The following is a 167,120-nucleotide window of genomic DNA, read 5'->3' on the forward strand; positions in this document are numbered from 1 at the left end:
GAGCGGCAGGAGGAGGCCATCGAGTCGGGCAAGACGTACGAACTCGAGATCGTCGGCACCGGCCGCAAGGGCGACGGGGTCGCAGAACGCGGCGAGTACACCGTCTTCGTCCCCGGCGCACAGGAGGGCGAGACGGTCAAAGCCTACATCAAGAACGTCTCCGGAAACCTCGCGTTCGCCCGCCGCGAGAACTGAGCCAGCGGGCACAGCGTTTCTCAGTCAGTCGTCGGCGGGAGCCGGTTCGCCGCCCGCAGAGAGCCTGACTTCGGGCTCGTCGACGCCGAGTTCGTCGAGGGCGGACTGTGCGGCGCGCTTGCCGGAGACCAGCATCGCGCCGAACGTCGGTCCCATCCGCGGGAGCCCGTGAGCGGTCGCGACCGCCATCCCCGAGGCGATCAGCCCGTCGTGGACGACGCCCGTGTTCTCGACGACGGCGTCCTCGCTCTCGCCGACCCACATCGAGTCGTGACCGGGCGAGTCGTGGCCGGGCGCGCCGTACTGACCGTCGTCGGTCTGGTCCATCCCGGTGTTGTGTTCTTTCGCGTGCTCGATCCCCGGAGCCGAGAGCACGCCCCGCTCGTCGAGCTTGCTGATCGCGACCGCGTCGTGGCCGGTCGCGTCGATCACGAGGTCGGACTCGACCGCGATCGGGTCGACGCAGGTGATCTCGCGCGGGAGCGCGTGCACCGGCGTCCAGTTCATCACGATCCCGCCGACCTCGTGGTCCTCGCGGATCACGAGGTCGGTGAACTCCGTCATGTTCTGGACGCGCGCACCGGCGTCACACGCCGCCTTGATGAGTCCCGAACAGGCCTCCGGTCCGGCGGCGGTGTAGAGGCCGTCGACGTCCTCGACCGGCTCGTAGTCGACGTCGAGGTCGGCGAGGATCTCCTGAGCCGGATCACGGACTGTCACCGTGTTCATCAGGAAGCCGCCGAGCCAGAACCCGCCGCCGAGGTAGTTGTTCTTCTCGACAATCATCACCTTCACGCCGCGCTCTGCGAGCTCCTTGGCGGCCATCAGCCCGGAGGGGCCACCGCCGAGGATAATGACTTCCGAATCCGTGAAATCGAGGAACCCGTCGGTCCACTCGGTGCCGATAGCTTGCGTTACGTCCGTCTCGCTCACGTCTGCGAAGCCGTCGTATCCGTGCATACAACCAAGTGATATTACTAAGTAGTATTAGTCGTTACGGTCGCCGATGCGCCGCAGACGGCCGTCGCTTCGGCGTCGAGGTCGGCGTCCCCAACTCGTAGCCTTTTTACCCGCGCTGGCGGTATTCGCACTCACTATGGCTGAGGACAAGGCACGAAGCACCGGGAGTGCGGGCCGATTCGGCGCTCGCTACGGCCGCGTTTCCCGCAAGCGGGTTCAGGACATCGAAGAGGAGATGCGCAACGCGACCGTCGACGGCGACGACGTCAAACGCGTCGGGACGGGCATCTGGGTCAACGAGGAGACGGGCGAGACGTTCACCGGCGGAGCTTACCGCCCCGAGACGCCGGGTGGCCGCACCGTCCGCCGCTCCATCCGCGCTGCGCTCGCCGACGAGGAGTAGGTAGATGAGCTACAAGTGCTCCCGCTGTAAGCGCGACGTCACCCTCGACGAGTACGGCGGCGTGCGCTGTCCGTACTGCGGCCACCGCGTTCTCCTGAAGGAGCGCGGCGGCGACGTGAAGGAAGTCAACGTCGAGTAGGTCGGACGACGCGTCGACCGTGGCGACCTCTCCGATGGCCCGCAGACACGAAACGATTCTCTCGTTCACCTATCCCTCCGAGCGACGCGCCCGGCTCGTCGGCGACGCGCTCGCGCCCGAGGTCGACGAGATCGACGACGATCGCTCGGGCGCGACGGTCGAACGCGACGGTGAGGCGGTCCGCGTCCGCGTCGTCGCCGACGACCTCGTCGCGCTCCGCGCCGGGATCAACAGCTGGTCGCGTCTCGTCGCGGTCGCAGAGCAGGTCAGCGCCCCCGCCGGTCGGTGACGGGTCGTCCGGTCCGGTGGGACGGCGGATCGTCTGGTCCGACGAGACGGCGAATGCCGGTTTTCGTTTGAGCTGCTAATACACGGTATTCAGGCGCGTAAACGCCTGCATATCGGTTTTCTCTCGTCGTCGGAGAAGTCGGGGGTTTTTCCGTCCGGGTCGCCACGTTCCGCCCATGCAAGGGAACATGCCGCCCGAGGCACAGGAGAAGATCGAGGAGCTGCAGGAACTCCAAGAGACCGCCCAACAGGTCGCAGAACAGAAAGAGCAGGCGAAGTCCGCGCTCAACGAGTCGAAGACCGCGCTCGACGCCCTCGAAGACGTCGACGAGGACGCCGGAATGTACCGCGAGATCGGCGAGGTTCTCGTCGAGACCGACTACGAGTCCGCCCGCGCGGACCTCGAGAACAAGGTCGACTCGCTCGAAGTGCGCGCCGAGCAGCTCGAAAAACAGGAGGAACGCGTCGAAGAGCAGTTCGACGACCTGCAGGGCGAGCTGCAGCAGATGCTCCAGGGCGGCGCCGGCGGCGGTCCGATGGGTCCGGGCGGTCCGGGCGCGGGCGGCGCGTAAGCCGCGATGAGCGACGAATCGAGCGGTGAGCGTTCGTCCGACGGCCCGAGCGACGCCGCGGTGGTGGACGCCGCGGCCGAGGCGGCCGAGGGAGTCGTGTTCAAACACTACGACCAGTCGACGGTGACCGACCTCGACGTCACCGTCACGTTCGAGGACGGCGTCCTCGACGTCGACGTGTACCTCAACGTGCCCGACGACGCCGAGCCCGACCCCGACGCGGTCGCTCGCGAGGCGGCCGAGACGGCCGGTGAGGCAGTCGACGAACTCTTCGCGGAGTGACGCACCACCGGAACCGATCGGCCGTCACGGCCGGCGGTCCCGGGTGACTGCGCCCGAACTCAGACGATCGGGAGTGACTACCGTGCGGTGGCACCGGTACTTATTACTCGTCCCACCGTGACATGGTACCACATGTCATCGAGTTACGGCGGCACCTCGGCGTTCGACCGACTGCGCGCGCGGCTCGACGGGCGACCGCACGCCTGTGAGGAGTGCGGCTTCGTGAACGACGGCGAATGGGAGGCGGCGACCTCCGGCGCGACCGTCGAGTACCGCAGGGAGTGTCCGAGCTGCGGGACCGAGCAGACTCGACGCTACCGGCTGTGACGCCCGCGGGCCCCGACCGGTCGACACGGGCCGCCCGCTCGGCGCGGACCGCGTGAATGTACGACGCGATCTGCTGTCCGACCGACGGCAGCCGCGGGAGCGACGCGGCCGTCGAGCACGCCTGCGAACTCGCCGCACTCGCCGACGCTCGGGTCCACGCGCTGTTCGTCGTCGACGAGTCGATCGCGGGGGCGGCCGAGTGGGATATGGTCGTCGAACGCGAGGAGGCCCGCGGCGAGCGCGCGCTCGCTGCGGTGACCGACGCCGGCGAGCGCCGCGGCGTCCCCGTGGAGCGACACCTCCGGCGGGGACGGCCGCACGAGGAGATACTCGACGCCGCCGGGGACTACGGCGTCGACCTGATCGTGATGGGGACGGAGGGGCGGACCGGAATCGGTCGGTTCCTCTCCGCCGGCTCGGTCGCCGAGCGGGTCGTTCGTCACAGCGAGGTGCCGGTGTTGACGGTGCGGAGGAGAGACGCGGACCGTGACGTCGCCTGACTACGCCGACTCGCAGATGGCAACGAAGTTCTCGAAGACCTCGTCGCCGCGCTCGGTGTGGGCGACCTCGGGGTGCCACTGGACACCGTACAGGTCCTCGTCCGTGTCCGCCATCGCCTCGATACCGCAGACGTCGGAGGTGGCGGTCCGGACGAACCCCTCGGGCAGTTCCTTCACCTCGTCGGCGTGAGACGCCCAGACGCGGGTCTCGGGCGCGAGCGATCCCACGAGCGGATCCTCCTCGTCCACGATCTCCACGTCGACGTCGGCGTAGCCGCCGTAGTCGCCGCCGCCGACCGCGCCGCCGCGCTCGCGCGCGATCAGCTGCATCCCGAGACAGATGCCGAAGACGGGGACGTCGCCGTCGAGGTAGTCTGGCGCGTTGCCGACGCGGTCCATGTCGGGACCGCCGGAGAGGACGATCCCGTCCGCGTCCACCTCCTCGGCCGGTTCGTCAGCCGAGACGATCTCGGTGTCGACGCCGAGGTCGCGGAGCGCGCGCCGTTCGAGGTGCGTGAACTGGCCGTGGAGGTCGATGACGACGATTCGGGTCATGCCCTCGATTGCGGACTCGCGCACAAAAACGGCTCGGAACGGGACACAGTATCGTGGGTTTTTCCGGCCGAGAAACGCCGAGTAGATCCAGAGTTGTGGATCAGTCCGTCCCGAACCGCCGTCGCTCGCCGTTCTCAGACCGAGCGAATCGCCGGCATCGGTTTATCCACACAAACCTAACGATAAATCATGATGATAAGAGCACTGCTCGCGGTCTTCGGTGTCGTCGAGTTCCTGTTCCCGAGGCGTCTCGCCGACGCGGCGATGTCGCTAGCGACGACTGACGACTCCGAGTACGAGCTTCGTTCGTGGGTGTATACCGTCGCGCGCGTCGAGGGACTGTGTATCGCCGCTCTCGCGCTGTGGAGCGGGCGGCGTGTGTCGAGTGGCGACGACGAGTAGCCACGGACGAGAGACTCGTCGTACCCGTCCGCCGGCGGCGTAACGCGGGTGATCCGAGCTGCCGGAGAATGATTATACCACCTCTTTTGTCCTTATATACCTATCAGGATTAATATTATTTGCGGCCGGCGCGAGGCTCCTGATATGCCTCACAACCAAGACGTCGCAGCCGTCGACAGTACAGACGCCGAGTCCACGTACGAGTGCCTCCAGTGTGGACGGCTCGTCTCGTCGGAGACCCACCCCGGAACGTGTGAGTGCGGCGGCGAGTTCCAGAACCGGGAGAAATCGCTCGAGTGAGGGCCGGTCTGTCCGTCGTCTGTTCTGCCGCCCGGGCGATCAGCCGTCGAGCGGACCCGATTTCGTGAACTCTCTGAGGAGAACGGTCGCGTACGAGCCGCTCGGGAGCGCGAACGCGAACCGCGGGTCGCCGCCGTCGACGGTCACGTCGAGATCGGAGCGGAGGAGGATCGCCCGCCGGGTCCCGGCCGAGTCGAACTCGTCGGGCAGCGCGAAGTCGCTCGGTGCGATCCCGGCGTCGTCGAGCACTTCACGCTCGATGTCGCCGGGTTCTCCGCCGCCGAGTTCGGTGTCGGTGCCGACGAGCGGCGCGGTGACGAACGCCCGACCGCGCTCGCAGTGGCGGGTGACGACCGAGACGCGGTCGGCGTCGACGCGCTGGAGCCGGTCCGCGTCGGGGGCGTACAGCTCGTCGGGCGCGTCGACGTCGGCGAAACAGACCACGTCGCCGGCGACGGGGCGGTCGAAGGGGATCCCGCGTCGGAGACGCTCGCTCACGATCCGGTTGAACAGGGCCGACTGTGCGGCGTTGACGAACAGCCGCTGGAGGTTCGACGGGACGGCCTCCAGCGCGTGCCACCAGTCGTCGTGGTCGCGCGGCGCGTCGGGGGAGACGCCGCGGTCCGCGAGCCGGTGAATCATGGAGCGCTCGAACCGAAGCTTTCGCGGGATGTCGTCGAGACAGGCCGCCCAGTCGCCGTCGCCGGTGCCGTCGACGGCGAGGTCGGTCGCGCCCGTCGCTTCGCCGCTCGCCTCCCCCGCCGCGTCGCTCGCGTCGTCCGCTCCGCCGCTCACGCCGAACGCGGCGTCGACCCGCCCCCGGGCGGCCCGCGTGTCGTCCGGCTCAGCGGGAGCCGGATTGCCCGCGTACAGCCGGACCGCCTCCCGCGGGTCGTTCCGGACGATAGCGAGGCCGACGCGGTGGGTGACCGGCCGGCGGCTCCCGAACCGCTGCTGGCCGAAGTAGTTGGGGACGCCGACGGTCGCGCCGTCGACGACCGCCGCGTCAGCTTCGATCCCGTCGGCCCCGGTCCCGTCGGCTCCGTCCCCCCCGCCCGCGAACGCGGCGAGATCTCGAGTCACGTCGGCGATTCGGTCGGGAGCGTCCGCGGCCGCGTCTGCGACCCGGATATCGAAGGCGTTGCCGGCGAGGTCGCCGAAGGTGAGCCCGCGCCCGGCGCGTCCGAGAGGCTCGATTTCGGCCCCGCGGATCTCGGGGAGGTCGTCGGGGTCGACGCCCCGGAGGGTGAAAAGCTGGGTCGTGACCGCGCGCTTGTCCTTGGTCCCCGCCCACGAGACGCGCTCACGGCTGATTCCGAGCGCGTCGGAGATCCGCCGCGCGAAGTCGTTCGTGTCCCAGTCGCGCAGCGTGACGCGGACGACGAGTTCGGGGTAGCTCCCCGGGTCGACGTCCGTGGGCTCCGGCTCGAACGCCTCCAGTTCGCGCACGCGGAAGTCGTCCGGCGTCTCGCGGAGCCGTCCCCCGATTCCGTCCGCGTCGCTGACGTAGTAGTCCATGCCGACCGCGCGCTCGATCGGGTGGCCCTCTCGGAGCGGGATCGGCGAATCGGTACCGTCGCTGCCGGCGCTGTCGTCCGTCATCGGTCAGTACAGCGAGAGGTCGCCGGTCACGCGGTCGACCAGTTCGTCGCGGGCGGGGCCGACCGCGAGCGCGGTGACGGTGCCCGGTTCGAGTTGGGTGTGGCCGGCGTCGCGGACGACCGCGTACGGGAGCCCCTCCGTCTCCGCCTTGTCGGCCAGCGCGAACAGCTGGCTCTCGGAGTCGCCCTTGAGCACGACCTTCTTTTGCCCCTCACCCTGCCACTTCTTGCGGGCGCGTCGACCGGCGTCCTGGTACGCCGACAGCGACGCGTGCGCGACTTGGGCGGCGAGTTTCCCCGTACCCATGCCGATGTCGGTCCGAGCGACGATGGCCTGTTTCATATTCCAGACACCGCCGCCGCGGATTTAGCGCTTGTCTCTCGGCGGCCGCGCGTTCGTCCCGACGGCGTCCCGAGTCACCGATGTCGTCGATCAGTCGTCCGCATCCCGCCGTCGATCAGTCGTCCGCGCCCGACGCACCGCGGGTCGCGGCCCCGAGTCCCGACGCCATGCCCGCGACGGTTCGCTCGTTCTCGACCACCCAGCGGAGCAGGAGGAACGCGAAGAGGTACTTCGCGACGATGTCCATGCCGCTGTAAGCCCACGAGGTGACGGCGACGTCGATCAGCGCGAACCCCTCCGCGCCGAGCGCCCAGACGACCGGGTAGCCGAGCCAGAGGACGACCGTGAGGATCTTCAGCGTGTCGAATATCTCGGCCGTCCCGGCGATCTCGGCGTCTTCGGCCCACTCGACGAGGAGGACGTATAAGACGACGACGAAGAACGCACAGCTGATCGCGTACCACACCCACCGGAGGAGATACGAGGAGGTGGTCAGCGCGGCCGCCAGCCCGGTGACGCACATCCCGATGTCCGCCGCGATGGCAGTGAACAGTTTCGTGGGGTTCGAGCCCGCGAGAAGCCCCAGAGCGAGCAGTATCATCGGCGTCGACAGCGCCCACGTGAGATACCGACCCCACATCGTCAGCACCGCCTCGCCGGCGAGCGCGTGGCCGGCCGGCATCTCGAGGAAGCTTATCGTGAGCCCGGAGGCGAGCCCGACGTAACTGGAGATGGACACCAGCGGGACCATGAGCGTCGCCACGAAGATCAGTTGGGCGCGCGGGTCCTCGACCGTCCGTCCCATGAAGACGAAAAGGAGGATCGACAGCCCCGCGAGCGCGATGTTCACCCAGAACGACGCGTTCAACAGCTGATCGCTTTGCACCGCCTGATACGCCTCGGTCTGGGTCGTCCCGAGCGGGACGCCGCCCTGTACCAGCAGGTCGAACGCGGCAGTCTCGATCATGTAGCGTCCGGAAGTTGGGTGCGACGCTGTGTAACAGTAGAGCCCAACTAGTTGGGTACGCGAGTAATACGGGGTGGCGAACCGCCAACCCAGTTCCCGCTGAACGGGGGCGACCGCGATATTGAAACGACCGGAGCCCTCACGTTGGGTATGCACCGCAGACGGTTCCTCCGGCGGGCCGGCGCGCTCGGGGCCGCGGGGGCCTCGGTCGGCCTCGCCGGCTGTGCCGGCGTCGGCGGCGACCCGGGGTACGACGTGGGAATGATGGCGTCTGCCTTCCGGCCGGCGGAGATGACCGTCTCCGTCGGCGACACCGTCGTCTGGGAGAACACGAGCGCGCGCACCCACACAGTCACCGCGAGTCGGCTCCCCGACGAGGCGGCGTACTTCGCGTCCGGCGGCTACGACGACTACGAGACCGCGCTGGCGGAGTGGGAGAGCGATTTCGGCGGCGGATTAGAGACCGGCGACCGCTTCTCGCACACGTTCACCGTTCCGGGCACGCACCACTACGTCTGTATCCCGCACCTCACCGGCGGGATGGTCGGGACGGTGACCGTGGAGGAGTAACCCGTCGCCCCGCGGCGATCCCCGTGCCGACCGACCCGACCCGCCGCAGTCGCTTACCGAACCGACCCGCCCGTCGAAACCCATTACCGCACGCGACCCCAATCGAGACCGACTGAGTTCACATGGCCATCTCGACGCTCCTCGGAGTCGACGTCCTCCTGTTTCTCGCCATCGGCGTCCTCGGCGGAGCCCACTGCATCGGGATGTGCGGCCCGCTCGTCACCGTCTACGCCGGACGGATGCGCGAGGGGGCGGGCGAGCGGACGGACGGCGGCGCGACCGGCGGACGGACGCGCGGCGGTTCCGACACCGCGACCGACCGCCGCGGCAGCCACCTCACCACCTACGAGGTCCGCCAGCACGCCCTGTTCAACCTCGGACGGGCGGCGAGTTACACCCTCATCGGCGCGGCGTTCGGCGCGCTCGGCGGAGCGGTGCTCGTCACGACCGCGACGCTCACGGGCGCGGCGGCGACGGTCCGCGGCGTCGTCGGCCTCGGCGTCGGCGCGGCCGTCATCGTCGTCGGCGTCCGGTACGCGCTCGGCGGGGCGACGGGCGGCGTTCACCTTCCGGGGCTCGACCGCGTCACCGGCTGGCTCACGGGGTACGTCGACCGGCTGGCGAACGGTCCCGGGATCGTCGGTCTCGGCGGGCTCCACGGCCTGCTCCCGTGTCCGATCCTCTACCCGGCGTACCTCTACGCGTTCGCGAGCGGGTCGGCGACGAGCGGCGCGGTCGCGCTCGCCGCGCTCGGCGTGGGGACGATGCCCGCGGTGTTCCTCTACGGGACGCTGATCGAGAGCGTCGACGCGGTCCACCGCAGGCGGGTCCACCGGCTGCTCGGGCTGGCGTTCGTCGCGCTCGGCTACGTGCTGTTCGCGCACGGGCTGATGGCGGTGGGCGTCCACATTCCGCACCCACGCCTGCCGTTCTGGAACCCGCTCGACGTCGCCGGCGCGTCCGGTCACGGAGGGATGTGACGTGAGCGCGAGCCCGCCGAGCGAGACGGGAGACGCCGCCGACGGCTGTACCCTCTGTGACCTCCCGACCGAGGGCGTCGACGTCACAGACGACGAGGGGAACCGCTTCTGTTGTGCGGGCTGTCGGGACGTGTACGCGGCCCTCGGCGACGCCGACGTCGACGCCGACGACGTGCGCGAACGGCGGTCGGCGACCGCCTCCGAGTCCGGCGGTCCCGCGCGCGACGGCTCCGACGCCGAAAGCGACGCGTCGGCGGTTCCGGCCGACCACGAGGCGGCGTTCCTCGAAGTGGACGGGATGCACTGTGCGACCTGTGAGGCGTTCATCGAGACGGTCGCGACGGACACCGAGGGCGTGAGCGCCGCGAGCGCGAGCTACGTCACGGACACGGTTCGGATCGACCACGACCCCGACGCCGTCTCTACAGACGACCTCTCAGAGGCCGTGAGCGGGCTCGGATACAGCGCGTACGCCCGAGACGACGCCTTCGAGCGCCGCAGGGCCGACAACATGGCGACGGCGCGTCTGGCTGCCGGCGTGCTCGTCGGCATGGCGGTCATGCTCCAGTACATCGTCATCATCTACCCGACGTACTTCGCGTTCCCCTTCTACAACGAGCGGACGCTGGAGTACCTCAATCAGGCGATGTCCTCGACCTCCGGTACCTACTTTTTCATCGTCATCGCGGTGTTGACGACGGTCGTGCTGTTCGTGACGGGCAAGCCGATCCTCAGGGGGGCGTACGTCAGCGCCAAGACGCGGTCGCCGAACATGGATCTCCTCGTCGCGCTCGCGGCCGTCAGCGCGTACGTCTACAGCACGCTCGCCGTGATCTTCGTCGAGTCTCCCTCCGTCTACTACGACGTGACCGTCGCGATCATCGTGATCGTCACGGTCGGGAACCGCTACGAGGACGCGATCAAGTCGCGCGCGACGGAACTGCTCTCCGATCTCACCGCCGTGCAGGTCGACTCGGCGCGCCGGGTCGCGCGGGCGGGAGCCGACGGCGAAGACGGAGGGACCGAGGAGGTCGCCATCGACGCCCTCGCCCCCGACGACCGAGTGCTCGTGCGCGCCGGCGAGCGGGTTCCGGTCGACGGCGAGGTCGTCGACGGCGACGCCGCGGTCGACGAGTCGGTGGTCACCGGGGAGTCGATGCCCGTCCGGAAGACGCCCGGTGACGCGGTGGTCGGCGGGTCGGTCGTCGCCGACGGCTCCGTGACGGTCGCGGTCGGCCCGGACGCGAGTTCCAGCCTCGACCGCGTCTCGGAGCTGGTCTGGGACCTCCAGAGCGGGAACCACGGGGTCCAGAAGCTCGCGGACCGGCTCGCGACCATCTTCGTCCCCGCGGTACTCACGATCGCCGTCGTCGCCGCCGCGGTCAACCTCGCGCTCGGCAACGGCGTGACGCGGGCGATGCTCGTCGGGCTCACGGTGCTCATCGTCTCGTGCCCGTGCGCGCTCGGGCTCGCGACGCCGCTCGCTGTGGCCGCGGGGATCCGCGACGCCTTGGAGCGGAACATCGTGATCTTCGACGACACCGTCTTCGAGCGGGTCCGCGACGCCGACACCGTCGTCTTCGACAAGACGGGGACGCTGACGACGGGCGAGATGCGCGTGGTCGCACGCGAGATCGACGACGGTCTGCTCCGGCTCGCGGCCGCGCTCGAAGAGCGGTCTTCACACCCGGTCGGACAGGCGATCGCGGCGGCTCGGTCGGGCGGCGGCTCCGGAGACGTCGCCGAAACGGCGGGGTCCGGCGACGGCGACGCGACCCCCGCGGTCGCGGACGGCGGGGCGGCGGCGGACGACCGGGCGGAGAGCGACAAGTCGCCTGTCGGCGGCTCGCCGTCGCCCGCAGTCACCGACTTCGAGAGCCACGCCCGCGGCGTCTCCGGAACCGTCGACGGGACGCCGGTCGTCGTCGGCCACCCCGACCTCTTCGACGAGCGCGGGTGGACGGTGCCCGACCGGATTCGGGAGGCGGTCGCCGACGCCCGCGACGTTGGACGCGTCCCGGTCGCGGTCGGTCGCGACGGCGCGGCCGAGGGCGTGATCGTCGTCGGCGACGAGCTTCGCGAGGGGTGGGAGGAGACGGTGACCGCGCTCGACGGCCGCGGCGTCGACGTGGTCGTCCTCACGGGCGACGACGAGCGCGCGGCCACGGTGTTCAGCGAACACGACGCGGTCTCCTCGGTGTTCGCGGGCGTTCCGCCCGAGGGGAAAGCCGAGACCGTCGAGCGGCTGAAGGCCAACGGCCTCACCGTGATGGTCGGAGACGGGACCAACGACGCGCCCGCGCTGGCCGCGGCCGACCTCGGCATCGCGCTCGGGGGCGGCACGGCGATGGCGGCCGACGCCGCCGACGTCGCGATCGTCGACGACGATCTCGGCTCCGTGGCGACCGTCTTCGAACTCGCGCGCGCGGCCGGTCGGCGGGTGAAGGGGAACATCGGCTGGGCGTTCCTGTACAACGCGGTCGCCATCCCGCTCGCGGCGCTCGGGCTGCTCAACCCCCTCTTCGCCGCGGTCGCGATGGGGCTGTCGAGCCTGCTCGTCGTGACGAACTCCTCGCGGGCGCTGCTGTCCGACGAGGCCTGACGGCGCGCGGAGGCCGTCGCGGCGCGGGCGACGGCGGCTCGCCGACCACGCGTGCGCCCGCCGGACTCGCGGCCGAGTCCCGGTCGCACCCGCCCGTACCGCAAGCGATTTTCGGCTCACGCGAGTACACGTGCCCGATGACAGACCAACAGCAACAGCCCGCGGCACCGCTCCGGAACGGGATGCCGGTACTCGGCATCGGTACGTGGCAGAACGAGGACCCCGCGCAGTGTACCGACTCGGTGGCGACCGCACTGGAGATGGGATACCGCCACGTCGACACCGCGCAGGCGTACGGCAACGAGGCGGCCGTCGGCGAGGGGATCGCGACCGCAGACGTCGACCGCGAGGACGTCTTCCTCGCCACGAAGGTCTGGATCGACCAGCTCGCGCCAGAGGACGTCGCCGCCTCGACGCGCGAGAGCCTCCAGAAGCTCGCGGTCGACACGGTCGACCTCCTGTACGTCCACTGGCCGGCCGGCGCGTACGACCCCGAGGAGACGCTGTCCGCGTTCGCCGAGCTTCGCGACGACGGCCTGATCGACCGGATCGGCGTCTCGAACTTCGAGCCCGAACACCTCGACACCGCGGCCGACGTGCTCGGCGAGGCCCCGTTCGCGAACCAGGTCGAGATGCACCCGCTCCTCCAGCAGGAGGAACTCCGCGAGTACGCGGACGACGGCGACGTCGAACTCGTCGCGTACTCGCCGCTGGCCCGCGGCGCGGTCTTCGAGAATCCGACGCTCACGGAGATCGCCGAGGACCACGGCGTCAGCGCGGCACAGGTCAGCCTCGCGTGGCTCCGCGAGAAGGGCGTGACCGCGATCCCCAAGGCGACGAGCGAGGCCCACATCCGCGACAACTTCGCGAGCCTCGACGTCGACCTCACTGACGAGGACGTCGCCGCGATCGACGCGATCGAAGAGCGTGACCGTCGCGTCGACCCCGACTTCGGTCCCGACTGGGAGTAAACCCGATCCACGCGAGCGACGGCGGACTGTCGCTCGCCGGGCACCGAGCAACACGCCGCCGCGCCTACACGTGCTCGCCGAGGAACTCCACTATCGCGCGGTACGCCTCGACCCGGTTCTCCAGCTTCGAGAAGCCGTGGCCCTCGTCGTCGAAGACCAGCTTTCGGACGGGGACGCCCTGCTCACCGGCCCGCTCTGCTATCTGTTCGGCCTCGTCGACGGGCACTCGCGGGTCGTTCGCGCCGTGGAGAACGAAGAGCGGCGACTGGATTCGGTCGATCCTGTTGACCGGCGAGATCGACTCCAAGAACTCGCGGTCGTCCGCGAGCGAGCCGTACTCGGCCTCGCGAAGCTCGCGCCGCCAGTCGCCGGTGTTTTCGAGGAACGTCACGAAGTTCGCGATGCCGACGACGTCGACGCCGGCGGCCCACAGGTCCGGGTACTCGGTGAGCGCCGCGAGCACCATGAACCCGCCGTAGGAGCCGCCCATCGCGACGACGCGGTCGGGGTCGATCTCGGGGTGGTCGTGGAGCCACTCGACGCCGGCGCGGAGGTCTTTCACCGAGTCCATCCGCTTTCTCACGTCGTCTAGGGCCGCATACGCCTTCCCGTAGCCGGACGATCCGCGGACGTTGGGTTCGAAGACGGCGTACCCGCTGTTCAGCAGGTACTGCGTGACCGACGAAAACGAGGGGCGACGCTGGGACTCCGGCCCGCCGTGGACGTCGACGACGACGGGGTAGCCGGCCTCCGGCGGCTCCGTCTCCGGCACCGAGAGGTACGCCGGTATCTCCCGCTCATCGAAGGTGGGATACCGGACCAGTTCGCGCTCGACGAACGTCTCCGGCGGGATACCCGCCGTCGCGGCCGCGGTCCACCGCTCCGTCTCCCCCGTCGTCGTCTCGACCACGTGAACGTTCGCGTTGTGCGTGCTCCCGGTCGCGGTGACCGCGAACCGGTCGCCGTCCGGGCCGAAGCTCACGCCGCCGGCGACGCCGTCCGGGAGGTCCGGCGCGGGCAGTTCGTCGATCCGATCGGACGCGACCAGCTCGCCGACGGTAAGCTCCGTGTAGCCGTCGACGTTGCGCGAGTAGACTAGCCGTCGGGATTCCTCGTGAAGCGCGACGCCGTCGACGTTCCACTCGCCGCCGGAGACGACGACGGTGAACTCGCCGGTCGCGAGGTCGAGCCGTTCCAAGCGGAGCGTGTCGCTGTCGCGGTCAGTGACCAGATAGATCGCGTCGCCGTCCGGTCCCCACTGGGGGCTGCCGTAGCGGACGTCGCCGTCGTGCGGCGTGTGGTGTGTCAGTTCACCGCTCTCGACGTCGAGGGTATACAGGTCGTGGTCGAAGGAGGCGTGCGCCTCGTGGACGACGAGGCGGTCGTCGCTCGGCGACCACCCGGCGACCGAGAGCCACCCGTCGCCCTCGTACACCAGCTCTGGATCGGGCGGGCCGCTCGGGGTGTCGGAGCGGTCGCCCTCGACGTCGCCGCTCGGTTCGACCGCGCGCTCTTGGACGTACACGTCGAAGACGGCCTCGTCTCGGCGGTTCGAGGCGAACGCGAACCGGTCGCCCTCGCCGTCCCAGCCGCCCCAGCGGTGTTTCGCCGCCGGACGACGGGTGAGATCGACTATCTCGCCGGACTCGTAGTTGAGGCGGTACAGTTGGGTGCGCTCGTTCCCGCCCTCGTCCATACCGAAGACGGCTTCGGGACGCTCGGGCGAGGAGTCGACGAACGAGACGGTCTCCTCGAAGAAGGTGCGCTGTGTTGGCCACGAAAGCGGCGCGTCGAGCGACCACACCTGACCGGTGCCGGTCGTGTTCAAGACGACGGAGAGCCGACCGTCGGGACCGATGTCGGCTCCGCCGGCGCTGCGGACGTTGAGGTATCGCTCGATGTCGTATCGATGCATGGGAGTCGGTTCCGCACGCGGTGTGAAACCGTTTCGGGTGGTGGCGTTGCGCGGCGAGCGTCCCGGCCCCGTTCACACTGCCACCCGAGCGGACGATTCGATGCCCGTGTCTTTTTACCTGCCGCCGTCGTCCACCCGGCGTATGCGCGTCGCGTTCGTCTCGCTTTTCGCCCCCGGGCACGGCGACACGCCGGCCCGGAGTCGAACGCGTCGAGTGGCTCGCGGCCTCGCCGATCGCGGCCACGAGGTGACGTGGCTCTGTGCCCGCTGGTGGGGCGGCGACCACGACGTCTTCGAGGAGGAGGGAATCACGTACCGGTCGGTCACCGCCGATCCCGCCCCGTCGACGTTCGCGGCCCGACTCCCGGTCGCGCTCCGCCGCGTCGCACCCGACGTGGTCCACGCGGTCAACAGCCCACCGACGCCCGGGGTCGGCGCGACGGTCGCGGGAACGCTCTCTCGGACTCCCGTCGTCGTGGACTGGTGGCACGACCACCCGGCGGACGCCGCGCGGCGGTACCGCCTGCTCGCGCGGGGCGCCGACCTCGTGACGACGCCCTCGCGAACGGTCAAGACGCGGGTGCGAGAGCACGGTGCCGACGGCGACGACGTGCGAGTCGTCCCCGAGAGCATCGACTTCGACCTCGTGACCGACGCCGCGGTCGACGATCGGTTCGACGCGGTGTACTCGCGGCGGCTCGACCGCCACGCCAACGTCGAGACGTTCCTGCTCGGGCTCGCCGAGCTTCGCGGCCGCGACTGGACCGCCGCGGTCGTAGGCGACGGGCCCGAGCGCGGCCGGATCGAGTCGATGGCGAGCGACCTCCGGATCGACGATCGAGTGTCGTTCCTCGGCGACCTGCCGCTCCGCGAGCGCGTTTCGCTTTTCAAGGGGACGCACGTCGCCGTCGCGACGGCGACGTGGGAGACGTTCGCCACGGAGCTTCTGTGGGCGCTCGCGTGCGGCTGCGTCGCGCTCGTCGAGTATCAGGCTGACTCCAGCGCGCACGAACTCGTCGAGGGACGCCAGCGGGGACGGCTGGTGACGACGCCGGCGGAGCTCGCAGACGAGTTCGTGGCCGTCGCCGACCTCGATCGAAAGACGGTCGAACGCGACTTCGCCGAGTACGACCACGACGCCGTCTTGGACCGATACGTCGAGGCGTATCGGTCGCTCGCGAGCGCGTGACGACGCGGGACGGACGGGGCCGTCGGCTGGTCGACGACAGAAACGGAGAAGACTGGTGCGTTCCGACGCGGCGAATCGGACGTGTCCGCCCGATGTGGGAGCGTTACGCGTCTTCGGCGGTGATCGTGCCGCCGTACTTCATGAAGACGAACGCGAGTCCGAGCGTGCTCACCATCGCGATGAACGTCGCGATCCCGAGCGCGCGAGCGCCCTGCGGAACGAACACGGCGTTGCTGCCTCCGCCTCCGCCGGTCTCGACGGTGGCGACGTCCCCGCCGACGGCGAGGCCGGCGTGCATGCCGACGGCCGTGTGCGGAACGCAGTGGTAGTGGGTGATCCCGGCGTCCTCTTCGGTCACCTCGTACTCGTAGGTGTAGCCCTCCTCGCCGACCGGGTCGCCGCTGTCGAGGCTCGCCGGACCGCCGCCCTCGACGGTCTGGACGTTGTGTGCGCCCCCGCTGCCCGTCCACTCCCACGTGATCGTCGTGCCCGTGTCGACCCACACGAGCGTCGGATCGAACGCGAGCCCCTGGTCGCCGGCCCCGACGGAGATGGTCACCGAGTCCTGTCCGCGGGCGTCCTGGTAGGATCCGACGTTCCCGCTCGATGCCCCGCTCGGCCAGTCGGGTTCGACTTCCTGTGCCGCCGCAGTTCCCGAGGTCGCCGTCGCCGCGCCAGCGGCCGCGGCCGCGCCGCCGGCGGTCCGGATGAACGTGCGCCGCGAGACGTCGTCCGTGCTCATACACCCCGGTTTGTGACGGGTTGTAGTGAATATGTTGATCCGGCCGCGAGAGTGATCCACACTGTCGGACCGTTCGCCCGGGACACCGCGGGCCGCTCGGTAGGCTTCCGCTCGGTGCGTGTCACTCCTCGCGGTACGGCTCACACACCAGCTCGACGCCCTCCTCGAAGCCGATCTCGGGCTCCCAACCCGTGGCCTCGTGGAACGTCGAGTAGTCGGCCATGGTGTCGTGGACGTAGCCGTCGAAGGGACACTCGATATACACCGGATCGACGTCGGTGCCGAGCGCGTCGTTGATCAACTCGACCATCTCGTTGAACGTGTACGCCTCCTCGGTGCCGACGTTGTAGACGCCGGTCAGCTCGTGGTCCGCGGCGAGTTCGCAGGCGCGCGCGACGTCCGAGACGTGGGTGAAATCCCGGGTCTGGCTGCCGTCGCCGAACAGCTCGGGAGCCTCGCCGCTCGCGATCGCGTCCGCGAACTGCGCGACCGTGTTCGCGTACTCGCCTTTGTGCTCCTCGTTGCCGCCGAAGCCCTGATACACGGAGAAGAATCGGAGGCCGGCCATGTTCATCTCGTGGTGGTTCGCGTAGTACTCGGCGTAGCGTTCCCGCGAGAGCTTGGAGGCCTCGTAGGCCGTGTGCGACTCCACGTCCATCTCGACGGGAGACGGCTCGGTCCGGCTCCCGTAGATGGAGGAGGTAGACGCGTAGACGACCGTGTCACAGCCCGCCTCGCGGGCGCGCTCGACCGTGTTGATGAACCCCTCGACGTTGACGCGACAGCCGCGCTGGGGGTCCGACTCGTGCATGTTCCGCGAGGAGAGCGCGGCGAGGTGGAAGACGACGTCGACGTCGACGGGGTAGTCGTCGTCGAGCACCGAGGCCTCGACGAACTCCACCGCGGGGTCGAGGTTCTCCGGCGTTCCGAGGTAGATGTCGTCGACCGCGATCACGTCGTTGTCCGCGGCGAGGCGGTTCGCGAGGTTCGAGCCGATGAATCCCGCACCGCCCGTCACGAGGACGCGCTTGTCCTGCATGGTCCGGTGTCGTCGCGGCGGGAGGATTATCGTGTCGGTTTCGACGGCGACCGCTCCCCTCGCTACGGCGAGGGCGGGGCGTCCACGTCGACGCGGTCGTGGATGGTCCCGTCGCGCTGACGCAGGTGTCCCGGCGTCCGGTCGTTCGACACGGCGAGCGCCTCGCCGACGATGCTGTGTGCGATCTGATACGGGGAGCCGCCGCCGAGGTCGAGCCCGACGGGCGTGTACAGCGACGCGAGCTCCGCCTCCGAGAACGTCGTCCCCTCGTCGTCGAACGCCTCCAGCATCTCGTCGAACCGCTCGCGCGGCCCCATCAGCCCGACGTACGGCGCGTCCGACCGCAACAGCGTCTCCACGGCGAGCCGGTCGTCGACGAAGTTGTGGGTCATCACGACGGCGTGCGTCCGGTCGTCGACGTCGAGCGCGTCGTCGAGCGTCCCCGGAGAGGTCGTCACGGTACGGTGCGCCTCGGGGAACCGCGATTCGAGGTCGACCGCGCCGCGGAACCCGACGACGGTGACCCGGAAGTCGGTTCGTTCGGCCAACTCCACGACGGGCCCGACGTCGTGGCCCGTCCCGAAGACGACCAGGTCGTCGGGGGCGGCGATCCCGTCGACGAACACGGTGAGCGTCCGGCCGTCCGGGCCCTCGACGGTCACGACGTCCGCGGAGCCGCGCTCTGCGAGGTCCGCGGCCGGTCCCGAGAGCGCCTCGGCCGGCCACGCGTCCGCGGACGACCCGTCGGAGAGTCGCAGCCCCCTCTCGTCGGGATAGTAGTACGCGCGGTCGCCGAGCCGTTCCGGGACGTCTGAGTTCTCGCTGTCGTCGTCGCCGTCGTCTCCCACGCGTCCGTTTCCGTCGTCTCCCACGCGTCCGTTTCCGTCGTCCCCGATCCGTTCGTCTCCGTCGGCGGAGAGGACGGTGAGCACCGCTACGTCGCGACCGGCGTCGAACGCTTCGACCGCCGGGCGATACGTCTCGTCGAGCGGTTCGAGCAGGATGTCGATGACGCCGTTACAGCCCACGCCGAGCCCCCAGACGTCGTCGGCGTCGTCGCCCATCAGGTCGTAGGTCACCCGGTCCGGTCGGCCGGTCTCCCTGACCGACTCCGCGGCGGCGAGCAGGTCGTCCTCGATACAGCCCGCGGTGATCGAGCCGACCCCTCCCTCGTCGTCGAGGAGCATCTTCGCCCCCGGACGGCGGTAGGCGCTCCCCTCGACGTCGACTATCGTCGCGAGGACGCCGGTGCCGTCGGAATCGAGGTGGTCGTGAACGCGCTGTACGACTTCGGTCTCCGGAACGCTCCAGTTGCTCTCTGTCATGTCAGGTTCCCGGTTGCAGATCCATGGTTTCGGGCGCGCCGCGCGCCGCGTACACCTTGCGAACGCCTCGGTCGTGGAGGTCGGTCCCGCAGTATCCGTCCGCGACCGCCGACCGCACCCGTTCGGGGTCGGCTATCGCCGCGCCGGCGACGACGTCGACGCCCCGGTCGAAGAGCGGTTCCGGCACCGCGGAGGCCGTCGCGCCGACCACGACGACCGTCGCCGACGCGGGGGCGGCGTCGAGATATCGCTCGATTCCCCCGTACACCAGCGTCGATCCGGTGACGAACGCCACGTCGGCTCCCTCCATCGCGGCCGCGGTCTCCTGCGGCGTGAACGACTCCACCGCGACGCCCGGCGGCGTCGAGACGGTCTCGACCGCGACGGGCTCGCGCTCGATCACGCCGACATCGACGCCGTCGAACTTCCGAAACGCCGGCCGGAACAGCCCGACCGTGACGATCCGCGACACGGACGCGTCGAGCAGCGCCATCGGGTCGCCCGTGTGCCAGTCGAGGAACGGGACCGAGAGCGCGTTCAGCGCGGCGACGGCGAGCGCGCGCTCGCCGAGCGGGGCGTCGCGATCGCCGCGGTCCTCGATCGGTGCCACGAGTCCGTCGAGGGCGTCGGGCGGCGTCGGCGACGACCCCGTCGGGCGGTGTGCGAGGCCCGCAGACGCCCGATGCTGGCACTCGGCGTCGTCGCCGGCGTCGGCGACGAGCTCCACGAGCACCGCCGAGGTGCCCACCGTGGCGCGGTCCAGTCGAACGCCGTCGAACGCGCCGCGGGCGCGAAGCGCGTCGAGGGTCGCTCGCAGAACCGGTCCCGGCCAGTCGGATCCGGAACCGCTGTCAGGCCCGCGATCCGGCTCGGCGTCGGTCATACGACCCCCTCCCCGCCGTCGATCCGGCGCGAGTCGTGTTCGTAGCCGACCGCGCCCGCGAGGCCGCGGCGCTCGATCTGCCCGGCGGCTTCGGCGAGGTCCGCGGCCGACGCGAACCCGAATAGGGCGTCGACGTACGGTGCGGCGTCGCTCATCCCGCGCGACTCGGGCGCGAAGGACGCCGAGACCGCGAGCGGGTTGAGCCAGAGGACGCCCTCGGCGCGGTCGGCGAGCCACGTCATGCCGTCGACGAGCAGGTCCGGGTCGCCCACGTCGAGTCCGTCGCTCACGACCACGACGACGGTCCGGCGGTCGACCGCGTGCGGGGCCGTCCGGCGCAGCCGGTCGACCGCGTGACCGATCCGGGTCCCGCCGCCCCACTCGACCTCCGCGGCCCGGAGGGCGTCCGCCGGCGACCGCGTCGAATCGGCGAACGCGTCGGTCGCCTCCACGAGGTCCGTGTCGAAGAGGAACACCCGCGCGCCCTGCGCGCTCGCCGTGACCTGCACGCCGAGTTCCAACAGCGCGCTCCGGTCGACCGTGTCGAGCACCGAACCGCTGACGTCGACGAGCAGACAGCAGCGGAACTCCGACGGCACGGGGGCGTCGCGCGGGAGGTCTATCGGCGCGCCGCCCGTCTGGAGGCTCGCCCGGAGCGCACCTCGGGCGTCGACGGCCGGGCCGGTCGACGAGCGTCGCCGACGGCGGCCCGGCAGCGACGACAGCGCGTCCACGAACCGCCGGACGCTCGCCGCCTCGTCCGAGGACGCGGTCGGAACGTCGGCCGCGACGAGTTCGCTCTCGCCGACCGCGCTGTACCGGCGGCCGTCCGTCTCTTCGCCGCGGTCGCCCGCCGGCCGGTCGCCGGCGGCGTGGCGACGGTCGGTCGGAATGTGAACGGTCGGGTCGCCGTCGCCGTCGGCGTCCGTCTCCGGCGGCTCGGCGTCGTCGAGCACTCCCGGCTCGTCGGCCGCCGAGCCGCTGTCGTCGCGCCCGCCTTCTCTACGTTCGGTCTCGTCGTCCCCGTCGTCGTCCCCCGGCGACGGCCCGCCGTGGGCGGTGGCGATCCGGTCGAGCCCGCTCCGGAGCCGGTGCCAGAACGTCGGGAACGCGTCCTCGAACGCGTCGGCGTCGGCGGCCTCGGTGAGGAGGCTCGCGCGCAGCGCGGCCGCCACGCGCCGCTCGTCGGCGAGTCCGACCGCCGCGAGCGCGCGCGCCGCGTCGAGCGTCCCGGTCGCCGGGACGCTGACCCCGTCGTTCCGGAGGACGGCGACGAGCCGGACCACCTCCGTCAGGAGGTGCGTCTTGGCGGCCGGGAAGTCGGGCGTCTCCGTCCCGGATCCCCCGTAGACACCGACGTCGGCGTCGGCGGGCTCGACCCCCGTCTCGTCGTCGCGATCGGCCATGCTCACTCGACCCGCTCTGCCGCCTCGCGCGCGGCCTCGTGGAGGCGTTCGAGCAGTTCCCCGTCGACGCGAGCGACGTCTTCCGCTTCCTTCAGCAGACAGCCGATCGTCCGCTCTATCTCCTCGGGCGAGAGCGGTTCGTCCCCGTCCTCGTGCCGCAGGGCCGCGACCGCCCGCGCCCAGTCCAGCGTCTCCGCGACGCCCGGCCGCTTGAGGAACGACTCCTCCCGGAGGTTCGCGACCACGGAACACACCTCGGCCGCGACGGCCGCGTCGAGTTCGGGCACCTTCCGGCGGACGATCTCGTACTCCGTCTCGAACGACGGCGGCTCGACGTGGAGGTACAGACAGCGCCGCTTCAGCGCGTCGCTCAGGCCGCGCGTCCGGTTCGACGTGAGTATCACGACCGGCGGCGTCGACGCGCTCACCGTGCCGAGCTCGGGGATCGACACCTGAAAGTCCGAGAGCAGCTCCAACAGGAACGCCTCGAACTCCTCGTCCGCGCGGTCGATCTCGTCGATCAGAAGCACCGGCGGCGTCTCTCCGTCGGTCCGGAGCGCGCGCAACAGCGGGCGTTCCAGCAGGTACTCCTCGTCGAAGACCGAGCCGGATCCGAGGCCGGGGCCAGAGGGGTCGCTCGCCGCCGAAGGCGTCCCGGCGTCGTTCGTCTCCGCCCGCGCCGCACCCGCGTCGCCGTTCGCCGAGACCGCAGCGTCGTCGCCGCCAGCCACGCTCCCCTCGTCGGCCTGCACGGCGAGCAGCTGTTTCGTGTAGTTCCACTCGTAGAGCGCGTTCTCCGCGGTGAGCCCCTCGTAACACTGGAGGCGGATCAGCTCCGTGTCGAACCCCTCGGCGAGCGTCTTGCCGAGTTCGGTCTTGCCGCTCCCCGGCGGCCCCTCGACCAAGAGCGGCCGACCGAGCCGGAGCGCGAGTTCGACCGTCGTGACGGTGCGATCGTCGGCGACGTAGTCGGTTCGTTCGAACCGCTCGCGGATCTCCGCCTCGGTGACCGACGCGAAGGGGGTCGCCACCTCCCCGTTCACGCTTCGACCTCCTCGTCGAGATACGACGCCGGGTCGTTGGCGAACGAGTCGGCACAGCCGTGACAACAGAAGTGGTACGTCCGGCCGTCGTGCTCCACCGACGCGTCCGCCGTCGCCGGGTCCACGGTCATGCCGCAGACCGGATCGATCGCGGTCTCGTCGTCCGCAGACGCGTCGGAGCCGTCTCCGGCTGTCCCCGAGTCGTCCCCGGCTGCGTCCGTGGCAGCCTCGGCGTCGCCGCCGGCCGCCGCGGCCTCGCCCGGATCCGACGGGGTCGCCTTCGACCGCTCGTCGACGACCTCTGCGAGCAGGCTCGCCGCGATCGCCGCGGGCGTGTACGCGGCCACGTCGACGCCCGCGGGGTTCGTCACCGCGCTCACGACGTCCCCCACGTCGCGGTCGAGCAGCCCGGCCGCGCGCTCCGTCTCCTCGGCCGCGCGCTCGTCGCTCGCGACCAGCCCGATGTAGGGCGCGTCGGCGAGGACTCCCGCCGCCACGCCCCGGGCGTCGTACTCGCCCATGGAGGCGACGACGACGAGCGGGGAGTCGCCGACGGCGTCGGCGATCGCCTCGTGGTCGACCGTCTCCACCACCCGGGTCCCCGCGGGGACGTCCCGGTCAGCGTCGCCGTCCGCGACGACGAGCGTCACGTCGACCGTCAGCTCGGCCGCGAGCCTGGCGAGCGCGCGCGCGACCGGCGAGTCGCCGACGATCGCGAGCTCCGTCGTCGGCGTCACGGGCTCGACGAACAGTTCGAGGACGCCCTCGCTGTGACACGTCATGGGAAAGGCGTCGAGCCCGGGCCGGTCCACGGTCTCCGGGTCCGGAGCGATCCCCACGAGCCGCGGCGTCCCCTCCTCTATCGCGGCGACGCCCTGCGTCGCCACCACCGACTGCGCGCAGGCGGCACCGCCGACCCAGCCGTGGATCTCGCCGTCCGCGGTCACGACCGCGCGGTCGCCGACGTTGGCCGACACCGGCGGCTCGCGGCGGACGATCGTCGCCCGCGCGAACGCCTCGCCGCGGTCGGCGAGTTCCGCCTCCAGCGCGGAGACGTCGCCGTCGTCGATCGTCGGTGCCTCTCTCGATCCGTCCGTGACGGGCCGTCCGACTCCGTCGCGCGGGGGCCCGTCGGCCTCGTCGTGTACGGCCTCGTCCGTCTCGTCGTGTTCGGTCTCGTCGTGTGTCATCTGTGTGGAAGCGGTGCCGCCACCCGGCTCGGGGCGTCCGAGGCGGCGGTCGGCGCGGAGGTGGCTGCGTGCGGGGTCAGTCGTCTGCCGGCTCTGCGTCGTCGCCGAGGTCGAACTCGACGTTGTGGGCCGGCTGGTGGGAGAGTCCGACGTCGTCGAGCGTCTCCCAGACGACGTCCGGCGTCATCGGCATCTCCACGTGGGAGACGCCGGCGTGGCTCATCGCGTCGACGACGGCGTTGACGATCGCCGGCGGCGACCCGACCGTGGGCGACTCGCCGACGCCCTTCGCGCCGATCGGGTGGTGCGGCGACGGCGTGACGGTGTGGCCCGTCTCGAAGTTCGGGATCTCGTTGGCCGTGGGAAGCAGGTAGTTCATGAAGTCACCGCCGGTGACGTTGCCGTTGTCGTCGTAGGTGACCTTCTCCAACATCGCGGTGCCGATCCCCTGCGCGAGTCCGCCGTGGATCTGCCCCTCGATGATCATCGGGTTGATGCGGTTGCCGCAGTCGTCGACCGCGACGAACTTCTCGAACTCCACCTCGCCGGTCTCGCGGTCCACCTCGACTATCACGATGTACGACCCGAACGGGTACGTCATCTCCGGCGGGTCGTAGTAGTTCACGGCCTCCAGCCCGGGTTCCTCGTCGCCGGGGTGGTTCATGTAGGCTCCCGCCGCGATCTCCGTGATGGTGATCGAGCGGTCCGGCGCACCGGCGACGTGGAACTCGCCGGACTCCCGGTCCCACTCGATGTCCTCTTCTGCGGCTTCGAGCTCGTTCGCCGCGATCGATTTGGCCTTGTCGCGCACCTTGCGCGCGGCGACGGCCGCGGCCGCGCCCGCGACGGGCGTCGACCGCGAGCCGTAGGTTCCGAGCCCGTACGGCTCGGTGTCGGTGTCGCCGTGCTCGACGGAGATGTTGTCGACGTCCATCCCCAGCTCCTCCGCGACGATCTGCGCGAAGGTGGTCTCGTGGCCCTGCCCCTGCGTCTGGACGCCGACGCGCAGGACCGCGTTGCCGGTCGGGTTCACGCGCAGGTCCGCGGAGTCGAACATCTCGATCCCGGCGATGTCGCACTGCTTGCCGGGGCCGGCCCCGACGACCTCCGTGAACGAGGAGATGCCGATGCCGATGAGCTTGTCAGCGTCCTCGGCGATCCGACGCTGCTGCTCCTCGCGGTAGTGTTCGTAGTCGGCCATCTCTAAGGCCTTGTCGAGCGCCTTCTCGTAGTCGCCGGAGTCGTAGTTCCACCCGGTCGCAGACTCGTACGGGAACGCGTCCGAGGGAATGAAGTTCTTCCGTCGGATCTCCGCCGGGTCCATCTCCAGCTCGTCGGCGAGCACCTTCACCATGCGCTCGATGAGGTACACCGCCTCCGTGACGCGGAACGAGCACCGGTAGGCGACCCCGCCGGGCGCGGTGTTGGTGAACGCGGCCGTAAGCGACCCGTAGGCCGCCTCGATGTCGTACGACCCGGTGAAGATGTTGAAGAAACCGGCCGGGAACTTCGAGGGTTGCGCCGCCGCGTTGTACGCGCCGTGGTTGGCGAGCACGTCGACTTTGACGCCCTCTATCATCCCGTCTTCGGTGGCGGCGAGTTCGCCGGTCATGTCGTAGTCGCGGGCGAACCCGGTCGTCTGGATGTTCTCGGAGCGCTCTTCGATCCATTTCACGGGCTGTTCGAGGACGTACGACGCCGCCGCGGCGACGACGTATCCCGGATAGATCGGCACCTTGTTGCCGAACCCGCCGCCCACGTCGGGACTCACGATCCGGACCTTGTGCTCCGGGATGCCAGACACCTGCGAGAACAGGGTGCGGTGGGCGTGGGGAGCCTGCGAGGTCATGTGGACCGTCATCTTGTCCATCCCGGGGTCCCAGTCGGCGACCGCGCCGCACGTCTCGATCGGGGCGGGGTGGAGCCGCTGGTACAGCATGTCCTCCTCGACGGTGACGTCGGCCTCGTCGAACACCGCCTCGGTGGCCTCCTTGTCGCCGGTGTCCCAGTCGAAGATGTGGTTGTCCTCCTGGTCGTCGAGCTCGTCGCGCACGAGCGGGGCGTCCTCTTCGAGAGCCTCCGCGGCGTCGACGACCGGGTCGAGCACGTCGTACTCGACTTCGACCTTCTGTGCGCCGTCCTTCGCCGTGTAGCGGTCCGTGGCGATGACGGCCGCGACCTCTTGGGACTGGAACTTCACCTTCTCGTTGACGAGCACGTCCTGCGTGTCGTCCATCAGCGTCGGCATCGTCGCGAGGTCGTGCTCCAGTAAGTCGTCGGCCGTCAACACCGCGACGACGTCGTCCATCGCCTCCGCGCGGGAGCCGTCGATGTTCTCGATTCTGGCGTGCGCGTGCGGGCTCCGGACGATCTCGCAGTGGAGCATGCCCGGCTTCTTGATGTCGTCGACGTAGTTACCGCGACCGGTGATGAAGCGTTTGTCCTCCTTGCGCGTCACCTCTTCGCCCATGCCGCCGCGGCCGTGGCCGCAGTGTTTCTCCGGGTCGGGACCGCCGTCCTCGTCGTGTTGATACTCCGTCTCGGCGTCGGGTGTGTCTGGTTCGCTGCTCATACTGAATCACCTCGGTCGTCCGCGTCGACGGCGGTGTCGGTCGAGTCGACGGCGGCGTCGCCGTTCCCACCCTCCGCGTCGTCGAGGAGCGCCTCGCGGTCGAACGGGTCGGCCTCGCTCGGTCCGCCACAGCAGTCCTCGCGCCCGCAGAACGTGTCTGCGTCGCCGCCGACCGCGGGCGGCTCGTGACCGCCCTCGGGCGACGCCGACGCGCCGCCGTCGGCGGTGACCGCGCCGCCGTCGGCCGCCGCTCTGTCGGCCAGTTCGTCGGCCGCGTACTCGATCGACCGGACGATGTTCTGGTAGCCGGTACAGCGACAGAGGTTGCCGCTTATCGCGTCGCGGATCGTCTCCTCGTCGGGGTCGGGGTCCTCGTCGAGCAGCGCCTTGCCCGACATGAGCATCCCCGGCGTGCAGTAGCCGCACTGCAGACCGTGCTCCTCGCGGAACCCCTCTTGAAGCGGGTGGATCCCGTCGGCCTCCGGTAAGTCCTCCATCCCCTCGACGGTGAGGATCTCAGCGCCGTCCGCCTGCGCGGCGAACATGAGACACGACTTGATCGGCTCGCCGTCTTTCAACACGGTACACGCGCCGCAGTTGCCCGTGTCACAGCCGATGTGCGTGCCGGTGAGGTCCAAGTCCTCGCGGATCGCGTGGACGAGCAGCCGCCGCGGCTCGACTTCGACCGTGTGTTCGGTACCGTTGACCGTCAGCGTGATTTCGCGTTCGTCTGTCACTGTGTGACCCTCCGTTTGACCGTCACCGTGCCGGCGCGCTCGGCGGCGTCGCCCAGCGCGCGCTGGGTGAGCACGTCGACCATCCGCGCCTTGTAGTCCGCGCCGCCGTGCTCGTCGGACTCGGGGTTGGACTGCTCCGCGGCCAGCTCGCCCGCCGCGGCGAACAGGTCGGGGCTCGGCCGCTCCCCTTCGAGGTGCTCTTCCGCGTCCGTCGCGCGGGCGTTCGTGATGTCGACCGCGGTCATCCCGATCCCGGCCGACTCGATGGTGCCGTCGTCGTTGAACGTGAGCCGGACGCCGACGCCGGCCATCGCGTAGTCGCCCGTCTTGCGCTTCAGCTTGTGATACGCGCTCCCCTCGTTCGGTGACGGAGTCGGAACGCGGACCTCGGTTATCAGTTCGTCCTCGCCGAGCGTCGTGTCGTACGGTAAGAGGAAGAACTCCTCGGCCGGAATCGCTCGCTCGCCGTCCGGACCGCGGGCTACCACCTCGCCCTCGTGCGCGAGCAGTACCGACCCCCAGTCGCCCTTCGGGTCGGCCTGCGCGACGGAGCCGACGACCGTCCCGCGGTTGCGGATCTGCGGGTCGGCGACGAGCGGCGCGGCGTCGGCGAAGCTCCCGTACTTCTCGTCTATCACGTCGGACTCGGCGACGTCCGCGTGACGCGCGAGCGCGCCGACGCGGAGGTGGCCGTCCTCCTCGCGGAGGTAGTCGAGCGAGTCGATGCCGTTGATGTCGACGACCACGTCGGGGTTCGCGAGCCGGAAGCGCAGCATCGGCACGAGGCTCTGTCCCCCGGCGAGGATCGTCGGGTCGTCGAGGCTCTCCAGTAAGCTGACCGCCTCGTCGACCGTCGTCGGTTCGTGATGCTCAAACGGGGCTGACTTCATCAGAACATCCCTCGGATTCGGTCCGTGACCCCCGAGTCGGTCTCCTCGACGTCGGTCATCTGCGACTCGATGGAGGTGAAGAAGTTGTTGACGATCTTGTTCGCCACCGGGTTGATCACCCGCCCGCCGAGCTGGGCGATCCGCCCGGAGATGTCGGCCTCCGTCCACCACTCGATGCGAGAACCGTCGCCGTCTTCCTGCGGGTGAATCCGCATGCCGGACTCCATGCTGAAGCTGCTCCCGCTCGCGGAGCCGGAACCGGTGGCCGTCATCTCGAAGTCCTCCTCGTCGCGGTCGTCGATGGTGACCGTCGTCTCGAACTTCGGCTTCACGCTGCCGACGCCGACCTGCATCAGCGCCGCGTACTTCTGACCCGTCCGGAACGCCCGCGACGCGACGTCGTCGGCCTCCGCCTCCGGCAGCGTCGGAACGTCCTCCTCGGGCTCGAAGGAGTCCCACTCGAAGGAGTCGTCCATCGGCGTGATGTACTGACATCCCTTCAGCGAGTCGCGCACCGCGACCGGATCCGAGAGCACGACCCACGCCTTCTCCGGCGGAACGCCGTCGAGCTCGAACTCGCCGTCGAACTCCATCAGCGACCCCCCACGTCAACCGTCGTTCGTCGGTCTGTCACCGTCATCTTTTATATCCCCCTCCTATGAGCATACTATTACCACGGTCTATGATATGTAGTACCACCCTAATAAACGTTATCGACCATGATAGATCGGCCGTTCACGGACGGAGCGGCCGTGACGACCCCGTGTGTAGCCGATGAGCGGGAATTCATCCGAGGACGGCGGCGGTGGGGGCGGAGGCGGCGACCACGGCCACGGCGACATCACGCCGGTACGGACGGCCGCGGAGCGCGTCCGCGACCTCCGCGACGAGTGGCTCGATCGGTGGGGCACTGAGACGGTCTCGATAGACCGGATCGCCGGCCGGACGCTCGCCGAGCCGATCGACGCGCCGGCGGCGGTGCCCGAGCGGAGCCACGCGACGATGGACGGCTACGCGTTCGACGCGAGCGAGGGATACCCGTACGAGCTGGTTGCGGAGGAGGTGTTCCCGGAGTCCGAGCCGCCGTCGCTGTCGTCCGGCGAGGCGGTCCGGATCTTCACCGGCGCGCCGCTCCCGACCGGAGCCAACGCCGTCCTCAAACAGGAGGAGGCGAGCGTCGAGGACGGCCGACTCGACGGCACGCCGACCGAGCCCGGCACGTACGTCTACGAGCGCGGCAGCAACGTGGCGGACGGCGAGCGGCTGTTCGCGGCGGGCGAGCGGCTCGGCGCGAAAGACGCGATCTTGCTCGGCGACCTCGGGATCGACGAGGTTCCCGTGACGGAGCGTCCCTCCGTGGGGCTTCTGGCGACCGGCACGGAGATCCACGAGGGGCGGCACACGGACCTCGACTCGCCGATGCTCGCGGGGCTCGTCGACGGGTGGGGCGGCGAGGCGACCTACGAGGGCACCGTCCCGGACGAGTACGACCGCGTCAGAGACCGGATCGCGGGGCTCGCCGACGAGCACGACGTGGTGATGACCACCGGCGGCACGAGCGTCGGCGACAAAGACTACGTAGTGCGCGCGCTCCGCGAGCTTGGAACCGTGCTGTTCCACCGCGTCGCGCTGCGGCCCGGCAAGCCGATCGCGGTCGCGACGCTCGACGAGCGGGACGCCGTCGTCTTCGCCATCCCCGGCAAGCCCGTCGGCGCGCACGCGGTGACCTCGCTCGTCGCGCGGCCCTTCTTCACCGGGAGCACCGCGCTCCCGACCGTCGACGCGGCGATGACGAGCGACGTCGGGATCGCGGTTCCGGGGTTCACGTACGCCGTGCCGGTGACGCTCGCGGACGGCGAGGCGCTGCCGCTCGGCCACGTCGACTCGCCGCTGTCCGTGTACGAGGAGGCGTTCGACCCGAGCGTGCTCTCCTCCAGCACGCGGGCGACGCGCGCCGACGGGTTCGTGCTCACCGAGTCGGCGCTGTCGGCCGGCGAGGCGGTCGACGTCGTCCCCTACCCGGTCGTCGAGCGATGACGGACGACGGGCTTCCGGTCGTCTCGTCGCCGTTCGACGCGGACGGATCCGGTCAGGCGGACGCGACCGACGCGCCACGCGTCGCCGGCGTGCTGCTCGCCGCGGGGACGAGCAGCCGGTTCGGCGACGACAACAAGCTCCTCGCGACCGTCGGCGGCGAGCCGGTCGTGCGGCGCGCGGCGCGGGCGCTGGTCGACGCGAGAGTCGATCCGGTCGTGGTCGTCGTCGGCCACGAGGCCGACCGCGTTCGCGACGCCGTGGCGGACCTCCCGGTCAGGGTCGCGGTCAACGAGGCGTACGAGGCGGGACAGTCGACGTCCGTCCGGACGGGGATCGGCGCGCTCGGCGATTCAGACGCGCTCGGCGACGTCGACGCCGCGGTGATCGCGCTCGGCGACATGCCGTTCGTCGACTCGGAGACCGTCGAGACGCTCGTCGCGGCGTACGCCGCCGGCGCGGGCGACGCCCTCGCGGCCGCCTACGACGGCGACCGGGGGAACCCGGTGCTGTTCGACCGGCGGTTCTTCGACCGGCTCACCGCCGTCGACGGCGACGTCGGAGGGCGCGAGATCCTGTTGGAGAGCGACGCGAGCGCGCTCGTCTCCGTCGACGACCCGGGCGTTCGCCGGGACGTCGATCGGCCGGGCGACCTGCCCGAGGAGGAGTGAGTCGCGAAAGGGGGACGCCCGTCCCGACCGCGTCGGGCCGGTCGACGCCGGCCCGCGCGCGACTCACTCACTCGTCCGAAGCCTTTCGCACCACGATGTTCCCGTCTTCGACGTGCCACTCGACGCGGTCGCCGGCACCGACGTCGAGGAAGTTCCGCACCGGCTTCGGGACCGTCGTCAGGTTCTTTTCGGAGACCTTGGTATCCGTTAGGTTACCCATCGACTCGCGGTTCGCACGTAGTAGGGACATAGTTTTCGCTACGGACACGCGTAGCGGCGAGACGGCCGCGGAGCGACTCCTCCCCGCTCAGACGGCTGAATTCCAGCGATGAGCGCCGCCGTCGGAGGCGTTTCCGAAGTCCAGATCGAACCGGTCCGATTCGAGCAACACCCGCCCCGGGACGTACGCGCCGTCGTCGACCGCGGTGAGCAGGTCGCGCTCGCACATCGTCTCCAGTACGTCCTCGACGGTGCGCTCGCGCCCCTCGATCAGGTTCGCCTCCTCGATGACGCCCGCGACCGTCACGCGCCCTTCGAGCATCGCCAAGCGGATCGCCGACACCCACGCGGGCTCTCGTCGCATCTCCCGACACATGACACTTCGAGGCACACCCTCGTCGAATATATACCTTCCCAAGCCACCCCCCGCCGGGATCGCTCACCGCGTTCCGGTCAGTCGTCGGCCGTCTCGCGCGCGAACCGGTCGAGCGCGAACTCGAGCATGTCCGGACTCACGGGGCGGTACTCCTCGCGCTCGTGTTCGGGGAGGTACGATCGGACGCTGTTCCACGACTCGCGGGCGTACCGCGCGTCGAGGAGGACGCGGACGCCGCGCTCGTCCGGGCCGCGTATCACCCGCCCCACGGCCTGCCGCGCCTTGCGGACCGCCGGGACGGTGAGCGCGGTCTCGAACCCCGATTCGAACCGGCGGTCGTAGGCGGTGATCACCGCCCGCGTCCGCGGCCGCGCCGTGTTGATGATCGGGACGCCGCAGACGACGGCCGCGGAGAGCCGGTCACCGCGGTAGTCGACGCCCTCGGTGAGCGTTCCCCGAAGGCTCGTCACGAGCACCTTGCCGTCGCCCGCGAAGAAATCGTCCTTCAGCGACTCCGTCGCCCGGTCGCCGGACGACTCGTCGAGGAGGACCGGCTTGTCGAGTCGGTCGTCGAGCGCGTCGGCCATCCACGTCGCCTCCGCGTAGCTCGGGGTCCCGACCAGCACGTTCCCGTCGCGGCGCGCGACCGCAGCCGTCGCGTCGAGGTGCGCGAGCCGCGTGTCGTTCGCCTCGCCCGGCGGGCCGCGGTTCTCGTGGGTGAACTTCGGCGCGTCGACCGCGAAGCTCGCGCGGTTCTCCGGGGGAAAGGAGAGCCCGTACGTCCGCTCGACGACCGGTCTGCCCCGCGCTTCGAGGTGGTCGAGTCCGGTCACCTCGCGGAACACGTCCATCGGCTCCAACGTCGCGCTCATCAGGACGCCGCCGCCGAACTCGGCGAGCCGGTCGCCGATCGGCTCGCTCGGCAGGCAGTTGTACAGCGCGAGGCTCGCGTTGTACGCGCGCCGCCACGAGTCGGGCGGCGCGGTCTCGTCCCACGTCCGCTCCAAGTCGACGGCGCGGAAGAAGTCCTCGTGGCCCTCGCGGTACCACGCGTTGAGCGTGCGGCCGACGCCCGGCGCGGCGCGCTGTTTGTCCTCGTCTTCGAGCGAGTCGAGGACGCGCTTGACGACCGCGCCAACCTGCTTCGCGCGCGCCCAGACGCGGTCGCCGTACCCCTCTCGTTTCGCCCACGCCGTGATCGCGTCTTCGCCCGGCTCTTCCGGGTCGCGAAGCGGGATCTCGTCGTCGTCGAGCTCGCGCATCGACGCGCGCCAGTCCGGGTGCTCGGCGTCGAGCCGCTCGGTCACTCGTCGGTCGAGTTCGCCGCGGAGGTCGGCGTAGAACTCCCGGACGGCCTCGATCTCCTCGACCGTCACGTCCGCGTCCTCGATCTCGCCGCGGACCAAGGCGGCGTCCTCGGACTCCGCACCCGCGGTCTCGAACGACAGCGGCTGGACGACGCGCGTGAGTTCGTTCTCGGCGTCGCGCAGGCTCGCGTCCGCGACCGCGTCGCTCACGAGGTCGCGCACGCGCGGTTCGAGCATGTGCGCCTCGTCGCAGACGACGAACGTCGCGTCGTCGAGCAGCGCACCGGTGAACGTCCCGGTCGTCACGGGATCGAACGCGTGGTAGTAGTTGCCGATGACGACCTCGACCTCCGGGACGAGCGCGCCCATGACCGAGTGGGGACACGAGCCGTGGCTCGCGGCGAGCCGAACGAGTTCGTCGGCGTCGACGTGACCGAGATCGGTCACGTCGAACGGCACCGCCTCGGCGGGGTCGCCGTCCTCGGGGAGGTCGTCGAGGAATCCGGCGTAGAAGGGGCAGAACTCGGTCCCTTCGAACTCCTCCGTGTCGGGACGGTACGGAGTCGGCTCGCCGTCGACGCTGAGATAGTCGGCGTCGGGGGCGGCGGAACCGGGAGCGTCGCCGGTCGCGGGGCCGGCGGCGGTGCCGGACGACCCCGAGTCCAGCAGTCCGACCTGCTGGCTCCGCGCCTCGCTGACGAGGTTCGAGGTCGTCGTCGCGCCGCCGTCGCCGACGAGGTTGCGGGTGCGTTCCCGGAGCCCCTCGCAGCGCTCGTAGACGGTCTCGCGGTCGATGCCGGCGCGGTTCTGCCGGGCGTACGGGCAGACGTCCGCCTTCCCGACGAGCGTGAGCCCCGAGACGGGGTCGTACCCCTCCGGGAGGTTCTCGTTCACCGCCTCGAGGTCGGTCTCGAACTGCCGGAGCTGCTGTTTGACGCTCGTGAGTACGAACACGCGCTCGAACTCGGAGTCGGGGTCGCGCACGCGGTCGAGGCCGGCCGTGAGCGCGAGCATCGTCTTGCCGGTCCCGCACGCGCCCTCCAGGGCGAGGAACCCGCCCTCCGCGGCGGCGTCGATGGCGGCGTCGATGCCGTCGGCCTGCTCTGGGTAGGGCTCGGGGTGGCCGAAGAGGTCGGCCCACGGCGGCGAGTCGGTCACGGAGACGGGTTACGCGCCATCGGATTTAAACGCTTCATCGGCGGTGGCGGTCCGGGCGTCGCGGGTGCGGGCAGTGGCGGTCCGGATGTCGCTCACGGACGCGTCCGACCCGCCGGTCACCCGCCGAGACGGCCTCACCCGACGATGTCGTGAAGGTCGGAGAGCTCCTCGATCTCCCAGGTCGGCCAGACGTTCAGGTCCCAGTTTCGGCGGTGCGGGCGACGGATGAACGCCGAGTCGATCCCGGCGTTCTCGGCGGCCCGCACGTCGGACTCGTTGTCGCCGACGAACAGCGCGTTGTCGGCGTCGAGGTCGCCGAGCGCCTGCTCGATGTAGTGAGGGTTCGGCTTCCGGAGCTGGAGCGAGTGGATCGTCGGCTCGCGGCCGTAGGCGGCACCGAACCGGTCGAACCCCTCGAAGTGGTCGACGAGGAAGTCGACGGTCGCCTGCTGGTTCGAGGAGACGATCCCCATCTCCACGTCGAGGTCCTCCAGTTCGTCGAGGTCGTCGTACGGGGTCTTTCGCCCCGCGCGCGCCTCGTGCTGTTGGGCTTTCGAGACCACGTCGTCGCGAGTCCGCCAGAACGACCCCGGATCGAGGTCGTACGTCTGACAGACGGTCCCCACGCTGCCGGGGGTCGCGCCGATCGTCATCTGCTCTACATCGTCCGAATCGGGCTCCTCGACGCCGCACTCGACGAACGCGTCCCGGGTCGCATCCCGGAGCACGTCGAATCGCGTGCGGCCCACGAGGACACCGTCGTTGTCGAACACGACGGTATCGTACGTCATACCCCACGTCGACGGCCGAGAGGGATAAGCGTTTCAGTCGGATTATCGGCGACGAGACGCGAGACCGGCCGGGTTTACACCGCGTCCCGACGTGAGACGAGGCATGCGCGTGAGCGTCATCGGCGGGAGCTCGATCGGGGCGGAGACCGCGGCGGTCGCCGAGGAGCTCGGCGAGCGGCTGGCCGAGCGCGGCCACGTCGTCGTCTGCGGCGGGCTCGGCGGCGTCATGGAGGCCGTCTGTCGCGGCGCTCGCGGGGCCGGCGGCGAGACAATCGGAATCCTCCCGACCGACCGACGCGCGGACGCGAACGACCACGTCACCACGCCGATCGCGACTGGGATGGGTCACGCGCGCAACGCGCTTGTCGTCCTGAACGGCGACGCGGCGATCGCGATCGACGGGGGTCCGGGGACCCTCTCGGAGATCGGACTCGCGCTCGCGCACGGACGGCCGGTCGCGGGGCTCGACACGCACGACGTCGCGGGGGTGGCGGCGGTCGAGTCGCCGGGGGCGGCGGTCGAGTACGTGGAGGAATCGAAGCGGTCCTGACCCGCCGCCGAGCGCCGTCGCTACGCTCGGTGTCGGCTCTCCCCGTCATCGACGCTGCTCTCAGCAGTCACGCACCGTCGACGCTGCTCTCGGCTGTCACGCGTCGTCGACGCCCGTTATCTCGAATCTGGCACCGCCCCGCGTTCCCTCGCTCACGGCGACCTGCCACCCGTGGGCGGCGGCGATGTCGCGAACGATGTTGAGACCGAATCCCGTGCCGTCGTCGTCGGTCGTGTACCCGACCTCGAACACGCGCTCTCGGTCCTCGCGGGGGATCCCCGAGCCGTCGTCCTCGACGAAAAAGCCCGACGGCAGGACCGCCTCGGCCCGCGTCGTCGTGTACATCGGCGCGATCTCGCCGACGGTGACGGTCACGTCGTCGCCGCCGTGCTCGACCGCGTTGCGGAACAGGTTCTCGAAGAGCCGTTTCAGTCGACTCGGGTCCGCCAGCACCGTCCGGTCGCCCGCGACGGTGAGCGTCGCGCCGCCGGTCTCGACGTTCGCCCAGCACTCGTCGGCGAGATCCGACAGCGCGACCGGTTCGCGTTCCCGCGGCGTCTCGCCCTGTTTCGCGAGCGTCAGCAGGTCGGCTATCAGTTCGAGCGTGCGGTCGACCGCGGTCGACGCGTCGGCGAGGTGGTCGGAGTCGCAGTCGCAGTCGCGTTCCGCCAGGTCGAGGCGGCCCTGTGCGACGGTGAGGGGATTTCGCAGGTCGTGGGAGACGCCGCGGACGAACTCGTCGAGCCGCTGTCGCTGCCGCTCGGCGTCGGCGGCGGCGCGAGCGGCCGCGACGACGTTCGATATCCGGTGAGCGAGGACGGCGATCGCGTCCGAGTCGCCGCACGCTCGCACGACATCGGTGGCTCCCGCGTCGAGCGACTCGGCGGCGGCGTCCGCGTCGGGCGACTCGTCGAGACAGCACACGATCGGGAGGTCCGGGCGTCGGTCTCGAACCGTCTCGACCACCGGCGTTCCGGTCGCGTCGACGGGCGTCCCGACCACGAGCAGGCAGTCGATCGCCGAGTCCCGGGGTAGGTCCACGGCCGCGTCGACCGACGCGATCGGTTCGACGACGAAACTGTCGTCTGCGCGCTCCAGTGAGACCGCGATCTCCGACGTGCGGGCCGGCGGTCCCCCGACGAGGGCGATGGCGATCGACGTGCTGGACGGTGACATCGAGGCGCTCGTGTAGCGATCGCTCGGCCCGATCTGATAAGTATTGGCGTGCCACACCGGTATTGGCGTGCCACACCGCTCGGGCCACGCCGAACGTCGAGAACCGACCGGAGACCGCTCGTCAGCGCCACCCGGAATCGTCGTTCGCGTCGCCGCCGGTCGGTCCGGCGTCCGCGTCGTCGCTTTCGGTCACGTCGGCGTTCGCGTCCTCGGCGTCTCGCTCGGCGGCGGCGATGTTCTGGAACCGGTCGTCAGACTCGTCTCGACCGTCGGGCTCGTTCCGTCCGTAGGGTTCGGCGGCGCGGGGACGGCTCTCGCCGCCGGCTCCCGGCGATCCGCCGACGCCGGAGGCGACCCGGTCGCCGTCGTCGCGCCCGTCGAGGACGCGAGCGACGAGGTAGCCGAACCCCATCGCGTTGAGCGCGCCGGTGGCGAGCCCGCCGAGGACCGGGACGACCCCCAGGAGGGCCCACGCGAGCGCGCCGACGACGAGCGCCGTGCCCAATCCGTCGCTGACGTCGGCCACGTCGCCGATCCACCGCCCGAGCGCGACGACGCCGACGGTAGTGGTCGCGACGCCGACGACCGCGAGCGCGAGCAGTCCGGGGATGACGACGAGGAGCCCGACGATCGTGATGGCGAGAAGGAGCGCCGTGACTGCGACAGCGATGTACGCGCCGAACCCGTAGACGAACGCCATGACCGGCTCGCCGCGCACGTACCCGGCTCCCTCGTCGGTGAAGTCGGGAGCGACGGCGATCACGATCGCGCCGAGGATACCGACGACGGCGAGTTCGATCACGAAGGAGAGCCCGGTACTGATGGCGAATCCGAGCGGCTCGGTCGGGTTCGTCGGCCCCGGACCGATCCCGTCTATTGCGGTCGAAAGCAGTGTGGAGGGCATCGTCCACAGTGTGACAGAGGTAACTCAAGAGTCTTGTCACAGCGGACGGACGAACGCGGTCGTTTCGGGGGGGCGACGGCCACCACGCGTCGAAGGCGTCGAAGGCGTCGCAGGCGTCGGAGGGGACGACCACCGGCGCAGGCGTCGGCGTCGAGGGCGACGACCGGCGTCGCTGACGGCGACAGCGACTACCAGGTGTCGTGGAACGTGTCGAACTCGATCGAGTCGAGCGGCTTCTCGCCGATCGCGGCCTCGTACTCGCCGGGCGTCAACATGGGCTTGTGGAAGCGCGGACCGTCGTCGGTCGTGATCCGCGGGCAGCCGGTGTTGACGAACGCGTCCATGTCGAAGTTGCGCAGGCGGTCCGGCGTCACCTCGTCCATGGTGATCAGGTAGGCGTTGTCGTTGTTCTCGACGATCTCCTGGGCGGTCTCCCACCGGCCCTGTCCGATCTTCGTACAGAAGATGACGCCCCACTTCTCCGCGTCCATCGCCTTGTGGACCGAGGCGTAGCGCTGCTTGAGGAACTGGTCGTGTTCGGCGACCTTCACGACGTTGTTGACCGGGTCGGCGATGATCACGCGTTTGTCGGGGTGCTCCATCGCGAGCCCGACCGGGTGGAACTTCCCGCCGCCGACGTACAACACCTGTTCCGCGTCGATGTCGGCGGAAGCGTAGTTACACCCCAAGACCTGCCCCTCCTTCGTGAGCCGGTCGTCGCCGCGGCGGGTGTGGACCTCGTAGCCGCGCTCTTCGAGCCAGTCCGTCATCTCCTCGAAGCGGTTCATGTGCTGGGCCGTCGTGACGAGCCCCACGTCGGCGTCCTCCTCCGGCGGCGACAGCTCCTCGTCGAGGGCGTCCTCCATGATCGGGAACGGGTCGACGTTCGAGAAGAGGGGGACGTAAACGATGCTGTCGGACTCCTTCATCGGCGTGTGTCCGAAGTGGACGAACACGTCGGTCCGACGCATCAGGTACGTGTCGAGGTCACAGGCACCGTAACAGGGCTGGCCCGACAGCATGAACGTCACGTCGTCTGGCGCGACCTCGCGGAGGTCGTCTGCCACCTTCGGGCCGCGGCGCTTGAGTCCCTCGGGGAACTGGAGGCCGACCTTCGAGGCGTCTCGCTCCTCTATCGCCTCCAAGATCCGGTCGAGTTCGTAGTCCCACTCGCGGTCGTGTTTCAGGGCCATCCCCGTCTTCGTGAGGTCGCCCTCCGTGGAGCCGCTCATGTCGAGCGGATTGTGCGGCAGGACGGTTAAACCGCCCGTTCGACGCCGTCGGCGGCGGTCGATGATGACAGAACGGGATCGGCGACTCCGCGACCGACGACGAGCCGATCCGCGCCGGTTCCGCGACTGACGACGAGCCGCCGGGAGAGGAGAGCCGCTGCCGGGGGCGACAGACCGAAACCCCGAGGCCGCGAATGGGAGCGTATGTCCGACACCTCGGAGACCGATCTCCCGCTCGAACACGTCCACGTCGCGCCCGACGCAGACCCCGCGAACGCCCCGGCCGTCTTCGTCCTGCACGGCCGCGGGGCCGACGAGGAGGACCTGCTACCGGTGGCACGACACCTCCCCGACGAGCTTCACGTCGTGAGCCTGCGGGCACCGGACCCGCTTCAGGGGGGGTACACGTGGTACGAACTCGACCTGTCCGCTGGCGGCCTCGAATCGAGCCAGCCGGACGCAGAGGACTTCCGGCGCAGCCTCGACCTCGTCGTCGAGACGATCGAGGCCGCGGTCGACGCCTACGACGTCGACGCCGACCGGGTCGGGCTGCTCGGGTTCAGTCAGGGCGCGATCACGAGCCTCTCGCTCCTCCTCGAAGAGCCCGACCGGTACGCGTGGGCCGTCGCGCTCCACGGCTACCTCGCCGACTCGCACGCCGACCTCGACCCGGCCGGGATCGAGGGCAAACCGGTGTTCGTCGGTGCGGGAGCCGGCGACCGCGTCATCCCCGAGTCGCGCTCGGCGGCCGCGGCCGACCGGTTCGAAGCGCTCGGTGCGGACGTGACCCGCGGCAGCTACCCCGGCGGCCACGGAATCGGCCAGCAGGAGCTGTCCGACGTGGTCGCGTTCGTGGAGTCGCGCGCCGGAGGCGCGTGAGCGGTCCGACACCATCGTCGCCTCGGAGACGAAAGCGATCGTTTGCGTCTCGCTGACACATTTATGTGAGGCCGGTGAACGACGTGTGTGCACGAACGAACACCCTCCAGACGACGCGTGCTCGCCGGCGGCGTCGCGGCGGCGATCGGCGGGGTCGCGGGCTGTCTCGGCGGATCGCTGCGCGGTGACGGCGCGGACGACGGCGGCGACGACCGCGTCCTCCGACTGACGCTCGATTCGGTGGGAGAGCGCCTTCGCGACCGCTTCGTCGACGATCCGAGCGAGGCCGACCCGACGTGGGACACCTCGGCGTTCGCGGCCGTGCGAGCCGGAGAGACCTACACAACCCAGTACCGGCGGCCGTTCTTCTCGACGACCGACGACCCGCGGTTCGCGGTCCACGCGGGGACGTACTACCGACTGGGCTCCGTCGTCGTCGACGAGGCGGAGACGGTTCGGCCGATCCTCCGGCTGTTCGACACCGACGCCGACGGCAACACGGCCGAGTCGGGAGCCGCCGAGGGTTCCACACCGGGAGCGGAGAGCGGTTCGACGACCGGCTCCGACGCCGCGGTCGAGGCGGCGTCGCTCCCGTCGGGCGACCGTCGCGCCGTCGAGATCGCGCACTTCGCCGCGCGGGCCCGCGGCACCGAGGGCGGCGTCCCGATCGGACTGGTCGAGCGCGGCGGCTACGTCTACCGCCGCGCGGACGCGGTCGACGCGAGCGCGCTCCTGCCCGACGACGGGCCGGACCGGGTCCGGTTCCGAGACACGGTCTACCGGGTCGAAGTCTCTCGCGAGCGGTTCCACGAACCGGTGTACCGCGCCACGGGGACGGTGGTCGCGGAGTCGCCCGAGCGGATGGAGGCGATCCTCAGGGCGCGCGAGGTCGGTGCGCGGATCGCCGAGGGCGACCTCTCCGCCGACGCGCGACGGGTGATCGAGACGGCGAGCCACGGCGGATACGAGGAGTCACACCCGTACTCGGCGGCGTACCGGGCCGTGTTGCGCGCGCTCCACGAGCGGCCGTACCTCGACGGGGACATCGAGTCGGACGCGATGGGCACCGAGGCAGGATCGGGGATGCTCCGGTACGCGGGGCGGTACTACGACTACCGACTCAGGTTCGGTCGGGCGACCGATCCGAGTTAAAATCGAGTTCGACCGCCGCCGGCGTCCTCGCGGCCCAGCGCCTTCTTTAAGAAGTTCATCCACCGCTTGCGGTCGGCCGTCTCCTGCCGCCTCGCCTCCGTCTCCGGGTCGGCCGCGTCGAGCCCCTCGAGCGCCTCGAGCGCGCGGTCGATCCCGATTATCGAGGCCGCGAGCGCCTCGCCCTCCGCGTAGCTCACCTCGTTGTCTTCGATCGGCTCCAGCCGTTCGAGCCGCTCGCGCCGGAGATTCCGCTTCGCCTGCTCGACTCGCTCGCGCTCTCCCGGAGGGACCGAGTCGCGGCGCTTGATCTCGAAGACGAACGATCGGAGGTCGATCGGCTCGCCCTGGACCTCGATCTCCTCGGGGATGTCCGCGCCCACCGTCGCGGCCTCGCGGTTGACGCGTTCGAGGAGCCCCTTTCGCTCGTACTCCTTCACGCCAGACGCGTAGGGGTGGCGGGTACTTTCGTCCTTCGTCTCACCCGCTCGAATCGACCCGCCTGCTGGCACCGTCGTTCGGATCGTCTCATCGCCCGTCACCTCGCCCGTCGTCCGTCATCTCGTCTCATCGCCCGTCACCTCGCCCGTCGTCCGTCATCTCGTCTCATCGCCCGTCACCCCGTGCGGGCTGTCTCTAGCGGGGAGGTACAGCCGAACGAGGTTTCCCCGCGGTTCTCGGCGCTCGAATGCCAGCTCGCCGCCGATCGACTCGATGCACCACTTCATCACGAACAGACTGACGCCGGTTCCGTGGCGCGTGCTCGTCAGGTCGGCGAACTCGTCGAGTGCGTCGATTTCCGTCTGCGGAATGGGCGGATTCCGGTCGGCGACGCGTATCTCCACCCGCCCGGTGTTGGGCGAGGGGCCCACGGTCACCTCGACGACCGGGTCGGAGCCGTCACCGTGTCGGATGGCGTTCTCGATCGCGTGGCGGAGCGCGTGATCGAAGGCGGCGTCCACGTGCACCCACATCGACCGGCGCTCTTCCACCCGGACGGTCGCGTTCGGATACGTCGAGTCGAGTGCGGCGACGACGTCCCTGACGGCCTCGGTCGCCGCCCGGTGTGACCGGTCCGTCTTCGACTGCACCGCGGCCTGCTGGATCTCCTTGACCGACGTCGCGACCGTGCCGAGGTCCATCGCGGTCGAGCGAACGGACGCAGCGGCGTCGCGAACGTGCCTACGCGTCTCCTCGTCTGCGATCCGGCGGTCTTCGTCCGCGATTCGACAGCCGTCGGTCGCAGCCGCCAGACGTATCTGCTCTGCGTAGCCGACGATCTTGTTCGTCTCGTTTCGGAGGTTGTGACGGAGGACGCGCCAGAACAGCGTCTCCCGACGGCTCGCGGTGTAGTAGTCGGTGATGTCTCGGATCTCGGCGAGTGCGCGCGCGTCGCCGTCGGAGCCTCGCTGCGTGAGCGACACGCTGGTCCAGACCAGTTCGCCGTCTGCCCGTTTGACCCGCCACGTGAACCGCTGCGGTTCGCCTTCGACGGCGGTGCGGAGCCGTTCGGCGAAATCCTCCGCCGAAAAGCCGTACGTGTTAGCGGTGTATCGCTCGACTGGCATGCCGCGCAGGTCGCAGACCGTGTAGCCGAGAAGCGCCTCCAGCCGGTCGTTCGCGTCTCGGATGGTCGCGTCGTCGACATTGTACAGCGCGATTCCAACGCGGAGCCGATCGAACGCCGCGGGCAACGTGGCTGCCGTTTGTGAAACCATGCGGCTATCGGATGTCGCGACGGAACGAGATATGGCTCTTGCTAAGAGCGATATATATCACTCCGGACAGCTCCATTCGAGAAAAGACGGATCGCAAGCCTCGCGAGCGCGACGGCGGAAACACAGAGCGCGGAGAGAACACAGCGTCGAGACTCCACCGCGTCGAGGCCTCACAGCGGCGAGGCCACAGAGCGTCGACGTTAACCCGCCCGCGGCACAACCGAGAGGCATGGAGTCGCTCGAAGCCGAACTCGCGAGGGCGCGCGACCTCGACCCCGCCGAGCTCGCCGATTCGATCGAGGCGATCGGCTTCGAGTGCACGCGCTGTGGCGGCTGCTGTACGGGATACGCTCCCGACGAACCGGGCGGCGCACCGGCGGGCGAAGGGGTCGGCGAGCGCGCGGCCGACGCGGAGAGCGATGCGAGCGCGACCGACGACGCGGACGCCGGACCGACCGGCGAAGCGACCCGCGAACCCCACACGGCGACCGTCTTCCCGGACGAGGTTCGCAGGGTCGCGGACGCCGCCGAGGCGGAGTTCGGCGAGGCGTACGACTGGCGCGACGTCGCGCGGCCGATGCCGTTCGGGCTCTCCGAGGACGGCGACGGCGAACCGAGCGGCGAGACGTTCGAGTGGGCGCTCGCGACGGACGACTGCGGCGACTGCACCTTCTACGAGGAGGTCGACGGACGGGGCGCGTGTGCCGTTCACGACGCGCGCCCGCTGATATGTCAGACCTACCCGTTCAGCGTCGGAAGCGAAGGGGAGTCACGACGCGACGACGGCGGCGGCCTCGGAGCCACCGAACCGATGGGCGGCGTCGTCGAGCGGGAGGGGCTGGTGCGAGCACACGAGTGCGAGGGTCTGGGGCGCGATATCTCGCGAGAGGACGCGGAGGAACTGGCGGCGGCGCTCAAAGAGCGGGCCGTTCGGGAACTCGAGGAAGCGATCGGCGTCCGCGACGGCTACGAGCCCACCGACGTCGACGGGGTCGTGGTCCATGATTCGGAGGGGCAGAAACGCCCCGACGGTAGCCGAGTAGATGAAACGAACACGTGAGCACCGCCCGCCTCACTGCTCGCTTCGACCTGTGCGGAGCGCTTGGATCGATCATTCGTCCGGTATCTGTCGGAGAGATCATTATATGTTCTAAAGAATAATAGGCACCAAGTCATGTGTCTCGGTAGCATAGACATAGATATGCGACCAGAGTGTGACACTGGCGGTGAAAAGTTGTACGAGTGTTTCGAATGCGGGTCGCGGTGCGAGACCGGCGGAGCCTGTCCGGCCTGTGGTGGCGAACTGTGTCACTTGGGTCGGTCACGGGACCTGTGACCCGCGAGAAGCAGTAGCCCGGGTGAACCGCTTCGGGGTCAGTCACCGTCGCCGGCGGCCTCGCCGTCGGGGTCTGCCCCGTCATCGCCTGCCGCCTCCTCGCCGTCGGCGGCCTCGCCGTCGTCGGTCGCCTCGTAGTCGGGTAGCGACAGGACGTTCTCGCGGCCGAGTCGGAAGCCGTCGAGCTCGTCGTCGTCGCGGAGGCCGGTCACGACTTGGCTGGTCTTGGCCGCCGTCCAGTCGAGCTCCTCGGCGACCAGCTTCTGTTTCATTCGACCGCCGTTCGACTCGATGAGGCGGAGCACCTGTTCTTCGTTGCTCAGCAGCTCCTCGTCGACGGGCGACGCGTCGGCGTCTGCCGCGTCGTCGACGTCAGCCGAACCGCCCGAGTCGGCCGGCTCGGCGGTCTGGGCTGTCGACTGTGACCCGGACGTATCGTCCGACTCGGGAGCCGTGACCGCCGAGTCCCCGGTGTCCGCGTCCGGGGAGCCGCCGCGTCCGAAGGCGACGTACCCGCTGCGGTGGGCTACGACCGCCGCCGCGCCGAGGACGGCGAGGAGGACGCCCCCGAGCAAGGGGAGACTCACGCCGCCCGCGACTCCGGCCGGTTGGAGCGAGACGCGCGGTTCGCCCTCGGTGAAGTCCGTCGGCCCCCGCCAGACGACGGAGTCGTCGCGGGTCTCGGTCGGCGCGGGCGTCGTCTCGGCGACTCGGTATCCCTCCGGCCACGAGACGATGAGCGAGGTGTCGTCGTCGAGGAACAGCTCGTCGACGGCGTCGCCGACGACGATGCGGTCGCCGTCGACCGCGGCGAAGTTCCGCCACTCGAAGCGGTAGGTGAGAACGCCGTACGACTGCGGGAGTTCGCGCCGGTCGGCGCTCACGGTGACGTTCGTCACCGCCATGTCGCGGCCTGTCGTGTTCTCGGCGGCGGCGGCGGTCGCGGTCATCCGCTCGCGGAACCGGCCGGTGTACGTCGTCGTGTTCGATTCGACGTCGGTTCGGAGGTCCGCGAACGCCTGCTCTTCCTCCTCGGAGGACAGTCGCACGCGGTACTGGATCTCCCACGTCGCGTTGCCGTCAGCGTCGACTGCGGTCTCGATAAGGACGTCGTCCGGATCGATCTCCGTCTGCTCGAATCCGACGGGAGAGACGCCGGACCCGCCGGTGGCGTCGCCGGGCGCTCCCGCGGTACCCCCGGTCGCCGCGACGCCGAGGGCGACGAACACCGCGGCGACGACGAGAAGCAGGGCCGTTCGCTGCACAGAGTCGAGGTCACGCGGGGCGGATAAATCGTTTCTCATCTGGGTGGCTCGGACCGTCGGTCGTGAGCGGGTCGGATCACCGGACGAACGGAACGAAACGGGACGGTAGCGTGACTACGACGGTCAGATCGCAGCGACGCCGCTCCACGCACTCCGGAGGAACGCTCCGGCCGCGTCGAGGGAGTCGAGCAACGGTCTGTCACGTCCCGGGTTGCTCTCAGCGCCCGAACCGCGACCGGCCGAGCCGTCTCCGCCTGACCCTCCGTCAGCCGAGTCGTCGCTAGCCGAACCGTCACCGCCTGACTCTCCGTCAGCCGAGCCGCCGCTAGCCGAGCCGTCGCTAGCCGAACCATCACCGTCCGAGCCGCCCCGGTCCGGCGGACCGGCCTCCGATCCGCCGTTTCCCGGGTTCGCGCCTCCGGACGCTCCGTTTCCCGGTGTGTCGTCGCTCGCTGAGCCACCGTCTCGTGCGGATCCGTTCCCGGGTGGACCGTCCGCGCCGCGTGCGCCCGCCGTGCGGTCCGGCTGCGACGCGTTCTCCGGACCGAGACCCTGCACGCCGGTGTCGTTACCGCGACCGGGCGCGGCGTCGGTGCCGTTGCCCGCGTCGGTCGGTCGGCCGGCCCCGGGCCGGTCTGTCGCTCCGGGCGGACCCTGATCGGAATCGGTTCCGTTCGCGGCGTCGTCCGGGGGGCCGCGGCGAGCGGGCGGCCCGCGACGATCCGCGGCGAGCGGGCGGCCCGTCTCGTTGCCGGCGATGCCGCGGGCCATCGCGGCGACCTCCGGACCGCTCAGGTCGCTCGCCTGCCGGCGAACCGCGTTCAACCGCTTCTCGTCGAGTCCGCGCTGCGCTCTGGCCGGTTCCGGAAGGCGCTCGGCGACGTCCGCGCTCCGGTTGACCTCTCGCCGCGCGCTCTCGGCTCTCGCGCCGATCTCGGCCATCCGCGCGGCGAACGCCCCCTGGCTCAACTCGCCGGCGTCACGGCGCTCGCGGAGTTCGCGCTGACGGCGCTCGATCGAACCGAGTTGGTCTTCGGTCCGGTTCAGTCGCTCGGCGACGACCGCGGCCCGCTCCGCGTCGGTGTCGGCGCGATCGAGCGCGATCTCGAACGACCGAGACGACACCTCTCCCGCGATCTCGGCCTGCTGGACGCCGACCACGCCGGAGAAGCGCTCACCGGGAGCGATGTCTGTTCCCCCGCCCTCGGCGCTCGTGTCGGTCTCGTCCCCGTCGTTCACGCCGGTTTCGCTCGTTCCGTTCGCGTCGGTCTCGCTCGTTCCGTTCGCGTCCGTCCCGTTCGTCGCCGGATCGTCCTGGGCGACGGCCGTGCCGACCGGGCCGGCCGCGGCCACGCCGACCAGTCCGACGACCGCGACGGCAACGACGACGAGTGCGATCCCTCGGTTCATCACGACGATGATACGTGACGTATCCGTATATAAATGCGACTCCGTTAAGCCGGATTAACCCCGATTAACCCGCCGACTGCGCGGCGATGGGTGATTCTTCGACATCGGCCGCGCAGCGACGGAGATCGGCGTGAGATGCGACGCCGTCTGCGGTCTCCTCAGTACGACTTCGCGAAGTACGCCGTCCGCTCGGCGTCGTCGCCGCAGATCGCGCAGGTCTCGTCGCCGTCGCCGTCGACGAGCGGGTCCTCGTCCTCGAAGGGGACCATCACGATCTCGGCGGCCATCGGCTCTTTGATCGGCTCCTCGCACTCCTCGTCGCCGCACCACGGGGTCTTCACGTACCCGCCGTGCTGGCCGAGCGTACCCAGGATCTCCGCGCGGTCGTCCGCCTCGCGCACCGCGCCGTCGAGCGTCTCCTCGGCGGCCGCGTACAGCTTCGCGTAGATCGTCTCGAAGTGGTCGCGGACGGTCTCGACGATGTCGGTCCGGTCCTCGACCACGCTCTCGCCGTCGGGTCGGTGGACGAGCGTGAGCTCGTCGTCGTCGACCTCGTGGGGGCCGATCTCGATCCGGAGCGGAACGCCGTTCAGCTCGTGTTCGTTGAACTTGAATCCGGGATTGCGCTCGTCACGGTCGTCGAGTTCGACGCGGACGCCGGCGTCGTCGAGGTCTTCAGCCACGCCCTCGGCGTACTCCAACACGTCGTCTTTGGTGTCCTCCTGCCAGATCGGGACGACGACGACCTGTTCGGGCGCGACCGTCGGCGGGACGACGAGCCCCTGCTCGTCGGAGTGGGTCATGATCAGCGCGCCGAGCGCTCGCCACGAGAGCCCCCACGAGGTGGTGTGGGCGGTTCGCTTCTCTTCGGTCTCGTCCGAGTACGTGATGTCGAACGCCTCCGCGAACGACTGTCCGAGGTGGTGGGAGGTCGCGCCCTGCACCGACTTCCCGTCGGGCATCAGCGCCTCGACGGTCGTGGTCGTGTCCGCGCCGGGGAACTTGTCGTGATCCGGTTTCTGGCCCTTCAGGACCGGGATCGCGAGCAGGTCCTCGTAGACGGACTCGTACTGGTCGAGCCGGGTCATCGTCTCCGCCCACGCGTCCTCGCGCGTGGCGTGGGCGGTGTGGCCCTCCTGCCAGAGGAACTCCTTCGTGCGGAAGAACGGCTTCGTCTCCGTCGCCTCCCAGCGCACGACCGAGCACCACTGGTTCACGCGCAGCGGGAGGTCGCGGTGGCTCCGAACCCACTGGGAGATGTACGGCGTGATGATCGACTCGGAGGTGGGACGGACGGCGAGCCGCTCTTCGAGTTCGTTCGTTCCCGCCTCGGTCACCCACGCGACCTCGGGGTCGAACCCCTCGACGATGTCCTTCTCGCGTTCGAGGTAGGACTCGGGGATGAACATCGGGAAGTAGGCGTTCCGGACGCCCGTGTCCTTGAACTTCGCGTCGAGGAAGCCCTGCAGTCGCTCCCAGAGGGCGTACGCGCGCGGGCGAGTGACGATGAACCCGCTCATCCCCTCGGGGCCGTAGTCGGCGAGCCCCGCCTTCTGTACGACCTCGGCGTACCACTCGCCGGTGTTGTGTGACTTGGACTCGGTGATTCCGAGTTCCTGGTCGTCGTCGCTCATTACGCACAGAGGGGTCGGTCGCGGGCTTAAAACGTCCGAAGCCGACCCGTCGACGCGACCGCAGCGAGATGCGGCAGACTCGCCAGGGACGAGACTGCGGCGGCCTCCTTCCAGACCGCCGGAAACGGAGAAACGTTAACCCCGCTCGGCGACCTACCTCCCGGCATGGACCTGTCGGCGCTGCGTGGGTACACGCCGGGGACGATCACCGGAGCGCGCCGCGAGGCGGCCGTGCTAGCCCCGGTGATCGCGCGCGACGAGCCCCACCTGCTTTTCACCAAGCGCGCCGACCACCTCGGCGAGCACCCCGGGCAGATGAGCTTCCCGGGGGGCGGTCGCGAGCCGTTCGACCGCACCCTGACCGACACCGCGCTGCGCGAGGCGAACGAGGAGGTCGGGATGCGCCCGGAGGAGGTCGACGTGCTGGGACGGATCGACGACACGCGCACGTCGAGCGAGTACCGGATCCGGCCGTTCGTCGGCGTCGCGCCCGACCGCGAGTACGTCCCCGACGAGTCGGAGGTCGCGGAGGTGGTCGTCCTCCCCGTGAGCGGACTGACGGACCCCGCGAACTACGAGTCGGAGCGGCGCGACCACCCCACGTACGGCCGCCACCGCATCCACTTCTTCCACGTCGACGGCTACACGGTCTGGGGCGCGACCGGTCGGATGGTCGTCCAGCTGTTAGAGCGGACCACGGACTGGCGCGCGCCGGAGGAGGTCGACCGCGTGGTCGAACCGGACGCCGAACTCCCGGTCTGAGAGCGGACGGGCGTCGCCGTCGCGGTGAGCGCTTCCGCCGCGGTGAGTTCTGCTGTCGCGTGAGCGCTGCCGTCGCGTGAGCGTTTTCGTTCGCAGACCGCCTACGCGTCGCAGGCCGCCGAGCCCCTCCTACGCTCCCTTTTCGCGGAGCGTCCCGCCGCCCAGCCCCTCCCACGCGACGCGGTAGCCGAGTCGCGAGAGCGCGGCGCTCGCGTCGTCGATGTCGCGGTCGTCGAGGACCGCCTCCGCGGCCGACAGCGACATTCCCGCGTCGATCTCGTCTGCCAACTCTTCGAGTACCGCGGGGCGAACCAGCGTCCGCCCGACGAGTTCGTGGTCGGGAAAGGACTTCTCGGCGATGGCCTCGACGCCGACGCCCCGGTCGGCAGCCAGATCGGCCAGTCGGATCGCGTCGGCGTCGGGCGAGAGCGCGTCTGGGAGGTCGGCGGCGGCGGCGGCGACGAACTCGGCCTCGTACTCGCGGAGCACGTCGACCACGTCTTTCACGCGGACGGTCCCGGAGTAGCTGACGACGCGGTGGTCGCTCGCGGCGATCGCCTCGCCCACGCCGAGGCTCTCGTCGACGGCGACGAGCAGGTCCACGTCCTCGACGTCCGCGAGCTGGCCGAGCTTCTTCTCGACGTATTCGGGCGTCCAAAAGCCCATCACCTCGAAGAACAGTCGGAAGTCGGCGTGGTCGTAGTCGAACGCGAAGTCGGGGATCATGACGCTCGCGCCGGTTTCTAACGGCTCCGGCTCGCGCACGAGCGTCCAGTCGAGGTCGAGCGCGCGGAACCGGCCGGCGAAGTCGGCCTCGACACCGCTGTCGAAGTCGGGCTCCGCGACCGGCTCGACGCCGGGCACGGTCACGTCGCCCGCGCCGAGCCGCAGCGTGCGCTCGCGCCCGCGGTCGTCGATCGTCGCCGAAAGCGACCACTCCGCGGACTCGGCGACGGTCCGGAGCAGCCGCGCGAACGCGGTGCCGTACCGCCGCGTGCGCGAGAACAGCGCGTCCGGGCCGGTGACGACCAGTTCGCGGCCCTCTGGCGTGGTCTCCAGTTCGTACATCAGCCGGAGCCGCTTGACCGCCGAGACGAGCCGCTTCGGGTCGTTCGACCGCACGCGGACCTCGGTGGCGTCGAAGAGCGCGGTCTGTGCGAGCGAGAGGTCGTACTGCTCCAAGAGCGAATCGGGGTCCCAGCGCACGTCGGCGTCGACGAGCACCTCGTTGACGTCGCGGTCGGCGTACAGCGACGCCTCCACGTCGGCGGGATCGATCCCGAGCGCGTCGGCGGCGCGGTCGATCGCCGTCTCGCGTTCCGCCTCGCTCGCGACGCCGACCGCCTCGGCGGCCTCGAACGTCGCCCGCCGGACGCGGCGCGGCGGGACCGGCGCGCGCGTCTCGAAGGCGCAGGCGCGCTCGACGAGCGCCGCGAGCCCGCGGACGAGCTTGAAGTCGCCGCCCGCCTCCGCGGCCTCCGCTTCGAGGTCCGCGAGCGCGTCGTCGAGGTCTCCGCGGCGCTCGCCGACGTGCGCCTCGAACGTCCCGAGCACCCGCGCGGCGAGCGGGCGGTGCTCGCGGGTCGTGAACTGCGGGCGGTACCCGCCGCCGGCCCGCGAGACGCGCAGGAGGTCCTTCCGGAGCACGCCGGATGATATGCGGCGGGCGGCCTAAAACGAGCGGATCGCCTTCTCACGTGGTGCGGGTCGATCACTTCGGCGTGATCTCGAACTCGACGTCTTCGCCGCGCGCGAACCGCCACATCGCACCGAGGATCGGGACCACCCAGATGGTCGCGTACAGGACCTGCGTGAAGGGGTTCGCGAGGACGTAAAACCGGACCGCGTCCCGGCGCGACTCGAAGGAGACGGCGTCCCGGGTCGCCGCGTACGTCCGGAGCGAGTAGTAGAGCCAGCTCACGAAGTTGAGCGCGACGACGACCGTGAGGGCGGTCGAGAAGGCGAACGGCCGCCCGCCCAACGTTCGCCAGAGGACGTAGATCCCGGCCGGAACGCCGATCAGGTTCGTGAGCGACAGCATCTGGTTGGCGACGGTGAACGCCCAGAATCGCACTCGGTCGCGGCCGGAAAGCCGCTCGTTGAGGAGGTGCTTGTACGGCCCCATCACCCAGCGACGCTTCTGTCGACGCCAGTCGGCGAAGTTCGTCGGACACAGGTCCTGCACGTAGCGGTCGACGACGCCGAGTTCGTAGCCGTTCAGATACGACTCGACGCCGAGCGTCATGTCCTCCGTGATCTCGTCTGCGTCCCAGCCGCCGATCGCGTACAGCTTCCCGACTTCGAAAAAGTACCCCTTCCCGAGCAGCTGGTAGGGCCCCTCGCTCGTGCTCGCGTATATCACGTGTGACCACGCCGCGATTCCCATCGCCTCCAGCGTCGGGAGCCAGCCGTCGGCGTGGTTTCTGACGGTCTGTTTGGCCTGGACCACGTCGTACTCCTCCAGCCCGCGAACCGCGAGCGAGAACGTGTCCGGGGGTAACAGGGTGTCGGAGTCGTAGACGGTGACGACTTCGTCGGCCGATAGCGACAGCGTCGAGAACGCGTACGTGAGCGCCGCGGCCTTGGTCTTCGGACTCTGTCCGCCGTCTAACAGCCGGCCGTCGGCCTGCAGGTAATAGCGGAGCCCCTCGCGGTCGACGCCCCACGCGGCGACGTCCCACCCCTGACCGTCTGCCCAAGCTTCCAGATCGCGAACGTAGTCGGTCACGATCGGGTCATCTTCCTCGTAGACGACGTGAACGTGGATCAGCTCGTCGGGATACTCCTGTTCGAATATCTCCTCGATCGTCTCTTCGAGTATCTCTCGCCGCTCGCCACGGACAGCCATAAGGACGTTAATCGGCCGCAGCTCGGACGGCGGTTCGTCCGGGACGGCGTTGACCGGACGCACGTAGAGCAGTCCCGTCACTGCGAGATTGACGACGAGGTACAGCACCTGCGTGAAGACGAAGACGGCAAACGCCACCGGGACGACGGGTCCGAGCGACAGTAAGACCGACGCCACAATCGAAGCCGAAGAAACGGATAGAGCAGACACGTGGTAACTACGCCACCGAAGTATTTGACACTATCTCACCACCCCGATATATGACACGACGACGCACTGTGAGATCGACGCGTCATTTCCTGCGAGCGTTTCTCGCGGAGCACACGGGTGCGACACGCTTAACTCCGAAACCCGTCGATCGGGCGTAATGAGTACCGACGCGGCGAGTGAGAGAGACGAGGACGCGGGCGAAGCCGGAGGTCCCGAGTCGGGCGAACCCGGCGAGGCCGAGACGGGAGAGGACGCCGAGCCCGAGGCGTTCGTCCGCGCCTGCGAGCACCTCGTCGACCGCATCCTCGCCGGCGAGATCGACCGCGACGATCTCGAGTCTGCCAAGCTCGACGCCTGCTCTGAGTTCTCCTCGCCGAAGGTGCCGAAGAACACCGAGATCCTCGACCACGCGCCCCCCGAGGCCCGCGACGATGTGATCGAGGTCGTCCAGCGCAAGCCGGTGCGGACCGCCTCCGGCGTCTCGCCCGTGGCGATCATGACCTCGCCGAAGCTGTGTCCCCACGGGAAGTGCCTCTACTGTCCCGGCGGGCCGGCCTCGGAGTTCTCCTCGGCGCAGTCGTACACCGGTCACGAGCCCGCCGCGGCCCGCGGCGAGCAGAACGACTACGACCCGTACGGGCAGGTCACGCTCCGGCTCGAACAGCTCCGGAAGATCGGCCATCCCGTCGACAAGGTCGAACTCATCCTGATGGGCGGGACGATGACCGCGCGCTCACACGACTACCAGGAGTGGTTCGTGAAGCGCGCCCTGCAGGCGATGAACGACTACGACCTGGAGAAGGAGCCGGAGCCCGCGGAGGGCGAGTCGTTCGCGCCCGACCCCGAGGAGACGGAGTTCGAATATCTGGAGGACGTGATCGCGGAGAACGAGACGAACGCGATCCGCAACATCGGCACCACGTTCGAGACGAAGCCCGACTGGTGTGATCCGGAACAGATCGACCGCATGCTCGATCTGGGCGGCACGAAGGTGGAGGTGGGCGTCCAGACGACCTACGAGCGGATCAACCGCGAGATGCACCGCGGCCACGGCAACGAGGCCTCCCGCAACGCGAACCGGCGGCTGCGCGACGCCGCGTTCAAGGTCGGCTTCCACATGATGCCGGGCCAGCCGGGGATGACGAGAGAGATGTGCGTCGAGGACTTCCGGCAGCTGTTCGAGAACCCGGCGTGGCGGCCCGACTACCTGAAGATATATCCCACGCTCGTCGTCGAGGGGACCCGCGTGTACGACCGCTGGCGGCGCGACGACTTCGAGCCGCTCTCGAACGAGGAGGCCGCGGACGTCGTCGCCGAGGTCATGGACCTCATACCCAAGTACACCCGGCTCCAGCGCGTCCAGCGCGACATCCCCGCCGACTTCATCGAGGGCGGCGTCTGGAAGTCGAACCTCCGGCAGCTCGCGAGCCAGCGCGCAGAAGAGAAGGGGATCGTCCAGCGGGACATCCGCGCCCGCGAGGTCGGCCACAACGACGCCGACCCCGACCCCGACGCCGTCGAACTCGACGTGATGACCTACGAGGCCGGCGGCGGCACGGAGCACTTCATCTCCTTCGAGGACCCCGTCCGCGACCTGCTCGTCGGCTTCTGTCGGCTGCGGTTCCCCTCCTTCGCGCCCGATCAGCCCGGCGCGCCCGGCACGGAGAGCGACGCGATCCGGCCCGAACTGGAGGACGCCGCGCTGATCCGCGAGTTGCACGTGTACGGGAGCGAGGTCGCCATCGGCGGCGACGGGGACTGGCAGCACAAGGGGTACGGCAAGCGCCTCCTGGAGCGCGCCGAGGAACTCGCGCGCGACGCGGGGTACCGGAAGCTCGCGATCATCTCCGGGATCGGCGCGCGCAAGTACTACCGGAACAAGCTCGGCTACCACCAGGACGGCCCGTACGTCTCGAAGCGGCTGTGACCGCCGGCCTTCCGTCGACGCCCGACGACCAGCCGAGCCGCGGTCCAGCGTGTCCGATGTGACCAGTATTATCTCTCTGTAGCCTCCCGACCGTGCATGGACGACGGCTGGATTCCCGACGAAGACTGGCGGACGATCGTCGCGACCGTCCCGATCGTCTCGGTCGACCTCGTCATTCGGCGCGACGGGGGCGTACTGCTCGGTCGGCGGACGAACGACCCCGCGAAGGGCCACTGGTTCGTGCCGGGCGGCCGCGTGCGGAAGGGCGAGACGCGCCGCGAGGCGGTTCACCGCGTCGCGAGCGAGGAACTCGGGATCGACGTCGAGATCGTCGAGTCGCTCGGGGCGTTCGAACATCAGTACGAGACCGCGGACGTCGACGGCGTGGACTCGAAACACTACCTCGCGAACGGGTACGTCGTCGACATCGCAGGGGGAGTTGGAACCGACGGCGTCGACGCCGATGAGCAACTGACGGCGGACGACCAACACGACGCGTTCCGCGTGTTCCGGTCGCCGCCGGAGCCGTGTCACGAGTATGTCCGCGACTACGTCGAGGCCGCCGCGACCGTGGACGCGTGGTCGGTGTAGCCGTCGTCGAGACGGACCCGGGCCTCGGAACGTGACAGCGCGACAGTGGACAGGGTCGCGACGGCGGAACGGCGCGACGGTGGAACGGCGGCGCGACGCGTGGCCACCGAGACAGACGAAACGTACTCACCCCCGTTCTCCGTATCCACGCAGGGTGACGCGCGAAGGGAGTGCCTGCAGAGAGACAGACGAAACGCACTGTCTGGATCGCGCTATCTTCGTGGAGTGAGAGAGTACGTTTCGTCTGTCTCGGAGGTCGATAGCCGTGGTGTGGCGTCTCGGAGGGGATATCAGGACGTGGGGTCTGATTCGGCCTCTCGTCGAATGTTGAGGACGATCTGCGGGTCGAGGTCGAGTTCGTACTCGTAGTACCTCCCGCCGCCCTCGCCGTGGTTTCGGTCCCGGCGTTGCAGGAATCCGAGCATGTGCAGATCGGAGAGGTGGTTCTGAATGCTCTTGAGCGTCGTGAGGGGGTCCACGGCGTGCGAGTCGGCGACCGACTCGTACCGGTCTTTGATCGTTCGCGACCGGGCGGGCGAGTCGTCCTGTTGTTCGATGTACGCCACGGTTTCGAGCAGGAGCTGTGCGTGCTGCGTCTGGTCGCGAATGCGGTTCCGCAGCCGACCTCGCTGGACGAGTTCCTGCGCTTTGACGATGTGCGAGTCGTCGACCCTGTCGTCGTCACACCGGGTGGCGACCTCGCCGCCGACGCGGAGGAGGTCGATCGCCTGCCGGGCGTTGCCGCGGTCTTTGGCCGCGATCGCCGCCGCTCTCGCGATGGCCGAGTCGTCACACGCGTCCTCGACGAACGCCCGATCGGCGCGGTCGGCGAGGATGGTCCGAAGCTCGCTCGCGTCGTACGGGCTGAAGGAGATCTCCGTCTCCATGAGCGTGTCCTTCACCTTCGGCGACAGCGACTGCCTGAAGGTGTAGTTGTTGCTGATCCCGATGACTCCGACCTTCGACTCGGTGATGTGGCCGATCGACCGCGCCCGAGGAAGCTCGTACAGGAGCGTGTCGACATCGTCCAGATGATCGATCTCGTCGAAGACGACGAGGTGCGTGCCGCCGATTCGGTCGAGTTGCGCGTAGAGTTCTTCGAACGCGTCGGCCGTTCCGAGTCCCCGTTTCGGGAAGTCACTCGCGTGATCGGGGAGGAGTTCGTTGACGAGCGTCCGGACGACCGTGTAGAGCGACTTCCCGTTGCAGTTCAGCTCGTGAACGTGGAGGTCGTCGGCGTCAGACCGCTTCGTGACTTCCTCTTGAAGCGCCTCCATCATGTACGTCGTGACGGCCGTCTTGCCGAGCCCGGCTTTCCCGTACAGCATGACGTTCTGCGGAGTGCGGCCGAAGAGGACGTCTTGGAGCGCGTGTCGGTACTGATCGATCTCCTCGTCGCGTTCGAGGATCTGATCCGGCTGGTGGTCCTCCGAGAGCACCCCCTTCGAGACGAAGATCGATCGCTCGACGTCGCTGAATGGCCCGGCCATGCGTACGTTCGAGGTTACTACACTAATTTATAAAACCTGCTTTTGTCTGTCTCGTCTGACTTACAGTATCCGACGTGCCGCCGGGCTAGTCATTTTTCAATTCTCTTGACGATCTCGCCTTTCAGAGGCCATTTCAAACCGACCAGCGGCAGAGAGACAGACGAAACGTACTCTCACACTACGTGGTTTCCAGACGATACGGGCGTCCTTCCGTGGGCGTCAACCGAACGCGGCAACCGAGGGGCGACCGACTGCAGTCACCGACTACTCGTAGACGAAAGACAGACGAAACGTACTGTCTCCGTCTCGGTGTGTGCCAGTGATGGACGCGGCTGGTCCCGCCGGTCCCGCTCGACGCGTCCGTGAACAGACAGACGAAACGCACTGTCTCCGTGCCGCGCTGGGACACCAGGGACACAGTCGCTGAGGGGACGCTTTCGGATACTCAGAACCCGCCGACGGCCATGACGAACAGCGCGGCGGCGATGACCGCGAACAGACCGCCCACGCCGGTCTTGATAGTGGAGGTGTCGAGCGCCGTCGAGACGTACGGCGCGATCTGCCCGCCGAGCGTGGTCGCCGGGACGGTCCAGACGACCATGTTCCACGGCGTCGACGCCAGATTCATCGTGTGGCCGCCGACCAGTCCGCCGCCGAACACGTGCACGAGGGACGCGAGCACGGCCGTCGTCGCGACGACGATGTGGTTCGTCCCGATCGCCACGCGGACGGGGACCTTCGTGCGGAGCATCGAGATGATCCCGAGTTCGCCGATCCCGAAGCCGGCGAGTCCCTGGAACACGCCGCCGATGCTGTAGTTGGCGAACCGTTCGAGGTAGCCGCCGCGCGAGTAGACGTAGTCGTCGCCGTCGCGGTCGACCCGCGTGACTGTTCCGGTGTCGTCGGTGTCGACGCCCGCGGGGCCGAGCTTGTTCGCGTCATCGGGAAGATCGCGGGGCGTGCCGCCGTCGGTGGCGGTCGCGTCCGCAGCGCCGCTCCCGCCCCCACCGCCGCCCGGTTCGCCGTGGGCGAGGTCGATCTTGAACAGCAGGTACGAGGCCGCGAGCAGCGCGACCGCCAGCAGCGCGTGGAAGACCGCCTCGGGAACGACGAAGGAGAGCAGCGCACCTCCGATGACAAAGGGGACCCCGCCGAGCACGAGCGACAGCGAGAGCCGCCGGTCGACGAGGCCGTACTGGATGAACGCGAGCGCGGAACTCGACAGGCCGAACGACTCGCTGATGAGCCCGATCTTCACCAGCGTCTCCGGCTCAAGCGGGTACGCGACGAGCGGGAAGACGAAGATGAGAAACGGGACGAACAGCGCGGACCCGCTGATCCCGACCGTGTTCACGATCGTTGCACCGGTGACGAACGCGACGAACAGCCACCAGTACTCGGTCCAGTAGCCGACGCCCGCGTCCGCCGGGATCGGCGCGAAGGCGTACACACCGACGACGAACGCCACGGGAGCGAGGAACACGAGCAGATGCTGATACTGGAGGAACGTCCGCTGAACCGTGCTCGATAGAGACGTACTCATGAGCGCGTGCGGCCTCGTTATCGAGCGTGGATAAATGCGTGTTCATCCCCGCTAATTCGGATAGACGATCATCGACGTTTTCGACGGCAGACAGACGATCCGACCCCAACCGTCTTTCCGCCCGGCGGTGAAGCCGCGGTATGTTCGGAGACATGAGAAACTCGACGCAGTCGGGTTGCTATGTGGCTATAGACCTGGTTCAGACGCGGATCGACTCGATATAGGAGCGTCCCTATCCGTCAACAACTGCCTCGTCGGTATCGTCCGGCTCTGTACCATCGTCAGTGTCCGTTTTGTCGGCCAGTTCGTCCAGTCGCTTTTCGGCCCGATCGCGATCTTCCGGGTAGCCCACGTCGATCCGCCAGCCGTCTAGCTTGATCGCGTCGATGGTGCGGCCCGATTGGATGAGGAGATCGATCGCGTCGGGGAGTTCGTACTCGCCGCGGTCGGAGGGCTGCACGAGGTGACACGCGTGGAAGATCGCGGGCGTAAAGGTGTAGAAGCCGGTCATTACGAGGCTGCTCGGCGGGTCGTCGGGTTTCTCGACGACTTCGACGACCTCGCCGTACTCGTTGGTGTCCAAGACGCCGTAGCGGGAGGCCTCCTCGTAGGGCACCTCCTCGACGAGGAACGCGGCGTCGGCGCGGTCCTCCTGCTGGCGGTTGGTCACGTCGGGAAGGTTACCGCGGAACACGTTGTCGCCGAGCATGAGCATGAAGTCGCCGTCGACGTGCGGCTCCGCCTGAAGGATGGCGTGGGCCAAGCCGAGCTGCTCGCGCTGGTGGGTGTAGGTGATGGGGACGTCGCGGTAGGCGTCGCCGTAGCGGTCGATGATCTGTTCAGCCTTGTAGCCGACGACGACGACCAGCTCGGTCGCGCCCGCGTCGATCAGGTTGTCGAAGACGTCCTCGACCAGCGGCGTGCCGTTGACCTCGACGAGGACTTTGGGCTTGTCGTCGGTGAGCGGACGGAGGCGCGTGCCCTTGCCCGCGGCGAGTACGACTGCTTGCATGGCTTGTGGATGTCGAGGTGGCGGGAAATACTTTGTGAGCGCGTCTTCGGGCACCTCGCTCCGCCAAACAGCAATCTTATCAAGCGAGCACGGGAAGCATCGCGCACTCGAATGACGGACGCCAGCGAGAACATCACGTGGAGAGAGAAACTGACGGCGTTACGTCGAGTCGCGCAGTTCCGCCCGAAGATCACGGCCGTGATCGTGGTTCTCGGCGGCGCCACCGCGTTTTTGGAGGGCGTCGGACTCAGCTTCATCTGGCCCATTCTGGAGGTCGCACAGGCCGAGGAACCGATCACGCAGGCCGGCGGCTTGCTCGGTGTCTTCCTGGAAGTATACCAGTTCATCGGGATTCCGTTTCAGTTGGAGTATCTGATTATTGGCGTCGGGCTGGCGATGACGGCGCGGTTCACGTTCTCATTTCTTGTGACGTGGCTGCGATCGATTCTCCAGAAAACCTACGAGGAGTTGCTTCGGACGGAGGCGTTCGACTCGGCGCTCGACGCGAAGGTGAGCTACTTCGACCAAGAGGGCTCGGACGACATCTTGAACGCGATCATCACAGAGACACGGTACTCCGGTCGCGTGATCCGCTTCGCGGTCCAGTCGATAGAGACGACGTTTCTCGCCTTGGTCTACCTCTCGGTGATGTTCTACATCGCGCCGCGGATGGCGCTCGGCGCGCTGGCGCTGCTCGGGGGAATCACGTACCTGCTGCGTGAAGTGATCGAGCCCGCGTACACGGTTGGATCTCGCGTCGCGACATCGAACGAGCGTGTGCAAGAGGCGGTACAGGCCGGGACACAGGGCATTCGCGACGTGAAGCTGTTCGGTCTCTCTGGCGAGGTGTTCGACGTGTTCGACGAGTGGATCGGGAAGTACCGCGAGTCGTCGATCGATCTCGATCGGAACAAGGCGGCCATCCAGAACTTCTACGACCTCGCGGCGGCGTTGACACTGTTCGCGCTTATCTACGTCGGCTTCACGTACAGCGGGCTGGCGCTCGGCGCGCTCGGCATCTTCTTCCTCGCGATGTTCCGGCTCGCCCCGCTGGTGAGCCGCCTGAACAGCAACTTCTACAACATGGAGGGCAACCTCTCGCACCTCATTCGGACGCAGGCGTTCGTGGAGGAACTCGACGGTCGCCGAGAGTCTGACGGCGATGCCGACCCCGACCGCGTGTCAGAGATCGAGTTCGACGACGTTCGGTTCTCCTACACCGACGACGAGCAGGTGTTAGACGGGATCTCCTTCTCCGTCGAGCGCGGCGAGTTCGTCGCGTTCGTCGGACAGTCGGGTGCCGGGAAGTCGACGATCGTTTCGCTTCTGGCGCGGTTTTACGACCCGGACGAGGGCGATATCACCGCAGACGGGCGGTCAATCGACGAGTTCGATTCACGGGCCTGGCGTGACCGCATCGCGGTGGTGCGCCAGCAGCCGTTCATTTTCAACGACACGCTGGAGGGGAACGTGACGGTCGGAAATCGGGATGCGTCGCGTGAGGAGGTTGAGGACGTCTGTGCGATCGCGAAGGTCGACGAGTTCGTCGACGACCTGCCGAAAGGGTACGACTCGGAGTTAGGCGACGACGGTGTACGGCTGTCCGGTGGACAGCGACAGCGCGTGGCGCTTGCGCGGGCGTTGTTGACCGACGCCGACTTCTTGGTGTTGGACGAGGCGACAAGCGATCTTGACTCCAGTCTGGAAAAAGAGGTACAGGCGTCGATCGAGGCGATGGACCGTGAGTACGGGATGATCGCGATCGCGCACCGGCTATCGACGGTACAGAACGCAGATCAGATTCACACGGTCGAACAGGGTCAGATTGTTGAGTCGGGAACGCACGAAGAACTCCTCTCTGATGAGGGAGAATACGCGGATCTCTACTCGATTCAATCGAGTGCATAGCCCGATTCGAGAGCCTCTTTTATATTAGAGATCTCAGTATAAATCGTCTCGATAGTTGGTTATTCGTCAGAGAGGTAGTATTCGATCGTTTTCGTGAGTCCGTCCTCGAAAGTGTATTCGGGTTCCCATCCGAGTGCTTCGATTTTTGCAGTATCAAGCGCGTATCGCTGGTCGTGACCGGCGCGATCATCGACGAACTCAATTAGATCGTTGTCTGCTCCAACAGCCTCCAAGATCGCTTCGGTGATCTCGAGGTTCGTCTTCTCGGCATGACTTCCGATGTTGTATATCTCGCCAACTGCGCCCTCTCGAAGTACTAGATCGAGTGCGCGACAGTTGTCTTCGACATAGATCCACTCACGGACGTTTGATCCGTCTCCATAGACGGGGAGCGTTTCGCCCGCGGCAGCGTTCTGGATGAACTTCGGAATGAGCTTTTCCGAATGTTGTCGCGGACCGAAGTTGTTGCTCGTGCGTGTGATGAGCACCGGAAGGTCGTGAGTCGTGTGATAGCTCTGAGCGAGCAGATCTGCGCTCGCTTTAGTCGCAGCGTATGGGTTCCGTGGGGTGAGATTGTCGTCTTCAGAGAACGTTCCGTCGAGAATCTGTCCGTACACCTCGTCGGTCGAGATCTGCACGAATCGATCGACGCCTGCTTCGTTGGCTGCGTCGAGAAGCGTCTGCGTTCCCTGCACGTTCGTCGTAACGAACGGTTTCGCTCCCTCGATCGAGCGATCCACGTGTGACTCCGCAGCGAAATTGACCACTACATCGGCATCAGACACGAGATCGTCGACGAGTTCGCGATCACGGATGTCCCCCTCCACGAACTCGTGTCTCGGATCATCGAGTGTGTCGCCAAGATTGTCCTTAGATCCCGCGTACGTCAGGGCGTCGAGGGTGACAACTTGATCATCGTGCGTGTCGAGTAAGTGGCGAACGAAGTTCGATCCGATAAATCCGGCACCGCCAGTGACGAGAATTCGCATGTCGCGGCTTTCTTCGCGGGACTTAATTAGATTACTGTCGGAGCATTCGATCATGCGTCTCCTCGTCGTCGGGGCCAACGGCCTCCTCGGAAGTAACGTCGTACACGCCGGGAGGCGTCGTGGGTGGTCACTCTGTGGAACGTATCACTCTACTCGCCCAGATTTTGAGATACCGCTGAGCGCTCTCGACCTTCGCTCACCAGAGCGGTTTTCCGATATTCTCGCGGAGTACGAACCGGACGCAGTCATCAACTGTGCTGCAATGACTGACGTCGATGGGTGTGACTCTAATCCGGAACTTGCACACGCACTCAATTCTGAGGGGCCACAAAGACTAGCTCTCGACTGTCGCAATCGGGATATCGAATTTGTCCATGTTTCGACCGATTACGTCTTCGACGGGACGAAGCGAGACCCCTATTGTGAGTCCGATCGTCCGAACCCACAGCAAGTGTACGGCGAGTCGAAGTTGGCCGGTGAAGAATCGGTGATGGCTACAATGTCGTCGGCACTGGTGGTCCGGCTCGCGTTCGTCTGGGGGGTTCACCGAAGTGAGGAGACAATCACCGGATTTCCGGCGTGGATTCGCGATAAACTCCAGGAGGACGTTCCTGTCCCGGTGTTCTCCGACCAGTGGGTTACACCAACGCGTGCCGGCCACGCCGCCGAAGCGATACTGGATCTGTTGGCGGCAGATCACACGGGGATCACACACGTCGCGTCGTCCTCGTGTATCACTCCCTACGAGTTCGGCCGACGGATCGCGGAGCGTCTCGGCGCAAGCGAGAGCTCGCTTGTGAGTGCGTCGACCGAGTCAGTCGAGCGTGCAGCGGCCCGGCCAGCGTACAGTTGTCTCGATGTTCAGAAAGTGGAGTCGTTGCTCGGCCGTCCACAACCGACAATCGAAGACGATCTCAACACCGTCGATTTCGGTTCTTCCGCAGATCAGATCTGATAGCGCTCCCGATTGTCGAGGAAGTGATCGCGAGCGTCCTCTGGAAGGTCGTCGAATCGAAGCACTGCCTGACAGCCGAGTCCGGGACACTTCATCACGCGGTTGGACTCCAGTTCGTTCGCCGCGACGACCGTACCGCAGTCGGGGCAGGTATGGGTGATAATGCGCATCGTTAGAGTTTGAGCTGTGAGTTCTCGCCGACGACGAGCCGTCGACCTTCTGGGAGTAATCCGTCCGTGCTCTCGACGTTCGCGCTTCGTCCGATCAGGCTGTCAACGATTCGCCCAGATGCAGTGATCTCTGAGTCGCCGATGACGACGCTGTTTTCGATGTGGATATTCGAGAGAGTGACGTTCGCGCCGATCGATGAATACGGCCCGACATAGGTTCCACTTTTGACCGTAGTGTTTTCAGCGATAGAGACGGGACCACGGACGACCGCGCCGTCTTCGATAGTTGCGGACTCAGCAAGGCCAACCCGACCGTCGGTCGTCGCGTCCTCTGCGACGGTGCCATCGGTGGTGAGATTCGTCTCTTCGAGGACGAGCCGATTCGCTTCGAGGATATCTTCTGGTTTTCCGGTGTCTTTCCACCAGCCGGTGACGACATGCGAGTCGATCTCGTATCCATCTTCGAGAAGTGACTGGATCGCATCGGTGATCTCGAGTTCACCACGCCACGAGGGTTCGAGGTTATCGATGGCGTCGAACACGGCTGGCGAGAAGACGTACATCCCGATGAGCGCGAGGTTAGTGGGCGGATCGTCGGGCTTCTCGATGAGCTCAGTGACGTTTCCGTTCTCGTCGACGTCGGCGATTCCGAATGCTTGGGGATCATCGACACGCTGGAGCGCGATCCCGGCGCCGTAGTCGCCAGCCTCGAAGCTCTCGACGAGGTCGGTAATTCCCGATTTAAGGATGTTGTCACCGAGGTACATCACGAAGTCGTCGTCGCCGACGAAGTCTCGGGCGCATCCGGCCGCGTGTGCGAGTCCCAGGGGGTTCCCCTGAACGATGTAGGTGATATCGACGCCGTACTTCGAACCGTCGCCGAGGAGGTCTTGAATTTCGTCGCGGCCCTTGTGGCCCAGGATGACGCCGATTTCGGTGATTCCGGCGGCCTTGAAGTCCTCGACGGCGTACTCTAGGACGGGTTTGTTCGCCACGGGAACGAGCTGTTTCGGGCCAGTGTGCGTGATCGGGCGGAGCCGAGAGCCGGTTCCGCCCGAGAGGAGAACGCCCTTCATTTACTCGTGTGGGGGTGCTTCCCAGTCGAGCGGGATGCGGTCGGTGTCGTATGGAATGCGCTCTTCGTCCGGATCATCGTAGTCGTACAACTTCGTGGGGAAATTTATGAGCATCGCCCGCTCGTCGCCGATCGCCTTAAAACCGTGCCAACAGTCACCCGGGATGCGAATCACCTTCTGGTCGTGCTCGCCGATGACGAACGTATTTATTTCTCCCTTTGTCGGTGAATCGTCTCGTTCGTCGTAAACTCCGACCTTGATCCGTCCAGTCGGACAGACGAAGTGATCGTTCTGCCCCTTGAGGTGTCGGTGCCACGCCCGGATCGTTCCGGGGTACGTCATCGAATAGTACGCCATCGCCGGCTTTTCGTCGTATGTATCCCAATCCTCGCGAAACACCTCTGTTAGGTGGCCGCGTTCGTCTGCGTTTACGTTTAGCTCTCGTAACTTGACGCCGCTTATTTGTGTATCAGCAGTAGACACTACTGACCACTTGAATGGCCATATTAAAAAAAATGTGTGAGCCACCTTGGAGAGAATAGATATGAAAATTCCAGACTAGAATCAACTCAGAGCATCATACACAATTTGAGCCATATCCCGCACCGCTGACAAGGATCCCTCCGAGTACATATCATAGTAGCTATTAGACATGTTTTCAAACACAAGACGAAATTTATTTGCAGATTCCCCATCCGAATTATATATCCTCGCTCTGTTAGATTCATATATTATTTTGTTTTGGAGAATACTATCAACAAGATCCTCATTACAAGTATAAGAGAATTCAGTACATCCAGTTAGATACTTGTATAGCCTTGTCCACCGATCTCTTTTTTCGATATATTGATCATGGGTAGTGGAAAAACTATCGTGAACACGATCAAAAAAGTATTATTTTTTGAACCAACCACCTGATTTTGATGCTGACGATATAATAATAATGGCTCATTTAAACCATATATTCCAGTTGATATCGCAGTGATAACTGCGATCCAATAGTCATAGTTCCAATTTTGTGGGATGGGAAGAAACTTGTCTTTTAATGACGTGTCAAACAAGATTGTTGCACCTTGCACATAATTTCGTCGGACGAGCTGGCGTACTTTTTCGATTTGATCTTGATTATTTTCAGAGTACACAGGATTAAGTGAATCCCATAGTGTAGTACGCCTCTCAAGTCTTTCAGATGTTACAATTGAGTTATGATAAATCAACGGTTCAGGTTGCTCCTTTATTGCTCCAACTTGTTTCTCAAGTTTTGTTGGAGCCCAAACATCATCTTGATCACATATAGCGATCACATCTCCGGAACAGTGTCTAATACAACGCTCGAAATTCTTGTTTGGTCCTATATTGTAGCTATTCTGGTGTATATTGAATAGATTTGGGAACTCATCTTCATATTTATACAAAATATCAATAGTATTATCGTTTGATTGATCGTCAAACACAATTACCTCATCTGGAGTACATGTTTGTGACAAAATACTATCTATTTGTTGGCTCAGATACGGAGAGCCATTATAAGTGCAAAGTGCAACAGATACGTTCATTGGCATTTTTCATTCATACACTCAGACATTTACTGTAGCCGCTCTTGAAGATATTCCCGTAGTATTTTAATATTGTTTTTTGCTGCTATTTTTGTCTGTTGTATATCTTTTTCAATAATGATTTTGTGCAGCGGTATGACCAGTATCCTAAACAGTAGATCCGCTATAATCATAGCTTCGATAATGTATGATTGCCTCTGGTGATGTTTTCGGAAGTACTCAACAAGATCAGCTTTCATTGTATACTGGCTCCATACTGATTGTCGCTTAGTAAATGAGCTGCTTTTTTTGTGAATAACTTCTGCAGAAGGACAGATATCAATTCGGTATCCGGAATCATAGATTCTTTTGCAGACATCGACATCGTTGAAATAAAACTCGAATTTTGGATCAATAATATAATCAGATCCGAGCAATTCATTACGCACAAGCAAGCAAGCAGCAGGTGGTTGATCAAGCGTAGTAGCCTCACCTACGTCAATTTCTTTTCCGTAATAATACTTTCTCATTCTATTCGAAAGGAGGCGACTATCCAGTTGTTCACCAATAATTGTTTGAGTGAAAAACACCATCGGTAAGTTCCAAAATCGATAGTAATACATTTGCGCAGACAAGTCCGGGTTTAGCAATTTTGCAGTCACTCCGCCGACACTGTTGTTTTGATCAAGATGTCGACACAGTTTCTGGAGGGATTGAGGAAGTATAACTACATCTGGACCCAAAAACAGGACGTATTCACCCTCAATTCTCTCCTGTATTTCGTTTATAACGGCCGCTCCAATATTATTACTCGAACGATAGAAATTAAACTCATCCACTTCTCTGAATTCACTCACAATGGATCCAAAATCGATAGATTGTGAATTATTGTCAATTATATGGACTTCGTACGATCGGTCGAGGGAGTTCTGCTCGATCGAGGACAGACATCTCGTAAGTTGTATATCTGACTCCCAGTTAACAATTATAATACTGAGTTCCATATTAAGTGTTAGATGGTCCACTGACATACATGTGCTTATTAGTAACGATACTGACCTTGTCTTACATGTATCCAAGATGTCGCAGGGTTTCTTTTGTTGAAGCTGAATTTTCTTGTTCTGATTCCCTTGTCATATTAGATGTGGTAATTTTCTCTAAAAATGAGTCGTATCGACCAGATATCACTTTATCATCTATAGATACAATATCTTTGAAGTTTGAACAATTAGCATAGGTATATCGGTTTTTATATCGTATCATCTTATGTATATTTTTGTTATCATCTTCGAGGTACAATGCGTCTGTCTGTATCTTGTCGGCTCCAACTGCATAGTTTGAAAAATCATCAATATACTTTGATGCCCTATCTTTAGCTTTCGGCCCGATGCCACGTGATGAAGCTAAAAACCACCCATTAGGTTGCTTAAAGCTCCTTTGCTTGTCATTGACGACACCTCGTACTACCTTTGGAAAATTCACGGGTGATGAAAGTGAACTCACACATTTTTCATCTGTTTGATTGGGATACTTAACAACAAGCGGAACATGTAACAGTTCTTCATTGAGCCCAGCTGCTTCGCCATGCGAACTGATTTGAATTGGCTTATATTCACTCTGTTCTCCGAACCCTTCGCCATGATCAGATGTAATTACCACCAACGTATTCTCTATATCCTCTTGAATATTCGTAAGAATATGTCTCACATCATTATCTGTTTGAAGGATTGAATCATCATATAAATTGATATGATTTTGCTTTTTTGACCACGATCCCTCATTGGAAGCAAACTGCCAGATCTCGTCGTCTACACTTTCATATTCTGCTATCTGATCATCACTCGACCAGTTTCGATATTGCTCCTGTGCAACAAAGGGCAGATGGCTACCCATTAAATTGATGCAGGCAGCCCACAGTCGAGATGTATTATCGACCCATTTTATAAACGAATTCGATATTTTTCGATCTGGGTGCGAATTAGTTGTCTCTCCGAATATCGAATTATCAATCTTTAATTTAACACCATTAAATATAGACTTGGTAACGCTATTTTCAGTATATGATTGGGATATAAAATTGTATATGTCTTTGACACCACCGTCAATAATCTCAAATCGATCATCTCGGGGATCATTTGCATTAGGGAAAAGTAGGTCCACTTGGTTACCTACTGTCTTGTCGAAGTCTCTAGATAGTCCTATATTGAGCTCCGTCAGAAACGGATTCGTAGAGAACACGCCAGTATCATATCCTTCAGATTTTAATTCGCTCCAAATCGTAGCACCTGGTTCGAATGATTTATTTGAAGAAGTCAATTGATGCTGTCGAACAAGCTCTCCGGTGAAAATTGACGCATGTGAAGTGATACTCCTTTCACTTGGTGCTCTAGCTTGTAGATATGTCGTAGCATTTTCTGCAAAGTCCATATGAATGGAGTTGTCTGCCGCTGGTATCCATGCAGACTGGTATTTTGTGCCCGTACACTATCTAATATTATTAGTAGAATGTTATTCTTCATGGTGTGTTGGTCTCTGTTTGTGTATAGATCAAATATAACCCAAATCCTTTAGTCTCTTCTTTGTCTCATCTTCGGGGTCTGCGGGTCTGTGTCCTTTGTTGGCCTTTTTTAGGTCCGTCAAACGGTCTTGAACGGCCTCAATCAGTATTGATGGGGCGGCTTCTATGGACTCCTCTGAACTTGCTTTCCAAAATACTTGTTCGCCATTTGACCTTTCCATGTATTTCATATTGTCGTAATATCCAACTACAGTGTGAATCTTTGCTTGTAAGTCGTTGACCCGATCCGGAATATTATTTCGGTTCAAGTAGTCTTCGTTCCCTGTAGCTGGACACTCTGAGATACAAATATCACTCCTTTCGATTACACTTGTGACTTCCTCGTTTTTTTCCACCGCGGCATTACGACAAAGGTTAAATATTGAACGTAGTTCAGCTGTCCCATCTGGAATGTCATTTATGTCTGGATGAAGGATTAATAACGGTACCTTCAGAACGTTATCGCTCACGGTCTCAACGTGTCCCATCCGCCGCTCACCATTATATTCTGGTTCCCCTAGCGCCTGTCCGTGATCAGCAGTGATAACAACTAATGTATCTCGATCATTCTGAACTTCTTTTACTGTTTTATATAATCTCGAAGCATATATGCTAGCATTTTTTACCTCAGATTTGTATAAATCTTTTATATTTTGCAGATGAGTTTCATTGATTTCATGAGTAGTAGAATAGTATTTTTCCAAAAACTCTGGCGGACGGACAAATGAATTATTCAAATGTTCTATATAATCTTGTTTGTGGATTCTGTTACTAACTCTCCACTGCCTTTGAGCGGAGGGTTGATATGGTGAATGGGTACTCATAAGGTTGATAAATGTGAAAAATGGGGAATTACTGCTATATTGTCGCAGGAATTTAGTAGCTCTCTGAAATGTATTGTGTGTACGTTGGTCACCGTTAATCAGTCCAAGCTTGAGACAACTATCAACAGCAACATTTTTTATACTAGCAATTGGATGATCATTTAATAATGCCTGCTTAACAACGTCTGAGTAGTGCCAAAGACCATTATGCACAGAATCATACTCGGCAGGTTTGAACCCGGATTCCTCATACCGAGTTGGTTCCTCAAAAATATCAAATGGTTGATCAAAGCTGCACCGTTCAGAAGCATACGGATTTGCTGAAAAACCAGATGTGGTGTATCCTTCTGAGTTTAGCTCATCAACCAAAGGAGCAGACAGGTTTTGCCCGTCGTAAAATATTTCGTGTTCACTTGGCAATTTACCTGAGAATATAGAGGCGTGAGATGGAAGAGACCACCTAGCCGGTGCAACCGCATGTTCATAGAATACACCCCCTTGCGAGATCTCCATGAGTTCGTTAGCGTACTGTTTTATATAGTCTGTTCTAGCAGAATCTAATACAATTAATAGTATATTTGGTTTTGTCACGTTCAGTTATACTTAACCGATTGGGTTATACTTTTTCAATTTTCAGATCGTCGTTTAGAGATTGATTTTCAGAACTGGCTAGTTCTATTCAAATTCTGCTATTTTCATATGTTTTTTGTCTGAGGTGGCAGATCGTTCAACAGTGATAAAATAAGATAATTTATATAAAATAAATTTATGGATGGGATGGTTGGATAAATATAATCAGATGATAATGACTACAGTAATTCTAGCAATCATTACACCGAGAATGATTGAGATAACCCGGCAATATCTCTTTCTCCCAGCGGAAAACGGTGTACCACAATATTGAGGATGACTACAAGGATGACAGATGCAACAATTACTGTCGATTAGGTTTAATACCTGGATTCCATTCTTACGATACGGTTTGTTATCAGAAACTAAAAAGTTAGTGTTTGTACTGATCACATCGAAATAAAACCGGTCTCTTTTTGAGAATCTCAACTGAGACAAGTTACTGTAGACCTGTAGTACAACACTAGATTTGTATTCTGCAGCTTAATAGCCACATTATTATAAAGACAGGTCGATAGTAGAAACAATGGAATTACAATCAGAAGAGATAGCGATAGAGTATGAAGTAGAGCACCAAGGGGACCCGACCTTGGTAACTGGTGTTGCAAGCCTAGAGCACGCAACAAAAAACGATCTGACATATGCAACCAGTTATGATGATCCAAAGACAATCAAAAAGACGGATGCTGGTATTCTTATTGTACCACCCAGTCTAACCCACAAACGCAAGCGTTGTGCCACTCTTATCGCGAATAACCCACGCTTGTTGTATTGTAAAGTCACCGAAGAGTTTGTGGACTCAAAAGAGATACATAGATCTGCTACAATCGAAGACGGCGCAATCATCGGAGACAACTGTTCAATCGGTGCGAACGTATACATAGCAGATTATGTTACAATCGGAGATAATTGTGTGATTCAACCCGGAGCAATCATTGGAGGCGATGGGTTATATTTTATGCGTGATCATAAAGGGAAACTTCGAAAACACCATCAAGTGGGTGAAATCCATATCGGTGATAACGTAGAAATTGGATCAAATACTTGCATTGACCGAGCTATGTTTGATGAGACAATTATCGAGAGTGGATCGAAACTCGATAATTTTGTTCACGTTGCACACGATGTTCATATTGGCCAAGACTGTTATATTCCGGTGGGTTGTGTCTTTGGAGGACACGTTGTACTAGAAAACAAAGTACGGATGCAACCTGCTGCTGCTATCGCATCATACAGTACAATCCATGAGGGGGCAGAAGTGGGTATGAATTCAACCGTACTCGGCGATGTTGAAGAATATAAATTGGTTGTCGGATCCCCAGCAGAGGTAGTGGGAGAGTCATCTGTTCATAAATAAAATAAAAGACGCTCTTGTGACGTAGATTGTTGGTGAGTCAGAGAACTGCTTTGATAATCTATTTCAGCACCTCTCGACCGGGTTCACGGAGGATTCGTCGCCGAAGTTGGAGCGGTCTGAGATACGCTGTCAGTTTGTCTTTTGGGACGCCTCGATGCAGCGAGAGCCACCGTCGCGCCAGCTACGCGTGGCTCTCGCACGTGTTCATGTGTGCGTCTCTATCAACGTACTCGCCGTCACTGTGAATAACTGCTTCTCGGTGAGGGCTCTCGTCATCGTCGAGTGAATCGTCGGCCCGAAATCCGTCAGTATAGACGGTTTGCGACTCCTTCTCGTGGTTGCCGAGAAGGAGTCGCACCGTCGCTTCGTCGGCGGATTTTGCCGGGATAACGTATCGCTGACCGCTGCCGCGATCAACCAGCGTGAACACCGGCGGTTTGTCCTCATCGTACGTTCCCCGGCCGCGTTTCGAGAGCCCACGCGAGCGCGACTCTTGGTCGCGTTCACGGTCTTTCTTCCCGGCAGAGACGCAGAACTCGTCGATCTCGACCGGGCCAACGAGGGAGATGGCTGGCGTGTCGAGGATTCTGGCGAACTGCTCGACGCGCCGCCGGAGCGACCGATACGAAACGTCGATTTCAGCGTCTGACTGGCGGATGCTCGTGTTGAACCGGAGGAACGAGTAGAACGCAAACAACAGTTTGTCGAGGCCGATCTTCGCGTGCGCGAAGATCGATGCCGGTCTTGTCGTTGAACGTGCGGTCGCAATCCTTACAAAGATACCGTTGATACTCTCGATAGTGCCGTGTTTGATCACTGACTCAGACCGGCAGTGCGGGCAACAGAGGCCCTCTCGCCAGCGAACCTGCTGGAGCAGGTTCGCGGCGCTCGCCTCCGAACTCAGCAGTTCAAATGGGAACATCGTGTTCGGGTGACGGGTTCGAGTCACCCTTGCCCGCTACGCTTCCACAGCGACAGTTCTACCTGACCAACAGTCTACTTCCGAAGAGCGAATAAAAGAAAGCACCTGTAAATACAGATCACGGTTAAACGAAACCGTTATTGGGAATTTGAATAATGTATAAAATTTCGGTATCCCCGAACATAATCATCTTCATCGTACTTCCGCGAAGCAAGTACGAGACACACTGATCCAGACGAAAAATTCTCTAATTCCCGCCACACCCCAGGAGGCATATAAATCCCGTAGTAAGACCGATTCAGATTCACGCGCTCCCGCTGCTCTGCATCATCAAGAATCAAATCAAAACTTCCATTCGCAGCGATGATTACCTGCTCTAACTCTCGATGCGCATGACCCCCACGCGACTCACCGCCGGGCACGTCATACAGGTAATAAACCCGCTCGATATCGAATGGAACGTGTTCGTTCTGCTCGATATACGTGAGATTCCCTCGTTCGTCGGCCACTTTCGGGAAGTCGATTCGTCGACCGATCTGCAGGTCGTCCTCTTCACGCATCGTCGAACCCCGCGACGACATCGGCGACCCGCGCGATCTCCTCCTCGCGACACCACGGATGCATCGGCAACGAGACGATCCGATCTGCCACTCGCTCCGTCACCGAGAGATCGCCTCGTTTCCCGACACCCTCGTACGCCGGCTGTTCGTGGACCGGCGTCGGATAGTGGACGAGTGTCTGCACACCGTGGTTATCCAGATATGACCGAAACTCCTCGCGATCGTCAGTCTCCACCACGTACAGATGATAGACGTGCGTTCGGTCGTCCTCGACTGTCGGCGTGGACACGCCGTCGAGCAGGTCGTCATACGACGCTGCGACTTCTCGACGTCGCTCGTTGAGCTCATCGAGACGGGTGAGCTTGTACCGTAACATCGCGGCCTGAATCTCGTCGAGACGGCTGTTCACACCGACGAATTCGTATCGGTACTTTTCGGAAGCCCCGTACTCACGGGCCATCGACACACGCTCGGCGAGGTCGTCGTCGTCAGTGACGACAATTCCGGCGTCGCCGTACGCGCCGAGATTCTTCGTCGGATAGAGGCTGAAGCACGCGATGTCTCCAAGACTTCCTACTGGGTCGCCGCGATACGTAGAGCCATGTGCCTGCGAGGCATCCTCAACGACTGCGGCATCGTGTTCCTCGGCGATTTCGAGGATCGGGTCTACGTCTGCCGGCTGTCCGTAGAGGTGTACCGGGACGATTGCCGCCGTCTCGTTGTTCACATGTTCGGCGACTGCCTCCGGATCGATAGTGTAGGTTTCAGGATCAACATCAACGAACACAGGGATTCCACCGTTTCGGACGACCGCGTCTGCGGTCGAGATGAATGTATGCGAGGGAATAATAACTTCATGACCCTCAACGCCAATAGCCTGCATAGCGAGGTAGAGTGCGTCTGAACCAGAATTCACGCCAATACTATAATTTGTACCAATATATGTTGAGAACTCGCCTTCAAATGCAGCAGTTTCCTCATCAAGGATGAAACGACCGCTAGCGAGTGCTGTCTGTACCTTTTTGACGAGTTTATTGCCGTACTCGGAATACTCTCGTTGAAGGTCAAGAAAGGGAACTCTAATACTGGACATGATTCTATGCATTATACTCTCGTCAAAATAGTTTATGTTCAAAATACTTGAAGATAATTTCAACCATGTGTACTTGTGTATAGCGGACACTGTTTGAAAAACAGATAGTTGGCGTTTTAGTTCGGTCGTGTTTAGTTAAGGATAAACAGTGAGGCGGAGTGATTTCTTGCTGGTCTATGCAGAAATCTCCCGCTTCAACGGATGTACAGACTGAATTGATTTGGATTTTGTGGAGCGCCAGCGGACACCCGAGCGTGCGATGAAGATTGGTATTCAACTCCAGTTAGTGGGGCTTCGCTGTCGAATACCGTCTCTCTTCTCGAGGAACTGGATGTCGAGCGATCTCGCAAGGCAATCCAATTGGATACATAAGGCCGATCTACAGCCCGCAGAAGGCCGAAGCCCGAATCACGTTGCGATTGACGAAACCGTGATTCGAATCAATGATCAGCAATTCTGGCTGTACGCTGCGGCTGATCCTGAGACGAACGATCTGCTACACCTCCGATTATTTTCGACGACAACGACTGCATTAACCGAGATGTTTCTCCGAGAACTCCGCGAAAAACATGAAGTTGAATCTGCCGTATTTCTCGTTGATGGCGCTCAACACCTCCAAACTGCGCTTGCTAGAGCTGGACTTCGATTTCAGACAGAACGCCATGGAAATCGGAATGCCATCGAACGGATCTTTCGAGAACTCAAACGCCGAACGTCTTCCTTCTCAAACTGTTTCAGCCATGTTGAGCCTCAAACCGTCGAAAAGTGGCCCCAAGCATTTGCTGCCTGGCTCAATGCTCCAAAAAACACGACCATCTCAACACCGCCATATCGCTCTAGCAGAGGTTTCAAATAGTATCTAAACCAAATCAAGCACTTGTATGTGTGATTCCCCACAATTTAGTATTATCTCCGTCTATAATGATGAGGAAATACTCTCTGAATTTTTACTAAAAGGACTAAGAAACCAAACCTGCCAAAATTTTGAAAAAATACTAGTGAATAATTCAGATGGAATCTACTCATCTGCAGCATCAGCACTAAATGCAGGAGCAGATGATGCTTCTGGAAAGTATTATGTATTCATACACCAAGACGTGTTATTACCTCCACATTATCTTGAAGAAGCGATGAATTATCTGAACGATATTGGTGAATTTGGCATTGCAGGCGCTGTCGGCGTGAAGGGAGATGATTCAGTACCTCCTCGTCCAGTTGATGTCAATATTATTCAAACTGGTCTCAATAAAACTAGTAGAGAATCCAATGTCAAAAACATTTCCGACCCAGCAGAGGTCGAAGCAGTAGACGAGTTGTTACTTATAATCCCTGCAAAAGTATTTTCTAAAGAAAATTTCTCACAGGATATCTGTAATGGTTGGCATCTATATGGAATCGAGTTTTGCCTAAGGATGAAGTCAGTTGAAAAGCAAATAATTACTCTCCCAATCGAGCTTTGGCACCGTGATGGAGAATTGAAGCGAAATTGGAAACATGATCTCACATTACTTCGAATAATAAATGAGTACGATAATGTAGATAGGATCTATGTACCCCGCCATTCATGGCCAGCGACTAGAACACATGTGATATATCGTTTACTCAGAAACATACCCATTATTAATATTGTTGTCAGAGTCATACACTCAATAAAGAAGAATGGATTATATGACACACTCAGGTTGATCTCAAAAAGGCTGAGACGAATATAACGGTCAGATTGTATTATACACAGATACATTAATAGTAAGAAAATATATTAAATTGCTGAAAGATATAATCGAAAAATCACACTTAGAGCCTAGCTCTAGTGATAAATAGATGGTATATCTTCCCATTATTTATTTCATTCAGTCGCTAGTCGTCAGAATCGCTGAGTCGTATATTCCCCATTCAGTCGACCAGTAAAGACTGATCAAGAGATGGACATATATCGGGGTTTAGAATATTTCTACCGACAATTTCATTATAAAATTGCCAACTTAACCAGTTTTCAGTTCAAACCACTGCAGTCCTTCACAGTGTCACGTTCTACCGTTGTTACCCTGTTGTACCGTCTTAATTGCTCTGAGTAATCTTTGACCGGTATGATCTGCCCAAAATCCAAACTTTTCAACAGTGTCAATACAATCCTTTCTCATATCCTCGATTTCTAATGGCTTCTCGGCGATGTGTGAAAGAACGTGTTCCCAGCCTGTTTTGTTAACGTGATATCCATTCGTCCCGTCATCGATTAAGTATTGTAATAATCCGACTGGTGACACTGCTACTGGAATGCCAAGAGCGAGGCATTCCACGACAGAGGTAAATCCACCTTTCGACTGTGCCCACTTATCGTCACGAAGAGGGCGTAATCCGACATCAACTGCAGATAAGTCCTCCACAGCGGACTCAAGTGACCACGTTATATACTCTACATCTTTTCCTTCTCTATTTTTAAACGGGCGCACCGGTATTGAGTCTGCAGTAATAATTCGAAGCTGTAAATTTCCATGCTCATCTAAAACTTTTGATATTTCCGATTCTATATTCGACAGATAGTGAATATTTTCACGATTTCCAATCCAACCAAGAAGTACATTATTATCAGATCTGTCTGAATATTTTTGATGTTTTTTATATTTACTTTTAGGTATACCAGTATGAATACACTGAACCTGATCTGAATACTTCTCGGCGTATTTGTACAAACTCTTACTTCCAGCTATCGTTAAATCACATCTCCTCAAGAGTTCGTTCAATTCCAATGTTGTTTTTTCAGGAATAGAAGTGCCTGGCGGAGACTCATAGAGTGCGTCATCAAAGTCGTAAATCATTTTTTTTGAGATGGTATCAAGTATCCGGGTAAACCAAATCGGGAGTGTTTGCTTTTGAATATACACTATATCATATCTCGGAGCATCAAATAAGATATTAATTGCAAACTTAATTTTTTGGTAAAGTGTGGGATTCTGGCTATCTAGTGTCGATGCAGGAATAACTTTTGTGTAAATCCCATTTTTGTGTAGAGTTGGTAGATGCTGATAAACTCGCAGCCGAGAACTTGCTTTCTCTTTGTTACCAATTGTAATGAAAAGAACCTTCATGAGTTTCTGTGTTTTTTTTTTTGAATTAGTCTTTGAAAGTTAGCACAATATATTAGACTTTTCTACTCGAATTCACTGTCTCGGTAATTATCATAAAGGACTGCATCAGTTTCTCGATCGAGTAATGTGAGAAGTGTTAGCAATAAAAAGACATGGTTTCGTGGGTATTCGTATATCCTATTTAAAAACACCTCTTCTATACTATCAAAATCGATCACCGTAGAGGACCCTGCAATCTGATCATTAATGCATTCAATTAGCGTCTGAGATGTTGTTGCATTAGTGCGCGTACCAATGATTTTCTTAGCGTATGGTAAGACGTACGCGAGGATCTTGGGATGGCGTTTGAGATTGTCATGAAGAGCATATCGAAGAGTGTGTGATCGGCTTGCTGGAGGCACACCGACGTTTGCGTTCACTATTTTGGTTAATTCAGGCGCAAGCTCATTGAGAAATACAGTGAATAGCTTAAATCGATGTTTTTGTGAATCTGGACATTTCATCGCGTATGATAGTACTTCGGGAGCGTAGTAGGGAGAGGTTGTCCACATATAATTTCTATTCGTATCTGTTGCTTCAAACAGCCAAGCAAAACCTCGTTCAAACATCTCGTAGTGAATGAATTGCTTGTTCAAAGACGCTTCTGGATATGACTCAAGTCGGTCGTTGATTGATGATCGAATCTCATCTTCTGTTACATTCGTTATTTTTTCAACTTTATATTGATCGAAGTTAGACTCAGACTCAAGAATATAATCTATAAGATCATCAGTCGATTTTATCTGGATAGCTGGCGAAATATCTGGTAATATTTTATCGCCACCATCACCGGTATATCCCCATACTGTCTTAGAATTTTTCTCTACTATCTGTCCAAGAAACGATTGGATATGTGCGATGTTGAAAGGATCTGTGCCGGCAGTCATATCCAGATGAGTTAGTAGATCTCGGCCCGTCGGGGCAGGTGTCGATATACGCGTCCATTCTGCACTGACTGCGTCAGCTAGTTCTTCTGCGACTTCAATATCTGCGGAAGAATCATGTTTGTAGTCCCGTGTGACAGTCGTATATTCGGTATCTGTCCTGTCTAACGCACCGAGCACTCCTCGTGAATCCATACCACCACTTAACAACAGTATGTTCCTACCGGGACACGCATCAGCTCTACGGCGAGTCGCTTCCGCAAATCGGTCGGCAAGCTCAGAGGCATTTTTTCTGATTGATCGAGATTTGTGAGATTCTGTTGAAAAATCAAATTGGTGGTGACGTCTGAGATTAAGCTCACCTGACTGAGTATTAACTTGAACTATTGTGCTATCAGGTACACGTCTGATATCAGCAAAGAGTGTTCTATCAGTAAGGGCATACCCTAGACGGAGATACTGTGCCATTGCTAACTGATCGAATTTTACATCTGGTAAAAAGCGTGACAAAACAGACTTATTTCGGCCAATTAACGCGTAGTTGCTTTTATTAGTTACGTAAAATAACGGCAATTGACCGAGGAGGTCTGGTATTATTGTCAATTGATCTGCTTGATGATCATGCAGATAAAAAATGAACTCCCCGTCGAGAGAACTGAGCCATTTCGTGATAGATTCAAAGCTGAGATTCGTGACTAGATGCTGTTCTATCTCTTCGGCCAGCGTCTGACGGGTACGGTTGTAGATCTTACCTTCTAGTATTACGGTCACTGGATTATCTTGGAACTCATAAGTTGTTATCGGGTAGCTTGGGTATGTGGCTGATACAAAGTAAAATGAATCATTGACAGATATGTCGATATCATATCTATCATCGTATAGTGAGGGCTCATGTGCTTCTATAATCGTTGTAGTGTCTGGCATATTTGATCCAGCAACTACTGTCACTCCGGGCATATTTGTGATACCTTATGAGGTGGTATATAATTAGTTGTGATGTCTACTGGTCACCAGTGACTAGAATCATGGGAGAACTGTTCGATAAATATCGATAATCTGATCTCCAATGTGATCCCAACTCACTTCTACAACTTTTTCTCGCCCGTTAGAGCGTTCTTGTGAGCGAAGCACTGAGTGCAACTGCTTGGCTAACTCTGTTTTAGTGGAACCTACACCAGAAGGAGTTACCCCTTCCAGTCGGCTGCGAACATCCCCAACATCAGTTGAAACCACAGGAACGTTACACGCCATAGCCTCTTTGACGGTGTTCGGAGAACCCTCGTGACTAGAAGTCAATAGCAATGCATCAGATGCATTCATATAATTCGGCATCTCAGAATGATCGACACCAGAAATTGTTTGGAGGTGTATAGTGCGATCAAACTCCTCTTGTACCTGTTCAACAACTTTCTCAGCCAATGAATAATTCTTTCTCTTATAATCTGGAGAATAAGGAAACAACACGTGTAAGTCGTTAAGATCCCATTGAACGTGCTGTCGCGCAGCCGTTTGATCTAAAGGCTGAAATAAATCCATATCAATTCCACTAGGGATTATGTATGCATCTTCTCTCCCTAGTAACTCTCTCATTTCGGTTGAACGAACCGTTATCGCGTCTGGCCTTCGAGAAAACAACCGTGTCACAAGGCCGTCTAGACCAATTACATCTGATCCCCACAGTGTGGCTACGACTGGATGCTGGAATTGCATAGCCGCAAACGGTATCGTCAACCCATAATTGGCATGCAGAATATCATAGTCACCACCGCGTACTGCTTTCTGTACTTTTGGAAGATATTGTAAATATTCTCTGATACCCCGCTGAGAGGCCATATCACCATCAATCTGATCTGCGCCAGGAACTACACAGATATCGCATCTGACTCCCTTTGATTCTAGTGTTGAGATCTGCTGACGAAAGAAAACCTCTTCCGCAGTCACAAGGTGTAGAACGCGAAGGTTAGTCACAACAGGTTCTTATCGTCGATAAGCAGTAGTTGCCAATATATGTGTTGAATATAAAGATGAGAATGATTAGGAATCTTGGTGGTTAGATTACCCCAGAATGTCTTGAGTAATCGATCACAGATCTGTCTTATTTGATTCTAGTGTACTAAATGTGGGTGAATATTTGATTATTTTTGGTTAATCACACATGTTAAGAATTTCGAACGAGTGGGTCGTACCAGTTTTGATTTTCTTGGTACCACTGTGTGAATAGTTTTGCACCTTGTTTAATTGAGATATCTGGATTATAATCAAGCATTCGTTGAGCCTTCGAAATGTCTGCATGTGTGTGTCTTGCATCGCCTTCGCGCGATTCTACATGTTCAATCGATAGGGTAGGATCGACTTCGTCTCGAATCACCTCCGCCAATTCTTGGATTGTAATCCTTCCTCCGCTTCCGATATTTATGACTTCACCATCAGCGTCATCAATTTCAAATAATTGTTCATTGGCGTCAGCCACATCCTCAACGTAGGTGAAATCACGCGTTTGTTTTCCGTCACCGTATATGAGCGGTGGATCTCCGTTAATACAACGTGATACAAAATTCGTGAATGCCATATTCGGCCGCATACGAGGACCATAGACTGTGAAATACCGGAGCGATACAGTCGGAAGACCATACACTTCGTTGTATACACGAACATAATGTTCAGATGAACACTTAGAGGCGCCATATGGACTTACCGGAGTCGTCGGATGTTCCTCATCGTACGGGAGATAATTGGGTTTCCCGTATACTGATGAAGAACTTGCGTTAACAACTCTTTTAACATCGGTGTCTCTCGCAGCATCCAGTATGTTTAGTGTTCCATCAACATTGATCTGATGAGTTTTTCGTGGGTTGTCAACACTTACTCGAACACCGGCTTGGGCAGCATGATGGAAGATATAATCTGCATCTTCAACGAGAGTAGTAACCTGTTCAGAATCAGTAACACTCCCTTCTACAAACTCGTATGTCCCTCCACTTTTTTTCGCAGTTTGGCGAGCAACATCGATATTTCGCTGTTTTATACCGAGATCATAGAAGGGTTCGAGTGAATCGAGAACTGTCACATCCCGACCACGATCTACAAATTGCTTGGAAAGATGTCCGCCAATGAAGCCTGCCCCTCCCGTAATAAGTACACTCATTGAGAATAATGCGATTACTAATAGTTAAAAATCATTCGTGTCGACACATGCTTACTACTGGTTTTTAAGTATGTCATATCTCGTCTGTTTCTCGAAGTATATCTTGTCGTAGCAGGCCATATCCATACCCGAAACCAACTGATATAGTAAAAACAAGAATTGCTGCAATTTGCTTTAGTTCTTCTATTGATTGATTAACAATAGCATTCTGTGCTCTATCTGGGATATATTCCGCGAATATTCGATATAAATACTCGCTCTCGTTCTCCTGCGCACCTGGATACAGCATCTCCATCACTCGTTTTGAGAAACCTTGCCAGAATGACCGAAACACGAGCCACCTGAATTCGCCCCGGTAGTCGAACAGGGTGTGGTGGACAACAGCATCTTCGGCATAAACAACGCTTCGTCCGTACTTATCGTGAATCCGAATACCGACCGGTGCCTCGTGTGCTTGGATATGCCTATCTCCCTTTCGACCCGTGTTCACGTCGTATCCCCCGACATCAAGGAATACATCTCGTTTGTACGAGACATTTGATCCGTACCCATTTCGGATCTCCTCGCCGTCCTCTGCGAACCCCAACTCGGTGCATCCGACGAGCCAATAGAACTCCTCGGGAAAAAAATCGGGCTTCTTGCTGACCCAATTCGGTGCAACGTATCCCGCGACGGCAACCGCGTTCGTTTGCTTGTATGTCTGCACATGGTTTTCGATCCAATCTTCTTCGGCCACTCCATCGTCGTCGATGAACGCGACGATCTCCCCCGATGCCAGTTCGGCACCTTTCGTCCGACTGTAGGAGATTCCACGATTCTCCTCGTTGTTGTGCACGACTACGTTCTCGTGGTGACCAAAGTCGTCAACGGCATGTTGGTACACTTCGAGGTTCCCATCAATGACCAACACGATCTCGATTGGCTTGTATGTCTGTGACAACGCGCTTGTCACGGCCTCCGTGAACACCTCGTAGCGATCCATCGTATAGGTACAGACAATCACGGAGACCTGCATAGATCTCAGTTGTGTGAATCACCGAATAAGCATTGTGTTTCATTTCATCCGTCACAGAAGACACTCAACGCACAACCGATAGCGTTTAGATACCTCCCGGTGTTTAATTTCCGTCAACGTAGCACCAATCGATCTCCTGTACCGATTGTCTGTACTTTTGGCGTCTTAGGCTCACTTGGCTTATTTGCCACCTATATAACAAGCCTTAAGCACGTTTTCCAAGTCCTGTTCGGTAATGAGCCAGCAACAAGACTCGTCCGAGGATTCGAGTGTGTCCCCACTCGATCTCCTCGAACGCTGGTATCACGTTCCAGCACTTCTCGGCGTACTCGCCGCTATGCTGTGGACGCGACTCCAGTCGTACGGTAACTTCGTCGTGGACGGACAGGTGTACTTCCGTGGGAACGACCCATGGTATCACCTTCGCGAGACGAACTACCTTCTCGAAAATTGGCCGAACACGATGACATTCGATCCGTGGACTGGCTTCCCCATCGGAAACTACGTCGGCCAGTTCGGTACTCTCTGGGACCATATCATGGCTATCAGTATCTGGATCGCCGGTCCGATCATGGGCGGTCCCGAGGAGGTCATGCTCGTCATGTCTCCCATCGTCGGATCGCTCGTCTCGATTCCCACGTACCTCATTGCGAGACGCTTCGTCTCTCGGCCAGCCGCTATCGTCGGTGCCGGCGTGCTTGCGCTCCTCCCAGGGACGTTCTTCAGCTACTCTCTAGTCGGCTTTCCCGACCACAGCGCAGCGGAGGTGTTCTTCCAGAGCCTTGCCGTCCTCGCGTTCCTCGTCGCCTTCGCGGTTGCAGAGCACGAGGCTCTCGTTTGGGAACTGGTCGTCGATCAAGACTGGGACACTCTGAAGCGGCCACTCGTGTACGCCGCGGCCGCCGGTGTCGCACTCGGACTCTACATCTGGACGTGGCCGCCAGCCGTCCTCATGGTTGGGTTCACGGGTGTCTTCCTCGCCGTCAAGATCACGAGTGACACTGCCCACGGAACGAGCCCGGAACCGATCGCGTTCGCCGGCGCAGTCGCGATGGCGCTTACCGGTCTAATGCAGTTGATTCCGCTCGACACGTTCTCGTTCTCGCCCAGCCAGACATCGCTCCTCCAAGTCGTCCTCCCGCTCGGCGTCGCTGTCGGCGCAGTGTTCCTCGCGTGGCTCGCTCGCCAGTGGGAGTCGCGCGACCTCGATACCACGACTTACCCGCCTGCGGTCGGCGGGCTCATCCTCGCGTCCGCGGGAGTCATTTGGCTCGCGCTTCCGTCGCTCTGGGGAACACTCACGAACAATCTCCTCAACTTCGTCGGCTTCAGCGCCCGCGCCACCTTCCGCACGATCGGCGAGGCCCAACCGCCCCTCCAGAACGCCTCCTTCGCGAACTTCGTTCTCTCCCAATACGGCCTCGCCTTCTTCCTCGCGCTCGCGGCGATCCTCTATATTGTCGCGCGCCCCCTCTACCGCTCTGACGACACCAACCACACGCTCTACATCCCGGCCGCGCTCGCGGTCGTCGGCTCCGTCTACGCGGTCCCCCAACTCTACGACACCATCGGCGGCGTCGTCGGCGTGAGCTGGCAGGTGGTCGGCCTCGCGCTCGCCGCCGCCCTGCTCGTCGGCGCGACGTTCCTCGTCGAGTACGACGCCGAAGAGCTGTACTTCGTCGTGTGGGCGGCGTTCATCGGGAGCGCGGCGTTCACCCAGACCCGGTTCAACTACTACCTCGCCGTCATCGTCGCGGTCGGCGCGGCGTATTTCCTGCAGGTCACGCTGGACGCGATCGACCTCACCTCGCTCGCGGCGCTCCGCGACATCGAGGGGTGGCAGGTGATGACCGCGCTCGCGGTGATCGCGATCCTGATCGTGCCGCTCGTCGGCGTCGCCACGCCGGTCTGGACCGCGGGCAACTCCACCGGCCCCGGAAGCGTCACACAGTGGGACGGCAGCCTCCAGTGGATGAACGACGAGACGCCCACGCCGGGCGAACTCGAGGGCGCAGACAACGCGATGGAGTACTACGGCACCTACGAGCGCCCCGCTGACGGCGACTTCGAGTATCCCGACGGGGCGTACGGCGTGCAGTCGTGGTGGGACTACGGCCACTGGATCACCACGCGCGCAGAGCGCATCCCGAACGCGAACCCGTTCCAGCAGAACGCGGACGAGGCGGCGAACTACCTGCTCGCACCGAGCGAGGAGGAGGCCCGCGAGGTGCTCGCAAGTCAGAGCACCGAAGGTGAACACACCCGCTACGTGATGGTCGACCGGCAGATGGCGTCGCCGAACTCCAAGTTCAACGCCCCCGTCACCTTCTACTCGGGCAACGAGACGACGGAGGACTTCAACCGCGTCCTCTACCAGCAGACCGAGCAGGGCGGGTTCCGGACGCTGATGCAGGTGAACACCCAGCGCTACCACGAGAGCCAGATGATCCGCCTGTACGAACACCACGGCAGCGCGGTCGAGCCGCGGCCGGTCGTCGTCGACTGGAACCAGCAGGCCGCACGGGCGGCGAGCGGCGAGCGGATCGACATCTCCGTCGCGCCGAGCAACACGAGCGCGGTCGTCCGCCAGTTCGACACGATGGAGGAGGCCCGCGCGTTCGTCGAAGAGGACGGCAGCGCGCAGGTCGGCGGCGTCGGCGGCGTCCCCTCCGAGCGCATCGAGGCGCTCGAACACACGCGGCTCGTCCACGCCAGCCAGTCGCAGGGGCAGTCGCCCTCGGCGCTGCAGGTGAGCGTCCTCCAGCAGCTCGGCATCAACGTCCAGAGCGCGCTCGGCGAGAACGCGCTGCGGGCGTTCCAGGACGACTGGGTGAAGACGTTCGAACGCGTCCCCGGCGCGACGATCGAGGGCTCGGGCGCGGAGCCCGGTCAGGAAGTCACGGCGACCGTCGAGATGCAGAAGGCCTCGGGGCGGACGTTCACGTACACGCAGTACGCGACCGCCGACGACAGCGGGAACTTCGAGCTGACGGTGCCGTACTCGACGACGGGCTACGACGAGTTCGGCCCCGAGAACGGCTACACGAACACGAGCGTTCGCGCGACCGGCCCGTACCAGCTCTCGACCGGCCTCTCGATCGATAACGGCACCGCGAGCGCGCTCACGGGCACGGTGAACGTGACCGAAGGGCAGGTCGTCGGGGCAGATGACACAGCCGCCACGGTCGAACTCGAAGAGACGACGCTCGGCGGTGGGAGCGAGGACGGTAGTGACGGCGGCGACGCCGGAGACGGATCGAGTGACGGAACCACCGGCAACGACACGAACACGACGAACGCGGTGACCGCGAGCGATGCGCTCGCCGTCGGCGCATCCGCACGTTCCGCGTCTGCGAGCGCGTAACACCGCTCTCCGCCGCACCCCGCGTCCACCCGTTTTATCACTCGGCCGACTGTACTGCATGAGTATCTCGTCGTACGAATCTGTCCCGCACGAGCCGCATTCCGCACCCCACACGACCGTGGTAGCACATGAGTGACCGCCGCGACTGGATCACGCTGTACCTGAAGGGGATCGCGATGGGCAGCGCCGACGCCGTCCCCGGCGTTTCTGGAGGTACTATCGCGCTGATCGTCGGGATCTACGAGCGGCTGATCGCGGCGGTCACCGCGGTCGACCCGGACCGCATCCGACGCGTGCTCGCGGGCGTCCGTCCGGCGAACCTCCCCGACGCGCGCGCCGCATTTCGGGAGGTCGACGGCGCGTTCCTGCTGGTGCTCGGTGCCGGCATCGCCACCGCGGTCGTGGTCGTGTTGAGCGGCGTCGACTACCTGCTCGCGACGCGCCCGGTCGCCACCTACGGGTTCTTCTTCGGCCTGATCGCCGCGTCTGCAGCCGTCTTGCTCGGCGACGTCGCGCTCGACACGCCGCGCCGGAAGGCGGCCGCGCTGGCCGGCTTTGCGCTCGCGTTCCTCGCCTCCGGGGCGGCCGCGACGTCGCTCGGGAACCCCCTCCCGATCGTGTTCGTCGCCGGCGCGGTCGCGGTCAGCGCGATGGTGCTCCCGGGGATCTCCGGGTCGCTCCTGTTGGTCGTGCTCGGCCAGTACGAGTACATGTCCGGGACAGTGGGCCGGGCGATCGACGGGCTCGCCGCGCTCGCGCTCGGCAACGGGACCGACGCGCTCGTCGAGACGCTGCCACCGGTCGCGACGTTCCTCGCCGGGGGCGTCGTCGGCCTCTTCACGATCGCGCACGCCGTGCGCTACGCCCTCGAACGCGCCCGCGCCGCGACGCTCGCCTTCCTCGTCAGCCTCGTGGTCGGCGCGCTGCGCGCCCCCGTCGTCGAGGTGTCGGTCCGGCTGGCCGAGAGCGGCGAGTCCTGGCGGGCCGCCGCGCCGCGGTTCGCGCTCGCTGCGCTCGTAGGCGCGACGCTGGTGCTCGTCTTGGACCGGTACTCGGCGGCGATCGAGTACTGAGCGTCGGGGTCCACTCCGGTTGCCGGGGAGAACGACCCGCGTGCTGCTGGTGTCCAAACGCTATTTTCCCACCCTGTCCAATTGCGGCCGTGACGACCACCAACCGCGAGTGGATTCTCGCCGAGCGACCGGACGGCGAACCCGACCTGGACTGTTTCGAACTGCGCGAGACGGACGTGCCCGCTCCCGACCCCGGAGAACTCCTCGTTCGGACTCGGTACCTCTCCGTCGACCCATACATGCGCGGCCGGATGCGCGACGCCGAGTCGTACGCGGAACCGTGGGGTGTGGGCGACGCACTCCGAGGCGGCGTCGTCGCCGAAGTGGTCGAGAGCGAGAGCGACGCCTACGACGCGGGCGACCTCGTGACGGGCGAGGGGGCGTGGAGCGACTACGCCACGCTCGACGCCGCCGACGTCGCGCCGGTCGACCCGAGCGTCGCCGACCCCGAGGCGTACCTCGGCGTGCTCGGAATGCCCGGCCGGACGGCGTACTTCGGCCTGTTGGAGGTCGGCGAGCCCAAGCCCGGCGACACCGTCGTCGTGTCGGGCGCGGCGGGCGCGGTCGGCTCCGTCGTCGGCCAGATCGCCAAACGAAACGGCTGCCGCGTGATCGGCTTCGCGGGCACGGACGAGAAGACCGACTGGCTCACCGATGATCTCGGCTTCGACGCGGCGATCAACTACACAACGACGGGCGACTACCGCGACGCGCTCGATTCGGCCGCGCCCGAGGGCGTCGACGTCTACTTCGACAACGTCGGCGGCCCGATCACCGACGCCGTCTTCACGCGACTGAACCTCGATGCGCGCGTCGCCGTCTGCGGGCAGATCTCCCACTACAACGACGAGGAAGTGCCGACGGGACCGCGGAAGCTCCCGCAGATCATCGCGCCGCGCGCGAAAGTCCAAGGGCTCCTCGTGAGCGACTTCGCGACCCGGTTCGAAGAGGCGAGCGAGCGGCTCGGCGAATGGGTCGCAACCGGGGAGTTGGAACATCGAGAGACGGTCGTCGACGGCCTAGAGAACGCGCCCGACGCCTTCCTCGGGCTCTTCGCGGGCGACAACATCGGCAAGCAGGTGGTGCGGGTGACCAACGACGCCGCCGGTGAGTGACGCCGCTGTACCCGACCGCTCCGGTGGGTTGAAATCTGCGCCCGGCGAACGGCCGGTCGATGCAGACGCGCAGGAGCCTGCTGGCCGCGGGCGGTACCGGAGCCGCGGGACTTGTCGGTCTCGCCGGATGTTCGGCTACCCCCTCGGGATCGAGCGGGACCGGTGCCGGCGAGGCGGGCGAAAACGGAGACGACACCGCCGGCGGCGACGCCGATGACGACACCCACATCGGGTTCGTCGGCGACCTGATGCTCGGCCGGAGCGTCACCGACCGCTGGGTCACCGACGAAAATATCGACACGACGAGCGTGTGGGGGTCGACGCTCTCGCGGCTGGAGGCGCTCGACGGGCTCGTCGCGAATCTGGAGGGGTGCATTTCCGACCGCGGCGAGCGCTGGCCCGAGAAGACGTACTACTTCCGCGCGCCGCCCGCGTTCGCGGTACCCGCCTTGGAGGCCGCCGGCGCGTCGTTCGTCTCGCTCGCGAACAACCACATTCTCGACTATCGTGAGCAGGGACTTCGGGACACGAAAACGCACCTCGCGGACGCGGACATCGCCCACGCGGGCGCTGGGACGGACAGAGAGACGGCGCTCGAACCGGCGGTGTTCGAGGCGGGAGACGTGCGGGTCGCGGCGTTCGGGCTCACCGATCAGTCCGCGGCGTTCGCGGCGACGGACGAGGATCCGGGAACCGCGTACGCGACGCTCGACCCCGGACGTCCGGGGACGCGCGCGCTCGTCGACGACGTGCTCGACGGCGTCGAGTCCCTAGAGCCGGATCTGATCGTCGCCTCGCTGCACTGGGGGCCGAACTGGGAGACCGAACCGCGGGCCGTCCACGAGCGGTTCGGTCGGTTCCTCGTCGACCGCGGCGTCGACGTCGTCCACGGGCACAGCGCGCACGTGCTGCAGGGCGTCGAGGTGTACGACGGGTCGCCGATCATCTACGACGCCGGCGACTTCGTCGACGACTACGTCGACTACATCGATCGTCAGGGCGTCCACAACAAACGCAGCGCGCTGTTCGAGCTGACCGTGCGCGACGGCGACCTCCACGAGATCGAGGTCGTCCCGATCCGTATCGTCGACGAGGCGGCGACGCTCGCCGAGGGCGAGGTCGCGACGTGGGTCCGCGACACCGTCGCCGAGCGCTCGCGGCCTTACGGGACACCCGTCGAACGCGAGGACGGTCGGCTGACGATCCCGCTCGGAGGAGATTGACATCTTCCGGTGTCTGAAGGCGCCGGAATCGCGATCACAGATGAAAGATCATACAGAACAAAGATTACACCGGCACGGACGCAACAGCAAATCGAATGGCTGACTCATTCTGGTATCCCTCCGTCGACGATGTCTGCACCATCCATGATGACATCGTGTCGGAGTATTCTGACACACATACCGGAATCCAGAACTCCGGCGATATCGAGTTCGCTCTGCACTACATCGAAGCGGGTCGCTTTGGGACAGCACCAGAGACGGTTCACGAGAAGGTGTACCATCTGCTTCGACTGCTGGTTGCGAATCACCCGTTCGTGGACGCAAACAAGCGTACTGCGCTCAACACGGCGGTCGTGTTCTACTTCCTCAACGGATACCGCTTCGAATACGACGACGAAATCAGGTCGATTCTCAAGCAATTCGGTACTGACGAAGCCGCCGTCGATGAAGCTGCAGTCATCGAATACCTTCGCTCACATACCAAGGCGATCGACCTCCCCGGCGCAATCGAGGAATGGCGTGAGGATCTCATCAGGTTCGGGGTGGACGAACTGACCGGTGACTCGTCGGACCCGAACGATTAACGGCGCTCGGGACGACAGGTGAGATATGGCGACCGAGGACAGAGTGGAATCCAGCTCCCCGCTCGACGAAGTGATGGAAGATATCCGACGGGAACTAGTCCGCCGAGTCGCGGCGGGCGATCGAGACGCGAACCGAGACATCTACGACGCGCTCGAAAACGAGTGAGGTCAACGGCTTCAGCTTTCTAGCTGTCGGGCGTTGAATAGTCTGTTTCCTCGATAACAAGTGCTGGCTATACTCTCTGTATTCAGAGCCCGTACTGCTCGCGGACGACACTGTCGAGTCCGCGGTCTTCGAGCAGGTCGAGCGGCGCGAGCATGTCGAGCTGGACGACGCCCGGCAGCCGACCGATCTGGACGCCGCCGGTGAAGGTGCACCGCGCGCGGATCTCGCCCTCGCTCATGTCCAGCAGCTGTCCGGCGCGGTCGAAGGCGTTCTGCGTCGCGTCGTTGACGGTCCCCCCCGACCCGACCACCTGAATCGGGGCCATCTCCGACTCCACGTCGACGCCGTGTTCCGCCCCGAGGTCGTTCCCGGCCTCGATCTCGTCGTCGCTGTACGGCTTGCTGATGAAGGGCAGGTCCTCCTCGTTCGGCAACAGGACGGGGCCGTCGAGTTCGAGCCCCTCGATCACCTCGACGTCGAACGTGACGGTCCCGCTCACGTCGGTGGTGTGCAAAGAGAGTTCGCCGTCGCCCTGGTTCGCGTGGAGGTCGCCGACGTATACCCCGCCGCCGTCGACGTCGACCGGACAGATCAGCGTCGCGCCAGCGCGCACCTCGGGGATGTCCATGTGGCCGTCGGTCCGCTTGTTGAGGTCTTCTGCGGTCTCGACGCCGTAGTCGTGGTCCGCGCCGATCAGGCTCTGTCCGAAGTCGCCCGCGTTGTGCGAGTCGGGCATCGTCACCGACGGCGTCGTGCCGATGTTGCCGATGAACGGCCGGAGGCGGCCGAGCGTGCCGGGCATCCCGTCGGGCTCGTACAGCAGGATCGGGTGTTGGCGGGCGTTCTCGGGAATGTCCATCACCCGCTCGGCGTCGAGCGCCAGCTCGTGGGCGCCCTCCTTGTCGAGGGTGATCCCGACGGCGTTCTCGTGGTCGAACGCGACGGTGTAGCCGTACTCGAAACCGAACGAGGAGGCGTTCGCGCCGCACTCGGCACAGCGGATCGCGTCCTCGCCGGTGCCCTCGACGACCGAGTCGGGCCACGTCGTCCCGCACTCCGGACAGCGGTGGTCGACGAACGGGTCGTCCTCGAACGCGCCTTCTCGTTCCGCCATCGACCCCGTGCTCGTCGCCATGCTCGTCACCTCGACGTCGCGGATGTGGATGGCGACGGCGTCGCCGACCGACGCGCCCTCGACGCGGATCGGACGCGTCACCTCGTGGCCGCCGCGGAACGACGGCGTGACCATCGGCCCCCAACATCCCGGCGGGGTGTACGTCGTGACTGTGCCCCCGTCCGCGACCGTCCCGGCCCACTCCTGATCGGGCCCGACCAGCCCGAGCGTGTACTGGTCGACGTACAGCTCCTCTTGAACGCCTTGCTGTGACATACCACGTTGTCGTACGTGGCTCACCCGAATAACGCTAGTGTTCGCGGAACCGGCCGCAGCGGAGTTACAGGTGCTCGCCGAGCAGCGGCTCGACGCGCTCGCGAGTCTCCTCGGGAATCGCCTCGGTCGGCGTGTTGACGGTCCCGTCGAGGGCGGTGTGCGCTTCACACACCAAGTCCGCTGGGAGCGTCCGGATCGCCTCCTCGACGGCGGCTTTGATCGCCGCCTGATTCTGCTCGGCATTTTCGAGGACCTCCGCGAGCGTCACCTCGCTGTCCTCCTTCCAGACGTCGTAGTCGGTGACGCCCGCGATCGTCGCGTACGCGATCTCCGCCTCGCGCGCGAGCTTCGCCTCCGGGATCGCGGTCATCCCCACGAGGTCCCAGCCCTGCGACTTGTAGAACGTCGACTCCGCGCGCGTCGAGTACTGCGGCCCCTCGATACAGACGTAGGTGCCGCCCTTCACGACGGGCGTGGCGTCGCCGTCGTCAGCGTCGCTGTCGCCGCCGACCGCCGACTCCGCGGCCGCGGTGAGGTGGTCGACCAGTTCGGGGCTGTACGGGTCCGCGAAGGGCTGGTGGACGACGACGCCGTCGCCGTAGAAGGAGAGGTCGCGGTGTTTGGTCCGGTCGTAGATCTGGTCGGGGACGACGAGCGTGCCGGGCTCGAGCTCGTCTTTCAGGCTGCCCACCGCGTTCGACGCGAAGATGTGGGTGACGCCCGCCTGTTTTAAGGCGTACATGTTCGCGCGGTACGGCAGGTCCGTGGGCGAGACGCCGTGGTCGGAGCCGTGCCGCGGGAGGAAGGCGACCTCGCGGCCGGTGTCGCCGAACTCGCCGATCGTGATCGCGTCGCTGGGCTCGCCGTAGGGCGTGTCGTACTCGACCTCGCGCACGTCGGAGAGCGGGAGCGCCTCGTAGATGCCGCTGCCGCCGATGAAGCCGATTGTGCTCATGACGGGAGTGTGGCCGCTCGGTACTTATGCGGCGTGAATCGCTCAGAGCAACCACTGGACCGCCACGAGCGCGAGCGCGCTCACGACGAGCAGGTGGAGTAAGACGGCCCCGACCGCCGCACCGCCGACCTCGCGCATCTCCCGGAGCCGGATCGAGAGGCCGAGGCCGACGAACGCCAGCGTGAACAGCGCGTCCGAGACGCGGCCGATGGAGTCGAGCGCGGCGGGCGAGAGCACGCCGCTGTTCGCGACCGCCGCGACGAGGAGGAACCCGAGGAGGAACTTCGGGAACTCCGACCACAGTCGACGCACGCCCGGATCGGTCGCCGACCGGGCCGTGTACGCGAGCGAGTACGCGATCGCGACGCCGCCGAGAAGCGAGTTGCGCGCGAGCTTCGTCACCGTCGCCCACTGGCCCGCCTCCGGGGAGTGCGCGAAGCCCGCGGCCGCGACGGGGCCGGTCGAGAACATGCTCACGCCGGCCCAGACGCCGAACTGGCGGCTCGTCAGGCCGAGCCACTCGCCGGCGAGCGGGAACGCGACGAGCGTGGCGGCGTCGAAGAGCAGGACGGTCGCGGCCGCGAAGGTGATAGCCGACCCGCGCGCGTCGAGGACGCGACCGATCGCGACGACGGCGGAGACGCCGCAGATGCTCGCGCCGGCGGCCAGAAGCGACGGCGTCGCGCCGTCGAGCCGGAACAGCAGCCGGGCGATCGCCTCCGCGAGCAGGAGCCCGCCCGCGACCGCGAGGACGACGAGACCGAGGACGGTCGGTCCGGCCGCGACGAACTCCTCGACCACCACCGCCGCGCCGAGGAGGACGATCCCGGTCTCTAAGAAGAGCTTGTCGACGCTGACGCCCGGCTCTACGGCGGGGGGCGTGCCGACCGTGTTGCCGACGAGCGCGCCGACGCCGACGGCGACGACGAGCGGCTGTAAGCCGTCGACCGCGCCGGCGACGACGTTCGCGAGCAGCGCGCCGGCGACGAGCAGCGCGAACCCGGGAAGGTAGGGTCGAACCACGTCGACGGCGATCGCGGCGCGCCGCATCACAGCGAGCCGACCGCGAACTGGATCGCGAGGTGAACGGCGACGATACCTAATCCGAGGACGAGCGCCTGCCAGCCCCGGTCGAGTGCAGTCCAACGGTCGACGAGCGGTGACGCGGGTCGGTCGGCGGCGGACGGTCCGGCGTCCGAGGTCATTGTGTGTCCGTCATCACGGCACTACTTACCGATATCGCTCGCGGCACGACTCCGCGGCGAGCGAAGCGAACGAACGAAGAGAACGGGCGTACGGACTCAGTCGTCGGCTTCGGCGGCGATGGGGTCGTCGTCAGCGGACGATCCGTCTGCACCAGACGCGGCAGAATTTTCACCTTCCTCGTCGAGCCGGGGGAAGTTCTCGATCGTCTCGTCGCGGAAGGCGGCCTCGTCGAACGCGTACTCGCCGTCGAAGAAGTCGAGCACGGTCTGGACGTCGGTCATCGCGCTCTTCAGCGCCGTCGACGCGCCCGGGGAGGGCGTGATGTTGAACAGGATGCCGTCGCCTTCGATCTTCGCTTCGCCCATGTCGAGCGTCTTGTTCTCGGTGTCGACGATCTGCGGGCGCACGCCGCCGTACCCCTTCGCGCGCTGGATGTCGTCGACCTCGACGGTCGGCACGACCTTCTGGACGTGCGGGAGGAACGCGCGCTTGCCGAGCGCGGGGACGTCGTACGCGAGGTTCCGTACGACGAACGGGAAGAGGATGGGGTCGGCGAGGATGTTGGCGTAGCTCAGGACCGAGGAGACGTTGAGTCCGAACACGTCGGCGAAGTCGCTCACGGTCGAGATCTCGCCGCGTTCGAGCGCGGGCACGACCTTCGCGGTCGGGCCGAACCGCGTGACGCCGTCGTCGTGGACGTCGGCGTCGCCGTGGACCGCGGCGAAGGGGAGCTTCTTCATCTGGAGGGTGTACACCTTCCCGTTCAACAGGTCGCCGGCGAGGAAGAAGCTGCCCGCGACGGGCAGAAGCGACAGGTCCTCGCCGTAGCCCATCTCCTTCGCGAACTGGAGGCTGTGGGAGCCGGCGGTGACGACGACGGCGTCGGCCGCGAAGTCGCCGTCGTCGGTCTCGACGGTGAACCCGTCACCGCCCTCGTCGACGTTCCTTACCTCGGTCCCGAGGTGGACGGAGACGCCGTCTTCCTCGCGGGCGTCCTCGACGAACGACCGCGCGACCGCGCCGTAGTCGACGACGTACCCGTCGGGCGTCTGGAGCGCCTTGAGTTCGGTTCCGGGGTCGCGCCCCTCGACGACCTTCGGCTCCAGCTCTTCGATCTCCTCGCGGCCGATCTCGCGCAGCTTCGGGAAGAGGTCGCCGAACCCCTCCTCGCGGTACCGCTGTTCCAGCTTCTCGACCTCCTCGTCGCCGACGCCGAGCACCATCTTGCTCCGCTTGCTGTGCATCTCGCGGTCCGGATCCGTGCCTTCGAGGTAGCCCGCGAGCAGCTCCGCGCCCTCCTTGACCTCCTCGGCCTTCTGAAGGGTGTAGTTCGTCTCGATGTCGCCGAAGTGCAGCGTCTGGGAGTTGTTCGTCCGGTGGGAGTTGACCGCCGCGATCTCCCGCTCTTTCTCGATCAGCGTCACGTCGTCGACGTCGGTGAACTTCGCCACCGTGTACAGAAGCGACGCCCCGCTGATCCCCCCGCCGACGATGATAAGGTCAGTGTTCTCGGACATGCGTGGTGAAAGCTCTCACGTCCCGTGACGACCTCCCCCGTTAACCATTTTACCATATACGCGCGGAATATGGCCGTAGAAGGCCTACAAACGTCGTTTAGAGTATACGACGATCGTCGAACCCCGCCGCGGCTGTGGCGGCTCACTCGTCCCGAGCGATCCGGTACCGCTCTCGGAGCCGTTCGAACAGGTCGCGGCCGGTGTCGGTCCGAATCCGCGGCTCGGTCGTCGCGAAGAACTCGTCGAGGTCGTCATACTCGTGAAACGCGTCCGGGTCGCCGGCGGCGGGGTCGTACCGATCGCCGCGCTCGTAGACCACGGCCTGTAGACAGACGTCGAGCAGATCGCACTCCTTGACGAGGACCGCCTCGGGCGACTCGCGGACCTCGTACTCTTCCCACGCGTCGCGAACGCGATCGGGGAGCGGTCCGGCGAGGGCGACCATCGCCTCGCGTTCCGCCGCCTCCTTGGCGTCCGAGTCCGGCGGCTCGGCCGTCGAGTCCGCGCGTGTCGCCACGTCGCCCGTCTCCGCCTCGGCGACGTCGTGGACGACCGCGAGCCGGAGCGCGCGGTCGAGGTCGACGCCCGGGAGGTCGGCGCGGAAGCGGTCGCCGAGCGCCACCACGAGGTAGGCGACGCCCCACGTGTGGGCGGCGACAGACTCGGGCGCGTCGACGCCGCGGAGCTGCCACCCCGTGCGCCGCTCGTCTTTGAGCGCGTAGGCGTCACAGAGAGCGTCGAGCGCGTCTTCGTCACCGTCTGCGGCGGAGTCGTCCGAGTCCATCGTCGAGTGCGGGCTACTCGGCGAGGGTCCAGCTGTCCTCGCCGACGGGCGCAGCCACGTCTCGCCGGACCATCTCCTCGATCACCTCGCCGAGCCGGTCGGGCTGGGCGACCTCCATCTCGATGCGGCCGATACCGTGATACTCCTCGAGGTAGTGACGGATGGCCTCCCGGTCGAAGACGGTCTCGTCGGCGCGCTCCATCGCCCCCTCGGTGAGGTCGATCATGTCCTCGACGAAGTTCCACGGGTAGACGACCCACGTCCACTGTTCGAGCCGTTCGCCGACGAAGTCCGGCTGGAACTCGGAGGTGCCGAGAAGCTGGAGCGTGGCGGTGCGCACGTCGCCCGCGTCCCGGTCTTCGACGTACTCTTCGGCCCGACGGATCGACCCGCCCGTGTCCGCGATGTCGTCGATGATCAGGACGTTCTTCCCCTCGACCGAGCCCTCCGGCATGGGGTAGCGGATCTGCGGCTCGTCGGTCTTCTCCGCGGCTCCGACGTAGTGTTCCATCTTGAGGCTCGTCAGGTCGTCGAGCCCGAGGAAGTCGCAGATACATCGGCCCGCGAACCAGCCGCCGCGCGCCAGCGCGACGACGACGTCCGGCTCGAAGTCGGCGCGCTTCACCGCGTTCGAGACGTTGCGGCAGAGCCCGTAGATGTACTCCCAGTTGGTGAGGGTGCAGTCGAAGTCGTCCGGGAGGTCGCTCATACGCCCGTTCGTCCCACCCGCGCGCTGATAAGGGTTTAGCAACGTCCCCAGAGCGGTCCCGACACGATTTAGGTGGCCCGCTCACAACGGGTCGGTAATGAGTACGCAGGCCGCGACGGCGGAGCGAACCGTCGTGATCGGGCTGGAGGTCCACGTCCAGCTCGAGACCGACACGAAGATCTTCTGCGGCTGCTCGACGGAGCCCGGAGACGACGAGGAGCCGAACACGCGCACCTGTCCGACCTGTCTCGGGCTGCCGGGCGCGCTGCCGGTCCTCAACGAGGGGGCGGTCGAGGCCGCGGTGAAGATCGGGAAGGCGATCGACGCCGAGATCCCGGAGACGACGACGTTCCACCGGAAGAACTACTACTACCCCGATCTGCCGAAGAACTTCCAGCTCACCCAGTACGACGCGCCGATCTGTCAGGCCGGCGAGCTGGAGGTCCGCGCCGACGACGAGACGCGCACCATCGGGATCACCCGCGCGCACCTGGAGGAGGACCCCGGCAGCATCCAGCACGCCGGCGGCTCCATCGAGAACGCCACGCACACGCTCGTCAACTACAACCGCGCGGGCACCCCGCTCATGGAGATCGTCACCGAGCCGGACTTCCGGTCGCCGGCCGAGACGCGAGCCTTCCTCGCCAAGCTGGAGGAAGTGCTGGAGTATCTCGGCGTCTTCGACCCCACCCGTGACGGGAGCCTGCGCGTCGACGCCAACGTCTCGCTCGTATCGGAGGAGGACGTCGCCGACGACGGGACCATCACCGACGAGGCGCTCGCCGCCGCCAACCGCGCCGAGGTGAAGAACATCTCCAGTCACAAGGGCGCAGAGCAGGCGCTCGCGTACGAGGTCACCAGACAGGAGAACGTCCTCCGGCGCGGCCGCGAGATCGAACAGGAGACCCGACACTGGGACGAGGCGCGCGGCGTCACCGTCTCGATGCGCTCGAAGGAGGCCGAGAAGGACTACCGCTACTTCCGCGAGGCGGACCTGCCCGCGCTGGAGGTGGCGGACTGGAAGGACCGGATCGCGATCCCGGAGCTTCCCGACGCCCGCCGCGAGCGCTTCCGCGAGGAGTACGGGCTCGACCGCGAGGCCGCCTCGAAGCTCACTTCCACGAAGGCGGTCGCGGACTTCTTCGAGGACATCGCGGGCGAGTTCGACCCCGACCTCGCCGCGACGTGGGTCGCGGACAACCTCCTCGGCGAGCTCAACTACCGAGAGATGCAGATTACGGACGTCGAGGGTCGGCTCGGCGAGTTCACGCGCCTGATCGAACTGGTCGCGGCGGAGGAGCTGACGGTGAAGAACGCCGAGGAGGTCGTCCTCCGCGAGATGCTCGACGAGGGCGACGACCCCGAGACCGTCATCGAGCGCGAGGGGCTCGGCAAGGCCGAAAGCGACGAAGTCGAGAGCGCGGTCGAAGCCGCCATCGAGGAGAACCCCGACGCGGTCGCCGACTACCGCGACGGCGACGAGGGCGCGATCAACTTCCTCGTCGGGCAGGTGATGCAGGCGACCGGCGGCAGCGCCGACCCCGGCGACGTGAACGGGCTGCTCCGCGAGGAGCTGGACGGGTAATCGCCGTGCCCAGCAGCGTCGAGGCGCGCCGCCGATGAACGTACGCGTGCGGGTCGTCGGCGGGGAGACGGAGCGGATCGACCTCCCCGACGACGCCACCTACGACGACCTGATCCGCGCCGCGGGCTACCATCCCCAAGAGGCGTCCGCGCTCGTCGACGGCTCGCCCGTCCCCGGCGACCGCGTCGTCGACGCCGACGAAGTCAAGCTCCTGCGGCTGATCAAGGGCGGCTCGACCGACCGACCGGCGCAGTCGCACGCCGCGACCGGCGACGACGCGTGAGCGGAGAGCGCGATCCGGGCGGTCCGCCGCGAGACCCTCCCGACGGGTTCGCTGTGGAACCCGCCACTCCTGACGACCGGCTCGACGTCCTTCGCGTGCTCGACGCCGCGATGTTAGAGACGGACGCCGCGGCCCTCGACGACGCAGTCGACCGCGGCGACGCGCTGGTGGCGAGCTTCGATCGGACGGACGCGGTCGTCGGCGCGCTGGTCGCGGTGCGACGGGGGCCGGAACAGCTCCACGTCGACGCCGTCGCGATCCGTCGGTCGCGTCGCGGTCGCGGGATCGGTTCCGCGCTCGTCGCGACCGCGGTTCGGCGGGCCGAGCGAGACCCGGAAGTCGGGGTCGTCACCGCCGAGTTCGACGCCGAACTGGAGGAGTTCTATCGCGACCTCGGGTTCGAGGTCGTCACGGAGAGAGACGGCGAGTCGGGCGGTCGGCTCCGGGGCAGTCGTCGAGTCGACGAGGGGCCCTCCCGCTGATCGGTCCCCGCCCCGTCGCCGCTCACGCGCGAACGACGAGCACGGAGAGGTCGGAGAAGGCGGTGTCGTCGGGGCCGTCGCCCCCGGCCCCGTCGGCGAGCGTTCCGAGGTCGGTCCGAGTGATCCGCTCGTCGGGGTGTGTCAGCCGCTCGCAGACGATTGCTTCGCGGGTCCGGTCGGCTCCGGCGTCGACGAGGTCGGCCGCAACGTCCTCGGGCATCCAGTCGTACGGCCGCGGGATCACGATCAGGTGGCGGTCGCCGACGGCCTCCCGGAGGCGCGCGAGCGCTGACGAGAGGTCGCCTCTGACGTGGAGCGTCTCGAAGACCGAGTCTTCGAGCGGCGTGCGGGCGCGGCTCGCGGCCATCTGCACCGAGGAGATGCCGGGGACGACGCGGACCGGCGCGTCGACCGCGGCCTCGACCTTCCCGAGGAACTGGTAGCCTGAGTGGTTCGGGTCGCCCATGAGCACGGCGACGCCGCGCGCGCCGTCGGCGACGCGGGCGGCGAACCGGCCGAGCGCCGCGGGCTCGTCGCGGTACCCGCAGGTGATGAGCTCCGCGTCGGTCTCGTCGGCGACGAACTCGACCACGGTCTCGAAGCCGACGACCACGTCCGCCTCGCGGAGCAGCCGCCCCGCGCGCCGGGTCAGGAACTCGGTGTTGCCGGGACCGATCCCGACGGCGTGGACCGGCGGTTCACCGTCGGACTCCGCGTCGCGTCGCGACGGCTCGGGCGCTGCGCTCGCCGCCTCGGCCGGGGAGTCGGGGAGGTCGGGGACGGGGTCGTCGGAGCCGTCGGAGTCGTCGCCGGTCACAGGTCGATCTCCCCCTCCCGGGCGTCGCTCGCGACGTGGACTAGCTCGTTCGTCAGCCCGGCGGCGAGGCCGCTGCCGCCGCGCCGGCCCACGTTGGTCACGGCGGGCACGCCGTGTGCGGCGCAGACCTCGCGGAGCCGCTCGCGCGAGTCCGCGGCCTTCACGAAGCCGACGGGCGTGGCGACGACGACCGCCGGCCGCGTGCCGTCCTCGATGCAGTCGGCGAGCGCGAGCGCCGCGGTCGGCGCGTTCCCGACGACGGCGATCGCGCCGTCGTAGACGCCCTCGCTGTCGAGTTCGAGCACGGCCGCCGCGGTCCGGGTCATCCCGGTCTCGGCGGCCAGCTCCGCGCCGTTGCCGATCGCCTTGCGCACCGCACAGTCGTGGCCGCGGCCGGTGATCCCGGCTTTCACCATCGTGATGTCGGTCACGATCGGCCGCTCGTCGAGCACCGCTCTCGCGCCCGCGCGGACCGGTTCGCTCTCGTCCGCGCCGATGAAGCGAACGAGGTGCTGGAACTCCGGATCTCCGGTCGCGTGGACCGACTTCGCGCGCAGGCGGTCCGCGAGCGTCTCCTGCGGAACCAGCTCGTGGACGCGGTCCATGCTGGTCTCGGCGATGTCCATCGCCGCCTCGGTCGTCGCTCCGAGGTCGGCGTACGCCTCGCGGTCGCCGGAGCCGCCGTCATCGGCCGTTTCGGGCGTCGTTGCCGTCGCGTCGGGTGTCTCTGGTGTGTCGCTCATGATGAGATGATGGTGGTCGGAATGAGGTGATGGTGGTCAGATCAGTCGTCGTCGCCGGCGCGGCCCGCGAGCGCGTCCGCGTCGCCCCGCGATTCGCGCTCCTCGATCGCCCCCTCGGCGCGGAGGTTCAGGTCGCGCAGGCGCTCTTCCGTCTCCGCGTCGGCGTCCCACAGCCCGCGGTCTATCGCCTCTCCAAGCGTGTCGGTGATCGAGTCGAGCGCCCACGGGTTCACGTCCGAGAGCCACTCGCGGCGGTCCTCGTCGAAGGCGTACGCGTCCGCGACGGCCTCCCAGAGCGCGTCGCTCACGACGCCGGTGGTGGCGTCCCAGCCGAGCACCACGTCGACCGTCGAGGAGAGGTCGCCCGCGCCCTTGTAGCCGTGCTCCTCCATCGAGTCGAGCCAGCGCGGGTTCAGCACGCGCGAGCGCAGCGCCTTGCGGACCTTCTCCTCGTTGGTGTAGACGCGCACGTCGTCGGGGTCCGCGGAGTCGCCGACGTAGGAGGCGGGCTCTTCGCCCGCGTGCTCCGTGACCGCGGTGATGAACCCGCCGTGGAACGCGTACCAGTCCGAGGAGTCGAACTCGTCCTGCTCGTCCGTGTCCTCGATCTTCACGGTCGCCTCGACGCCGGAGAGCCGGCGCTCGAAGGCGTCGTGCGTCTCGGTCACGCGGCCGCGCTTGCCGAGCGCGTAGCCGCCCCACTGAGTGTACACGTCGGCGAGGTCGGAGCGGTCCTCCCACTCGCCCTCGTCGACCGCCTTGTTCGTCCCCGCGCCGTAGCCGCCGGGCGTCGTGGTGAACACCCGGTGCGTCGCGGCCGACTCGGGGTCGTCGACGCCCGCGGCCGCGAGCTCCTCCGTCTCCTCCTCGACGTGTTTCTTCACGTAGTTCATCGCGTGGGACTCGTCGAGGTCGACCACGGCGTCGACCGCGTCGTGGATCACGCCCGCGGCCGCGGGGAAGGCGTCGCGGAAGAGCCCGGAGACGCGCGTCGTCACGTCGATCCGCGGCCGGTCAAGCACCTCCAGCGGGATCGGTTCCACGTCCTCGACGCGGCCGGCGTCGGACCACACCGGCTCGACGCCCATCAGCGCGAGAACCTGCGCGATCGTCTCGCCGCGCGTCCGGACCGTCGGCGTCCCCCACGCGACGACGCCGATCTCCTCGGGGTACGCTCCTTCGTCATCCAGATGTCGATCCAACACGCCCTCCGCGACCTCCCGGCCCACGTCCCACGCGGCGCGCGCGGGCACCTTCCGCGGGTCGAGCGTGTAGAAGTTCCGGCCGGAGGGGAGGAGATCGACGCCGCCGCGGGTCGGCGCGCCGCTCCCGCCCGGCGGGACGTACTCGCCGGCGAGTGCGTCGGCGACGTTGCCGACCTCGGCGCGAGCGCCGCCGACGCGCGGGGCGGCCTCCTCGCAAATGTACGCGAGCGCCTCGCGGAGGTCGTCGTGCGCGCCGGACCGCGCCCGGGCGTCGCCGATCGTGTCGACGTCGACGACGAGCAGATTCATGTTCACCTCGTCGTCCGGTCCCGCCTCCCGCTCGGACTCCGGCACGTCGAAGCCGCGCTCGGCGAGCGTCGCGACGAGGTCGCAGCTCACCTCGTGGACGCGGTCGGCCGCCTCCGCGTAGGTCATACCAAGCTCATCGTCGTACGCGCCGGGGCGCTCGCGCATCTGATCGTAGTCGACTCCCAGCACGCCGGCGACCGATTCGCGGAGGCTCGGCGCGCCGGGGTTCTCTAACCGGGTGAGCGCGACGAGATACTCCACGAGCCGGTCGTCCGCGGGCGGCTCGCCGAGGGTGTGCAGCCCCATCCGGATCTGAGTGGTCTTCACGTCGGTCAGGTACGCGTGGATCCGCTCGATCAGGTCGTCGATGGCGAGGTCTGCGCCCGCCACCTCGCCCTCCGCGAGCGTCGATCCGGCCTCGTCGGGGCCGCGCACGTCCGCCTTCTGCTCTATCTCGCCGTCGATCCCCAGCTCGACCGCGAGGTCCAGTTCGTCGACCGTCTCCCGGATCCGGCGTTCGAGCCGCTCGCCGTCGTCGGGGCGCGCGTCGGTCGTCCCGGCCTCGCGGTACTGGTTCGCCAGCTCCTCCAGCTCCGCGAGGTCGTCGTAGGTGCCGGCGTTCGCCATCGGCGGCGTGAGGTGGTCGACGACGGCGGCGTACGACCGGCGCTTCGCCTGCGTCCCCTCGCCGGGGTTGTTGATCACGTAGGGGTAGACGTTCGGGAGATCAGAGATTAGCTGGTCGGGCGCGGACGACGCGTCCAGTCCGACGGTCTTGCCCGGGAGCCACTCCAGCGAGCCGTGGGTGCCCATGTGGACGACCGCGTCGGCGTCGAACGACTCGCGGAGCCAGCGGTAGAAGGCGACGTAGTCGTGGGGGGGTTGCAGGTCGGAGTCGTGGTACACCTTCGAGGGGTCCATCCCGAACCCGCGCGGGGGCTGGACCGTGACGAGCACGTTCCCGAACTCGACGCCCGGGATCGCGAACGGGCGGTCGGGCGGGTCGCCCCACTCGTCGAGGACCGCCTCGCGGAAGCCGTCGTCGAGGCCGTCGAACCACTCTCGGTAGATTGCGGGCGAGACGGTGTCGACGCTCAGCTCGCGAACGTCCTCGGGCGCGACCCAGCGGTCGTCGAGGGTGAGCTGCGAGGTGAGCGCGTCGATGAGCGCCGCGCCGTCAGTCGGGGGGCCCGCCTCGGCGTCGCCGGCGCCCGCCGCTCCCGTTTCGCCCGCTCCGAGGTCGTACCCCCGCTCGTCGAGCTCTCCGAGCAGGTTCGCGGTGCTCGCGGGCGTGTCGAGGCCGAACGCCGTGCCGATGCCGTCGTCGCTCGGCGGGTAGTTGTGGAGGACGACCGCCACGCGCGCCTCGTCGGTCGGGCAGTGTCGGAGCCGCGCCCAGTTGGCCGCGAGCGACGCGACGTGGTCGACCCGGTCGTCGATCGGGTAGTGCTGTTTCGGGGCCGAGCCGATCCCCGCCGCGTCGTCCGCGCGCTCCTTTCCGGAGATGGGGTGGGTGATCACGTTGCCGTCGAACTCCGGGAGCGCCACCGACAGCGCCAGTTCGAACCCCATCACGCCGGTGTCGCTGGCCGCGTAGCGCGACCGCGACCGCATCGTCGTCACCGTCTGGAGCACGGGGACGCCGAGCCGGTCCAAGAACACGTCCTGCGCGCTCGCGCCCTCGTCGTCGGCGTCGCGGCCGCGCTCGTCCATCGAGAGCGCGAACATGAACGACGAGCACATCGCGTCGACCACGGGGTCGCCGTCGGCGTCGAGAAGCCACTCGTCGGTGACGCGCTCGGCGTCCCAGCCGTCCTCGTCGCCGGCGGGTTCACAGAAGATCGGGAGCGCGTCGACCCCGCGTTCTTCGAGTGCGCGCACCTGCGCGTCGACGTACCGCGTGTTCTCGTGCGTCCAGTGGGACTCGTAGAACCACACGCCGACGGTCGGCGTATCGGGGTCGAACGTCGCGACCAGCTCCTCGTACCCCGCGCCCGGGTGGTCGGGGTGGTAGACGCCCTCGGACGGGAGCGCGACCGGCTCGTCGTACGCGTACCCCTCGGGCGGGGCGTCGCTTGGAGCGCCGTAGGTGTCGGCCAGATATCGCAGGAGGTTCGCGAGGTTCGCGGTCCCGCCGCGCTCCAGGTACGCGCGGACGCTCGATGCGACCGCGTCGTCGGCCGTCGTGTCCTCGGCGGCGAAGGCGTCGCCGGTCGCCTTCACGACGACGGGAATCCCCGCCTCGCGGAGCCGGGCCGTCGCCCGCTCGTAGCCCGGCATGCTGTCGGTGCCGCCGTGGAGCCACAGCACGACCGCCGCGGCGTCCGCCTCGACCACCGCCGAGAGGAACGCGTCCACGTCGGCCGGGTCGTCGAGGTCGCCCTTCGAGCGCGCGAGCAGGTCGGCGTCCGTCTCGCCCGCGGCGGCGGCCACGGACCCGAGTTCGTTCTCCGTCGCCGTGTAGAGTCCGAGTGTCGTCATAAGGTTTGTAAATCCTCGTTGCTGTAAGTCAACTGTGCTTGATGAAGGCAGCGACAAAAACCCACCGACGCGAACCGCGGAGTTCGGCGACGTGGTCGGTCAGACCGAACTGAAGCGGGCGCTCTCGGCCGTCGGCGCGAACGACGACCTCTCGGGCGTGCTGGTCCGCGGCGAGAAGGGGACCGGCAAGTCGACGCTCGCACGCGCGCTCGCGTCGTACCTGCCCGAGCGGCGCGTGGTCGCCGACTGTCGGTACGGCTGTCCGCCCGGCGACGCGAGCCGGCAGTGTCCCTCGTGTCGCCGGCGGGCGAGCCTCCCGGTCGCGACCCGGCCGGCGCCGTTCGTCACGCTGCCGCTCGGCGCGACCCGCGAGGCGGTCGTCGGATCGCTGTCGGTCGCGGACGCGCTCGACGGCGAGGCGTCGTTCGACCCGGGGCTGTTGGCGCGGGCGAACCGCGGCGTCCTCTACGTGGACGAGGTGAACCTCCTCGACGACCACCTCGTCGACGTGGTGCTCGACGCGGCCGCCTCCGGCGTGAACACCGTGGAGCGCGACGGCGTCTCGCTGACCCACCCCGCCGAGTTCACGCTTATCGGGACGATGAACCCGGAGGAGGGCGCGCTCAGGCCGCAGCTCCGCGACCGGTTCGACCTCGCCGTCGACGTGACCGGGCTCGACGCGACCGAAGATCGGATGGCGGTGGTCGACCGGGCGCTCGGCCGAGACGCCGGAGCGGCCGCCCGGAGCGGCGGCGACGCGACCCGAGAGAGCGGCGAGGACGACGCGGCGGGCGACAAGGGAGACGAGACCGGCGCGACGGCCGACGATCCGGCGTTCGGGGATCCCGCCGCAGCGATCGGCGACGCCCGCGGTCGGCTCGGCTCGGTGACGCTCCCAGACTCGTTCCTCCGCGACCTCGTCGAACTGTGTCGCGACGCCGGCGTCGACGGCCACCGGGCGGACATCGCGGCCGCGCGCTGCGCCCGCACCCTCGCCGCGCTGGACGGTCGCCGTCGCGTGATCGAGGGCGACGTGCGCGAGGCCGCGTCGCTGGCGCTGCCGCACCGCCTGCGTACCGACCCGTTCGAGGAGACCGCCGACGCCGACGAGCTGATCGACGACCACCTCGGGGACGACGGCGACGAACCGGACGCGGGCGAGGGAGACGCCGGCGAGGACGCCGACGGAACGACGGACGGCGAGGCCGGTGAGGGCGGCGAAGCAGCGGACGGCGAGGGGAAAGGCGGCCCGGGCGACCGCGACGGCAGGAGTGAGGGTGGCAGGGGCGACGCGGACGGCGGCGACGAAGAAGCGCCGGCCGAGACTGCGGGCGACGAAGGCGAGGACAGCGACGGCGACGCGGACGGCGGGGCACCCGACGGACCGAACCGCGACCCGGACGGCGGACGCGACCCCGAACCGCCCGAAACGACGGCCGACGAGAGCGGCAGCGGGGCTGACTCCGCGGGCGACGACCCGGATACGGATTCCAGAGACGACCCGGACGAGTCCGCGGACGACTCCGCGGAGGCGACGCCGCTGGTACCGGGGTCTGACCGGGTCGGCGTCGGCGACGCGGTCGCGCCCGACATCGAGACGCCCGACGCCGGAACGACGGCCGGAGGGGACGGCGACGGGCGGTCGAGCGCGGCTCCCTCGACGCGAGGGACCGGTCCGCGGGTCCGAACCGAGCGTGCGCGCTCCGGCGACCGGGTCGACGCCGGCGCGTCGGTCCGCGCGGCGGCCGAGCGCGGCGGCCGGAGCGTCGAGGAGCGGGACCTCCGGCGGTCCGTCCGCGCCGGCGACGCCGAGACGCTCGTCTGTTTCGCCGTCGACGCCTCCGCCTCGATGCGCGGCCCGATGCGGGCGGCCAAGGGCGCGGCGATCGACCTGCTCCGCGACTCCTACGAACACCGCGACGCCGTCGCGCTGGTGGCGTTCGCCGGCGACGACGCCGGCCTCTTGCTCCCGCCGACGGACGACGTGGGGCGGGCGGCGCGCCACCTGAAGGAGCTTCCGACGGGCGACCGGACCCCGCTCGCGGCCGGCGTCGACGCCGCGGCCGACGCGATCGCGCGCGCCGACGCCGACGCGTCGCTCGCGGTCGTCGTCACCGACGGCGGCGCGAACGCCTCGGAGCGGCCGACCGCGGCCGTCCGGGAGGCCGGCGGGCGACTCCGCGAGGCCGGCGACCGAACGCTCGTCGTCGACGCGGGCGACGCCGGTGGCGTCGTCCCGACGCTCCTCGATTCGACGGGGGGCGAGCGCGTCCCGCTGTCGTCGCTGTCGGCGGAGCGGGTCGAGCGGGAACTCGGTGGAACGGCCGGAAAATAGCACGGAGCTAGGTGCCGGGAGCGGCCCGGTGGCTTCGAGGAGTCACCGCCGCCAGCGGTGGACCTGATACGCGCCGCGTTCGTCGCCGTCGCCGTCGTGGTACGCGACCGGCTCCTCGACCGCCGCGACCGCCTCGTCGGTCAGCGCGACCGCGGTCGCGACGCCGTCGGTGTCCGCGGCCGACACCGCACCGGTTCCGAGGTCGAACAGGCGTACCCCGTGAACCGACGGGTCGCGGTCCCGGAAGTGCTGTGCCGCCGGCACCGCCAGCGCGTCGTCGGTCCCCGCGACGTGGTGCGCGAAGCCGCCCACGTCGGCGCGCCAGCGCTCCGTGCCCGCGAGGTCGACGCCGACGGCGGTGTGTTCGGCGGGGTGGCGTGCGGCCGTCTCGCGGCCCTCCTCGGGGAAGGTGTTGCCGACGACGAACGCGACGCCAGCGGGGCCGGCGTGGACGTGGTTGGGGTAGGCGTACACCCGGTCCGTCGGCGCGTCGGCGTCCGCGTCGCCGCCGTCGCGCGCCCGATCGACGGGCGTGCCGAGGTCGACCGACGCCCGGACCGTCCCGTCGCGGTCGAGCAGATAGCCGCGGTAGTCGGCGTGACTCGCGACCGCGTAGCCGCCCGGGGTGAGCGCCACGTCGCCGACGGGCCGGGCCGCGTCCGGATCGCCGCGCTCGCCGCCGGCGTCGGGCGCGCGGCGCGGGTCCCACCGCAGGCGGACCTCGCCCGTCTCGGGGTCGAGCGCGACCAGCCCGTCGTCGTGGGCGTCGGGTTCGGGACAGCGGTTGTACGCGACCGCGACCCGGTCGCCGTCGGCCGCCACCGCGATCGGAGAGGCGGCGGCCGCGTACCGCCACGCGACGGTCCCGTCCGGGTCGATCGCGTAGACGACGCTCTCGAAGCGGCGGGCGGTCGCGTCGCCCTCGGTCTCTCGACGCTCGTACCGTCGCGCGGCGGCGTACCCCCGGTCGCCGTGCGTCTCGATCGCGGCGACGAACGGGTACCAGAAGCGCGTCTCCTTCGCGGGCGGCCCCACGTCGTCCGCCGTCGACAGCCGCCAGCGCTCGTCGCCGTCTGCGTCGACGAGGCGGACGAACCCGTGCTCCCCCCGAGTGCCGACGAGAACTCCGTCGTCGAACGGCGTCAGCGCGACGACCGGCTCGTCGCCGGAGAGCCGCCAGCGCTCGGGGGCGAACTCGCCGGCGGTGTCGTCCTCGGCGGGGTGGCGGAGCGCGTCGCTCTCGCCGCGACCGGCGTCGTCGTCACGCTCGAACGCCCGGAGGTCCCCGTCGGCGGTGCCGACGACGACCGCCTCGTCGGTCAGCGCGACCGCGGAGCGGCGTCCCCGCTGACGCGAGCCGCCGGGATCGATCTCGCCCAGCGAAGCGACGGCGTGGGCGGAAAGCGCGGGGTCGATCCGCGGGGGATCGGTCGTCGAGGGATCGGTCGTCGAGGCGTCGGTCCGCGAGTCGGCGGTCGTTCCGGGGTCGTCACCGTCGCCCTCGCCCTCACTCCTCGACGGGGAAGGCATCGTGGAGGTCGTGGTGGGTCTCGCCGAGCCCGTCGAGCAGGTCGTCGCCGTGGGTCGCGAGGCGGGCGAGGCTCCGCTCCGCGTCGCGGACGGCGACGAGCCGGCCGCGGACGTAGTCGGCCTCGGGGTCATCAGCGTCGAGCGTCGCGACCTCCTCCTCCAAGTCGACGAGCGCGGCGTCGAGGTGGCGACGGAGCGTGTCGAGCGTCTCGGCGGTCGCGAGCCCCTCGATGGGGCCCGCGAGCTCGCCGTCCAGTTCCTTCTCGGCGTGCTCGCGCGCGGCGCGGTCGTCGGTGCCGAGGACGTTCATTAAGCCGAGTCGTAGCGCTTCGAGTTCGTGGCAGCTCATGTTACTGTAGGGTGTCGTGGACGAGATCGGAGACGATGCGCTCGCGGTCGAGGTGCGAGGAGACGATGCGGTCCGCGTCGGACTCGTCGACGCCGCCGTACCAGACGCCGTCGGGATAGACGGCCACCATCGGGCCGTCGCCGCACTGGTCGAGACAGGAGGTCCGCGTGACGCGCGCGTCGCAGGCGTCGGAGTCGCGGACGGCCTGCCGGAGCCGCTCCAACACCGCGGGAGACCCGGCGGCCGCGCAGGTCTGGTTCGTGCAGACGGCGACGTGGTTCGCGGGCGCGTCGTGGGCGTGCGGGTCGTCGTCGACGTCCTCGCGGTCGGCGTGGGCCGCGCTGTGGGTCATCGCGCGCAGCATGGCGCGAGCGCCCCCCTCGTCGGCCTCGTACCCGTCGAGTTCGACCTTGTACTTGCAGGTGTCACAGGACATCTCGACGCTCCCGGTCCGGGCCTCCTGCCAGCGGTCCGCGAGCACGTCGAGCAGCCGCGGGTCCGTCCCGAGGGGCTCGCCCGGGGCCGCGTCGACGTAGGGGTACTCGGCGTCGAACGACTCCGCGCCCTCCTTGATCCGGCCCGTGAGCACGCCGTCGCCGAGCATGTACGGCACCACGACGACCGCGTCCGGCCGCCCGCGAGCGACGCGGTGGAGCGTCTCGTCGAGCGTCGGGTCGGTGACGCCGATGAACGTGGCGCGCGCGTCGGCGAACTCGCGGCCCTCGTACAGCAGCCGCGCGAGCTTGTGCACGTCGGCGTTGGCGTCGGGGTCGGAGGAGCCGCGGGCGCACAGCACGACCACCACCTCGTCGTCGGCGCGGTCGACGCCCAGCTCGCGCTCGACGGCCGCAGCGCGGTCGTCGAGCAGGTCGAGCAGCGCGGAGTGGACGCCGAGGTGCGAGCCGTTGCGGATCTCTAGGTCGGGGTGGTCGGCCCGCGCCCGTTTCACCGCGAGGGGCACGTCGTTCTTGACGTGGCTCGCCGCGAAAAGCGAGAGGTGGACGACCGAGACGCGCGAGACGCTCCCCGCGAGCCCCGCGATCGCCTCGTCGATGGCGGGCGAGGCGAGTTCGAGAAACGCGGCGTCGACCGGGATCCCGAGCCGCGACTCGAGGTCGGCCGCGAGCGTCCGCACCTGCTCGTTCGACTTCTCGCGGCGCGAGCCGTGCCCGACGAGCAGCACCGCCTCGTCCGAGAGCGCGGCCGGCGTCGGGGCGGTCTCGCTGCTCACGCGCGCTCCCCCTCGCCGACGCGCTCGACGCTCTTTTCGGTCTTGGTCCGCCGCTGCGGCGCGAACAGTCCGGACTCCCCGCTCCCCTCGTAGAGCCACTCGCCGAGGGCCGGGCCGACGTCGTCGTCGACGCCGAACCAGTACCCGCCCGACGACGACTCGTTCAGATCGCCGTAGGGGGCGTCGACCGGCGCGGCGTCGAGGTGCGCCCTGACGGTCGCGAGCAGCGCCTCGTCGTCGTGGACGACGGAGATGCCGACGGCGTTCGCGTCCGACTTGTAACACACCGTCCCGCAGCCCTCGATCAGCCCGCGGAGGAGCTGGCGGCGGTGGTCGGCGAGCGCCGAGAAGCGGTAGCCGCCGTCGGGGATGTCCGAGGCGTCGTCGGCGTCACCGCCGGAGTCGACCCCGCCGGTCGGGAGTCCGAACGCCGCGGCCGCCCGCCGGGCAGCGGGCGTCTCGACGGCGACGACGTACTCGTCGCTCGTGCGGGTCACGTCGGTGTCGTGGGCGTACTCGCGTTCGGTCACCTCGCGCTCGCGGTCCACGTCTCGCGCGCCGAACAGCGCCGCGACCCGCTCCGCCGCCGGCGCGCCGCCGACCCGAACGCGCACCTCGTCTCCGTCGATCGCGCCGTCGGCGGCCACGCGGCCCCACAGGTACGCGGCCTCGGGCGTCGAAGCGAGGAGATCGTCCGGAGCCGTCGGCAGCGGGGCGTCGGTCCAGTCCGCGCGCCCGCTCATTCGCCGTCCCCCTCCGCGACCGTGATCGCGTCGAGCGGGCACGCCGCGGCCGCCTGCTCGGCGTCCGCGATCCGGTCGTCGGCGAACGTCGCCCTCACGCTCGCTGCCGTCCGCTCGACCGACTCGGCGTCGTCGGCGTCGATCCCCGCGAGCCCCTCGTCGTCCTCCACGAACCGGGGGTCGCGGACGAGGCACGCGAACACGCCGTCGCAGGCGTCGCGGTCGACCGTCACCGTGTAGCGTTCGCTCATCTCAGTAGTCGTACTTGCTCTCGTAGCCGCGTGGGGTGACCATCCGGCCGTCCCACACGTAGGTGTCCTCGTTGCCGACGACGACGGTCGTCGTCATGTCCACGAGGTCGGTCTCGCCGTACGCCTCCAGCTCGCCGAGCGTCGTGATCTCCGTGGCCTCGTCGTCGCGGCCGGCCCCGTGGACGATGCCGACGGGCGTGTCGTCGTCGCGGTGCTCCCGCAGGATCTCGCAGGCCGTCTCCCAGTTCTCGCGGCGCTTGCGGCTCCACGGGTTGTAGATGGTGATCGTGAACCCCTCGCCGGCGACGGCGTGGAGCCGGGACTCGATCTCCTCCATGGGCGTGAGGTGGTCGGACAGCGACACCGACACGGAGTCGTTCACGAGCGGCGCGCCCAGCCGGGCCCCGCAGGACTGCGCGGCGGGGACGCCGGGGACGACCTCGAAGTCGACCATCGAGGCGGTCGCGCCCTTCGATTCGAGGATCTCCAGTGCGAGCCCCGAGAGCGCGTAGACGTTGGGGTCGCCGGAGCCGACGATCGCCACGTCGTTGCCGGCGAGCGCGCGGTCGATCGCCTCCTCGGTGCGCGAGACCTCGCCGCACATCGGCGTGTCGTACAGCTCGTCTGCCCCCTCCGTGATCTCGTCCGGGATGAGGTCGATGTAAGTGGTGTAGCCGACGATGTGCTCGGCGTCCGACAGCGCCGCCTTCGCCCGCGCGGTCATCCCCTCTGCGTGGCCGGGACCGAGCCCGACCGCGACGAGCCGCCCGGGGTCGGCGTCGAACTCGTCGACGGTCGCCGCCACTTTCTCTTTCGTGTCGCTCGACGCGCCGCCGCCGCAGGCGCTCGCCCCGCTCGCGTCGGCGTCGTCGCCCGCGGGAGTCGACGACGCCCCGCACGCCGATTCCGACGAGCCGGCGGAAGAGCCGGCCTCCGCGGCCGCCCCGCCGTCGGTCTGTGCGCCGCACGCGCTCGTCTCGGTGTCGTCCGTGCTGTCCTCCTCGTCCGTCGAACCGCCGCAGGTGGTGTCGCTCATTGTGTTGATATGGTCGCTAGAAGTCCTCCACGTCACGCCCGCCGCGCGGGGTGACGAGGTAGTCGCGGTAGTCGTTCTCCCAGACCTCGGTCTCGTGGGTGCCGACGAGGATGGAGGTGCCCATCCCGCCGACCTCCTCGTCGTGCTCGGTCGCCTCGCCGAGCGTCGTCAGGGTGTACGTCTCGCCGTCGACGTTGCGGCCGGCGTCGCCGCGGCCGGCGTCGTTGACGATGGCGACGGGCACGTCGTCGTGGCGCGCCTCGCGGATCGCCTCGATCGCGCGCTCGTAGTCGCGCCAGCAGTTGTACAAGACGATCACGAAGTCGGCGGTCGCCGCGGCGTGGAGCTTCTCCTCTATCTCCGCCCAGCCGCGCCACTTGTCCGACAGCGAGACCGTACAGAAGTCGTTCGACAGCGGCGCGCCGAGCGTCGCCGCGAGGCTCAGCCCCGCGGTGACGCCGGGGACGATCTCGATCGGCACGTCCGTCGCCGCCTCCGCCTCGGCCATCGTGAACAGCAGGTCAGACTTGCCGTACACGTTCGGGTCGCCGCCGGAGACGTGCGCCACGTCCTGCCCGTCGCGGACGCGCTCGAACGCCTCGCGGGCCAGCTCGACCTGCTTGCCCATCGACGAGCGGACCAGCTCCTGGTCGGCCTCCGCCTGCTCGTCTTCCGGCGGGAGCGTCCCGTCGTCGCGCAGAAACGCCTGATACAGGTTCGAGGCGATCACGCAGTCGGCCGTCTCGATGACGCGCCGGGCGCGCTCGGTCATCTCGCCCGGCAGCCCCGGGCCGATGCCGACGACGTACAGCGTGCCGTACCCCTCCGGCGCGTCGTCAGCGGGGTCGCCGCCGGCGGCCGAACGCGAGTCGGGGAGCACACCACCCGTCCCGTCGTCGCTCATCGCCCCACCGCCACGGTGACGCTGTCCTCGTAACCGATCTTCTCGACGACGAGCTCGTGGTCGCGGCCGCCGGCGATCGCCGACGCCTCCGAGATCCCCGGCCAGCCGATCAGCTCCTTCGAGCGGGACGGGGTCGGGCCCTCGTGGGCTTCGAGAGTCTCCTTCTCGAAGCTCACGACGCCGAGGCCGCGCTCTTCGGCGGCCGCGAGCAGCCCCGGCTCCTCCTCCTTGCGGGTGCCGGTGGCGACGAACTCCACGTCGCTCCAGTCGGCGTCGGCCGCGTCGAGCGCGAGCGACCACGCCGCCTCGAACTGCTCGGCGGTCGCGCCCGACACCGATCCCGTCCCGAGGACGACTCCCTCGTCGGCGTCGCTGTTCCGTTTGAGGACCGTCACGTCGTCGCCGACGAGCACCGCGCGCGGCCCGTCGAGGCGCGCGACCGGGCCGAGGTCGTCGTCGAGGACGGCGAGGTTCGTCGCGACCGTCGAGTCGCCGTTGACGACGTGGGCGTCGAGCGCCTTCGCGCGCTCTTCGACGCCCTGCTTGCCCGCCGCCTCGCTCGCGGTCGTCATCGCCGGCACCGCGCCGAGCGACGCGAGGTCGTCCGCGACCTGGTTCGCGCCGTGGTGGCCGCCCGTGAGCGGGATGGCCCACGTCAGCTCCTCGTCGACGACGACGACCGCGGGGTCCTCCCACTTGTCGTCGAGGAGCGGCGCGGTCTTGCGCATCGCGATGCCGCTCGCCATCAGCCCGCAGAACACGTCGTACTCGCCCCAGTGCTCGGCGAACACGTCGCCGTGGTACTCCAAGAGGTCGATCCGCTCGTAGCGGTCGGCGAGCCCGGCCTTGATCTCCTCGGCCGTGTCGCGCTTGCGCTCGAAGGTGACGATCCCGAGCGTCTCCGCCACCTCGCCGTCGGAGTCCGCGGTCGAACAGTGCCCGCCGCCGGAGTCGTCGTTCGCGTCGCTCGATGCCGTCGCCGTGTCGTCGTCGGTGCTCATTGTGCGGATTCCTCCGTGATCGCGTCGGCGTCGTCGTCCGCGTCTGTTTCGCTCACTTCTGCGTCTCGCTCCTGCTCGTCCTCGCCTCCGCCGTTCGCCCAGTCGCCGTAGAGGTAGGAGCGCTCGTAGCCGCCGCCGGTGACGGCCTCGCCGATGACCACGAGCGCCGAGGCGCGGTAGCCCGCCTCCTCGACCGCGTCGGCTATGTCGGCCACCGTCCCCGAGATCACGTCCTCGTCGGGCCACGAGGCGTGGTAGACGACGGCGACGGGCGTGTCGGGGTCGACGCCGTCGTCGAGCAGGCGGTCCATCGTCTCGCGGACCGCGTGGGTGCCGAGGTAGATGCAGGTCGTCACGTCGCCCATCCGGACGAACTCCGAGATGTGATCTTCTTCGGGGTCAAGCGTCTTCCCCTGCGGCCGGGTGAAGGCGACGTGGTTCGCCACCTCGTTGAGCGTCAGTTGGGTGTCGAGCGTCGCGCTCGCGGCGAACGCCGAGGTGACGCCCGAGACGAAGTACGTGGAGATGCCCTCGGATTCGAGCGCGTCCATCTGCTCTAGGGCGGCCCCGTAGATCGACGGGTCGCCGGAGTGCAGTCGGACGACCGTCCGCCCCGCCTCGTGGGCGTCCCGCATCAGCGGGATCAGCTCTTCGAGGTCCTTCCCGACGGAGTTCACCTGTTCGGCGTGGTCACAGAAGGCGTCCAATAGCTCGCTGTTCACGAGCGACCCCGCGTGGACGACGAGGTCCGCGTCGGCCAGGAGCGCCCGCCCGCGCACCGTCAGCAGTCCGGGGTCGCCGGGGCCGGCACCGACGAAGGGGATCCCCTCGCGGTCGTCCAACACCTCGGTCGCGGGGTCGGGGAGCGCGTCGCTCACGCGTCGCCCACCTCCGCGAACGCCGCGGTCGCCGGCTCCTCTCCGGCGTCGGGGCGGCGGGCGTACGCGAGCGTGTAGTAGTCGCGGTCCGCGATCGCCTCGGGGTCGTCGGTGACGACCGTCTCGCCCTGCTCCATGTACAGCCGGCGGCCGTACGTCACCTCGTAGCCGGCCGCGACGAGCCCCTCGTGGGTCGCCGGCGCGTCGGTCACCTTGAACAGCACCATTCGATCGGGTCCCGTCGGCGATTTCCCGGCGTCCGCCTCGCGGAGCGCCAGCCCCGCGCCGGCCTCGACCTCGACGCCGAGGGCGGTCGTGAACGCGGTCGTCGCCGAGACGCCCGGAACCGTCTCGACGCCCACGTCCGAGTGGAAGGCGTCGAGCGTGCGCCGGAGGTGGCCGAACGTCGAGTAGACGTTCGGGTCGCCGAGGGTGACGAACGCCGCGTCGCCGTCGCGGGCGACGGGCGCGACCGCGTCGGCGGCCTCGCACCACGCGCGCCGGAGCTCGTCGGGGTCGCGCGTCATCGGGAAGTCGAGGTCGCCGAGCCGCGACTCGGGGACGTGCTCGACGGCGACCGACCGAGAGAGCCGTCCCGGCGTGTAGACGGTGTCGGCGGACTCCAGGACGCGCTTCCCGCGGAGCGTGATCAGGTCGGCCGCGCCGGGACCGAGGCCGACCCCGTACAGCGTCACGCGTCACCTCCCGCGCCCGGCGCGTCGGGCGCCGATTCGGGCTCGTCGCCCGTGCCGCTCTCGACGCCGCCCGCGATCAGGTACACCGGGTTGTCCGAGTCGAAGCTCGTCGCGCCCGCGAGCTCGTACCCGCGGCTCGCCTGAAACTGGACGACCTCGCCGAGGATCCCCCGGTCGCGGAACGCCTCGACCGCGCGCCCGGCGACCTCCAGCCGCGAGACGTTCATCACGACCCGGGAGACGCCCGTCTCGACCGCGTGGTCGAGCACCGCCTCGAAGTTGCGCGACCCCCCGAGAAACAGCGCGTCCGCGTCGTCCGGGAGCCCGTCCGGTGCCTCGGCCTCGACGAGGTCGACGTCCGCGTCGACGGGCGCGTTCGCCGCGAGGTTCTTCTCCGTCACCGCCAGCCGATCGGGCTTGCGTTCAAGCGCGGTGACGCGGCCCGCGCGTCGGGCCGCTTCGATCGTCACCGCGCCGGTGCACGAGCCGACCTCGACGAAGTGGTCCTCGGGCGTGAGACCCAGCTTCGATACGGTCACGGCTCTGATTTCGGGCTTCGTCGGGCCCGCTTTCGCGTCGTGGGGAAGGCGTGTCGACGGCGTTCGAGGCATCGGTTCCACGAGAGGAAGCCCGCGTAATAACAATTTGGGTTGTTCTAAGAAAAGTTATATTGAATTACGGCGCACAGACCGGTCGGTACGCGTCCGCGGGGACGGCGGAACTCGGGCCGTGTCGCGCCGACGATCCGCGTCGGAGACGGGAGCCGGTCAGTCGGCGTCGGCCGAGGACGCAGACGGTCCGCGGCCGAGGTCCGTCGCGTCGGGGCCGAACACGTCCGCCATGAGCTCGTAGACGTCCGCGGGCGTCACCTCGGTGAACCACCGCCCGCGCGGGTGGACCGCGACCGCGGCCCCGTCGGCGCTACACAGTCCGAGACAGCCGGTCTCGGCGACGTACACGCGCGACCAGAACACGTCGCGGTCGCGGAGCCACGACCGAACCGCGTCGGCGACCGCGTCGGCGTCGCCCTCCGCACAGGCGGCGTACTCCGAGTCGCGGGCGTTCGTACAGACCAGCACGTGGTCGGTGAAGCCGGCGTCGCGAACCGCCGCGCTCTCCTCGTTCACGGGCTCCCCGCGGTCGCGTCGTCCGCGAATCCGGGGTCGGTCAGTCCCGCGTCCGCGCCGCCGGGGTCGTGGAACCGCGCGTGCGCCCCGGCAAGCACCAGCCACGTGAGCGCCTGCCCGAACACGACGAGCCCGGCCAGTCCGTTCGCGAGCGCCGTCGACATCCCGGCCGGCGTCGCGACTGTCGGCACGCCGGCGAGGGCGACCGCGCCGGCGACGAGAAGCGCCCACGGGAGGACCCCGACGGCGACGGCCGCCGCCCGGCCGCGGGCGTCGCGGAGCCGGTCGTAGGCGAACATGCCGGCGACGGACGCGACCGCGCCCGCCGCGACGGCCCCGCAGTAGAGCAGGGTCGCCGCGTTCGGGTCGAGCGCCCGCGTCACGCCGGGCGGCGCGGGCGGGAAGACGAGCCACGGCGCGACGGAGGCCGTGAGAAAGCCCGCACCGCCGAAGACGTAGCTCCGGACCGCGCCGGAGCCGGGGACGATCGGTTCGAGCAGGTAGAAGGCGATGCCGAACCCCGCGACGCCGAGGAACACGCCCCAGAGCACGCCGGAGAGCACGCTCACCCCGTTCGACACGACCGCCGGGAGCCCGCCGCCGTGGTCGTGGCCGCCTGCGTCGGCGCTGCCGTGATCGTGGCCGTCCGCGGTCGCGCCCGCGTCGTGTTCGACCTGTGCGCGCTCCTCCGCGAACGCCACGAGCGGGTTCGCAACGAGCGCCACGAGGAGCCCGAACGCGACGCCGGCGACGACGCCGGCCTTGACGCCGTTCACCACGTAGGCGGCGATCATCTCAGTGACAGACGACGCCCGCCGCGTGCCGGAAGTTGTGCATCGCCTCGTGGGCCGTCGGCTCCTGAAGCATCACGAGCGTGAAGCCGAGCGCCGCCACCGCGAGGAGGGCGGAGAGCACCTGCGTGGGGGTGAGGGTCGTTCGCGCGAGCGCCAGCCGATCGTGAACCGTGTTCGCCGTCATTGACAATCTGATTTGTACGAGAGAAAGCCCACTTGTAAATCTTTCCGAGTCACGCGGGGTCGGCGAGTCGCTCGCCGATCGCCCGTTCGACGTATCTTTCCGGTTCCGCGACGTGTGCTCCCGTATGAACGCGAATTCGCCGGCGATCCGGACTCGGACCGCGGCACGGAGCGGGGTGCGGTGCCGATGAGCGGCAAAGACGACTACTACAACCGATCCAAACAGCAGGGGTACCGGAGCCGGGCCTCCTACAAGCTGAAACAGCTCGACGAGGAAACGGACCTCTTCGAGCGCGGCGACACCGTCGTCGACCTCGGGGCCGCGCCGGGCGGCTGGCTGCAGGTCGCGGCCGAGGAGGTCGGGGAGTCGGGTACCGTCGTCGGCGTCGACCTCCAGCGCATCGACGGGTTCGACGAGCACGACGTGGAGACGATCCGCGGCGACATGACCGAAGAGCGCACCCGCCACTACCTGCGCGAGGCGGTCGGGGAGGGCGGCGCGGACGTCGTGGTCTCCGACATGGCACCGAACATGACCGGCGAGTACGGGCTCGACCACGCCCGATCGGTCCACCTCGCGCGACAGGCGTTCGACGTGGCGGAGGAGCTGCTCGCGCCGGGCGGCGACTTCGTGGTCAAGGTGTTCCAGGGCGACGACCTCGACGCGTTCCGCGAGGAGGTGCGCGCGGAGTTCCAGTACCTCAGGACCGTCTCGCCGCCCGCCTCGCGTGACTCCTCCTCTGAGGTGTACCTCGTCGCCAAGGGGCTGAACACGGCCCCCGTCGCGGCCGGCGACAGGCTGGAAGTGACCGTCGAGGAACTCGGCGAGGAGGGCGACGGGATCGCCTACGTCGAGGGGTACTCGCTCTTCGTCCCCGACGCCGCCGTCGGCGAGACGCTGACCGTCGAGGTCGTCGACGCCAAACCGCGGTTCGGGTTCACGGAGCGCGCGGGCGGGACGGCAGCGGGGGAAAGCGACGCGGACGACGAGACGAAAGGCCACGCGGCCGACGAGACGCAAAGCGGAGCGTAGCGACCATGAGACGCGACGTCGACATCTTCGGATCGCTGTCGGTCGTCGGTCTGTTGAGCCTCTGTTGTCTCGGCGTCGGCGGCATCGCCGGCGCGGCGGCGATCGCGGGCGGCGGCGCGTCGACGACCGCGATCGCGACCGGGGCGAGCACCGTCCGCGGCGCGGCGATCACGGGAGTCGTCACGTTCGGGACCGTCTTCGTCCTCGGACTCGTCGCTCGGTGGTGGCTGCGTCACACCGCGGACGCCGACGCGGAGTGACGGTCAGGGCTCGCCGTCGCGGCGGACCCACTCGCGGAGCGTGAACCGGTCGTAGTCGGTCTCTGCGACCACCGCCCACTCGTCGTCGTCCCACGCGGGGTACGCCGTGTCCCCCTCGTACGCGCCGTCGACGTGGCTCAGGAACATCCGGTCGAGGTGGGGCTGGAACAGGTCGTAGATCGCGCCGCCGCCGAGCACGTAGACGAACTCCGCGGGGTCGGCTCCGCCGGGATCCAGTGACGGCTCCGGCGGCGCGTCGGGGTCGGCTGCGACCGGGTCGGCCTCGGCCGCGACCGGGTCGGCTTCGATAGACGATCCGCGACCCCGACCCACGGCGATGTCGCGAGCCAGTTCGACCGCTTCCTCGACGCCGCTCGCGACGACCGCGGTCGGGACGTCGACCGAGTCGACGCTGCGGCTCACGACGATCTGGCGGCTGCCGGGGAGGTCGTCGCGCATCGAATCGAACGTGCGGCGGCCGAGGATGACGGGAGCGTCGGCGACGCGCTCGCGGTACTGCCGCACGTCCGCCTCGATGTGCGGCCACGGGACCTCGCCCTCGCGACCGATCACCCGGTTCTCTGCAAGCGCCGCGACACTGGCGAGTTGCACGAGGGCGCGTACGGGACCGACGGTGAAAAGTCCGCGCGTGGCCCGGCGGTCTGCGACGATCGGCGGCGGGGCAGTCGGCGACGGCTATCCCCCTCAGCCGTCGAGACCGAGCAGGTCGAACGGATACCCGTTGTCGTTGTCGTCGGCCTGCGCGTAGACGACGCGGGCGGCCGCCACGTCCTGGATCGCGAGGCCGGTCGAGTCGAAGACGGTGACGCCCGTGAGGCCGTCGTCCGCAGAAGTCTCGTCCCCGTCGTCGCCCCGGCGTTCGCCGTCGGCCCCGACCCGCCCGGCGAGCCGCCCCACGACGATCGCGCCGAGTTCGCCGTAGATGTCGTCGTCGGTGAGGGTGCCGGCGGCGTAGGGGACGTTGATCTCGCCGGAGTGGGTGCACTGCTCGCGGTCGTCGATGACGATCGCGGCGTCGGCGAGCAGCTCGTCGGCGAGTTCGTGTTTGCCGGCGGCGTCCGCGCCCATCGCGTTGACGTGGGTGTGTGCGCCCACGTCGTCGGGATCGACGATCGGATCTTCGACGGGGGTCACCGTCGACAGCACGTCGCAGTGGCCGGCCTCCGCGACCGAGCCGCCCCGCACGTCGAACCGGTCGCCGAAGGCGTCGACGAAGGCCGCGACGCGCTCCTCGTCGAGGTCGCTCACGACGACCTCCTCGATGTCCCGCACCTCCGCTATCGCCTCCAGTTGGGTGTACGACTGGACGCCCGCGCCGACGATCCCGAGCGAGGTCGCGTCGGGGACCGCGAGGTGGTCGGTGGCGACCGCCGCGGCCGCGCCCGTGCGCTTCATCGTGAGCGTCGTGCCGTCGAGGATCGCGAGCGGGAACCCCGTCTCGGGGTCCGAGTAGATCATCGTCCCCATCACGGTCGGGAGGTCGCGGTCGGCGGGGTTGCTCGGGTGCGCGTTCACCCACTTGACCCCCGCGGCGTCCCACCCGCCGCCGTCGGCCGTCGACTCCGCGGTGTCCGCCTCGCGCACGTCGAGGTACGCGGGCATCGAGCGGAAGTCGCCGTCGTACTCCGGCAGATCGACGTACGACTTCGCCGGCATGATCGCGTCGCCGCGCTCGTAGGCTGCGAACGCGCCGCGGACCGCCTCGATCACCCGGTCCGTCCGGGCGTTCTCGTCGACGTCGTCGGCGTTGAGAAGCAGCGTCTGCATGTCGCAAGCTTTGCCGGTCCGGTATTTATACTCTTGCGAATCGGCGGGAGGGAGCGAGGAGGGCATCCGCGCCCGCGGTCGGTCGGGAACACGGTTATACCGGCTCACGCTCCACGGTACCACATGGACCTCTCGCTCGACGCGACGCAGCTCGACCGCTACTCCAGACACATCATCATGGACGAGGTCGGCCCGGAGGGACAGAAGCGGCTCCTCGACGGGCGCGCGCTCGTGCTGGGTGCGGGCGGGCTCGGCGCGCCGGTCATCCAGTACCTCGCGGCCGCGGGGGTCGGCACGCTCGGGATCGTCGACGACGACGTCGTCGAGCGCTCGAACCTCCAGCGACAGGTGATTCACGGCGAAAGCGACATCGGCGAGCCCAAAGTCGAGTCGGCCGCCAGATACGTCGACCGGCTCAACCCCGACGTCGACGTGGAAGCGCGCGAGACGCGGCTCGACGAGACGAACGCCCGCGAGCTGATCGGGGAGTACGACGTCGTCGTCGACTGCGCGGACAACTTCCGCACGCGGTACGTCGTCAACGACGCCGCCCGGATCGAGGGGGTGCCCGTGGCTCACGGCGCGATCTACAAGTTCGAGGGACAGGCGACGACGCTCGTCCCGGACGGCCCCTGCTACCGGTGTCTGTTCCCGGAGCCGCCGGAGCCGGGGACGGTTCCCGACTGCGCGGCGACCGGCGTGCTCGGCGTCTTACCCGGAACTCTCGGCTGTGTCCAGGCGACGGAGGCGGTCAAGCTCCTCCTCGCCGCCGGCGAGCCGCTGGCCGGCCGGCTCCTGTTTTACGACGCGATGGAGATGTCCTTCGAGACGGTGTCGTATCAGCGGAACCCCGACTGTCCGGTGTGCGGCGAGGACGGCATCGAGACCATAGAGGGGATCGACTACGCCGGCGGCTGTCGGATCGAGGCCGACTGAGGCGACCGCCGCGTGCCGGGTGCTCGGCCGCGGCGACCGGACAGAGGTCACATCGACCGCTCGGTCATCGTCGGCCCGGCGGTCGCGTCCGACCCCTCGCCGGCGAAGCCGGAGCGGACGCACCAGCGGCAGTAGCTGAACGTCGGTCGGTTCTCCGCGCCGCAGTGCCGACACGCCACGGTCTCACCGTCGACGTCGAGCGGCGGCGGCTCGCCTTCCGCACCCTCCGCGGGAGGAACTCCGGCGCGAGACGCCGACCCGGTCGCCGCTCCGCCGTCGTCGGCCGACTCCGGCGGCGTGCCGCCGAGGACCGCGTCCGACCCGGGTTCGCGCCGGAGCAGGAACCACGCGGACGCGAGGGTGAGCGCGACCGTCCCGGCGAACACCGCGGCGATAGGCAGGAGGAACTCCCCTGTCATGTGACGTATGTTAGCAGGCCAGAAGTAAATGTGCGTCGGTGAGCCATACCACAGCGATCCGCGCCGATGAGCCTAGGGGCGTAGGCGGCGGTAGTCCCGGGTACTCTTTGTGGCTCCCGCCGAACCGGCGGACGCATGAAAGAGATCGTTCACACCGACGACGCTCCCGAGGCGGTCGGCGCGTACAGTCAAGCGACGACGACCGGCGAACTGGCGTTCACGGCCGGGCAGATCCCGCTCACGCCGGACGGCGAACTGCTCGACGACGCACCGATCGCCACGCAGACCGAACAGGCGCTCGACAACCTCCTCGCCGTGTTGGCGGAGGCGGGCGCGTCGCCCGAGGACGTGCTCAAGACGACCGTCTTCCTCGCCGACATCGACGACTTCGACGCGATGAACGAGACGTACGCGACGTACTTCGAGGCGTCGCCCCCGGCCCGGTCGGCGGTACAGGCGGGCGCGCTCCCCAAGGGCGTCGGCGTCGAGATCGAAGCGGTCGCCCTCGTCGAGTAGATGAAGAGCCGCGACGGAGCGGAGACCGGCGGGGCCGCGACCGTCAGCGCTCGCGCGAAATCGGCCGCGCTGTGGGGGCTCGTCGGCGGGTTCTCCTTCCTCGCGCTCGCGCAAGGGTATCGGCTCGTGGCCGGGGGCGACCTCCCCGTCTCGGTCGCCGGACTGGCCGCCATCGCGGCGGGGATCGCCGTCGCGTCCGGCGGGATCGCGTACGCGACCGAACACCGACTCCACGCGAAAAGAAGGACTTAACAGTCCCACCGAATTACCTCGACACGGGCCAGGATGGCCGAGTGGTAAGGCGCACGCCTGGAAAGCGTGTTCCCATCCGGGATCGGGGGTTCAAATCCCTCTCCTGGCGTTCTGTCGACGCCGACTACGAGCGAGGAGCGACAGCGACGGCGTTCTGCCCTTCTAAGCGAAAGACGGACCCCACGGACAGATCGGGTTCCCGACACAAGACTCATATGTGTGGGTAGTGTTGACACGGGTGACGATGCCAGACACGAAAGCAGGCCGCGAGCGGAAGGGGAAGAACAAGCGCCGGCAGTTGGAGAGCCGGCTCAACCGACGTGAACTCGACGCCGACGACGAACCGCCGGAGCCGGTCGTCGACGCGGCCGACGCCGAGTACCTCGCGGCCGACGACGAACGAGCCCGGTGAGCTCGCGGCCGAACACGTTCCTTTTCGATTCACTTTCTGTGACGACCGCCGCGCGGTGAGCGTCACGCTTCGCGTCCGCGTGCGAGCGCCGGGGAAGCCCGGCCCAGAAGAGTCCGTCACGAGGAGCGATATATAAACCGTGGAGTGTACGGGGTCTGTGTGGCTCTCGGTGTCGTGCTAACTATTCTCATATAGAGTGCGAGAAACCGACCGAGTCCGGCGGTTTTGCCTGCAACGAACGTCGGGAGTTCGGAGTCTGCGGAACACCGATCAACGACACATTTATATAGAATCACAAACAATCAGACGCTGTATGAGCCAGCGAATGCAGCAGGGTCAGCCGATGATCATCATGGGCGACGACGCCCAGCGCGTCAAGGACAAGGACGCACAGGAGTACAACATCTCCGCGGCGCGCGGCGTCGCCGAGTCCGTACGCTCGACGCTCGGGCCGAAAGGGATGGACAAGATGCTCGTCGACTCGATGGGCGACGTCACCATCACGAACGACGGCGTCACCATCCTGCAGACGATGGACATCGACAACCCGACCGCCGAGATGATCGTCGAGGTCGCCGAAACGCAGGAGGACGAGGCCGGCGACGGCACGACGAGCGCGGTCGCCATCGCGGGCGAGCTTCTCAAGAACGCCGAGGACCTCCTCGAACAGGACATCCACCCGACGGCGGTCATCAAGGGCTTCAACCTCGCGAGCGAGTACGCCCGCGAGCAGGTCGACGAGATCGCCACGCCGGTCGACGCCGACGACACGGCGACGCTCAAGAACGTCGCCGAGACGTCGATGACGGGCAAGGGCGCGGAGCTCGACAAGGAAGTGCTCGCCGACCTCGTCGTCCGCGCGATCCAGGGCGTCACCGTCGAGGCCGACGACGGCTCGCACGTCGTCGACCTCGCCAACCTCAACATCGAGACGCGGACCGGCCGCGCCGCCGGTGAGTCCCGCCTGCTCACCGGAGCGGTCGTCGACAAGGACCCGGTCCACGAGGACATGCCGACCGACTTCGAGGACGCGAACGTCCTCCTCCTCAACGACCCGATCGAGGTCGAGGAGGCCGACGTGGACACGTCCGTCAACGTCGACTCGCCGGACCAGCTCCAGAAGTTCCTCGATCAGGAGGAGGAACAGCTCCGCGAGAAGGTCGACCGGATCGTCGAGAGCGGCGCGGACGTCGTCTTCTGTCAGAAGGGGATCGACGACCTCGCCCAGCACTACCTCGCGAAGGAGGGAATCCTGGCGGTCCGCCGGACGAAGAAGTCCGACCTGTCCTTCCTGAAGAACGTGCTCGACGCGCCCATCGTCACGGACCTCGACTCGCTGTCCGCCGATGACCTCGCCGTCGGCTCGGTCGAACGCGACACCGAAGAAGAGCTGTTCTACGTCGAGGGCGAGGACGCCCACGGCGTCACGCTGCTTCTGTACGGCACCACGGAGCACGTCGTCGACGAGCTCGAACGCGGCATCAACGACGCGATCGACGTGGTCGCGACGACCGTCTCCGACGGGCGCACGCTCCCCGGCGGCGGTGCCATCGAGGTCGAACTCGCCGGACGGCTGCGCGACTACGCCGACTCCGTCGAGGGCCGCGAGCAGCTCGCCGTCGAGGCGTTCGCCGACTCGCTCGAACTGATCCCCCGCGTGCTCGCCGAGAACGCCGGGCTCGACGCGATCGACCTGCTGGTCGACCTACGCGCGGCCCACGAGGGCGGCGACGCGCACGCCGGCTTGAACGTCTTCTCCGGCGAGGTCGAGGACACGGCCGAGGCCGGCGTCGTCGAGACGGCCCACGCCAAAGAGCAGGCGATCGCCTCCGCCGCCGAGGCCGCGAACCTCGTCTTGAAAATCGACGACATCATCTCGGCGGGCGACCTCTCGACCGCCGGCGACGACGACGAGGGCGGCGCGCCCGCCGGCGGCATGGGCGGCATGGGCGGCATGGGCGGCGCTATGTAAGCGAGGTTCCGTCAAGAACCTCGCTTTCGACGGCGAATCGCGATCCGAACACGCACGCTCCATCCCCCTTTTCAACGCGCGCTAAGCGTTCGACAGCCGCCGCGCTCGTCGACGGGAGACGGTCACAGCAGGTCGAGGAGCGCCGCGCGGCGGCGGTCGAGGTCGAATGCGGCGTCCGCGGCGTCGAGCCGGCCGAGGAACGCGAAGACGTCCGCACCCCCGCGCTCGGCGTGTTCGATCAGCGTCTCGACCGACTCGCGTTCGAGCGCGAGCGACTCCAGATGGCCGCAGACGAGCGCGAGCGCGACGCCGGCCTCGCCGCTCGGGAAGGCCGAATCGACCGGGGCGAAGTCGGCCGACTCGGCCGCGGCCACGTCGCGGGCGGAGACGTCGGCCTCGGCGGCCGGCGTCGTCCGCAGACAACGCGTGCAGATCGCCGTCTCCGCCGCCGGCGCGTGCTCGCGGAGGTCGGGTGGAACCGCGAACGCGACGACCGCGGCGTCACAGTGTGGGCAGGTCACGGTCGGCGGTAGGGCGGGGACGTTCATAAGCGGCCCGCGGACCCACGGGCGACGCCGACGTGGCCGGGGCGAATCCGCATCTTCTAGACGCTCCGGTCGCATTCGTGGCCTATGTTCGAGAAGACCACGTGGATCAAGCTCCCGCGGAACGTGCTCGTGGGCCACGGCGTCCTCGACGACCTCGGGAAGGCGGTCGGCGACCTGTATCTCACGGGCCGCCCGCTGATAGTGACGAGCCCCACGCCGAACGACATCGCCGGCGATCGGGTGCGCGCCCAGTTCGACGACCCCGCGACGGCCGTGGTCAGGGACGCCTCCTTCGACGCGGTGGAGGACCTCACCGCGACGGCGGAGGCGGTCGACCCCGGCTACCTGATCGCCTTGGGAGGCGGCAAGCCCATCGACATCGCGAAGATGGCCGCCGACCACCTCGACGTGGGGTTCGTCTCCGTTCCCACCGTCGCGTCTCACGACGGGATCGTCTCCGGGCGCTCCTCCATACCCGAGGGCGACACGCGCCACTCGGTCGCCGCCGACCCGCCGCTCGCCGTCGTCGCGGACACGACGCTTCTCGCAGAGGCCCCGTGGCGGCTCACCACCGCGGGCTGTGCGGACATCATCTCGAACTACACCGCGGTGAAGGACTGGCGGCTCGCGCGCCGCCTGCGAAACGTCGAGTACAGCGAGTACGCGGGGGCGCTCTCCGAGATGACCGCGGAGCTGCTCGTCGAGAACGCCGACATGATCCGGCCGGGGCTAGAGGAGTCCTCGTGGGTGGTCGTGAAGGCGCTCGTCTCCTCCGGCGTCGCGATGTCGATCGCGGGGTCGTCGCGGCCCGCCTCCGGCGCGGAACACCTCATCTCACACCAGCTCGACCGGATAGCTCCCGACAAGGCGCTCCACGGTCACCAGGTCGGCGTCGCCTCGATACTCACCGAGTACCTCCACAGCGGCGAGGACGGCCAGTGGGCGGCGATCCGCGACGCGCTCGGCGAACTCGACGCGCCGACGACGGCCGCCGAACTCGGGGTCGAGGACGCGGAGCTGATCGCCGCGTTGACCAGCGCACACGAGATCCGCGATCGCTACACGATCCTCCAAGGCGGGATCAACGAGGAGGCGGCGATCGAGGTCGCGTCCGCAACGGGCGTCATCGACGGGTGAGACTCGCCGCGGACGGGACCCGCGAGAGGCGTTTTCGACCGGCGGCGACGGGTCGACACCGACCGGCCTCGAAAGCGAGTTAACCGTCCCGCGCCAATCGCGTGTATGTCCACCGCGACCCTCCGCGATCGGGCCAAAGACCGGGCGGGCGCGATCACCCTGCTTCTCACCGTCGTCGGCTACGGCGCGGTCGGTGGAGCGTTTCTCGTTCCGGAGTTTCAGGCGCTGTTCCCGACGCTGACCAAGGGAACTGTCGATCTCCTCGCGCACGCCATCGCCGCGGTCAACACGGTCACCATCGTCACCCTCTCGCTCGGCTGGTACTGGATTCGCAACGACGAGGTGAAGAAACACGCCGCGGCGATGACGACGTCGTTCGTGCTCATTCTGCTGTTCCTCGGGATGTACCTCCCGAAAGTCGCCGGCGGCGGAACGAAGTACTTCGTCGGTCCCGATCCGGCGTACTACGCGTACCTGATCATGCTCGCGGTTCACATCCTGCTCTCTATCGTCTCCGTACCCGTCGTCCTCTACGCGCTCGTGCTCGGACTCACGCACACCGAGCGCGAGCTTCGCAACCAGACGCCGCACCGACGCGTCGGCCGGATCGCCGCGAGCGCGTGGCTGCTCTCTCTCGTCCTCGGCGTCGTCACGTACCTCCTGTTGAACCACGTGTACGACTCGACGTTCGAGGCGGCCTCGGCCGCCTCAGTGCTCCTCCCGGCTCTCCCGGGGCTGTAGCCGGGTGCGGCGCACGCCGACCGCCCCGACCACCGCACGCCACCGAAACCCTTGAGCGCTCGCCGACGCATCCACACGCATGACCGACTGGATCGGCGACACGTTCACCAGCGACGTCGGCTGGAGCCACCTCGAATCCCTCGTCGACGTCGGGAACCGAATGGCCGGCTCTGACGGCGAGCGAGAGGCGCTCGAACGCACGCGCGACGCGCTCGCCGACGTCGGCGCGCGCGACGCTCGCATCGAGCCGTTCGACGTGCAGGGCTGGACGCGCGGCGACAGCGCGATCCGACGCGTCGCGGGCGGTGACGCCCCCGACGGCGACGAGGCCGCTACCGTCGCGAGCGGCGCGAACCAGTGTGTCGCGCTCCCGCGGAGCCCAAGCGCCGAGGCGTCCGGCGAGTTCGTCGACCTCGGACACGGGACACCGGAGGACTTCGAGACCGCGGGCGACCTCGACGGGGCGGTGGTGATGGTCTCCTCGGACACGCCCGACTCGCTCGACCGGTTCGTCCACCGGCGCGAGAAGTACTACCACGCCGTCGAGGCCGGCGCGGCCGCGTTCGTCTTCGCGAACCACGTCGAGGGGACGCTCCCGCCGACCGGAAGCGTCGGGACCGCCGACGAGCCGATCGGCGCGATCCCCGCGGTCGGGGTGAGCAAGGAGACGGGCGCTCGTCTCGCGCGCCGACGCGAGGGCGACGACCTCGCCGTCGCCGTCGACTGTGCGGCCGCCGAGGCGGAGAGCGGCACCGTCGTCGCCGAGGTCGGCCCCGCGACCGACGAGTACCTGATCGTCTCCGCGCACGTCGACGCCCACGACATCGCCGAGGGCGCGATGGACAACGGCGCTGGGACGGCGACTGTCGTGGAGGTCGCCCGCGCGCTGGCCGCCCGAGAGGACGACCTCGACACCCGGGTCCGCTTCTGTGCGTTCGGCGCGGAGGAGGTCGGGCTGGTCGGGTCCTCGCGGTTCGCTGCCGACGTCGACGCCGACCGAGTCAAAGCCGTCGTCAACGTCGACAGCAACGTGTTCGGCCGTACGCTGCGGTTCGATCACCACGGGTTCGACGCGCTCGAAGCGGCCGCAGAGCGCGTGGGTGACCGCTTCGATCACCCGGTCTCGCTCGGCGCGGAACTCGTTCCGCACAGCGACCACTGGCCGTTCGTCGCGCGCGGGATCCCCGGATACATGGTGTCCGGCGAGACCGCGGACCGCGGCCGCGGCTGGGGACACACCGGCGCGGACACGCTCGACAAACTCGAATCGCGGAACCTCCGCGAACAGGCGATCGTGGTGACCGAACTCGTGACCGAACTCGCCGACGGAGCCGTGACCACGGAGCGACGCGATCCGGAGGCGATCGCGGCGGCGCTGGAATCGGAGGGGAAAGCGACCGGGATGAAGGTCACTGGCGACTGGCCGTTCTGACCCGCCGACCGCGAACCGGGAGGTTTTCACGCGCCCCGGTCACACCCCCGAGCATGGACGCGTCGGAACGCCGCGTCACGGTCGTCGGCCCCGACGACCGGACGGCGGAGATTCGGAGGGCGATCGACGACGTCGCCGGCCGCGTCGGGGACGCTTCCCCGACCACGACAGCTACCGAGGCGCCGAGCGACGCGGCGGACGCCGCCGTCGTCGTCACCGTCGGCCGCGCGGCGCTCCGGGACACCGTCGCCGCCGCGCCGACCGGGACGGTGATTCCGGTCGGCCGCGATCGGTTCGCGCTCGACGTCGGCCGCCTGAAGGACGTTCTCAGCCGTGGGTTCGCCGCCGCCCCCGCCACGGCCGATCCGGCGGCTCCCGACTCGAACGACGCGGTCGACGCTGCGCTCGCGCCGGTCGACGGCGTCCGTCGCGCGACACACCCCGTCCTCGCGGTGGACGGCACGTCTGCGTCGCCGCGAGCCGTGTTCGACGTCGCGTTCGTCACCGATTCGCCCGCGCGGATCTCCGAGTTCGCGATCGAGTTCGCGTACGGAACGCCCGCGACGTTCCGCGCGGACGGCGTCGTGGTCGCGACGCCGTTGGGAAGCGCCGGATACGCGAACGCCGCCGGCGCACCGGTCGTGGAACCCGGCGGCGGACTCGCGGTGACGCCGATCGCACCGTTCAGGACGCAGACTGACTCGTGGATCGCCGCGTCGGAGCTGACCGTGACGGTGAAACGCGAGGAGGAGCCGGTCGCGTTGGTCGTCGACGGCGCGAAACGCGAGCTCGTCGAGCCGAACCGACCGACCGCGATCGAGGCGGTCGATCGGGTCGACCTCGTGGTGGCGATACCGGGCTCCGAGCGCGACGATCGGAAACACTCTAATAACTCGTAACCGGATGTGTCGGTATGGACCCACTGCAGTTCCTCGTTCCCCTCGGCTGGCTGTCCGCCGTCGGACCGGTGCTGCCGTACGCGATCTTCACCATGGCCGTTGCGAACCTCGTGACGCGCCACCTCGCGCACAGGCGACACGTCGACCAGGGAACGGACGGCGACAGCGTCGAGCCGTACACGCCGCACGTGTTCACGAACGTCGGGCTCCTCCTGTTGGGCGTCCTGTTCGCCATCGACTCGCCGATCAGCGGCGTCATCATCTCCGTGATCGTCATCACGATGTTGATCGCCGACCTGTTCGAACTGGAGGCACGCAACGTCGAAGCCCGTAACGACATGACGATCGAGGCGCCCAAAAGCGCGATCGCCGCCTCGGTCCTGCTCATGGTGTTCGCCTCCTACTACGCGCTGTTCTTCCTCGTCGAGGGGATCTGGAACCAGTTCATCGTCGCGTAGGCGGTTTCAGTCCTCTCCGACGCGCGTCGTTCTCCGGCGGCCGACCGCCGCGGCTGTCGGCTGCCCGACTGCAGTGACACGAACCGCCGTCCCGCCGTCCCGTTTTCGCGGACACGCTCCGCGCTTTTTCTCACACCACCGGCTGGCCGCGGGCTCCGACAGACGGGACACCTCCCCGAGCGCGTGCACCAAACCGTCCTCCGCGTTCGCGGCGTCCGGTCTCCCGTCAAGACGGTGATCGCCACCACCTTGCTCCGACGTCGCCCGGAGACGGCGACCGGTGTCTACGCGTGGTTGCCGCCGAACGACCGGAGATAGTCGCGACTGCGCTGTGCACGTCGCGCTCGGTAGCCGCAGTTTACGCTCGACGTCTTCGGGGTGTCACATAAACGACATCACGCGACGAGACACGGACACGCTCACGACTGAGAGCGCGCGCAGCCACTGGCGTCTGCGAAAATCAAAAAACAGCCGTCCGCTCGGGACGCGGGAACGAAACTCAGTTCGCGGCTTCGGCGTCGCCGTCGTCGTTCAGGGACTTTCGAAGCTCGCGGCTCGCGGGGATGAGCACCCAGAACACGATCGGACCCACGAACATGAGCCAGAAGGCGACGTCTCCCGCGAGGAGGCCGATCTGCCCGTAGGCGGTGTTGACGCCCTCTGCCGGGTTGACAAGTTGGACGATCTCGTAGTACGACGGTGTCCGGTACCAGCCGCCGAAGGTGAACCAGGCGAGCGCCCCGATCGCGAACAGGGCGAACCCTTTGATGAACTCGTCTGCCATTACCTCATGATTCGTCGGAGCCGTCTTGAGACTTTCCCATCCCGCGTCCGCGGAAGCGCGTCCCCAAGACGTACACCGCCGTTCCGGCGACGATGAACCCGATTCCGGCGAGCGCGAGCGCCGCGACGAGCACGTCGTCCGGTGGACGAACGCCGACGCTGTCGAGCACGTAGATGATCACGTTCCGGACGACGCTTAACTGCAGCGTCGCCGCGTCGATGAGCGTGAATCCGACGATGTACGCGAGCGCCGCCGCAAGGGTCGAGAACACCGTGACGGCCTTATAAAGCCGAAATGGAACGACGACCTCGCGGCCGGCGGGTCCCTCTCGGGGGCCGGTCGGTTCGTTCCGCGGGTCGTCTCGGTCGTCCGCAGCGACGGGATCGCCCGTCTCGTCGAACGCCTGCGGATCGTCATCGGCGGCCGATGGAGATGAGGACATGAAACGGTGGTGAGGCCGGCGGGAAGTGGGGTGTCGCTACTTCGGCGGCCGCAGCATGTAGTATCGCCGATTCAGGTCGTACATGTACCCTTCACGCATCGTCTTCAACACCGCGTAGGTGATGATGCCGCCGAGCGCCGGCAGCAGGAACGTGAGCGTGAAAAGCAGGTCGAGCCCGATGGGGAAGAAGTTCTGGATCGCGAGGGCGGCGAGCGTGAACGAGAGGACGACGCCCGTGACGCCGACGGCGCTCCAGAACGGCTGCTCGACGGGCCGCCGCGCGCTCCCCTTGTTGAGGAAGGGAACGAGGGTGATGGCCGCGAAGATGATACCGTGCGCGATGATCCCGAGGAACTCGTTACCGAGGAGAATGTTCCCGCCGAGCACTTCGAGGCCGGGGTTTATCGGGTTGAGCTTCAGCAGGCCGAACGACCAGTAGAGGTACCAGTCGGGAAGGATGACCGAGGGCGTCGAGCCGGGGTTCGCCGGCGACCCGAAGTGGACCGGCAACACGGCCGCGACGAGCACGATGATCCCGATGAAGAAGCTCGTGATAGCGAGGTTCCGGAGCGTCTCGTGTGGCCACGCCGGGAAGCCGAGCACGTCGCGCTCGACGTACGTCGACTCGGCGCGGAGGTCCTCGTCCTCGCGGCGCGAGCGCTCGAAGTACTGGTAGGTGAGCTGTGCGAGCCCCTGCGAGCGCTCCTTGCGCTCGGACCAGGTCGGCGTCTCGTCGTCCGGCGGAACCGTCGCCGGCGGACCGCCGTCGGTGCGCGCTTCGCCGTCGGTGCCTCCGTCAGTCATGGGAGTGTGATCGTCGGTCATTGGATTAGTGCGGCTCCGCGATGCCCTGCACCCAGACGATGCCGACGTGGAGCGCGATGAGACCGGTCACCACGAACGGCAACACGAAGACGTGCAGGATGTACATTCTCACGAGCGTCGCTTGGCCGAGCGTGAACCCACCGAAGACGAGCTGTGCGGCCCACTCGCCAATGATAGGCGTCGCGAGAGCCATCTCGACGCCGATCTGTGCCGCCCAGAAGGACAGCTGCTTCCACGGGAGGACGTACCCGGAGAACCCGAAGAACAGCGTCAGCGCGATGAGGACGACGCCGAGCACCCAGTTGACCTCACGCGGCTCCTTGTACGACCCGGTGAAGTACACGCGGAGCATGTGCAGGAATACCGCCGCCGTCATGAACTGGGCGGCCCACTTGTGGATCGACCGGAGCATGAAGCCGAACTGGACGTCGGTCATGATCAGTACGAGCGAGTCGTACGCGGCGGTCGGGTCGCCCTGCGCGGCTGCGCCCGCGGTTGACGGGGAGTAGTAGAATCCCAACAGCGCGCCGGTGATCGCCGCGACGAGGTACGCGATGATCGACAGCGATCCCAGCGAGTAGAGCGGGTACCAGTACCAGAACTTGTTGTCCAGATCGTACTGTTCGGTGTGGCTCTTCGGCATCTGGAGGTTCGCGCGGTAGTACATCGTCTCCAGCAGCTCGAGGTAGTCGACGATGCGAAGCCGCTTGTCAAGCCAGATGAGCGTGGTCAGGAATACGGTCTCGACGGCCGTCAGATCCTGCTTTTTGAGCCACGCGTTGTGGTCCATCTCGTCTTGTTTTTTGAGACTCATTGGGGGATCACTTCTTGTAGTAGGGGTACACGGCGCGTTTGAGCGTCTCGACCGCGCTTCCGGTGTCCATCGTCACGCCGTCTTTTTCCTCTTCGCGGACGTACAGATCCTCCCACTTGCGGCGGCGCTTCTTCACGATCATCACGTCGGGGAGGAACTCCTTGCGGTACAACATGAGGACGAACGCGAGGTCGAGGAAGATCATCGCCAGCAGCGCGCCGACGAACATGTTGCCGAACTCCGTCGAAGCCCACGCGGACATGAGCCCGTAGACGAAAAGCGAGACCAACACGACCTCGATGATCGTCAGTAAGACGATCGCGATCGCGGCGGCGGTGCTCTCTCTGGCGGGCTCGTATCGGTGGATGTCGCCGTACGAAGATTCACCGGAACTCATCTCGCACCTCCGTGTCCGGTGTGTGCGGACTCACCGTACTTCAGCTGGTAGAACGTGAAGACGAACGTGAGCCCGACGCCGAGGATCGCTGCGAGGCCGACCCAGTGCGGGTGGAGCACGACGCCGACGTGCGCGATGTCTTCGGGCCATCCGTTCGACCCGCCTCCGCCGGTCTCGACGGTCGGGACGTCCTCACCGACGGCGATACCGGCGTGCATGCCGACGGCCGTGTGCGGAACGCAGTGGTAGTGGGTGATCCCGGCGTCCTCTTCGGTCACCTCGTACTCGTAGGTGTAGCCCTCCTCGCCGACCGGGTCGCCGCTGTCGAGGCTCGCCGGACCGCCGCCCTCGACGGTCTGGACGTTGTGTGCGCCCCCGCTGCCCGTCCACTCCCACGTGATCGTCGTGCCCGTGTCGACCCACAGTTGGGTGGGGTCGAACGCGAGGCCGCTGTCGCCAGCGCCGACTTGGACGGTCACTTCGCTCTGGCCGCGGGCGTCGAGGTACGACCCGAGGTTTCCACTCGTGACCCCGCTCGGCCACTCCGGTTGCACTTCCTGTGCGGCGGCCGATCCGGTCGCCCCGGCCCCGGCCGCGACCGCGGCGGTCGCACCGCCGGCCGTCCGCACGAATTCCCGCCTTTTCATACAGGTTCACTCAGGACGGGGTGCGCTTAAACCCACCGACTGAACCCGTAGACGCGGAGGGGTTTACAAGCCCTGTAACACTCGATATCGCCGGTTCACTCCTCCAGTTCGTCCTCGATCACGCCCCCCTCGTCGACCGGCACGAAGTCGGGGCGTTCCTTCGCCTCGCGGAGCGCCCGCAGACGGTTGCGATACTCCTCGGATCGGAAGCGGTCGGAGAGCCGCGCGTTCGCCACGATCACGAACAGGAACGCGCCGACGACGAGGAACAAGATTCCCATCGCCGGGGCGACGATCGTGGAGAGGTCGGTCGCGACGGTGGCGACGAGCAGCGCCGCGCCGGCGAGGACCTGCACGGTTGCGATCACCTGTATCAACAGGTTCCCGAACTCGCCTGTCCCCTCCGGAACGCTGTCGGGGTGCGGAAGCGACCAGTCGCCCGGCGGCTCCGGTACCTCGTACGACTCCATCGCGGCGAGCGCGACGATCGGCTCGACGTCTCTGAGGACCGTCCCCTGCCCTATCACCTCGCCGGTCGGACGGATGATCGCGTACCCCTCGTCGGAGTAGACGAGGAGGCGCTCGCCGTCGTCGGCGCGAACGCGTTCTAAGACCCCGAACACGTCTCGTCGAGCGATTCGGGACTTCAGCTCGTCTGCGGCCCGGTCGAGGAGCCGGTCACCCGTGATCCACGTGTCGGGATCGAAGGCGGCGTCCCACTCCTCGGCGCTCATCCGCGCCATGTCCGACGGCCCGAAGTCGTCGAAGTCGTACTCGGACTCGACCCGATCGCGGAGCTCGTCGAGCTCGTCTGACTCGTCGGCGTCACCGGCGGACTCGTCGGGGACCCGGTCGCGCTCCGATCGAGCGTCGCCCTCCGGCCGGGGGCCTCGGTCCGGCTGCGCCTCCGGATCCGACCGAGACGCGGCGTCCGATCCCGTCGAGGTGTCCTCCATCGTCCCGGGGTACGGGCTCCGGACGCTAACTGTTTTCGTCCGCGGCCGAGCGGCCGGGCGTCGACCGCAGTCGGACGCGCTCGCGCGACCGGCGGCCGTCGGGAAGCTCGCCGGCCGATCGAGGAGTTTTACGCGCCGGAGTCCGTACCGACCCACGATGGTAGACTCGTCGGTCGTCGCGGCGGGCGCGGGGCTGTCCGTGACGGCCAGTCTCCCGTTTCTCCTCTACGGGGCGTGGATCATGATCGACGCCGAGACCGTGACGTGGAACGTGCTCACACACCACCTGCGGTACATCGGCGTCGGGCTCGCGTTGACCACGGTTCCGGTCGTCGGATGGATGATCCCCCGGCTCTTCCAGCGGCTGACCGGGCTCGCCGTGATCCACGCGTTCTTCGGGCTCCAGGCGTACGCGCTGCTCGCGTTCGCGCTCACCGGGATCGTCCGCATCCTGCAGGCGAAGCGGAACGCCGACGCCTACGAGAACCCCGACGTGGACATCGACGAGATCCACGAGGACATGGGCCACTGGCGGTCTCGGCTCCGCGTCGGCGTCGCCGGGTTCATGCTGCTCTGGCTCTGCGCGTGGGTCACCGGCCTCTACCGGTTCTACGCGATCCACGTCGCCCCGACGATGTGACCGATTCGCGTCGGCCCGGGGGCGGGTGAGCCGAGCGCGGCGACCGACAGCTTCAATCCCGGTTTGCCCCTATACCGTCCATCGTGGCAGTCACCTTCGATCTGTTCGGGACGCTCGTCGAGGTCGCGTACCCGTCCGACCCGGCAGAGGTCGTCGCGCGCGAGCTGGAGTCGCGCGGCGTGGACGTGCCCGACGACTGGCACGTCGCGTACGGCGAGCGACACGTGGACGCACCGGCCGGTGCCGAGGTCCCCCTCCCGGCGCACGTCGCACACGCACTCGAATCTCGGGGCGTCGACGCCGGCGGGAACGTCGTCCGACACGCCGTGGTCGCGGCGTTCGACCCGGACGTGACCCGGCGCGACGGGGCCCGGTCCGCCGTTCGCGACGTGAGCGAACAGGGACCGGTCGGCCTGCTCTCGAACTGCGCCGTCCCCGAACTGGTTCCGAAGACGCTGATCCGCGCCGGGCTCCGCGGCGAGTTCGACGCGGTCACGACGAGCGTCGGCTGCGGCTGGCGGAAGCCCCACCCGAAGGCGTTCGAGGCCGCGGCCGACGCGCTCGGAGTCGCCCCCGAGACCCTGGTCCACGTCGGCGACGACCCCGAGACCGACGGCGGCGTCGCCGACGTCGGCGGCCGGTTCGTCGACGTGACGGAGACGCCGCTGTCGGCGGTCGCGGGCGAACTCGAAGCACAGCAGTGACCCCCTGAGCGCGACTCAGCGCTCGTCGCCGCGGGCGATCCGTTCCGCCCACGCCTCGTCGATCCGTCTCTCCGCGAGGAGCTTTTCGAGGTGCGCGACGACGGTCGACCGGGCGAGGTCTTCGACGCCCGACAGGTCCTTGTCGTAGGCGGCGTCGAGGACGGCGTCGACGTCGCGTGCGCCTCCCTCGATCGCGGCGAGAACCGACCGTTCTCGGTCCACCCGGTGATCGATCAGTCGCTGACAGGTAGCCCCCGGGTCGTCGATCGGCGGCCCGTGACCCGTCCACAGTCGGTCGTAGCCGCCGTCGCGGACGCGTTCGAGGCTCGCGAGGTAGTGGGCGATCTCGCCGTCGGGAGCGCCGACCACGACGCTCCCCTCCGCGACGGCGAGGTCGCCGCAGATCAGCTCGCGGCGATCGTCCGTGGCACCCCCGTCGCCGGTTCCGGCACCGCTTCTGCTGGCGACCGCGAACGCGAGGTGATCTGCGGCGTGACCGGGCGTCTCGATCGCGCGGACGGCGGTGTCGTCGATCCGGTCGCCGTCGCGGACGGTCTCGTCCGGCTCTATCCCCGTCGCGTCCGCGAAGCGCTCCGCGTGGTCGGCGTGGGCCACGACGGTCGCGTCCGTCAGTTCGGCGTACGCCGCGACCGCCCCGACGTGGTCCGGATGCGTGTGGGTGACGGCGATCGCGTCGACCGCGTGCGTCGTCTCCGCGTCGCGACCCTCGACACCGGTACCGCCTGCGTCGCCGCGTCCGTCCGCGCCACCGCCACCGACGGCGTCGCCGACGCCGACACCCGCGTCCAGCGCGTCCGTGCGGGCCGCGGGGTCGACGAGGACGCCGTCGACGAGGTACGCGTTCGTCGTCCCGCCGGGCGCGCGGGTGTCGACCGGCACCTCGACGCGGGTTATCGAGGGCTCCGACGGCGTCGGCCCCTCGTTCCCCGTCATCGTCAGTCGCCGCGGCCGACCGAAGAGGAGTCTCGCCGGTCGAGAAGCGACCGCGCGGCCGGACCCGGACCGGACCCCGTCCGCTCGCGGCCGGGGATCGGGACGTCGACGTCGTCGACGACGGCGAACCGCGAGAGGTCTGCGACGCCGGCGTCGACCTCGTCGATCGAGGCGTACGGGCGGCCGACGACGACGTCGCCCGCGGTGTTCCGGTTGATCCCGGGGATCGCGGTCAGCTCGTCCATCGACGCGGCGTTGACGTCGAGCGGGTAGGGGACGCCCGTGACGGACCGGTAGCCGTGGTCCGTGATCGCCACGTCGATCGCGGTCCCCAGCTCGCGCTCACCGGGGACGGCGACGAGCAGCGCGTAGGTGCCGAGCTGGCGGCCGAACGTCTTCCCGTCCTGATGGTACTCCAAGTGGACGTCCGGCAGGACGGTTCCGGGCGGGACGACCCGGTCGAGCATCGGGTTGTCTATCGTCTCGCGCACCTCCCGTTTGTACGACTGGAACTGGTCTTTGTGTTCCTGTGCGATCTCGGCTCCCGTCTCGGCCATCTCGGTGCCCGCGAACGCCATCACCTGCCGGACGTTGATCCGGCGCAGCATGAGCCCCTCGTCGTAGACGCGCTGGAGGAACCGCTTGTTGTGCTCGTACGTCTCGGGTCGCTCGCCCGCGAGCCCGTGGACGAGGTTGATCCCGGGCAGGAGCTTCGGCAGCCGCGGCGAGGCGTCCGGCCCCGTGGAGGGACCGACGAGGCGGTCAGGGTCGCCCGGCGTCGACTCGGGCGCGTCCCCCGGCCGCCAGCCGCCCTCCTCGTTGACGACGCGGACCGCCTCAAGACACTCGTCGGCGGTGACGAGCAGGTTGTTCTGCTCCTGGACGACCGGGTCCGCGGACTCCAGCCCGAACGCCGCCGTGTCGCCGGGGGTGTTGTGTTCGGCGATGACCCGGATCGCCTCGCGGGAGGCCTCGGGATACTCCGTGATCGTCACCGGGTTCATGTTGTCGAGGTGGAGCGTCCGGAGGTCGGGCGCGACCTCGCGGATGCCGCCGTACAGCTCCCGCAGGGCGTCCGGGTTCGGCGCCTCGCCGTCCCCGCCGAACGCGAGGATGTCGGCCTGTCGCCCGAGCCGGAAGTGCCTGACGCCCCTCTCGGAGAGCGCGTCGACCTCGCTCACGACGGAGCGGGCGTCGCGGAACGCCGGGTTCCCGTACAGCGGCTCCGTGCAGAACGAACACCGATAGGCGCAGCCGCGCGAGGTCTCCATCTCGCAGATGAGGTAGTCGGGGTGGTTGGGGTGCTGCTCGACGACGAACGCCCCCTTGCGGGCCCAGCGGTCGACCTCCTCGTTTCCTCGCATCCGGTTGCCGTACCCTTCCAACCCCTCGCGGACGAGGTCGTACGCGGCCGCCTCCACGTCGCCCATCGCGACGAAGTCGTAGTCGAGGTCGTCGCGCTCGGTCTCGGTCGCGCCGGCGTTCTCCTCGCCGACGCCGAACCGGACGGGCCCGCCGAGCAGGGTGACGCCCTCCGCGGTCCAGCCGAGCTCCCGCACCTCGTCGGGCTCGGCCGGGGTGCCGCCGACGTACTTGCCGGGCACCGTCATCCCGCCGACGTAGACGAAGAGATCCGCGTTCGCGACGTCGGCGTGTTTGCTCCGGTCGTCACGGAGCTCGTCGATCGTGTGGTAGGTGATCTGCGAGGCGGGCACGCCGGCGTCGACGAGCGCGCCGGCCGTGTACCGCGGGTACGTCGAGATGTACGGCGGCACGCCGAAGTGCGCCGGCTCGTCGACGTACCCGTCGACGATGGTGACGGACAGGTCGGCCGGGTCGGGCGGGAGGGAGCCGCGACCGGCCGCGGGCGAATCGGTCATGTTACCCACCGTAGTCGGCCGAGACGGGAAAAGCGTGCGGAACGCGCGGAGATCCGGCACGATTCGTGAGCGTGTCGTCCTCCCCGAGGCCCGCAGTGCGTGTCGGACCCCTAACTATTAGCACACCCATCGAGAATGGGCGAGTATGTCCGACGCCGTCGCGGATGAGATTGGCGTCCTCGCAGCGGGAGGCGACCCATCAGTCGTCGGCCGCGCCCTGCGTGACCTCGGAGACCGGGACTGCGACGTGCGCGTCGAAACCGTGACGACGACGTCGGCCGGACTCGAACGAGCCCGCTCGGCGTCGATCGACTGTATCGTCTCCGACCACCGCCCGCCCGAGTGGGACGGGATCGAGTTCCTCGAACGCGTGCGCGAGGCCGTCCCGGACGTGCCGGTCGTCCTCTATACGGCCGACGGGTCCGAGCGGGTCGCCAGCGAGGCGGTCTCCGCCGGCGTCGCGGAGTACGTCCCGCGAGCGCGCGCCGCCGGGACTGGCGACGGCGCGGGAGACCACGCCGAGGCGGGTCACGCCGCCGACGCGCTCGCGGAGGCGGTCCGGTCGGCGGCCGAACGGACCGAGGATCCCGACGGCGAGCCCGATACCGCGGAGCGCCACGCCGACCACGCCCGGAGGCTGGAGACGCTGATCAGCAACCTCCCGGGGTTCGTCTACCGCTGCCGGAACGAGCCGGAGTGGCCGATGGAGATCGTGAAGGGCGACAGTCGGTCCGTCACCGGCTACACCACGGCGGAGCTCGCGAGCGACGAGGTCGTCTGGGGAGAGGACGTCCTCCATCCCGACGACGCCGAGGAGATGTGGGAGGAGGTACAGGCGGCGATGGATTCCGGAAGCGAGTTCGAGGTCACCTACCGCATCCGCACGAAGGACGGCTCGGTCAGGTGGATGTGGGAGCGGGGGCAGCTCGTCACGCCGGAGGACGACGACGAGCCGGTGCTCGAAGGGTTCATCTTCGACATCACCGAGCGGAAGCGGTACGAAGAGGAGCTAGAGCGGCGAAACAGGGAGCTCGAACGGTTCACGAGCATCGTCTCACACGACCTCCGGAACCCCCTGAACGTGGCGTCGGGCCGGGTGGAACTGGCCCGCGAGGAGGTCGAAAGCGAGCACCTCGACCGGGCCGCCGCCGCCCACGAGCACATGGCGTCGCTCATCGACGACCTCCTGACGCTCGCACAGAGCGGCGAGCGGATAACCGAGACGGAGCCGGTGTCGCTGCCGACGGTCGTCAGCCGAGCGTGGCGGAACGTCGCCACCGGGGGCGCGACGGTGACGGTCGAGACCGATCGGGTCGTCGACGCGGATCCCGGCCGGCTCGTCCAGCTCGTCGAGAACCTCGCGCGGAACGCGGTCGAACACGGCGGGGACGACGTGACGGTGACCGTCGGTGAGATCGGCGAGAGCGGCGACGGCGCGGCGGGCTCCGACGGCGACGCGCGAGCCGGGTTTTACGTCGAAGACGACGGGCCGGGGATCCCGGAGGACGTCCGCGACGACGTGTTCGAGATGGGGTTCTCGACGGAGGAAGACGGCACGGGGTTCGGGATCCCGATCGTGGCGCAGATCGCCGAGGCGCACGGCTGGGAGGCCGACGTCGCGAGCGGGACCGACGGCGGCGCGCGGATAACCGTCACGGGCGTCGAGTGGGTCTGACGCGAACGCGACGGTTCCGCCGCCACGCCGTTTAAGCCGCCGCCGGTCCAACGGTAGCGTATATGCCATCGACCATGGAGGTCAGGTGCGAGGCCGACGACTGCGAACTCGACATGTTCGAGAACCACTACACCTACGACGTCCCCGACGACCACTCGATCGCGGACCTCTCGTGCCCGTACTGCGGCGGGAGCGACCTCGCGGAAATCGAGGTGTGAGCCCGTGAGCGGACTCGTCGAGGCCGGGCGGTCGGCGTTCCGAGAGGCACTCGAACGCGTCGGGCGAGGGTGGAGCAAGATGCAGGAGCGTCGCCCGCTCTCGTACGACCTCCTCGAGAGCGACGACGCCTACCTCGTCGTCTTCGACGCCCCGGGCGTCCGCGGCGAAGACCTGAACGTCACGTTCCTCGATCACACGGTCGAGGTCACGCTCGACCGGTTTCGCGACTTCTACGACGGCTACGATCTGATCTTCCCCGGGCGAGGCGTCTCGCTGTCGGGGACCGTCGATCTGCCGGCAGACGCCAACGTGACGCCGCAGGGTGCGAACGCGACGCTCGCACGGAACGGGACGCTCCACGTCGAGATTCCCAAGTCCGACGCGGCGAGCGACGTGGCGGTCGTCGAAGAGAGCGTGGACGACGCGGCGGACGGCGACTAGCCGACCGAACGCCGCCTCTCCGATTCTCCTCGTTCCGCGGCCCATTCGGTGGTCACGCCCCGTTCCGCGGCCGTATTCGCTCCCACGGCACGCCCCGTTCCGCGGCCGTATCCGCTCTCGCGGTCACGCCTCATCTCGCCGTTCCACGGTCATGCCCTCGGCGATCTCGAAGGTCTCGTCGCCGTCGAACCGACCGGGATCGAAGGCGTCGATCCACGGGTCGTCCGATCCGCGGTCGCCAGAAAGCGACGCAAGCACTCCGTCGGCGACGTGCTCGCCGATCGCCGGAGCGCGCATGAGCCCGTGGCCCTGCCAGCCGGCGGCGACGAAGACGCCGTCGAGGTCGGCGACCGGACCGACGAGCGGGTCGCCGTCCGGCGTCGCCGTACAGAGCCCGGCCCACGCGCGACCCACCGGCAACCCGTCCCCGACGGGCGGGTCGGCGAGCCGGTCGCGGAGTGTCGCTGACGTCGAGTCGACGAACCAGTCGTCGGCCGTGCGGTCGTAGGCGTCCGGGTCCGCCGCGACCGGCTCGGTCCCGTCGCCGGCGAGGAGCCCCGTCGGATGCGGGCGGAGGTAGACGCCCGCGGTCGCGTCGTAGACCGTCGGCCCGTCGTAAGCAAGTGAACTCACGAGCGCCTGCACCCGGTAAGGTATCACCGGCACGTCGACGCCGGCGTCCGCGAGGACGGGAGCGGTGTGTGCGCCGACCGCGACGACGACCGCGTCGAACTCGCGGTCGCGGCGGCCCGACGCGTCTCTCGATCCGTTCGGAGCCCGCGTCCGGACCGCCGGGCCGTCGTCGCCGCGGGACAGCGACACCGGGGCGTCCGTCACGACCGCGACGCCCTCGCGGCGGGCGCGGGCGGCCACGGCGGCGACGTAGCTCCCGGGGTCACAGAGGCCTGCGTTCGCGGCCACCGCTGCGACGGCGAGGTCGTCCGCGGCGATCGGGAAGCGGTCGGCGAGCGTCTCGGGGTCGACGAGCGTCACCGCGCGTCCGTGAGCGCGCATCCGATCGACCATCGCCGGCACGGCGTCGGCGTCCGCGTCGCCCTCGCGGACCGCGATGACGTACGGACACGGAGTGAACTCGAAGCCGGGCAGCGACCGACCGAACGCCCGGAACCGCTCCATGGACCGGGCGGCGATCGCGGCGTCGACGTCCTCGGCGTAGGCGTCGTACAACACGCCGGCCGCGCGTCCGGAGCTCTCGGCTCCGAGGTCGCCGCGGTCGTAGAGCGTCACGGTCGCGCCGCGGGCGGCGAGGTCTGCCGCGGCGGTGACGCCGACCGCGCCGCCGCCGACGACGGCCACCGTCGGAGCCGGGTCGTCGTGGTCGATCATGTGTCGGTGGTGTCCGATCGTGACGGGGACGACGCCTGAGCGGCCGCGTTACCGCTCGCGGAAGCCGTCGATGCCGAGGTCGTGGAGGTCCGCGGAGACGTCGGCGACGCCGCCCCGTAGCTCCTCGTGATACTCCACCAGCCGCGCTTCGATCTCGTCGTGCTCGCGCGCGAGCACCTGCGCGGCCGAGAGCCCCGCGTTGAACGACTTGCCGGCGTCGACGGCGACGATGGGCGCGCCGGTGGGCATCCCGATGACGGAGTCGACCGACTTCTCCTGGACGGGAACGCCGATCACGGGGATCGGATACGCGATGGAGGCGGTCATGTTCGGGAGGTCGGCGGACTTCCCGCCCGCGCCGGCGATGACCACGTCGAGGCCGCGGGCGGCCGCGGTCTCGCCGTAGGCGTACATGAGTTCGGGAGTGCGGTGCGCGGAGACGACGTAGCTCTCGTAGGTGAATCTCGCGTCCGGCGCGTCGTGAAAGTCGGTCTGTTCGGCGAACCCGAGCTCGTCGAGCGCGTCGTACGCGCCCTCCATCGTCGGGAGGTCGGAGTCGGATCCCATGATGATCCCGACGTCCGGAGTGGTTTCCGGGTCGGCGTCCGCGTCCGCCTCCGCGTCGAGCCGGTCGATGAGGTCCTGCACCGTGGTCATGGCGCGTCGTTCGGCGGGGGCGGGTAAGGAAGTGCCGGATGCGGCGACCGCCCGCCTACGAGTCGCGGAACGTCAGCCCGTCGCGGAGTGCTCGCGCCTCGGAGAGCACCGCGTCGGGGTCGGCCTCGGGACCCTCGCCGGTCACCGTCAGGTGGCCCATCTTCCGGAGCGGGCGCACGTCGTCTTTGCCGTACCAGTGGAAGTCGGCGTCGGGCGCGGCGAGCACGTCGTCGACGCCGCGAAGGGTCGCCGGCCGCGTCTCGTGAACGTCGCCGGAATCTGGCTGTGATTCCGGCTGGCTCACGAGAGGTCTGCTCTCGTGAACGTCGCCGAGGACGTTCGCGGTGACGGCGGGCGCGACGAGGTCGGTCGGACCGAGCGGCCAGCCGAGGACGGCGCGGACGTGGTTCTCGAACTGGGAGGTGCGCGCGCCCTCGATCGTCCAGTGGCCGGAGTTGTGCGGGCGCGGCGCGATCTCGTTGACCAACACCTCGCCCTCCCGGGTCTCGAACAGCTCGATCCCGTAGACGCCCCGCCCGTCGAGGAACGACAGGACGTCGTCCGCGACCGACTCCGCCTCGGCGATCACCGGGTCGGCGCTGCGGGCGGGCACGACGCTCTCGCGGAGGATCTCCTCGCGGTGGACCGTCTCGGTGACCGGGTACGTCCGCGTCTCGCCGTCGGGCCCTTTCAGCCCCATCACGGCGATCTCGCGTTCGAAGTCGAGGAGCTCCTCCGCCATCGCGTCGCCGCCGACCTCCTCCAGCGCGTCAGCCGCCTCGTCCGGCGATTCGACCGGGACGTTCCCCCGTCCGTCGTACCCGCCTTCGCGGGCCTTCAGCATCACGCCGCCGAACTCCTCTGCGACGCGTTCGAGCCCCTCCGCCGTCGCGACCGCGACGAACTCGGGGACGGGGATCCCGGCGTCCGCCAGCGCCTCCTTTTGAACCAGCTTGTCCTGGATGGTCCGAAGCGTGTCGGGGTCGGGCTGGACGGGCACGTCGTGTTCGGCGCTCGCTTCGGCCAGCACGTCGGGGTCGGCCAGTTCGATCTCGAAGGTGAGCGCGTCGACGCGGCTCGCGAGCTCGTGGACCGCGTCCGCGTCGTCGAAGTCGGCGACGATCTGGTCGCTGACGACGGGGCTCGCCGGGCAGTCGGGCGTCGGGTCCAGCACGACGACATCGACGCCGAGGCGCGCGACCGCCTCGCCCATCATCCGGCCCAGCTGTCCGCCGCCGACGACGCCGAGCGTCGGTCCCGGCAGAGTGATCGACATACACGCTCGCGTACCGAACGTCACTGCATAAATATTCCCACATCGGGTGACGAACTGTGCACAGATGTGGATATATCGGCGAACCTCGGGGTCACCGCCGGCCGCTCCCGCGACTCCGGAACGGGTATCAGTCCGGGCGGGTCTCGGTGACGTATGGTCACCGGGAAGGGACTCTACGACCGCGGCGACGAGTGGGTCAGGGGGCTCTCCCGCGGACGCTACGCCGCCCTGCTCGGCGCGTCCGCGGCCCTCGGCGTCCTCGGCGTCGGCGCGCTGTTGAACGGCGAGGTCCTGCTCGCCCGCGCCCTGACGATGGGGCTAGTCATGTTCGGATTAGAGTACACGTTCGGGGCGTTCCGGCCGTCGGACGACGGGTGAGAGATCGGGAGAAGAGGACGGACGCTACAGATCGACGGAGGAGAGGTCGCTCTCGACGTCGGCGACGAACTCGTTGTACGCGTCGACGAACCCGCGGAACGGCTCGGCGTACTCGCGAACGTCGAGCGCTGACGGAGCCTCGTACTGCGAGATCAGGTACAGGCCGCCGGAGCCGCCGACGCGGAGGTACGACACCGCCCCTTCGTCCCACTTCAGCTCCCACCTGTCGCCGTCGACGCGGGCGGTGAATGTCCCGTAGTCGTCTCCCTCGTACCGGTGTATCTCGCCGGCCATCACCGAACAGGCGTCGCGGATCGCATCGAGCACGCGGTCGCGCTCGGCGACGAGGCCGTCCGTGGAGTCGGGGTCGGGGAACTCCGCGGACACGTCGTCGAGCACGCCCGACAGGGACGCGACGTGGTCGTTCCACGCGGCGACCGCGTTCGGGTAGTCCGCGAGGGCGGTCGCGAGGGCTCCGGGGTCCGGCGGCTGTTTCGTCGAGACCACGTACACGTCGGACCCGGAGGTCGGCGAGAACAGGAGGAACTCGAGCTCGCCGGCCTCGTGTTTGACCGTCCACTCGCCGCCGGACGTCGACAGCGTCTGTCGCCCGTAGTCGCCGCCCTGTAGCCGCGCGAGCTGATAGGCGATCTGACCGGCGTGGTCGCGGACGGCGGCGACGAGTTCGTCGCGCCGGTCAGCGACCGCGTCCGTGTCGCGGACGTCGAGGTCGAAGCCGAGGTCGGCGTGGCTGGTCACGGCAGTTCTGCGTGCCGCATCGGGTTAATCGAGTCGGATCGGCGGTGACCGGCGGGGCGATCGCTTCCTTCATCACGCGATGGACTCGCGGATTTCACGCACGCGCCGGGGTTCGTCGATCCCCGACCGAACCACCACCGCGAACACCTCCTCGCCGTCCGGCTCGGGCGCGTCGCCGCTCAGTATCGCGCCCGAGCCGGTCTCCTCGGCGAGCCACCGTCGACCGTCGGCGATCGCCTCGCGGTTGAGCCACGGGGGCGGCCCGCCCACCACGAGCAGCGTTCGGTCGGCCCGCCCCTCGCGGACCTCGACCGTGTTCTTCCCGCGGACCGCCTTCCGGATCGTCGTCTCGATCGCCGACACCGCCGCGCTCGCGTCCACCTTCGCGGGCTCCGCGGAGCCGAACAGCCCGAGACCGAACCGGGACTCCGTCTCGGCGGGCTCGACCGCCTGCGTCGCGTACCCGACCGCGGCGATCTCGCCGTCGCCGCCGACCGCCCGGGCCACGTCGCTCGCGTCGAGCACCTGCTGTGGCGTCGACTCGGCGTCGTCGGACTCGCCCGCGCCGAAAAGCGCCGCGACGCGCTCGGCGACGACGCCGTTCAGCCGCCCCCGGGCCTCCGTCAGGTCCTCACCGGGGCGGAGCCACTCGTCGTTGTCGAACGGAAACACCGCCGAACACCGTTCGGAGAGTGCTTCGAGCGTCCGGGCTGCGTTCTTCTCGGCCAGCGGCCGCTCGGGCGGTCGCTCCTCGGGTGCCGCCGCTCCGGCCGCCGCCGGATCGACCGCGGTCGGTTCCGACTCCGCCGGCGTCGGGAGGACCCCGAGCACGTACACCGGCGTGTCGTAGAGCCGCGACAGCTCCGCTGCGAGCGCCGGGCAGACGCCTGCACCCGCGCCGCCGCCGAGCCCCACGACGAGAAGGAACGCCTCCGCGACCGACGGGCGCTGGTCGTCCATCTCCCGACCGAGTTCGCTGGCGTGCGCGTCGCCGAGCCGCCGGGCCGCGTGGAGGTCGCCGCCGAGCCCGTCGCCGCCAGCTGCGTCGCCGAAGCAGTAGCGTCGCGACTCGTCGATCTCCCGGAGGGCGTCGAGCGCGGCCGCGTCGGTGTCGAACGCGCTGACGCCGTGGAGGAACCGATCTCCGCCGTGGTCGGCCACGAGCCGGTCGACGATCCGGCCCCCGGCACCGCCGAGGCCGATGACGTGTACACGCATACGTCACACCGCTCGTCCAGCGGCGGTATAGCTCTTTTCACGGGACGGGAGGGCGGTGGAGAGCGAACAGCGTGCGTCCGGTCGCGCCGTGCCGTCGCCTCAGAACTCGTTCAGGCGGCGCTGTCCGGCCGACACGGCCCGTCTCGGTTCGTCGTCCTCGTCCGGGTCGCCGCCGAGCAGGCGGATCAGCGCCGTGTCGGCGAACGTGAGCGCCAACACGAGGATGATCGGCGCGAGGAAGAGTCCGTGGAACCCGAACACGACCGGACCGAAGATGTACGCGAGCATGAGAAGCCCCACGTGCGTCGTCTTCCCGCTGAAGTACGGACGGAGGACGATGTCGGGGATCGTATCGACCACGACCGCGGCCACGGCGAGGAATCCCGCGACGTACACGAGAAGCGAGAGCTCCTCGGACAAGATCGGCTCCATCGCGGTTAGCCCCGCGAGCGGGATGTACACGACTTTCATCCCGATCACCGGAATCAGGCTCGCGACTCCCGTGAGCGCGCCGGCGAGCGCCGGGTAGGGGACCTCGACCGCCGCCGGGACGAGCACGTTATATCCGGTGTAGGTAACGACCGCGATTATCGAGATCGCGATGACGTTGAGCAGGTTGCCGTACAACACCGCCTCCAGCTCCTCGTCCGCCGCTTCGAGGTACTCGCGGACGACCGCGTCGTCGTCGAACGTGAGCAGCCACTCGTGGAACTTCGAGCCGTCGAGGAGCAGGTAGTACGTGACGACGATCGTGATGAGGAGGTTGAGTGCGAGCCCCGACAGCGTGCTCGCGAGCAGCGGTGCTTGCTCGGAGACGAACTCGATGAGGGGGTCGAACTGTCCCGACCGGTACGCCGCGACGAGCCCCTCGACCGTCGGGTCCGACAGCGCGGCGAGGTCGGCGATCCACGAGTTCTCCGGGCCGACCGTCTCAGCGACCGGATACCGCTCGATGAACCGGCGGGCCTCGAGCAGAACTAAGAGCACCGTGTATCCGAGAAGTCCGATCAACGGGACGCCGATGAGCGACAGCGACGCGACCGCCCGAGCGCGGGCCGGTAGCCTGAAGCGAGCGAGGTTCCGGTACAGCCGGCGGGTCGAGTAGTACAGGAACACCGCGACGGTGAGCGGCGCGACGAACCGGTAGCCGATGAATCCGACGAGGAGGGCGATGACGAGACCGAAGAGCGCGATGACGAACCGCTTTTCGTCCATGGCCGCTCGTCTCCGTGAGTCGACATAAACTATGGGGCTCGCTGGCGACGCGGACGCGGTGAGGCCGCGGCGGTCAGTCCGTCGACTCGTCGCCGTCCTCCGCGCCGCGAGTCTTCTCGCCGCCGGGCGCGCCGTCGCTCGTCACACCGTCGTCGTTCGCGCCGTCCTCCGCGCCGTCGTCGCTCGCGCCGTCGGTTCCGCCGTCCCCAACCGCTCCGCGCGTCCCCTCGTCGTCGCCCGGGGTTGCCGGAGCGACCGACGACTCCGTCGGCCGATCCGCCAACGCCCGCTCGTAGCGGGTCACCTGCTCGCGGTGCAAAGACAGGATCATGTCCGCGAGCACGCCGAACACCAGCAGCTGGATCCCGAGTATGGCCGCGCCGACCGCGCCGATGGCGACGATCTGGTGGGCCTCCCCGTGGACGAACCAACGGTAGAGGACGTACGCGGTCAGCGCCGCACCGGTCCCCGTCGAGACGGCACCGAGGCTCCCGAAGTAAAAGAGGGGGTTGTTCGTCTTCGCCTTCCGGTACAGCTCGATGATGATCACGCCGCCGTCGCGGATCGGGTGGAGGTTCGTCGCGGAGCCGCCGGGGCGCTCGCGGTAGGTGATCGGGACGACGGTCACTCGGACCCGGTTTTTGACGCACTCGACCGCCATCTCGGTCTCGATCCCGAACCCGTCGGCGGTGAGGTGGAGCCGCAGGAACGACTCGCGCGTGAACGCGCGGTAGCCGGAGAGGATGTCGCGGTACCGCTCGCCGTGGATGGCGCGGAACGCGGCGTTGATCAGCCGGTTTCCGACCCGGTTCAGCCGCGTCATCGCCCCCGGTCGCATGTCCGCGAACCGGTTTCCGATGACGTGCTCGGCCTCGCCGGCGAGGAGCGGGTCGAGCATCGCGTCGACGTCGGCCGCGTCGTACGTCGCGTCCGCGTCGGCCATCACGACGTACGGTGCCTCGATGTGGTCGCGGACCGCCTCGCGGACGGCCTGTCCCTTGCCGCGTCCGGACTGTTCGACGACCCGCGCGCCGGCCTCCGTCGCGGCCCTGCGCGTCCCGTCCGTCGACCCGCCGTCGATCACGAGGATCTCGCCGATCCCGGCCTCGCGGAAGTCCTCGACGACGCGCGCGACCGTCTCGACCTCGTCCATCGTGGGCAACAAGAGGCAGACGTCGTCGAAGTCGCTCATTAGCGGGTGGATATCGGGGCAGTCGCTAAACTCTGTCCCTCCGTGACGGCCGACGAGGGTGCCGAACGGAGAACGCGGCGGGACGGGCCCCAAGCGGCTACGCCCGTCGAACACGACCCGGTTCCGGGCGCGGTCGCTTCTGCGGCCACCCATACGCTCATGTACCCGACGATAGATCGTCAATATATGTCACGCCCATCTGACGAACACGTCGACGAGTTGCTCAGCGCGGCTCGAACGGCCATCGGCGACGAGCTTCGGAGCCTGACGTACTTCACCGAAGGCGAGGTCGACCAGCTGTACCTCCGCAGCGACCTGAGTCAGACGGCAGACCTCGTCGGGTTCGCGGAGAACGAGCGGCAGGGGTTCCACTCCCAGTCGATGTACGCGAACACCCAGCTCGGAGACTACCTGTTCACCGTGCGGGTGTTCGAGAACGGGTACCTCACGCGGGTGATCGCCGGCGACCACGGGGTGTGGGTGACGACCGACTCGATGGAGATAGACCGCTTCGAGGAGCTCGCGAGCGCGCTGGCGTCGGTCCTGCGATCGTTCGACCCGGCCTGACGGCGGCGACGGGCTCACCCGAGGTGGCTTTCGAACTCGGGGACCAGCTCGTCGGCGTCGACCGGCTTCGTCACGTAGCCGTCGGCTCCGGCCTTGACCGCCTCCATCATCTTCTCCCGTTGGTCGACGCTCGTGCACATCACGATCACGGCGTCGGGCCAGCGGTCCTTGATCGCCGCCGTCGCCTCGATGCCGGTCATCTCCGGCATGACGACGTCCATCGACACCGCGTCGGGCTCGTACGCCTCGAACAGTTCCACCGCCTCCGCTCCGTGTTCCGCCTCACCGACGACCTCGAACGGCCCCTCCAACGCGTCCCGAACGACGGTCCGCTGGAAGGCCGAATCGTCAACGACGAGCACCCGATCGGTCATGTCACCTGATGGGTGCGTGAGTAGCATAAAGCGCGCGGATCGGCGTACGGAGCGATCGTTCCGACGCCGGTCGGCCGCTCCGACACCAACTGATCATGTGCGTGTCCTACCGAGGCTGTGGGATCGATCGGCCAATAAATATCCGGTCGAAGCCGAACAATTCCTTGTATATTCGAGAAAGCGTATAATGAACATAGGAACAACGTTAAGGCGTATCCCGCGGTACGAAAGGGCATGGAAACGCGGAAGGTCCAACGGCTGGGTCCGTCGACGCTGGCGATGACCCTCCCCGCCGAGTGGGCGAAGGAACACGGCGTCAACAAGGGCGACGAGGTGTCGTTACGGATGGGTGGCAAAGGGACGCTCACGGTGCTTCCGGAGTCGGTGAGCACCGAGGAGTCGGAGGCCGTCATCAACGCCGACGGGCTCGACGCCCAATCGTTGGAGCGAGCCATCGTCGCACAGTACGTGCTCGGTCGACGCGTGATCCACGTCCGGAGCGAGGGGACGCTCGACAGCGAGCACATCAACGCGGTGTACAAAGCCGAGACGCAGCTGATGGGACTGGGCGTCATAGAGGAGACGCCGGAAGACATCTCCATCCGGTGTTCCGTCGACCCCGAGGACTTCACCCTCGACAACCTGCTCGAACGGCTGGAGAACACGGGCTCGACCATGCGCGGCGAGGCCGTCAAGGCGCTCGCGCACGGCAACCCCGACCTCGCACAGCGCGCGCTCAACCGCGAGCGGCAGGCGAACAAGATCTTCGTCCTCCTGCTGCGACTGATCTTCACGGCGTACCAGAACCCGAACCTCGCCCGCGCGGTCGGGTTAGAGGAGGGATTCCCGCTCATCGGCTACCGCTCCGTCGCGAAGAACCTCGAACTCACCGCAGACAACGCCGAGGACATCGCCGATATCGTGATGGAGGCGGACGGGCACACGCTCGACGTCGACAGCGCGACGATGCGACAGATACGGGAGTTCACGGACCAGGTGGACGAGCTGACGGCGGTCGCGGTCCGCGCCGTCGTCGAGCGGGACTACGACCTCACCGTCGAGTGTCGCGAGCTGTTCGCTCGGTTGGAGGACCGCGAACAGGAGATCCTCGGCGAACTGCCGGCCGACCTCGACAACGACACGCTCCTCATGACCCGCGAGGTGCTCGTCAGTCTCCAGCACACCGCCGAGTACGCGATGCGGAACGCCGAGATCGCCGCGAACCTCGCGCTCAACGAGGCGTCCGACCACGTCGAGATCATCTGATGCGCCGCGTTCGCATGAACTAAGTAGTCGCCCGCGAAGCGACATCGTATGAGCGAAGCATCCATCGAGTCTGACAAGGGGATCGGCGTGGCGCTCGCGCTCGGGGCCGTCGCGCTCGTCGGGAGCGTCGCGATGTTCGGCGCGCCGTCACAGATCGGTCGCGCGTGGGGGTTCGCCGCGGCGTTCGTGTTCGCGCTCTGTGCGGTCCTCGCCGTGCAAATATACCAGTAGCGACCGCCGACGAGAAACGATTAAATCCGTCACGCCCCTACCTCCGCCGATGAGCGAGTACACCGAGGAAGAACAGCGGATCCTCGCGTACCTCACCGACAGCGTCACGCGCGGCGAGCGGTACGTCCGCTCGAAGACGATCGCGGACGCGATCGGACTCACCGCGAAGCAGGTCGGGTCGCGGCTCCCCCGACTCGCCGAGAAGTCGGACGACGTCGACATCGAGAAGTGGGGCCGCGCTCGGTCGACGACGTGGCGCGTGACGCCGCAAGGGTGAGCGGACGCGTCGGTGGACGGGCGGCCAGACTCGCGTCTTTTTAACCCTCGTGGCACCAAGAGCAGGTATGACAGTCCGAGTCTCTCGGACGTTCGAGTTCGACGCGCCCGCCGAAGACGTGTGGGCGTTCATCTCGGACGCCGAGAAGCGCGCCGGCGCGATAAGCGTGGTCGACACGTTCGAGGTACACGACGACGGACGAGCGACGTGGCAGGTCGCCCTCCCGATCCCGGTGATCCGGTCGACGATCGCGGTGGAGACCGAAGAGGTCGCGCGCGACCCGCCGAACCGAGTGAAGTTCGTCGGGAAGTCGCGCGCCTTCCGCGTCACCGGCGAACACGAGATCACGGAGACCGACGGCGGGTGCCGGCTGGCCAACGAGTTCGTCGTCGACGGGCGGCTCCCCGGCGTCGAGTCGTTCTTCGAGCGCAACTTCGACGCGGAGCTCGACAACTTGGAAGACGCGCTCCGCGCGTCGCTCGGATCGCCCGTATGAGGGTCGCGTGCGTGCAACTCGGCGTCGACGGGGGGGCAGTCACCGACAACGTCGAGCGCGCGCTCGACCGCGTTCGGGCGGCCGCGGCGGCGGGCGCGGACGTCGTCGTCCTCCCGGAGCTGTTCGACGTCGGGTACTTCGCGTTCGACGCGTACGCGCGTGCGTCGGAGAGCATCGCCGGCGATCGGCTCTCGCGGTTCGCGGCGGCGGCGGCCGACGAGGACGTCCACGTGCTCGCGGGGACGATAGTCGAAGACCTCTCGGCGTCCGCGGCCGACGGCGTCGACGTCCCGGCGAGCGACGGCCTCGCGAACACCGCCGTCCTGTTCGACCGCACCGGCGACCGACGGCTCGTCTACCGAAAACGCCACCTGTTCGGATACGGATCGGAGGAGACGGACCGTATGGTCCCCGGAGAGTCGACGCCGACGGCCGAGATCGACGGCGTGCGCGTCGGGGTGACCACCTGTTATGACCTCCGCTTCCCGGAGCAGTTCCGGGGGCTGGTCGACGCGGGGATCGACTGCGCGCTCGTCCCGAGCGCGTGGCCGTATCCCAGGGTGGAACACTGGCGAACGCTCGGCCGAGCGCGCGCCATCGAGAACCTGACGTACGTCGCGACGGTGAACGGGAGCGGATCCTTCGGCGAGGACGCGCTCTGCGGGCGGACGACCGTCTACGACCCGTGGGGGACGACGCTTTCGTCCGCGGGCGACGAGCCGACCACGGTGACCGCGGACGTCGACCCGGACCGCGTCGCTTCCGTTCGCGAGGAGTTCCCGGCACTGCGCGACCGACGATAGCGGCGGACCGCCCGCGTGCTCGGCGACGGATGCGGGCAGCGATCGCTCGATCCGGCGGCCGTCGACCGCCTCATTTATACCGGAGAACGCCGTAGACGGATATGCCGAAGTCCGACGCTTTTCTCGTTGGAGTTCGGTGACAAATCCACGCGCCCGTCCCGACCGCTCGGGCGGCGACGCCGCTGACAGCCCGGGGGTCCGCTGTTCGGCCGCCGCCCGCCCGCCTCCCGCCGCCGTCTCGCGCCTTTCGCCACGTCCGCCGCTCGCCTTCCTTTACGTTCGTCACTCGTCGTCCGCGGTTTGCTCGTACCGCACGTTCGCCGTCCGCTGAGCCGCGCTCCCCGTCCGTGCTGCGCCGCTAGTATCAATACAGATAATAAGGACGGTACATTCTTATATCGGAGCGAGCAGGTGTGAAACGCCGCGGACGAAGCCGGCCGGCCCCATCCCAACGTCGGGCGGGCCGGTCGGACACTCGCTTCCACCGTCCGTCGTCCGCCGGCTTACGGCGTCGGGTCGATCCGCTCCCACACCGTACCCGACCCGTTTCACGGCACCCGATCACAACCCCTGTCATCGACGTTCGCGGTGCCGATCCCCCCACTTTCGACGGTCGTATTCCGAGCAACGGCAAGGGACGCGGTTCGAACGCGTCCCGGCCTGACGGCGGTCTCGAGTGCTCCGGGACGGGCGGGCAGACGGAGAAACGCAAGGGCAAAACCTCCGCGCCGCGAACCGACGCTCGAATGTTCCCCCGCGAGTACCGCGGCGTCGCCTTCGTCGTCGGGCTGTTTCTCGTCGTGCAGGTCGGAGCGCTCGCACTCGTTCCCGAATTCGTCGAGAGCGGCTATCAGGCAGTCGAAAACCCGGACGATCCGACGAACAGCCTCGTGTACATCCTCGCCATCCTCGCCATGACGGGAGTGATGCTCGCGGCCTTCCGGTACGACTTCGACCGAGCGATCCGGCTTCTGATCGTCGGCGTCTCGGCGTGGCTCTCGTGGTACGTCTTCTCCGCCGTCCTCCCGCCTCTGGGAGCCGCCGTACCCGCCCTCGGGGTCGGAGTCGCGCTGCTCGTCTATCCCGAGTGGTACGTGATAGACGCCGCGGGGGCGTTGATGGGCGCGGGCGCGGCGGGGTTGTTCGGCATCTCCTTCGGCCTGCTGCCCGCGCTGGTCTTACTCTCGCTTCTCGCGGTCTACGACGCCGTCTCGGTGTACGGCACGGAGCACATGCTGTCGCTCGCGGAGGGCGTCATGGACCTGAACATCCCCGTCGTGCTCGTGATTCCGCTGTCGCTGTCGTACTCGCTTCTCGACGACGAGGCCGACGAGGCCGCGGCGTCCGACCAGACACCGACCTCCGCAGACGCCGACGACGCAGGCGACCCGGACGCAGACGCCGATCAGGACTCTGACGGCACCGACGTCGGCGATCCCACGCCGGTCGAGGACCGCGACGCGTTCTTCATCGGCCTCGGTGACGCCGTGATTCCGACGGTGTTGGTCGCGAGCGCGGCGACGTTCTCGCCGGCCGCGAGCCTCGGAGTGCCGTTCCTGGGGCTGAACCTCCCCGCGCTGCTCGCGATGGTCGGTCAGCTCGCGGGGCTGCTCGTCCTGATGAGCTGGGTGATCAAGGGCCGCCCTCACGCCGGGCTGCCGCTTTTGAACGGCGGGGCGATCGGGGGGTACCTGATCGGCTCCGTCATCGCGGGCGTGTCGCTGATCGAGGCCGTCGGCCTCGCCGGAGCCCTCTGAGCGACGCCGCGCCGAAGGAGCGGCCGACGATGGGACCCTCACCAGCCCGGCGCTGCCGCAGCCGGCTCGACACCGGTCCGGCGACGACGAAACGCCGAACACACGGTTCGAGCAGCCGCGGCTCCGGTGGACCGCCACGCGGTCAGTAACAGCGAACGACCACCGAGAGAACACGTTCCAAAAATACGAGTACTAACGTATCTTTTCAGAAATATATTATATAGGCTGTGTCGGGGTGTCGTCCGAGTATCCGTTAAAGCACGTCAAAACCAGATAATGTATAAATATACCACAGGTACATACGAAATATAGATTTATTTGTTAGTAATTAAGAGAAAATAAGTTCCATATACACTGGACAGGTGAATGAAGAATATGTATAAGTGGTATGTTATGCAGTGAAATTTTATATGTTGTCGGGATGGATGGTCGAGATGACCGGGACGGACGCGTTGAGGATGATCGACTGCGCTGTGCTACCGAACAGCACTTTCCCGGTCTGGGACCGCCGTTTCGGGCTCACGACGATGTACCTCGCGTCCTGTTCGTCGGCGTATCGTACGATCTCTTCTGCGGGCCCTCCGACGAGCCCGACTGTCTCGTACGGAACGTCGACGTCGGTGACCGCCTCTGCGGCCATCTCGCCGGCCGCGTCGCGGATCTCGCTCATGTCTTTCGGTTCTTCTGCCTGCGCGCTGGTGATCCCTAGATCGAGAAACTCCGACCGCGTCAGGGCGTGGACCACGTGAACGGTGTCGTCGAATGCCGCCGCGATCTCGGCTGCCTCCGCGACGACGCGCGATGCTCTCTCGGACCGATCGACGGCTGCAACGATCGTCATACGTCCACCTTCCGCGTCGTGTGTAATATAGCTTTGGCGGCGGCGGTGCTGTTCCGATGTGACCGTCCCCGTCGTGTGTTCCAACAATAGTGGAATACTGGCCGCGTCTCGGCTATATCATTACAGTAGTACGACTGTAATTCTTTGCGCAGTCCGACAAATATACCTCTCTATTTCCACCAATAGTGAAAACAAGCACGTGGTTCGGGGTTCAGATGCGTGTGCGCCGCCGCCGTGTCTGTCCCTCTGTCGTCTTCGAACTCGGCCGCCACGCGGGACCTGTTCCGAGGGTGCGACGCGCTCTGTCACGCCGAACCGGTCGCTAGCGGGGGAACCAGACGCGATAACGGGACAGTGGAAGACAACGACGGCGACGGAGGAGAAGGGATGTCGGCGGAAGACGGCCCGACGGTCGCGCCACGACGGCACTGCACACGGACGCGTCGGCGGCGAGGCGTTACTCGCGGACCGCCCGAACCGCGGGCAGGAGAACCGTCCCGACACTCAACAGGAGGATGACGAGCGCGATGGGGCTCGTGAGGAAGATGTCCGGAGAGCCGTTCGACAGTTCGAGCGATCGACGCAGGTTCTCCTCGGCGATGGGCGCGAGGATCAACCCGAGAACCATCGGTGCGAGCGGGTACCCGCGGAGTCGCATCGCGTACCCGAGCACGCCGGACCCGAGCATGATCCACGCGTCGAAGAGGTTCCCCCGGAGGGCGATAGCGCCGATCACACAGAGCAACAGGATGATCGGCCAGAGGAACTGCTTGGGGATGTTGATGAGGCGCGCCCAGTAGCCGGCACCGAGCAGCCCGAAGACGAGGATGAACACGTAGATGAGCAGGAATCCGACGAAAATCGTGTACAGCAGTTCCGGCTCGTCCTGATACAGCCCGGGCCCGGGATTGACGTCGTGGACCAGCAGGGCACCGATGAGAATTGCGGAGACGGAGTCACCGGGGATACCGAGGGTCAGCGTCGGGATCAGGGCTCCGCCGGTGCTCGCGTTGTTTCCCGACTCGGCGGCGGCGACGCCGCGAACGTTGCCCTCGCCGAACGCCGGCACCGCGTCCGAGATCCATCGCGTCGCCTCGTTGTACGTGATGAACGCGGCGATGTCGCCGCCCGCACCGGGAATCGACCCGATGAGCGAGCCGAGCACGCCGCCTCCGGCGCTGACCGGAAGGATCGCCTTCAGGTCGGAAAGAGACGGGAGCGGACCAGAGACGTCCTGATCGACCCGCTCTCTGTCGGATTCGATCCCCTGTGCGTACTTTCGGAACCCCTCGGCGATGCCGAACAGTCCGATCATCACGGCGATGAACTCGACGCCCGTGAGCAGTGCGGGGAGGTCGAAGGTGAACCGGTGGTACCCGGTGATGGGGTCGATCCCGACCGTCGCGACCAGCATTCCGAGCAGTCCCGATACCATCCCCTTCGTGACCGAGTCACCGCTCACGCTGGCGATGATCGTCAGGCCGAACACGGCGAGCGCGAAGAACTCGGGGGACCGGAAGTTCTGTGCGGCGTCGGCGATGATCGGCGAGAAGAACATCAGCGCCAAGACGCTGATGAACCCCCCGACGAAGGAAGCGACCGTGGCGACGCGGATCGCCCGCCCCGCGTCTCCCTGCTGTGACAGCGGATACCCGTCGAAGATCGTCGCGGCCGCCGACGGGGTGCCGGGCGTCCGAATGAGGATCGCCGGGATCGACCCCGCGTAGACCGCACCGCCGTAGATCCCGAGGAGTAGCATCATCCCGTTGGCGGGATCGAGCGTGAACGTGAACGACAGGAGCACCGCGATCGTCATCGTCGCGGTCATCCCCGGGATCGACCCCATCAGGATCCCGAGCAGGATACCGAGAACCATCAGCCCGACGGAGATCGGTTCCATCGCGTTGAGCGCGCCCTGAACGACGTACTGGACCGTCATCAGATCCCCACCACCAGCGGTACCTGCGGTAGCAGTCGCGACACCGGAACGATCGCCTCAGGGAGCCGAACGAGGAATATCCGGCCGAAGATGTAGAACAGCAGCGTCGGTACTCCGATCGAGAGCGCGAGGAGGAGCGGCCGGGACCGGATCTCGGAGTAGTACAACAGGGCACCGAGGAAGAGCATCGATCCGATCCAGAATCCCAGGACGGGCATCGCGACGATGTACGCGACGAGGAGACCGAACACGACTGCGGGCGGTCCCACGTCGACGTCGCTCACTTCGAGTTCCGACCCGGAGCCGTTCAACATGTCCACGGCGGCGAAGACGATGATCCCGGCCGACGTGACGATCGGGAAGAGACTCGGTCCGAACAGGCCGTCGTCGGGGAACGTGCTCGCCGCGGCGATGACCGCGAGCGAGACGAGGATAAACCCGACCGACAGCGGGTTCGATACGAGCGTCCCCACAGAGACCCGACCGATTGCGTCTGCGATCCGTTGTCTTACCATGTGTACTTCTCACTCGGTATACAGGGAAGATGGTTGTATAAAGCTACTGGAACCTTCTACACGCGGCGAGACGGCCGAGAGGTCCCGAACGCGCGAATTTCGAACGCTCCCCCTCGCGGCCGCACGGTAGGGAGGCGAACCGTCGGGCGGAAGACGGTCGAAACGTTCCCGGACTACGCCGACCTGAGAAGATCCGGCAGATTTAATCGCCGACCCGGAGACGAACGAACCGACTATGAGCGCCAGTAACGTAGTCGACGGTATCGACCAGATCCAGTTCGAACACGTCCGCGTGTTCGTGCTCGAAGACGTGCCGGAGCCGGGATCGATCACGCTCGTCGACACCGCCTTCGACGAGAACGGCGCAGAGCTCGTCGACGTGCTGGAGTCGCGATACGGCGACGTCGATCGCGTGATTCTCACCCACGGAGACCACGGCCATCACGGCGGGCTCTCCCACGTCGTGGAGGCGTTCTCTCCCGAGATCGCGATGCCGGCCGACGAGACGAAGCTATACGACCACCTAGAGGAGGCGGGCCTCGACATCGAACCCGACGTCGCCTACGAGGACGGCGACGTACTCGACGGTGACATCAGGGTAATTCAGGTCCCGGGACACACGGAAGCCACGTCGGCGCTGCTCCTCGAAGACCGCGACATTCTGATTTCCGGTGACGTCCTCGACGGGTCGGACCGGGGAGGGCTTCCTGCCGGATACCTGCTCCCGCCGCCCGCGCTCTTCAACGACAGCCACAGGGACGCGGAGCTGAACCTCTACGCGCTGCTCGGCCACGAGTTCGACACGCTGTTAGTGTTCCACGGGTCACACGTCTTCGAGAACCCCAAAGAGAAGCTCGACGACTACCTCGTCGAGCGCGAGTGGAACGAGTGGGACCCGCGAACGGACTGACTCGGCTCCGGTGGCCACGCCGCCGAACGCTACTCGCGAAGCACCGACACGTCGAACACCGGCTTGCACGTCTCGCCGGCGAGGAACGTCTCGAACGCCTCCTCCGCGTCGGTGAGGCTGAACCGGTCGTCGAGGAAGGTCTCGTGGTCGATGTCGTCAGTCGCGGTCAGTCGGAAGGCCCGGTCGAAGTCGCGGTACAGCGCGCTGTAGGAACACTGTACGTCGACTTCCGCTCGGACGAGCGGAGTGGTCGGAACCGACGTCTCGCCCGCCTGCCCGACCAAGACGATCTGCCCACCTTTCCGGACCGCGTTCGCCGCCATCGGCAGGCCGGAGGGGTGGCCGGTCGTGTCGAAGACCACGTCGTACCCGATTCCGTCCGTGGCCGCCGCCCAGTACGCCTCCTCGTCGATCGCCTCGACGTTCACCGTCTCGTATCCGAGCTCCTCCGCCAGCGGCAGCCGGTACCCCGTGTCTCGGCCGACTCCGGCGACGGTCACCGTCGCTCCCTGCGCGTCCGCGACCTGTGCCGTGAGGAGTCCGATCGGCCCCGGTCCGGCGACGAGGACCCGGTCACCGGCACCGACGCGAGAGTTCTCGATGACCGCACGCGTACAGACCGCGGTCGGCTCCGCGAGCGCGGCGTGCCGGGGGTCGACACCGTCCGGGACGACTTGCAGCGAGTCGACCGGAGCCGTGATGTATCCGGCGTACGCGCCGTCTCGGTCGATGCCGGTCAGTTCGATGTCCTGACAGAGGTTCTCCGCGCCGGTCTGACACTGGAAACACTCGCCGCACCCGCGGATCGGTCGTTCGACGACGCGCTGGCCCGGGGCGAGCCGCGTGACCGCCTCGCCGACCTCAACGATCGTCCCCGCGTACTCGTGGCCGATTATCGTCGGCACCGACATGCGTTCGAACGCCGATTTGAACCGGTATATTCCCGCGTCGCTCCCGCAAAGCCCCGCGTACTCGACTTCGATGAGCGCCTCATTCGCCGCCGGTTCCGGGCGATCGACGTCGACGAGCTCCATACCTCCAGCGTCGCGGCTCGTTTTTGCGAGTCCTCGCATACCGGTTGCTGGGTTGGTGTGTGTTATAACGTTTCGGTCTCGCGCGCTCTGCGGACGTCGATCACCCGTGTCGCTCGCGACGGGCCCGCGTCGATCCAAATACTTATTATACATGGTCGAAAATGGGAGATTCGCATGCCAAGAGATACCAGCGGCCGAACCGCATCGAGCAGGCGAACCTTCCTGAAGGGTGCCGGGATCACCGGACTCGCGGCGACGGCGGGCTGTCTCGATCAGCTCAGCGGCGGCCAGTCGTGGCCGTCTCGACCCGTGGAGATCGTCTCGCCGTGGGCTGCCGGGGGCGGAGCAGACCGGACGAGCCGGGCGGTCGCAGACGCGGCGGAGAACTACACCGAGGTCTCCTGGAACGTCAGCAACCAGACGGGCGGGTCTGGGTCTGTCGGGATGAACGCCGCCGCCAACGCCGACGCCGACGGCCACACGATCGGCTGTACGGCCCCGGAGATCGCCCTGTTCGAGCACCTCGACATCGCGGACCTCAGTCCGGACGACATCACGCCGATCATGCAGTACACCGAGTTCCCGGCGACGCTGCTCGTCAACGAGGAGTCGGAGTTCGGCTCCGTCGACGACTGGATCGCCTACGGGCAGGACAACACGATCCAGATGGCGAACTCCGGGTTCGGCTCCTCCTGGCACATGGCCGCGGCGGGGATCGCGAGCGAGGCGGACGTGCAGGTCGAGCACATCTCCTACGAGGGTGCCGCGCCCGCGATGAACGCCGTCGCGAACGGCGAGGTCGACGCCACCGCGGTCGGAGCCGCGGAAGCGGCACCGCAGGTACAGGACGGCCAGCTCGAGGCGCTCGGGGTCGCCTTCAGCGAGCCGGTCGACGCCCTCCCGGACATCCCGACGCTGGCCGACCAAGGACTCGACATCGAGATCGGCTCGTGGCTGGCTCACTTCGCGCCGACCGGCATCTCCGACGAGGTCCAACAGAACCTCCTCGACACGTACCAGTCGGTGTACGAGGACGAGGGCTTCGTCGAGTTCATGGAGAACAACGGGTTCATTCGGACGCGGCGGACCGGCGACGAACTCAGTACGTTCCTCGACGAGCAGTACGAGTTCTACGGGAACCTGGTCGAGGAACTCGGCATCGACGAGCAGTAGCGACGCCGCGAGCAGGGCCCCTCGTGACGAACTGCTGTTTTTCACCCGTCTCGGAAGCGACGCCGGCGACGCGCCACCGATGAATTTATCAGTCGAGTCGACCTCGCCGAGAACGTGCACACCATCGAACACGACATAGAGCGACCAGACCGGAGTATCGTCGACGCGTTCGAAGAGGTTCCGAGCACGATCGTCTCCGACGTGACGGGGAACGTCGGCCTCACTATGGACGCCGGCATGAAGCCCGCCGGCGACGGCGTCGAGATGGCGGGGTCGGCCGTGACGGTCAAGGCGGCTCCGGGAGACAACCTGATCATCCACAAGGCGATCACGATGGCCGAACCGGGCGACGTGCTCGTTATCGACTGTGACGGCTACACCGACGTCGGCCACGTCGGAGAGCTGATGTGCGGGACGTGTAAGGCGAACGGGCTCGCCGGGCTCGTCATCGACGGCGGCTACCGCGACAGCCGCGAGCTCGCCGAGATGGACTTCCCCGTCTACGGCCGCGGCGTGAATCCGCAAGGACCGCTCAAGCAGGACCCGGGATCGGTGAACGTCACCGTCTCGGTGGGCGGTGTGAGCGTCGATCCCGGCGACATCCTCGTCGGTGACGACGACGGAATCGCCGTCATTCCGGGAGACGGAGCGGAGCAGGTGCTCGACCTCGCGCGCGAGAAGATGGACGCCGAAGACGCCACCCGGGAAGCGATCCAGTCGGGAGAGTACCTCCTCGATCTCAAGGGATACGACAAACTGCTCGACGATCTCGAGGTCGTCGGTCCGGAGGACTCGATCCAGTAGCGACGCGACTGAACCGCAGCGATCCGACCTCGCTCTTCTACGGGTGTCGACGGAACAGTGCGGACGACCGACCGGAGGCGCACTCCGACTTGCCGCGACACTCAGCGCACGCGCGCTGGTGGTTGGCGTCGCCTGCTTCAGATCGCTTCAGTTCTCGCTTCCGTCGACCGACCTCCAGCTTCCCGATTACGCCGGCGGCCCGTCCCACTCGCCGCCGTCGTCGCGCGGTTCGTAGCCAAGCACAGCCTGAGCGTGTTCGATGTCGAACCAGCGAGCGGCGTTGCCGCTCACGGCGTAGAACGCGTCGTAGGTGACCTCGTCGTCTTCGAGACAGCATTCGAGCAGGTGCGCGAAGTCGCGCTGTGAAGTCCACGAGGCCTTCAGTCGGTTTACCATCTCTTCGTACTCGTCGCTGCCGCGCTCCCACGACCCGGTCTGTGACTGGTCCCACACCTCGTCGTCGTCGACGCGGTGCTCGTCCCCGCGGTCCACGCCGCGTTCCGCGTCACCGTAGGGGTGGTCGTACTCGGCGGTGCGGACGCTCGAAATACGCAGGGAGTACACCTGTTCGGGCGCGCCCTCGCGTCGAGCGTGGACGCGGCAGATGTGCTCGCCGAACATCTTCGACGCGCCGTAGTAGCCGTCGGGCTTCGGGAGCGTCTCGTGGGTGAGCCGCAGCGGATCGTGCTCGCTCGGGTAGTCTTCCTCGTAGAGATCGGGAGCGTGATCCTCCTCGTAGAGCCCCATCACGCGCTGTGATGACGCGTAAATGAGCGTCTCGACGCCCGCGTCCTCCATCGCCTTGAGCACGTTGTACGTCCCGAGGATGTTCGGGTCGATGATGTCCTCGAACTCGGCACCGGCGTCGGACTGCGCGGCGAGGTGAATGACCGCGTCCTGACCGTCGAACGCCGGGCGCATCGCCTCGTAGTCGGCGATGTCCGCGACGTGCGTTTCGTAGTCCGGGTGGTCGCTTCGGTTGAGATACGTGAACTCGTATCGGTCGTCGTCCGCGAGGTGGTTGAGGATCGCCTCCCCGGCTTCGCCGTACGGACCCGTCACAAGGACTTGTTGGGCGTCCATCGCTGGTTCCCGCTCGTTCGTCGGATTACATAATTCTTTGCATCAGACGACCGCCGCTCGCTCGATCGCTCGTTCTCCGACGCGACCGCGAGCGCCGCGATAGAGTTCATCATCGTTGGAATAAACGACGTTAAAATTCATTACAATTACGGGTGTACGTGTGTAATACTACTCCCGAATCGACCGAGCGATACGCGGTTCGCGCGGTGAGTTCGACACGAGCGGGAGCGATATCCAACATCGTGGAAACAGGTGGTGCGTTCACAGACCGGTGCACTTTTTCGATCGCTCGAAATCCATCGAACATGGATCGGACGCGGGCGTGGACGGTAGCGGTGTTCTCGTTCATTTTCGCCGACGCGGTGGCGGTACAGGCGCGCGGACCCGTTCTCACGAGCCTCGGAGCGGAGTTCGGCGTCTCGGCCGCCACGCTCGGACTCGTCGCCCCGGCGGGGACGGTCGGATTTCTCGGCGCGGTCGTGGTCACCGGGACGCTCGCCGGCCGGATCCGGAAGCGGCCGACGCTGCTCGCCGGGGCGGCGTGCACCGTGGGCGCGCTCGTCTCGATGAGCGTCGCCCCGACGTACGCCGTCTTTCTCGTCGCGCTGTTCGGACAGGGGACGGCGGCGGGGGCGTTCCGCGGACTCGACCGCGTCGTGTTGAGTCACCTCCACGCCGACCGCCGCGCGCGTATGTACACGGTCTACACGCTCGTGTGGGCCGTCGGGGCCGTCCTCACCCCGCAGCTCGTCAGCGTCGTCCTCGCCGTCGCGGAGTGGCGGGCGCTGTTCCTCGTCGTCGCGGTCGCGTTCCTCCCCGCGACGCTGCTCGCGGTGCGGTACGACCTCCCCTCGATAGACGCGGAGCGGTCGGTCTCGCGAGCCGACCTGATCGCGCTGTTTCGCCGGCCGGCCGTCCTCGGCAGCTGTCTCGGGATGGTCCTCACCGGGGCACTGGAGGGCGTGCTCTTCACGTGGCTCGTCTACTACGCGGAGACGTTCTACCCGACGGTGACCGCGAACGCACTGCTCTCCGTCTACCTCCTCGCGTACATCCCGGCGCGACTCGGGTGTGCGACGGCGATCGAACGGGCACCACACCTCTTGCTCCTGCTGGCGGCGCTCGTGCCCGCGATCCCGGCGCTCGCGGTCGCGTTCTCGGGCGTGACCGGGGCGGTGCTCTTCGCGACGGTGTTCGTCGCCGGCGCGGCGATCTCGACCGGCTTCCCGGTCCTCTCCGCGTACGCCGTCGAGTCCGCGCCCGAGTACAGCGGCCCCCTCAACGCCGTGACGAACGGGTCGACGTACGTGGGCCTCGCCGTCGCGCCGGCGGTCGTCGGCGTGCTCGCGAACCGATACGGGATCGGCCCCGCGATCCAGTGGACGGTGGTCGCCCTCGCCGTCGCGTTCGTCCTCGCCGTCGGGTCGCTGTGGCGGTGGACGGGCACGGCGGGCGTCCCTCAAGGCGAGTAACATCAGAAATATATACTACCTCAAAATATGATATTACTAAACCTCACTGGTGATCTCACGCGGGGACGGACTCCTCGACCCTCGCAGTCGGGACGCCGCTCGTTCGGTGCCGATACGAGAACGCAACGATCGAGTGCCGGAGTCCGTCTCACAGTCCGCCGCGGACGACGCAGTATATATACCGTGACGAGCGACGGCCGACGCTCCCTCATCACAGTCGCTTGCGGTGCGGTGGCGTGCGCCTGCGAGCGGCCGTCTGTAGCGGCCGCGAACCAGCACGCGCGAGGGAGTCGCGAACGGTGCGAGCGGCGCGAGCACCTCGACTGCGAGCGGTGAAACCGCGAGCAGTGAGCGACGAGGCTGGGGAGGCGTGAGGTGCTGGACGGTGCAGCGTTTTGGGCGCGTTCACTGCACCGACACCGCACAGACACCGCACAGACACCGCACAGACACCGAACTACAAGCACGCTCACCGGTTCTCGGACGACTCACCGCGCCAGCAACGAGAGATGAACACTCGCCAGCGACGCCGTCCGATCGCGTATCCCTGACCGGCTCCGCACAACGGAACACCTTCTCTCTCGTTCGACCGCACAGTACCGTCCAGCGACCGACGGTTCCGGGAGCGAGTGTCGCTGGCAATCGGGAGTTCAACGCGGCTATCGTCGAGACATATATGTTTAAGAATTCAAATACTTAACTGATGATCTCAAATAAATTGTATTTTCTCGTCGGTCGCCGCTCCGCTCACTGTCGGAGTTTAAGCTCGATGATGTTCTTTTTGTTCAGCAGTTCGGGGCCGATCTCGGTTTCGATCCGGTCTGCGTCCATGCGGCTGAGCGGGCCGCTGACACTTATCGCGCCGATCGCGTCGTCGATTTCGGAGACGACCGACGTGCCGACCGCACAGACGCCCTCGAAATGCTCCCCGCGGTTGATCGAGTAGCCTCGGTCGCGGATCTCGTCGAGCTCCTCGCGGAGGCGGTCCGCGTCGGTGATAGTCGAGTCTGTGACGGACACGAGGTCCCGGTTCGCCAGTATGCGATCGGCGTCCTCGGGGGGCATCTCGGCGAGGATGGCCTTCCCCGTCGCCGTCGAGTGGATACGGAAGTGGTCGCCGAGCGGGGCCTGGTCGTCGACGGAGTTCGGGCTCTGTGATTTGTACAACTGGACCGAGTGTCCGTTCTCCTCGACCGCGACGTTCGCGTGTTCGCCCGTCTTCTCTCGTAAATCGGCGAGTTCCGGTTTCGCCGCCTGGTACAGCGCCGTCTCGTCGCGGAGCCGACCGCCCACTCGCAGAAACCCGAGACTACACCGGTACTCGCCGGACTGCTTGACGACGAACCCCGTCTCGACGAGCGTGGAGAGATGCACGTGCGCCGTGCTCACCGGCATGTCGAGGCTCTCCGCGGTCTCCGAGAGCGTCGCCCCGCCGGTCTCGTCGAGGAAGTCGACGATGTCGAACGCGTGGCGCACACTCTTGATCTGCCGCGGCCCCGATCCGGTCGCTCCCGACTCGCTCGACTTCGGCATACCCCGATCGTTTCGGGTCGCCGTACTAATAGCTGCGCCTCTGTTTCAATCATACTGAAACGATCGGGGTGACACGCGCGGCGGATATCCGACCCGACAGTGAACGTTTTTACTCCTCGGATGATAGCGTGTCGCATGAACTTCGATACGTTCGCGCTCGCGGCCACCACGAACGATCTGACGCGCGAGCCGGCCGCACGCGGGCTCGCCGACGTCATCGAGTTTCGGATGGACAAGGCCGACGACCCGCTCGAACAGCTCGACGACTACGACGGAGAGTTGCCGCTCATCGCGACGAACCGAACGCGCTGGTTCGGCGGCCAAGCGGTCGATACGGGCCGGCTCGACCGGCTTTCTGCGGCGTCGCGTTCGGACCACGTCGAGGTCGTCGACGTCGAACTGGAGACGGCGCGCGGGATGGAGTGGGTGCTCGACGAGTTCCGCGACAACGCGGTCGACTGTATCGTCTCGCATCACACGTTCGAGGACACCCCCGAGCGGGAGGTGCTCGACGCGATATTCCGCCAGTGCGGGGAGTACGGCGACATCGCCAAGGTGGCGACGTTCCCCCGGAAACACACCGACGTGCTCCGCCTGCTTCGCTCGATCAACGTCGCGACGAAGAAGGGCATCGACGTGGCCGGTATCTCGATGAGCGAGATCGGGAGCCACTCGCGTGCCGTCGCACCCATATACGGATCCAAGCTCGGGTACGCGCCGCTCGCCGACGACGAGAGCGAGTACGCGCCGGGCCAGATACCCCTCGAACGGCTCCGCGCGCTGATCGACGACCTCACAGAAGACAGCGAGATTCAGCGTACGGTCGCGCCCGCCGAAGAGCAGCCGGAGCGGCGACAGCCCGCGGAGCACTGATCCGTCGCCGACCGCGGGGGTGGCCGTCGGCGAGCGGGCGTGCCGTCCCGGGCGAGCCGTTTCGGGATTCTTATAGTCGTACCGCGCGACCTGCCGCCAATGCGTACACGTAGCCTGATCGGGGGCGGTCTGTCATGAACGAAGACGAGGACGCGGTCAACGCCTACATGATCCGGCTCGAACTCGTCGACGAGCCGGGAGAGCTTCTCCGGGCGTTACAGCCGATAAGCGAGAACGGCGGGAATCTGCTGTCCATTTTTCACGAGCGCGGGAACATCACGCCGCGCGGACACATCCCCGTCGAGGTCGACATCGAGGCGACCGCCTCACAGTACGAGGCGATAGTCGAGGTGCTTCAAGAGGAGGGAATAAACGTGATTCAGGCGGGCGCAGAGCGCTACAGCGAGTCGGTCGTCTGCATCCTGTCCGGACACATCGTCGACACCGACCTGTCCGACACGCTCTCGCGGATCCAAGAGATGTCGAACGCCACCGTGACCGACCTCTCGCTTTCGGCCCCCGAGGGAACGAGAAACACCTCGAGCGCCAAGCTCCGGCTCGCCGTCGAAGAGGGAGAAGTCAATGAGACGGTCGAGAGCGTCCGCGCCATCGCCGACGAGAAGGATCTACACCTCATCGAGTCGCTGACGGGGGGTGAGGCGTGAGACTCGCGATCGTCGGCGCGGGCGTCGTCGGCCGATCCGTCGCCGATCTCGCTCCCGACCGAGGTCACGAGGTCGTCGCGATGGGCGACTCGACGAGCGCGGTCGTCGCCGACGGCCCGGGCGAGTCGGTCGACGTCGACGCCGCGCTCTCGCGCAAGGCCGAGCGGGGAATCGTCGGCGACGGAGACCCGGCGGACGTGCTCGCGGCGGAGTACGACGCGTTGGTGGAGGCGACGCCGACGACGCTCGGCGACGCCGAACCCGGGTTCTCGCACGTCACCGCGGCGCTGGAGCGGGACCGCCACGTCGTGCTCGCGAACAAGGGGCCGGTCGCGGAGCGGTTCGGCGACCTCCGAGCGGCCGAAGCCGACAGCGCGGGCGAGGTGCGCTTCGAGGCCACCGTCGGCGGCG

The 167,120-nt window shown here is 66.2% G+C and carries 170 protein-coding genes, 1 tRNA gene and 2 pseudogenes (1 of these 173 running past the window's edge); 72 read left to right on the forward strand and 101 right to left on the reverse strand.

Annotated features, from left to right (window positions below; genetic code table 11):
- On the forward strand, positions 1 to 195 hold the end of the coding sequence (locus NO930_RS11360; protein ID WP_137783471.1) for a translation initiation factor IF-2 subunit beta. The gene continues 417 nt to the left of window position 1, outside the view; 195 of the gene's 612 nt are visible here — the last part of the coding sequence; its start codon lies beyond the left edge, outside the window; its stop codon occupies positions 193 to 195.
- Between the two features lie 24 nt (positions 196 to 219).
- Here the strand turns inward: NO930_RS11360 and NO930_RS11365 are convergent, their stop codons facing one another.
- Entirely contained in the window at positions 220 to 1,155 is a 936-nt protein-coding gene (locus tag NO930_RS11365; RefSeq protein WP_137783470.1) for a thiazole biosynthesis protein, read from the reverse strand.
- Positions 1,156 to 1,291: 136 nt separating this feature from the next.
- Here NO930_RS11365 and NO930_RS11370 point away from each other — a divergent pair, with 136 nt between their 5' ends.
- The 7 genes from NO930_RS11370 to NO930_RS11400 all read left to right on the forward strand — a co-directional run bounded on the left by NO930_RS11370 (position 1,292) and on the right by NO930_RS11400 (position 3,666).
- A complete protein-coding gene (locus tag NO930_RS11370) occupies positions 1,292 to 1,558 on the forward strand; it encodes a 50S ribosomal protein L37ae (RefSeq protein WP_006114269.1) in 267 nt (88 codons plus the stop codon).
- Positions 1,559 to 1,562: 4 nt separating this feature from the next.
- Positions 1,563 to 1,697, forward strand: coding sequence for a DNA-directed RNA polymerase subunit P (locus NO930_RS11375; protein WP_004049526.1), 135 nt, complete (start codon positions 1,563 to 1,565; stop codon positions 1,695 to 1,697).
- Between the two features lie 34 nt (positions 1,698 to 1,731).
- Positions 1,732 to 1,986, forward strand: coding sequence for a KEOPS complex subunit Pcc1 (locus tag NO930_RS11380; RefSeq protein WP_256403550.1), 255 nt, complete (start codon positions 1,732 to 1,734; stop codon positions 1,984 to 1,986).
- Between the two features lie 187 nt (positions 1,987 to 2,173).
- On the forward strand, positions 2,174 to 2,557 hold the full coding sequence (locus NO930_RS11385) for a prefoldin subunit beta (protein ID WP_049982814.1): 384 nt from the start codon (positions 2,174 to 2,176) through the stop codon (positions 2,555 to 2,557).
- Between the two features lie 6 nt (positions 2,558 to 2,563).
- Complete coding sequence (locus NO930_RS11390) at positions 2,564 to 2,839, forward strand: DUF3194 domain-containing protein (RefSeq protein WP_137783469.1); 276 nt, start codon at positions 2,564 to 2,566, stop codon at positions 2,837 to 2,839.
- A gap of 132 nt (positions 2,840 to 2,971) precedes the next feature.
- Positions 2,972 to 3,166, forward strand: coding sequence for an HVO_0649 family zinc finger protein (locus tag NO930_RS11395; RefSeq protein WP_256403551.1), 195 nt, complete (start codon positions 2,972 to 2,974; stop codon positions 3,164 to 3,166).
- Positions 3,167 to 3,222: 56 nt separating this feature from the next.
- A complete protein-coding gene (locus NO930_RS11400) occupies positions 3,223 to 3,666 on the forward strand; it encodes a universal stress protein (RefSeq protein ID WP_256403552.1) in 444 nt (147 codons plus the stop codon).
- Here NO930_RS11400 and NO930_RS11405 read toward each other — a convergent pair whose 3' ends face one another.
- Positions 3,667 to 4,221, reverse strand: coding sequence for a GMP synthase subunit A (locus NO930_RS11405; RefSeq protein WP_256403553.1), 555 nt, complete (start codon positions 4,219 to 4,221; stop codon positions 3,667 to 3,669). It abuts the gene before it with no gap.
- A 189-nt stretch (positions 4,222 to 4,410) separates the two neighbouring features.
- Between NO930_RS11405 and NO930_RS11410 the strand changes: the two genes are divergently transcribed.
- Together NO930_RS11410 and NO930_RS11415 are read left to right on the forward strand one after the other, a co-directional pair.
- The gene (locus tag NO930_RS11410) at positions 4,411 to 4,623 is read left to right on the forward strand and encodes a hypothetical protein (RefSeq protein WP_137784422.1); all 213 of its coding nucleotides are present in this window, start codon (positions 4,411 to 4,413) and stop codon (positions 4,621 to 4,623) included.
- Positions 4,624 to 4,767: 144 nt separating this feature from the next.
- Complete coding sequence (locus tag NO930_RS11415; protein WP_137784421.1) at positions 4,768 to 4,923, forward strand: rubrerythrin-like domain-containing protein; 156 nt, start codon at positions 4,768 to 4,770, stop codon at positions 4,921 to 4,923.
- Positions 4,924 to 4,962: 39 nt separating this feature from the next.
- Here NO930_RS11415 and truD read toward each other — a convergent pair whose 3' ends face one another.
- The 3 genes from truD to NO930_RS11430 all read right to left on the reverse strand — a co-directional run bounded on the left by truD (position 4,963) and on the right by NO930_RS11430 (position 7,834).
- Positions 4,963 to 6,525: a tRNA pseudouridine(13) synthase TruD gene (gene truD, locus NO930_RS11420; protein WP_256403554.1), complete on the reverse strand. Its 1,563-nt coding sequence runs from the start codon at positions 6,523 to 6,525 to the stop codon at positions 4,963 to 4,965.
- A gap of 3 nt (positions 6,526 to 6,528) precedes the next feature.
- The gene (gene pth2, locus NO930_RS11425; RefSeq protein ID WP_256403555.1) at positions 6,529 to 6,867 is read right to left on the reverse strand and encodes a peptidyl-tRNA hydrolase Pth2; all 339 of its coding nucleotides are present in this window, start codon (positions 6,865 to 6,867) and stop codon (positions 6,529 to 6,531) included.
- A gap of 115 nt (positions 6,868 to 6,982) precedes the next feature.
- Positions 6,983 to 7,834 (reverse strand): bacteriorhodopsin, encoded by an 852-nt coding sequence (locus NO930_RS11430; RefSeq protein WP_256403556.1) that lies wholly within the window; start codon positions 7,832 to 7,834, stop codon positions 6,983 to 6,985.
- 150 nt (positions 7,835 to 7,984) lie between these two features.
- Here NO930_RS11430 and NO930_RS11435 point away from each other — a divergent pair, with 150 nt between their 5' ends.
- From NO930_RS11435 to NO930_RS11450, 4 genes are all read left to right on the forward strand, one after another.
- On the forward strand, positions 7,985 to 8,404 hold the full coding sequence (locus NO930_RS11435; protein WP_256403557.1) for a cupredoxin domain-containing protein: 420 nt from the start codon (positions 7,985 to 7,987) through the stop codon (positions 8,402 to 8,404).
- A 122-nt stretch (positions 8,405 to 8,526) separates the two neighbouring features.
- Positions 8,527 to 9,384 carry a sulfite exporter TauE/SafE family protein gene (locus NO930_RS11440; RefSeq protein ID WP_256403558.1) on the forward strand — a complete coding sequence of 286 codons (858 nt, stop codon included), beginning with the start codon at positions 8,527 to 8,529 and terminating at the stop codon, positions 9,382 to 9,384.
- A gap of 1 nt (position 9,385) precedes the next feature.
- A complete protein-coding gene (locus NO930_RS11445) occupies positions 9,386 to 11,986 on the forward strand; it encodes a heavy metal translocating P-type ATPase (RefSeq protein WP_256403559.1) in 2,601 nt (866 codons plus the stop codon).
- A gap of 182 nt (positions 11,987 to 12,168) precedes the next feature.
- Positions 12,169 to 12,957 carry an aldo/keto reductase gene (locus NO930_RS11450; protein WP_256403673.1) on the forward strand — a complete coding sequence of 263 codons (789 nt, stop codon included), beginning with the start codon at positions 12,169 to 12,171 and terminating at the stop codon, positions 12,955 to 12,957.
- A gap of 64 nt (positions 12,958 to 13,021) precedes the next feature.
- On the opposite strand, the gene NO930_RS11455 is transcribed toward NO930_RS11450, so the two are convergent.
- Positions 13,022 to 14,872: a S9 family peptidase gene (locus NO930_RS11455; RefSeq protein WP_137783700.1), complete on the reverse strand. Its 1,851-nt coding sequence runs from the start codon at positions 14,870 to 14,872 to the stop codon at positions 13,022 to 13,024.
- Positions 14,873 to 15,014: 142 nt separating this feature from the next.
- On the opposite strand from NO930_RS11455, the gene NO930_RS11460 reads away from it, so the two are divergent.
- Entirely contained in the window at positions 15,015 to 16,061 is a 1,047-nt protein-coding gene (locus tag NO930_RS11460) for a glycosyltransferase family 4 protein (RefSeq protein ID WP_256403560.1), read from the forward strand.
- A 103-nt stretch (positions 16,062 to 16,164) separates the two neighbouring features.
- Here the strand turns inward: NO930_RS11460 and NO930_RS11465 are convergent, their stop codons facing one another.
- The 11 genes from NO930_RS11465 to NO930_RS11515 all read right to left on the reverse strand — a co-directional run bounded on the left by NO930_RS11465 (position 16,165) and on the right by NO930_RS11515 (position 28,481).
- Positions 16,165 to 16,803 (reverse strand): halocyanin domain-containing protein, encoded by a 639-nt coding sequence (locus NO930_RS11465; RefSeq protein ID WP_256403561.1) that lies wholly within the window; start codon positions 16,801 to 16,803, stop codon positions 16,165 to 16,167.
- A 121-nt stretch (positions 16,804 to 16,924) separates the two neighbouring features.
- Positions 16,925 to 17,842: an NAD-dependent epimerase/dehydratase family protein gene (locus tag NO930_RS11470; RefSeq protein WP_256403562.1), complete on the reverse strand. Its 918-nt coding sequence runs from the start codon at positions 17,840 to 17,842 to the stop codon at positions 16,925 to 16,927.
- 62 nt (positions 17,843 to 17,904) lie between these two features.
- The gene (locus NO930_RS11475; RefSeq protein ID WP_256403563.1) at positions 17,905 to 19,167 is read right to left on the reverse strand and encodes an XdhC family protein; all 1,263 of its coding nucleotides are present in this window, start codon (positions 19,165 to 19,167) and stop codon (positions 17,905 to 17,907) included.
- A 1-nt stretch (position 19,168) separates the two neighbouring features.
- Positions 19,169 to 20,050, reverse strand: a complete 882-nt coding sequence (locus NO930_RS11480) for a Rossmann-like domain-containing protein (protein WP_256403564.1) — start codon at positions 20,048 to 20,050, stop codon at positions 19,169 to 19,171.
- Complete coding sequence (locus tag NO930_RS11485; protein WP_256403565.1) at positions 20,047 to 21,456, reverse strand: VWA domain-containing protein; 1,410 nt, start codon at positions 21,454 to 21,456, stop codon at positions 20,047 to 20,049. The genes NO930_RS11480 and NO930_RS11485 overlap by 4 nt, the downstream gene beginning before the upstream one ends.
- Before the next feature lie 2 nt (positions 21,457 to 21,458).
- Positions 21,459 to 22,499, reverse strand: a complete 1,041-nt coding sequence (locus NO930_RS11490) for an AAA family ATPase (RefSeq protein WP_256403566.1) — start codon at positions 22,497 to 22,499, stop codon at positions 21,459 to 21,461.
- Positions 22,496 to 23,689, reverse strand: coding sequence for an XdhC family protein (locus NO930_RS11495; protein WP_256403567.1), 1,194 nt, complete (start codon positions 23,687 to 23,689; stop codon positions 22,496 to 22,498). Before NO930_RS11495 ends, NO930_RS11490 begins: the two co-directional genes overlap by 4 nt.
- Before the next feature lie 76 nt (positions 23,690 to 23,765).
- Positions 23,766 to 26,261, reverse strand: coding sequence for an aerobic carbon-monoxide dehydrogenase large subunit (locus NO930_RS11500; RefSeq protein WP_256403568.1), 2,496 nt, complete (start codon positions 26,259 to 26,261; stop codon positions 23,766 to 23,768).
- Complete coding sequence (locus NO930_RS14050) at positions 26,258 to 26,998, reverse strand: (2Fe-2S)-binding protein (protein WP_321169343.1); 741 nt, start codon at positions 26,996 to 26,998, stop codon at positions 26,258 to 26,260. The genes NO930_RS11500 and NO930_RS14050 overlap by 4 nt, the downstream gene beginning before the upstream one ends.
- Complete coding sequence (locus NO930_RS11510) at positions 26,995 to 27,888, reverse strand: FAD binding domain-containing protein (RefSeq protein WP_256403569.1); 894 nt, start codon at positions 27,886 to 27,888, stop codon at positions 26,995 to 26,997. The genes NO930_RS14050 and NO930_RS11510 overlap by 4 nt, the downstream gene beginning before the upstream one ends.
- A complete protein-coding gene (locus NO930_RS11515) occupies positions 27,888 to 28,481 on the reverse strand; it encodes an SRPBCC family protein (RefSeq protein WP_256403570.1) in 594 nt (197 codons plus the stop codon). The genes NO930_RS11510 and NO930_RS11515 overlap by 1 nt, the downstream gene beginning before the upstream one ends.
- 181 nt (positions 28,482 to 28,662) lie before the next feature.
- On the opposite strand from NO930_RS11515, the gene NO930_RS11520 reads away from it, so the two are divergent.
- A complete protein-coding gene (locus NO930_RS11520; RefSeq protein ID WP_256403571.1) occupies positions 28,663 to 29,925 on the forward strand; it encodes a molybdopterin molybdotransferase MoeA in 1,263 nt (420 codons plus the stop codon).
- Positions 29,922 to 30,593, forward strand: coding sequence for a nucleotidyltransferase family protein (locus NO930_RS11525; protein WP_256403572.1), 672 nt, complete (start codon positions 29,922 to 29,924; stop codon positions 30,591 to 30,593). The genes NO930_RS11520 and NO930_RS11525 overlap by 4 nt, the downstream gene beginning before the upstream one ends.
- A 67-nt stretch (positions 30,594 to 30,660) precedes the next feature.
- On the opposite strand, the gene NO930_RS11530 is transcribed toward NO930_RS11525, so the two are convergent.
- The 4 genes from NO930_RS11530 to NO930_RS11545 all read right to left on the reverse strand — a co-directional run bounded on the left by NO930_RS11530 (position 30,661) and on the right by NO930_RS11545 (position 34,444).
- Positions 30,661 to 30,813, reverse strand: coding sequence for an AbrB/MazE/SpoVT family DNA-binding domain-containing protein (locus NO930_RS11530; protein ID WP_256403573.1), 153 nt, complete (start codon positions 30,811 to 30,813; stop codon positions 30,661 to 30,663).
- 87 nt (positions 30,814 to 30,900) lie between these two features.
- Entirely contained in the window at positions 30,901 to 31,188 is a 288-nt protein-coding gene (locus NO930_RS11535; protein ID WP_137784293.1) for a hypothetical protein, read from the reverse strand.
- Positions 31,189 to 31,265: 77 nt separating this feature from the next.
- Positions 31,266 to 33,653 (reverse strand): ATP-dependent DNA helicase, encoded by a 2,388-nt coding sequence (locus NO930_RS11540; RefSeq protein WP_256403574.1) that lies wholly within the window; start codon positions 33,651 to 33,653, stop codon positions 31,266 to 31,268.
- A 134-nt stretch (positions 33,654 to 33,787) separates the two neighbouring features.
- Positions 33,788 to 34,444 (reverse strand): HAD family hydrolase, encoded by a 657-nt coding sequence (locus tag NO930_RS11545; RefSeq protein WP_256403575.1) that lies wholly within the window; start codon positions 34,442 to 34,444, stop codon positions 33,788 to 33,790.
- A 103-nt stretch (positions 34,445 to 34,547) separates the two neighbouring features.
- Here NO930_RS11545 and NO930_RS11550 point away from each other — a divergent pair, with 103 nt between their 5' ends.
- Positions 34,548 to 34,994: a TIGR00725 family protein gene (locus NO930_RS11550; protein ID WP_256403576.1), complete on the forward strand. Its 447-nt coding sequence runs from the start codon at positions 34,548 to 34,550 to the stop codon at positions 34,992 to 34,994.
- 96 nt (positions 34,995 to 35,090) lie between these two features.
- On the opposite strand, the gene NO930_RS11555 is transcribed toward NO930_RS11550, so the two are convergent.
- The 3 genes from NO930_RS11555 to dph2 form a co-directional block, all read right to left on the reverse strand.
- A complete protein-coding gene (locus NO930_RS11555; RefSeq protein ID WP_137783285.1) occupies positions 35,091 to 36,170 on the reverse strand; it encodes a sensor histidine kinase in 1,080 nt (359 codons plus the stop codon).
- A gap of 121 nt (positions 36,171 to 36,291) precedes the next feature.
- Positions 36,292 to 37,074: a DUF8173 domain-containing protein gene (locus tag NO930_RS11560; protein WP_256403577.1), complete on the reverse strand. Its 783-nt coding sequence runs from the start codon at positions 37,072 to 37,074 to the stop codon at positions 36,292 to 36,294.
- Between the two features lie 188 nt (positions 37,075 to 37,262).
- Positions 37,263 to 38,306: a diphthamide biosynthesis enzyme Dph2 gene (gene dph2 / locus NO930_RS11565; protein WP_256403578.1), complete on the reverse strand. Its 1,044-nt coding sequence runs from the start codon at positions 38,304 to 38,306 to the stop codon at positions 37,263 to 37,265.
- Positions 38,307 to 38,510: 204 nt separating this feature from the next.
- Here dph2 and NO930_RS11570 point away from each other — a divergent pair, with 204 nt between their 5' ends.
- Together NO930_RS11570 and NO930_RS11575 are read left to right on the forward strand one after the other, a co-directional pair.
- A complete protein-coding gene (locus NO930_RS11570) occupies positions 38,511 to 39,185 on the forward strand; it encodes an alpha/beta hydrolase (protein ID WP_256403579.1) in 675 nt (224 codons plus the stop codon).
- An 87-nt stretch (positions 39,186 to 39,272) separates the two neighbouring features.
- Positions 39,273 to 40,337, forward strand: coding sequence for a hypothetical protein (locus NO930_RS11575; protein WP_256403580.1), 1,065 nt, complete (start codon positions 39,273 to 39,275; stop codon positions 40,335 to 40,337).
- On the opposite strand, the gene NO930_RS11580 is transcribed toward NO930_RS11575, so the two are convergent.
- Positions 40,334 to 40,774, reverse strand: coding sequence for a DUF5788 family protein (locus NO930_RS11580; RefSeq protein ID WP_092566740.1), 441 nt, complete (start codon positions 40,772 to 40,774; stop codon positions 40,334 to 40,336). The genes NO930_RS11575 and NO930_RS11580 overlap by 4 nt on opposite strands.
- Before the next feature lie 156 nt (positions 40,775 to 40,930).
- Positions 40,931 to 42,052, reverse strand: a complete 1,122-nt coding sequence (locus NO930_RS11585; RefSeq protein WP_256403581.1) for a PAS domain-containing sensor histidine kinase — start codon at positions 42,050 to 42,052, stop codon at positions 40,931 to 40,933.
- 229 nt (positions 42,053 to 42,281) lie between these two features.
- Here NO930_RS11585 and NO930_RS11590 point away from each other — a divergent pair, with 229 nt between their 5' ends.
- Positions 42,282 to 43,112: a YkgJ family cysteine cluster protein gene (locus tag NO930_RS11590; RefSeq protein ID WP_256403582.1), complete on the forward strand. Its 831-nt coding sequence runs from the start codon at positions 42,282 to 42,284 to the stop codon at positions 43,110 to 43,112.
- A gap of 314 nt (positions 43,113 to 43,426) precedes the next feature.
- Here NO930_RS11590 and NO930_RS11595 read toward each other — a convergent pair whose 3' ends face one another.
- The 3 genes from NO930_RS11595 to proS form a co-directional block, all read right to left on the reverse strand.
- Positions 43,427 to 44,653, reverse strand: coding sequence for a DUF4897 domain-containing protein (locus tag NO930_RS11595; protein WP_256403583.1), 1,227 nt, complete (start codon positions 44,651 to 44,653; stop codon positions 43,427 to 43,429).
- A 123-nt stretch (positions 44,654 to 44,776) separates the two neighbouring features.
- Entirely contained in the window at positions 44,777 to 46,063 is a 1,287-nt protein-coding gene (locus NO930_RS11600; protein WP_256403584.1) for a DUF7096 domain-containing protein, read from the reverse strand.
- 158 nt (positions 46,064 to 46,221) lie between these two features.
- Positions 46,222 to 47,697, reverse strand: coding sequence for a proline--tRNA ligase (proS, locus tag NO930_RS11605; RefSeq protein WP_256403585.1), 1,476 nt, complete (start codon positions 47,695 to 47,697; stop codon positions 46,222 to 46,224).
- Between the two features lie 165 nt (positions 47,698 to 47,862).
- Between proS and NO930_RS11610 the strand changes: the two genes are divergently transcribed.
- Complete coding sequence (locus tag NO930_RS11610; RefSeq protein WP_256403586.1) at positions 47,863 to 48,459, forward strand: NUDIX hydrolase; 597 nt, start codon at positions 47,863 to 47,865, stop codon at positions 48,457 to 48,459.
- Between the two features lie 129 nt (positions 48,460 to 48,588).
- Here NO930_RS11610 and NO930_RS11615 read toward each other — a convergent pair whose 3' ends face one another.
- Positions 48,589 to 50,106 carry a DUF790 family protein gene (locus NO930_RS11615; protein ID WP_256403587.1) on the reverse strand — a complete coding sequence of 506 codons (1,518 nt, stop codon included), beginning with the start codon at positions 50,104 to 50,106 and terminating at the stop codon, positions 48,589 to 48,591.
- A 64-nt stretch (positions 50,107 to 50,170) separates the two neighbouring features.
- Positions 50,171 to 51,445 carry a glycosyltransferase family 2 protein gene (locus NO930_RS11620; RefSeq protein WP_256403588.1) on the reverse strand — a complete coding sequence of 425 codons (1,275 nt, stop codon included), beginning with the start codon at positions 51,443 to 51,445 and terminating at the stop codon, positions 50,171 to 50,173.
- A gap of 229 nt (positions 51,446 to 51,674) precedes the next feature.
- Between NO930_RS11620 and NO930_RS11625 the strand changes: the two genes are divergently transcribed.
- Together NO930_RS11625 and NO930_RS11630 are read left to right on the forward strand one after the other, a co-directional pair.
- Entirely contained in the window at positions 51,675 to 53,444 is a 1,770-nt protein-coding gene (locus NO930_RS11625) for a tRNA uridine(34) 5-carboxymethylaminomethyl modification radical SAM/GNAT enzyme Elp3 (protein ID WP_256403589.1), read from the forward strand.
- A 96-nt stretch (positions 53,445 to 53,540) separates the two neighbouring features.
- The gene (locus tag NO930_RS11630; RefSeq protein ID WP_137783598.1) at positions 53,541 to 54,035 is read left to right on the forward strand and encodes a GDP-mannose mannosyl hydrolase; all 495 of its coding nucleotides are present in this window, start codon (positions 53,541 to 53,543) and stop codon (positions 54,033 to 54,035) included.
- A gap of 290 nt (positions 54,036 to 54,325) precedes the next feature.
- On the opposite strand, the gene NO930_RS11635 is transcribed toward NO930_RS11630, so the two are convergent.
- From NO930_RS11635 to aglF, 3 genes are all read right to left on the reverse strand, one after another.
- Complete coding sequence (locus NO930_RS11635) at positions 54,326 to 55,525, reverse strand: orc1/cdc6 family replication initiation protein (RefSeq protein WP_256403590.1); 1,200 nt, start codon at positions 55,523 to 55,525, stop codon at positions 54,326 to 54,328.
- Positions 55,526 to 55,970: 445 nt separating this feature from the next.
- Positions 55,971 to 57,068 (reverse strand): sulfite exporter TauE/SafE family protein, encoded by a 1,098-nt coding sequence (locus NO930_RS11640; RefSeq protein ID WP_256403591.1) that lies wholly within the window; start codon positions 57,066 to 57,068, stop codon positions 55,971 to 55,973.
- A 232-nt stretch (positions 57,069 to 57,300) separates the two neighbouring features.
- Positions 57,301 to 58,080, reverse strand: a complete 780-nt coding sequence (aglF, locus tag NO930_RS11645) for a UTP--glucose-1-phosphate uridylyltransferase AglF (RefSeq protein WP_256403592.1) — start codon at positions 58,078 to 58,080, stop codon at positions 57,301 to 57,303.
- A gap of 111 nt (positions 58,081 to 58,191) precedes the next feature.
- Between aglF and NO930_RS11650 the strand changes: the two genes are divergently transcribed.
- Positions 58,192 to 59,988, forward strand: a complete 1,797-nt coding sequence (locus tag NO930_RS11650; RefSeq protein WP_256403593.1) for an ABC transporter ATP-binding protein — start codon at positions 58,192 to 58,194, stop codon at positions 59,986 to 59,988.
- Between the two features lie 59 nt (positions 59,989 to 60,047).
- Here the strand turns inward: NO930_RS11650 and rfbB are convergent, their stop codons facing one another.
- Positions 60,048 to 60,977 carry a dTDP-glucose 4,6-dehydratase gene (gene rfbB, locus NO930_RS11655; protein ID WP_256403594.1) on the reverse strand — a complete coding sequence of 310 codons (930 nt, stop codon included), beginning with the start codon at positions 60,975 to 60,977 and terminating at the stop codon, positions 60,048 to 60,050.
- A 52-nt stretch (positions 60,978 to 61,029) separates the two neighbouring features.
- On the opposite strand from rfbB, the gene rfbD reads away from it, so the two are divergent.
- Positions 61,030 to 61,932, forward strand: coding sequence for a dTDP-4-dehydrorhamnose reductase (gene rfbD, locus NO930_RS11660; protein ID WP_256403595.1), 903 nt, complete (start codon positions 61,030 to 61,032; stop codon positions 61,930 to 61,932).
- Here the strand turns inward: rfbD and NO930_RS11665 are convergent.
- From NO930_RS11665 to NO930_RS11695, 7 genes are all read right to left on the reverse strand, one after another.
- Positions 61,923 to 62,102, reverse strand: a complete 180-nt coding sequence (locus tag NO930_RS11665) for a hypothetical protein (protein ID WP_256403596.1) — start codon at positions 62,100 to 62,102, stop codon at positions 61,923 to 61,925. The genes rfbD and NO930_RS11665 overlap by 10 nt on opposite strands.
- A gap of 2 nt (positions 62,103 to 62,104) precedes the next feature.
- A complete protein-coding gene (locus NO930_RS11670; RefSeq protein ID WP_256403597.1) occupies positions 62,105 to 63,178 on the reverse strand; it encodes a glucose-1-phosphate thymidylyltransferase in 1,074 nt (357 codons plus the stop codon).
- Positions 63,179 to 63,661 (reverse strand): dTDP-4-dehydrorhamnose 3,5-epimerase family protein, encoded by a 483-nt coding sequence (locus tag NO930_RS11675; protein ID WP_256403598.1) that lies wholly within the window; start codon positions 63,659 to 63,661, stop codon positions 63,179 to 63,181.
- 317 nt (positions 63,662 to 63,978) lie between these two features.
- Entirely contained in the window at positions 63,979 to 64,740 is a 762-nt protein-coding gene (locus NO930_RS11680) for a glycosyltransferase (protein ID WP_256403599.1), read from the reverse strand.
- 23 nt (positions 64,741 to 64,763) lie between these two features.
- The gene (locus NO930_RS11685) at positions 64,764 to 65,717 is read right to left on the reverse strand and encodes a glycosyltransferase (protein ID WP_256403600.1); all 954 of its coding nucleotides are present in this window, start codon (positions 65,715 to 65,717) and stop codon (positions 64,764 to 64,766) included.
- Between the two features lie 61 nt (positions 65,718 to 65,778).
- Positions 65,779 to 67,140 (reverse strand): sulfatase-like hydrolase/transferase, encoded by a 1,362-nt coding sequence (locus NO930_RS11690; RefSeq protein WP_256403601.1) that lies wholly within the window; start codon positions 67,138 to 67,140, stop codon positions 65,779 to 65,781.
- A 120-nt stretch (positions 67,141 to 67,260) separates the two neighbouring features.
- Positions 67,261 to 68,685: a sulfatase-like hydrolase/transferase gene (locus NO930_RS11695; RefSeq protein WP_256403602.1), complete on the reverse strand. Its 1,425-nt coding sequence runs from the start codon at positions 68,683 to 68,685 to the stop codon at positions 67,261 to 67,263.
- Between the two features lie 565 nt (positions 68,686 to 69,250).
- Between NO930_RS11695 and NO930_RS11700 the strand changes: the two genes are divergently transcribed.
- Positions 69,251 to 70,081, forward strand: coding sequence for an LpxD N-terminal domain-containing protein (locus NO930_RS11700; RefSeq protein WP_256403603.1), 831 nt, complete (start codon positions 69,251 to 69,253; stop codon positions 70,079 to 70,081).
- A 58-nt stretch (positions 70,082 to 70,139) separates the two neighbouring features.
- Here the strand turns inward: NO930_RS11700 and NO930_RS11705 are convergent.
- The 3 genes and pseudogenes from NO930_RS11705 to NO930_RS11715 form a co-directional block, all read right to left on the reverse strand.
- Positions 70,140 to 71,003 (reverse strand): annotated as a pseudogene (locus NO930_RS11705) (IS1595 family transposase).
- A 137-nt stretch (positions 71,004 to 71,140) separates the two neighbouring features.
- Positions 71,141 to 71,563 carry a sugar 3,4-ketoisomerase gene (locus NO930_RS11710; RefSeq protein WP_256403604.1) on the reverse strand — a complete coding sequence of 141 codons (423 nt, stop codon included), beginning with the start codon at positions 71,561 to 71,563 and terminating at the stop codon, positions 71,141 to 71,143.
- Positions 71,556 to 72,656, reverse strand: a complete 1,101-nt coding sequence (locus tag NO930_RS11715) for a DegT/DnrJ/EryC1/StrS family aminotransferase (RefSeq protein WP_256403605.1) — start codon at positions 72,654 to 72,656, stop codon at positions 71,556 to 71,558. The genes NO930_RS11710 and NO930_RS11715 overlap by 8 nt, the downstream gene beginning before the upstream one ends.
- Positions 72,657 to 72,915: 259 nt before the next feature.
- Between NO930_RS11715 and NO930_RS11720 the strand changes: the two genes are divergently transcribed.
- Entirely contained in the window at positions 72,916 to 73,512 is a 597-nt protein-coding gene (locus NO930_RS11720; protein ID WP_425601450.1) for an IS6 family transposase, read from the forward strand.
- A gap of 25 nt (positions 73,513 to 73,537) precedes the next feature.
- Positions 73,538 to 74,368, forward strand: coding sequence for a glycosyltransferase family 2 protein (locus tag NO930_RS11725; RefSeq protein ID WP_256403606.1), 831 nt, complete (start codon positions 73,538 to 73,540; stop codon positions 74,366 to 74,368).
- A gap of 312 nt (positions 74,369 to 74,680) precedes the next feature.
- Here NO930_RS11725 and NO930_RS11730 read toward each other — a convergent pair whose 3' ends face one another.
- From NO930_RS11730 to aglG, 5 genes are all read right to left on the reverse strand, one after another.
- Positions 74,681 to 75,742: a glycosyltransferase family protein gene (locus NO930_RS11730; protein ID WP_256403607.1), complete on the reverse strand. Its 1,062-nt coding sequence runs from the start codon at positions 75,740 to 75,742 to the stop codon at positions 74,681 to 74,683.
- Between the two features lie 62 nt (positions 75,743 to 75,804).
- Positions 75,805 to 77,622 (reverse strand): asparagine synthase-related protein, encoded by a 1,818-nt coding sequence (locus NO930_RS11735; protein WP_256403608.1) that lies wholly within the window; start codon positions 77,620 to 77,622, stop codon positions 75,805 to 75,807.
- A 66-nt stretch (positions 77,623 to 77,688) separates the two neighbouring features.
- The gene (locus NO930_RS14095) at positions 77,689 to 78,633 is read right to left on the reverse strand and encodes a glycosyltransferase (RefSeq protein ID WP_425601448.1); all 945 of its coding nucleotides are present in this window, start codon (positions 78,631 to 78,633) and stop codon (positions 77,689 to 77,691) included.
- A gap of 190 nt (positions 78,634 to 78,823) precedes the next feature.
- Positions 78,824 to 79,810, reverse strand: a complete 987-nt coding sequence (locus NO930_RS11745; RefSeq protein WP_256403610.1) for an SDR family oxidoreductase — start codon at positions 79,808 to 79,810, stop codon at positions 78,824 to 78,826.
- A 73-nt stretch (positions 79,811 to 79,883) separates the two neighbouring features.
- Positions 79,884 to 80,825, reverse strand: coding sequence for a glucosyl-dolichyl phosphate glucuronosyltransferase (gene aglG / locus NO930_RS11750; protein WP_256403611.1), 942 nt, complete (start codon positions 80,823 to 80,825; stop codon positions 79,884 to 79,886).
- Between the two features lie 235 nt (positions 80,826 to 81,060).
- Here aglG and NO930_RS11755 point away from each other — a divergent pair, with 235 nt between their 5' ends.
- The 6 genes from NO930_RS11755 (at position 81,061) to NO930_RS11780 (ending at position 88,350) form a co-directional block, all read left to right on the forward strand.
- Positions 81,061 to 84,189 carry an oligosaccharyl transferase, archaeosortase A system-associated gene (locus NO930_RS11755; RefSeq protein ID WP_256403612.1) on the forward strand — a complete coding sequence of 1,043 codons (3,129 nt, stop codon included), beginning with the start codon at positions 81,061 to 81,063 and terminating at the stop codon, positions 84,187 to 84,189.
- A gap of 128 nt (positions 84,190 to 84,317) precedes the next feature.
- Complete coding sequence (locus tag NO930_RS11760) at positions 84,318 to 85,262, forward strand: DUF368 domain-containing protein (protein WP_256403613.1); 945 nt, start codon at positions 84,318 to 84,320, stop codon at positions 85,260 to 85,262.
- A gap of 89 nt (positions 85,263 to 85,351) precedes the next feature.
- Positions 85,352 to 86,377 carry an NADP-dependent oxidoreductase gene (locus NO930_RS11765; RefSeq protein WP_256403614.1) on the forward strand — a complete coding sequence of 342 codons (1,026 nt, stop codon included), beginning with the start codon at positions 85,352 to 85,354 and terminating at the stop codon, positions 86,375 to 86,377.
- Between the two features lie 59 nt (positions 86,378 to 86,436).
- Complete coding sequence (locus NO930_RS11770; RefSeq protein ID WP_256403615.1) at positions 86,437 to 87,600, forward strand: CapA family protein; 1,164 nt, start codon at positions 86,437 to 86,439, stop codon at positions 87,598 to 87,600.
- A 95-nt stretch (positions 87,601 to 87,695) separates the two neighbouring features.
- Positions 87,696 to 88,184 (forward strand): type II toxin-antitoxin system death-on-curing family toxin, encoded by a 489-nt coding sequence (locus NO930_RS11775; protein WP_256403616.1) that lies wholly within the window; start codon positions 87,696 to 87,698, stop codon positions 88,182 to 88,184.
- 25 nt (positions 88,185 to 88,209) lie between these two features.
- The gene (locus tag NO930_RS11780; RefSeq protein WP_256403617.1) at positions 88,210 to 88,350 is read left to right on the forward strand and encodes a hypothetical protein; all 141 of its coding nucleotides are present in this window, start codon (positions 88,210 to 88,212) and stop codon (positions 88,348 to 88,350) included.
- An 82-nt stretch (positions 88,351 to 88,432) separates the two neighbouring features.
- Here the strand turns inward: NO930_RS11780 and NO930_RS11785 are convergent, their stop codons facing one another.
- The 7 genes from NO930_RS11785 to NO930_RS11815 all read right to left on the reverse strand — a co-directional run bounded on the left by NO930_RS11785 (position 88,433) and on the right by NO930_RS11815 (position 94,911).
- Positions 88,433 to 89,740 carry an acetamidase/formamidase family protein gene (locus NO930_RS11785; RefSeq protein WP_256403618.1) on the reverse strand — a complete coding sequence of 436 codons (1,308 nt, stop codon included), beginning with the start codon at positions 89,738 to 89,740 and terminating at the stop codon, positions 88,433 to 88,435.
- Positions 89,741 to 89,804: 64 nt separating this feature from the next.
- A complete protein-coding gene (gene mtnP, locus NO930_RS11790) occupies positions 89,805 to 90,695 on the reverse strand; it encodes an S-methyl-5'-thioadenosine phosphorylase (RefSeq protein WP_256403619.1) in 891 nt (296 codons plus the stop codon).
- Positions 90,696 to 90,737: 42 nt separating this feature from the next.
- Positions 90,738 to 91,745 carry a YeiH family protein gene (locus NO930_RS11795; RefSeq protein WP_256403620.1) on the reverse strand — a complete coding sequence of 336 codons (1,008 nt, stop codon included), beginning with the start codon at positions 91,743 to 91,745 and terminating at the stop codon, positions 90,738 to 90,740.
- Entirely contained in the window at positions 91,745 to 91,900 is a 156-nt protein-coding gene (locus NO930_RS11800; protein ID WP_196219598.1) for a hypothetical protein, read from the reverse strand. Before NO930_RS11800 ends, NO930_RS11795 begins: the two co-directional genes overlap by 1 nt.
- A gap of 96 nt (positions 91,901 to 91,996) precedes the next feature.
- Complete coding sequence (locus NO930_RS11805) at positions 91,997 to 93,418, reverse strand: FAD-dependent oxidoreductase (protein ID WP_256403621.1); 1,422 nt, start codon at positions 93,416 to 93,418, stop codon at positions 91,997 to 91,999.
- 142 nt (positions 93,419 to 93,560) lie between these two features.
- On the reverse strand, positions 93,561 to 94,202 hold the full coding sequence (locus tag NO930_RS11810; protein ID WP_256403622.1) for an HD domain-containing protein: 642 nt from the start codon (positions 94,200 to 94,202) through the stop codon (positions 93,561 to 93,563).
- Positions 94,203 to 94,215: 13 nt separating this feature from the next.
- Positions 94,216 to 94,911, reverse strand: coding sequence for a phosphoribosyltransferase (locus tag NO930_RS11815; RefSeq protein ID WP_256403623.1), 696 nt, complete (start codon positions 94,909 to 94,911; stop codon positions 94,216 to 94,218).
- A gap of 97 nt (positions 94,912 to 95,008) precedes the next feature.
- Here NO930_RS11815 and gatB point away from each other — a divergent pair, with 97 nt between their 5' ends.
- From gatB to NO930_RS11830, 3 genes are read left to right on the forward strand one after another with little or no spacing between them, the layout of a single operon-like run.
- On the forward strand, positions 95,009 to 96,496 hold the full coding sequence (gene gatB, locus NO930_RS11820) for an Asp-tRNA(Asn)/Glu-tRNA(Gln) amidotransferase subunit GatB (RefSeq protein WP_256403624.1): 1,488 nt from the start codon (positions 95,009 to 95,011) through the stop codon (positions 96,494 to 96,496).
- Positions 96,497 to 96,530: 34 nt separating this feature from the next.
- Complete coding sequence (gene samp2 / locus NO930_RS11825) at positions 96,531 to 96,779, forward strand: ubiquitin-like small modifier protein SAMP2 (protein ID WP_137783944.1); 249 nt, start codon at positions 96,531 to 96,533, stop codon at positions 96,777 to 96,779.
- Complete coding sequence (locus tag NO930_RS11830; protein WP_425601449.1) at positions 96,776 to 97,261, forward strand: GNAT family N-acetyltransferase; 486 nt, start codon at positions 96,776 to 96,778, stop codon at positions 97,259 to 97,261. The genes samp2 and NO930_RS11830 overlap by 4 nt, the downstream gene beginning before the upstream one ends.
- Positions 97,262 to 97,283: 22 nt before the next feature.
- Here NO930_RS11830 and NO930_RS11835 read toward each other — a convergent pair whose 3' ends face one another.
- From NO930_RS11835 to cobN, 3 genes are all read right to left on the reverse strand, one after another.
- Positions 97,284 to 98,078 carry a cobalt-precorrin-7 (C(5))-methyltransferase gene (locus NO930_RS11835; RefSeq protein ID WP_256403625.1) on the reverse strand — a complete coding sequence of 265 codons (795 nt, stop codon included), beginning with the start codon at positions 98,076 to 98,078 and terminating at the stop codon, positions 97,284 to 97,286.
- Positions 98,075 to 98,704, reverse strand: a complete 630-nt coding sequence (locus NO930_RS11840; RefSeq protein ID WP_256403675.1) for a precorrin-8X methylmutase — start codon at positions 98,702 to 98,704, stop codon at positions 98,075 to 98,077. Before NO930_RS11840 ends, NO930_RS11835 begins: the two co-directional genes overlap by 4 nt.
- 158 nt (positions 98,705 to 98,862) lie before the next feature.
- Positions 98,863 to 102,816: a cobaltochelatase subunit CobN gene (gene cobN / locus NO930_RS11845; RefSeq protein ID WP_256403626.1), complete on the reverse strand. Its 3,954-nt coding sequence runs from the start codon at positions 102,814 to 102,816 to the stop codon at positions 98,863 to 98,865.
- Positions 102,817 to 102,850: 34 nt separating this feature from the next.
- Between cobN and NO930_RS11850 the strand changes: the two genes are divergently transcribed.
- Positions 102,851 to 105,151, forward strand: coding sequence for an ATP-binding protein (locus tag NO930_RS11850; protein ID WP_256403627.1), 2,301 nt, complete (start codon positions 102,851 to 102,853; stop codon positions 105,149 to 105,151).
- Positions 105,152 to 105,193: 42 nt separating this feature from the next.
- Here NO930_RS11850 and NO930_RS11855 read toward each other — a convergent pair whose 3' ends face one another.
- The 14 genes from NO930_RS11855 to NO930_RS11920 form a co-directional block, all read right to left on the reverse strand.
- Positions 105,194 to 106,681, reverse strand: a complete 1,488-nt coding sequence (locus NO930_RS11855) for an outer membrane protein assembly factor BamB family protein (RefSeq protein WP_256403628.1) — start codon at positions 106,679 to 106,681, stop codon at positions 105,194 to 105,196.
- Positions 106,659 to 107,030, reverse strand: a complete 372-nt coding sequence (locus NO930_RS11860) for a DUF3209 family protein (protein ID WP_256403629.1) — start codon at positions 107,028 to 107,030, stop codon at positions 106,659 to 106,661. Before NO930_RS11860 ends, NO930_RS11855 begins: the two co-directional genes overlap by 23 nt.
- Position 107,031: 1 nt before the next feature.
- Positions 107,032 to 108,261, reverse strand: coding sequence for a CbiX/SirB N-terminal domain-containing protein (locus NO930_RS11865; protein ID WP_256403630.1), 1,230 nt, complete (start codon positions 108,259 to 108,261; stop codon positions 107,032 to 107,034).
- The gene (locus NO930_RS11870; protein ID WP_256403631.1) at positions 108,258 to 109,004 is read right to left on the reverse strand and encodes a cobalamin biosynthesis protein; all 747 of its coding nucleotides are present in this window, start codon (positions 109,002 to 109,004) and stop codon (positions 108,258 to 108,260) included. Before NO930_RS11870 ends, NO930_RS11865 begins: the two co-directional genes overlap by 4 nt.
- Positions 109,001 to 109,255 carry a ferredoxin gene (locus tag NO930_RS11875; protein WP_256403632.1) on the reverse strand — a complete coding sequence of 85 codons (255 nt, stop codon included), beginning with the start codon at positions 109,253 to 109,255 and terminating at the stop codon, positions 109,001 to 109,003. The genes NO930_RS11870 and NO930_RS11875 overlap by 4 nt, the downstream gene beginning before the upstream one ends.
- A gap of 1 nt (position 109,256) precedes the next feature.
- Positions 109,257 to 110,291 carry a precorrin-3B C(17)-methyltransferase gene (cobJ, locus tag NO930_RS11880; RefSeq protein WP_256403633.1) on the reverse strand — a complete coding sequence of 345 codons (1,035 nt, stop codon included), beginning with the start codon at positions 110,289 to 110,291 and terminating at the stop codon, positions 109,257 to 109,259.
- A gap of 16 nt (positions 110,292 to 110,307) precedes the next feature.
- The gene (locus NO930_RS11885) at positions 110,308 to 111,195 is read right to left on the reverse strand and encodes a precorrin-3B C(17)-methyltransferase (protein WP_256403634.1); all 888 of its coding nucleotides are present in this window, start codon (positions 111,193 to 111,195) and stop codon (positions 110,308 to 110,310) included.
- The gene (cbiG, locus tag NO930_RS11890; RefSeq protein ID WP_256403635.1) at positions 111,192 to 112,196 is read right to left on the reverse strand and encodes a cobalt-precorrin 5A hydrolase; all 1,005 of its coding nucleotides are present in this window, start codon (positions 112,194 to 112,196) and stop codon (positions 111,192 to 111,194) included. The genes NO930_RS11885 and cbiG overlap by 4 nt, the downstream gene beginning before the upstream one ends.
- Complete coding sequence (locus tag NO930_RS11895) at positions 112,193 to 113,074, reverse strand: cobalt-precorrin-4/precorrin-4 C(11)-methyltransferase (protein ID WP_256403636.1); 882 nt, start codon at positions 113,072 to 113,074, stop codon at positions 112,193 to 112,195. The genes cbiG and NO930_RS11895 overlap by 4 nt, the downstream gene beginning before the upstream one ends.
- Complete coding sequence (locus NO930_RS11900; RefSeq protein WP_256403637.1) at positions 113,071 to 113,769, reverse strand: cobalt-factor II C(20)-methyltransferase; 699 nt, start codon at positions 113,767 to 113,769, stop codon at positions 113,071 to 113,073. The genes NO930_RS11895 and NO930_RS11900 overlap by 4 nt, the downstream gene beginning before the upstream one ends.
- Complete coding sequence (gene cbiT, locus NO930_RS11905) at positions 113,766 to 114,380, reverse strand: precorrin-6Y C5,15-methyltransferase (decarboxylating) subunit CbiT (protein WP_256403638.1); 615 nt, start codon at positions 114,378 to 114,380, stop codon at positions 113,766 to 113,768. The genes NO930_RS11900 and cbiT overlap by 4 nt, the downstream gene beginning before the upstream one ends.
- A gap of 156 nt (positions 114,381 to 114,536) precedes the next feature.
- Positions 114,537 to 114,896, reverse strand: a complete 360-nt coding sequence (locus tag NO930_RS11910) for a (2Fe-2S) ferredoxin domain-containing protein (protein WP_256403639.1) — start codon at positions 114,894 to 114,896, stop codon at positions 114,537 to 114,539.
- A complete protein-coding gene (locus NO930_RS11915) occupies positions 114,893 to 115,690 on the reverse strand; it encodes a CbtA family protein (protein ID WP_256403640.1) in 798 nt (265 codons plus the stop codon). Before NO930_RS11915 ends, NO930_RS11910 begins: the two co-directional genes overlap by 4 nt.
- Before the next feature lies 1 nt (position 115,691).
- A complete protein-coding gene (locus NO930_RS11920) occupies positions 115,692 to 115,874 on the reverse strand; it encodes a CbtB domain-containing protein (RefSeq protein ID WP_256403641.1) in 183 nt (60 codons plus the stop codon).
- A 186-nt stretch (positions 115,875 to 116,060) separates the two neighbouring features.
- Here NO930_RS11920 and NO930_RS11925 point away from each other — a divergent pair, with 186 nt between their 5' ends.
- Positions 116,061 to 116,906, forward strand: a complete 846-nt coding sequence (locus NO930_RS11925; protein WP_256403642.1) for an RlmE family RNA methyltransferase — start codon at positions 116,061 to 116,063, stop codon at positions 116,904 to 116,906.
- A gap of 5 nt (positions 116,907 to 116,911) precedes the next feature.
- On the forward strand, positions 116,912 to 117,166 hold the full coding sequence (locus NO930_RS11930) for a hypothetical protein (protein WP_137784432.1): 255 nt from the start codon (positions 116,912 to 116,914) through the stop codon (positions 117,164 to 117,166).
- A 3-nt stretch (positions 117,167 to 117,169) separates the two neighbouring features.
- Here the strand turns inward: NO930_RS11930 and NO930_RS11935 are convergent, their stop codons facing one another.
- On the reverse strand, positions 117,170 to 117,778 hold the full coding sequence (locus NO930_RS11935; protein ID WP_256403643.1) for a dihydrofolate reductase: 609 nt from the start codon (positions 117,776 to 117,778) through the stop codon (positions 117,170 to 117,172).
- Between the two features lie 93 nt (positions 117,779 to 117,871).
- Positions 117,872 to 118,954: an ornithine cyclodeaminase family protein gene (locus NO930_RS11940; RefSeq protein WP_256403644.1), complete on the reverse strand. Its 1,083-nt coding sequence runs from the start codon at positions 118,952 to 118,954 to the stop codon at positions 117,872 to 117,874.
- A 123-nt stretch (positions 118,955 to 119,077) separates the two neighbouring features.
- On the opposite strand from NO930_RS11940, the gene ubaA reads away from it, so the two are divergent.
- The gene (gene ubaA, locus NO930_RS11945) at positions 119,078 to 119,890 is read left to right on the forward strand and encodes an SAMP-activating enzyme E1 (RefSeq protein WP_256403645.1); all 813 of its coding nucleotides are present in this window, start codon (positions 119,078 to 119,080) and stop codon (positions 119,888 to 119,890) included.
- A 47-nt stretch (positions 119,891 to 119,937) separates the two neighbouring features.
- Here the strand turns inward: ubaA and NO930_RS11950 are convergent, their stop codons facing one another.
- Positions 119,938 to 120,309 (reverse strand): DUF7577 domain-containing protein, encoded by a 372-nt coding sequence (locus NO930_RS11950; RefSeq protein WP_256403646.1) that lies wholly within the window; start codon positions 120,307 to 120,309, stop codon positions 119,938 to 119,940.
- Between the two features lie 135 nt (positions 120,310 to 120,444).
- On the opposite strand from NO930_RS11950, the gene NO930_RS11955 reads away from it, so the two are divergent.
- The 5 genes from NO930_RS11955 to thsB all read left to right on the forward strand — a co-directional run bounded on the left by NO930_RS11955 (position 120,445) and on the right by thsB (position 123,461).
- A complete protein-coding gene (locus NO930_RS11955; protein WP_137783986.1) occupies positions 120,445 to 120,825 on the forward strand; it encodes a Rid family detoxifying hydrolase in 381 nt (126 codons plus the stop codon).
- Positions 120,826 to 121,077 carry a DUF7981 family protein gene (locus tag NO930_RS11960; RefSeq protein ID WP_137783987.1) on the forward strand — a complete coding sequence of 84 codons (252 nt, stop codon included), beginning with the start codon at positions 120,826 to 120,828 and terminating at the stop codon, positions 121,075 to 121,077.
- Between the two features lie 27 nt (positions 121,078 to 121,104).
- Positions 121,105 to 121,186 (forward strand) — tRNA-Ser (locus NO930_RS11965).
- Positions 121,187 to 121,321: 135 nt separating this feature from the next.
- Positions 121,322 to 121,489: a hypothetical protein gene (locus NO930_RS11970; RefSeq protein ID WP_199242254.1), complete on the forward strand. Its 168-nt coding sequence runs from the start codon at positions 121,322 to 121,324 to the stop codon at positions 121,487 to 121,489.
- 325 nt (positions 121,490 to 121,814) lie between these two features.
- Positions 121,815 to 123,461, forward strand: a complete 1,647-nt coding sequence (thsB, locus tag NO930_RS11975; RefSeq protein ID WP_256403676.1) for a thermosome subunit beta — start codon at positions 121,815 to 121,817, stop codon at positions 123,459 to 123,461.
- Positions 123,462 to 123,583: 122 nt separating this feature from the next.
- On the opposite strand, the gene NO930_RS11980 is transcribed toward thsB, so the two are convergent.
- A complete protein-coding gene (locus tag NO930_RS11980) occupies positions 123,584 to 123,982 on the reverse strand; it encodes a DUF6276 family protein (RefSeq protein ID WP_256403647.1) in 399 nt (132 codons plus the stop codon).
- 111 nt (positions 123,983 to 124,093) lie between these two features.
- Here NO930_RS11980 and NO930_RS11985 point away from each other — a divergent pair, with 111 nt between their 5' ends.
- From NO930_RS11985 to NO930_RS12005, 5 genes are all read left to right on the forward strand, one after another.
- Entirely contained in the window at positions 124,094 to 125,146 is a 1,053-nt protein-coding gene (locus NO930_RS11985; RefSeq protein ID WP_137784082.1) for an NAD(P)-dependent glycerol-1-phosphate dehydrogenase, read from the forward strand.
- 105 nt (positions 125,147 to 125,251) lie between these two features.
- Complete coding sequence (locus NO930_RS11990; protein WP_137784083.1) at positions 125,252 to 125,887, forward strand: DUF420 domain-containing protein; 636 nt, start codon at positions 125,252 to 125,254, stop codon at positions 125,885 to 125,887.
- Between the two features lie 79 nt (positions 125,888 to 125,966).
- Entirely contained in the window at positions 125,967 to 127,319 is a 1,353-nt protein-coding gene (locus tag NO930_RS11995; RefSeq protein ID WP_256403648.1) for a M28 family peptidase, read from the forward strand.
- Between the two features lie 53 nt (positions 127,320 to 127,372).
- Positions 127,373 to 128,218, forward strand: a complete 846-nt coding sequence (locus NO930_RS12000) for an NAD(+)/NADH kinase (protein WP_256403649.1) — start codon at positions 127,373 to 127,375, stop codon at positions 128,216 to 128,218.
- Positions 128,219 to 128,232: 14 nt separating this feature from the next.
- Positions 128,233 to 128,676 (forward strand): DUF7313 family protein, encoded by a 444-nt coding sequence (locus tag NO930_RS12005; protein ID WP_256403650.1) that lies wholly within the window; start codon positions 128,233 to 128,235, stop codon positions 128,674 to 128,676.
- Between the two features lie 499 nt (positions 128,677 to 129,175).
- Here NO930_RS12005 and NO930_RS12010 read toward each other — a convergent pair whose 3' ends face one another.
- The 7 genes from NO930_RS12010 to NO930_RS12040 all read right to left on the reverse strand — a co-directional run bounded on the left by NO930_RS12010 (position 129,176) and on the right by NO930_RS12040 (position 133,541).
- Complete coding sequence (locus NO930_RS12010; protein ID WP_137783353.1) at positions 129,176 to 129,460, reverse strand: DUF7314 family protein; 285 nt, start codon at positions 129,458 to 129,460, stop codon at positions 129,176 to 129,178.
- Between the two features lie 4 nt (positions 129,461 to 129,464).
- Positions 129,465 to 129,902, reverse strand: coding sequence for a DUF7315 family membrane protein (locus tag NO930_RS12015; protein WP_256403651.1), 438 nt, complete (start codon positions 129,900 to 129,902; stop codon positions 129,465 to 129,467).
- 36 nt (positions 129,903 to 129,938) lie between these two features.
- Positions 129,939 to 130,727: a cytochrome b family protein gene (locus NO930_RS12020; protein WP_137783351.1), complete on the reverse strand. Its 789-nt coding sequence runs from the start codon at positions 130,725 to 130,727 to the stop codon at positions 129,939 to 129,941.
- 4 nt (positions 130,728 to 130,731) lie between these two features.
- On the reverse strand, positions 130,732 to 131,541 hold the full coding sequence (locus NO930_RS12025; protein ID WP_137783350.1) for a cytochrome b: 810 nt from the start codon (positions 131,539 to 131,541) through the stop codon (positions 130,732 to 130,734).
- A gap of 7 nt (positions 131,542 to 131,548) precedes the next feature.
- Positions 131,549 to 131,938: a DUF7318 family protein gene (locus tag NO930_RS12030; protein ID WP_137783349.1), complete on the reverse strand. Its 390-nt coding sequence runs from the start codon at positions 131,936 to 131,938 to the stop codon at positions 131,549 to 131,551.
- Complete coding sequence (locus NO930_RS12035) at positions 131,935 to 132,585, reverse strand: halocyanin domain-containing protein (RefSeq protein WP_256403652.1); 651 nt, start codon at positions 132,583 to 132,585, stop codon at positions 131,935 to 131,937. Before NO930_RS12035 ends, NO930_RS12030 begins: the two co-directional genes overlap by 4 nt.
- A 95-nt stretch (positions 132,586 to 132,680) precedes the next feature.
- The gene (locus tag NO930_RS12040) at positions 132,681 to 133,541 is read right to left on the reverse strand and encodes a DUF7319 domain-containing protein (protein WP_256403653.1); all 861 of its coding nucleotides are present in this window, start codon (positions 133,539 to 133,541) and stop codon (positions 132,681 to 132,683) included.
- Between the two features lie 157 nt (positions 133,542 to 133,698).
- Between NO930_RS12040 and NO930_RS12045 the strand changes: the two genes are divergently transcribed.
- Together NO930_RS12045 and NO930_RS12050 are read left to right on the forward strand one after the other, a co-directional pair.
- Positions 133,699 to 134,181 carry a DUF7321 family protein gene (locus tag NO930_RS12045; protein WP_137784193.1) on the forward strand — a complete coding sequence of 161 codons (483 nt, stop codon included), beginning with the start codon at positions 133,699 to 133,701 and terminating at the stop codon, positions 134,179 to 134,181.
- Between the two features lie 83 nt (positions 134,182 to 134,264).
- On the forward strand, positions 134,265 to 134,885 hold the full coding sequence (locus tag NO930_RS12050) for an HAD family hydrolase (RefSeq protein ID WP_256403654.1): 621 nt from the start codon (positions 134,265 to 134,267) through the stop codon (positions 134,883 to 134,885).
- 15 nt (positions 134,886 to 134,900) lie between these two features.
- On the opposite strand, the gene NO930_RS12055 is transcribed toward NO930_RS12050, so the two are convergent.
- A complete protein-coding gene (locus NO930_RS12055) occupies positions 134,901 to 135,839 on the reverse strand; it encodes an MBL fold metallo-hydrolase (RefSeq protein ID WP_256403655.1) in 939 nt (312 codons plus the stop codon).
- 2 nt (positions 135,840 to 135,841) lie between these two features.
- Positions 135,842 to 137,719, reverse strand: a complete 1,878-nt coding sequence (locus tag NO930_RS12060; RefSeq protein WP_256403656.1) for a radical SAM protein — start codon at positions 137,717 to 137,719, stop codon at positions 135,842 to 135,844.
- 145 nt (positions 137,720 to 137,864) lie between these two features.
- Between NO930_RS12060 and NO930_RS12065 the strand changes: the two genes are divergently transcribed.
- The 3 genes from NO930_RS12065 (at position 137,865) to NO930_RS12075 (ending at position 140,054) form a co-directional block, all read left to right on the forward strand.
- Positions 137,865 to 139,394: a sensor histidine kinase gene (locus NO930_RS12065; protein WP_256403657.1), complete on the forward strand. Its 1,530-nt coding sequence runs from the start codon at positions 137,865 to 137,867 to the stop codon at positions 139,392 to 139,394.
- 62 nt (positions 139,395 to 139,456) lie between these two features.
- Positions 139,457 to 139,612 (forward strand): DUF7559 family protein, encoded by a 156-nt coding sequence (locus tag NO930_RS12070; RefSeq protein WP_199242287.1) that lies wholly within the window; start codon positions 139,457 to 139,459, stop codon positions 139,610 to 139,612.
- 4 nt (positions 139,613 to 139,616) lie between these two features.
- A complete protein-coding gene (locus NO930_RS12075) occupies positions 139,617 to 140,054 on the forward strand; it encodes an Hsp20/alpha crystallin family protein (RefSeq protein WP_256403658.1) in 438 nt (145 codons plus the stop codon).
- A 123-nt stretch (positions 140,055 to 140,177) separates the two neighbouring features.
- On the opposite strand, the gene NO930_RS12080 is transcribed toward NO930_RS12075, so the two are convergent.
- The 3 genes from NO930_RS12080 to NO930_RS12090 are packed head-to-tail and all read right to left on the reverse strand — an operon-like array spanning position 140,178 to position 143,334.
- Positions 140,178 to 141,401 carry an NAD(P)/FAD-dependent oxidoreductase gene (locus NO930_RS12080; RefSeq protein ID WP_256403659.1) on the reverse strand — a complete coding sequence of 408 codons (1,224 nt, stop codon included), beginning with the start codon at positions 141,399 to 141,401 and terminating at the stop codon, positions 140,178 to 140,180.
- A 48-nt stretch (positions 141,402 to 141,449) separates the two neighbouring features.
- Positions 141,450 to 142,058 carry a 5-(carboxyamino)imidazole ribonucleotide mutase gene (gene purE / locus NO930_RS12085; protein ID WP_137784687.1) on the reverse strand — a complete coding sequence of 203 codons (609 nt, stop codon included), beginning with the start codon at positions 142,056 to 142,058 and terminating at the stop codon, positions 141,450 to 141,452.
- Positions 142,059 to 142,113: 55 nt separating this feature from the next.
- A complete protein-coding gene (locus NO930_RS12090; protein WP_256403660.1) occupies positions 142,114 to 143,334 on the reverse strand; it encodes a 5-(carboxyamino)imidazole ribonucleotide synthase in 1,221 nt (406 codons plus the stop codon).
- A 153-nt stretch (positions 143,335 to 143,487) separates the two neighbouring features.
- Here NO930_RS12090 and NO930_RS12095 point away from each other — a divergent pair, with 153 nt between their 5' ends.
- Positions 143,488 to 143,712, forward strand: coding sequence for a hypothetical protein (locus NO930_RS12095; RefSeq protein WP_137784559.1), 225 nt, complete (start codon positions 143,488 to 143,490; stop codon positions 143,710 to 143,712).
- A gap of 24 nt (positions 143,713 to 143,736) precedes the next feature.
- Here the strand turns inward: NO930_RS12095 and NO930_RS12100 are convergent, their stop codons facing one another.
- The 4 genes from NO930_RS12100 to aglJ form a co-directional block, all read right to left on the reverse strand.
- Complete coding sequence (locus NO930_RS12100) at positions 143,737 to 144,471, reverse strand: profilin-fold protein (RefSeq protein ID WP_256403661.1); 735 nt, start codon at positions 144,469 to 144,471, stop codon at positions 143,737 to 143,739.
- A gap of 72 nt (positions 144,472 to 144,543) precedes the next feature.
- Entirely contained in the window at positions 144,544 to 145,689 is a 1,146-nt protein-coding gene (locus NO930_RS12105) for an FtsZ/tubulin family protein (protein WP_256403662.1), read from the reverse strand.
- 99 nt (positions 145,690 to 145,788) lie between these two features.
- The gene (locus NO930_RS12110; RefSeq protein ID WP_256403663.1) at positions 145,789 to 146,904 is read right to left on the reverse strand and encodes an AI-2E family transporter; all 1,116 of its coding nucleotides are present in this window, start codon (positions 146,902 to 146,904) and stop codon (positions 145,789 to 145,791) included.
- Positions 146,905 to 146,977: 73 nt separating this feature from the next.
- Positions 146,978 to 148,096: an S-layer glycoprotein N-glycosyltransferase AglJ gene (gene aglJ / locus NO930_RS12115; RefSeq protein ID WP_256403664.1), complete on the reverse strand. Its 1,119-nt coding sequence runs from the start codon at positions 148,094 to 148,096 to the stop codon at positions 146,978 to 146,980.
- Between the two features lie 186 nt (positions 148,097 to 148,282).
- Between aglJ and NO930_RS12120 the strand changes: the two genes are divergently transcribed.
- Positions 148,283 to 148,663 (forward strand): DUF7522 family protein, encoded by a 381-nt coding sequence (locus NO930_RS12120; protein ID WP_137783339.1) that lies wholly within the window; start codon positions 148,283 to 148,285, stop codon positions 148,661 to 148,663.
- Positions 148,664 to 148,677: 14 nt separating this feature from the next.
- On the opposite strand, the gene NO930_RS12125 is transcribed toward NO930_RS12120, so the two are convergent.
- Positions 148,678 to 149,037 carry a response regulator gene (locus tag NO930_RS12125; RefSeq protein ID WP_137783340.1) on the reverse strand — a complete coding sequence of 120 codons (360 nt, stop codon included), beginning with the start codon at positions 149,035 to 149,037 and terminating at the stop codon, positions 148,678 to 148,680.
- Positions 149,038 to 149,271: 234 nt separating this feature from the next.
- On the opposite strand from NO930_RS12125, the gene NO930_RS12130 reads away from it, so the two are divergent.
- The 6 genes from NO930_RS12130 to NO930_RS12155 all read left to right on the forward strand — a co-directional run bounded on the left by NO930_RS12130 (position 149,272) and on the right by NO930_RS12155 (position 153,867).
- Positions 149,272 to 150,303, forward strand: coding sequence for a phosphate signaling complex PhoU family protein (locus tag NO930_RS12130; protein ID WP_137783341.1), 1,032 nt, complete (start codon positions 149,272 to 149,274; stop codon positions 150,301 to 150,303).
- 48 nt (positions 150,304 to 150,351) lie between these two features.
- Positions 150,352 to 150,534: a DUF7525 family protein gene (locus NO930_RS12135; RefSeq protein WP_049982727.1), complete on the forward strand. Its 183-nt coding sequence runs from the start codon at positions 150,352 to 150,354 to the stop codon at positions 150,532 to 150,534.
- Positions 150,535 to 150,583: 49 nt separating this feature from the next.
- The gene (locus tag NO930_RS12140) at positions 150,584 to 150,811 is read left to right on the forward strand and encodes a DUF7123 family protein (protein ID WP_007998354.1); all 228 of its coding nucleotides are present in this window, start codon (positions 150,584 to 150,586) and stop codon (positions 150,809 to 150,811) included.
- Between the two features lie 67 nt (positions 150,812 to 150,878).
- A complete protein-coding gene (locus NO930_RS12145) occupies positions 150,879 to 151,307 on the forward strand; it encodes an SRPBCC family protein (RefSeq protein WP_256403665.1) in 429 nt (142 codons plus the stop codon).
- Positions 151,304 to 152,110: a nitrilase-related carbon-nitrogen hydrolase gene (locus tag NO930_RS12150; RefSeq protein WP_256403666.1), complete on the forward strand. Its 807-nt coding sequence runs from the start codon at positions 151,304 to 151,306 to the stop codon at positions 152,108 to 152,110. The genes NO930_RS12145 and NO930_RS12150 overlap by 4 nt, the downstream gene beginning before the upstream one ends.
- 746 nt (positions 152,111 to 152,856) lie before the next feature.
- Complete coding sequence (locus tag NO930_RS12155) at positions 152,857 to 153,867, forward strand: presenilin family intramembrane aspartyl protease PSH (protein ID WP_256403667.1); 1,011 nt, start codon at positions 152,857 to 152,859, stop codon at positions 153,865 to 153,867.
- 406 nt (positions 153,868 to 154,273) lie between these two features.
- Here the strand turns inward: NO930_RS12155 and NO930_RS12160 are convergent, their stop codons facing one another.
- The 3 genes from NO930_RS12160 to NO930_RS12170 form a co-directional block, all read right to left on the reverse strand.
- Positions 154,274 to 154,708 (reverse strand): universal stress protein, encoded by a 435-nt coding sequence (locus NO930_RS12160; protein WP_137782985.1) that lies wholly within the window; start codon positions 154,706 to 154,708, stop codon positions 154,274 to 154,276.
- A 457-nt stretch (positions 154,709 to 155,165) separates the two neighbouring features.
- Positions 155,166 to 156,647 (reverse strand): tripartite tricarboxylate transporter permease, encoded by a 1,482-nt coding sequence (locus NO930_RS12165; protein ID WP_137782986.1) that lies wholly within the window; start codon positions 156,645 to 156,647, stop codon positions 155,166 to 155,168.
- Positions 156,647 to 157,162: a tripartite tricarboxylate transporter TctB family protein gene (locus NO930_RS12170; protein WP_256403668.1), complete on the reverse strand. Its 516-nt coding sequence runs from the start codon at positions 157,160 to 157,162 to the stop codon at positions 156,647 to 156,649. Before NO930_RS12170 ends, NO930_RS12165 begins: the two co-directional genes overlap by 1 nt.
- A gap of 235 nt (positions 157,163 to 157,397) precedes the next feature.
- Here NO930_RS12170 and NO930_RS12175 point away from each other — a divergent pair, with 235 nt between their 5' ends.
- On the forward strand, positions 157,398 to 158,072 hold the full coding sequence (locus tag NO930_RS12175) for an MBL fold metallo-hydrolase (protein WP_137782988.1): 675 nt from the start codon (positions 157,398 to 157,400) through the stop codon (positions 158,070 to 158,072).
- Positions 158,073 to 158,101: 29 nt separating this feature from the next.
- Here NO930_RS12175 and NO930_RS12180 read toward each other — a convergent pair whose 3' ends face one another.
- Positions 158,102 to 159,145 (reverse strand): zinc-dependent alcohol dehydrogenase, encoded by a 1,044-nt coding sequence (locus NO930_RS12180; protein ID WP_137782989.1) that lies wholly within the window; start codon positions 159,143 to 159,145, stop codon positions 158,102 to 158,104.
- Positions 159,146 to 159,280: 135 nt separating this feature from the next.
- Between NO930_RS12180 and NO930_RS12185 the strand changes: the two genes are divergently transcribed.
- Both NO930_RS12185 and NO930_RS12190 read left to right on the forward strand, forming a co-directional pair.
- Positions 159,281 to 160,279: a Bug family tripartite tricarboxylate transporter substrate binding protein gene (locus NO930_RS12185; RefSeq protein WP_256403669.1), complete on the forward strand. Its 999-nt coding sequence runs from the start codon at positions 159,281 to 159,283 to the stop codon at positions 160,277 to 160,279.
- A 114-nt stretch (positions 160,280 to 160,393) separates the two neighbouring features.
- Positions 160,394 to 161,083 carry a 4-carboxy-4-hydroxy-2-oxoadipate aldolase/oxaloacetate decarboxylase gene (locus NO930_RS12190; RefSeq protein ID WP_137782990.1) on the forward strand — a complete coding sequence of 230 codons (690 nt, stop codon included), beginning with the start codon at positions 160,394 to 160,396 and terminating at the stop codon, positions 161,081 to 161,083.
- Positions 161,084 to 161,269: 186 nt separating this feature from the next.
- On the opposite strand, the gene NO930_RS12195 is transcribed toward NO930_RS12190, so the two are convergent.
- Complete coding sequence (locus NO930_RS12195) at positions 161,270 to 162,166, reverse strand: NAD-dependent epimerase/dehydratase family protein (protein WP_137782991.1); 897 nt, start codon at positions 162,164 to 162,166, stop codon at positions 161,270 to 161,272.
- A 305-nt stretch (positions 162,167 to 162,471) separates the two neighbouring features.
- Between NO930_RS12195 and NO930_RS12200 the strand changes: the two genes are divergently transcribed.
- Positions 162,472 to 163,638, forward strand: coding sequence for an MFS transporter (locus NO930_RS12200; protein ID WP_137782992.1), 1,167 nt, complete (start codon positions 162,472 to 162,474; stop codon positions 163,636 to 163,638).
- A gap of 747 nt (positions 163,639 to 164,385) precedes the next feature.
- Here NO930_RS12200 and NO930_RS12205 read toward each other — a convergent pair.
- Positions 164,386 to 165,171: an IclR family transcriptional regulator gene (locus NO930_RS12205; protein ID WP_256403670.1), complete on the reverse strand. Its 786-nt coding sequence runs from the start codon at positions 165,169 to 165,171 to the stop codon at positions 164,386 to 164,388.
- Positions 165,172 to 165,306: 135 nt separating this feature from the next.
- Between NO930_RS12205 and NO930_RS12210 the strand changes: the two genes are divergently transcribed.
- The 3 genes and pseudogenes from NO930_RS12210 to NO930_RS12220 form a co-directional block, all read left to right on the forward strand.
- Positions 165,307 to 166,044 (forward strand): type I 3-dehydroquinate dehydratase, encoded by a 738-nt coding sequence (locus NO930_RS12210; RefSeq protein WP_137783780.1) that lies wholly within the window; start codon positions 165,307 to 165,309, stop codon positions 166,042 to 166,044.
- A gap of 134 nt (positions 166,045 to 166,178) precedes the next feature.
- Complete coding sequence (locus NO930_RS12215; protein WP_256403671.1) at positions 166,179 to 166,709, forward strand: amino acid-binding protein; 531 nt, start codon at positions 166,179 to 166,181, stop codon at positions 166,707 to 166,709.
- Positions 166,706 to 167,120: pseudogene (locus tag NO930_RS12220) on the forward strand (homoserine dehydrogenase); the annotation flags it as partial. The gene NO930_RS12215 and the pseudogene NO930_RS12220, both read left to right, overlap by 4 nt.

Origin of the sequence: Halorubrum salinum (assembly GCF_024494575.1) — an archaeon.
Taxonomy (GTDB): Archaea; Halobacteriota; Halobacteria; order Halobacteriales; family Haloferacaceae; genus Halorubrum; species Halorubrum salinum.

Bases quoted from the DNA above. Each gene is read 5' to 3' on its own strand.
- NO930_RS11365 (WP_137783470.1), bottom strand. From the start codon at position 1,155: ATGCACGGATACGACGGCTTCGCAGACGTGAGCGAGACGGACGTAACG.
- NO930_RS11370 (WP_006114269.1), top strand. From the start codon at position 1,292: ATGGCTGAGGACAAGGCACGAAGCACCGGGAGTGCGGGCCGATTCGGC.
- NO930_RS11375 (WP_004049526.1), top strand. From the start codon at position 1,563: ATGAGCTACAAGTGCTCCCGCTGTAAGCGCGACGTCACCCTCGACGAG.
- NO930_RS11380 (WP_256403550.1), top strand. From the start codon at position 1,732: ATGGCCCGCAGACACGAAACGATTCTCTCGTTCACCTATCCCTCCGAG.
- NO930_RS11385 (WP_049982814.1), top strand. From the start codon at position 2,174: ATGCCGCCCGAGGCACAGGAGAAGATCGAGGAGCTGCAGGAACTCCAA.
- NO930_RS11390 (WP_137783469.1), top strand. From the start codon at position 2,564: ATGAGCGACGAATCGAGCGGTGAGCGTTCGTCCGACGGCCCGAGCGAC.
- NO930_RS11395 (WP_256403551.1), top strand. From the start codon at position 2,972: ATGTCATCGAGTTACGGCGGCACCTCGGCGTTCGACCGACTGCGCGCG.
- NO930_RS11400 (WP_256403552.1), top strand. From the start codon at position 3,223: ATGTACGACGCGATCTGCTGTCCGACCGACGGCAGCCGCGGGAGCGAC.
- NO930_RS11405 (WP_256403553.1), bottom strand. From the start codon at position 4,221: ATGACCCGAATCGTCGTCATCGACCTCCACGGCCAGTTCACGCACCTC.
- NO930_RS11410 (WP_137784422.1), top strand. From the start codon at position 4,411: ATGATGATAAGAGCACTGCTCGCGGTCTTCGGTGTCGTCGAGTTCCTG.
- NO930_RS11415 (WP_137784421.1), top strand. From the start codon at position 4,768: ATGCCTCACAACCAAGACGTCGCAGCCGTCGACAGTACAGACGCCGAG.
- truD (WP_256403554.1), bottom strand. From the start codon at position 6,525: ATGACGGACGACAGCGCCGGCAGCGACGGTACCGATTCGCCGATCCCG.
- pth2 (WP_256403555.1), bottom strand. From the start codon at position 6,867: ATGAAACAGGCCATCGTCGCTCGGACCGACATCGGCATGGGTACGGGG.
- NO930_RS11430 (WP_256403556.1), bottom strand. From the start codon at position 7,834: ATGATCGAGACTGCCGCGTTCGACCTGCTGGTACAGGGCGGCGTCCCG.
- NO930_RS11435 (WP_256403557.1), top strand. From the start codon at position 7,985: ATGCACCGCAGACGGTTCCTCCGGCGGGCCGGCGCGCTCGGGGCCGCG.
- NO930_RS11440 (WP_256403558.1), top strand. From the start codon at position 8,527: ATGGCCATCTCGACGCTCCTCGGAGTCGACGTCCTCCTGTTTCTCGCC.
- NO930_RS11450 (WP_256403673.1), top strand. From the start codon at position 12,169: ATGCCGGTACTCGGCATCGGTACGTGGCAGAACGAGGACCCCGCGCAG.
- NO930_RS11455 (WP_137783700.1), bottom strand. From the start codon at position 14,872: ATGCATCGATACGACATCGAGCGATACCTCAACGTCCGCAGCGCCGGC.
- NO930_RS11460 (WP_256403560.1), top strand. From the start codon at position 15,015: ATGCGCGTCGCGTTCGTCTCGCTTTTCGCCCCCGGGCACGGCGACACG.
- NO930_RS11465 (WP_256403561.1), bottom strand. From the start codon at position 16,803: ATGAGCACGGACGACGTCTCGCGGCGCACGTTCATCCGGACCGCCGGC.
- NO930_RS11470 (WP_256403562.1), bottom strand. From the start codon at position 17,842: ATGCAGGACAAGCGCGTCCTCGTGACGGGCGGTGCGGGATTCATCGGC.
- NO930_RS11475 (WP_256403563.1), bottom strand. From the start codon at position 19,167: ATGACAGAGAGCAACTGGAGCGTTCCGGAGACCGAAGTCGTACAGCGC.
- NO930_RS11480 (WP_256403564.1), bottom strand. From the start codon at position 20,050: ATGACCGACGCCGAGCCGGATCGCGGGCCTGACAGCGGTTCCGGATCC.
- NO930_RS11485 (WP_256403565.1), bottom strand. From the start codon at position 21,456: ATGGCCGATCGCGACGACGAGACGGGGGTCGAGCCCGCCGACGCCGAC.
- NO930_RS11495 (WP_256403567.1), bottom strand. From the start codon at position 23,689: ATGACACACGACGAGACCGAACACGACGAGACGGACGAGGCCGTACAC.
- NO930_RS11500 (WP_256403568.1), bottom strand. From the start codon at position 26,261: ATGAGCAGCGAACCAGACACACCCGACGCCGAGACGGAGTATCAACAC.
- NO930_RS11510 (WP_256403569.1), bottom strand. From the start codon at position 27,888: ATGAAGTCAGCCCCGTTTGAGCATCACGAACCGACGACGGTCGACGAG.
- NO930_RS11515 (WP_256403570.1), bottom strand. From the start codon at position 28,481: ATGGAGTTCGACGGCGAGTTCGAGCTCGACGGCGTTCCGCCGGAGAAG.
- NO930_RS11520 (WP_256403571.1), top strand. From the start codon at position 28,663: ATGAGCGGGAATTCATCCGAGGACGGCGGCGGTGGGGGCGGAGGCGGC.
- NO930_RS11525 (WP_256403572.1), top strand. From the start codon at position 29,922: ATGACGGACGACGGGCTTCCGGTCGTCTCGTCGCCGTTCGACGCGGAC.
- NO930_RS11530 (WP_256403573.1), bottom strand. From the start codon at position 30,813: ATGGGTAACCTAACGGATACCAAGGTCTCCGAAAAGAACCTGACGACG.
- NO930_RS11535 (WP_137784293.1), bottom strand. From the start codon at position 31,188: ATGTGTCGGGAGATGCGACGAGAGCCCGCGTGGGTGTCGGCGATCCGC.
- NO930_RS11545 (WP_256403575.1), bottom strand. From the start codon at position 34,444: ATGACGTACGATACCGTCGTGTTCGACAACGACGGTGTCCTCGTGGGC.
- NO930_RS11550 (WP_256403576.1), top strand. From the start codon at position 34,548: ATGCGCGTGAGCGTCATCGGCGGGAGCTCGATCGGGGCGGAGACCGCG.
- NO930_RS11555 (WP_137783285.1), bottom strand. From the start codon at position 36,170: ATGTCACCGTCCAGCACGTCGATCGCCATCGCCCTCGTCGGGGGACCG.
- NO930_RS11560 (WP_256403577.1), bottom strand. From the start codon at position 37,074: ATGCCCTCCACACTGCTTTCGACCGCAATAGACGGGATCGGTCCGGGG.
- dph2 (WP_256403578.1), bottom strand. From the start codon at position 38,306: ATGAGCGGCTCCACGGAGGGCGACCTCACGAAGACGGGGATGGCCCTG.
- NO930_RS11570 (WP_256403579.1), top strand. From the start codon at position 38,511: ATGTCCGACACCTCGGAGACCGATCTCCCGCTCGAACACGTCCACGTC.
- NO930_RS11585 (WP_256403581.1), bottom strand. From the start codon at position 42,052: ATGGTTTCACAAACGGCAGCCACGTTGCCCGCGGCGTTCGATCGGCTC.
- NO930_RS11590 (WP_256403582.1), top strand. From the start codon at position 42,282: ATGGAGTCGCTCGAAGCCGAACTCGCGAGGGCGCGCGACCTCGACCCC.
- NO930_RS11600 (WP_256403584.1), bottom strand. From the start codon at position 46,063: ATGAACCGAGGGATCGCACTCGTCGTCGTTGCCGTCGCGGTCGTCGGA.
- proS (WP_256403585.1), bottom strand. From the start codon at position 47,697: ATGAGCGACGACGACCAGGAACTCGGAATCACCGAGTCCAAGTCACAC.
- NO930_RS11610 (WP_256403586.1), top strand. From the start codon at position 47,863: ATGGACCTGTCGGCGCTGCGTGGGTACACGCCGGGGACGATCACCGGA.
- NO930_RS11625 (WP_256403589.1), top strand. From the start codon at position 51,675: ATGAGTACCGACGCGGCGAGTGAGAGAGACGAGGACGCGGGCGAAGCC.
- NO930_RS11630 (WP_137783598.1), top strand. From the start codon at position 53,541: ATGGACGACGGCTGGATTCCCGACGAAGACTGGCGGACGATCGTCGCG.
- NO930_RS11635 (WP_256403590.1), bottom strand. From the start codon at position 55,525: ATGGCCGGGCCATTCAGCGACGTCGAGCGATCGATCTTCGTCTCGAAG.
- NO930_RS11640 (WP_256403591.1), bottom strand. From the start codon at position 57,068: ATGAGTACGTCTCTATCGAGCACGGTTCAGCGGACGTTCCTCCAGTAT.
- aglF (WP_256403592.1), bottom strand. From the start codon at position 58,080: ATGCAAGCAGTCGTACTCGCCGCGGGCAAGGGCACGCGCCTCCGTCCG.
- NO930_RS11650 (WP_256403593.1), top strand. From the start codon at position 58,192: ATGACGGACGCCAGCGAGAACATCACGTGGAGAGAGAAACTGACGGCG.
- rfbB (WP_256403594.1), bottom strand. From the start codon at position 60,977: ATGCGAATTCTCGTCACTGGCGGTGCCGGATTTATCGGATCGAACTTC.
- rfbD (WP_256403595.1), top strand. From the start codon at position 61,030: ATGCGTCTCCTCGTCGTCGGGGCCAACGGCCTCCTCGGAAGTAACGTC.
- NO930_RS11665 (WP_256403596.1), bottom strand. From the start codon at position 62,102: ATGCGCATTATCACCCATACCTGCCCCGACTGCGGTACGGTCGTCGCG.
- NO930_RS11670 (WP_256403597.1), bottom strand. From the start codon at position 63,178: ATGAAGGGCGTTCTCCTCTCGGGCGGAACCGGCTCTCGGCTCCGCCCG.
- NO930_RS11680 (WP_256403599.1), bottom strand. From the start codon at position 64,740: ATGCCAATGAACGTATCTGTTGCACTTTGCACTTATAATGGCTCTCCG.
- NO930_RS11685 (WP_256403600.1), bottom strand. From the start codon at position 65,717: ATGGAACTCAGTATTATAATTGTTAACTGGGAGTCAGATATACAACTT.
- NO930_RS11690 (WP_256403601.1), bottom strand. From the start codon at position 67,140: ATGGACTTTGCAGAAAATGCTACGACATATCTACAAGCTAGAGCACCA.
- NO930_RS11700 (WP_256403603.1), top strand. From the start codon at position 69,251: ATGGAATTACAATCAGAAGAGATAGCGATAGAGTATGAAGTAGAGCAC.
- NO930_RS11710 (WP_256403604.1), bottom strand. From the start codon at position 71,563: ATGCGTGAAGAGGACGACCTGCAGATCGGTCGACGAATCGACTTCCCG.
- NO930_RS11715 (WP_256403605.1), bottom strand. From the start codon at position 72,656: ATGTCCAGTATTAGAGTTCCCTTTCTTGACCTTCAACGAGAGTATTCC.
- NO930_RS11720 (WP_425601450.1), top strand. From the start codon at position 72,916: ATGAAGATTGGTATTCAACTCCAGTTAGTGGGGCTTCGCTGTCGAATA.
- NO930_RS11725 (WP_256403606.1), top strand. From the start codon at position 73,538: ATGTGTGATTCCCCACAATTTAGTATTATCTCCGTCTATAATGATGAG.
- NO930_RS11730 (WP_256403607.1), bottom strand. From the start codon at position 75,742: ATGAAGGTTCTTTTCATTACAATTGGTAACAAAGAGAAAGCAAGTTCT.
- NO930_RS11735 (WP_256403608.1), bottom strand. From the start codon at position 77,622: ATGCCCGGAGTGACAGTAGTTGCTGGATCAAATATGCCAGACACTACA.
- NO930_RS11745 (WP_256403610.1), bottom strand. From the start codon at position 79,810: ATGAGTGTACTTATTACGGGAGGGGCAGGCTTCATTGGCGGACATCTT.
- aglG (WP_256403611.1), bottom strand. From the start codon at position 80,825: ATGCAGGTCTCCGTGATTGTCTGTACCTATACGATGGATCGCTACGAG.
- NO930_RS11755 (WP_256403612.1), top strand. From the start codon at position 81,061: ATGAGCCAGCAACAAGACTCGTCCGAGGATTCGAGTGTGTCCCCACTC.
- NO930_RS11760 (WP_256403613.1), top strand. From the start codon at position 84,318: ATGAGTGACCGCCGCGACTGGATCACGCTGTACCTGAAGGGGATCGCG.
- NO930_RS11770 (WP_256403615.1), top strand. From the start codon at position 86,437: ATGCAGACGCGCAGGAGCCTGCTGGCCGCGGGCGGTACCGGAGCCGCG.
- NO930_RS11775 (WP_256403616.1), top strand. From the start codon at position 87,696: ATGGCTGACTCATTCTGGTATCCCTCCGTCGACGATGTCTGCACCATC.
- NO930_RS11780 (WP_256403617.1), top strand. From the start codon at position 88,210: ATGGCGACCGAGGACAGAGTGGAATCCAGCTCCCCGCTCGACGAAGTG.
- NO930_RS11785 (WP_256403618.1), bottom strand. From the start codon at position 89,740: ATGTCACAGCAAGGCGTTCAAGAGGAGCTGTACGTCGACCAGTACACG.
- mtnP (WP_256403619.1), bottom strand. From the start codon at position 90,695: ATGAGCACAATCGGCTTCATCGGCGGCAGCGGCATCTACGAGGCGCTC.
- NO930_RS11795 (WP_256403620.1), bottom strand. From the start codon at position 91,745: ATGCGGCGCGCCGCGATCGCCGTCGACGTGGTTCGACCCTACCTTCCC.
- NO930_RS11800 (WP_196219598.1), bottom strand. From the start codon at position 91,900: ATGACCTCGGACGCCGGACCGTCCGCCGCCGACCGACCCGCGTCACCG.
- NO930_RS11805 (WP_256403621.1), bottom strand. From the start codon at position 93,418: ATGTCCGAGAACACTGACCTTATCATCGTCGGCGGGGGGATCAGCGGG.
- NO930_RS11810 (WP_256403622.1), bottom strand. From the start codon at position 94,202: ATGGACTCGGACGACTCCGCCGCAGACGGTGACGAAGACGCGCTCGAC.
- NO930_RS11815 (WP_256403623.1), bottom strand. From the start codon at position 94,911: ATGAGCGACCTCCCGGACGACTTCGACTGCACCCTCACCAACTGGGAG.
- gatB (WP_256403624.1), top strand. From the start codon at position 95,009: ATGAGTACGCAGGCCGCGACGGCGGAGCGAACCGTCGTGATCGGGCTG.
- samp2 (WP_137783944.1), top strand. From the start codon at position 96,531: ATGAACGTACGCGTGCGGGTCGTCGGCGGGGAGACGGAGCGGATCGAC.
- NO930_RS11840 (WP_256403675.1), bottom strand. From the start codon at position 98,704: ATGGACATCGCCGAGACCAGCATGGACCGCGTCCACGAGCTGGTTCCG.
- cobN (WP_256403626.1), bottom strand. From the start codon at position 102,816: ATGACGACACTCGGACTCTACACGGCGACGGAGAACGAACTCGGGTCC.
- NO930_RS11855 (WP_256403628.1), bottom strand. From the start codon at position 106,681: ATGCCTTCCCCGTCGAGGAGTGAGGGCGAGGGCGACGGTGACGACCCC.
- NO930_RS11860 (WP_256403629.1), bottom strand. From the start codon at position 107,030: ATGAGCTGCCACGAACTCGAAGCGCTACGACTCGGCTTAATGAACGTC.
- NO930_RS11870 (WP_256403631.1), bottom strand. From the start codon at position 109,004: ATGAGCGGGCGCGCGGACTGGACCGACGCCCCGCTGCCGACGGCTCCG.
- NO930_RS11875 (WP_256403632.1), bottom strand. From the start codon at position 109,255: ATGAGCGAACGCTACACGGTGACGGTCGACCGCGACGCCTGCGACGGC.
- cobJ (WP_256403633.1), bottom strand. From the start codon at position 110,291: ATGAGCGACACCACCTGCGGCGGTTCGACGGACGAGGAGGACAGCACG.
- NO930_RS11885 (WP_256403634.1), bottom strand. From the start codon at position 111,195: ATGAGCGACGACGGGACGGGTGGTGTGCTCCCCGACTCGCGTTCGGCC.
- cbiG (WP_256403635.1), bottom strand. From the start codon at position 112,196: ATGAGCACCGACGACGACACGGCGACGGCATCGAGCGACGCGAACGAC.
- cbiT (WP_256403638.1), bottom strand. From the start codon at position 114,380: ATGCCTCGAACGCCGTCGACACGCCTTCCCCACGACGCGAAAGCGGGC.
- NO930_RS11915 (WP_256403640.1), bottom strand. From the start codon at position 115,690: ATGATCGCCGCCTACGTGGTGAACGGCGTCAAGGCCGGCGTCGTCGCC.
- NO930_RS11920 (WP_256403641.1), bottom strand. From the start codon at position 115,874: ATGACGGCGAACACGGTTCACGATCGGCTGGCGCTCGCGCGAACGACC.
- NO930_RS11925 (WP_256403642.1), top strand. From the start codon at position 116,061: ATGAGCGGCAAAGACGACTACTACAACCGATCCAAACAGCAGGGGTAC.
- NO930_RS11930 (WP_137784432.1), top strand. From the start codon at position 116,912: ATGAGACGCGACGTCGACATCTTCGGATCGCTGTCGGTCGTCGGTCTG.
- NO930_RS11940 (WP_256403644.1), bottom strand. From the start codon at position 118,954: ATGCAGACGCTGCTTCTCAACGCCGACGACGTCGACGAGAACGCCCGG.
- ubaA (WP_256403645.1), top strand. From the start codon at position 119,078: ATGGACCTCTCGCTCGACGCGACGCAGCTCGACCGCTACTCCAGACAC.
- NO930_RS11950 (WP_256403646.1), bottom strand. From the start codon at position 120,309: ATGACAGGGGAGTTCCTCCTGCCTATCGCCGCGGTGTTCGCCGGGACG.
- NO930_RS11955 (WP_137783986.1), top strand. From the start codon at position 120,445: ATGAAAGAGATCGTTCACACCGACGACGCTCCCGAGGCGGTCGGCGCG.
- NO930_RS11960 (WP_137783987.1), top strand. From the start codon at position 120,826: ATGAAGAGCCGCGACGGAGCGGAGACCGGCGGGGCCGCGACCGTCAGC.
- NO930_RS11970 (WP_199242254.1), top strand. From the start codon at position 121,322: ATGCCAGACACGAAAGCAGGCCGCGAGCGGAAGGGGAAGAACAAGCGC.
- thsB (WP_256403676.1), top strand. From the start codon at position 121,815: ATGCAGCAGGGTCAGCCGATGATCATCATGGGCGACGACGCCCAGCGC.
- NO930_RS11985 (WP_137784082.1), top strand. From the start codon at position 124,094: ATGTTCGAGAAGACCACGTGGATCAAGCTCCCGCGGAACGTGCTCGTG.
- NO930_RS11990 (WP_137784083.1), top strand. From the start codon at position 125,252: ATGTCCACCGCGACCCTCCGCGATCGGGCCAAAGACCGGGCGGGCGCG.
- NO930_RS11995 (WP_256403648.1), top strand. From the start codon at position 125,967: ATGACCGACTGGATCGGCGACACGTTCACCAGCGACGTCGGCTGGAGC.
- NO930_RS12000 (WP_256403649.1), top strand. From the start codon at position 127,373: ATGGACGCGTCGGAACGCCGCGTCACGGTCGTCGGCCCCGACGACCGG.
- NO930_RS12005 (WP_256403650.1), top strand. From the start codon at position 128,233: ATGGACCCACTGCAGTTCCTCGTTCCCCTCGGCTGGCTGTCCGCCGTC.
- NO930_RS12010 (WP_137783353.1), bottom strand. From the start codon at position 129,460: ATGGCAGACGAGTTCATCAAAGGGTTCGCCCTGTTCGCGATCGGGGCG.
- NO930_RS12015 (WP_256403651.1), bottom strand. From the start codon at position 129,902: ATGTCCTCATCTCCATCGGCCGCCGATGACGATCCGCAGGCGTTCGAC.
- NO930_RS12020 (WP_137783351.1), bottom strand. From the start codon at position 130,727: ATGACCGACGATCACACTCCCATGACTGACGGAGGCACCGACGGCGAA.
- NO930_RS12025 (WP_137783350.1), bottom strand. From the start codon at position 131,541: ATGAGTCTCAAAAAACAAGACGAGATGGACCACAACGCGTGGCTCAAA.
- NO930_RS12030 (WP_137783349.1), bottom strand. From the start codon at position 131,938: ATGAGTTCCGGTGAATCTTCGTACGGCGACATCCACCGATACGAGCCC.
- NO930_RS12035 (WP_256403652.1), bottom strand. From the start codon at position 132,585: ATGAAAAGGCGGGAATTCGTGCGGACGGCCGGCGGTGCGACCGCCGCG.
- NO930_RS12040 (WP_256403653.1), bottom strand. From the start codon at position 133,541: ATGGAGGACACCTCGACGGGATCGGACGCCGCGTCTCGGTCGGATCCG.
- NO930_RS12045 (WP_137784193.1), top strand. From the start codon at position 133,699: ATGGTAGACTCGTCGGTCGTCGCGGCGGGCGCGGGGCTGTCCGTGACG.
- NO930_RS12055 (WP_256403655.1), bottom strand. From the start codon at position 135,839: ATGACGGGGAACGAGGGGCCGACGCCGTCGGAGCCCTCGATAACCCGC.
- NO930_RS12060 (WP_256403656.1), bottom strand. From the start codon at position 137,719: ATGACCGATTCGCCCGCGGCCGGTCGCGGCTCCCTCCCGCCCGACCCG.
- NO930_RS12065 (WP_256403657.1), top strand. From the start codon at position 137,865: ATGTCCGACGCCGTCGCGGATGAGATTGGCGTCCTCGCAGCGGGAGGC.
- NO930_RS12070 (WP_199242287.1), top strand. From the start codon at position 139,457: ATGCCATCGACCATGGAGGTCAGGTGCGAGGCCGACGACTGCGAACTC.
- NO930_RS12080 (WP_256403659.1), bottom strand. From the start codon at position 141,401: ATGATCGACCACGACGACCCGGCTCCGACGGTGGCCGTCGTCGGCGGC.
- purE (WP_137784687.1), bottom strand. From the start codon at position 142,058: ATGACCACGGTGCAGGACCTCATCGACCGGCTCGACGCGGAGGCGGAC.
- NO930_RS12090 (WP_256403660.1), bottom strand. From the start codon at position 143,334: ATGTCGATCACTCTGCCGGGACCGACGCTCGGCGTCGTCGGCGGCGGA.
- NO930_RS12095 (WP_137784559.1), top strand. From the start codon at position 143,488: ATGGTCACCGGGAAGGGACTCTACGACCGCGGCGACGAGTGGGTCAGG.
- NO930_RS12105 (WP_256403662.1), bottom strand. From the start codon at position 145,689: ATGCGTGTACACGTCATCGGCCTCGGCGGTGCCGGGGGCCGGATCGTC.
- NO930_RS12110 (WP_256403663.1), bottom strand. From the start codon at position 146,904: ATGGACGAAAAGCGGTTCGTCATCGCGCTCTTCGGTCTCGTCATCGCC.
- aglJ (WP_256403664.1), bottom strand. From the start codon at position 148,096: ATGAGCGACTTCGACGACGTCTGCCTCTTGTTGCCCACGATGGACGAG.
- NO930_RS12120 (WP_137783339.1), top strand. From the start codon at position 148,283: ATGTCACGCCCATCTGACGAACACGTCGACGAGTTGCTCAGCGCGGCT.
- NO930_RS12125 (WP_137783340.1), bottom strand. From the start codon at position 149,037: ATGACCGATCGGGTGCTCGTCGTTGACGATTCGGCCTTCCAGCGGACC.
- NO930_RS12130 (WP_137783341.1), top strand. From the start codon at position 149,272: ATGGAAACGCGGAAGGTCCAACGGCTGGGTCCGTCGACGCTGGCGATG.
- NO930_RS12135 (WP_049982727.1), top strand. From the start codon at position 150,352: ATGAGCGAAGCATCCATCGAGTCTGACAAGGGGATCGGCGTGGCGCTC.
- NO930_RS12140 (WP_007998354.1), top strand. From the start codon at position 150,584: ATGAGCGAGTACACCGAGGAAGAACAGCGGATCCTCGCGTACCTCACC.
- NO930_RS12145 (WP_256403665.1), top strand. From the start codon at position 150,879: ATGACAGTCCGAGTCTCTCGGACGTTCGAGTTCGACGCGCCCGCCGAA.
- NO930_RS12150 (WP_256403666.1), top strand. From the start codon at position 151,304: ATGAGGGTCGCGTGCGTGCAACTCGGCGTCGACGGGGGGGCAGTCACC.
- NO930_RS12155 (WP_256403667.1), top strand. From the start codon at position 152,857: ATGTTCCCCCGCGAGTACCGCGGCGTCGCCTTCGTCGTCGGGCTGTTT.
- NO930_RS12160 (WP_137782985.1), bottom strand. From the start codon at position 154,708: ATGACGATCGTTGCAGCCGTCGATCGGTCCGAGAGAGCATCGCGCGTC.
- NO930_RS12165 (WP_137782986.1), bottom strand. From the start codon at position 156,647: ATGACGGTCCAGTACGTCGTTCAGGGCGCGCTCAACGCGATGGAACCG.
- NO930_RS12170 (WP_256403668.1), bottom strand. From the start codon at position 157,162: ATGGTAAGACAACGGATCGCAGACGCAATCGGTCGGGTCTCTGTGGGG.
- NO930_RS12175 (WP_137782988.1), top strand. From the start codon at position 157,398: ATGAGCGCCAGTAACGTAGTCGACGGTATCGACCAGATCCAGTTCGAA.
- NO930_RS12180 (WP_137782989.1), bottom strand. From the start codon at position 159,145: ATGCGAGGACTCGCAAAAACGAGCCGCGACGCTGGAGGTATGGAGCTC.
- NO930_RS12185 (WP_256403669.1), top strand. From the start codon at position 159,281: ATGCCAAGAGATACCAGCGGCCGAACCGCATCGAGCAGGCGAACCTTC.
- NO930_RS12195 (WP_137782991.1), bottom strand. From the start codon at position 162,166: ATGGACGCCCAACAAGTCCTTGTGACGGGTCCGTACGGCGAAGCCGGG.
- NO930_RS12200 (WP_137782992.1), top strand. From the start codon at position 162,472: ATGGATCGGACGCGGGCGTGGACGGTAGCGGTGTTCTCGTTCATTTTC.
- NO930_RS12205 (WP_256403670.1), bottom strand. From the start codon at position 165,171: ATGCCGAAGTCGAGCGAGTCGGGAGCGACCGGATCGGGGCCGCGGCAG.
- NO930_RS12210 (WP_137783780.1), top strand. From the start codon at position 165,307: ATGAACTTCGATACGTTCGCGCTCGCGGCCACCACGAACGATCTGACG.
- NO930_RS12215 (WP_256403671.1), top strand. From the start codon at position 166,179: ATGAACGAAGACGAGGACGCGGTCAACGCCTACATGATCCGGCTCGAA.